This is a genomic window from Pseudomonas sp. E45-MNA-CIBAN-0222 (genome assembly GCF_040310405.1).
In the GTDB taxonomy this organism is placed as follows: Bacteria; Pseudomonadota; Gammaproteobacteria; order Pseudomonadales; family Pseudomonadaceae; genus Stutzerimonas; species Stutzerimonas stutzeri_AC.
The window spans coordinates 1-167,894 of sequence record NZ_JBEOPU010000011.1 but is presented as its reverse complement, the minus strand read 5'-3'; the positions used below and the strand labels follow the sequence as shown (position 1 = coordinate 167,894).

At 62.1% G+C, this 167,894-nt stretch carries 165 protein-coding genes, 4 tRNA genes, 3 pseudogenes and 1 riboswitch; of the genes and pseudogenes, 48 read left to right on the top strand and 124 right to left on the bottom strand.

Translation table 11 applies throughout. From position 1 onward, the window contains the following. Window positions 1-523: 523 nt before the first annotated feature. The 4 genes from AAEZ08_RS17255 to AAEZ08_RS17240 are packed head-to-tail and all read right to left on the bottom strand — an operon-like array spanning window position 524 to window position 6,004. Window positions 524-922 carry a hypothetical protein gene (locus AAEZ08_RS17255; RefSeq protein ID WP_500124764.1) on the bottom strand — a complete coding sequence of 133 codons (399 nt, stop codon included), beginning with the start codon at window positions 920-922 and terminating at the stop codon, window positions 524-526. Window positions 923-924: 2 nt separating this feature from the next. After that, complete coding sequence (locus tag AAEZ08_RS17250; RefSeq protein ID WP_500124763.1) at window positions 925-3,156, bottom strand: hypothetical protein; 2,232 nt, start codon at window positions 3,154-3,156, stop codon at window positions 925-927. After that, window positions 3,153-4,742 (bottom strand): tyrosine-type recombinase/integrase, encoded by a 1,590-nt coding sequence (locus AAEZ08_RS17245; protein ID WP_500124762.1) that lies wholly within the window; start codon window positions 4,740-4,742, stop codon window positions 3,153-3,155. Before AAEZ08_RS17245 ends, AAEZ08_RS17250 begins: the two co-directional genes overlap by 4 nt. Beyond that, complete coding sequence (locus AAEZ08_RS17240; protein ID WP_125877844.1) at window positions 4,739-6,004, bottom strand: site-specific integrase; 1,266 nt, start codon at window positions 6,002-6,004, stop codon at window positions 4,739-4,741. Before AAEZ08_RS17240 ends, AAEZ08_RS17245 begins: the two co-directional genes overlap by 4 nt. Window positions 6,005-6,151: 147 nt before the next feature. On the opposite strand from AAEZ08_RS17240, the gene ettA reads away from it, so the two are divergent. From ettA to gdhA, 6 genes are all read left to right on the top strand, one after another. Then, entirely contained in the window at window positions 6,152-7,846 is a 1,695-nt protein-coding gene (gene ettA, locus AAEZ08_RS17235) for an energy-dependent translational throttle protein EttA (RefSeq protein WP_500124761.1), read from the top strand. A 164-nt stretch (window positions 7,847-8,010) separates the two neighbouring features. Continuing rightward, window positions 8,011-10,002: a biofilm regulation protein phosphatase SiaA gene (siaA, locus tag AAEZ08_RS17230; RefSeq protein ID WP_500124760.1), complete on the top strand. Its 1,992-nt coding sequence runs from the start codon at window positions 8,011-8,013 to the stop codon at window positions 10,000-10,002. 15 nt (window positions 10,003-10,017) lie between these two features. Next, entirely contained in the window at window positions 10,018-10,560 is a 543-nt protein-coding gene (gene siaB, locus AAEZ08_RS17225; protein WP_500124759.1) for a biofilm regulation protein kinase SiaB, read from the top strand. A 17-nt stretch (window positions 10,561-10,577) separates the two neighbouring features. Continuing rightward, window positions 10,578-10,955 (top strand): biofilm regulation phosphoprotein SiaC, encoded by a 378-nt coding sequence (gene siaC / locus AAEZ08_RS17220; RefSeq protein WP_110778059.1) that lies wholly within the window; start codon window positions 10,578-10,580, stop codon window positions 10,953-10,955. Window positions 10,956-10,967: 12 nt separating this feature from the next. Next, complete coding sequence (gene siaD / locus AAEZ08_RS17215; protein WP_500124758.1) at window positions 10,968-11,753, top strand: biofilm regulation diguanylate cyclase SiaD; 786 nt, start codon at window positions 10,968-10,970, stop codon at window positions 11,751-11,753. Window positions 11,754-12,022: 269 nt separating this feature from the next. Continuing rightward, window positions 12,023-13,360: an NADP-specific glutamate dehydrogenase gene (gene gdhA / locus AAEZ08_RS17210; protein WP_063544239.1), complete on the top strand. Its 1,338-nt coding sequence runs from the start codon at window positions 12,023-12,025 to the stop codon at window positions 13,358-13,360. Between the two features lie 275 nt (window positions 13,361-13,635). Here gdhA and AAEZ08_RS17205 read toward each other — a convergent pair whose 3' ends face one another. Next, window positions 13,636-14,412 carry a ferredoxin--NADP reductase gene (locus AAEZ08_RS17205; protein WP_500124757.1) on the bottom strand — a complete coding sequence of 259 codons (777 nt, stop codon included), beginning with the start codon at window positions 14,410-14,412 and terminating at the stop codon, window positions 13,636-13,638. 97 nt (window positions 14,413-14,509) lie between these two features. Between AAEZ08_RS17205 and AAEZ08_RS17200 the strand changes: the two genes are divergently transcribed. The 3 genes from AAEZ08_RS17200 (at window position 14,510) to AAEZ08_RS17190 (ending at window position 16,725) form a co-directional block, all read left to right on the top strand. Further along, window positions 14,510-15,637 (top strand): methyltransferase, encoded by a 1,128-nt coding sequence (locus tag AAEZ08_RS17200; protein ID WP_500124756.1) that lies wholly within the window; start codon window positions 14,510-14,512, stop codon window positions 15,635-15,637. Continuing rightward, window positions 15,634-16,011 (top strand): MerR family transcriptional regulator, encoded by a 378-nt coding sequence (locus AAEZ08_RS17195; protein WP_500124755.1) that lies wholly within the window; start codon window positions 15,634-15,636, stop codon window positions 16,009-16,011. Before AAEZ08_RS17200 ends, AAEZ08_RS17195 begins: the two co-directional genes overlap by 4 nt. A gap of 321 nt (window positions 16,012-16,332) precedes the next feature. Continuing rightward, window positions 16,333-16,725 (top strand): carboxymuconolactone decarboxylase family protein, encoded by a 393-nt coding sequence (locus AAEZ08_RS17190; RefSeq protein ID WP_003281626.1) that lies wholly within the window; start codon window positions 16,333-16,335, stop codon window positions 16,723-16,725. A gap of 336 nt (window positions 16,726-17,061) precedes the next feature. Here the strand turns inward: AAEZ08_RS17190 and AAEZ08_RS17185 are convergent, their stop codons facing one another. From AAEZ08_RS17185 to AAEZ08_RS17160, 6 genes are all read right to left on the bottom strand, one after another. Further along, complete coding sequence (locus AAEZ08_RS17185) at window positions 17,062-19,263, bottom strand: xanthine dehydrogenase family protein molybdopterin-binding subunit (RefSeq protein ID WP_500124754.1); 2,202 nt, start codon at window positions 19,261-19,263, stop codon at window positions 17,062-17,064. Next, window positions 19,260-20,246 carry an FAD binding domain-containing protein gene (locus tag AAEZ08_RS17180; protein ID WP_058063818.1) on the bottom strand — a complete coding sequence of 329 codons (987 nt, stop codon included), beginning with the start codon at window positions 20,244-20,246 and terminating at the stop codon, window positions 19,260-19,262. Before AAEZ08_RS17180 ends, AAEZ08_RS17185 begins: the two co-directional genes overlap by 4 nt. Beyond that, on the bottom strand, window positions 20,243-20,755 hold the full coding sequence (locus AAEZ08_RS17175; RefSeq protein WP_500124753.1) for a (2Fe-2S)-binding protein: 513 nt from the start codon (window positions 20,753-20,755) through the stop codon (window positions 20,243-20,245). Before AAEZ08_RS17175 ends, AAEZ08_RS17180 begins: the two co-directional genes overlap by 4 nt. A 279-nt stretch (window positions 20,756-21,034) precedes the next feature. Beyond that, window positions 21,035-21,625 carry a nucleotidyltransferase family protein gene (locus AAEZ08_RS17170; RefSeq protein WP_102821056.1) on the bottom strand — a complete coding sequence of 197 codons (591 nt, stop codon included), beginning with the start codon at window positions 21,623-21,625 and terminating at the stop codon, window positions 21,035-21,037. Continuing rightward, window positions 21,618-22,595, bottom strand: a complete 978-nt coding sequence (locus tag AAEZ08_RS17165; RefSeq protein WP_500124752.1) for an XdhC family protein — start codon at window positions 22,593-22,595, stop codon at window positions 21,618-21,620. Before AAEZ08_RS17165 ends, AAEZ08_RS17170 begins: the two co-directional genes overlap by 8 nt. 72 nt (window positions 22,596-22,667) lie before the next feature. Beyond that, a complete protein-coding gene (locus tag AAEZ08_RS17160) occupies window positions 22,668-23,231 on the bottom strand; it encodes a DJ-1 family glyoxalase III (RefSeq protein ID WP_500124751.1) in 564 nt (187 codons plus the stop codon). A 131-nt stretch (window positions 23,232-23,362) separates the two neighbouring features. Here AAEZ08_RS17160 and AAEZ08_RS17155 point away from each other — a divergent pair, with 131 nt between their 5' ends. Continuing rightward, window positions 23,363-24,658: an NCS2 family permease gene (locus tag AAEZ08_RS17155; RefSeq protein WP_434757726.1), complete on the top strand. Its 1,296-nt coding sequence runs from the start codon at window positions 23,363-23,365 to the stop codon at window positions 24,656-24,658. 208 nt (window positions 24,659-24,866) lie between these two features. Further along, entirely contained in the window at window positions 24,867-25,955 is a 1,089-nt protein-coding gene (gene trmA, locus AAEZ08_RS17150) for a tRNA (uridine(54)-C5)-methyltransferase TrmA (protein WP_003281642.1), read from the top strand. Window positions 25,956-26,083: 128 nt separating this feature from the next. Here the strand turns inward: trmA and AAEZ08_RS17145 are convergent, their stop codons facing one another. The 4 genes from AAEZ08_RS17145 to AAEZ08_RS17130 all read right to left on the bottom strand — a co-directional run bounded on the left by AAEZ08_RS17145 (window position 26,084) and on the right by AAEZ08_RS17130 (window position 29,512). Continuing rightward, entirely contained in the window at window positions 26,084-26,803 is a 720-nt protein-coding gene (locus AAEZ08_RS17145) for a lipopolysaccharide kinase InaA family protein (protein WP_102821061.1), read from the bottom strand. A gap of 2 nt (window positions 26,804-26,805) precedes the next feature. Further along, window positions 26,806-27,483, bottom strand: coding sequence for a class I SAM-dependent methyltransferase (locus AAEZ08_RS17140; protein ID WP_181067198.1), 678 nt, complete (start codon window positions 27,481-27,483; stop codon window positions 26,806-26,808). Window positions 27,484-27,564: 81 nt separating this feature from the next. Beyond that, window positions 27,565-28,839: a sensor histidine kinase gene (locus tag AAEZ08_RS17135; RefSeq protein WP_500124750.1), complete on the bottom strand. Its 1,275-nt coding sequence runs from the start codon at window positions 28,837-28,839 to the stop codon at window positions 27,565-27,567. Further along, window positions 28,829-29,512 (bottom strand): response regulator transcription factor, encoded by a 684-nt coding sequence (locus AAEZ08_RS17130; RefSeq protein WP_500124749.1) that lies wholly within the window; start codon window positions 29,510-29,512, stop codon window positions 28,829-28,831. Before AAEZ08_RS17130 ends, AAEZ08_RS17135 begins: the two co-directional genes overlap by 11 nt. 214 nt (window positions 29,513-29,726) lie before the next feature. On the opposite strand from AAEZ08_RS17130, the gene AAEZ08_RS17125 reads away from it, so the two are divergent. Further along, window positions 29,727-30,278 carry a cytochrome b gene (locus tag AAEZ08_RS17125; protein ID WP_500124748.1) on the top strand — a complete coding sequence of 184 codons (552 nt, stop codon included), beginning with the start codon at window positions 29,727-29,729 and terminating at the stop codon, window positions 30,276-30,278. A 55-nt stretch (window positions 30,279-30,333) separates the two neighbouring features. On the opposite strand, the gene AAEZ08_RS17120 is transcribed toward AAEZ08_RS17125, so the two are convergent. The 11 genes from AAEZ08_RS17120 to AAEZ08_RS17070 form a co-directional block, all read right to left on the bottom strand. After that, the gene (locus tag AAEZ08_RS17120) at window positions 30,334-31,566 is read right to left on the bottom strand and encodes a molybdopterin molybdotransferase MoeA (RefSeq protein ID WP_058063806.1); all 1,233 of its coding nucleotides are present in this window, start codon (window positions 31,564-31,566) and stop codon (window positions 30,334-30,336) included. Continuing rightward, window positions 31,563-32,108: a molybdenum cofactor biosynthesis protein B gene (gene moaB, locus AAEZ08_RS17115; RefSeq protein WP_003281653.1), complete on the bottom strand. Its 546-nt coding sequence runs from the start codon at window positions 32,106-32,108 to the stop codon at window positions 31,563-31,565. The genes AAEZ08_RS17120 and moaB overlap by 4 nt, the downstream gene beginning before the upstream one ends. Before the next feature lie 244 nt (window positions 32,109-32,352). Beyond that, window positions 32,353-33,342 carry a GTP 3',8-cyclase MoaA gene (moaA, locus tag AAEZ08_RS17110; RefSeq protein ID WP_003281654.1) on the bottom strand — a complete coding sequence of 330 codons (990 nt, stop codon included), beginning with the start codon at window positions 33,340-33,342 and terminating at the stop codon, window positions 32,353-32,355. Between the two features lie 159 nt (window positions 33,343-33,501). Then, entirely contained in the window at window positions 33,502-34,461 is a 960-nt protein-coding gene (locus tag AAEZ08_RS17105) for a peptidylprolyl isomerase (RefSeq protein WP_058063804.1), read from the bottom strand. 81 nt (window positions 34,462-34,542) lie between these two features. Beyond that, entirely contained in the window at window positions 34,543-35,334 is a 792-nt protein-coding gene (gene narI, locus AAEZ08_RS17100; protein WP_058063803.1) for a respiratory nitrate reductase subunit gamma, read from the bottom strand. Continuing rightward, a complete protein-coding gene (gene narJ, locus AAEZ08_RS17095; RefSeq protein ID WP_058063802.1) occupies window positions 35,327-36,082 on the bottom strand; it encodes a nitrate reductase molybdenum cofactor assembly chaperone in 756 nt (251 codons plus the stop codon). Before narJ ends, narI begins: the two co-directional genes overlap by 8 nt. 3 nt (window positions 36,083-36,085) lie before the next feature. Beyond that, window positions 36,086-37,624: a nitrate reductase subunit beta gene (gene narH, locus AAEZ08_RS17090; protein ID WP_015278195.1), complete on the bottom strand. Its 1,539-nt coding sequence runs from the start codon at window positions 37,622-37,624 to the stop codon at window positions 36,086-36,088. Window positions 37,625-37,634: 10 nt separating this feature from the next. Continuing rightward, the gene (locus AAEZ08_RS17085; RefSeq protein WP_500124747.1) at window positions 37,635-41,390 is read right to left on the bottom strand and encodes a nitrate reductase subunit alpha; all 3,756 of its coding nucleotides are present in this window, start codon (window positions 41,388-41,390) and stop codon (window positions 37,635-37,637) included. 105 nt (window positions 41,391-41,495) lie between these two features. Next, on the bottom strand, window positions 41,496-42,983 hold the full coding sequence (locus AAEZ08_RS17080; RefSeq protein ID WP_500124746.1) for an MFS transporter: 1,488 nt from the start codon (window positions 42,981-42,983) through the stop codon (window positions 41,496-41,498). 14 nt (window positions 42,984-42,997) lie between these two features. Beyond that, on the bottom strand, window positions 42,998-43,456 hold the full coding sequence (locus tag AAEZ08_RS17075) for a universal stress protein (protein ID WP_003281670.1): 459 nt from the start codon (window positions 43,454-43,456) through the stop codon (window positions 42,998-43,000). A gap of 14 nt (window positions 43,457-43,470) precedes the next feature. Further along, window positions 43,471-45,072 carry an MFS transporter gene (locus tag AAEZ08_RS17070; protein ID WP_003281671.1) on the bottom strand — a complete coding sequence of 534 codons (1,602 nt, stop codon included), beginning with the start codon at window positions 45,070-45,072 and terminating at the stop codon, window positions 43,471-43,473. Between the two features lie 325 nt (window positions 45,073-45,397). On the opposite strand from AAEZ08_RS17070, the gene AAEZ08_RS17065 reads away from it, so the two are divergent. The 4 genes from AAEZ08_RS17065 to AAEZ08_RS17050 all read left to right on the top strand — a co-directional run bounded on the left by AAEZ08_RS17065 (window position 45,398) and on the right by AAEZ08_RS17050 (window position 49,638). Then, window positions 45,398-47,317: a histidine kinase gene (locus AAEZ08_RS17065; RefSeq protein ID WP_500124745.1), complete on the top strand. Its 1,920-nt coding sequence runs from the start codon at window positions 45,398-45,400 to the stop codon at window positions 47,315-47,317. Then, the gene (narL, locus tag AAEZ08_RS17060; RefSeq protein WP_003281675.1) at window positions 47,295-47,903 is read left to right on the top strand and encodes a two-component system response regulator NarL; all 609 of its coding nucleotides are present in this window, start codon (window positions 47,295-47,297) and stop codon (window positions 47,901-47,903) included. The genes AAEZ08_RS17065 and narL overlap by 23 nt, the downstream gene beginning before the upstream one ends. A gap of 174 nt (window positions 47,904-48,077) precedes the next feature. Beyond that, window positions 48,078-48,863: a type IV pili methyl-accepting chemotaxis transducer N-terminal domain-containing protein gene (locus tag AAEZ08_RS17055; protein ID WP_058063799.1), complete on the top strand. Its 786-nt coding sequence runs from the start codon at window positions 48,078-48,080 to the stop codon at window positions 48,861-48,863. A 79-nt stretch (window positions 48,864-48,942) separates the two neighbouring features. After that, a complete protein-coding gene (locus AAEZ08_RS17050) occupies window positions 48,943-49,638 on the top strand; it encodes a Crp/Fnr family transcriptional regulator (RefSeq protein WP_003281678.1) in 696 nt (231 codons plus the stop codon). A 6-nt stretch (window positions 49,639-49,644) separates the two neighbouring features. Here AAEZ08_RS17050 and AAEZ08_RS17045 read toward each other — a convergent pair whose 3' ends face one another. Beyond that, on the bottom strand, window positions 49,645-50,184 hold the full coding sequence (locus AAEZ08_RS17045; RefSeq protein WP_003281679.1) for a DUF4345 domain-containing protein: 540 nt from the start codon (window positions 50,182-50,184) through the stop codon (window positions 49,645-49,647). A 191-nt stretch (window positions 50,185-50,375) separates the two neighbouring features. On the opposite strand from AAEZ08_RS17045, the gene AAEZ08_RS17040 reads away from it, so the two are divergent. After that, window positions 50,376-50,810, top strand: coding sequence for a DUF411 domain-containing protein (locus AAEZ08_RS17040; protein ID WP_058063798.1), 435 nt, complete (start codon window positions 50,376-50,378; stop codon window positions 50,808-50,810). A 131-nt stretch (window positions 50,811-50,941) separates the two neighbouring features. Beyond that, window positions 50,942-51,799, top strand: a complete 858-nt coding sequence (ypfJ, locus tag AAEZ08_RS17035) for a KPN_02809 family neutral zinc metallopeptidase (protein ID WP_102821077.1) — start codon at window positions 50,942-50,944, stop codon at window positions 51,797-51,799. Window positions 51,800-52,089: 290 nt separating this feature from the next. Here the strand turns inward: ypfJ and AAEZ08_RS17030 are convergent, their stop codons facing one another. The 3 genes from AAEZ08_RS17030 to AAEZ08_RS17020 all read right to left on the bottom strand — a co-directional run bounded on the left by AAEZ08_RS17030 (window position 52,090) and on the right by AAEZ08_RS17020 (window position 54,173). Continuing rightward, complete coding sequence (locus AAEZ08_RS17030; RefSeq protein ID WP_500124744.1) at window positions 52,090-52,680, bottom strand: HAD family hydrolase; 591 nt, start codon at window positions 52,678-52,680, stop codon at window positions 52,090-52,092. Further along, window positions 52,677-53,546, bottom strand: coding sequence for an acyl-CoA thioesterase II (gene tesB, locus AAEZ08_RS17025; RefSeq protein WP_003281685.1), 870 nt, complete (start codon window positions 53,544-53,546; stop codon window positions 52,677-52,679). The genes AAEZ08_RS17030 and tesB overlap by 4 nt, the downstream gene beginning before the upstream one ends. Before the next feature lie 75 nt (window positions 53,547-53,621). Continuing rightward, window positions 53,622-54,173 carry a GNAT family N-acetyltransferase gene (locus AAEZ08_RS17020; RefSeq protein ID WP_058063796.1) on the bottom strand — a complete coding sequence of 184 codons (552 nt, stop codon included), beginning with the start codon at window positions 54,171-54,173 and terminating at the stop codon, window positions 53,622-53,624. A 69-nt stretch (window positions 54,174-54,242) separates the two neighbouring features. Here AAEZ08_RS17020 and AAEZ08_RS17015 point away from each other — a divergent pair, with 69 nt between their 5' ends. After that, entirely contained in the window at window positions 54,243-55,163 is a 921-nt protein-coding gene (locus tag AAEZ08_RS17015) for a histone deacetylase family protein (protein ID WP_500124743.1), read from the top strand. Between the two features lie 53 nt (window positions 55,164-55,216). Further along, complete coding sequence (locus AAEZ08_RS17010; protein WP_014821526.1) at window positions 55,217-56,470, top strand: TIGR03862 family flavoprotein; 1,254 nt, start codon at window positions 55,217-55,219, stop codon at window positions 56,468-56,470. Between the two features lie 45 nt (window positions 56,471-56,515). Here AAEZ08_RS17010 and adhP read toward each other — a convergent pair whose 3' ends face one another. The 3 genes from adhP to rhlE1 form a co-directional block, all read right to left on the bottom strand. After that, window positions 56,516-57,538, bottom strand: coding sequence for an alcohol dehydrogenase AdhP (adhP, locus tag AAEZ08_RS17005; RefSeq protein WP_014821527.1), 1,023 nt, complete (start codon window positions 57,536-57,538; stop codon window positions 56,516-56,518). A 277-nt stretch (window positions 57,539-57,815) separates the two neighbouring features. After that, on the bottom strand, window positions 57,816-58,121 hold the full coding sequence (locus AAEZ08_RS17000) for a DUF2845 domain-containing protein (RefSeq protein WP_003281694.1): 306 nt from the start codon (window positions 58,119-58,121) through the stop codon (window positions 57,816-57,818). A 63-nt stretch (window positions 58,122-58,184) separates the two neighbouring features. Next, window positions 58,185-59,510, bottom strand: coding sequence for an RNA helicase RhlE1 (gene rhlE1, locus AAEZ08_RS16995; RefSeq protein ID WP_500124742.1), 1,326 nt, complete (start codon window positions 59,508-59,510; stop codon window positions 58,185-58,187). A gap of 205 nt (window positions 59,511-59,715) precedes the next feature. On the opposite strand from rhlE1, the pseudogene AAEZ08_RS16990 reads away from it, so the two are divergent. Together AAEZ08_RS16990 and rimA are read left to right on the top strand one after the other, a co-directional pair. Continuing rightward, window positions 59,716-61,404, top strand: a pseudogene (locus AAEZ08_RS16990) (cation:proton antiporter). Window positions 61,405-61,503: 99 nt separating this feature from the next. Then, window positions 61,504-62,317: pseudogene (gene rimA / locus AAEZ08_RS16985) on the top strand (S6 modification regulatory phosphodiesterase RimA). A gap of 3 nt (window positions 62,318-62,320) precedes the next feature. Here the strand turns inward: rimA and AAEZ08_RS16980 are convergent. The 11 genes and pseudogenes from AAEZ08_RS16980 to AAEZ08_RS16930 all read right to left on the bottom strand — a co-directional run bounded on the left by AAEZ08_RS16980 (window position 62,321) and on the right by AAEZ08_RS16930 (window position 77,473). After that, window positions 62,321-63,001 carry a type 1 glutamine amidotransferase domain-containing protein gene (locus AAEZ08_RS16980; protein WP_003281698.1) on the bottom strand — a complete coding sequence of 227 codons (681 nt, stop codon included), beginning with the start codon at window positions 62,999-63,001 and terminating at the stop codon, window positions 62,321-62,323. 122 nt (window positions 63,002-63,123) lie between these two features. Continuing rightward, window positions 63,124-63,888, bottom strand: a complete 765-nt coding sequence (locus AAEZ08_RS16975) for a methyl-accepting chemotaxis protein (RefSeq protein ID WP_500124766.1) — start codon at window positions 63,886-63,888, stop codon at window positions 63,124-63,126. A gap of 93 nt (window positions 63,889-63,981) precedes the next feature. Beyond that, window positions 63,982-65,013, bottom strand: a pseudogene (locus tag AAEZ08_RS16970) (cache domain-containing protein); the annotation flags it as partial. A 185-nt stretch (window positions 65,014-65,198) separates the two neighbouring features. Continuing rightward, the gene (locus tag AAEZ08_RS16965) at window positions 65,199-66,659 is read right to left on the bottom strand and encodes a sodium-dependent transporter (RefSeq protein WP_500124741.1); all 1,461 of its coding nucleotides are present in this window, start codon (window positions 66,657-66,659) and stop codon (window positions 65,199-65,201) included. A gap of 82 nt (window positions 66,660-66,741) precedes the next feature. After that, complete coding sequence (maiA, locus tag AAEZ08_RS16960) at window positions 66,742-67,401, bottom strand: maleylacetoacetate isomerase (RefSeq protein WP_500124740.1); 660 nt, start codon at window positions 67,399-67,401, stop codon at window positions 66,742-66,744. Further along, entirely contained in the window at window positions 67,391-68,374 is a 984-nt protein-coding gene (locus AAEZ08_RS16955) for a fumarylacetoacetate hydrolase family protein (RefSeq protein ID WP_500124739.1), read from the bottom strand. The genes maiA and AAEZ08_RS16955 overlap by 11 nt, the downstream gene beginning before the upstream one ends. Further along, entirely contained in the window at window positions 68,374-69,513 is a 1,140-nt protein-coding gene (locus tag AAEZ08_RS16950) for a homogentisate 1,2-dioxygenase (RefSeq protein WP_500124738.1), read from the bottom strand. The genes AAEZ08_RS16955 and AAEZ08_RS16950 overlap by 1 nt, the downstream gene beginning before the upstream one ends. A 157-nt stretch (window positions 69,514-69,670) precedes the next feature. Continuing rightward, on the bottom strand, window positions 69,671-70,756 hold the full coding sequence (gene hppD / locus AAEZ08_RS16945) for a 4-hydroxyphenylpyruvate dioxygenase (RefSeq protein ID WP_500124737.1): 1,086 nt from the start codon (window positions 70,754-70,756) through the stop codon (window positions 69,671-69,673). A 412-nt stretch (window positions 70,757-71,168) separates the two neighbouring features. Continuing rightward, a complete protein-coding gene (locus AAEZ08_RS16940; RefSeq protein ID WP_500124736.1) occupies window positions 71,169-72,578 on the bottom strand; it encodes a sodium-dependent transporter in 1,410 nt (469 codons plus the stop codon). A 128-nt stretch (window positions 72,579-72,706) separates the two neighbouring features. Continuing rightward, a complete protein-coding gene (locus tag AAEZ08_RS16935; RefSeq protein ID WP_230355994.1) occupies window positions 72,707-73,801 on the bottom strand; it encodes a Glu/Leu/Phe/Val dehydrogenase dimerization domain-containing protein in 1,095 nt (364 codons plus the stop codon). Between the two features lie 201 nt (window positions 73,802-74,002). Further along, entirely contained in the window at window positions 74,003-77,473 is a 3,471-nt protein-coding gene (locus tag AAEZ08_RS16930; protein ID WP_500124735.1) for an indolepyruvate ferredoxin oxidoreductase family protein, read from the bottom strand. Window positions 77,474-77,714: 241 nt separating this feature from the next. Here AAEZ08_RS16930 and AAEZ08_RS16925 point away from each other — a divergent pair, with 241 nt between their 5' ends. Next, window positions 77,715-78,185, top strand: coding sequence for an Lrp/AsnC family transcriptional regulator (locus AAEZ08_RS16925; protein ID WP_003281718.1), 471 nt, complete (start codon window positions 77,715-77,717; stop codon window positions 78,183-78,185). 502 nt (window positions 78,186-78,687) lie between these two features. Here the strand turns inward: AAEZ08_RS16925 and AAEZ08_RS16920 are convergent. Next, the gene (locus tag AAEZ08_RS16920; protein WP_500124765.1) at window positions 78,688-79,104 is read right to left on the bottom strand and encodes a DUF192 domain-containing protein; all 417 of its coding nucleotides are present in this window, start codon (window positions 79,102-79,104) and stop codon (window positions 78,688-78,690) included. 116 nt (window positions 79,105-79,220) lie between these two features. On the opposite strand from AAEZ08_RS16920, the gene AAEZ08_RS16915 reads away from it, so the two are divergent. The 4 genes from AAEZ08_RS16915 to AAEZ08_RS16900 all read left to right on the top strand — a co-directional run bounded on the left by AAEZ08_RS16915 (window position 79,221) and on the right by AAEZ08_RS16900 (window position 84,138). Continuing rightward, window positions 79,221-80,561: a short-chain fatty acid transporter gene (locus AAEZ08_RS16915; RefSeq protein WP_500124734.1), complete on the top strand. Its 1,341-nt coding sequence runs from the start codon at window positions 79,221-79,223 to the stop codon at window positions 80,559-80,561. A 271-nt stretch (window positions 80,562-80,832) separates the two neighbouring features. Then, window positions 80,833-82,224, top strand: a complete 1,392-nt coding sequence (locus AAEZ08_RS16910) for a GntP family permease (RefSeq protein ID WP_500124733.1) — start codon at window positions 80,833-80,835, stop codon at window positions 82,222-82,224. A 110-nt stretch (window positions 82,225-82,334) separates the two neighbouring features. Further along, window positions 82,335-83,105 carry a 3-hydroxybutyrate dehydrogenase gene (locus AAEZ08_RS16905; RefSeq protein WP_500124732.1) on the top strand — a complete coding sequence of 257 codons (771 nt, stop codon included), beginning with the start codon at window positions 82,335-82,337 and terminating at the stop codon, window positions 83,103-83,105. A 136-nt stretch (window positions 83,106-83,241) separates the two neighbouring features. Continuing rightward, a complete protein-coding gene (locus AAEZ08_RS16900) occupies window positions 83,242-84,138 on the top strand; it encodes a ribose-phosphate diphosphokinase (protein WP_500124731.1) in 897 nt (298 codons plus the stop codon). Window positions 84,139-84,385: 247 nt separating this feature from the next. Here AAEZ08_RS16900 and AAEZ08_RS16895 read toward each other — a convergent pair whose 3' ends face one another. From AAEZ08_RS16895 to AAEZ08_RS16885, 3 genes are all read right to left on the bottom strand, one after another. Next, window positions 84,386-85,168 carry a DNA-formamidopyrimidine glycosylase family protein gene (locus AAEZ08_RS16895; protein ID WP_500124730.1) on the bottom strand — a complete coding sequence of 261 codons (783 nt, stop codon included), beginning with the start codon at window positions 85,166-85,168 and terminating at the stop codon, window positions 84,386-84,388. A 66-nt stretch (window positions 85,169-85,234) separates the two neighbouring features. Then, window positions 85,235-86,119: an RluA family pseudouridine synthase gene (locus AAEZ08_RS16890; RefSeq protein WP_500124729.1), complete on the bottom strand. Its 885-nt coding sequence runs from the start codon at window positions 86,117-86,119 to the stop codon at window positions 85,235-85,237. Between the two features lie 162 nt (window positions 86,120-86,281). Beyond that, window positions 86,282-86,545, bottom strand: coding sequence for a PepSY domain-containing protein (locus AAEZ08_RS16885; protein ID WP_003281728.1), 264 nt, complete (start codon window positions 86,543-86,545; stop codon window positions 86,282-86,284). A 216-nt stretch (window positions 86,546-86,761) separates the two neighbouring features. On the opposite strand from AAEZ08_RS16885, the gene AAEZ08_RS16880 reads away from it, so the two are divergent. Next, window positions 86,762-87,538 (top strand): DUF899 domain-containing protein, encoded by a 777-nt coding sequence (locus tag AAEZ08_RS16880; protein WP_500124728.1) that lies wholly within the window; start codon window positions 86,762-86,764, stop codon window positions 87,536-87,538. A 2-nt stretch (window positions 87,539-87,540) separates the two neighbouring features. Here the strand turns inward: AAEZ08_RS16880 and AAEZ08_RS16875 are convergent, their stop codons facing one another. Next, window positions 87,541-87,897 carry a copper-binding protein gene (locus AAEZ08_RS16875; RefSeq protein WP_003281730.1) on the bottom strand — a complete coding sequence of 119 codons (357 nt, stop codon included), beginning with the start codon at window positions 87,895-87,897 and terminating at the stop codon, window positions 87,541-87,543. A gap of 171 nt (window positions 87,898-88,068) precedes the next feature. On the opposite strand from AAEZ08_RS16875, the gene AAEZ08_RS16870 reads away from it, so the two are divergent. From AAEZ08_RS16870 to AAEZ08_RS16855, 4 genes are read left to right on the top strand one after another with little or no spacing between them, the layout of a single operon-like run. Continuing rightward, window positions 88,069-88,377, top strand: coding sequence for a PepSY domain-containing protein (locus AAEZ08_RS16870; RefSeq protein ID WP_003281732.1), 309 nt, complete (start codon window positions 88,069-88,071; stop codon window positions 88,375-88,377). 8 nt (window positions 88,378-88,385) lie between these two features. Then, window positions 88,386-88,691: a PepSY domain-containing protein gene (locus AAEZ08_RS16865; RefSeq protein ID WP_003281734.1), complete on the top strand. Its 306-nt coding sequence runs from the start codon at window positions 88,386-88,388 to the stop codon at window positions 88,689-88,691. Beyond that, window positions 88,691-89,356: a response regulator transcription factor gene (locus tag AAEZ08_RS16860; RefSeq protein WP_500124727.1), complete on the top strand. Its 666-nt coding sequence runs from the start codon at window positions 88,691-88,693 to the stop codon at window positions 89,354-89,356. Before AAEZ08_RS16865 ends, AAEZ08_RS16860 begins: the two co-directional genes overlap by 1 nt. Beyond that, window positions 89,353-90,669, top strand: a complete 1,317-nt coding sequence (locus tag AAEZ08_RS16855) for a sensor histidine kinase (RefSeq protein WP_500124726.1) — start codon at window positions 89,353-89,355, stop codon at window positions 90,667-90,669. The genes AAEZ08_RS16860 and AAEZ08_RS16855 overlap by 4 nt, the downstream gene beginning before the upstream one ends. Before the next feature lie 3 nt (window positions 90,670-90,672). Here AAEZ08_RS16855 and AAEZ08_RS16850 read toward each other — a convergent pair whose 3' ends face one another. Continuing rightward, complete coding sequence (locus AAEZ08_RS16850) at window positions 90,673-90,888, bottom strand: hypothetical protein (RefSeq protein ID WP_003281738.1); 216 nt, start codon at window positions 90,886-90,888, stop codon at window positions 90,673-90,675. A 325-nt stretch (window positions 90,889-91,213) separates the two neighbouring features. On the opposite strand from AAEZ08_RS16850, the gene AAEZ08_RS16845 reads away from it, so the two are divergent. From AAEZ08_RS16845 to AAEZ08_RS16830, 4 genes are all read left to right on the top strand, one after another. Next, window positions 91,214-92,086: a helix-turn-helix transcriptional regulator gene (locus tag AAEZ08_RS16845; RefSeq protein ID WP_500124725.1), complete on the top strand. Its 873-nt coding sequence runs from the start codon at window positions 91,214-91,216 to the stop codon at window positions 92,084-92,086. 1,078 nt (window positions 92,087-93,164) lie between these two features. Continuing rightward, on the top strand, window positions 93,165-94,400 hold the full coding sequence (locus tag AAEZ08_RS16840) for an exonuclease SbcCD subunit D C-terminal domain-containing protein (RefSeq protein WP_500124724.1): 1,236 nt from the start codon (window positions 93,165-93,167) through the stop codon (window positions 94,398-94,400). After that, on the top strand, window positions 94,397-98,056 hold the full coding sequence (locus tag AAEZ08_RS16835; RefSeq protein ID WP_500124723.1) for an AAA family ATPase: 3,660 nt from the start codon (window positions 94,397-94,399) through the stop codon (window positions 98,054-98,056). Before AAEZ08_RS16840 ends, AAEZ08_RS16835 begins: the two co-directional genes overlap by 4 nt. Before the next feature lie 239 nt (window positions 98,057-98,295). Beyond that, a riboswitch (cobalamin riboswitch) is annotated at window positions 98,296-98,512 on the top strand. A gap of 98 nt (window positions 98,513-98,610) precedes the next feature. Further along, window positions 98,611-100,467, top strand: a complete 1,857-nt coding sequence (locus AAEZ08_RS16830; protein ID WP_500124722.1) for a TonB-dependent receptor domain-containing protein — start codon at window positions 98,611-98,613, stop codon at window positions 100,465-100,467. A 22-nt stretch (window positions 100,468-100,489) separates the two neighbouring features. Here the strand turns inward: AAEZ08_RS16830 and AAEZ08_RS16825 are convergent, their stop codons facing one another. The 12 genes from AAEZ08_RS16825 to nrdR form a co-directional block, all read right to left on the bottom strand. Then, entirely contained in the window at window positions 100,490-101,290 is an 801-nt protein-coding gene (locus tag AAEZ08_RS16825; RefSeq protein ID WP_500124721.1) for a cobalamin-binding protein, read from the bottom strand. Beyond that, complete coding sequence (locus AAEZ08_RS16820; RefSeq protein ID WP_058063762.1) at window positions 101,290-101,697, bottom strand: hypothetical protein; 408 nt, start codon at window positions 101,695-101,697, stop codon at window positions 101,290-101,292. Before AAEZ08_RS16820 ends, AAEZ08_RS16825 begins: the two co-directional genes overlap by 1 nt. Then, window positions 101,694-102,311 (bottom strand): GTP cyclohydrolase II, encoded by a 618-nt coding sequence (ribA, locus tag AAEZ08_RS16815; protein ID WP_041014975.1) that lies wholly within the window; start codon window positions 102,309-102,311, stop codon window positions 101,694-101,696. The genes AAEZ08_RS16820 and ribA overlap by 4 nt, the downstream gene beginning before the upstream one ends. A gap of 119 nt (window positions 102,312-102,430) precedes the next feature. Continuing rightward, complete coding sequence (locus tag AAEZ08_RS16810; RefSeq protein WP_045633050.1) at window positions 102,431-103,078, bottom strand: retropepsin-like aspartic protease family protein; 648 nt, start codon at window positions 103,076-103,078, stop codon at window positions 102,431-102,433. An 82-nt stretch (window positions 103,079-103,160) separates the two neighbouring features. Then, window positions 103,161-103,658, bottom strand: coding sequence for a phosphatidylglycerophosphatase A family protein (locus AAEZ08_RS16805; protein ID WP_045633049.1), 498 nt, complete (start codon window positions 103,656-103,658; stop codon window positions 103,161-103,163). 50 nt (window positions 103,659-103,708) lie between these two features. After that, on the bottom strand, window positions 103,709-104,671 hold the full coding sequence (gene thiL / locus AAEZ08_RS16800) for a thiamine-phosphate kinase (RefSeq protein ID WP_500124720.1): 963 nt from the start codon (window positions 104,669-104,671) through the stop codon (window positions 103,709-103,711). Window positions 104,672-104,683: 12 nt separating this feature from the next. Beyond that, complete coding sequence (nusB, locus tag AAEZ08_RS16795; protein WP_178111420.1) at window positions 104,684-105,163, bottom strand: transcription antitermination factor NusB; 480 nt, start codon at window positions 105,161-105,163, stop codon at window positions 104,684-104,686. A gap of 2 nt (window positions 105,164-105,165) precedes the next feature. Next, window positions 105,166-105,642 carry a 6,7-dimethyl-8-ribityllumazine synthase gene (ribH, locus tag AAEZ08_RS16790; protein WP_003281761.1) on the bottom strand — a complete coding sequence of 159 codons (477 nt, stop codon included), beginning with the start codon at window positions 105,640-105,642 and terminating at the stop codon, window positions 105,166-105,168. Window positions 105,643-105,700: 58 nt separating this feature from the next. Beyond that, window positions 105,701-106,780, bottom strand: a complete 1,080-nt coding sequence (gene ribBA / locus AAEZ08_RS16785; protein ID WP_003281762.1) for a bifunctional 3,4-dihydroxy-2-butanone-4-phosphate synthase/GTP cyclohydrolase II — start codon at window positions 106,778-106,780, stop codon at window positions 105,701-105,703. Between the two features lie 11 nt (window positions 106,781-106,791). After that, a complete protein-coding gene (locus AAEZ08_RS16780) occupies window positions 106,792-107,454 on the bottom strand; it encodes a riboflavin synthase (protein WP_181067235.1) in 663 nt (220 codons plus the stop codon). Window positions 107,455-107,974: 520 nt separating this feature from the next. Further along, a complete protein-coding gene (ribD, locus tag AAEZ08_RS16775) occupies window positions 107,975-109,075 on the bottom strand; it encodes a bifunctional diaminohydroxyphosphoribosylaminopyrimidine deaminase/5-amino-6-(5-phosphoribosylamino)uracil reductase RibD (protein ID WP_500124719.1) in 1,101 nt (366 codons plus the stop codon). Next, window positions 109,072-109,539 (bottom strand): transcriptional regulator NrdR, encoded by a 468-nt coding sequence (gene nrdR, locus AAEZ08_RS16770; RefSeq protein WP_003281766.1) that lies wholly within the window; start codon window positions 109,537-109,539, stop codon window positions 109,072-109,074. The genes ribD and nrdR overlap by 4 nt, the downstream gene beginning before the upstream one ends. Before the next feature lie 114 nt (window positions 109,540-109,653). Between nrdR and AAEZ08_RS16765 the strand changes: the two genes are divergently transcribed. The 3 genes from AAEZ08_RS16765 (at window position 109,654) to thpR (ending at window position 111,333) form a co-directional block, all read left to right on the top strand. After that, entirely contained in the window at window positions 109,654-110,079 is a 426-nt protein-coding gene (locus AAEZ08_RS16765) for a YbaY family lipoprotein (protein ID WP_003281767.1), read from the top strand. Next, window positions 110,076-110,732 (top strand): class I SAM-dependent methyltransferase, encoded by a 657-nt coding sequence (locus AAEZ08_RS16760; protein ID WP_500124718.1) that lies wholly within the window; start codon window positions 110,076-110,078, stop codon window positions 110,730-110,732. Before AAEZ08_RS16765 ends, AAEZ08_RS16760 begins: the two co-directional genes overlap by 4 nt. Before the next feature lie 79 nt (window positions 110,733-110,811). Beyond that, window positions 110,812-111,333, top strand: coding sequence for an RNA 2',3'-cyclic phosphodiesterase (gene thpR, locus AAEZ08_RS16755; RefSeq protein ID WP_003281769.1), 522 nt, complete (start codon window positions 110,812-110,814; stop codon window positions 111,331-111,333). Window positions 111,334-111,364: 31 nt separating this feature from the next. Here thpR and yedF read toward each other — a convergent pair whose 3' ends face one another. Both yedF and yedE read right to left on the bottom strand, forming a co-directional pair. Further along, window positions 111,365-111,604 (bottom strand): sulfurtransferase-like selenium metabolism protein YedF, encoded by a 240-nt coding sequence (gene yedF / locus AAEZ08_RS16750; protein ID WP_003281770.1) that lies wholly within the window; start codon window positions 111,602-111,604, stop codon window positions 111,365-111,367. Then, window positions 111,573-112,799: a selenium metabolism membrane protein YedE/FdhT gene (gene yedE, locus AAEZ08_RS16745; protein ID WP_500124717.1), complete on the bottom strand. Its 1,227-nt coding sequence runs from the start codon at window positions 112,797-112,799 to the stop codon at window positions 111,573-111,575. The genes yedF and yedE overlap by 32 nt, the downstream gene beginning before the upstream one ends. A gap of 205 nt (window positions 112,800-113,004) precedes the next feature. Between yedE and trxA the strand changes: the two genes are divergently transcribed. Further along, on the top strand, window positions 113,005-113,874 hold the full coding sequence (gene trxA, locus AAEZ08_RS16740; protein ID WP_500124716.1) for a thioredoxin: 870 nt from the start codon (window positions 113,005-113,007) through the stop codon (window positions 113,872-113,874). A gap of 23 nt (window positions 113,875-113,897) precedes the next feature. On the opposite strand, the gene AAEZ08_RS16735 is transcribed toward trxA, so the two are convergent. After that, window positions 113,898-114,248, bottom strand: a complete 351-nt coding sequence (locus AAEZ08_RS16735) for a hypothetical protein (protein ID WP_003281776.1) — start codon at window positions 114,246-114,248, stop codon at window positions 113,898-113,900. A gap of 94 nt (window positions 114,249-114,342) precedes the next feature. On the opposite strand from AAEZ08_RS16735, the gene AAEZ08_RS16730 reads away from it, so the two are divergent. From AAEZ08_RS16730 to AAEZ08_RS16715, 4 genes are read left to right on the top strand one after another with little or no spacing between them, the layout of a single operon-like run. Then, a complete protein-coding gene (locus tag AAEZ08_RS16730) occupies window positions 114,343-114,987 on the top strand; it encodes a DUF2796 domain-containing protein (RefSeq protein ID WP_500124715.1) in 645 nt (214 codons plus the stop codon). 16 nt (window positions 114,988-115,003) lie between these two features. Further along, entirely contained in the window at window positions 115,004-115,711 is a 708-nt protein-coding gene (locus tag AAEZ08_RS16725) for an ABC transporter ATP-binding protein (protein WP_003281779.1), read from the top strand. A gap of 3 nt (window positions 115,712-115,714) precedes the next feature. Continuing rightward, complete coding sequence (locus tag AAEZ08_RS16720; RefSeq protein ID WP_003281781.1) at window positions 115,715-116,980, top strand: ABC transporter permease; 1,266 nt, start codon at window positions 115,715-115,717, stop codon at window positions 116,978-116,980. 8 nt (window positions 116,981-116,988) lie between these two features. Continuing rightward, a complete protein-coding gene (locus tag AAEZ08_RS16715) occupies window positions 116,989-117,501 on the top strand; it encodes a DUF3299 domain-containing protein (RefSeq protein WP_058063753.1) in 513 nt (170 codons plus the stop codon). A 121-nt stretch (window positions 117,502-117,622) separates the two neighbouring features. On the opposite strand, the gene AAEZ08_RS16710 is transcribed toward AAEZ08_RS16715, so the two are convergent. From AAEZ08_RS16710 to AAEZ08_RS16685, 6 genes are read right to left on the bottom strand one after another with little or no spacing between them, the layout of a single operon-like run. Further along, window positions 117,623-118,714 carry a tetratricopeptide repeat protein gene (locus AAEZ08_RS16710; RefSeq protein WP_500124714.1) on the bottom strand — a complete coding sequence of 364 codons (1,092 nt, stop codon included), beginning with the start codon at window positions 118,712-118,714 and terminating at the stop codon, window positions 117,623-117,625. 1 nt (window position 118,715) lies between these two features. Then, window positions 118,716-119,429 (bottom strand): energy transducer TonB, encoded by a 714-nt coding sequence (locus tag AAEZ08_RS16705; protein ID WP_003281785.1) that lies wholly within the window; start codon window positions 119,427-119,429, stop codon window positions 118,716-118,718. Next, window positions 119,429-119,842: an ExbD/TolR family protein gene (locus AAEZ08_RS16700; RefSeq protein ID WP_036991176.1), complete on the bottom strand. Its 414-nt coding sequence runs from the start codon at window positions 119,840-119,842 to the stop codon at window positions 119,429-119,431. The genes AAEZ08_RS16705 and AAEZ08_RS16700 overlap by 1 nt, the downstream gene beginning before the upstream one ends. A gap of 11 nt (window positions 119,843-119,853) precedes the next feature. Further along, entirely contained in the window at window positions 119,854-120,399 is a 546-nt protein-coding gene (locus tag AAEZ08_RS16695) for a MotA/TolQ/ExbB proton channel family protein (protein ID WP_003281788.1), read from the bottom strand. After that, a complete protein-coding gene (locus AAEZ08_RS16690; RefSeq protein ID WP_102821115.1) occupies window positions 120,392-121,738 on the bottom strand; it encodes a MotA/TolQ/ExbB proton channel family protein in 1,347 nt (448 codons plus the stop codon). Before AAEZ08_RS16690 ends, AAEZ08_RS16695 begins: the two co-directional genes overlap by 8 nt. Further along, entirely contained in the window at window positions 121,735-122,520 is a 786-nt protein-coding gene (locus AAEZ08_RS16685; RefSeq protein ID WP_483031010.1) for a DUF3450 domain-containing protein, read from the bottom strand. The genes AAEZ08_RS16690 and AAEZ08_RS16685 overlap by 4 nt, the downstream gene beginning before the upstream one ends. 184 nt (window positions 122,521-122,704) lie before the next feature. On the opposite strand from AAEZ08_RS16685, the gene AAEZ08_RS16680 reads away from it, so the two are divergent. After that, window positions 122,705-123,385, top strand: a complete 681-nt coding sequence (locus AAEZ08_RS16680; protein WP_500124713.1) for an OmpW/AlkL family protein — start codon at window positions 122,705-122,707, stop codon at window positions 123,383-123,385. 74 nt (window positions 123,386-123,459) lie between these two features. Here the strand turns inward: AAEZ08_RS16680 and AAEZ08_RS16675 are convergent, their stop codons facing one another. The 4 genes from AAEZ08_RS16675 to AAEZ08_RS16660 form a co-directional block, all read right to left on the bottom strand. Further along, complete coding sequence (locus AAEZ08_RS16675; RefSeq protein WP_500124712.1) at window positions 123,460-124,389, bottom strand: NAD-dependent epimerase/dehydratase family protein; 930 nt, start codon at window positions 124,387-124,389, stop codon at window positions 123,460-123,462. After that, complete coding sequence (locus tag AAEZ08_RS16670) at window positions 124,382-125,266, bottom strand: sugar nucleotide-binding protein (RefSeq protein WP_003281796.1); 885 nt, start codon at window positions 125,264-125,266, stop codon at window positions 124,382-124,384. Before AAEZ08_RS16670 ends, AAEZ08_RS16675 begins: the two co-directional genes overlap by 8 nt. A gap of 10 nt (window positions 125,267-125,276) precedes the next feature. After that, a complete protein-coding gene (locus AAEZ08_RS16665; RefSeq protein ID WP_058063748.1) occupies window positions 125,277-125,771 on the bottom strand; it encodes a single-stranded DNA-binding protein in 495 nt (164 codons plus the stop codon). 169 nt (window positions 125,772-125,940) lie between these two features. Continuing rightward, window positions 125,941-127,308, bottom strand: a complete 1,368-nt coding sequence (locus AAEZ08_RS16660; RefSeq protein WP_482695388.1) for an MFS transporter — start codon at window positions 127,306-127,308, stop codon at window positions 125,941-125,943. Between the two features lie 131 nt (window positions 127,309-127,439). On the opposite strand from AAEZ08_RS16660, the gene uvrA reads away from it, so the two are divergent. From uvrA to AAEZ08_RS16645, 3 genes are all read left to right on the top strand, one after another. Next, the gene (uvrA, locus tag AAEZ08_RS16655) at window positions 127,440-130,283 is read left to right on the top strand and encodes an excinuclease ABC subunit UvrA (protein WP_003281800.1); all 2,844 of its coding nucleotides are present in this window, start codon (window positions 127,440-127,442) and stop codon (window positions 130,281-130,283) included. Between the two features lie 98 nt (window positions 130,284-130,381). Next, window positions 130,382-130,750, top strand: a complete 369-nt coding sequence (locus AAEZ08_RS16650) for a M14 family zinc carboxypeptidase (protein WP_500124711.1) — start codon at window positions 130,382-130,384, stop codon at window positions 130,748-130,750. 20 nt (window positions 130,751-130,770) lie between these two features. Then, complete coding sequence (locus tag AAEZ08_RS16645) at window positions 130,771-131,646, top strand: M14 family metallopeptidase (protein WP_500124710.1); 876 nt, start codon at window positions 130,771-130,773, stop codon at window positions 131,644-131,646. Between the two features lie 66 nt (window positions 131,647-131,712). On the opposite strand, the gene AAEZ08_RS16640 is transcribed toward AAEZ08_RS16645, so the two are convergent. From AAEZ08_RS16640 to birA, 49 genes are all read right to left on the bottom strand, one after another. Continuing rightward, window positions 131,713-133,173 carry a catalase gene (locus tag AAEZ08_RS16640; protein WP_500124709.1) on the bottom strand — a complete coding sequence of 487 codons (1,461 nt, stop codon included), beginning with the start codon at window positions 133,171-133,173 and terminating at the stop codon, window positions 131,713-131,715. 198 nt (window positions 133,174-133,371) lie between these two features. Next, the gene (gene rplQ, locus AAEZ08_RS16635) at window positions 133,372-133,758 is read right to left on the bottom strand and encodes a 50S ribosomal protein L17 (RefSeq protein ID WP_003281805.1); all 387 of its coding nucleotides are present in this window, start codon (window positions 133,756-133,758) and stop codon (window positions 133,372-133,374) included. A 45-nt stretch (window positions 133,759-133,803) separates the two neighbouring features. Continuing rightward, window positions 133,804-134,805, bottom strand: a complete 1,002-nt coding sequence (locus AAEZ08_RS16630; RefSeq protein ID WP_003281807.1) for a DNA-directed RNA polymerase subunit alpha — start codon at window positions 134,803-134,805, stop codon at window positions 133,804-133,806. A gap of 22 nt (window positions 134,806-134,827) precedes the next feature. Beyond that, a complete protein-coding gene (gene rpsD, locus AAEZ08_RS16625) occupies window positions 134,828-135,448 on the bottom strand; it encodes a 30S ribosomal protein S4 (RefSeq protein ID WP_003281809.1) in 621 nt (206 codons plus the stop codon). A gap of 17 nt (window positions 135,449-135,465) precedes the next feature. After that, complete coding sequence (rpsK, locus tag AAEZ08_RS16620; RefSeq protein ID WP_003281811.1) at window positions 135,466-135,855, bottom strand: 30S ribosomal protein S11; 390 nt, start codon at window positions 135,853-135,855, stop codon at window positions 135,466-135,468. A gap of 30 nt (window positions 135,856-135,885) precedes the next feature. Further along, on the bottom strand, window positions 135,886-136,242 hold the full coding sequence (rpsM, locus tag AAEZ08_RS16615; RefSeq protein WP_058063743.1) for a 30S ribosomal protein S13: 357 nt from the start codon (window positions 136,240-136,242) through the stop codon (window positions 135,886-135,888). 130 nt (window positions 136,243-136,372) lie between these two features. Then, window positions 136,373-136,489: a 50S ribosomal protein L36 gene (rpmJ, locus tag AAEZ08_RS16610; RefSeq protein ID WP_003281814.1), complete on the bottom strand. Its 117-nt coding sequence runs from the start codon at window positions 136,487-136,489 to the stop codon at window positions 136,373-136,375. Window positions 136,490-136,518: 29 nt separating this feature from the next. Continuing rightward, a complete protein-coding gene (secY, locus tag AAEZ08_RS16605) occupies window positions 136,519-137,847 on the bottom strand; it encodes a preprotein translocase subunit SecY (RefSeq protein ID WP_003281816.1) in 1,329 nt (442 codons plus the stop codon). Beyond that, window positions 137,848-138,282 (bottom strand): 50S ribosomal protein L15, encoded by a 435-nt coding sequence (gene rplO, locus AAEZ08_RS16600; RefSeq protein ID WP_003281817.1) that lies wholly within the window; start codon window positions 138,280-138,282, stop codon window positions 137,848-137,850. Between the two features lie 3 nt (window positions 138,283-138,285). Beyond that, window positions 138,286-138,465, bottom strand: a complete 180-nt coding sequence (gene rpmD, locus AAEZ08_RS16595; protein WP_003281818.1) for a 50S ribosomal protein L30 — start codon at window positions 138,463-138,465, stop codon at window positions 138,286-138,288. Between the two features lie 2 nt (window positions 138,466-138,467). Beyond that, window positions 138,468-138,968: a 30S ribosomal protein S5 gene (gene rpsE, locus AAEZ08_RS16590; protein WP_003281819.1), complete on the bottom strand. Its 501-nt coding sequence runs from the start codon at window positions 138,966-138,968 to the stop codon at window positions 138,468-138,470. Between the two features lie 3 nt (window positions 138,969-138,971). Beyond that, window positions 138,972-139,322 carry a 50S ribosomal protein L18 gene (gene rplR / locus AAEZ08_RS16585; protein ID WP_058063742.1) on the bottom strand — a complete coding sequence of 117 codons (351 nt, stop codon included), beginning with the start codon at window positions 139,320-139,322 and terminating at the stop codon, window positions 138,972-138,974. Between the two features lie 10 nt (window positions 139,323-139,332). Then, the gene (gene rplF / locus AAEZ08_RS16580) at window positions 139,333-139,866 is read right to left on the bottom strand and encodes a 50S ribosomal protein L6 (RefSeq protein ID WP_058063741.1); all 534 of its coding nucleotides are present in this window, start codon (window positions 139,864-139,866) and stop codon (window positions 139,333-139,335) included. Window positions 139,867-139,878: 12 nt separating this feature from the next. Further along, entirely contained in the window at window positions 139,879-140,271 is a 393-nt protein-coding gene (rpsH, locus tag AAEZ08_RS16575) for a 30S ribosomal protein S8 (RefSeq protein WP_003281824.1), read from the bottom strand. A 181-nt stretch (window positions 140,272-140,452) separates the two neighbouring features. Continuing rightward, window positions 140,453-140,758: a 30S ribosomal protein S14 gene (gene rpsN / locus AAEZ08_RS16570; protein WP_003281826.1), complete on the bottom strand. Its 306-nt coding sequence runs from the start codon at window positions 140,756-140,758 to the stop codon at window positions 140,453-140,455. Window positions 140,759-140,771: 13 nt separating this feature from the next. After that, the gene (gene rplE, locus AAEZ08_RS16565) at window positions 140,772-141,311 is read right to left on the bottom strand and encodes a 50S ribosomal protein L5 (protein WP_003281827.1); all 540 of its coding nucleotides are present in this window, start codon (window positions 141,309-141,311) and stop codon (window positions 140,772-140,774) included. 19 nt (window positions 141,312-141,330) lie between these two features. Next, the gene (gene rplX, locus AAEZ08_RS16560) at window positions 141,331-141,645 is read right to left on the bottom strand and encodes a 50S ribosomal protein L24 (RefSeq protein ID WP_003281829.1); all 315 of its coding nucleotides are present in this window, start codon (window positions 141,643-141,645) and stop codon (window positions 141,331-141,333) included. An 11-nt stretch (window positions 141,646-141,656) separates the two neighbouring features. Beyond that, window positions 141,657-142,025: a 50S ribosomal protein L14 gene (gene rplN / locus AAEZ08_RS16555; protein ID WP_003281831.1), complete on the bottom strand. Its 369-nt coding sequence runs from the start codon at window positions 142,023-142,025 to the stop codon at window positions 141,657-141,659. Between the two features lie 23 nt (window positions 142,026-142,048). Next, window positions 142,049-142,315: a 30S ribosomal protein S17 gene (gene rpsQ / locus AAEZ08_RS16550; RefSeq protein ID WP_003281832.1), complete on the bottom strand. Its 267-nt coding sequence runs from the start codon at window positions 142,313-142,315 to the stop codon at window positions 142,049-142,051. Window positions 142,316-142,317: 2 nt separating this feature from the next. Then, window positions 142,318-142,509 (bottom strand): 50S ribosomal protein L29, encoded by a 192-nt coding sequence (rpmC, locus tag AAEZ08_RS16545; RefSeq protein ID WP_003281834.1) that lies wholly within the window; start codon window positions 142,507-142,509, stop codon window positions 142,318-142,320. Continuing rightward, window positions 142,509-142,922, bottom strand: a complete 414-nt coding sequence (gene rplP, locus AAEZ08_RS16540) for a 50S ribosomal protein L16 (protein ID WP_003281836.1) — start codon at window positions 142,920-142,922, stop codon at window positions 142,509-142,511. Before rplP ends, rpmC begins: the two co-directional genes overlap by 1 nt. A gap of 12 nt (window positions 142,923-142,934) precedes the next feature. After that, window positions 142,935-143,621: a 30S ribosomal protein S3 gene (gene rpsC, locus AAEZ08_RS16535; RefSeq protein WP_003289210.1), complete on the bottom strand. Its 687-nt coding sequence runs from the start codon at window positions 143,619-143,621 to the stop codon at window positions 142,935-142,937. A gap of 13 nt (window positions 143,622-143,634) precedes the next feature. Beyond that, a complete protein-coding gene (gene rplV / locus AAEZ08_RS16530; protein WP_003103908.1) occupies window positions 143,635-143,967 on the bottom strand; it encodes a 50S ribosomal protein L22 in 333 nt (110 codons plus the stop codon). A gap of 13 nt (window positions 143,968-143,980) precedes the next feature. Continuing rightward, window positions 143,981-144,256, bottom strand: a complete 276-nt coding sequence (rpsS, locus tag AAEZ08_RS16525) for a 30S ribosomal protein S19 (protein ID WP_003281840.1) — start codon at window positions 144,254-144,256, stop codon at window positions 143,981-143,983. Between the two features lie 16 nt (window positions 144,257-144,272). Next, window positions 144,273-145,094 (bottom strand): 50S ribosomal protein L2, encoded by an 822-nt coding sequence (gene rplB / locus AAEZ08_RS16520; protein WP_003281841.1) that lies wholly within the window; start codon window positions 145,092-145,094, stop codon window positions 144,273-144,275. Window positions 145,095-145,108: 14 nt separating this feature from the next. Then, the gene (gene rplW / locus AAEZ08_RS16515) at window positions 145,109-145,408 is read right to left on the bottom strand and encodes a 50S ribosomal protein L23 (RefSeq protein WP_003281842.1); all 300 of its coding nucleotides are present in this window, start codon (window positions 145,406-145,408) and stop codon (window positions 145,109-145,111) included. Beyond that, entirely contained in the window at window positions 145,405-146,007 is a 603-nt protein-coding gene (gene rplD / locus AAEZ08_RS16510) for a 50S ribosomal protein L4 (protein ID WP_003281844.1), read from the bottom strand. Before rplD ends, rplW begins: the two co-directional genes overlap by 4 nt. 12 nt (window positions 146,008-146,019) lie before the next feature. Next, a complete protein-coding gene (rplC, locus tag AAEZ08_RS16505) occupies window positions 146,020-146,655 on the bottom strand; it encodes a 50S ribosomal protein L3 (RefSeq protein ID WP_003281846.1) in 636 nt (211 codons plus the stop codon). Window positions 146,656-146,737: 82 nt separating this feature from the next. Next, window positions 146,738-147,049, bottom strand: coding sequence for a 30S ribosomal protein S10 (rpsJ, locus tag AAEZ08_RS16500; RefSeq protein WP_003186070.1), 312 nt, complete (start codon window positions 147,047-147,049; stop codon window positions 146,738-146,740). 150 nt (window positions 147,050-147,199) lie between these two features. Beyond that, complete coding sequence (gene tuf / locus AAEZ08_RS16495) at window positions 147,200-148,393, bottom strand: elongation factor Tu (RefSeq protein WP_015278291.1); 1,194 nt, start codon at window positions 148,391-148,393, stop codon at window positions 147,200-147,202. A 30-nt stretch (window positions 148,394-148,423) separates the two neighbouring features. Next, complete coding sequence (fusA, locus tag AAEZ08_RS16490; protein ID WP_003280836.1) at window positions 148,424-150,535, bottom strand: elongation factor G; 2,112 nt, start codon at window positions 150,533-150,535, stop codon at window positions 148,424-148,426. Window positions 150,536-150,564: 29 nt separating this feature from the next. After that, window positions 150,565-151,035, bottom strand: coding sequence for a 30S ribosomal protein S7 (rpsG, locus tag AAEZ08_RS16485; RefSeq protein ID WP_003280834.1), 471 nt, complete (start codon window positions 151,033-151,035; stop codon window positions 150,565-150,567). A gap of 98 nt (window positions 151,036-151,133) precedes the next feature. Beyond that, entirely contained in the window at window positions 151,134-151,505 is a 372-nt protein-coding gene (rpsL, locus tag AAEZ08_RS16480; RefSeq protein WP_003280832.1) for a 30S ribosomal protein S12, read from the bottom strand. A gap of 140 nt (window positions 151,506-151,645) precedes the next feature. Next, window positions 151,646-155,845, bottom strand: a complete 4,200-nt coding sequence (rpoC, locus tag AAEZ08_RS16475; RefSeq protein WP_003280829.1) for a DNA-directed RNA polymerase subunit beta' — start codon at window positions 155,843-155,845, stop codon at window positions 151,646-151,648. Window positions 155,846-155,910: 65 nt separating this feature from the next. Next, entirely contained in the window at window positions 155,911-159,981 is a 4,071-nt protein-coding gene (gene rpoB, locus AAEZ08_RS16470) for a DNA-directed RNA polymerase subunit beta (protein ID WP_003280827.1), read from the bottom strand. Between the two features lie 221 nt (window positions 159,982-160,202). Continuing rightward, window positions 160,203-160,571 (bottom strand): 50S ribosomal protein L7/L12, encoded by a 369-nt coding sequence (gene rplL / locus AAEZ08_RS16465; protein ID WP_003280825.1) that lies wholly within the window; start codon window positions 160,569-160,571, stop codon window positions 160,203-160,205. 75 nt (window positions 160,572-160,646) lie between these two features. After that, window positions 160,647-161,147 carry a 50S ribosomal protein L10 gene (gene rplJ, locus AAEZ08_RS16460; RefSeq protein WP_003280824.1) on the bottom strand — a complete coding sequence of 167 codons (501 nt, stop codon included), beginning with the start codon at window positions 161,145-161,147 and terminating at the stop codon, window positions 160,647-160,649. Window positions 161,148-161,340: 193 nt separating this feature from the next. Beyond that, entirely contained in the window at window positions 161,341-162,036 is a 696-nt protein-coding gene (gene rplA / locus AAEZ08_RS16455; protein ID WP_003280822.1) for a 50S ribosomal protein L1, read from the bottom strand. Continuing rightward, the gene (rplK, locus tag AAEZ08_RS16450; RefSeq protein ID WP_003280820.1) at window positions 162,036-162,467 is read right to left on the bottom strand and encodes a 50S ribosomal protein L11; all 432 of its coding nucleotides are present in this window, start codon (window positions 162,465-162,467) and stop codon (window positions 162,036-162,038) included. The genes rplA and rplK overlap by 1 nt, the downstream gene beginning before the upstream one ends. 110 nt (window positions 162,468-162,577) lie before the next feature. Continuing rightward, a complete protein-coding gene (nusG, locus tag AAEZ08_RS16445; RefSeq protein ID WP_003280816.1) occupies window positions 162,578-163,111 on the bottom strand; it encodes a transcription termination/antitermination protein NusG in 534 nt (177 codons plus the stop codon). Window positions 163,112-163,120: 9 nt separating this feature from the next. Then, the gene (secE, locus tag AAEZ08_RS16440) at window positions 163,121-163,489 is read right to left on the bottom strand and encodes a preprotein translocase subunit SecE (RefSeq protein WP_058063738.1); all 369 of its coding nucleotides are present in this window, start codon (window positions 163,487-163,489) and stop codon (window positions 163,121-163,123) included. Between the two features lie 42 nt (window positions 163,490-163,531). Then, a tRNA-Trp gene (locus AAEZ08_RS16435) sits at window positions 163,532-163,607 on the bottom strand. Window positions 163,608-163,658: 51 nt separating this feature from the next. Continuing rightward, window positions 163,659-164,852 carry an elongation factor Tu gene (gene tuf / locus AAEZ08_RS16430; protein ID WP_015278291.1) on the bottom strand — a complete coding sequence of 398 codons (1,194 nt, stop codon included), beginning with the start codon at window positions 164,850-164,852 and terminating at the stop codon, window positions 163,659-163,661. An 84-nt stretch (window positions 164,853-164,936) separates the two neighbouring features. Then, window positions 164,937-165,012 (bottom strand) — tRNA-Thr (locus AAEZ08_RS16425). A gap of 26 nt (window positions 165,013-165,038) precedes the next feature. After that, window positions 165,039-165,112: transfer RNA gene (locus AAEZ08_RS16420), tRNA-Gly, on the bottom strand. A 25-nt stretch (window positions 165,113-165,137) separates the two neighbouring features. Then, a tRNA-Tyr gene (locus tag AAEZ08_RS16415) sits at window positions 165,138-165,222 on the bottom strand. Between the two features lie 141 nt (window positions 165,223-165,363). Beyond that, on the bottom strand, window positions 165,364-166,035 hold the full coding sequence (locus tag AAEZ08_RS16410) for an SPOR domain-containing protein (protein WP_500124708.1): 672 nt from the start codon (window positions 166,033-166,035) through the stop codon (window positions 165,364-165,366). A 25-nt stretch (window positions 166,036-166,060) separates the two neighbouring features. Beyond that, complete coding sequence (locus AAEZ08_RS16405) at window positions 166,061-166,801, bottom strand: type III pantothenate kinase (RefSeq protein WP_500124707.1); 741 nt, start codon at window positions 166,799-166,801, stop codon at window positions 166,061-166,063. Next, window positions 166,798-167,745 carry a bifunctional biotin--[acetyl-CoA-carboxylase] ligase/biotin operon repressor BirA gene (gene birA, locus AAEZ08_RS16400; RefSeq protein WP_500124706.1) on the bottom strand — a complete coding sequence of 316 codons (948 nt, stop codon included), beginning with the start codon at window positions 167,743-167,745 and terminating at the stop codon, window positions 166,798-166,800. The genes AAEZ08_RS16405 and birA overlap by 4 nt, the downstream gene beginning before the upstream one ends. Window positions 167,746-167,894: the final 149 nt, after the last annotated feature.

Here is a 167,894-nt window from a genome sequence, read left to right as displayed (position 1 = left end):
GTTCGCCCCCACGCTCGCTGACAGAGCAATTTTGCCAACGGCATGGGGAGGTCGCTACTTTTTCAACAGAATCGGCCGGTAGCTGCCTGTCATCAATGCTGCCTCCGGCCAAAAGTGAGCGCTGGGTGACAGTCCCGTATGAGCCTGTTGGCGTGTTAGATCAAACACGAGCAAAGCAAGCTGCCGAAGATGCGGACAAGTGTCGGGAGATGCGGTGCTGTCGGAGGATGCGAATAGGTGCCGGGAATGCGAATGGCTGTCGGAGCTATGCTATTGGCTGTCGATTTGAGTGCGAGTCGGTGTCGATTAGGCATGCGGATTAGTGTCGAAACCGATGCAAATAATCAGTCTCCAATCTGCTGCGTAGGAAAGAGACAGTAACTCTCGCCGCATATGGGGCACGACGCCTCGGACAATCAACTCGTCCCCTTCCAGAACGTAGTGCGGGGCATGGTACGAGTGCTCGGATTTCAGGACGTGGCTGCCATGAGTCTTTTCCAGGTATAAGTTTCTGAACACTGGATCAGTTCTTCTTTTGAAACTGTGAAACCGGCCGCTCCAACATCGATTGCGTTAGCCCGTGCATATCCGCATTGGCTTGCCAGATCAAAAACCGGCTATGCATATCTCGAACAGCAGCTGACAACTTCTGATTTTTCGCTGTCAGTTCCTCAATGCGCTTGTTGGCTGCCTGAATATCGCTAATCCAGCCCGGCTTCAGCTTCTGAGCCTTCAATGCCGCCTTGCAATTCTTCATCGCTAAATCCACGGCAGGTAGATTCATCAGGGACTGGCGAGCACGACTGATACCCAGTTTTTCTTTGCAGGCCTCGACGAGCAAAGGCCAGGTCAGCTTCGGCTCTGACCATTCCTCAATCAGCTTAATGATACGTTTCTCATCCTTTGGCGTTAAATGTCCCATCGTTAACCCTCGATCTCATCCAGCAAGGCCAAGACGTCATCCAGAGATGGTAACCCCTCTTGCGTCTGGTTCCCTTCAATGACTTTGACTTCGATCAGCCCCGACATTGCGGCGGCGTTCTTGGTCAGCGTCCAACCGTTATCGGCGTTCCACACAATGGCACCGTTTTCGAGTTTGGGGTCTTCCAGCGTTAGGATTAACGCCTCGCACTTATAGAGCTTTTCACTCAGTTTTTTGGCTGACTCCGATGCCCCAAAGACATCCCGAGACTGCGCATCCAGAGCTTTATCGAGGCGAAGTTTAAGGTCGTCGCGTTCTTCCTTGAGGTTGCCAAGCTTCACGTCATCCCCTTTGACGCAGCCGAGCAGCCCGCAGTCCAAACAGGCTCCCATTTTCGGGCAAGGCTCGTAAGCAAAATTGTGCACACAGACGCCGAGATGGGTTTGATGGACAACGCGGTCCGGTTCACCCTCGCGCAGTTCCCTTACATCACCAAGAGTCAGAGGCTGATTGGTTTTGACCTTGTCCAGACGCTGAGCACCGGTGCTGTGCTTAGTTTTGGGGTGGAACGCCGCAACCCTCTGGGTGCGGTCCTCGATGGTTTCATGGTTGTAGACCGATCCCCTCGACGTACGCCCGGAGAAGGCGTCAATCAGGAGTTGCGACAGACCGGCCTGGTGCATCCGCGTGTTCAATTCATGCCGAAACGCATGCGTGTTGACCTTGATGCCGGGGTAGCCATGGCGCTCAAACATACTTTTAATACGCGGGTCGTTCGCACCGCCTAATTGCGCTGTCAATCGGTTAGAGTGCGCCGCGATCTCCACACCAAATTCGTGTTTCTCGTTACCTGAGTTTTTTGCCATTGCTCCCGTGCGCACGGTAAACAGCGCATCACGGTATTTAACCCGAGCTTTACCCTCCGTGTATGGCGTGGTGTATGGAAAATCTTTTGGAAGATACTTTTCCCGCAACAGCACATTGAGCTTGCGAAGCGTGATCATGCATCGGTCGTCGAACTCAATACTCTGGAATCTTTGCTTGCCCTTAACATATATGCGCCGCCCTGCGCTGGAGTCCCACCCGTCACGGATATCGGCCAAGAGGGCTCGTGCGGCGGGGCTGAGCGCCTTTTGCTTCTCTACGGATTTCAGGAACTTACTTTTGAATACGCTTCGCGGGTGGGATGTTTCATGAACGGTGAGTTTCACTGCGGCACAGCATTCGGCGTACGTGAGCGGTTCATCAGGTCCCTTAGATGGCACTCCTTCGTGGGGGGGGAAATCATCGGGATTGTCTTCTAGCCAGGCGGCGTAAGCCCGCGGCTCATCGGTGATCGGTTTCAGTAACGTAATGACCCGTTCGACGACCGGCTCCATCTCAGGCTTAACGACGGGCTTCAGCGTCACCTGGTTTATCTTTTCCGAGTGCCAGCGCAGGAACATGCGCCGATTACCCTGGTTATCCTCTTTAAATACCACGCAATCCAATCCAACATCCGCCAATTCACCCACGCGACTGGGGGCACTCAGCAACAGCGCACAGGCGGAGGTCACAACGATATCGAGGGGGAGGGTCAATTCGTTTGAGAACACTTCCCCGAGGGCTCTGATCGCGTCAGGGCTGGGAAGCTTCTGTTCCCGATCTGCTCTTTGTTGCTTGAGCGTGCCATTAGGCTTAATTGTCAGCGGAGAGGTCCACCGGAAATCCGAATTGAGCAGATTTTTGGCCCGCATCAGGCTGATGATGGTCTCAAGTGACTTACTGTACGTGTATGCGTTGTTACCTTTGGTCCAGTAACGGTCCATGTACTCGCACGCTTTATTGCAAACAGCGGCGGACACCCGCGTCACATCCCGTGTGCCGGTCAGTTCGAGTAGGGCGGCTTCCAGCGCCCTCAGAGAACCCATCCAGCCTCCCACCGCCTTTTTTTGCAAATACACCCCTCGATACACCAGTAAGGCTTTGGCAAAATCCGTGAAGGGTGCCTGCATTGCCTTTGGGGCAGATCTAGTTGATCCGACCGCCGAGAAGTTACAGCCTGTGAATCCATGCGGGTGCCAACTGCTATCTTCCCAGAGAATACTCGCGTGCACTCGACTGGGAATGCCTTTGGGCAGGGTCTGTTTTGCCCATTCGATAAACGCCTCAAGTTGAGCCTCCGCAGCCAGCTGGCTCCTGGGCTTAAAATCGACAATGTTATTCGCCGATTCAGAATAAAACGCATCGGTCATTCGTCTTCCCTCCCGGATCGGAGCATGGCCTCACAATCCAGAATCACCTTACGGCAAGCCAGAATGGCCCGATCCCAGAGCACGCCGGTAATTTTATCCGTGGCAATGGTTTGCGCCCGACGACGCTCCAATCGCTCAAGGACCGCATGGTGATTGCCGTTCAGAAGGGGTTGGAATTTTCCGCATGCGTAACAGGTGTACGGCGCATCAAGATGGCAGGCGGCAGTGGCACCGCATACTGCCACATCCTCGATTTGTCGATCCGCTCGATCCCCGTTTTTCGCTGAGGTGCGATCCGTGACGATGATCCCGGTGAACGCATTCACAACCAAGGCCAGATGGTCGCTCATCTTCGCGTCGATCAACGCCAGCAACTCCGGCGACACGGCTCGGTACTTTCGCACTGTCCGAGTATTTTTGTGCATCAATGCGCGGGCCATCGTCCACTCATCCAGCCCCGCATTGGAAAGATCCGTGCCGAGGGTGTGCCTGAACCGGTGCCCCCGCGTCACTTTCAGCGGCTGATGGGTGCGAGGCGAAATCGGAAAGCCCTCCATCTGCTCGATGCACCTAAGCCACTGCTTGATCGCGTCTGATCCGACATGAAATATCGGCTGTGGCGCGTCTTCGAGGCCTTTCTGAAGGGGGCTATCGAGCAAAACAGGGGGATTCACTCGCTCCCAAGGTTCTGCATCATCATCATCCAGCTTCCGACGAAAGAGGGGCACATTCTCAATGGCTGCATTCCAGTCGGCACCGTCTGGATACGTTTGCCAGAGTTGCGCCAGAACCATTGCCTTGTAGGCCTGCACGGTGTTGTAGAGATCCTCATCTAGACTGAATGTTTCGGACTTTGCTCGCCAACCCGTCTCGTCGTCTCTTTGCTTTGCCCAATGAAACCTGACCTTGCAGCCCTGATCGCTCTTCGTGAAATCACCAAAAATCATCATTCGCACCTGAGCGCCACGCTGCCCGTAAATCATCAACATGCGCAGGTAAAGGAACTGCTCGAAATCTAGCTGCCCGTGACAAAACTGCTCATGTATCCATTGGTGCAGCGCGTCTTGCTCCACCTGCGTGAACGGGCCTTTTTCGGGGTCCAGGCTGAGGATCACATCGTTGCTGGAATGCTTTTTCCTGGGCAGTGCCTGGTAGGCATCGATCAGGGGTTGCGAGGGGCGCTGTTCGAGGGATTCGCAGTCGTGCCAAAACGCCATGCAAGCGGCAATGGCACTAAACTCAGAACTGTTCAAGCGCTCCCGCAGAGCGATCAGGTGATCCTCGTTGAGCGGGTCAATCCCGGCCTGAGCAGCCCGCGACAATGCACTTGTCGTGTTAGCAACCGTACCCGCTTCCAGATCGGCCATTCGGTACGCCAGGGCGGCGTGCAACCAGGGCTGCCAATCCGGCGAGACGCAGGCAATAGCCGCTTCCCAGTTGACTGATTGATTAGCCGCTTTGTCCGGTTTCCACATCGGTTCGGCGGGTGTGAACATCTCTCCACATTTCGCCAGGCGAGGCGTGTTCAGCCATGCATCGAGGCTGTCCTTCGTGGGTGCCTGAAGTGCTTCGACGGCGATGTTCACTCTGGCCCTCCTTGTGTCGTGCCGACCTTCTGACGGTTGGCCGTAAACCGCTCAGCCCGTTTCTGTATCGCTTTGTCTGCCTCTTCCTTCCAGAATTTCGCGCCGTAGAGGCCGGGCATGTTCGATTCGGGACTCCAGCCGAACATCCATGTGAGGGTCTTTTGAACTTGCGTGGTGCGATCCTCCGGCGTGAGCGCTGCCAGTTCCTCACGCATGCTCTCCAGCATCGTGTAGACCGCGTCATGCCTCAGAATATGTGGGTGCACATGAGCCAGTTCCGGCGCTATTTCTCGGACCCTGGACAGAACACCATCCACTGCCTTGATGGTCAGAGGTCCGCCCTCATTTCGCTTGTGCGCCACCAGCAAAAACGGATGCCTTCTCGCCCGCGATGAGCCGTTACGGGGCTTTCTGTGGCGATATTTCGATTCGTACTCAGTGATTGCGTCATACAGGTCATCGGTCATCACCAGCATTCGCTCGTGTGTTTTGAATTGCGGGGCCATGGTTCGTGGATCGAGGCTCTCATCCTCTAGGTTGACCACCGCTAGTTGACGACTGTGCCAGTGAATGTCGCTGGTCTTGATCAGCAGCATCTCGGAGCGTCGCAGCCCCATGTCGAGACCCAGCAGCAAAATGATGTAGTTACGCAGCCTGATGGCTTCATCTGAAAAGGGGTTCTCGGCGCTATCCGGATGCATGATTTCCAGCAATCGAGTTCGCTCCTGACTCGTAAGCCCTTTCATTTCGCCCAATCGCGTTTTTTTCCACGCAGGGCAAGCCGCTTTGATCTTGCGATTGATGCGCTTCTTCAGATCGTCAGCCGCCTCAAATCGTGTTGAGTGATCACCCAGCTTGTCATAGAGGAAGGCCAGATAGTCACGTACTGCCTCGATTCGCTGCTGCGCATGGACTTTGCCAACGGATTTGTAGGCAGTCGGATGCAAGCGCATCCCCGCATACTTCATGGCCAAGGTTTCCTTGCTAAACCCCGCATCCGACACAAACCTAGAAAGCTCAATGTCTGTCAGGTATTGGCTGTGAGGGCGCTGTTCGAGGTGAGAAATCAGATCAATGGAGGAAAAAGCCAGAAACTCCTCTAACACAGCCAGATGCTCAAGGTACTTCTTGGTTGTTTCGAGGGCTCTGCCCGAGTGCTCCATGGTGATGTACAGGTTGGGGTAGTACACAGGGATGTAGTCTTGCACCAACAGCTTTCTTCGAGCAGCATTCACCACCTGCTCTATGACCTGGAAACCCATGTTGCTCCCTCATAAAACATAACTTTTTCTAAGTATAGTCAGGGGGCTCCGGATAGTCATCGCATAACCTAACGTTTTCTTTTTCGAATTTGAGTGCCTTTCCTACCCATAAGGCACTGAAAGTAAGGGATTAAAGGCTCACATATCATGTCTAAAACTGACAAATCTGGAAAAACAGGCTCTTACGTCTACACCATGCACCGGCTGAGCAAGGTCGTTCCGCCGAAGCGTGAGATCCTCAAGAACATTTCCCTGTCGTTCTTCCCCGGCGCCAAGATCGGCGTGCTCGGCCTGAACGGCGCCGGTAAGTCCACCCTGCTGCGCATCATGGCCGGCGTCGACACCGAGTTCGACGGCGAAGCCCGCGCCATGCCGGGCATCAATGTCGGCTACCTGCCGCAGGAGCCGCAGCTCGATCCCGAGAAGACCGTGCGCGAGATCGTCGAGGAAGCGGTCAGCGTGATCAAGGACGCCCAGACCCGTCTGGATGCCGTCTATGCCGCCTATGCCGAGCCAGACGCCGACTTCGACGCGCTGGCCGCAGAGCAGGCCAAGCTCGAGGCGATCCTGCAGGCCTCCGATGGCCACAACCTGGAGCGCCAGCTGGAAGTCGCCGCCGACGCACTGCGCCTGCCGCCGTGGGACGCCAAGGTCGGCCACCTGTCCGGTGGCGAGAAGCGCCGCGTCGCGCTGTGCCGCCTGCTGCTGTCGGCCCCCGACATGCTGTTGCTGGACGAACCGACCAACCACCTGGACGCCGACTCGGTGGCCTGGCTGGAGCATTTCCTCCACGATTTCCCCGGCACCGTGGTGGCGATCACCCATGACCGCTACTTCCTCGACAACGTCGCCGGCTGGATTCTCGAACTCGACCGCGGCCAGGGCATACCCTTCGAAGGCAACTACTCGCAATGGCTGGAAGCCAAGGCCGCGCGCCTGGAGCAGGAAGCCAAGCAGGAGTCGGCACACAAGAAGGCCATGAAGGCGGAACTGGAGTGGGTGCGCCAGGGCGCCAAGGCCCGCCAGTCCAAGTCCAAGGCCCGCCTGCAGCGCTTCGAGGAAATGCAGTCGCAGGAATTCCAGAAGCGCAGCGAGACCAACGAGATCTACATCCCGGCCGGCCAGCGCCTGGGCGACAAGGTCATCGAGCTGAAGAACGTGCGCAAGGGCTACGGCGATCGCGTACTGATCGACGACCTGTCCTTCAGCGTACCGAAGGGCGCCATTGTCGGCGTGATCGGCGGCAACGGCGCGGGCAAGTCCACGCTGTTCCGCATGCTGATGGGCAAGGAAACCCCGGATTCGGGCAGCATTGAGATCGGCGAAACCGTGCAGCTGGCCTGCGTTGACCAGAGCCGTGACGACCTGGACGGCGGCAAGACGGTCTGGGAAGCGGTTTCCGACGGCCTCGACCAGATCCGCATCGGCAACTACGAGGTACCGTCGCGCAGCTACGTCGGCCGCTTCAACTTCAAGGGCGCCGACCAGCAGAAGTTCGTCAAGGACCTCTCCGGCGGGGAGCGCGGTCGCCTGCACCTGGCGCTGACCCTCAAGCAGGGCGCCAACGTGCTGCTGCTCGACGAACCGTCCAACGACCTCGACGTCGAGACCCTGCGCTCGCTGGAAGAGGCGCTGCTGGACTTCCCCGGTTCGGCCATCGTGATCTCTCACGACCGCTGGTTCCTTGACCGGGTCGCCACCCACATCCTGTCCTACGAGGACGATGGCAGCGTGGTTTTCTTCGAAGGCAACTACACCGAGTACGAAGCCGATCGCAAGAAACGCCTCGGCGACGCCGCCTCCCAGCCGCACCGCGTCAAGTACAAGAAACTAGCGCAATAACGCTGTGGAAAACCCGAACGGAGCCTTATGGCTCCGTTCTTGCGTCAGAAAGACGACGAACGAGCTAGTAGCAAAATGCCTTATGCCGGATAATTGCCGCCCTCTCTGACCCCGGCCGGCAATCATCTACCGCGCCACGACTTCGCGACAGGAAAGGAATTCGCATGGCAGCCTTGGGACTGCGTGGCAAATCACTGCTGGCCTTGTTGCTCAGCTGCCTGCTGGCCTTCGTGTTTGCCGGCTTCATCGGCCGCGAAGCGCTGCTCGGTGTGCAGCATCGCTTTGGCGAAGCCTATGCACGCAATGTCGTGCAACTCAACCGCGAGCGCCTGTTCGCGCCGGTCTCCCGTGAGCTGGCCCTGGCCCAACGGCTGGCGGCCTCGCAGCTGACCCTCGCCTGGCTGAGCGATGAGCGCGATCCAGCCAAGCGTGAGATCTTTTTCAAGGAAGCCGCCGGCTACCAGCAGGCACTCGGCGATCACGCCTACTTCGCCGCGTCGGCGCATAGCAACAGTTACTACTCCAACGGGCCCGACCAGCCACGCAGCGATGCGCCGCGCTATCAGATGAGTCCGGACAACCCGCGCGACGAGTGGTTCTACCTGACCCTGCAAAGCGATGCCCCTTACGCCATCAACGTCGATCGCTCGGTGGTGACCGGCGAGCTGAAGGTATGGTTCAACGTGCAGGTACGCGATGGCGAGCGCCGCCTAGGCCTGGTCGGCTCGGGTATCAGCCTGAAGGCCTTTCTCGATGACTTCATCGCCTCTGGCAAGGTCGGGGTCGAGTCGATGGTGCTCGATGCCTATGGCTCGATCCTGGTCCACCCGAACCAGAATCTGGTCACTCTGAATGCCGAAACCGCGCGCGGACGCTCCTTGTCGACGAGCATTCTCGGCCAGCTCGACGACCTGAGCGCGGCCTCGGCAGTGCGTCAGGCGATGGCGGAAAGCCGCGAAAACCCCGGCACGGTGACGACGTTGCGCGTCACTCTGGACGGCGCGCCCCGCTTGCTGGCACTGAGCTGGATTCCTGAACTGCAGTGGTTCGTCGCCAGCGCCGTCGACCTGGGCACCGCGCAGGTGGTCGAGATCCGCCCACTGCTGCCGGCCATCGGCCTGTTCCTGGTGTTGTTCCTGCTGCTGATCGGCGGCGGCGCCTGGCTGGTGGAAAAGCGTGTGCTCAAGCCACTGCGCCAGCTACGCCGCAGCGCCCAGGCGCTGGCGGCCGGGCAGTACGACGCGCCGCTTCCGCTGCATCGCCAGGACGAGATCGGCGAACTCAGTGCAGCCTTCGGCACCATGGCGCAGCAGGTCCGCAGCCACACCAGCGAACTGGAGAAGCGCGTACGCGAGCGCACCCGTGACCTCGAGCAGGCCAATCGCGAGATGGCAGCAGCGCACAAGAAGATCGACGACTCCATCGATTACGCCAGCCTGATCCAGCGCTCCATCCTGCCCAACCGCCAGTTGGTGACCGCCATGGGTGACCGCCATGCGGTGCTCTGGCGTCCGCGTGATGTTGTCGGCGGCGATTTCTACGTGTACCGCGCCGACGAGCAAGGCTGCTTGTTTGGCGTCGTCGACTGCGCCGGACACGGCGTTCCCGGCGCACTGATGACCATGCTCGCCCATGCGGCCATCGACCAGGCGCTGGGCAGTAGTGGCCTGCAGGATCCCGCTGCGGCACTTTCACGCACCGATGCCATCGTGCGCAGCATGCTTCGTGACGAAAACGGCTCCCACGCCCTGGCGACGAACATGGATATCGGCCTGGCCTATGTCGATCTTCGCCAGCGCAAGGTGCATTATTCCGGCGCGAAGATTGCCTTGTACTACTGCGACGGCGCAGACGTGCAGGAAATCAAGGCGGCCCGACGCTCCATCGGTGACAAGCGGGTCGGCGAATACCACAACACCTGCATCGACCTGCTGCCGGGACGCACTTTCTACATGACCACCGACGGATTTCTCGACCAGGCTGGCGGCGAACAGGGCTACGGCTTCGGCAACAGCCGCTTCGCCAGCATGATCCGCGAGCACGCGCAGCTGCCACTGGCCGAGCAGGGCGAGGCGTTCAGCCGCGCGCTAGCGCGCTACCAGGGCGATTTCCCGCAGCGCGACGACATCACGATGTTATGTTTCCGTTTCGATTGAGACAGGGAGTTGGCCATGGCCTCCATTGACATGTTCGCGATGCGCGAATCCTACAACCAGCAACAGATCATGCTGTGCTTCAACGGCCCCATCTCACGCAGTCTGATCGAAGAAATCGGCAATGCGCTGCGCAACTACATGAGCGAGGAGCAAGCGCACCCCTCCTCGGCCATGGATGTGTTCGCCGTGTACATCGAGATGACGCAGAACATCCGCCATTACACCCGCGAAAAGAACTGGTCCGATCAGCAGGCCGGCGCAACGGTCGTCGTCGCCCGTGATGATGTAGGCAGGTACGTGGTATCGGCCGGCAACCTGATCGAAACCGCCGATGGCCAGGTACTGCTCGATGCCATCGCGGAACTGGCGAAGAAGGACAAAGCCGAACTGAAGGCTCTGTACAAGGAACAACTGCGCAAGCCGCGCGACGAGCACGTGGCGTCTGGCGCAGGGCTTGGCCTGATCGACATCGCCCGCAAGTCCAGCGAACCGCTCAAGGCCTCGTTGCAGCCAGTCTCCGACGAACTGTCTTTCATCAGCCTGAGCGCCGTCATCTGAATCCCAAGAGCATCCCCATGAACGACTTTTCCATCCCTGGCAGCCAGTCCACCCCTGAAATCCAGTCCGACTGGGAAAAAGGCATCGTCTCGATGCGGGGCGATTCCTACCCTGAGAATTCCTACGAGCTGTTCCATCAGGTCTACGAGTGGATCGAACGCTTTCTCGCCCAGGCTAGCCACCCACTCAGCCTCGAGCTGCGCCTGCTGTACCTCAACACCAGCAGCATCAAGGCGATGATGGACATCTTCGACCTGCTCGAAGCGGCCTTCCAGGACGGTCGCCAGGTGGCGGTCAACTGGTACTACGACATCCGCAACGAGCGTGTGGTCGAGCTGGCCGAAGAGTTCAAGGAAGACTGCACCTTCCCCTTTGCCATCCAGAGCCACGACTGACGGAAGGTCGATATGCGCGGGCCATCGCAGCTAGAACAGGAGATCGCCGGTCTCCTTGCCAATCCAGAGTTCGAAGGCCACCCACTGAAGGAGGCCCTCAGCCAGCTGTGGAGCGCCCATCACGATCTGCTCGGGCGCATCGAGCGCATCGCTCGCGTGTCGGATGGCTACCAGAGCATCGCCCGCGAACGCGAGCTGAGCCTGGCGGCGCGTTTCGACAAGCAGCTGCGCCAGCTGGAAAAGGTCGCGCGCATCTCTGACCGCTACCAAATGATGATGCAGGACCTCAACGCCTCGCTGCGTGAGGCCTCGACCCTGGATTCCCTCACCGGGATCGCCAACCGCCGCCTGCTCACCGAACGCTTGCGCGAGGAAAGCGAGCGCGCCAAGCGCTATACGCGACCGCTGGCCGTGGTGATGCTGGATATCGATCGTTTCAAGGTGATCAACGACGAGTACGGCCATGAAGTCGGTGACCGGGTGCTGATCGAGGTGGTGCGGGTCATGGAGTCGGAAATACGCGAACATGATCTGTGCGGGCGCTGGGGCGGCGAAGAATTCCTCATCCTGATGCCCGAGTGCACTGCCGCGACCGCCCAACCGGTCATGCGCCGCCTGGGCGACAGCATCGCGTCTCTGGGCGTGCGGGTGAACGACGACCTGCTCGGCGTCACCGCCAGCATGGGCATCGCCGAACTGCATGCCGACGAAACCTACTCCAATACCATCAACCGCGCCGACCTGGCCCTGCTGCGCGCCAAGCGCAGCGGTCGCAACCGCTGCGAACTGGCGGAGTAACGCGCCGCCCCCGCACAAAAATGATGCGCTAAATGCGACATTTCGGCGCAAATTGATCCAGCGGTAGGCTCGCCCCTCCAGAAGCATCTTGAAACACCCGTCCCAGAGGCGCTCTGAGCGATACCTTACGCCAGTCAGCTCACCTCTCGACGCACCATCGATAAGCGCAATCGAGCTACAACGCACTTCCGCGGTGCAAATCAGGTTTGTTACAGTCGCCCGCCAAAATTATCAATGACTGCCAACAAGCGGTCGCCGAGGGCCTACTGATGATCGAAACCGTTGATGCCTTTCTCGCCCGACTGAAGCAACGCGACCCCCACCAACCCGAGTTCCACCAGGCGGTGGAAGAAGTGGTTCGCAGCCTCTGGCCCTTCCTCGAAGCCCATCCGCACTACATGCAGGCCGGCATCATCGAGCGCATGGTCGAGCCGGAGCGCGCCATCATCTTCCGCGTGCCGTGGGTCGACGATCAGGGCCGCGTCCAGGTCAACCGCGGTTTCCGCATCCAGATGAACAGCGCCATCGGCCCGTACAAGGGTGGTCTGCGCTTCCATCCCTCGGTCAATCTCGGCGTGCTCAAGTTCCTCGCCTTCGAACAGGTCTTCAAGAACTCCCTCACCTCGCTGCCCATGGGCGGCGGCAAGGGTGGCTCGGACTTCAATCCCAAGGGCAAGAGCGACAACGAGGTCATGCGCTTCTGCCAGTCGTTCATGAGCGAGCTGTACCGTCACATCGGCGCCGACCTCGACGTGCCGGCCGGTGACATCGGCGTCGGCGGTCGCGAGATCGGCTTCCTCTTCGGCCAGTACAAGCGCCTGTCCAACCAGTTCACTTCCGTCCTGACCGGCAAGGGCCTGGCCTATGGCGGCAGTCTGATCCGCCCGGAAGCCACCGGCTACGGCTGCGTGTACTTCGCCGAGGAAATGCTCAAGAGCAGCCACAGCAGCTTCGACGGCAAGCGCGTGGCGATCTCCGGTTCCGGCAACGTCGCACAGTACGCGGCGCAGAAGGTCATGGAACTGGGTGGCCGGGTCGTCTCGCTGTCCGACTCGGGCGGCACCCTGCACTTCCCGGACGGCATGACTGCCGAGCAGTGGACCTACCTGATGGACCTGAAGAACGTTCGTCGCGGTCGACTCGAGGAGATGGGCACGCAGTTCGGCGTGACCTACCTGGCCGATCAGCGTCCGTGGAACCTGCCGTGCGACATCGCCCTGCCCTGCGCCACGCAGAACGAACTGGATGGCGAAGACGCCCGCGCACTGCTGAAGAACGGCTGCATCTGCGTGGCCGAAGGCGCGAACATGCCGTCCACCCTGGAGGCCGTGGACCTGTTCCTCGAGGCCGGCATCCTCTACGCACCGGGCAAGGCATCCAATGCCGGTGGTGTGGCCTGTAGCGGTCTGGAGATGAGCCAGAACGCCATGCGCCTGCACTGGACCGCCGGTGAGGTGGATACCAAGCTGCACGGCATCATGCAGTCGATCCACCACGCCTGCGTCGCCCACGGCGAGGAAAACGGCCGGATCAACTACGTCAAAGGCGCCAACATCGCCGGCTTCGTCAAGGTCGCCGATGCCATGCTGGCCCAGGGCGTCGTCTAAGGCAGCCACCAGCCTCGAGCTGCAAGCGACAAGAAAAAGCCCCCGCCGGGATTGTCCGGCGGGGGCTTTTCATTTGAGAACGCCATTCGGACACCAAACCGGGGCCGTGAAGCAACTTTCCAAGCGGGCGGCATGGACAAGGCCAAGTGCAGAACCGCCGCGCCTCGCGCGTGGATGGCTTCGGCCATCCACGCTACTCATGTTCCAAGCCGCCGAGTGGGAAACGCCGCAGTGCTTGCCTACCGCCGACGACCAGCGCCCGGGCCGCGTACCGGCTACCAATAGTTCTCCACCGCCACCTGGCCGGGCCTGCGCGTCATCGCCAGGTTCAAATCACGCGCTTTCAGCACCGCTCGGGTGTCCTCGATCATCTGCGGGTTGCCGCAGAGCATGATCCGCGAATGCTCGGGCACCAGCTGCAGATCGGCGGCGCGCTCCAGTTCGCCGTTCTCGATCAGCGTGGTGATGCGCCCGTGCAGCGCACCGGGTACCTGTTCGCGCGTCACCACCGGCAGGTACAGCAGCTTCGAGCCCAGACCATCCAGGTAGTCGCGTTGCGGCAGTTCGGCGATCAGCTGCTGATAGGCCAGCTCACGCGCCTCGCGCACGCTGTAGACGAGAATGATGCGCTCGAAGCGCTGCCAGGCCTCGAAGTCCTGCAGGATCGAAAGAAACGGCGCGATCCCGGTGCCTGTTGCCAGCAGCCAGAGGTCGCGGCCGTCGGGAAAGCGATCGAGGGTGAGAAAGCCGAAGGCCTGCTTGTCCACCAGCAGCTCGTCGCCGACTGCCAACCGGCTCAGCTCGCTGGTGAATTCGCCGTCCGGCACCACGATGGAGAAGAAATCGAGAAACTCGTCGTGCGGCGCCGAAACCATCGAATAGGCGCGCCAGACGATGCAGCCGCTGGGTTTGCGCACGCCGAGGCGGGCGAACTGCCCGGCACTGAAGCGAAAGCCGGGATCACGGCTGGTACGCAGGGTGAACAGGTTGGGCGTCAGCGTCTGCACCTCGAGCAGGCGCTGGCGGGTGAACTTCTCTTCGCTGGCGGTCATACTGCGCTCCCTCCGAGCATCTTCGGGCCCACTGCACGCAGCGCCCGTATGGATCTTTGATACTCCTTTCCGACGCAGATAAACACCGCCAGTTCTCATGCCTATTCTCGACACTCCGTACGCCAGCCTCGATCTGATCCGTCAGCCGGAGCAGCCTAACGAGCCGTTGCAGGCCTTCGACGCCGCCGACGAATACCTGCTCGCCACGCTGCATGAACAGGGTTTGCCGGCTGCCGCGCGCGTGCTGATTCTCAATGACAGCTTCGGCGCCCTAGCCTGCTCGCTGGCAGCGCATGTCGAGGTAACCAGCAGCGGCGACTCGCATCTGGCGCACCTGGCGCTGCAGAAGAACCTGGCACGCAACGAGCTGCCGGCCGAACGCGTGCGTTTCGTTCCCGCCAGCGAGGTCGCCGAGGGCCCGTTCGACCGGGTGCTGATCCGAGTACCGAAAACCCTCGCCCTGCTGGAGGAACAGCTGATCCGTCTGCACGGCCAGCTGGCGCCCGGCGCGCAGGTGATCGCGGCGGCGATGATCAAGCACCTGCCGCGTACCGCCGGCGATCTGCTGGAGCAGTACATCGGCCCGGTGCAGGCCTCGCTGGCGGTAAAGAAGGCCCGCCTGCTCAGCGCAACGCCGGTCGATAAACCGGCGCCGCGGTCGCCCTACCCGACCCGCTACCAGCTCGAACAGCCAAAACTGGAGCTGCTCAACCACGCCAACCTGTTCTGTCGCGAAGGGCTGGACATCGGCACCCGCGCCTTTCTGCCACACCTGCCGCAGGCACTCGGTGCGCTGCGCGTCGCCGATCTTGGCTGCGGCAACGGCGTGCTCGGCATCGTCTACGCGCTGGGCAACCCGCAGGCGGAACTGACGCTGGTGGACGAGAGCTACATGGCGGTGCAATCGGCGCGGGAGAACTGGCAAGCAATCCATGGCCAGCGCCCGGTCGAGATTCGCGCCGGCGACGGCCTGGCCGAGCAACCGCCGGCCTCGCTGGATCTGGTGCTGTGCAATCCGCCGTTCCACCAGCAGCAGGTGGTCGGCGATTTCCTCGCCTGGCGCATGTTCACCCAGGCCAAGACGGCACTGGCCAAGGGCGGTGAGCTGTGGATCGTCGGCAATCGCCACCTCGGCTATCACCTCAAGCTCAAGCGCCTGTTCGGCAACGCCGAGCAGGTGGCCGCCACACCGAAGTTCGTCATTCTGCGGTCGATCAAGGCATGAGCGAGGCGCCGGTCCGCCTGAGCATCCGGCAGTTCGCCGCGCGTACCGGCCTGTCCGCCGACACGCTGCGTTATTACGAAAAGATCGGTCTGCTACGGCATGTCGCTCGGGACGCCAGCGGCTTTCGCGTCTACGGCCCGCGCGACCTGGAGTGGATCGGTTTCATCCTGCGCCTGAAAGACACCGGAATGGCGCTGGACGACATCATCCGCTATGCCGAACTGCGCGAATGCGGCGATACCACGCTGGCGGCGCGCCAGGTGCTGCTCGAAGAACATGCGGCCCGGCTGCAGGAACGCATCCAGCGCGACCATGATCATCTCGACGCATTGCGCGCGAAGATCGCCCTGTATCGCCAGCAAACTTCCGCTTGACCTGGAGCTGACTCCAACCCGCAGGCTTTCTCTAGGGTCTGTTCGCGTTTCGTACGCGGCCGCGCCGGAGCCGTTTTTTGCGCGAGGCAAGGCACGAGGAGCGAGGTTTGGTCATTCCAAATAAGCGACGAGTAACGCCGCATCGCGCAAAAAACGGCCCGGCCCTGCGGGTTGCGCGGCAAATGGCGCCATGCGGCGTTGCGGGACTTGGCAAGGGAACCCCATTACCTGCGTCCCGCGCCTTGCCTGGCACCATTTGGTGCAGCAACGCGGCTTGCGACGAAACGGGAACAGACCCTTGCCCATCAAGAGGAACGCTCCATGTCTGCATCGACCCGCTACACAGACGGCCTGGCCAAGCTCGAGGAAATTGACGGCGAAGCCGGGCGCAAGGTCATCGACAGCCTGCAAGCCATTGCGCCGGACTTGGCGCGCTACGTGATCGAATTTCCTTTCGGCGACATCTACCAGCGCCCCGGCCTCGACCTCCCGCAGCGGGAGCTGGCGACCGTGGCGGCGCTTACCGCGCTCGGCCACTGCCAACCGCAGTTGGCGGTGCATGTTCACGGCGCGCTCAATGTCGGCTGCACGCCGGAACAGATCGTCGAGGTGGTCATTCAAATGGCCGTATACGCCGGCTTCCCGGCCGCGCTCAACGGCATGCAGACGGTTAAGGCGGTGTTTGTCGAACGAGACCTTTTGCCGGATGCGTGATCGGCATCAGCGCGCCAGGAAAACTGGAAGAACGTGGCTAAGCCCGCCGTCACGTGCTCTGACGCAGCGACTGTCCTCAGGACGGGGAACGATGCCGAGTTGCCTGGAAGTTGCTAGCGGCCGCCTTGACTTGGGCGTTCTGCACGACTTATCAGACGGCAGCGAACGCTCCCTCAGGATGCGATCAAAGCTGTCACAGAGAGGGGCGAGCCACAGGGGTGCGGCGAGAGAACTCGGTGTTCCTAAGCCATCAGGAAATTCGTTACGCCTGATTTTCCGCCTACCAACACAGCCGCAAAGGTGGGCTGAAGCCCACCCTACGGTCGCCATAAGCCGTTACAGCACCTTGTCCAAGGTAATCGGCAGATCCCGCACCCGCTTGCCCGTCGCGTTGTAGATCGCATTGGCCACCGCCGCCGCCACGCCGACAATGCCGATCTCGCCCACGCCTTTGGACCCCAGGTCGTTGACGATCTCGTCGTGTTCCTCGACGAAGATCACGTCAATCTCCGGAATGTCCGCGTTCACCGGGATGTGGTACTCGGCAAGGTTGTGGTTCATGTAGCGGCCGAGCCGGTGGTCGATCAGCGTCTCCTCGTGCAGCGCCTGGCCGATGCCCCAGACCACGCCGCCGACGATCTGGTTGCCGGCGGTCTTCGGGTTAACGATGCGGCCCGCGGCAATCGCGCTGACCACGCGGCTGACCTTGATGGTGCCGAGGTCCTCGTCGACGCGCACTTCGACGAACACCGCCGAATGGGTTCCCGTCGCCCAGGCATCGCGCTTCTCGTCGGGTTTGACGCTGGCTTCGGCCTCCAACGCGCCGCTGACCTGGACGATGTCGCGCAGCGCCACGGCATGCTCGCCGGATTTCAGCCGCAGTTCGCCATCGACGAACTCCACCGTCTCCAGATTCGCCCCGGTAAAGGGTGAGGCCGGCGACTGCTGCACGGCATCCAGCAGCTTCTGCCGCAGGCCTTCGCAGGCCCGTTGCACCGCACTACCGACCGAGGACACGGTGGCCGAGCCACCTTCCAACGGCGCCTGCGGCAGGCTGGAATCACCGAGGCGGAACTCTACGTCCTGCATAGACAGGCCCATGGCATCGGCGGCGATCTGCGTCATCGCGGTATAGGTGCCGGTGCCGATATCGGCGGTGGCGCTGGTCACCAAAAGCCTGCCGTCGGCATCGAGGCAAGCGCGGGCACTGGCCGGCATCTGCATCGCTTCCCAGACGCCAGTGGCCATGCCCATGCCGACCAGCTGATGACCGACGCGCAGGCTGCGTGGCTGCGCCGGGCGCCGCGACCAGCCAAAGCGCTCGGCGCCCTGCTGGTAGCAGGCACGCAGCTCCTTGCTGGAATAGCGCTTGCCCTCGTTACCGTTGATGTCGGTGTAGTTGCGCAGGCGCAACTCCAGCGGGTCGATACCGACTTCATGGGCCAGCTCGTCCATCGCGCACTCCAGCGCATAGACGCCGATGGTCGCGCCCGGGGCGCGCATATCCAGCGGGGTATAGACGTCCAGCGGCACCAGGCGGTAGCCGAAACGCACGTTGTCGCAGGCGTAGAGCATGCCGGACCATTCCACCTCGTGCTCGGTGAAGTCCTCGAAGCGCGAGGTCTGGCCGATGGCCTTGTGCTCGATCGCCCGCAGCCGCCCTTCGCCATCGGCGGCGAGCTTGAGCTGCTGGACGGTCCGCGGGCGATAGCCGAAGGTGAACATTTGCTGGCGGGTCAGCTCGACGCGCACCGCGGCCTTGAGCTTGAGCGCCGCCATCACCGCCAGCGGCAGCTGGTACTGCGGACGCAGGCCGGAGCCGAAAGCACCACCGACAAAGGGCGCGAGCACGCGGATCTTGCCCTCCATGTCGAAGACCTGTTCCAGGTAGCGTTGGCAGTTCTGCACGCCCTGGGTCTTGTCGTGAATCAGCAGCTCCCCGCCCGGCTGGTACTGGACGGTGGAAGCATGCGGCTCCATGGGGTTGTGGTGTTCCACCGGGGTTTCGTACTCACGGTCGATGCGATTTGCCGCCGCCGAGAACGCCGAGTCGAAATCACCACGCGGCTCGGGCAGCTCGGCAGGCGCATCGTGGGCCTGGTCGCGCACGGCCTGCAGATCGGTCTGGTGCGCCTCGACGTCGTATTCGATGCGCACCAGGCTCGCGGCGTGGCGCGCCAGCGCTTGGGTCTCGGCGACGACCAGCGCCAGTGGCTGGCCACTGTAGAGCACGCGGTCGTTGTACAGCGGTCGGAACGGCGAGCCGTCGGCGGCATCGTCGTCTTCGTAGGGCTCGTCGTAGCTGGCGACAGGCGGGCGGTTCTGGTGGGTCAGCACCAGCCGCACGCCGGGCAACGCTTCGGCTGCGGAGGCATCGATACGCGTGATCCGGCCGCGGGCGATGCTGCTGGAGACCACGGCGCCGTAGAGCAACCCCGGCACCTCGGCCTCAGCGGCGTAACACGCCTTGCCGGTGACCTTGAGCGGACCGTCGACACGGTCCAGCGGCTTGCCCAGTGGAGAGTTGGCGCTGTTCATCGGACGGTTCCTCCGGCGGCTTCGGTCAGTGCACGCACGATGGCGCGCCGAGCCAGGTCGATCTTGAAAGCGTTGTCGGCGAGTGGCTGCGCGCCTTGCAGCAGGCAATCAGCCGCGGCGGCGAAGCAATCTGGTTCGGCACGCTTGCCGCTGAGCAGTTCTTCGGCTTCTTCCAGGCGCCAGGGTTTGTGCGCCACGCCACCGAGCGCGATACGCCCGCGGCGGATGACGTCGCCATCCATCTCCAGCGCCGCCGCAACGGACACCAGAGCGAAGGCATAGGAGGCGCGGTCGCGCACCTTGAGATAGGCGCAGTGGCTGGCAAAACCTTCCACCGGCAGCTCGATGGCGGTGATCAGCTCACCCTCGGTGAGCACGTTGTCCTGCTGCGGCTGGTCGCCGGGCAGGCGGTGGAAGTCCACCAGGTCGACGCGTCGCTGGCCATGCGGCCCTTCGATGTGCACCCGCGCGTCCAGCGCCGCCAGCGCCACGCACATGTCCGACGGATGCACGGCGACGCAGTGTTCGCTGGCACCGAGAATCGCATGGATGCGATTGCGCCCGTCACGCGCGCTGCAACCGGAGCCGGGCTCACGTTTGTTGCAGGGCGTGGCGGTGTCGTAGAAGTAGTAGCAACGGGTGCGCTGCAGCAGGTTGCCGCCAGTACTGGCCATGTTGCGCAGCTGCGGCGATGCCCCGGCGAGAATCGCCTTGCTCAGCAGCGGATAGCGCTGTTCGATCTGCGGGTGCCAGGCCAGGTCGGCGTTGCTCACCAGCGCACCGATGCGCAGGCCGCCTTCGGCGGTCTGCTCGATCTCGCGCAGCGGCAGGCCGTTGATGTCGATGAGCTGGCCCGGCTGCAGCACGTTTTCTTTCATCAGGTCGAGCAGGTTGGTACCGCCGGCGATGTAGCGGCTCTGCGGCCCGTGCAGGGCGATGGCCTGGTCGATGCGTTCGGGGCGCTGATAGCTGAACGGCGTCATTGCGCACCCTCCTGGCCGCGCAGCGCCGGCAGTGCGTCCTCGATGGCGGCAAGGATGTTGGGATAGGCGCCACAGCGGCAGAGGTTGCCGCTCATGTGTTCGCGAATCTCGTCACGACTGCTGGCACGGTTCTCCGCCGCGAGCCCGGCGGCCGAGCAGATCTGCCCCGGCGTGCAATAGCCGCACTGGAAGGCATCGTGTTTGACGAACGCAGCCTGCAACGGATGCAGCGTCGCATCGCTAGCCAGGCCTTCGATGGTGGTCAGGCGCGCGCCGTCGTGCATCACCGCCAGGGTCAGGCAGCTGTTGATGCGCCGGCCGTCGAGCAGCACCGTGCAGGCGCCGCACTGGCCGTGATCGCAGCCTTTCTTGGTGCCGGTCAGGCCGAGCTGGTCGCGCAGCAGGTCGAGCAAGGTGGTCCAGGGTTGCACCTGGAGCTCACGGCGTTCGCCGTTCAGCTCCAGGCTGATGGTGCAGGTTTGGCCTGCAACTGAAGAGTTTTCGCTCATGGCAGCCTCACGGTTTGGGCGTTGGTATGCGCTATCCGTGCGTCTTGGGGTACGACTGGCGTGGCGTGGAAAACGTTCAGCATCTTGGTAGGGCTGTGGAAGTTGGCAGGCCTGCAGCCGGTTCGCCGCGGGGGCGCGCCTCCTACAGGAGCGGTCGTACCGGGTTTTGTTTTTGTGGGAGGGCCGCCCTTGGCGCGAGTTTTTGGTTTAGGGCAGACCTGCGGCCTGTTCGACGCGGGGCGCGCCTCCTACGAGAGCAAGACGCTCTGGTTTGCTGGATTAGTGAGGCCTGTGATCGGCCGGATGGTCGATGTCCTGCAGCACGCCGGGATCGTTCAGGGCGAGCTCCAGTACCGGGTGCGCGGCGAACAGCGCCTGGGCACCGCGATCGCCATCCAGCTGCAGCAGCGCATCGCGATGGGCGCTGCCGATGCCACGCGGATGGCCGGGGCGGCCGTCATAGGTCGGCACAACCAGGTTGTCTTCGCGGATTGCCGCCGCGATCTCGTGCAGGGTCCGCGGCTGCACATAGGGCATATCGGCCAGCGCCACCAGCCAGCCACGTCCTGCCGGCGCCTGGGCCACGGCCTGCGCAAGGCTGTGGCCGAGCCCGCGGGATTCCAGCGCAAGCACCTCGCAGTCGGCAGCGTTGGCGCTCAGCCAGTCGCGCAGAGGCAGATTGTCCGCACGGGTCACCACCAGCAGCCGCTCGGCGACACCGCGAAGGTTCGCCAGCGTGGCCGCCAGCACCGGCGGCGAAGACGCAGCAGCCAGGCTGGCCGCCAGCAGCTTGTCCGCCCCACCGGCCGCGCGATAACGGCTGCCCTGCCCCGCGGCGAGAACGATGGCGCAGACGCCCGCTTCAGGCACAGCGCTGTTGTTCCGGCAACGCCTGGCTGACCAGAGCGCCGTTTTTCAGCGCCACCACCTCGGCCATCAAGGACAGCGCGATTTCCGCCGGTGTACGGCTGCCGATGGGCAAGCCGATGGGTCCGTGCAACCGCTGCACCTGGCGCTCGCCGAGGCCCAGTGACAGCAGTCGCGCCTTTCGCTTCTCGCTATTGACCCGCGAGCCCAACGCGCCGACGTAGAAAGCGTCCGATTGCAGCGCGGTAAGCAGTGCCATGTCGTCCAGCCGCGGGTCGTGGGTCAGCGCGACGATGGCGGTGTGCGCATCCGGCTCGATGGCCAGCACGGCATCATCCGGCATGCCGGGCACGAAGCGCACGGCGGCCGCATCCCAGTCATGGGCATAACCTTCGCGCGGGTCGCAGATCAGTACTTCGAAGCCGAGGCCATGTGCCAGGTCGGCGACATAACGCGACAGCTGCCCGGCACCGATCATCAGCAGGCGCCAAGCCGGGCCAAATGGTGCGCGCAGGGTATGGCCATCGAACTGCAGCGCGGCGTCGCGGCTGGCGGTTTGCAGCGTTACATCACCACTGGCGATATCCACGCAGCGCAGCAGCCGTTCATGCCCGACGCAACGCCGCAGCAGCTCGTCGATCCAGCCGGCACCGCGCAACGGCTCCTGCAGCAGGCGCAGGGTGCCGCCGCAGGGCAAGCCGAACCGCGCGGATTCTTCCTTGCTCACGCCATAGGTGATCAGCTGGCAAGCCTGCGGAGGCTCGTCGGCCATGACCCGGGCGAGCAGATCGTCCTCGACGCAGCCGCCGGACACCGAGCCCTCCACTCGCCCATCGCCGCGTAGCGCCAGCAACGAACCCACCGGGCGCGGCGCGCTGCCCCAAGTCTCCAGCACCGTGTAGAGCACCACGGAATGGCCGTCACGCAACCAGTCGCGGGCGCGCCGCAGTACCGCCAGATCGACACTGTCCATCGTTCTCCTCGGCTTCAGCCACTTGCCGCCGGGACTTCCGGCAATGCAAGGAGTGACCGGTCCGGAACGAGGTTAGTTCGTTGCCGGCACCAGCATGGCGTCGGTTACTTCGCGGCGCTTACCGCGACCGGCCAGACGCTCCACCAGGGTCAGGGCGAATTCCAGGGCAGTCGCCGGGCCCTGGCTGGTGATGCAGTTGCCGTCCACCACCACCGGCTGGTCAAGGAAATGCGTGCCGGTGAGGTTGTCGCTCATGCCCGGGTAGCAGGTCACCTGACGGCCCTTGAGCACGCCGTAGGGATGCAGCGCCACCGCCGGTGCGGCGCAGATCGCGGCGAAATCGAGACCGGCGCGGGCCTGCTGGCGCACGCGCTCGGCCAGTGGCTCCAGCTCGCCGAGGGTTTTCGCCCCGGGCATGCCGCCGGGCAGCACGATCAGGTCGAAGTCCTGCGCAAGCACGTCGAGCAACATGGCGTCGGCGGTGATCCGTGTGCCGCGCGCGCAGGTCAGCATGCGCCGTTCCTCCGCGCTGGCCACCACTACCTCGAACTCGGCACGCCGCAGCACGTCGATCAGGGTGACGGCCTCCAGATCTTCTGAACCGTCGGCGATCGGAATCAGGACTCGTTTGCTCATGGCGTTCACCTGCTCAATGGAAATTCAACCGCGCTGCCGGCCGGTGTAAGATGCGCGGCTTTTGCGACGACACGCGAATCGCCCGCCAGAGGCGACAGCCCTCACACTGACCGGCACATAGAGGATCGACCATGCTGGAAAAGCTATTTCAACTCAAGGCGCACAACACCACGCTGCGCACCGAGGTCCTGGCCGGTATCACCACCTTCCTGACGATGGCCTACATCCTCTTCGTCAACCCGAGCATCCTTGCCGAAACCGGCATGGATCACGGTGCGGTGTTCGTCGCCACCTGCCTGGCCGCGGCCATCGGCTCGGCGATCATGGGGCTGGTCGCCAACTACCCGATCGCGCTGGCGCCGGGCATGGGTCTGAACGCCTTCTTCACCTACACCGTCGTGCTGACCATGGGTTACACCTGGCAGACCGCGCTGGGCGCGGTGTTCCTGTCGGGCGCGATTTTCTTCCTGCTGTCGATCTTCAAGATCCGTGAATGGATCATCCACAGCATTCCGTTGGCGCTGCGCTCGGGTATCGCGGCAGGCATCGGCCTGTTCCTGGCGATCATCGCGCTGAAGAACGCCGGCATCGTCGTCGACAATCCGGCCACGCTGGTCGGCCTCGGCGACCTCAGCGCCGGCGGCCCGCTGCTGGCCTGCCTGGGCTTCTTCCTGATCGCTGCGCTGGCCTACCGCCAGGTCACTGGCGCGGTGATGATCGGCATCCTGGCTGTCACCGGGCTATCGATCCTGCTCGGACTTTCCGAACTCAACGGCGTGGTCTCGATGCCACCGTCGCTGGCACCGACGCTCATGCAGCTGGACATCATGGGCGCGCTGGACATCGGCCTGATCAGCGTGATCTTCGCGTTCCTCTTCGTCGATCTGTTCGATACCTCGGGCACCCTGATCGGCGTGGCGCAGAAGGCCGACCTGCTAGACAAGGACGGCAAGCTGCCACGCTTGGGCCGCGCCCTGCTGGCAGATAGCACCGCGACCATGGCCGGCGCCGCGCTGGGCACCTCCACCACCACCAGCTACATCGAATCCGCCGCCGGTACCGCCGCCGGTGGCCGCACCGGCCTGACCGCCTGCGTGGTCGCGCTGCTGTTCCTGCTCAGCCTGTTCTTCGCCCCGCTGGCCGGCGCCATACCGGCCTACGCCACCGCACCGGCGTTGCTGTTCGTCGCCGTGCTGATGATGAGCAGCCTCGCCGGCATCGACTGGGACGACCTCACCGTCGCCGCGCCCGTCGTGGTTGCCGCGCTGGCCATGCCGCTGACTTTCTCCATCGCCAACGGCATTGCCTTTGGCTTCATCGCCTGGACCGCCATCAAGCTGCTGGCCGGCCGCTGGCGCGAGCTGAGCCCGGCGATGTGGATTCTCTCGGCGCTGTTCGTGGTCAAGCTGGGCTGGTTCGCCGGCTGATGGCAGCGTAGGGTGGATAACGCTTTATCCATCCACCAGATCGCACAGAAGGTGGATGAGAAAAGCGTCAGCTGCGCGCCCCGATCCACCCTACGAATAGCGATCCGCAACATACGTTAATTCGCGGCAAGGCCGCCCCCACGGATCGAATTGCTGTGGGAGCGACCGGCGCCGCGAAGCTCTTCAAATTCTGCAAGAAGCCCCCGCCATGCCGCTGCCCAAGCTCGACCCCGCCCAATACGATGCCCAACTCGCCGAGAAAGCCGCCCGGCTGGTAGAACTGCTGGCGCCGTTCGATGCACCGGCAGCGGAAGTCTTCGACTCGCCCCGCGAGCATTACCGCCTGCGCACCGAGTTTCGCCTGTGGCGCGAGGATGGCCAGCGCCATTACGCAATGTTCGAGCAGGGTGACAAGCACAAGGCGATCCTGATCGACGACTTCCCCATCGCCAGCCGCCGCATCAACGAGCTGATGCCGCAACTGAAGGCCGCCTGGCAGGCGTCGGAAGTGCTCAGCTTCAAGCTGTTCCAGGTCGAATTTCTCACCACCCTGGCCGGCGATGCGCTGATCACCCTCGCCTACCACCGCCCGCTGGACGAGGCCTGGCAGGCCGAAGCCGAGCAGCTTGCCGCCGACCTCGGCGTCAGCCTGGTCGGCCGCTCGAAGGGCAAGCGCATCGTTATCGGTCGTGATTACGTTGAAGAAGCGCTGGTGGTCGCCGGCCGAACCTTCCGCTATCGCCAACCGGAGGGCGCCTTCACCCAGCCCAACGGCGAGGTCTGCCAGAAGATGCTGAACTGGGCGCACGAGGCGCTCGGTGAGCGCGACGACGACCTGCTGGAGCTGTACTGCGGCAACGGCAACTTCACCCTGCCGCTGTCCACCCGCGTGCGCCGCGTGCTGGCCACCGAGATCAGCAAGACCTCGGTCAACGCCGCGCTGGCCAACATCGAAGGCAACGGCATCGACAACATCGAGCTGGTGCGACTCTCCGCCGAGGAGCTGACCCAGGCCCTGAACGAGGTGCGCCCGTTCCGCCGCCTGGCCCATATCGACCTGAAGCGCTACGACTTCGGCAGCATCTTCGTCGACCCGCCGCGCGCCGGCATGGACCCGGACACCTGCGAGCTGACCCGCCGCTTCGAGCGCATCCTCTACATCTCCTGCAACCCGGAGACCCTGGCGCAGAACATCGCCCAGCTGGCCGATACCCATCGCATCGAGCGCTGCGCGCTGTTCGACCAGTTCCCCTACACCCACCACATGGAATCCGGGGTGCTGCTGGTTCGCAAGTAACCGTCGCCTTTTGCATTGACTGGTGAAGCGACGCCGCCAAGCACGGCGTCCTCGCTGGATACGTCAGAACCGCCACAGCCCGCCGCGGGCCTTCACCACACTGTCATCAGTCACCTATAAGGGTCGGCTCAAATTACATCGCAGCGCAGCTCACTGAATGCAGCATGGGCCGCGCACAGGCGCTGCCAATCCTGTTCAGGCATCGCCTGCCGGTGACGCTTGAGCTGGCGCAAGTCATGCCGTGCCGCGGCCTTGCGGCGCAGCCGGCGTCGGCTTTTTTCCAGATCGAGCAGCGCGACCTCGACCCAGGTTGCGTCGCCTTCGCCGTGAACCCTGAGGAAGATGTGTTTGGGGTAGCAGCAGCCATGCTGCCAGCGCGCCTGGTGGATCCTGGCAAGGGTGACGCCTGTCGCCTCAAGCATGCGCGCCTGTACCGCCTGGCCGTAGTACTCGCCCATACCTTCGGCGTACCAGTCCTCCATGCTGACGAAGCCTCTGAGCTCTTGCGTCACCAGCAGCGCCTGCCATTGGCCGGCGTGCTGTCGAGCGCCGCAATAGACCAACTCAGGCACCCGCACGCCAAGATCGCCGATGGCTTGCAGGGCATAACGTTCGCGCATCACCGTGGGGCGGCCGAAGGGATGCAGCAGCGAGCGATACAGATGGCCCGTCTGTCGCTTGCAGTACAGCAGCGGTTGCTGCAAATCGCGCAGCCGTATCCGTTGCACACCGCTTTCGCCGGCGCGGCGCTGGTTGGGCTCCTCGACCCATTCGCCCTGGGTGTTCCACCAGCGCTGGAAGGTGCTGGTACGCGCTTCGCGGGCCGGCAGTACGAGTGGTCGGCTCATGTTCAGCCCCGCTTGCGCAGCACGTAGACCCGCCACATGGCGTAGCCAGGGAGGAAGTCATTGCGGTCGAGGATGTCGAAGCCGGCCTCGGTGAACTCCGCCTCAATTACCGAGCGGGCGACGACGAAGCGGTTCTGGTTGTCCTTGGCCGGCCGGCGCCGCTCCAGGCGCTTGCGTTTCCAGGCCTTGTAGTTGCCATCGACCCACAGCGAAACGATCAGCGTGTCGCGGGTAACGCGATGGAATTCGCGCAGCATCGCCAGGCGGTGCGCCGGATTGGCGATGTGGTGTAGCAGACGCATGCAGAAGATGTTGTCCACCGCGTTGTCGCCCATGTCGATGGCAAAGGCCGAGGTCTGGAACGTTTCCACCCGCTTGAGCACTTCCATCGGCTGCGCCGCGTTGGCGATCGCCAGCATGTCGGCGGAATTGTCAGCGGCGAAGATCATCCGGTTCGGATGTTCGGCCAGCAGCGGCCAGAAGCGCCCAGCGCCACATGGCAGATCAAGCACCAGATCGGGCTCGCCGGCGACGTTCAGCGCGCGGCGGGCCATCTGCTCGTCGCGCCAGTGCGACAGACGTCGGGCCAGACCATCCCGATGCTTATGCAGGTATTCGTAGGCGTGCTGGCGATCGTACTTGCGCGAGAACTCCAGCTCGATAGGGCTTGATGTCGTCATGGCGGGTATTCCAGTGGATAACGGAACGCCAAACTAGCGAGGCGGACATCAAGGCTCTGTCAAATGGATGTGAAAAATCCGTCAAGCGGCGCCGTCGTGCATTCGTACCTGGAAGCAGCTGCCTTGCGGTGGCCTCGGTGTCACGGTGACATCCCAGCTCTGGTGTGCGCAGATGCGCTTGACCAGTGAAAGCCCCAATCCCAGGCCCTCGCCGCGCTCCTCCGCACCACGAACGAACGGCTGGAACATGCGCTCCTGATCCGCCAGAGGAATGCCCACTCCGCTGTCCTCGACGCGGAAACCGCCGTCAACCAGGATCAGCCGCACCGTGCCGCTGTCGGTGTAGTGCAATGCGTTACGCAACAAGTTCGACATCACGGTGCCGAGCAATGTGTGGTTGTAGGCGCCCAGGTCTTCACCCTCTTCCAGCAGTTCGAAGCTCAGCCCCTTTTCCGCCAGCAACGGTGCCCAGCGCTCGACCTGCTCCGCCGCTATGCTCCGCAGGCTGGCATCGCCGGCAAAAGACGCCTGTTCCGGACGCGCCCGCGCCAACATCAAGAATGTTTCCACCAGCTCGTGCATTTCCTGCGCGGCGCGCTGGATTCGCGCAGCGGGTCGCTGGGCGCGTGGCGGCAGCTCGGCCTGCTCGAGCAACTCGCAGGCGCCAAGCACCACCATCAACGGCGTTCGCAGTTCGTGGCTGACATCGGCGGTGAACAACCGCTCGCGCTCTAGCGTCTGACGCAACTGCCCAAGAGTACTGTCGAAGGCGGCGGCCAGGTGGCCGACCTCATCCTCGGGATATTGCGGCGCTAGAGGGGGCGCAAGAGGGTGCAGCTGATCGCGATGACGCACCTGACTGGCCAGCCGACTCACCGGTGCCATCACCCGATTGGCCATCAACCGACCGAGCCCCCAGGCACCGACTACGCTGAGCAGAAAACCGGCGAGCACGACGTTGAACAGCGCATCCTCACGAGCCTCGAACTCGCGCTGGTCGCGCACTAGTACATAGCGGTTATCGCCGACATCGCGCACATAGACGTAATAGGCTTCATCATCCCGCACCAGCTCGGTAAAGCCCTGTGCCAGTGAAGCGAAAGCCTCCGGCATTGCGTATTCAGGCAAATGCGAGGCGAAGAAGTGGGTGCTGACATCTAGCTGGGGCGGTCTTCCCAAGGGGAGGTCTTCGTTGAGCACGACGTCCAGGTCGCCGCTCAGCTCTTCGGTGACCAGCTGTTCCTCGATGAAATGCACTACGCCGACGATGCCCAGCGCGAACGCACCACTCACCACCAGCGTCATCAGCGTGAAGGCGATGACGATGCGTCGCGCAAGCGGCTGCTTAGCGAGCATTGCCTTCCTCCGCCAGCCGGAACCCAACACCGTGCACGGTATGCAGCAGCGGCTTGTCGAAGGGCTTGTCCAATACCTGGCGCAGCTGATGGATATGGCTGCGCAGGCTGTCGCTTTCTGGCAGGTCTTCGCCCCACAATGCCTCTTCCAGCGCTTCACGCCGGACCACCGCAGGGCTCCTCTGCATCAGCAGCGCCAGCAGCTTGTGGCCGATAGGGTTGAGGCGAATGGGCTGACCGGCGCGACTGACCTCCAGCGTGTCCAGGTCGTAGCTCAGATCAGCGACCTGCAGCTGGCGTGTGCGCGAGCCCTGGCAGCGCCGCAGGATCGCCTCAATGCGGGCAACCAACTCCGACAATGCGAACGGCTTGATCAGATAGTCATCTGCACCAGCGCTCAGCCCTTGCAGGCGGTCGGCCAGCGCGTCGCGGGCAGTGAGCATGATGATGGGCGTATCACGCCGAGCATCTTCGCGCAGCCGCTTGCACACCTGATAACCGTCGATACCAGGCAGCATCAGATCCAGCACGATCAGGTCGTGCTCCTGGGTAGCGGCCAAGTGCAGACCGCTCAGCCCATCCTGCGCGCAGTCGACCACATAGCCCTTGAGTTCAAGGTAGTCGAGCACGTTAGCCAGAATGTCACGGTTGTCTTCGATGACCAGAATGCGCATGGAGTACCCGTTGAAGGATGCGGAACGGAGCGACAGACAGTATTGCGCCTGCGTGCGAGGCGGAACATAGCCGAAACGATGTGAAAAAAATGTTGACCCGCGAAACCTCCGCTACCTGTTGTTTCTGTGCGGGGCCGAGGCATCGTCGTCGGTAAGGTTCGCTTAAGTTTCGCCGCCTAGAATCGCCACCTTATCCACACACGGAGTAGGTGAAATGAACGTCAAAACAGGTGCGCGAGGATACGGGCGGCTTTCCATCGGGCTGCACTGGCTGATGCTGCTGTTGATCGCAGCGGTCTACGCGACCATCGAACTCAAGGGCAATTTCGCCAAGGGCAGTGAACCGCGCGAACTGCTCAAACACTGGCATTTCATGCTCGGCCCGACGGTGTTTGCACTGGTCTGGCTGCGCTTGGTTGCACGCTGGCTGCATCCCGCACCCAAAGCGGTCGCCGGGGCCGGCTGGGAACGATTGCTGGCCAAGCTGATGCACCTGGCGCTGTACGGCCTGATGATCGGCCTGCCGCTGCTCGGCTGGCTGACCCTGAGCGCGGCAGGTAAGCCGATTCCGTTCTTCGGCCTCGAGCTGCCGGCGCTGATCGGCGCCAACCAAGAACTGGCCGGCCGGTTCAAGGAGCTGCATGAAACGCTGGCGGTGGCCGGCTACTGGCTGATCGGCCTGCATGCGGCGGCCGCCCTGTTCCACCAGTACGTGCGCCGCGACGGCACCCTGTTGCGGATGCTGCCGCAGCGCCACCAGGGCTGACGCGCAGACGCAGAAACGCCCGGTCGACTGATCATCGACCGGGCGTTTTCATGTGTCAGCCGAGCAGTTCGCTGAACGGCAGATACTCCACCGTTTCACCCTCTTCCAGCGTGCGGTTGCGCTCGACGATGGCCAGGCCTTCGGCCCAGCTGGCCGAGGTCAGCATCGCCGAACCCTGCCGCGGGTGCAGGCACACGCGCATCTCGCCATCGACCTGCTCCAGCCGCGCGCGCAGGTACTGGCGGCGGTTGTTCGGCTTGCGCCAGGCGAAGCCGGCGGTCAGGCGCAGCGGCTTGGGCAGCACCTCGGTGCAACCCTGGGCACTGAGCAGGAACGGCCGCGCCACCACCAGCGAGGTGATCAGCGCCGCAGCCGGATTGCCCGGCAGGCCGATCCACGGCTTGCCATTGACCTCGCCAAAGGCCAGCGGCTTGCCGGGCTGGATCGCCAGGCGCCACATGTGCAGCTCGCCCAGCTCGCGAATGGCCTGCTTGAGGTGATCCTCCTCGCCGACCGAGACGCCGCCGGAGGTGATCAGCATGTCCCATTCGGAAGCGGCCAGCGCCAGTGCGTCACGGCTGGCGGCCAGTTCGTCGACGAGGATTTCGTAGTCGTGAACCTCCATTCCAAGGCTGCGCAGCACGCTGAGCAGGCAGTAGCGGTTGGAGTTGTAGATCTGCCCCGGTGCCAGCGGCTCACCGGGTTCGCGCAGCTCGTTGCCGCTGGAGAGCAGCCCGATACGCAGGCGTCGATAGACCGCCACGCGGGCGACGCCGAAGCTTGCCAGCAGACCGATCTCCTGCGGGCGCAGGCGCTTGCCGGCCTGCAGCACCGGGGCGCCGGCCTGTAACTCCTCGCCCTGACGACGCACATGGGCGCCCTGGGTGACGCCGGGGAAATGCACGCGATCAGCCTCGATCTGGCAATCCTCCTGCGCCACCACGGTGTCGGCGCCCGGCGGCAGTGGTGCGCCGGTGAAGATGCGCACGGCGTGGCCGACAGGCAGTTGCTGATCGGCGGCATCACCGGCAGCGATGCGCCCGGCCAGTGGCAGCCAGCCGCCTGCGGCCGGCAGATCGGCAGCGCGCAGGGCGTAGCCGTCCATTGCACTGTTGTCCCAGGCTGGCACCGGGAAAGGAGCGTCGAGGGATTCCGCGAGCACCCGGCCGAGGGCGTCGGACAAGGCGACGTGCTCCACCGGCGGCAGCGCCGGCACTCGTGCCAGCAGTTCGGCGATGGCCTCGTCGACGGGTTTGAGGCCACTGGTGTCGCAGCCACAGGCGCTCATGAGCGCGGCCCGCAGTATTCGACCGCGCTGGCCTTGAGGTGCGGCACGAAGTTGCAGGGCTTGGTACGGCTGTCCAGCTGCTCGACAAGGATCTTGTTCCAGGCGGTGCGACAGGCATTGGTCGAGCCCGGCAGGCAGCAGACCAGGGTGCCATTGCTCATGCCGGCCAGGGCGCGGGACTGCACGGTGGAGGTGCCGATCTCGCCCAGCGAGACGTAGCGGAACAGCTCGCCGAAGCCGTCGACGTCCTTGTCCAGCAGCGGCTGCACCGCCTGCGGGGTGTTGTCGCGGGCGGTGAAACCGGTGCCGCCGGTGATCAGCACGACCTGCACGTTCTCGCTGGCAATCCAGCTGCAGACGCGGGCGCGGATCTGCCAGACGTCGTCCTTGACAATGGCCCGTTCGGCCAGCGTGTGGCCTGCGCTCTGCAGGCCGTCGATCAGTGCCTGGCCGGAGGTATCGGAGTCGATGTTGCGGGTGTCGCTCACCGTGAGCACCGCAATGCTCAGGGGCTGAAATTCGCTGTTGGACAGATGAGCCATGGCTCGAAACTCCCTTGAAGATGTGTGCGCAGGCTGCACCCGTGTCGTACACGAACCCATTCCCCATTGGAGGTATGTCCGCGCGGCGTGGGTGCCATGAGATCCGCCAACGCTGCAGGCGTTTGCGCGACCTGGCTCTGCGACAAGGCCCAGCTGCAGCAACTGGGCACGTGGGTCAAACCGGCGATGCCGGTCGATGGTAGCGAATTAGGCGGTCGACTCGTAGCCCATGCGGGCGTCTGCCTCAACCGCCGCTGGCATTCATGAAGCGCAATACCTGGACCTCACCGCTGCTGGAGAATTCATGGCGCAGCGGTTTGCGTTGCAGCGCGGCGTGGATGGCATCGATCACCGGTTGGTCGCTGGTCGGATGGCGGCGCAGCAGCGCACGCAGGTCGATGGAATTCTCGTGCCCGAGGCAAAGCAGCAGGCGGCCCTCCACCGTCAGCCGCACGCGGTTGCAGGTGGCGCAGAAGTTGTGGGAATGCGGCGAGATGAAGCCGATGCGCGTCTGTGGATGGTCCGCCAGGCGCACGTAGCGCGCCGGGCCGCCGCTCTGCTCGGCCGAATCGATCAGCGCGTGGCGCTCGGCGATCAGCGCGCGTACTTCGTCGCTGGAGCAGAAGCTCTCACCCCGCGAGCGACCGACGTCGCCCAGCGGCATTTCCTCGATGAAACTCAGGTCCAGCCCGCCGGCGATGGCGAAGTCCACCAGGTCGGCGACCTCTTCGGCGTTGCGGCCCTTCATCACTACAGCATTGAGCTTGATCCGCTCGAAGCCGGCGGCGCGCGCCGCATCGATGCCATCGAGCACCTGCTGCAGCTGGCCGGTGCGGGTGATGGCGTGGAATTTCTCGGCGTCCAGGCTATCCAGGCTGATGTTCAGCCGCTTGACCCCGGCCCGAGCCAGCGGCGCGGCAAGCTTGACCAGCTGCGAGCCGTTCGTGGTCATCACCAGTTCGCGCAGGCCCGGCAATGCGGCGATGCGCTCGCAGAGACCGACGATGCCTTGGCGTACCAGCGGCTCGCCGCCGGTGAGGCGAATCTTCTTCACCCCCAGGCCGACGAAAATGCGCGCGATGCGCTCCAGCTCCTCCAGACCGAGCACCTGCTGGCGCGGCAGGAAGGTCATGTCCTCGGCCATGCAGTAGACGCAGCGGAAGTCGCAGCGGTCGGTCACCGACATGCGCAGGTAGTCGATCTGGCGGTTGTGGGCATCGCGTAATTGAGTCATCGATAACACCTCTGAAACTTCGTAGGGTGGATGACGCTTTTCTCATCCACCATGGCCCCGCCCGGTGGGGTAGTGCGAGCGCCGCCGCTTCCATCCACCTCCAGCCCGCAAAGGTGAATGGGTGAAGCGTCATCCACCTTACGTTGGGCCAAGCCGCCGCTATTGCATCAGTGGCGTTTCCGCGCCCTGCATATGGATGCCTTCGATGTTCGCTGCACCCACCAGATTCTGCAGGTACTGGCTGACACCGATCTGCCAGACGCGCTGGTTGAGCTCGGCGCGAATCGAACCGGCGACCACCTCGTAAGGCAGCTGCTCGCCTTCGATTCGCTGGTCGACGAACACCAGGTGATAGCCGTAGCGGCTTTCCAGCGGCTGCTGGCAGAGGCCGACCGGCAGACGGAACAGCTGCCGCTCGAACTCCGGCACGGTCTGGCCCTTGCTGATCTGCCCAAGCGCCCCGCCCTGCTCCTTGGACGGACAGGCCGAATGCTGCAGCGCCAGTTCAGCGAAGCGTTGCGGCGCGGCCTGCAGCTCGGCAATCAAGCCCTGGGCCTGCTCACGAGCCAGGCTGCGCGCCTCCGCGTCATCCGCCGGACAGGCCAGCAAGATGTGCCGTGCGGCCAGCAACGGCGCGCTGAAGAAGCGCTGCTGGTTGCCAGTGTAGTACTGCCGGCAGGCAGCCTCGTCGGCCAGCGGCAGCGGTACTTCCTGCTCGATCAGCGTGCGGGTGGCCGCCTCCTCCTCGCTTTCGCCGGCTTCGGCGCGCACCACCAGGCCCAGCTCGCCGATGCGCTGCTGCAGCAACTCGCGCAGCACCAGCGCCTGGGTCGCCAGGTAGACGGCCTCTTCGCGGCTTTCGGCCGGGTGATACTGCAGTTCCTGAGCGATGGCCTGGGAGGCAATCGCCACCCCATTGACCCGCACCCGCGGCCATTCCTGTTCGCTGCTGGCGATCAGCAGCGGCTCACCGGATGCCTGCTCGGCAGCCGGCTCGTTGTCTTCCTCGTGCGGCAGCTCCTCGAACAGAGGGGCATCTACCGGCACTTCGATTTCCGGACGCGCGCCGCCACCGCAGCCGCCGCTTCCACCTGTGCTACCACCGCATCCACAACCCATGATGATTACCTCGATAAGACGCTTGAACCTTCGAACCGATCGGCCAGACCGGCTGACGCGCCAGGCGTCAGCCGGCAAGGGTCATACCGGGGTCTTGCTCTTTGCCGTGGCGGGCACAGCGGTCGGCACTGCGGTTTCGCGGGCCGGGGCTTCGTAGGTGCGCGGGCGCTGCGGGCGCGGCATGGCCGGCTTGACGCCCTTCTGGCGGACGATCTGGTAGCGCCGGCCCAAGTACCACACCGGCGCACTGACGATGTGCACCAGACGGGTGAAGGGGAACAGCACGAACAGGGTCACGCCGAGGAACACGTGCAGCTTGTAGATGACGCTGACCGACTCGATAGCGACTGCAGCCTTGACCGGCTGCAAGGTGACCAGGCTCTGCGCCCAGGTGCCCAGCAGCACCATCACCGAACCGTCCAGATGGCCGGTGGAGGCGACGATGGTCAGCAGACCCAGCACCAGCTGCGCCAGCAGCACGAAGAGGATCATCACGTCGCTGGTGTTGGAGGTGGCACGCACACGAGCGTCGGTCAGACGACGATGGATCAGCATCACCAGGCCGATCAGGCAGAGGATGCCGAAGAAGCCGCCGGAAACCATCGCCACGATCTGCTTCTGGCCGCTGGTGATGAACGAGTGGTACATCGCCTCGGGCATCAGCAGGCCGACGAAGTGACCGGCCAGGATGAAGATGATGCCGACGTGGAACAGGTTGCTCGCCAGGCGCATGCGGTTGTTCGACAGCATCTGGCTGGAACCGGCCTTCCAGCTGTACTGCGACAGGTCGAAGCGCGCCCAGCTGCCGATCAGGCAGATGGCCAGCGCGATGTAGGGGTAGACCCCGAACAGCAGGAAATTGAAGTTAGACATTGCGCACCTCCTGGGCGAGCGCGGCGGCCTGCCCGTCATGCTTGAAATCGGTCCAGTGCAGCGGCACCGGGCTTTCCTCGCGAGCCTTGCCCGGCCCGCTCGGCATGGATGGGCAGCGATCCTGCTGCTCGGCCTGGAGGAAGTTGACCTGTTCCTCCTCCCAGATCTTGTCCAGCGCTTCCAGCGAGTCGTCGCGTTCCTCGGCGGCGACCTGCTCCTGCAGGCCGGCCAAGGTTTCCTGCACCGGCTCGCCGGCGATCTGCAGCAGCGCACGGAAGCACGCGGCATGCGGGCTTTCGCGTTCCTGCAGACGCGCCGCCAGCAGGGCCAGCAGGTGCGACACGTCGGCCAGCCCCTCGCGGGCCTCGAGGTCGTCGCGGGTGGCGAGGTATTCGAGGTACAGCGGGATGTAGTCCGGCAGCTCGCGTACACCGATGTCGAAACCGGCATCGGTGTACTGCGCCATCAGGTCGACCATGGCCTGGCCGCGGTCGCGGGACTCGCCATGCACGTGTTCGAACAGCAGCAGCGAGAGTGAACGGCCACGGTCGAACAGGTCGGTGTAGCGCTCCTGCACGTCCATCAGGTCGTCTTCGGTCAGCTCGTCGAGCAGGCGGCGCAGCGCGATGCGCTGCTCCGGGCTGATCTCGCGGGCCGAACCGATGGCCTGGGCCAGTTCGGCATGGCCGTCGCGCAGGTGCTGGTCGGGATAGTCCAGCAGCAGGGAAATCACTTTAAGGATGCGCATGGCTCAGTCCTCCCACAGCTGGACGGTCTTGATGATGTCGCGGCGGTTGGCCTTCTTCGCGCCAAACATGTTGGTGTCCGAGGCGCCCGAGCAGCCGCTGCCGAAGCTGAAGCCGCAACCGGAACGCTCGGCAAAGGCGTCGCTCATGGCCTCTTCGCGGTGCGCGGTCGGGATCACGTAGCGGTCTTCGTAGTTGGCGATGGCCAGGTAGCGGTACATGTCCTCCACCTGGGCCACCGACAGACCGACACTCTCCAGCACCTTGAGGTCCTGCACGCCATCGACCTGCTCGGCGCGCTTGTAGGCGCGCATGGCGAGCATGCGCTTGAGCGCCAGCTTGACCGGCTCCTCGTCACCTGCGGTGAGCAAGTTGGCCAGGTAACGCAGCGGAATACGCAGGCTGTCGACGTCCGGCAGCACGCCGTCCATGCTGACGTGACCGGCGCTGGCGGCGTTCTGGATCGGCGACAGCGGCGGCACGTACCACACCATCGGCAGCGTGCGGTATTCCGGGTGCAGCGGCAGCGCCAGCTTCCAGTCGACCGCCATCTTGTAGACCGGCGACTTCTGCGCGGCTTCGATCACCGACATCGGTACGCCGTCGTTGAGCGCCTGCTCGATGACCTTCGGATCGAACGGATCGAGGAAGATCTCCAGCTGCTTGGCGTACAGGTCCTGCTCGTTGACGGTGCTGGCTACTTCATGGATGCGGTCGGCGTCGTACAGCAGCACGCCGAGGTAGCGGATGCGGCCGACGCAGGTCTCGGCACAGACGGTCGGCATGCCGGCCTCGATGCGCGGGAAGCAGAAGATGCACTTCTCGGATTTGCCGCTCTTCCAGTTGAAGTAGATCTTCTTGTACGGGCAGCCGCTGATGCACATGCGCCAGCCGCGGCACTTCTCCTGGTCGATGAGGACGATGCCGTCCTCCTCGCGCTTGTAGATCGCACCGCTCGGGCAGGAGGCGGCGCAGGTTGGGTTCAGGCAGTGCTCGCACAGGCGCGGCAGGTACATCATGAAGGTGTTTTCGTACTGCCCGTAGATGTCCGCCTGGATCTTGTCGAAGTTCTTGTCCTTGCGACGCTTGGCGAACTCGGTACCGAGAATCTCTTCCCAGTTCGGGCCCCACTCGATCTTCTCCATGCGCTGACCGGAGATCAGCGAGCGCGGACGTGCAACCGGCTGGTGATCGGAGATCGGCGCGGTGTGCAGGTTCTGGTAGTCGAAGTCGAACGGCTCGTAGTAGTCATCAATGGTCGGCAGGTCCGGGTTGGCGAAGATATTCGCCAGCACGCGGAACTTGCCACCGATGCGCGGGTTGATTGTGCCGTCGCCATTGCGCACCCAGCCGCCCTTCCACTTGTCCTGGTTCTCCCACTCTTTCGGGTAGCCGATGCCAGGCTTGGTTTCGACGTTGTTGAACCAGGCGTATTCCATGCCTTCGCGGCTGGTCCAGACGTTCTTGCAGGTGATCGAGCAGGTGTGGCAGCCGATGCACTTGTCCAGGTTCAGGACCATGCCAACTTGTGAACGAATCTTCATGGCCTATTCCTCAGATGTCTTGCGGCAGGGGTTGCGGCAGGTCATTGCCGTTCGGGCCGTCGAGCCAGTCGACCTTGGCCATCTTGCGTACCACGACGAACTCGTCGCGGTTGCAACCCACGGTGCCGTAGTAGTTGAAGCCGTACGCCTGCTGGGCGTAGCCGCCGATCATGTGGGTGGGCTTGAGCACCACGCGGGTCACCGAGTTGTGGTGGCCGCCGCGGGTCTTGGTGGTCTCGCTGCCGGGCACGTTCACGATGCGTTCCTGGGCGTGGTACATCATCACCATGCCTTCCATCACGCGCTGGCTGACCACCGCACGGGCGGTCAAAGCACCGTTGGCGTTGAAGCACTCGATCCAGTCGTTGTCCTCGATGCCGGCCTTCTTGGCATCGACTTCGGACATCCACACGATCGGGCCGCCACGGCTCAGGGTGAGCATGATCAGGTTGTCCGAGTAGGTGCTGTGGATGCCCCACTTCTGGTGCGGGGTGATCCAGTTGAGGACGATCTCGGTATTGCCGTTGCTCTTCTTGCCCTTCACGTAATCGATGGTGCGGGTGTTGATCGGCGGCCGGTAGCTCATCAGCTGCTCACCGAAGGCCTGCATCCAGGGGTGATCCTGGAAGAACTGCTGGCGGCCGGTGATGGTGCGCCACGGGATGAACTCGTGGACGTTGGTGTAGCCGGCGTTGTACGACACATGCTCGTCTTCCAGGCCTGACCAGGTCGGGCTGGAGATGATCTTGCGCGGCTGCGCCTGGATGTCACGGAAGCGAATCGCCTCGTGCTCCTTGGGCAGCGCCAGGTGGCTGTGGTCGCGGCCGGTGAATTCCGACAGCGCGGCCCAGGCCTTCACCGCTACGTGGCCGTTGGTTTCCGGCGCCAGACTGAGGATGACCTCGGCCGCGTCGATGGCCGACTCGATCTGCGGACGCCCTTGGCTGACGCCCTCGTCGCGGACCTTGTAGTTCAGCTCGCCGAGGAAATCGACTTCATCCTGGGTGTTCCAGTTGATGCCCTTGCCGCCGTTGCCGAGCTTGTCGAGCAGCGGGCCGAGGGAGCTGAACTTCTTGTAGGTCGCCGGATAGTCGCGCTCGACCACGGTCATGTTCGGGCAGTTCTTGCCCGGCTGCGGATCGACGCCAGCGGTTTTCCAGTCGGTGCCGCCGAACGGCTGGGCCAGTTCACCGGGGCTGTCGTGCAGCAGCGGCACGGTGACCAGATCCTTCTCCACGCCCAGATGACCTTCGGCCATCTTCGAGAAAGACTTGGCGATGCCCTTGTAGATTTCCCAGTCCGAACGCGCTTCCCAGGCCGGGTCGATGGCTGCCGACAGCGGGTGAATGAAGGGGTGCATGTCCGAGGTGTTCATGTCGTCCTTCTCGTACCAGGTCGCGGTCGGCAGAACGATGTCGGAGTACACGCAGGTCGAGGACATGCGGAAGTCGAGGGTGGTGACCAGGTCGAGCTTGCCGATGGCGCCGTCTTCCTGCCATTCGGCCTCGAGCGGCTTGAAGCCGTCGCGCTTGCCGAGGTCCTCGTTCATTACGCCGTTCTTGGTGCCCAGCAGGTACTTGAGCATGTACTCGTGGCCCTTGCCCGAGCTGCCCAGCAGGTTGGAGCGCCAGATGAACATGTTGCGCGGGAAGTTATCCGGATTGTCCGGCTGCTCGCAGGCAAACTTCAGCGAACCGTCCTTCAGCGACTGAGTGACGTAGTCCACCGGCGACATGCCGGCCGCTTCGGCTTCACGGCAGATCTGCAGCGGGTTGCGGTTGAGCTGCGGCGCGCTCGGCAGCCAGCCGGCGCGTTCGGCGCGGATGTTGTAGTCGAGCATGTGCTCGGGGAACTGCGACTTGTCGGCCAGCGGCGAGAGCACTTCGTGAATGCTCATCTTCTCGTGGCGCCACTGCGAGCTGTGGTTGTAGAAGAAGCTGGTGCCGTTCATCTGGCGCGGCGGACGGCTCCAGTCGAGGCCGAAGGCCAGCGGCAGCCAGCCGCACTGCGGGCGCAGCTTTTCCTGGCCGACGTAGTGAGCCCAGCCGCCGCCGGTCTGACCCACGCAGCCGCACAACATCAGCATGTTGATCAGGCCACGGTAGTTCATGTCCATGTGGTACCAGTGGTTCATCGCCGCACCGACGATGATCATGGAACGGCCATGGGTCTTGTCGGCGTTGTCGGCGAATTCACGGGCGATCTGGATCGCCTTCTCGCGGGATACGCCAGTGATGACTTCCTGCCAGGCCGGAGTGCCGGGCACGCTGGCGTCGTCGTAGCTGGAAGCGACGTTGGCGCCACCCAGACCACGGTCGATACCCAGGTTGGCGGCCATCAGGTCGAACACGGTGGCGACCTTGGTGGTGCTGCCGTCGGCCAGGGTGATGGTACGGACCGGCACGCGGCGCAGCTGGATGCTTTCGCCTTCGGCGTGCTGGAAGTGCTCGTGGAGGATGCCACCGAAGTACGGGAAGGCGACCTCGGCCGTCTCGCCGCCCTCGATCTGGGTCAGGGAGAGGTCGACATCACGACCGTCCTTGCCTTCACGGGCTTCGATGTTCCACTTGCCCTTCTCGCCCCAGCGGTAGCCGATCGAGCCCAGCGGCGAAACCAGCTCGCCGGTGCTGCCGTCGAGCGCGATGGTCTTCCACTCGGGGTTGTTCTCCTGACCAAGGTTGTCGGCCAGATCGGATGCGCGCAGGAAGCGGTCGGCGATGTAGCTGCCGTCCTTCTCGTTCAGGCGCACCAGCACCGGCAGATCGGTGTAGCGCTTGGCGTAGTCGCGGAAGTACTCGCTCGGCTTCTCGAGGTGGAATTCCTTGAAGATGACGTGGGCGAAGGCCTGGGCCAGCGCGGCGTCGGTGCCCTGCTTCGGGTTGAGCCAGAGGTCGGTGAGCTTGGCGACTTCGGCGTAGTCCGGGGTGATGGCGACGGTCTTAGTGCCCTTGTAGCGGACTTCGGTAAAGAAGTGCGCATCCGGGGTACGGGTCTGCGGGACGTTGGAGCCCCAGGCAATGATGTAGTTGGAGTTGTACCAGTCGGCCGATTCCGGCACGTCGGTCTGCTCGCCCCACACTTGTGGAGAGGCCGGAGGCAGGTCGCAGTACCAGTCGTAGAACGACAGGCACACGCCGCCGATCAGCGACAGGTAGCGGCTACCGGCAGCGTAGGAAACCATCGACATGGCCGGGATTGGCGAGAAGCCGATGACGCGGTCCGGGCCGTACTGCTTGACGGTGTAAACGTTGGCTGCAGCGATGATCTCGTTGACTTCTTCCCAGCTGGAACGGATGAAACCACCCATGCCGCGCTTGCTCTTGTAGGACTCGGCCTTGGCCTTGTCCTCGACAATGCTGGCCCAGGCGTCCACCGGGCTCATGTTGCGCCGCGCTTCACGCCACAGTTTCAGCAGCGGCTTGCGCACCTTGGGGTACTTCAGGCGGTTGGCGCTGTAGATGTACCAGCTGTAGCTGGCGCCACGCGGGCAGCCGCGTGGCTCGTGGTTGGGCAGGTCGTTGCGGGTACGCGGGTAGTCGGTCTGCTGGGTTTCCCAGGTGATCAGGCCGTTCTTCACGTAGATCTTCCAGGAGCACGAACCGGTGCAGTTCACCCCGTGGGTGGAACGCACGATCTTGTCGTACTGCCAGCGCGAGCGGTAGACGTTCTCCCAGTCACGGGATTCGATGCGGGTTTCGCCATGACCATCGGCGAATTCGCCTTGCTTCCTGTTGAAGAAGCGCAGTTGATCGAGCAAGTGGCTCATTGGTTTCTCTCCTCACTCCGGTTGCGAACCACTGGCCCGACCGGTCGGCTTATCAATCTCGGCTTGCGCCAGCCGAGGTGGCTGGCGCATTCGTTCGGTGCAACGTCAGGACGCGAGCTTCTGGCGGGCCTCCAACTCGCGATCGACGCTGGATACGTAGTACTCGTCGGAGAACGCCCCCTCGGGCTCCTTCAGCCAGAGCAGGCAGAGCCCGAAGCTGACGAACGCACCGGCGGCAATCACCATGAAGAACTGCGAGGGGGTCACGAAGGTGTAGAGGGTCAGGTAGCAGACGGCGCCGACGTTGCCGTAGGCCCCGGCCATACCGGAGATCTGCCCGGTGACGCGGCGCTTGATCGACGGGATGATCCCGAAGGTCGCGCCTTCGGCGCCCTGGACGAATACCGAGCAGAGCACGGTGATCGCCACGGCCACGATCAGCGGCCACTTGGAGTTCATCAGGCCCATCAGCAGGAAGCCGACGGCGATCCCCAGCATGTACGCCAGCATCACGAAGCGACGGTTACCGAAGCGGTCGGAGACCAGGCCGCCCATGGGCCGCGCCACCAGGTTCACGAAGGCGAAGGAGGCGGCGATGATGCCGGCGGTGGTCGGCGTCAGCCCCCAGGTCTGCTCGAAGAACATCGGCAGCATCGACACCACCGCCAGCTCGGCACCGAAGTTGGCGAAGTAGGTGGAGTTCAGCGCAGCCACGGTGTTGAAGGGGTACTTGTCGTCTTCCGGCACGCCCTTCTTCAGGATCGGCACGTTGACCCGCAGGATCTGCACCACCTGAAACACCACCACCAGCACGATCGCCGCGTAACAGATCAGCGCGCCAGTGGAGCCCAGGTAGCCCATGCCCTCGACGCGCCAGACCAGGACAGCGAGCACACCGACCATGGGAATGGTCCAGATGATCAGCTTGATCATGTCGGCCCAGGTGCTGACTTCCAGCGCACTGGCCTTGTGCGGCTTGCGGTGCACGGTGCCGGCGGGGCCGTCGGTAATGGCGAACCAGTAGTAGACGCCATACAGCGCCATGATGATGGCCGAGCTTGCCGTAGCCCAACGCCAGCCTTCCGGGCCACCGAAGGCATGGATGGCGATGGCCGGCAGACTCATGGCGGCAGCAGCGGAACCGAAGTTGCCCCAGCCGGCGTAGAAGCCCTCGGCAAAACCGATGTCCTTTGGCTTGAACCACATGGCGGTCATATGGATGCCAACCACGAAGCTGGCGCCGATGGAGCCGAGGATCAGCCGCGACACCAGCAGCTGGGTGCGGCTATCACCAAAGGCGAAAAACAGCGCGGGCGCCGCCATCGTGACCAGCAGCACCGAGAACACCCGGCGCGGCCCCCAGTGGTCGAGCGCCATGCCGACCAGAATCCGCGCAGGAATGGTCAGCGCGACGTTGGCGATAGCGAACAGCTTGAGGTCTTCGGGCGTCAGCCAGTTCACGCTTTTCAGCATGCTCGAGGCCAGCGGCGCCATGCCGAACCAGACGAAGAAACAGATGTAGAAGGCAATCCAGGTCAGATGCAGAGCACGGACTTCGGGGCGCTTCCATTCGAACAGCGTAGAAACTCTCATGTTGAGCTCCTCACTCAGGGGCAGGCTTGAATCAGGACCGGGCAAGGCGCCCGGCGGGCCAGGAAAGCGCTCACGCTGCCGAAGGTCATGTAGTCGAGCTCGTCGACCAGCAGATTCAGCGAGCGGGAAATGAAGCCGCCGTCCGGTTCGTTTGAATGCCGCGCAATCACCAGCAGGTCGGGCTTCTTGTGCTCGGCCGCCTTGAGAATCATCTTGCGGGCGTCGCCTTCGGCGAGAATCACGTCGGCGTCCAGGCCGAAGGCGCTGACCTTGTCAGCCGCCTCCTGCAGGAAACCGCGGAACTCGTTGCGCTCGCGCTCGTAAAGCTCGACGGCCGAATCGCTGGTGTCACGGGTCTCTTCCACCACCCCGACCAGCATGATCAGCGGCTTGAGCGGGCCGAACATGTCGAGGGTGGCGTCCAGGGCTTTCCTGGCGTTACGCGAGTTGTCGTAGGCAATCATGATCTTCATAACGCACTCCAGACTCAGGGGTTCTTCACGTAGGCGTTGGGGCGCAGGTAGAACCACCAGTTGAGGATCAGGCACAGCGCGCAGAAGACAGCGAAACCGTACATGGCCACTTCGGGAGTACCGGCCTTGACCTGTTCGCCGATCACGATCGGGGCGACGAAGGAGCCGTAGGCGGCAACGGCCGAGGTCCAGCCGAGTACCGGGCCGGCCTTCTCGCGGTCGTAAATCACGCCGATGGTGCGGAAGGTGGAACCGTTGCCGATGCCGCTGGCAGCGAACAGCACCAGGAACAGCACCAGGAAGAGGAAGAAGAACTCTTCAGGCTGGGTCGAGCCGTAGGCTTGCTGCATGACATAGCCGGCCGCGACCGAGGCGATCACCATCACCACCGAGACGATCTGAGTGACGATGGAGCCTCCGACCTTGTCGGAAATCCAGCCGCCCAGCGGACGAATCAGGGCGCCGATGAACGGGCCGATCCAGGCGTAAGTCAGGGCGCTAGGCGCATTCGGATTGACGACGCGGGTGACGGTGCCGTCCGCGGCCACTTCGTTCATGAAGCCGAAGATCACGGTGATCGACAGCGGCAGCGCCATCGAGAAGCCGATGAAGGAGCCGAAGGTCAGGATGTAAAGGATGCTCATCGACCAGGTGTGCTTGTCGCGGAAGATCGCGAACTGACGCTTGATGTTCGGGCTGATGCTGCCTGGCAGCATGCGCAGCATGCCGAGGGTCAGGCCGATGGTGAGCAGCATTACTCCCCACATGTTCAGCACGCCAAGGCCTACAGGTGCCGGCAGGTAGAGGTACAGGCCAACCGCAGCGGCAGCGAAGGCCACGGCGTAGAGGCCAATAATCTTGCCGAAAGCGTTCAGCGGATAACCCGGTGTCGGCGAAATCACCAGCAGGTTGTTCATGCCCTTCCAGCCAGCGAAGGCCAGCGGAATCAGGAACAACAGCCACACCCAACCGGCGTTCTGAATCCAGGTTTCAGTACCGGCGGGGATCTTGCCAATCAGCGTACCGCTGTCCTTGAGCAGCTCCATCGGCGCACCGGCGAAGACTCCGAACACGCCGGCGGTCATCACCAGCGGAATCAGTATCTGCATGGTGGTAACGCCGAAGTTGCCCAGGCCGGCGTTCAGACCTAGAGCCAGGCCCTGCTGATTCTTCGGAAAGAAGGTGCTGATGTTGCTCATGGAGCAGGCGAAGTTGCCGCCGCCGATGCCGGAGAGGAAAGCCAGCAGCTGGAACACCCACAGCGGCGTGTCCTGACTCTGCAGCGCAATGCCCGCACCGGCAGCCGGAATCATCAGCAGCGCGGTGGTCAGGAAGATGGTGTTGCGTCCGCCGGCGATGCGGATCATGAAAGACGCCGGGATGCGCAGGGTGGCACCGGTAAGGCCGGCGATGGCGGTCAGGGTGAACAGCTCTGCGGGCTCGAAGGGAAACCCCAGGTTGAGCATCTGTACTGTGACGATGCCCCACATCAGCCAGATGGCGAAACCCATAAGCAGACTCGGGATGGAAATCCAGAGGTTGCGATTGGCGATCCGCTTGCCGGTGGTGTCCCAGAACTTCTGGTCCTCCACGTCCCACTTTTCGATATTGCTCATGGTCGATCCTCTTGGCGCCAAGACCCTGCTTGCATAGGCAGCGGGATCAGGAATGGCTCGCACGCTAAGCGGGAGGGATCGATCCGAATTTGACTCAGGTCAATACACGGCTAGTGGCATTTTGCTTGACAACACATTTCTACCTCCTACGAGGTATCTCGCATACACCAAATAAAATCCTTAAATATCAGCTAGTTAAAAGAAATAACACGGTCCCCTTTCACCTCTTCAAACTGACTCAAATGCATTGTGAGTACACCCCCGGCCATGGCCAGCGCTTGCCACAAAGCGCAGAATGAGGCACCGCCCGACCGACGATTCGACCATGCCCCTTTCCGAAAGCGAGCAGCTCTCAACCCGCCATTCGATCGTGTTCAACACGTTGGTGGCCTTCGTGGTGATCATCGGTTTTTCGCTGGTCAGCATGCTAGCCAGCCTGTACCTGGCGGACGCCCTGGAAGGCGATGCCGAGGCCATCAATCAGGCCGGAAGCCTGCGTATGCAGGCCTACCGACTGGCCTTCACCGCCGAACACGGTCCGCACGAACTATTTGAAGAGCGCATAGAAATGCTGGAACGCACCCTGCGTTCGTCTTCCCTGCGCTCGGCGCTACATCGGCATGGCTCGACCGAGTTGCCCGCGCTACATGCCGGCGTGTTGCAGCACTGGGTGGAACGCATGCGGCCACTGCTCGACGCGCAACCCGCGCAGGTCGACGACTACCGTCGAGAGGCACCGGAGTTCGTCAGTGAGCTGGACGCCTTCGTGCGCACCCTGCAGGAGGCATCCGAGGGCAAGCTTGGCGTCATCCGCGCGCTGCAGGCCGGCACGCTATTCGTCATCGTGCTGATCGCCTTCGTGCTGATCTATGGGTTGCACAACAACCTGGCGTCGCCGCTGCGTAGCCTGACCAAGATGGCCCGCGACATTGGCAAGGGGGACTTCAGCGGCCAGGTGCAGATCCCCGGCGACACAGAGCTCAGTCTGCTGGCACGCACGTTGAACCAGATGAGCCAGGAACTGGCTGGTCTTTACGCGGAAATGGAGCAAAAGGTCGATGACAAGACGGCCGCACTGACTCGCAGCAACGCCACCCTGCAACTGCTATTCAACAGTGCACGGATGCTCTACAGCCAGCCGGACGATCCCTCGCAGATGATGGGCTCGCTACTGGCCAAGGTGCAGCAGATCCTTGGCACCGGGCCGATCTCGCTGTGTCTGAATCGCTCGGCGGAGGCCGGCAGCCACACCGCAATGACCTCGCGCGATCTGCAACCGCCGGAGTACTGCAAGCTGCCGCAGTGCGACGTTTGCCCGGCCAACCAGACCGGTCGGCTGCCCAGCGGCGAGGAGCTGATGACCTTCGAGCTGCGCTCCGGCCAGGACGATCTGGGCTCGCTACGCGTCGCCCATCCGGCAGGCGAGCCGCTGGAATCCTGGCAGACGCTGCTACTGACGACCCTGGCCGACCTCTTCGCCGCTTCGCTGAGCCTGGCACAGCTGGGCCAGAAGCAGGCGCGCCTGGCGCTGATGGAGGAGCGTGCGGTGATTGCTCGCGAACTGCATGATTCCCTCGCCCAGGCGCTGTCCGCACAGAAGCTGCAACTGGCGCGCCTCAAGCGCCTGATGCAGAAGGAAAGCAGCCAGGCGCAGCTGGACGACAGCGTGCAGCAGATCGATCAGGGCCTGAACGCGGCCTACCGACAGCTGCGCGAACTGCTGACCACCTTCCGCATCAAGGTCAACGAACCAGGACTCAAACCGGCCCTGCAGGCGACGATAGAGGAATTCAGTGCCAACTCTGGCCTGCAGATCGAGAACGACTACCACCTCGATCATTGCCCGCTGACGCCAAACGAGGAAGTGCACTGCCTGCAGATCATCCGTGAAGCCCTCAGCAACGTGGTCAAGCATGCGGAAGCGAACCACTGCTGGTTGAGCCTGACGCAGGACAGCATCGGCACCATCCACGTAAGGATCGACGATGACGGCATCGGCATCCGGCCTGAAGAACAGCGCGCCGGCCACTACGGCCTGATCATCCTGCAAGAACGCGCCAGCAGCCTGAACGGCAATATCAGCATTGGCCTGCGCCCCGCTGGCGGCACTCAGGTGCACCTGAGATTTCCCCCCGCCTATCGACACATTCCCCTGAAACAGGAGCCTGTCACGCATGAACGAAGGGACAACCACACGAATCCTGCTGGTCGACGACCATCCCATGATGCGTCGGGGTCTGCGTGACCTGCTGGATCTGGAAGACGATCTGGAAATGGTCGGCGAAGCGGGCAACGGCGAAGACGCCATCCGGCTGGCACTGCAGATCGAGCCTGACCTGATCCTGATGGATCTCAACATGCCAGGCATCGATGGCCTGGAAACCACCCGACGCATGCGCGACGCGGACATCGATGCCCGCATCATCATGTTCACCGTTTCCGACGAGCAGAGCCATGTGCTCGAGGCGTTGCGCAACGGCGCCGATGGCTACCTGCTCAAGGACATGGACGCCGAACAGCTGATCGAGCAGATCCGCATCGCCGCCACGGGACGCATGGCACTCAGCCCCGAGCTTACCCAGGTACTCGCCGAGGCCATCCGGGTGCGCCCGAAACCTTCCGGCCAGGTGCAGTTTTCCAACCTGACCAAGCGCGAAAAGGAGGTCCTGCGGCTGATCGCCAAGGGCCAGAGCAACAAGATGATCGCGCGCAAGCTGGGCATCACCGAAGGTACCGTCAAGGTCCACGTGAAGAACCTGCTGCACAAGCTGGGGTTGCGATCGCGAGTCGAGGCGGCGGTCTGGGTACTGGAAAACGAAGCGAAGGGCTGACGGAGAACGACTCGGCTGCGCCAGCGATTCTGTGCGCAATCGCTCAACCCGGAACACTGCTTCGAAGACCTTGACGATCATCAATGCCATCGCTGCGAAGCGCTCTATCGTCTCGACCTTGCCGAGCTGACCGAGCGGTCAGCATCGCGCCCGCCCGGACGTAAGGAGCGCCCCATGTTCAAGATTCTGCTACCCACTTCACTGCTGCTTGCCCTGTTGGCCACCAGTCTTCCCGGCCAGGCCGCGATCAGCGATGCCGAAGCGGTCAACCGTGCCGGCATGCAGCGCATGCTCAGTCAGCGCATCGCCAAGAGCTACCTGATGATCGGCACCGACACTCGGGTCGACCTCGCCGCCAGCCAGCTCGACAGCAGCATTGCCAGTGTCGAGGAAAATGCCCAGCTGCTCGATGAATACGCCCCCAACGACGGCATCCGTAAGGCACTGAGCGAGGCCACGCAAACCTGGAACCAGTATCGCCAGGTAGCGCTCACGCGGCCGGATCGCGAACAGTCCGCCGAACTATTGCGCCTGGCCGAGCGCTTTCTCGGGCAAAGCGAGGCTCTGGTGCAGGAAATCGAGCGTCATAGCGGCAATCAGGCTGCCCGCCTGGTCAACCGCAGCGGGCGCCAGCGCATGCTCAGCCAGCGCATTGCCATGCTTTACCTGGCCATGACCTGGAAGCTACCGGAGCAGCGCCTACGCGGCGACTTCGACGCGGCGGTAGCAGAGTTCGAACGCGGCCTGGATGAACTGAACAAGGCCCCGCAGAACACTGAGCAGATCAACCGCCAGCTCGATCAGATCGGCGCACAATGGCGTTTCGCCCGTGCCGGTTTCAGCCTGGCAGACGACGCGCGCTTCGTGCCGACGGTGATCGTTACTACCAGTGATTCGCTGCTGCGCAAGATCGAACAGCTGACGATGGACTATGAGCGCCTGGCCGGAAGCAGCCGCTGAGGTCCTACCTCTCTGCCCAGAAAGAGGTATGGTTTGGCGGCGCGGTGCAACCTAGCATGCCCCTATCAAAAGGAAGGGGATGGCCATGCTGACAGGCTCTGCAGTGCTCAATACGTTGCGCCGTCATCATCTATTCAGCGGGCTGGCCGAAGCCGCCCTGCAGGACATAGCCGCACATACCACGGTCAAGCGTCTGCCGGCCGGCTGTACGCTGTTCCACCAGGGCGACGCTGCTGAGCACTTTCACGTGCTGATCAACGGCCAGGTCAAGCTGCACCGGGTCACCTGTGATGGTCAGGAGAAGGTCATCGAGGTGGTCCGCCCCGGTGAAGCCTTCGCCGAAGCGATGCTGTTCAACAAGCTTCCCGAACATCCGCTGAGCGCCACCACTCTCAAGGAAAGCCTGGTGCTCAATGTGCAGAACAGCCACTACCTGCGCTTGCTCGAAACCCAGCCACAATTGTGCATGCAGCTGCTCAGCAGCCTTAGCGCACGGCTGAACCAACGGCTGCATCAGATCGACAGCCTGACCTCGTCGAATGTCAGCCAACGGGTGGTGCGCTACCTCTTTCAGGAGCTGCAGGCAGCACGCAGCGGCGTAATCGACCTGGACATGCCCAAGCGGCTGATTGCCTCGCAACTGGGTATTCAGCCGGAAACGCTGTCTCGCATCCTGCACCGCCTGACCGACGCCGGACTGATCGCCGTCCAGCGCCGGCGCATCGAAATTCTCGACCACCTGAGTCTCTCGGCTTACCTCGACGCTGCGGCCTGACCACCGTCAAGCGTTCGGATCGCCGCGACGAAATGGCTGTGGTGCAACCTCCGCTGGCGCGGGTTCGATTGGCGGCGGCACATCGCCGAGCTTGAAGGGTTTCGGTGGCTCGCTGGCCAGCCTTCGGGCGGCAGGCGCAATGCGCTCCGGTTCAGGCTCCGGGCGCTCGCGAACGAAATACCAGGCCGCCCCAGCGAGCGCGGCAGCCAGCACGCGATAGAACAGCGAGGCCAGGTCGAAGCCGACCAGCTCGCCGCCGTCCAGCCAGAGCGATACCAGTCTGCCCAGCACCAGCGCCGACATGGTAATCATCAGCATCATCAGCGCCGGGCGAGCTCGTTCGGGCGCACGCGCAGCCCAGATCAGGAACAACGCCAAGCCAAGTTGCAGGCCACCGTAGTAGACCCGCATGTGACTGACAGACGCGCCCTCCATCAACAGCATGCCGTTCAGATTGGCCATCTCGTAGGGACGCAGCCAGTAGGCCAAGCTCAGGCTGGCCATAACCAGCGCCTGCACAAGCAGAACGAAACGGGCAAAACGCATCGAAAACTCTCCTGATGAACGACTCGCTATACCGGTTGGCATGGGACTGTCATGTGACCGGTTTGTTCGGCGTTGGTTGACGCGACCGACCGTCTAAAAACCGCCGCCATTGAGACGTTCGCATAACGACCGTGCCTTGGGCATGGCTGCAAGCCGGCGTATTCTGGAGCTCTCGCCTGTCGGAGATTGTTATGCGCCGCCTTCTACTTCTTCCATTTCTTCTCGTTGGCCTCGCTCAGGCTGCCGACCCCATCGCCATCGACGTCTATCGCGATCCCAACTGCGGGTGCTGCGAGGAGTGGATTGACCATCTGGAAGACAACGGTTTTGCAGTGACCGATCACGTGGTCAATGACATGACCTCGGTGAAGATGGAGCACGGCGTGCCGCACCGTCTCGGCTCGTGCCATACCGGTGTGATCGACGGAAAATTCGTCGAAGGCCACGTCCCGGCCGCGGACATACTCAAGCTGCGCGCCCGCCCCGATCTGATCGGCGCCGCCGTGCCTGGCATGCCGATCGGCTCGCCAGGCATGGAAATGGGTGAGCGCAAAGACGCCTTCAAGGTCATCGGCATCAATAAGGATGGCAAGGAAAGCGTACTTACCGAATACCCGGGCGACTGATCAATCGCCTCATCACGAACGCATGCGTCCCTCGCTGCAGCTTTTTCGTGTGCAACGGGTCTTAACGGGAGGCGGTCGCCGCTTCGGTGCTGCTACAACTCAATCCTGTTAACCGTTCAAAGGGGCTCCTCATGCGCTGGAATCGTGGCCGACGCAGCGACAACGTAGTGGACGCCAGGGGCCGCAGCGGCATGCGCCTCGGTGGCGGCCTGGGACTGGGCGGCATCGCCATCGTCGTGATCATTGGCCTGCTTTCCGGCCAGGACCCAATGCAGATTCTCGGCCAGCTGGCCAACCAGAGCGGGCCTGCCGTCTCCCAGCAAGGGCAGCGTCCAGCAGGCGACGATCCGCAGGTCGAGTTCGTGCGTGCCGTACTCGGTGATACCGAAGACACTTGGCGCGCCCTGTTCCAACAGAACGGCGGGCAGTACCGCGATCCGACACTGGTGCTGTTTCGCGGCGGCGTGAACTCGGCCTGCGGCTTCGCCAGTTCCGCAGTGGGCCCGTTCTACTGCCCTGGGGATCAGCAGGTCTATCTCGACCTGCAGTTCTTCGACGAGATGGCACAGCGCTTCTCCGCCAGTGGCGATTTTGCACAGGCCTATGTCATTGCCCATGAGGTCGGCCACCACGTACAGACCCTGCTCGGCGTTTCACAGCAGATGCACGCTGCCCGCCAGCGCGGTGCGAAGATGGAGGGCGACAACGGCCTGCTGGTTCGCCAGGAACTGCAGGCCGACTGCTTCGCCGGTGTCTGGGCATACCACGCGCAGCAGCGGCATGACTGGCTGGAAGAAGGTGATCTGGAAGATGCGCTGAACGCAGCCAATGCCATCGGCGACGACAACTTGCAAAAGCGCAGCCAGGGCCACGTGGTCCCAGACGCCTTCACCCATGGCACGTCCGCACAGCGGGTGCGCTGGTTCCGCGACGGTTTCGAGCATGGCGACCCGGCGCGCTGCGACACCTTCAAGGCAGCACGGCTATAAGCAGTAACATCGGTGGGCTAAAGCCCACCCTACCCCCCGAAGCCAGCGCTTTCTGACCAAGGGCGCTCACGACGTATAGGGTTTGGTTGCGCAGCTTCGTATAAGCCGTCTCAGCCCACGGGCCTGCGGGATTTCGTAGGGTGGGCTTCAACCCACCAACCGCACCACCAACGGCATCGGCGGGCTAAAGCCCACCCTACCTGCCTTCTAATGCACGGATTACTGGAGCCCGCAATAGGTGGCAGCACCGTAAGCAGATGCTGCTTTTCCATCCAGCTATCGAGCCGGCGTCAAGCCAAGAGCTCGTGCAGCACCCGACAATCGCGCGCGTACAGGTCGGTCAGCTCCGGCCACTCATTGTGCGGCATGTTGACCAGCACCCCGCGCGCGCCGGCAGCTCTGGCGCACTCCAGGTCGAAGCGGTAATCGCCAACCATCAGCATCGCCGATGGTGCCACGCCCCAACGCTCGGCTAGCTGCAGCAGGCCGCCCGGGTGGGGTTTGGGCGGCGCTTCGCCGCGACCAAGGATGTCCTCGGGAAGAAAACAGTCGCCCATGCCGACCACTTCCAGAGTGACCTTGGCCAGCTCGTGGGCATTGCGGGTCAGGACGCCGAGACGGCAACCGCGATCACGTAGTGCATGCAACAGCTCGCGAGCACCGTCTGCCGGCTGCGCCGCATAGGCCAGCTCACGCTCATGCTCGAGCAGCCAGGCGTGCTTCGCCGCCGCCTGCTCCGCCGGCAACGCCGCCAGGTGATGCAGGATGTCATCCTCTTCGGGGATCTCCAGTGCACGGCGGATGGCGGCAAAGTCATGCACGGCAATGGTCAGGGTGCCGTCCATATCGAATACCCAGTGACGGACGTCGGCGACTCTCACATCCAGTCCTCGCGCACGCGGATCAACCCTTCCTGCGCTACCGATGCGACCAGCTCGCCCTGACGATTGAAGATACTGCCGCGGGCGAAGCCGCGCGCATTGCCTGCCCATGGGCTGTCGATGGAATACAGCAGCCAATCATCCAGTTTCACCTCGCGATGGAACCAGATCGCGTGATCGAGGCTGGCCAGCTGGATGAACTTGCTCCACGAGCTGACGCCGTGCGGCTGCAGCGCCGTGCCAATGAAACTGAAATCCGAGGCGTAGGCCAGCAGATACTTGTGCAGCGCCGGGCTGTCGGGTAGCGAACCATCGGCGCGGAACCAGAGATGACGGACCGGCTCAATGGGCTGCGGATTCGCAGGGTCGATCAGCGTCACTGGGCGAATCTCGATTGGCTTTGGCCTGCGCAACTTCTCCATCACGCGTTCTGGCACCATCGGCGACAGTTTGTGCAGCAACTCCCACTCACTGGGCAGCTCATCCGGCCCGACCACGTCCGGCATCGGCAACTGATGTTCGTAGCCGCTTTCCTGGGCCTGAAACGAGGCGATGCCGGTAAAGATGGTTTGCCCCTTCTGGATCGCACTGACCCGACGCGTGGTGAAGCTACCGCCGTCACGCACGCGATCAACGTCATAGACCACGGGCTGATGCGAGTCACCAGGGCGCAGAAAATAACCATGCAGCGAATGGACATGACGCTCCGGCGTCACCGTCTGGCTCGCGGCGGAGATGACCTGACCCAGCACCTGACCGCCGAACAGCTGCGGAAAACCGAGGTCCTGGCTGGCGCCGCGGAACAGGTTCTCCTCGATACGTTCCAGCGTCAGCAGGTTGACCAGGGCGTCGAGTATCTGGGTCATTTCGGGGTCCTTGGGAGGCGTGCGTAGGGGCGCGTCATGTTACGGATTTCGCCGGCAGCGCTCCAGCGAGCCTGCTCATTGTTGCCAATCGTCCCGCTGCAATCGATAAAGCACCTGAGCGTACAGTGGGTGTTCGGGCGGAACGCCAGGGTGAGTAAAGGACATGGTCTGCTCCGGGCGCATGCCAAGCCCCTCCATCAGCTGCCTGGCCGGTTCGTTAAGGTGGGCCGCAGAGGCGACCACCTCGTCCAGCTGCAAATCGTCAAACGCGCACTTCAACACTGCCTGTGCGGCCTCGTGAACCAGGCCTTGCCCCCACTGATCGCAGGCCACCGCCCAGACCAACTCGGCCGAGGGCGACGACGGCAGCGTGCGCCAGGTCAGGCCACAGTAACCAATGAACACACCATTGTCCTTGCGCTCCAGCGCCCAAGGCCCGAACCCATGTCGCAGCAAGTGCAGGCGACTGCGTACCAACAAAGCCGCGCTCTGGTCACGCGACAACAACGCCGGGCTGTAGCGCATCACCTCCGGATCAGCGCAGAGCTGCGCCAACGGCCCCAGGTCTTCGTCGTGCCAGCTGCGCAATCGTAGGCGAGGGGTTTCGAGTGCGATTCGATCGGCCATCCGAGCTCCTTGAGCGCGTTGACGGCCAGCCTGCATACTGCGGCGCACATCCACCGAACGCGCGGATTCATGTCGCTTCCCCTGGTTTATCACGACGATTACAGCCCGCCACTGCCGCCGGGCCACCGCTTTCCCATGGAGAAGTTTCGTCTGCTGCGCGACCATCTGGTCGCATTGGGTTTGACCACGGACGAGGCGCTATTGCGCCCGGAGTTGTGCAGCCAGGACATTCTGGCCCTCGCTCACGCCCCCGATTACGTCACCCGCTACTGCAGCGGAGAAATGAGCCGCGACGAGCTGCGTCGCCTCGGCCTACCCTGGAGCCCGGAGCTGGCGCAGCGCACCGTACGCGCGGTAGGCGGCTCATTGCTAGCGGCGGAACAGGCGTTGCAGCATGGCCTGGCCTGCCATCTGGCCGGCGGCACCCATCATGCCCATCACGACCACGCGTCCGGATTCTGCATTTTCAACGACCTTGCGGTAATCGCGCTCTATCTGCTGGAAAGCGGACGTGTTGGTCGCGTGCTGATCTTCGATTGCGACGTGCATCAGGGCGACGGCACCGCGCGCATCCTGGAAAACGTGCCGGATGCGGTGACCATTTCGCTGCACTGCGAAAAGAACTTCCCTACGCGCAAGGCCCACAGCGACTGGGATATCCCGCTGCCACCCGGCATGGGCGATAAGGCCTATTTGAAGGTCGTGCACGACACTCTGAACTACCTGCTGCCAATCTATCAGCCGGACCTGGTGCTCTACGACGCCGGCGTGGACGTGCACCGCGATGATGCCCTGGGGCTGCTCTCGCTGACCGACGCAGGACTCGCCGCCCGCGACAGCGCCGTGCTGGATCACTGTCTGGGCCGCAACATCCCCGTGGTCGGCCTGATCGGCGGCGGCTACGACAAGGACCGCGTCCTGCTCGCACGCCGCCATGCCACCCTGCATGTCAGTGCCGCCGCGGCGTGGCAGCGCCACGGGCTCGGCTGAGCACCCGCCAGCGGCTACAATGCCCGCCCCGTGATGTTTGCCAGGCTGCTGCCATGACCCCGCCCGCCCCCTCCTATAGTGTCGCCATCATCGGCGGCGGCCCTGCCGGCCTGATGGCCGCCGAAGTGCTCGGCCAGGCGGGCGTCAGCGTTGATCTGTACGACGCCATGCCGTCGGTGGGCCGCAAATTCCTTCTGGCCGGAGTCGGTGGCATGAACATCACCCACGCCGAGGACTACAGCGCATTCGTTGGTCGCTACGGCGAGCGGGCCGAACAACTGCGACCCCTGCTCGACGCTTTTTCCCCAGGCGCACTGCGCGATTGGATTCACGGGTTGGGTATCGACACCTTTGTCGGCAGTTCCGGCCGGGTATTCCCAACCGACATGAAGGCCGCGCCGTTGCTGCGCGCCTGGCTAAAGCGCCTGCGTGAAAACGGCGTACGCATTCATACCCGCCAGCGCTGGCTGGGCTGGGACGACCACGGCGCGCTGCGTATCGCCGGTCCGGAAGGCGAAATCCGAGTCGACGCGCACGCCACCCTACTCGCCCTCGGCGGCGGCAGTTGGGCGCGCCTGGGCTCGGATGGCGCCTGGGTGCCGCTGCTCGCGGCCCGCGGCGTTGCGATCGCGCCGCTGCAGCCGGCCAACTGCGGCTTCGAGGTGCAAGACTGGAGCGCCCATCTGCGGGACAAGTTCGCCGGCGCTCCGCTAAAGACGGTCAGCCTTGCCCTCCCTGGATCAGCCCCGCGTAAAGGTGAGTTCGTACTGACCGCAACGGGCATCGAGGGCAGCCTTGTCTATGCGCTCTCGGCGCCGATCCGCGAAACGATCAACCGTGACGGCGCCGCCACCGTGCTGCTCGACCTACTGCCGGATCGCACTCAGCCACAGATTGCCAGCGCCCTGGCCAAACCGCGAGGCTCGCAGTCAATGGCCAAGCACTTGCACCGTCAGCTGAAGCTCGATGGCGTCAAGGCTGCGCTGTTACGGGAGCTGACGGATGCGGCAACCTTCCAGGAACCGCAGGCCCTGGCCACGGCGATCAAGGCCCTGCCCATCCGCCTGCTGCGCCCACGCCCGCTGGACGAGGCCATCAGCAGCGCCGGTGGTGTGCCGTTCGAAGCGCTGGACACCAACCTGATGCTACAACAGCTGCCCGGCGTATTCTGCGCCGGCGAGATGCTTGACTGGGAAGCCCCCACCGGCGGCTACCTGTTGACCGCCTGTTTCGCCAGCGCCCGTGCCGCGGCCGAGGGCATGCTGCGCTGGCTGCAAAACAACAGGGTCACAGCCGCAAAGGGTTGAGCGAAAGATAGACCGCGGCCGAACCAGTCGGCCGCGTGAGGAGTGTTACATCTTCATCACGATTCGACCTTCGATGCGCCCGGCCCGCATGTCATCGAGGATCTGATTGATATTGTCGAGGCTGTCGGTGTGGATGGTCGACTTGACCAACCCTTCGCCGGCAAAGTCCAGCGCCTCCTGCAGGTCGGCGCGGGTGCCGACGATAGAGCCGGTGACGCTTATCGCCTTGAGCACCACATCGAAAATCGGCGTAGGGAAATCTCCCGGCGGCAGGCCAACCAGCGCTACGGTTCCGCGCCGACGGGCCATGCCAATGGCCTGACCGAAGGCGCTGTTGGATACGGCAGTCACCAGTACGCCGTGAGCCCCGCCGATGTCGCGCTGCACCACTTCCACGGGGTTTTCCGTGCGTGCGTTGATGGTCAGATTGGCACCCAGACGCTTGGCCAGCTCGAGCTTGGCATCGTCCACGTCCACTGCCACCACGTGCAGCCCCATGGCCTTGGCGTATTGCACCGCGACGTGGCCAAGGCCGCCAATACCGGAAATGACCACCCATTGGCCGGGTCGGGCACCCGTGACTTTAAGGCCCTTGTAGACGGTGACCCCTGCACACAGGATCGGCGCAATCTCGTCGAACTCGACGTTCTTCGGCAGGATGCCGACGTAGTTCGGGTCAGCCAGTACGTACTCTGCATAACCACCGTTCACCGAGTAACCGGTATTCTGCTGGCCTTCACAAAGCGTTTCCCAGCCGGTCAGACAGTGCTCGCAGCAGCCGCAGGCGGTGTACAGCCAGGGTACGCCGACGCGATCGCCCTCTTTCACGCGCGTGACGCCGGCGCCAACGGCGGAGACATGGCCCACACCTTCATGGCCAGGGATGAATGGCAACGCCGGCTTGACCGGCCAGTCGCCCTCAGCGGCGTGGAGGTCGGTGTGGCATACACCGGAGGCGGCGATCTTTACCAGGATCTGTCCTGGGCCGGGCATCGGCACCTTGACTTCCTCGAGGCGCAGCGGCTCGCCAAAGGCGTGGACCACTGCTGCTTTCATGGTTTGGGTCATGGGCTTGCTCCTTCATTCGGGACGTTCGAGTCTGCATTGGGCAGACCGGAGCAAGCCTAGACCCAGATCAATCATCACGCGACGCTCTAGACCGCCCGTCGAGCGGTTATTGGCCGCATATCCGACGGCCGCGGCCCGAGGCAGACCTATTGCTGGCGACCGCCTAACTGGTGACCCGAAGATGTGGATAGTGATCGGCGCCGACGCCCAAGCGGGCCCGGCCTGAGCCACGCCGCAACGGCAGATTCATGTTTAGCCCGCTCAGCGTATCCACGCCCTAGGGCTTACGCTCCATGCGGATTTCAACCAAGCTGCCGTCGATGAAGCGCAGGTAGTAGTTCGCACCATTTCGCGGGCCGTATACCCAACGGTCGATCCTGACGGCGCCCGGTTGCACGACACCGTCGCTGCGCAGCGATGGCCCCTCGGACGTTTCACTATCGGCAGGGCCGCACTTGGTCTCGACCTGCTCGCGGGTGTCGTTCAGGTGAACCAGGCGGGTGCCACACCTCATCGAGGCCTCTGCAGCAGCACCTAACATCGAGCCTGCGAGCAGGATCACCACGGTCGTCTTGCTTCTCATGACTGGTCTCGTCATACGCAGCCTCTTAGGGCCTGGCCCGAAAAGCTAAGTAGCCCATATTCTTCAGCGCTTCTTGCCCGGCTTGCCACCGCCCAGGCTCGGCACCTTGCGGATGGGTTTGGCATTGGGCTTTTCGCTTTCATCGAACCAATTGCCGAGGTGAATCTTGCCCTTGCCGCCGCCGTCCTTGGGCTTTTTCGGTTTCTTCGGCTTCTTGATGATCTGCCCACCCAGCGTGGTGGTCGGCACACGATGGTCAGGCACGAAGCCCAGCTCGTCGTGGCGCTGCAGCACCTGGTTGATCAGCGTTTCGATGGCGGCGAGCTGATCGACCTCATCGGCACTGACCAGCGAAACCGCCTCGCCCGTGGCGCCGGCGCGACCGGTACGGCCGATGCGGTGCACGTAGTCCTCGGCGACGATCGGCAGGTCGAAGTTGACCACCTGCGGCAGCTCGTGGATGTCCAGCCCGCGCGCGGCGACATCGGTCGCCACCAGCACCTGCACTTCGCCAGCCTTGAAGCGCTCCAGCGCACGCAGCCGCGAGGCCTGTGGCTTGTCGCCGTGGATCGCATCGCTGGAAATGCCCGCAGCCTGCAGCTCGTCCACCAGCTGATCGACGCCCTTGCGCGTTTTGACGAACACCAGCACCTGGCCCCAGCGCTTCTCCGCCAGCAGATGCAGGAACAGCTCGCTCTTGCGTTTCTTGTCCACCGGCACCAGCCACTGCTTGACCGTCTTCGCCGCGGCGTTGCGAGGGCTAACCTCGACCGACAGCGGGTCGCGCAGCAACTCGCGGGCCATCTGCCGGATCGCATCGGAGAAGGTCGCTGAGAACAGCAGGGTCTGGCGCTTCTTCGGCAGGGCTGAAAACAGCTGGTCCAGCTCTTCGGCGAAGCCCAGATCGAGCATGCGGTCGGCTTCATCGAGCACCAACGCCTGCAGCTGGGCGAAGCCCACGGCGTTCTGCCGGTAGAGGTCGAGCAGGCGACCGGGCGTGGCCACCAGCACGTCGATGCCCTTGCGTAGCGCCATCATCTGCGGATTGATGCTGACCCCACCGTACACCGCGTAGGTACGCAGCGGCAGGTTCTGGCCGTAGACACGAAAGCTCTCGTGAACCTGCTCGGCCAGCTCGCGGGTTGGCACCAGCACCAGCGCACGCACCGAATTGCTCGCCACCTTGGCGCCTTCCATGGTCAGGCGCTGCAGCAACGGCAGGGCAAAACCGGCGGTCTTGCCGGTGCCGGTCTGCGCCGCGGCCATCAGGTCACGGCCCTTGAGCACGGCGGGAATGGCCTCGGTCTGCACCGGCGTCGGCTTGCGGTAGTCGAGGGTTTCCAGGGTCCGCAGCAGCGGATCGATCAGGCACAGGGAGGCGAAGGTCATGGCAGGCTCGCAGCGCCAATTCGGCGGGGTGAAAAAAGGACGGATTCTAGCAGCAGGCCCGCACTGCTCGCTCGCAGGTATGCGCCCAAAGCACCCACGGCGACAGGCGAGGCTTTGCGGATTTTCCATCATCCGACGGTAGCGGTGAGCGGCGCGCTGCCGCAGGATAGGCGCGGCGCTGAATCTCACCTGTACAGAGTCAACGATGGAAGCGCTGCTCGCCCACGGCCCCTTTGCCGAATTCGCCATGTTGCTGATCATCTCAGCGGTTGTCGGAGCAATTGCCGTAAGCCTGCGCCAGCCGCTGCTGATCTCCTACATCGTGGTCGGCATCCTGCTCGGTCCGGCGTTATTCGGCCCGGTCAACGCCGCAGACCAGATCCACCTGCTGGCCGAGATCGGTGTTGCCGTACTGCTGTTCGTGGTCGGGCTCAAGCTCGACCTCGCGCATATTCGCAATATCGGGCCGGTGGCATTGGCTACGGGGCTCGGGCAGCTCACCTTCACCATCATCTTCGGCTTCGCACTCACGCTGCTGATGGGCAAGAGCACGATGGAAGCGATTTACATCGCTGTGGCGCTGACCTTTTCCAGCACCATCATCATCGTCAAGCTACTCTCGGACAAACACGAACTGGATTCGCTGCACGGGCGCATCGCGGTCGGTTTTCTGATCGTCCAGGACCTTGCCGTGGTACTGGCGATGATGACCATGAGTGCCCTGCGCGGGGCCGGCGATGCCGGTTGGGTCGAGGTCAGCGGTTCACTGCTGCTGCGCCTGGCGGGTGCTGCGGTGCTGATGCATGTATTGATGCGCTATGTGCTGCCAACCCTGGTCAGCCGCATGGCGCGCTCACAGGAACTGCTGCTGATCTTTGCCATCGCCTGGGGCACCGGGCTGGCCGCGCTGGGCGATTACATCGGTTTCAGTAAGGAGGCCGGGGCCTTTGTCGCCGGTTTTTCGCTGGCCTCGACCGCCTATCGCGAAGCGATGAACGCACGCCTGACCGGTATCCGCGATTTCATGCTGCTGTTCTTCTTCATCGACTTGGGCGGCAGGCTGGATTTCTCCACCCTCGGCAACGAGATCCTGCCGGCCGTCGTGCTGGCGTTGTTCGTGCTGATCGGCAATCCGCTGATCGTAATGGCGATCATGGGCTACATGGGTTATCGCAAGCGCACCGGCTTTCTCGCCGGCCTGACCGTGGCGCAGATCAGCGAGTTCTCCATCGTCTTCGTCGCCATGGGCATCACCCTCGGCCATGTCGGGCCGGAAGCGCTGGGGCTAACGACACTGGTCGGGCTGGTGACGATCATGCTCTCGACCTACATGATTCTGTTCTCGCATCCGCTGTATGAACGCCTGGCACCATGGCTCGACGTGTTCGAGCGCAAGCGTCCGTACCGCGAACTGGAAGTGGAGGCGCAAGGCCGACCGGATGGCCACCCGCGCATCATCGTCTTCGGCCTTGGCCGTTACGGTTCGCGCCTGCTGCAGCAGCTGGCCGATGCACGCATACCCGTACTCGGTGTGGACTTCGATCCAGAAGCGGTGCGCACGCTACGCCGTTGCTAGCTGCCGGTGCGCTTTGGCGATGGCGAGGACCCGAGCTTTCTCGAATCGCTACCGTTGCAGCATGCCGAATGGGTGGTCACCAGCTTTCCGCAGTGGGAAGCCAATCGCGCCTTTCTGCATGCCCTCAAACATGCCGGTTTTCAAGGCAAGATCGCCGGCGTGGTGCGGGATGACCAGCATGGCAAGGCACTGGATGCGGCCGGCGTTGCCCGGGTACTCAATCCCTTCACCGATGCGGCCGACTTCGCCGCGCGCAGCCTGATCGAGGAGCTGGACGCCAAGCCTCAGACACCAACACCGCCTGCCGTGGCGGGCTGAAGGCTGCTGCATGCGCAACATTGGTAGACCAGCGGACTTCAGTGATCGGCTGCACAGCCGCTAACTTGCTATTAGCCCGGCTCAAAATTGAGTGCGCCCATGACATCAAGCAACACCAGCGACAAATCCAGCTCCCGACACCTACGCCTGCCACGGCGCGAGCGAGCACGGTGCCTGCCCCAGCTGCGCCAGTGGCGAGCGCCTGGGCTTCGCCTTCAGCTATGCCTTTCAGCCGATCATCGATCTGCACAGCCGACAAATCTTCGCCCATGAGGCGCTGGTGCGCGGCGTCGGCGGCGAGCCTGCACCCACCGTGCTGTCACAAGTCACCGAGCAGAACCGTTTCCGCTTCGACCAGGCCGGCCGGGTCAAGGCAATCAAGACCGCGTCCAGGTTGAGCATGCAAAGCAAGCTGTCGATCAATTTCATGCCCAACGCGATCTACCGCCCCGAGCTGTGCATTCGTTCGACGCTGGAAGCCGCCCGTGCCCACGACTTTCCAATCGAGCAAATCATCTTCGAGACCGTCGAGGGCGAGCGCATCAGCGATGGCAAATGGCTGACCGAAGTGTTCCGCGAATACCAGCGCATCGGCTTTCTCACCGCCATCGATGACTTCGGTGCGGGCTTTGCCGGGCTCAATCTGCTGGCCGATTTCCAGCCGGACATCATCAAGCTGGACATGGGCCTGATCCGTGGCATCGATCAGAGCCGCACGCGCCAGGCCATCGTCCGGGCGACAGTGCGGATGTGTGAGGAGCTGGGTATCCAGGTGATCGGCGAAGGCGTCGAAACCGCCGGCGAATGCAGCGCTCTGTTCGACCTCGGCATTCACCTGATGCAGGGCTATCTGTTCAGCCGGCCGTTGTTCGAGGCCTGCGGCCAGGCGGAACAGCTAGCCTGGCCGCAGTGAGTATCAGCCGCGCAACAGCTTGAGCAGTTCCTCTGCCGCCGCTTCCGATGAGGCCGGGTTCTGCCCGGTCACCAGCAGCCCGTCCACCTGCACATAGGGCGCCCAGTCCGCTCCCTTGCTGTACTGGCCGCCACGCTCGCGTAGGCGGTCTTCGAGCAGGAACGGCACCACGTCGGTCAGCTCCACACCGGCTTCCTCGCCATTGGTGAAGCCGGTGACGCGCTTGCCCTTGACCAGGTATTCGCCATCCTTGCCGCGCACCTCGGTCAACGCCGCTGGTGCATGGCAGACCGCGGCCACCGGCTTGTCGGCCTTGACGAAGGATTCGATCAGCGCAATGGAGGTCGGGTTGTCCACCAGATCCCACAGCGGGCCGTGGCCACCGGGGTAGAACACCGCGTCGAAATCCTCGGCCGAGACCTGATCCAGACGATAGGTGTTGGCCAGCAGCGTCTGCGCCTCGCCATCCCCGTTGAAGCGCTCGGTGGCCTCGGTCTGGGCATCGGGTTCGTCGCTCTTCGGATCGAGCGGCGGTTCGCCACCCTCGGGCGACGCGAGCACCACCTGCGCGCCGGCATCCATGAAGACGTAATACGGCGCGGCGAATTCCTCCAGCCAGAAGCCGGTCTGTTTGCCGGTGTCACCCAGCTGGTCGTGGGACGTGAGCACGATAAGAATTTTCATGGAGCCTCCTTGTTGAAGCGCGACGTGAACAGTTCTGACTGTCGTCACGGGCACATTGCTCCGCTGCCAAATCACATCCATGAAAAAGGGCGCCGCAGCGCCCTCGAATAACACCGTTAAGGTCAGATACGGAAGCTGTCCACCAGCTGCTTGAGCCGTCGCGCCTGCTGATCCAGATCGCCACAGGCACGCAGTGTCGACTGCAGGTTTTCCACGCCCTGCTGGTTCAGCGTGTTGATCTCGGTGATGTCCATATTCAACGACTCGATCACCGCGGTTTGCTCCTCGGTCGCCGCAGCCACCGACTGGTTCATACCATCGATCTCGCCGATGCGTTGCGTCACTTCGCCGAGACGTTCGCCAGCGCGATCGGCGATGGAGACGCTGGATTCGCTTTGCCGCTGACTCTCGGTCATGGTCTGCACCGAAGCGCCGGCACCGATCTGCAGCTGCTCGATCATCTGCTGGACTTCCTGCGCTGAGCTTTGCGTGCGATGCGCCAGGTTGCGCACCTCGTCGGCCACTACGGCAAAGCCGCGTCCCGCTTCGCCGGCCCGTGCAGCTTCGATGGCGGCGTTGAGCGCCAGCAGGTTGGTCTGCTCGGAAATACCCTTGATCACTTCGAGAATCTGCCCGATGTCGACGGTCTTGGCATTGAGTGTCTCGATCTGCACGCAGGACGCGCTGATCTTGGCCGACAGCTCGCGCATGGCGCTGATGTTCTGCTCGACCACCTGACGGCCGTCTTCGGCCTGGTGTCTTGCACCGCTGGCCTGGTGCGAGGCATCCGCAGCATTACGGGCGATCTCCTGCGCCGCCGCGCCAAGCTCGTTGATCGCAGCAGCGACGCTGTTGGTGCGACTGGCCTGCTCATCGGAGTTGACCATCGACGAGTTGGACGCCGCCAGTACGCGGGCTGCCACTTCGTTGACCTGCTGCGTGGTAGAGGACACCTCGCGGATAGACGTATGAATACGCTCGACGAAGCGGTTGAAAGCCGAGGCCAATTCGCCGAACTCGTCTTTCGACTGCACCGCAAGGCGCCGGGTCAGGTCGCCCTCGCCTTCGGCGATGTTGGCCATCGCACGGCCCATGTCGGTAAGCGGACGCATCAGTACACGAATCAGCATGCCCAGCAGCAGCAGGATGAACGCCACGGCGGCAACCGTGGCGACCAGCGCGGTGGTACGGAAACTGGTCAGCGCGGCATAGGCCTTGTCACGATCCAGCGAAATACCCACGTACCACTGCACCGAAGGCAGGCCCTTGACTGGGCTGAAGCCGAGGATGCGCGGATTACCCTCAAGCTGCGCCTCGACATAGCCACTACTGAGCGACGGCGTATTCTGCGGGTAAATATCCTGGAGCGACTTCATGACCATCTGCTGATCGGGATGGACCAGCACCTTGCCGTCGCCGCTGACAAGAAAGGCGTACCCCATGCCATCAAAATCCAGCGCGTTGAGCATATCCACCAGAGTTTTCAGGCCTAGGTCGCCACCAACTACACCCGTCGCGCCCTGGCCGCTTTTGACCGGGGTTGCGACTGTCACAACCAGCTCGTTCAGCGCGGCATCCAGGTAAGGTTCGGTCAGCGTCGTGCCATCTGCAGACAGCGCATCCTTGTACCAGGGGCGAGTTCTCGCATCGTAGTCGTCCGGCATGGCCTCGTAAGGGCGGAGGATATAGCTGCCATCGGCTCCGCCGAGATAGGTGAACATGAACGTAGAGGTCAGTGCGCGTTGTTCGAGCAGACTGCCAACAGACTCTGCCGAGTCATCCCGGCCGATGGTCTGCGCAGCGCTTTCCACCAGCAGGATACGGCCTGACAGCCAGTTCTGAATGTTGTGGGCGGTAACCTCGCCCATTTCCCCCAGGTAGCTTTCGAGGTTGGCGCGAATGGCGCTCCGCTGCAGATAATCGTTATAGAGGGTAAACAGCGCAAAAGTTGCGATCACCACTAACGAGGCGGCCAGCAGAATCTTGTGGCTGAACTTGAGATGACTAGACATTTGAGGCGCATCCGAATGACTGAACGGGGTGCTGGCATCCTGCGCACTGTGCATTCCTTTAATCTCAATCACTTTTTCGGCCGTTCCCAAAGAAACTTGACCTACTAGTCGCAATGCGGATGTTTCCCCATAAAAAACGCCAGCCTGCTGGCTGGCGTTCTTCACGCGAAGGGGCCGCGCCGTGGTCAGCGACCGGCCAGTGCCGGCATCACCCGCGGACGCAACATCTCGCCAAGCACCGCCAGCGCACCGATCGCTCCGGCGATCCAGTACCAGCGCTGCAACGGGTCGAAGCCCAGCCAGCCAAGGGCATGCAGGAAGACCATGAGGATCAGCACTGGACAGACATAGCGCACCATGAACAGCCACAGCGCGTAGCCCAGCGGGGGCAGGTTCAGCTCGTCGCGCATGATTTCGCTGCGCAGCGCGTAGCCAGCCAGCAGCACGGTGAAAATCCCGCCCAGCGGCATCATCCAGCGCGAAGTCAGGTAATCCAGCCAGTCGAAGAAGTTCTTGCCCATTGGCGTCCAGCCGGACAGCACGTTGAACGAGAGCATCGCCAGCAGGCTGATCACCAGCAGTACGGAGCCCGAAACCATCGCCGCTTTCAGGCGCGAGATACCATATTTCTCGTTTAGGTAGGCGACGGTGGCTTCGATCATCGAGATCGCCGAGGTCAGCGCCGCGATCGACACCATGGCAAAGAACAGCACGCCAAAGGCCGTACCGAACGGCATTTGCTGGAAGGCCAGCGGCAGGCTCATGAAGATCAGGCCCGGGCCGGCAGTCGGGTCCATGCCGTTGGCGAAGATGATCGGGAAGATTGCCAGCCCAGCCATCAGTGCGACGCAAGTGTCGGCGAGCGCGACCATGAAGGTGGTGCGGGCGATGGACTGGTCGTCCGGGATATACGAGCCGTAAGTAAGGATCGCGCCAGCCGCCAGACTCAGGGTGAAGAACGCATGGCCAAGGGCGGCCAGTAGCGCTTCACCGGTGATCTTCGAGGTGTCGAAGCTGAACAGGAAGGCGAAGCCCTGATCGAAACCTCCGCTGGTGTAGGCGTAGCCCACCAGGATCAGCAGCATCACGGCGAGGCCCGGCATCATCCAGCGCACCGCATTCTCGATGCCCTTCTGCACGCCCTTGGCGACGATCCATAGCGTCAGTAGCGCCACCAACAGGCTCCAGCCGCCGAGCTGCCAGGGGTTGGCGTTGTGCGCCTCGAACACGCCGCCAAGCGCCTCGACGCTGGGTGCAGCCAGCGAGCCATCGAGCATCTTCACCGTGTAGGCGAATGCCCAGCCGGCGACCACGACATAGAAGCAGAGGATCAAAAAGCCGGCCGTCATGGACATCACGCCGACCCCCTTCCACAGCGGGTTGCCATTGTTCTCGCGAACTACCCGGCCGACGGCGTCGATGGGGCTGCCACGGCCGCGGCGGCCGAGGGCGATCTCGCACATCATCACCGGCACACCGATGGCCAGGATGCACAGCAGGTACATCAATACGAACGCACCACCGCCGAACTCGCCGGTGATGTAGGGAAATTTCCAGATGTTGCCCAGGCCCACGGCCGAGCCGGTTGCCGCGAGGATGAAGCCCCAGCGCGACAGCCAGAGGTTCTTCGGTTTTTCACGAGTCATACGTCACCTGTTTGTTGTTATCTGTGACGGGATCGGAACCGCCGCGCTCAGGCGCAGCAGCGTGCAAGGCGGATTCAGTCGTTCATTGAGCGTCGGGCTGCACCTCCGGCACGGCCTGCTGGAAGGCCGGAAGCGTCTCGCAGCGTGCGACGATCTCGAGAATGCGTGGATACGCCGCGAGGTCACAGGCAAAACGGCGCGCATTGTATACCTGCGGCACCAGACATGCCTCCAGATAACCTGGCCGGTCGTTCAGGGAAAGCTTGTCACCAAAGGTTTCCAGACCCTGTTCCATAGCCTCCAGCCCCTGGCTGACCCAGTGCCGGTACCAGGCGTTCCTCGCCTCGTCGTCGACGCCCAGTTCGGCGCTGAGGTACTGCAGCACGCGCAGGTTGTTCAGCGGATGGATCTCGCAGGCGATGTGCATGGCCAGGGAGCGCACCTGGGCACGCTCGACCGGATCGGCCGGCAGCAATGCCGGCACCGGGAACACCTCTTCGAGGTACTCCAGGATCGCCAGTGACTGGCTGATGCGCGCTCCACCGTTGGCCTCGTCCACCAGCAGCGGCACCAGCTGCTGTGGGTTGAGCGTGCGGTAATCAGCCGCACGCTGCTGGCCGCCATCCTTGACCAGATGCACCGGCACCTGCCGATAAGCCAGCCCCTTGAGGTTCAGCGCGATGCGCACCCGGTAGGCGGCACTGGAGCGCCAGTAGCCGTAGAGTGCCAGCTCAGTGCTCATAGCGCTCAACCTGCTGATCGATGGCGCCGAAGATGCTCTGCCCGGCGGCATCGAACATCTCGATGCGCACCCGGTCGCCGAACTTGAGGAATGGCGTTTTCGCTTCACCGTGCTCGACCACTTCGAGCATGCGCTTCTCGGCCAGGCAGGACGAGCCAGCGCTGCGGTCGTAGTTCGACACCGTGCCCGAGCCGATGATGGTGCCGGCGCCCAGTGGACGGGTGCGCGCGGCATGGGCGACCAGGGTCGGGAAGTTGAAGGTCATGTCGGTGCCGGCATCCGGCTGACCGAACAGCTCGCCGTTGATGTGCGAAACCAAAGGCCGATGCACCTTGCCGTCGCGCCAGGTTTCGCCCAGCTCGTCCGGCGTCACCGCCACCGGCGAGAAGCTCGACGACGGCTTGCTCTGGTAAAAGCCGAAGCCCTTGGCCAACTCACCGGGAATGAGATTGCGCAACGAGACGTCATTGACCAGCATCAGCAGCTGGATGTGCGCGGCCGCCTCGGCCGGCGTCGCGCCCATCGGCACGTCGTCGGTGATCACCGCCAGCTCGCCTTCCAGATCGATGCCCCAGGCCTCGTCGGCTAGGCGGATCGGGCTGTGCGGCGGGATAAAGGCATCGGCGCCGCCCTGGTACATCAGCGGATCGTGCCAGAAGGACTCCGGCATCTCGGCGCCGCGCGCCTTGCGCACCAGCTCGACGTGATTGACGTAGGCGCTGCCATCGGCCCAGTGATAAGCGCGCGGCAGCGGGCTGTGGCAGGCGGTCTCGTCGAAGGCGAATGCGGCCTCCTCCAGCCCGTCGTTGAGGCGCTGGTAGACCGCTTCCAGCTTCGGCTTGCAGTAGTTCCAGTCATCCAGCGCGGCCTGCAGCGTGGCGGCGATCTGCGGCACTTTCACCGCCTGGGCGAGATCACGGGAAACGACGACGAGCACGCCGTCGCGGCCCTGGTTGAGGGTTGCGAGTTTCATCAGGATTCCTTGCCCGGCGCACGCCAGGAGTTGACGTATTCGGGGACATCGACGGCTGCGGCGGCTTCGCCGACTTCCAGCGCGCGGCGGGTGTCGATCATCACCGCCACCTCGTCGGCAAAGGTTGCCGGGTCGGTGCTGGCCTTCTTCAGTGCCTTCGGGTGCGGCCCGTGGGGGAAGCCGCAGGGGTGGAAGGTCACCATGCCCTGCTCGATGTTGTCGCGGCTGAAGAAGTTGCCGCGGTGGTAGAACAGCACTTCGTCGTAGTCGTCGTTGTTGTGGAAGAACGGCACCTTCAGCGCACCCGGATCGGATTCCACCGGCCGCGGCGTGAAGGTGCAGACCACGAAACCGTTGGCGACGAAGGTGGTGTGCGCCGACGGCGGCAGGTGATAGCGATGGCTCATCAGCGGGCGGATGTCGCGCCAGTTGAGCCGTACCACGGTGTTGTCGCCGTGCCAGCCGACCACGTCCAGCGGGTTGTACGGGTAGGTCACGGTGGTGATCTGGTCTCGCCGCTTGATGCGGATTTGCCAGGGGTTCTCGTCCTGCTGCGCGCGAAAGGCGTCGTCCAGCCGCGGATGGTCGAGCACCGCGGCGTCAAAGATGGCATGCGGGCCGACCAGGCCTTTTTCCGGCAGCTGGTAGGCGCCGTCGGTGTTCTCGATCAAGAGCATGAACACCGGCTGCGTCACCTCGATGCGCCAGGCGGTGCTGCGCGGGATCATCAGGTAGTCGCCGTCGCGGAATTCCAGGTGGCCGAAATCGCAGTACAGATGCCCGGCGCCCTCGTGGATGAACAGCAGTTCGTCACCATCACCGTTGCGCACCAGGTGGCGCATGGCGCCGTTGGTCTTCCACAGGCGCAGCTTGACGTCGGCGTTGTGCAGCGCCAACGGCGCCTGCAGCGGGCAGTCGCCTTCGCTGGGGATGTGGTTGAAGTTGAAGGCATGCGGGCGCAGCGGGCCTTCCCAGTCGATCCAGCCGGTCGGCGGATGCTTGTGATGCAGGTGCGAAGCCGGGCCGAAGAAGCCTTCGCGGCCCATTTCGCGCTCGTAGGTGCCCTGCGGAAAATCGCAGTGCGCCTGACGCGAACTTTCACCCTCGCGGATGGGGAAACTGATCCATTTGCGGCTCATGTGCCTCTCCTTCGTGATACCGCGTGATCTGAATGGCGCTGCGGTGGTTGTCGATGCGTAGGGTGGATGTCGCGAAGCACATCCACGCGTTGGTCGGCCCGACACAGACGCGTGGAAGATGCTTCGCAGTCTTCCACCCTACGTCCTGGCTCTGGCCTTACTCGTCCGCCTTGATCACGCCGCGGCGCACCTGGTCTTCCTCGATGGATTCGAACAGCGCCTTGAAGTTGCCTTCGCCGAAGCCCTGGTTGCCCTTGCGCTGGATGATCTCGAAGAAGATCGGGCCGATCACCGTGTTGGTGAAGATCTGCAGGAGGATGCCGTCATCCCCCGGCGCGCCGTCGATCAGCAGGTTCAGCTCGCGCAGCACATCGGTTGGCTCGCCGTGACCGGCAACGCGCGTATCGACCTTCTCGTAATAGGTGCCCGGTGTGGTCATGAAATCCACGCCGTTGGCACGCAGGCGGCGGACGGTCTCGTAAATATCGTCGGTGGAGAGCGCGATGTGCTGGATGCCCTCGCCGTGGTACTCGCGGATGAATTCCTCGATCTGTGATTTGTCGTCGGCCGACTCGTTGATCGGGATGCGGATCTTGCCGCAGGGCGCGGTCATGGCGCGGGAGAACAGGCCGGTCAGCTTGCCCTCAATGTCGAAGTAGCGAATCTCGCGGAAGTTGGCGATGCGCTCGTAGAAACCGGACCAGACATCCATCTGCCCACGCATGACGTTGTGGGTCAGGTGGTCGATGCACATCAGGCCGACGGCGTTGTCATTCGGCGTGCGCCCTTCGATGTACTCGAAGTCGACGTCGTAGATACTCTTGTCACCGTAGCGGTCAACGAGATACAGCAGCGAGCCGCCGATGCCTTCGACGCAGGGGATGTTCAGCTCGCCGAAGTTGGCGTGGCTGCCGACCAGCTTGGCGCCCTGGGATTCGACGTAGGCGGCGGCCTGCGCGGCATTCTTCACCCGGAACGCCATGGCGCAGGCGCTCGGGCCGTGCTTCTCGCCGAACTCGCGCACATGCCCGGTGGGGCTGCCGTTGAGCACGATGTTGATGTCGTGTTGCTGGAACAGCCAGACCTCCTTGGAGCGGTGCTTGGCGGTTTCGGTAAAGCCCATCTGGGTGAACAGCGTACGCAGCTGTTCGATGCCCTCGGCATTCGGCGCGGTGAATTCGACGAACTCGAAGCCGTCGGTGCCGATGGGATTGTGCTGTTCGATCTTGTTCACGGCGCTCATATCGCCTCCTGATTATTGTTGTGAAGACTGCCGTTGCACGGCTTGGCTGGCCCCATCACACCCCAGGCCAGGGCGGCGAACAATGCTGTTTACGGGCACGGAAAGCGGCTGGCGCCAGCCCTGCTGTCAGGTTTTCCTTACAGCGCCTTTTTTGCTGAAAAGCCTGGCTCGGCGGCTTGCCAGGCGTAACGAAAAGCTGACAGAGCGGTGCGACAACCTGCCGCACTTGTGATTCGCCGCATGGAATCGCGCATAAAAAAGGTGGGCTGAAGCCCACCCCATGAAGGCCTGCGTCGGCCTTTCGATAGGATGGACCTGAGCCCACCAAAAGGACTTCGATAGAAGCCCGCAGCATTTTTGTAGGGTGGGCTTCAGCCCACCGACGCGTTCTGCACAGACGCCCGTGATCGCGCTAGATCAGCCCGAGCAGGTTGAGGAATACCAGCACAATGGCCACCGGCGTGCCGTAGCGCAGCAGCATCCACCAGGCCTGGAACAGCCCGGCGTTGCGAATGCCGATCGCCTCGCTGACCACGTGACGCTGCAGCACCCAGCCGGTGAACAGCACCGTGCCCAGCCCGCCCAGCGGCATCAGCCAATTGGTGGTGAGGTAGTCCAGGGTGTCGAAGAAGGTCTTGCCGAACAGCTGGTAGTCCGCCCAGTGGTTGAAGGAGAACACGCTGCCCAGGCTCAGCAGCCAGAGCACCAGACCGCTGCCCAGCACCGCCTTGGTCCGGCTGATGCCGAAGCGCTCGGTGAGCCACGCGATGCTCGGCTCGGAAAGCGAGATGGCCGAGGTCAGCGCCGCGATCACCAGCATCACGAAGAACAGCCCACCGACGACCTGCCCCAGCGGCATCTGGCCGAAGGCGATCGGCAGGGTGACGAAGATCAGTCCCGGCCCGGCCCCTGGCTCCAGGCCGTTGCCGAACACCAGCGGGAAGATCGCCAGGCCGGCCAGCAGCGCCACCGCGGTATCGGCCAGCGCCACCAGAATCGAGGTCTTGGCGATCGAGGTGCCTTCCGGCAGATAGGAGCCGTAGACCATCATCGCGCCGCAACCCAGGCTCAGGGTGAAGAAGGCATGGCCAAGGGCGACCAGCACGCTCTGCGCAGTCAGCGCGGAGAAGTCCGGGACGAAGAGGAATTGCAACGCCTGGGCGAATTCGCCTTCGATGGCGGCATAGACGACCAGCACCAGCATCAGCACGAACAGCCCGGGCATCAGAAAGCGCAGCGATCGCTCCAGCCCGCCACGCACGCCGAAGCCGACGATCAGCATGGTCGCCGCCAGCACCAGCGTGGCACAGACCACCAGGCGCAGCGGGTCCGCCAGCAGCGCGCCGAACAGCTCGCCACTGGCCTCCCCGCTGACCCCGGTGAAGCCGCCGCTGAAGGTCGTCGGCACATAGGCCAGTGCCCAGCCGGCCACCACCAGATAGAAGCTCAGAATGAGAAAGCCGGTAAGCCCGCCGAGCCAGCCGACCACGCGCCAGCGCGAGCTGGCCCCGGCCTCGCGCGCCAGCCGCGCCACGGCGCCATCAGGGTTTGCCCGGCCACGGCGGCCGATCATCACCTCGGTCATCAGCAGCGGAATGCCGATCAAGAGGATGCAGGCGAGATAGACCAGCACGAAGGCGCCGCCGCCGTTCTGCCCGGTCACGTAAGGGAATTTCCAGATGTTGCCCAGGCCCACCGCCGAGCCGGTGGCGGCGAGGAAGAACACCCAGCGCGAGGACCACAGGCCCCGGTTGGCGTTGTCTTGGATGCGTGCGCGCGCGCCGGCGAAGGTGCCGGCCGCGAGGCTGGTTTTATCGGTCATTGCGGATTCCTGCTTGTTGTTTTTGTCAGGGATGGTGCGAACGAACGGAGCGGGCACGGCGCTGGCGATCAGAACCCGCCGCCCCGCTCAGCGAAGGCCGGCGCGCTCGGGCGACCGGCCATGTGCCATCATGAAGCCTGCCGCTGCAGCGTCGCGACCTGCGGCGCGCCGCCGGCCTGCAAGCGCTCCAGCGCCAGGCGGTCGGCGATCACCGAGGTGCATTCGCCACTGGCGGCGGCCCGCTCGAAAATCTCGCGCAGCGTGCCGGCGATGGCGTTCACATGGGCGTCGGTCTGCGCGGCGCTACCGCCGGTGCGCTGGTAGTAGACGTCGATGATGCCGCCGGCGTTGATCGCGTAGTCCGGCGCGTAGAGCTGGTTGCGCCGCTGCAGCTCGATGCCGATCTCGGCGGTGGCCAGCTGGTTGTTGGCCGCCCCGGCGATCACCGGGGCACGCAACACTTCGAGAGTCTGCTCGTTGAGGATGCCGCCCATGGCGCAGGGCGCGAAAACGTCCACGTCCAGGCCGTAGATGTCCTGCGGGCGCACCACGTTGGCTCCCAGCTCGTCCATCGCCTGCTTGACGTTGGCATCGAAGATGTCCGCCACCCACAGTTCGGCGCCGGCCGCCTTCAGGTGCCGCGCCAGACCCAGGCCGACATGGCCGACGCCCTGGATCGCCACCTTCAGCCCGGTCAGCTCGTCGCGACCGAGGCGCTGGCGCACCGCTTCCTTGAGGCCGACGAACACGCCGTAGGCGGTGGACGGCGACGGGTCGCCGCTGGCGACGCTGCCGTCGAGCAACGTGCGCGGCGTGGCGCCGACCACATGGCGGGTGCGCTGGGCAAAGGCCTGCATTTCGGCATCGCCGGTGCCGGAGTCGGCGGCAGTGATGTAGCGCCCGCCAAGGCTGTCGACGAAGTCGCCCATGGCGTGCAACAGCGCCTGGCTCTTGCCAGTGTGCGGATCACCGATGATCACCGCCTTGCCGCCGCCAAGCTTGAGTCCGGCCAGCGAGGATTTCAGCGTCATCCCGCGCGACAGGCGCAGCACATCGCGCAGGGCGTCGTCGTCATTGGCGTAGGGAAACATCCGGCAGCCACCCAACGCCGGACCGAGGCGCGTGTCGTGGATGGCGATGATGGCTTTCAGGCCCGACGCCTGGTCATGGCAGAAGACCACCTGCTCGTGGCGGTCGAAGTCGGGGTTAGCGAAGACGGACATTAGGATTACCTCTTTCATTGTTATTGGATTCGGGCCCTGCTGTCGGGCCCGTCTGAAAACGGTTCTGGCTGAAAAGCATCGCCCCGAGGGCGGGCCTCCCACAAAAGTGGCCGGCACATACCGAAGCCTGTGGGAGGCGCGCCCCCGCGGCGATTGCAGGCCGCAGGCCTGCCCGAGGCCAAACCAGCAGCGGACGCATCATCACGCCGCCGGCTGGAACAGCCGTACGCTCTGCACCTCGTCGCCCCTGGTCAGCTGCTCGCGGAGCAACTTCTCCTGCTGGCGGGCCTTGGCGATAGAGCGCTCCTTCACCGGGCCGTAGCCGCGGATCTGTTCCGGCAGCGCGGCGATGGCCACGGCAGTGCGGTAGTTGGTCGGCTTGAGCTGGGCCAGCAGCTCGTCCACGGTCTTCTCGTACTCCGTGATCAGCTGGCGCTCGACGCGGCGATCGTGGCCATAGCCGAACGGATCGAGCGGCGTGCCGCGCAGGAAGCGGAACTTGGCCAGCACGCCGAACAGGTTCAGCACCCACGGCCCCAGCTCGCGCTTGCGCGGCTCGCCGGTGACGGGGTCACGCTTGGCCAGCCAGGCCGGGGCGAGGTGGAACTGCAGCCGGTAGTCGCCCTCGAACTGCGCCTCGAGCTGCTGGCGGAATTCCGGCTCACTGTAGAGGCGCGCTACCTCGTACTCATCCTTGTAGGCCAGGAGCTTGAAGTAGTAGCGGGCGACGGCCTTGGACAGCGCCAGATCGTCCGCGCTATCGGCCTCGCGCACACGCTCGACCAGCTGGCGATAGCGGCGCGCCAGCCCGGCGTTCTGGTAGCGGGTAAGGAAATCCACGCGCCACTCGACGATCTCTTCCAGGGTCTTGCAGATCGGCTCCGCTATTTCGGCCGGACGTGCCAGCTGTTCGACTGCTTCACGCTCTAGCACAGCACGGCGGCCCCAACGGAAGGCCTGCAGATTCAGCTTGGCGGCAACGCCATTGAGTTCGATGGCCTTCTCGATGGCCTCGGCGCTGATCGGCAGCAGCCCCTGCTGATAGGCGAAGCCGAGCAGGAACAGGTTGGTGGCGATGCTATCGCCGAGCAGCCGCGTGGCCAGGCGGGTGGCATCGACGAAGTGGGTCTTGTCGGCGCCGACCGCGTCGCTGATCGCCTGGCGCATGGCCGCGCCGGGCACCTGGGCGTCCGGGTTGCGAGTGAACTCGGCGGTGGCGGACTCGTGGCTGTTCACCACGGCATTGCTGATCCGCTCGTTGAGGCGGGTCAGCGATTCATCGCCCGCCGCGACGATCAGGTCGCAGCCGAGCAGCAGATCGGCCTCACCGGCGGCGATGCGCACCGCGTAGATGTCGCTCTGCTTCGCGGCGATGCGCACGTGGGTGGTCACCGGACCGAATTTCTGCGCCAGACCGGCCTGGTCGAGCACGGTGCAGCCCTTGCCTTCCAGGTGCGCGGCCATGCCGAGCAGCGCGCCAAGGGTGGTCACGCCGCTGCCGCCAACGCCGGGGATCAGCACATTCCAAGGCCGCTCCAGCGACGGATGCTGCGGCTCGGGCAAGGTCGCCGCCTCGATACCGCCTGCTACGGCTTCGGGCTTGCGCAACCCGCCGCCATGCACGGTGACGAAGCTCGGACAGAAGCCCTCGACGCAGGAAAAATCCTTGTTGCAGGCGTTCTGGTCGATCTCGCGCTTGCGGCCCAGCTCGGTTTCCAGCGGCAGCACAGCCAGGCAGTTGGACTTCTCGCCGCAGTCGCCGCAGCCCTCGCAGACCGCCGGGTTGATGAAGGCGCGCTTGGCCGGGTCTTCCAGCTTGCCGCGCTTGCGCCGACGACGCTTCTCGGTGGCACAGGTCTGGTCATAGATGATCACCGAGACGCCCTTGAATTCGCGCAGCTCGCGCTGCACGGCATCCAGTTCGCGGCGGTGATGGAAGCTGGTGATCGGCGCGAAGGTATCGCGAGTCGGGTACTTGTCCGGCTCGTCGCTGACCAGGGCAATGCGCTTGACGCCCTCGTGGAAGATCTGCCGGCTGAGCTGGTCGACGCGCAGCTCGCCGTCGATGGGCTGGCCACCGGTCATGGCCACGGCATCGTTGTAGAGGATCTTGTAGGTGACGTTTACGCCCGCCGCGACGGCGGCGCGCACCGCCAGGCTGCCGGAGTGGAAATAGGTGCCGTCACCCAGGTTCTGGAACATGTGCGGGGTGTCGGTGAACGGCGCCTGGCCGATCCAGTTGACGCCCTCGCCTCCCATCTGGGTAAAGGTCTCGGTGCGCCGGTCCATCCACTGCACCATGTAGTGACAGCCGATACCGGCCGAGGCGCGGCTGCCCTCGGGCACCTTGGTCGAGGTGTTGTGCGGGCAGCCGGAGCAGTAGTGCGGCGTACGCACGGTGCTGTAGCTGCGCGCGGCCAGGGCCTTCTCCTTGGCGGCCAGGAAGGCCAGACGGGCCTGGATGCTGTCGCTGGTGTAGATCGGCGCGAGGCGCTTGGCGATCACCCGCGCGATCATCGCCGGGGTCAGTTCGGAGAGGTTCGGCAGCAATGAATTGCCCTGCTCGTCGAACTCGCCGACCACCCGCGGACGCTTGCTGACGGGCCAGTTGTAGAGCTGCCCGGTGAGCTGGTCCTCGATGATGCTGCGCTTCTCCTCGACCACCAGAATCTCGTCCAGCCCCTGGGCGAACTCGTGCACCGAGACCGGCTCCAGCGGCCAGCTCATGCCGACCTTGAGCACGCGCAGGCCGACCGAGGCGCACAGCGCTTCGTCCAGGCCCAGGTCATCCAGCGCCTGACGCACGTCGAGATAGGACTTGCCGGTGGTGATGATGCCAAGGCGCGGATTCGGCGAATCGAGCATCACCCGGTTCAGGTTGTTGGCCCGGGCGAAGGCGCGTGCGGCGTAGATCTTGTACAGGTTGAGGCGCTTTTCCTGGACCAGCGGCGGGTCCGGCCAGCGGATGTGCACGCCGTCCTCGGGCAGTTCGAAATCGTCCGGGATACGCGTCTGCACGCGCAGCGGATCGACTTCCACCACGGCGGAGGAGTCGACGTTCTCGGCAATGGTCTTCAGGGCCACCCAGCAGCCGGAGTAGCGCGACAGCTCCCAGCCGATGATGCCGTAGTCGAGAATTTCCTGAACGTTGGCCGGGTTCAGCACCGGAATCGAGGCAGCGATGAAGGCATGCTCGCTCTGGTGCGGCAGCGTCGAGGACTTGCAGCCATGGTCGTCACCCGCCAGCAACAGCACGCCGCCTTTGGGCGACACACCCGCCGCATTCGCATGCTTGAACACGTCGCCGGCACGGTCGACGCCCGGCCCCTTGCCGTACCACATGGCGAACACGCCGTCGTACTTGGCGCCGGGGAACAGGTTGGTCTGCTGGCTGCCCCACACCGCGGTGGCGGCCAACTCTTCGTTGACGCCGGGCTGAAAGTGGATGGCGTGTTGCTTGAGGTAGTCGCGGGCTTCCCAGAGGCTCTTGTCCAGCCCGCCCAGTGGCGAGCCGCGATAGCCGGAGATGAAGCCACCGGTATTCAAACCACGGGCCTGATCACGCTGATGCTGCAGCATCGGCAAGCGGGTCAGCGCCTGGGTGCCGGTGAGGTACAGATGACCGGTAGCAAGCCGGTACTTGTCGTCCAGACGGATCTCGGCCAGAGACATGGGGCGCTCCTAATTTGTTGTTATCGGAGTCAGGGCAGCGTTGTTCGCTACCCGCCTGACGCAGTCATGGAGAAACCGCACGGTTGTTTCTCCATGCCGGCAATCGGCAGGGGATCACCCCACCGTCGCGTGTCGATTAACAGTCTGGCCGTGACGAAGAGAGATTTTCTTTCTACTTTTGCGGTAGAACAGCGCTTCTGTGCATGACCCATTCGCTAACAACAAGAAAACAGGCACGACCATGCAGACTTCGCCACTGAGCAGCATCGATCGCAAGATCCTGCTGTTGCTGCAACACAACGCCGACCTATCCGCAGCGGAAATCGCCGAGAAGGTCGAACTGTCGCAATCGCCCTGCTGGCGACGCATCCATCGCATGCAGGAGGAGGGGCTGATCGAGCGCAAGGTCGCCCTGCTCAACCCAAAGAAACTCGGGCTGAACATGACGGTGTTCGTCAACATCAAGCTCTCGGCCCACGGCCGCAGCAACCTCGACGAGTTCGAGCGGGCGGTGGTGGGTTATCCCGAGGTGCTGGAGTGCCACACCATGGCCGGTGAGTCGGATTACCTGCTCAAGGTGGTGGCGCGCGATATCGACAGTTACGAACGCTTCCTGCGTGACCAGCTCCTGCAGCGCCCCCACGTGCAGGAGGCGCACTCGCATATCGCCATGAGTGAGGTGAAGCGGACCACGGAGTTGCCGCTGGATTGAGCGTTCGGGCTGGCGTGGGCAAGCTTGCAGCCTGCTTTCGCCGCGAGGGCGCGCCTCCTACGGGCGGTGTGCACATTCTGCTTTTGTAGGAGGCCCGACCTCGGGGCGAAGCTTTTGGCTTTTGGGCAGGCTTGCAGTCTGAATTTGCCGCGGGGGCGCGCCTCCTACGGGAGGTGGGCACATTCTGCTTTGTGGAAGACCCGACCTCAGGGCGAAACTTTTTTGGCTTTTGGGCAGGCTTGCAGCCCGCTTTCGCCGCGAGGGCGCGCCTCCTACGGGCAGTGTGCACACTCTGTTTTTGTAGGAGGCCCGACCTCGGGGCGAAGCTTTTGGCTTTTGGGCAGGCTTGAAGTCTGAATTTGCCGCGGGGGGGGCCTCCCACAATAGCCAAGAGCGTAGGGTGGAAAACGGCCAGAGCCTTTTCCACGCGTTCAACGGACCACGCATAGGCTATCGCCGCGATCGATTGGCGGTTTCTATCGCTCGTGTAGGGGAGTCGCCCCTACTCCCCAGGTATCCCTTCCAACCGCGCGTCCCGCCCGATCCCCCGCGTCTCAAAATATCCCTGATCCATCTCCAGCGCATAACGCGCCGGCCGCTTCGAACAACGAATCTGGGTATTGAACGGCTCCAGATCGATCACATCGACCAGCACCCCGTCCTCATCGAAGAACGCCGCCGACAAGGGCAGCGGTGTGTCCTTCATCCACAGGCAGTGGCGGCGCACTTCGTCGAAACGAAACAGCATGCCGCTGTCGGCGGCGAGTTCACTGCGCCCCATCAGCCCGCGCTCGCGCTGGGCGACGGTTTGCGCGTATTCGGCGTGCAGTTCATGTCCGTCCAGGCGCAGCCGCAGCGGCTCATCCGCCTGGACGGTGCCTGCAAGCACCAGCAGCGACAGCAAAAGCACAACAGGCATCAACCAACCTCCTCTAGCGCAGCGCAGCGCAGCGGGAACAGCCGGCCGCCGCCGCACTCATAAGCGAAGCACCGCACCTGCGCGGCGACATAACGACAACAAGGGAGAACCCCATCGTGCTCAACAGAATAACCGCCGCCAGCGTCTACCTGGTGCAACGCTTCCTCCCGTCGCCCTTCGTCTTCGCCATCCTGCTCACGTTGATCGTGCTGATCGCCGCCATGCTCAGCACCGGTCAGGGTTTGCCGGCGATGGCGCAGCACTGGGGCAACGGCTTCTGGAACCTGCTGGCCTTCACCATGCAGATGTCGCTGATCCTGGTCACCGGCCATGCCCTGGCACGGGCGCCGGCAATCAATCGCCTGCTCGACCGCATGGCCCGCATCCCGCAGTCCCCGGGCCAGGCCATCGTGCTGGTCACACTGGTGGCGCTGGCCGGTTCCTGGATCAACTGGGGCTTCGGCCTGGTGATCGGCGCCGTGTTCGCCCGCGCGCTGGCACGCCAGGTGCGCGGCGTCGACTACCCGCTGCTGGTGGCCTCGGCCTATTCCGGCTTCCTGATCTGGCACGGCGGCTTTTCCGGCTCGATTCCGCTGTCGCTGGCCAGCGGTGGCGCCGATCTGGAAAAGATGACTGGTGGCGCACTGACCGAGGCCATCGGCGTCGGCCAGACGCTGTTCGCTTCCTACAACCTGATCATCATCGCCGTGCTGGTGGTGGGCCTGCCGCTGCTGAACTGGGCCATGCAGCCGAAGACGCCGAAGGTGGTCGACCCGGCGCTGCTGGAAGAGCCCCAGCCGAGCGACATCCCGCGGGAAACCGGCACCCAGCGCCTGGACGACAGCCGTATTCTCGGCCTGATCATGGTCGCGCTGGCGGTGCTGTTCTTCTACCGGCACTTCAGCGAGAACGGCCTGGCGCTGAGCCTGAACATCGTGATCTCGATCTTCCTCTTTGCCGGCCTGCTGATGCACGGCACGCCGGAGCGCTACATGCGCGCCATCGAGGAGAGCATCCGCGGCATCGCCGGCATCGTCGTGCAGTTCCCCTTCTACGCCGGGATCATGGGGATGATGGTCGGCGCCAATGCGGCCGGCGTATCGCTCGGCCGGCAGGTCACCGACACTTTCATCGCCTGGTCGTCGGCCGAGAGCTTCCCGGTGCTGGCCTTTCTCAGCGCCGGGCTGGTCAACGTCTTCGTGCCCTCTGGCGGCGGCCAGTGGGCGGTGCAGGGGCCGATCATGCTGCCGGCCGGCGCGGCGCTGGGCGTGGCGCCGGAAGTCACGGCCATGGCGATCGCCTGGGGCGATGCCTGGACCAACATGATCCAGCCGTTCTGGGCCCTGCCGCTGCTGGGCATCGCCGGGCTCGGTGCCCGCGACATCATGGGCTACTGCCTGCTCTGCCTGGTGTTCTCCGGTGTGGTGATCGCCGGCGGGCTCTACTTCCTGACCTGAGGCCGGGGCATTCCGGACGGCGACACTGTCCGGAATGCTGGACCACACTGTCCAGGATGCAAGACACAAGCGCCGTCCAACGATCTGGACACCCAAGATAAAAACCATGCAAATCAGCGAGTTGCGTATCTGGCACGGAACTCGCTAAATCACCGTGCGGCCTGTCCGCAGCCGAAACAAGAAAAACAATGCGCCTGCCGTGCAGCAGCGAGTCCCCGAATGCCCTCGGCAGCGTTCGGTCGTGCCGCACGGGGCCAGGAGATCGTCCCCGATGAGCGTCGTCATCGCCCTTGCTGCATTGGCCCTGCTGATGCTCGCCGCCTACCGCGGCTACAGTGTCATCCTGTTTGCTCCCATCGCCGCCATGGGTGCGGTGCTGCTCACTGACCCATCCGCCGTGGCGCCGGCCTTCACCGGCATCTTCATGGAGAAGATGGTCGGCTTTATCAAGCTGTACTTCCCGGTGTTCCTGCTCGGTGCGGTGTTCGGCAAGCTGATCGAGATGTCGGGTTTTTCGCGCTCCATCGTCGCCGCAGCGATCCGCCTGCTCGGCACCAGCCAGGCGATGCTGGTGATCGTTCTGGTCTGCGCGCTGCTGACCTACGGCGGCGTGTCGCTGTTCGTCGTGGTGTTCGCGGTGTACCCGTTCGCTGCCGAGATGTTCCGCCAGAGCAACATGCCCAAGCGGCTGATCCCGGCGACCATCGCCCTCGGCGCGTTCACCTTCACCATGACGGCCATTCCCGGCACGCCGCAGATCCAGAACATCATTCCCACCACCTTCTTCAACACCACCACCTGGGCCGCACCCTGGCTGGGCCTGATCGGCACGATATTCGTGTTCGGCCTGGGCATGCTCTATCTCAAGTGGCAGCTCGGCAAGGCCATTGCCGCCGGCGAAGGCTACGGCACCAACCTGCGCAACGAGCCGGAAACGCCCGCCGACATCGCCCTGCCCAACCCCTGGCTGGCGCTGTCGCCGCTGATTCTGGTGCTGGTGGCCAACCTCCTGTTCACCCGCTCGATTCCCGAGTTCTACGGCACCAGCCACAGCCTGCAGCTGCCGGGCATGAGCGCACCGCTGGTCACCGAGGTAGGCAAGCTCACGGCGATCTGGGCGGTGGAGGCCGCGCTGCTGCTGGGCATCGCCCTGGTACTGGCGACCAGCTTCGGCACCCTGCGCGGCAAGCTCGCCGAGGGCAGCCGCACGGCGGTCGGTGGTTCGCTGCTGGCGGCGATGAACACCGCGTCGGAGTTCGGCTTCGGCGCGGTGATCGCCTCGCTGCCGGGCTTCATCGTGGTGGCCGATGCGCTGTCGGCAATTCCCAATCCGCTGATCAACGAGGCCATCACCGTCAACCTGCTGGCCGGCATCACCGGCTCGGCCTCCGGCGGCATGAGCATTGCCCTGGCCGCCATGGCCGACAGCTTCGTCGCCGCCGCCAACGCCGCGCAGATACCGCTGGAAGTGCTGCACCGGGTTGCCTCGATGGCCTCCGGCGGGCTCGACACCCTGCCGCACAACGGCGCAGTGATCACGTTGCTGGCCGTCACCGGACTGACCCACCGCGAATCCTACAAGGACATCTTCGCCATCACCCTGATCGCCACGGCCGCGGCCTTCTTCGTGATCGGCGTGTACTACGCTACCGGCATCGTCTGATCGCGGCGCTTCGCCGATATCGGCGAGCACCACGACATCTGCGATTGCCTTCCGACAACAAGAAAAACAAAGGCGCCGCCCCGTGCGGTCGCCACCAAGCGGGAGAAACCATGAACCTCACAGGCAAGACCGCACTGGTCACCGGCTCCACCAGCGGCATCGGGCTGGGCATTGCGCTGAAGCTGGCCGAGGCCGGCGCCGATCTGATCCTCAACGGCTTCGGCGATGCCTCGGCAGCGCTGGCGGAGGTCGGCAGACACGGCCGCAAGGTCGGGCACCACGGCGCGGACGTGTCCGATCCGGCACAGATCGCCGAGCTGTTCGCCTATGCCGAGCGCGACTTCGGCGGCGTCGATATCCTGGTCAACAACGCCGGCATCCAGCATGTCGCGCCGGTGGAGCAGTTTCCGGTGGAGCGCTGGGACGCCATCATCGCCATCAACCTGTCCTCGGCGTTCCACACCACACGCCTGGCCCTGCCCGGCATGCGCGAGCGCAACTGGGGACGGATCATCAACGTCGCCTCGGTGCACGGGCTGGTCGGCTCCGAGCAGAAGGCCGCCTACGTCGCCGCCAAGCACGGCCTGGTCGGGCTGACCAAGGTCGTTGCGCTGGAAACCGCCACCACGCCGATCACCTGCAACGCCATCTGCCCCGGCTGGGTGCTGACCCCACTGGTACAGCAGCAGATCGACGAGCGCGCGCGGGAGAGCGGCGATGAACAGCAAGCCCGCCACGACCTCCTCGCCGAGAAGCAGCCTTCGCTGGACTTCGTCACCCCCACGCAGCTGGGTGCGATGGCGCTGTTCCTCTGCAGTGAGGCCGGCGATCAGGTACGCGGCGCCGCGTGGAACATGGACGGCGGCTGGGCAGCGCGCTGACGACGACTGGCCACCCCCGGCGAACGGCTGCGCATCGCAGGCTGTCTGTATCCCATTCAGGCGGACTGCCGCGCCGAGATCGCCAGAGGTTCAGGTCGGCAGCGCCGGACAGCCAAAAACCGTTTCGGGAGTGCCGATGCAAAGCCAGCTGCTGTATTTCGATGACGAGCGCGCCGCCGCCCTGCGACTGGCCGAAGCCTCTGGGCTGGCCGCCGCGGCAGTCGAGCGCCACCGCTTTCCCGATGACGAACTGCGCCTGCGTCAGCCACTGGGCGAAGGCGAGGCCATCGCCGAGCAGCTGGTGATCTACCGCGGCCTCGACCATCCCAACGAGAAGCTGGTCGAGCTGCTGTTGATCGCCGGCGAGGCGCGCCGACTGGGCGCCAGGCGACTGATCTTGGTCACGCCTTATCTGGCCTACATGCGCCAGGACATTGCCTTCAATCCCGGTGAAGTAGTCAGCCAGCGGGTGCTTGGCCAGCTGCTGGCCAGCCAGTTCGACGGGCTGATCACCGTCGACCCGCACCTGCACCGCGTCGCCACCCTGCAGGAAGCCGTGCCGCTGGAAGATGCCGTGACACTGTGCGCGGCACCGGCGCTGGCACGGCTGATCGCCAAGCGGCATCCCGATGCCCTGCTGATCGGCCCGGATGCCGAGGCGCTGCAGTGGATCGAAGCCGCTGCCGTCGAACATGGTTTCGAACACGGCGTGTGCAATAAGGTGCGCCACGGCGATCGCCAGGTCGACATCGCACTGCCGGCGCTGGCGTTTGCCGGGCGCCATGTAGTGCTGCTCGATGACGTCGCCAGTTCCGGCCGCACCCTTGCCAACGCCGCGGAGAAACTGCTGGCCGCCGGCGCGGCGTCGGTAGATGTCGCCGTGACCCACGCGCTGTTCGGCGATGATGCGCTGGCGGTGATCCGCGCTGCCGGCGTCGGTCAGATCTGGAGCACCGACTGCATCGCCCATGAAAGCAACGCGGTGAGCATGGCCCCGCAACTGGCCGAGGCGCTCAGGCCGCTGTTGCGCTGAGGCGATAGGCAACGAGCGGCACATAGGGTGAATAACGCGGCAGCTGTCCCAGTGTTCTTCCAAGCCAGCCGCGTGGACAAGGCGGTGCCGTTGTCCACCCTACGAGGATCCTGCACCGGCAAACCATCTACGCCCCAACACCACAGCCGCCGTAGGGTGGAAAACGCGCAGCTTTTCCACCGGAACCCGGCGACCACCTCGGCGGTGACGAATCAATCACGTGGATAAGGCGGTGCCGTTGTCCACCCTACCCCTCATCCACCGCGCTCGGCTCGTCGGCCACGATCTGCGCTGAGTCGCCATAGCGCTTCTGGCAGCGCTCACAGAAGAATGCCCGGCGCTGGCTGCGGCCCAGCTCTTTCACCTTGACCAGGGGAATCCGGCAGCGCACGCAGGTGGTCTTGCCGTGGGCCAGCCAGTGCGCCTTGAGCACACCGGCCCGCTTCCACTCGAGAAATTCGAAGCTGTAGGTACGCGCTTCACGCACCAGCTCGCGCAGCTTGGCCGCCGGCAGCTCGCCGATCAGCGACAGTGGATGCACGCGGATGCGGTAGAGCACCTCGTTCTTGATGATGTTGCCGGAGCCGGCGAACAGCGTCTGGTCGAGCAGCGCATCGCAGGCCAATAGCCGCGGACGTGCGCGCAGCCGCTTGAGCGTGGCGCGCGGGCTCCAGGCGTCGCTCATCAGGTCCATGCTCCAGTCGTACGTCGCATCCAGCGGCCCTTCGATCAACTGCACCGAGCAGGCATAGAAGTTCAGCTCGCCGTTGGCAAAGCCCAGACTAAGCCGTGCTACGGCGTCCTTGCGCTCGTTGATGCGGTAGCTGCCGAACAGCAGCAGGTGGATGCGGACGGAGACGTCGTCCAGCTTGATCAGGAAATGCTTGCCCCAGCTATGGAAGCCACGCACCACCTGACCGGCCAGCCGGGACATGTCGATCTTAGCGCTACCCTCGGCACTTTCGATGGTGCCCCCGGCGAATGCCGCGACTTCTTCACGCAGGATGACGATGGAAGGACCTTCGGGCATGGCTGCACCAGTGGCTGGGCTGTCTTGGATTTGAGACTCGCCACCGCCGCGAAGGTGCGCCCGCCGTTACCAGTCCAGTTGCAACGTGCTCTCGAACTCGCGACGTTCACCAGTCAGCGGATCGCGAAATTGCAACCCGCGCGCCAACAGCTTCAGTGGCCGCGCGTAGTCGTCGGCCTCACGCTCGCTGCGCTCGAGCAGCTCGGGATAGAACGGATCGTTGCAGATACCGGCGCCGAGGGTCGCCATGTGCAGGCGCAGCTGGTGCTTTTTGCCGCTGATGGGGGAAAGCCCGTAGCGCCAGAGGTCGCCGCGCCGTTCGAGCACCTCGATCAGCGTTTCGCTGTTCGGCTCATCCTCGCCTTCGCGCATCAGGAAGAAGGGGTCACCCGGCACCATGCACAGGCGTCGGCGCAGGGGAAATTCGAGATGCGGCAGCGCCGGGCAGATCGCCTCGTAGCGCTTGCTGATCTCCCGCTCACGGAACAGCGCCTGGTAGGCGCCACGGCTTTCGCGGTTGGCCGAGAACAGCACCAGACCGGCGGTGAGCCGATCGATGCGATGAATCGGCACCAGATCGGTGTTACCGAGCCGTTTGCTGAGCCGCGCCAGCAGGGTTTCATTGACGTATTCGCCAGCCGGCATCACCGAGAGAAAGTGGGGCTTGTCCGCCACCACCAGATGCTCGTCGACGTGCAGGATGCGTTCTTCGAATGGCACCGGGGTCTCGTTCGGCACTTCACGAAAGTAATGAATGCGCATGCCGACCCGATAGGCTTGCGCGGCATCGATCGGCTGCATCTGCGCATCCAGCACGCGGCCGCGGGCGATGCGATCGAGCCAGGTATCGCGACTGATCGCCGGGAAGTGCGCGCACAGGCAGTCGAGCACCGTATGCCAATCGCCTTGCGGCAGATGCAGGGTGCTGGGACGGGGGCTAGAAGCGGACATGAGTGCAGCTACACGGAACGACGAGGGAGGTGAATGATACCCGCTCTGTCAGTGGCTGCCTCCCGTTGCGGGAGTGTTGTGGCAAGTGACAGCTGAGCACAGCGCCGCTGTAAGGCAGGCGATGCGCTCAGCAAAGACGCCAGGCACGTGGAGTGCGTCGGCTCAGTCTTCTTTGTCCTTGGTAACTTCGCCAGTGCGGCCGTCGATCTTGAACTCGTACTTCTTGCCGTCCTGCTTCATGCCCTCGCCTTCCCAGCCATTGCCGTCGGCTTCGATGCCATGCAGTTCGGTATAGCCGGCGGCCTTGGCCTTCTCTACGGCTTGTTCGAGGGTGATCCAATCAGCGCCGGGCTTGTCGGCGGCAAAGGCAGCACCGGAGCTCAGGATGGCAACGGCGAACGCCGCGGTCAGTGTCTTGTTATACATGTCGTTTTCCTTCTTCAAATGGAACCAGATCCGGCCATACGAATGGCCCCTGCCTGAATTACGAGCCCAACGGCGGCCGCTAAGTTCAACCGCCACGCCGCCAGCCGCCGGGCGTTCACTGGCTCGATGTCGATTTCGCCCGGCGCCAATCGACTCTGTCACAGGGCCACCGCCGCGTGGCGGTGGCTCACCTCAATCCGCGCCCCGGAGGTCTACATGGCAACGCACAAGGTAGTATCCGATCAGGACTGGCTGGCCGCCCACAGCGCCCATCTGCAGGAAGAGAAACAGCTCACCCGCCAGCGCGATGCGCTCAGCGAAAAGCGCCGGCAACTGCCCTGGCGGCACCTTGCGCAGGACTATTGCTTTCACGATGCCAGCGGCGCGGTTCGCCTGAGCGAGCTGTTCGAGGGTCGCAGCCAGCTGGTGATCAAGCACTTCATGTTCGGCCCGGACTGGACCGAGGGTTGCGTCGGCTGTTCGTTTGAGGCCGATCATATCGGCGGCGCGCTGCTGCACCTGTTGCAGCATGACGTCAGCTTCGCCGCCATTTCCCGCGCGCCGTTCGACCGGCTGCAGGCGTTCCGCCAGCGCATGGGCTGGCAGTTCCGCTGGCTGTCGTCGGCCGGCAGCACGTTCAACCGCGATTTCCACGTGTCCTTCGATGCCGAGGACATCGTCGAGGGCAAGGTCTTCTACAACTACGCTTGGCAACCCTTCGTCTGCGAGGAGCTGTCGGGCTTCAGCGTTTTCTACCGCGACCCGCAGGGCGGCATCTTCCACACCTTCTCGGCCTATGGTCGCGGCGCGGAAGAACTGCTCGGCACCTATGTACTGCTGGACATGACGCCCAACGGCCGCAACGAAACGGGCCCGCGGCACAACCTCACCGACTGGGTACGCCTGCACGACCGTTACGACAGCGATGATCGCGTTGCCCCGAGCGGTCGCTCAGAGCCCGCCGGCTGCTGCCACGAGCAGGCGCGACGCTGAGGCTACTGCCGTCGAATGAAGACGATCTGCGGGTCCATCTCGCCGTTGCTGAAGCGGAACTCCACCGCATCGCCCACGGCCAGCCCGCCGAGCTGTGCGGCGTCCGCCTTGAACGGCATCACCATCGCCGGCCACTTCAGCTCAGGCACCGGCCCGTGGGCGATGGTGACGCTGCCCTGCTGCGCATCGATGGCGCGGATCACGCCTTCGGCCCTGTAAGCGGGCTCGGCCTCCAGGCTGTTGCCAGCCGCCACATCGTCGACCGGTGGCGGTGTGGTGGAGGGCTTCAGCAGATCCTCGGCAGAGGCCTGGCCACTCAGCCCTAGGGTCGCAAGCAGTACGAGAAACACGGTTTTCATGGCGTCTCACCCCGAGGATCGGTTGTGCTGACCTGCAGCAAGCGTAGTCCCCATGGCGCGGTTCGCCCTCGCCCGAACGGTGCATTCGCAGGCGGGTGGTGGCGTTCAGTTTCGTTTAAGCAAGCCCTCGTAACCTGTGAATCGTCGAAACCAACCACAGGAATCAAAACCATGAAAACACTGACTACGCTGCTCACCGCCGCCACCCTCGCCCTCGGCGCCAACCTGGCCATGGCCAAGGACATCGGCCCGGACGAGGCACTGAAGCTGCGCGATGCCGGCACCATCCAGTCGTTCGAGAAGCTCAACGAAGCGGCATTGGCCAAGCATCCCGGCGCGACCATCGAGGAGACCGAGCTGGAAGAAGAGTACGGCCGCTACGTCTATCAACTTGAATTGCGCGACGACAAAGGTGTGCAATGGGACGTCGAGCTCGACGCCAAGACCGGCGAAGTGCTGAAGGACCATCAGGACGACTGAGGCCAGCCATGCGTGCCCCACTTTTCGTAACGCTTCCACTTGTGTTGCTGCTCGCCGCCACTCCGGTGGCGAGCCGCGACCTGGATCAGGACGAAGCCCTGCGGCTGCGTCGCGAGGGCCTGATCCTGCCGCTGGAAACATTGATCCAGCGCGCGATGGAGCGTTATCCCGGGGCGCGTCTACTGGAAGCGGAACTGGAGGAGGAAGACGACATCTACGTCTACGAAATCGAGTTGCTCACCACCAAAGGCGTCGCCCGCGAGCTGGAGTTCGATGCCCGCGACGGGCGCCTGCTCAAGGATGAAGAAGACTGATGCGCCTGCTACTGGTCGAAGACAATGTGCCGCTGGCCGATGAACTGGTGGCCAGTCTCAGTCGCAACGGCTATGCGATCGACTGGCTGGCTGACGGCCGCGACGCCGCATACCAGGGCGCGACCGAGCCCTACGATCTGATCATTCTCGACCTCGGCTTGCCTGGCAAACCGGGGCTGGAGGTGCTGCACGACTGGCGCGCCGGTGGCCTCACCACACCGGTGCTGATCCTTACCGCGCGCGGCTCCTGGGCCGAACGCATTGATGGCCTCAAGGCCGGCGCCGACGACTACCTGACCAAACCCTTTCATCCCGAAGAGCTGCTGTTGCGCATCCAGGCGCTGCTGCGCCGTGCCCACGGCCTGGCCAACCAGCCCATGCTGCAAGCCGGTGGCCTGGAGCTGGACGAGTCGCGCCAGTGCTGTCGCAAGGACGGCCAGGACATCGAACTCACCGCCGGTGAATTCCGCCTGCTGCGCTACTTCATGCTGCATCCGGGGCAGCTGCTGTCGAAAACCCAACTGACCGAACACCTGTACGACGGTGAAACCGAACGCGATTCCAACGTCATCGAAGTGCATGTCAACAGGCTGCGCGGCAAGCTCGGTCGCGAGCTGATCGAAACGCGCCGTGGCCAGGGCTATCGCTTCGGCGGCCAGCCGTGAAATCGATTCAGCGCAGCCTCAGCCTGGCGCTGATCGCCACTCTGCTGCTGGTCGCGCTGGTGCTGGTGCAGACCAGCCTGTGGCTCTTCGAGTCAGGCCTCAGGCGCAGTCTGGAAACCGACCTACGCGAGGAAACCGAAGGCCTGCTGATTGCCCTGGTGAAGGGACCGAACGGTGATCAGCTGGACGTACAGCTCCTCAACCCACGCTATCAACGGCCGTTCTCCGGCCACTACTTCAAGATCGAACTGCCCGAGCGCACCTGGCGCTCCCGCTCGCTGTGGGACGCCTCGCCAGAATGGCCGGAACGCGCGGGCCTGGCGGACGAACTGCTCGACGGCCCGCAGGAACAGCGACTGCTGGGTTATCGCGCCGAGTACCGCCGCGATGGACAGCCGATCGTCATCAGCGTCGCGCAGGACTACACACCGGTTCTCGACAGCTTTGCCCGCGTGCGGCTGAGCGGTCTGGGCCTGGTCGGTTTCGCCCTGCTCACCCTGCTGCTTTTGCAGCGCTACGCCATGGGCCTGGCACTGCGCCCGCTGGAGCGCGCCCGGCAGCAGATCGCCCAGTTGCAGCAGGGCCAGCGCCAGCAGCTGGACCAGCAGGCGCCCATCGAGCTGCAACCGCTGGTCGAGCAGATCAACCACCTGCTCAGCCATACCGAGGACACCTTGCAGCGCTCGCGGCACGCGCTGGGCAACCTCGGCCACGCGCTGAAGACGCCACTGGCCGTGCTCGGCAGCCTGGTGCAACGCGAAGAAGTCGCCGCCTACCCCGAACTGCAGGCCAGCCTGCAGGAGCAGCTGGAGCAGATCCAGCAACGGGTCAGCCGCGAACTGGGCCGCGCGCGGCTATCGGTGGACGTGCTGCCCGGTGCGCATTTCGACTGCGATGCGGAACTGCCGGCACTGTTCGACACCCTGGCGATGATCCACCGCAGCGGCCTCGACCTGCGCTGGCAGGCGCCCGCCGGCTGCCGGTTGCCGCGTGACCGCGAGGACATGCTCGAGCTGCTGGGCAATCTGCTGGATAACGCCTGCAAGTGGGCCCGTAACCGTGTGGAGCTGAGCATCGAGCGCAGCGGCGATGCCTTCGTCCTGCTGGTGGACGACGACGGACCGGGGATTCCGGCGGCACAGCGCGAGCAGGTCATCAACCGTGGCGTACGGCTGGACGAAACGGCGGAAGGTCACGGACTGGGGCTGGGGATCGTCAGCGATATCCTGACGGCCTGGCGGGGCGAGTGGAGTCCTGAAGAAAGCCCGCTGGGCGGTTTGCGCGTGCGCATCGCACTGCCGGCGACGCGCTGACCGTTATTGCGGGCGAGCCAGTTCGTTACGCATGTCTTCGAGAATGGTTTCGACCAGCAGGGTGTTCTGCACCTGGTGTCCGGCCATGATGCGCGTGGCGTGGGTGCCATTGATCGGGTAGCCGACATGCACCAGCAGGCGACCGTCCGCTTGCGGCTCGACGCGCGTGCGGTACTGCGAGGTGAAGGTTTCGGCCAGGTAGCGGGACAGAGTCTTCATGGAACATCTCTAGCAATGAGCCTGAGACAAAGACCCTGTTCATCGCTCGGAGATTCATGCCGTCCATCGGGAATCCACTGATCTTCATAGAGCTGTAACGCTCATCACCCCTTCCGATCGCCGCTGCCATAGGCCAGCCAAGCGAGAAACAGCATCACAACGAACGCCATGCAGGACATCACCAACGCATTGATCATCAGGCTCATGTCAGGGTCTCCTCATCCACCGGATCGAGTTGAAACATACCCCGAATATATGTAGCGTTGCGCGACACGTCGATCAGCTCGACATACGCATGTAAATCTTTGGCACAGGTGCAGAGGCGATGAAACGCAAGCAATCGATCAGTCAGATTCGCTGGGACCTGGCGCTGCGCTACCGCCTGATCGAGACCATCGCCTGGTGGGAAGGCCGCCTGACCACGGGCCACCTGATGCAGAGCTTCGGCATCAGCCGCCAGCAGGCATCGAAGGACATCAACACCTACCTGAACGAACATGCGCCCAAAAACCTGACATATGACCGCCACCTGAAGGGCTACAAGCCGACCAAAGGCTTTCAGCCCCTGTTCATCGACGGCAGCGCCAGCGCCTATCTGCATTTGCTCGATCAGAACCGCGTTCGCGCCCCGCATATCGAGGGCCTGGCGCTGGCCTACGCGCATACCGAAGTGCTGCAGGTGCCGGACCGCAGCATCCGCCCGGAAGTGCTGCGGCCGATCCTGCTGGCCTGTCGCGAGGGGCTGCGGCTGGAGAGCGAGTATGTCTCGCTGGCCAATCCCGAGGTGGAAATCCGCGTGATGGCGCCGCACACGCTGGTGTTCACCGGCATGCGCTGGCATGTGCGCGCCTACTGCGAGAAGAACCGCGAATACCGCGACTTCGTGCTCAGCCGCTTCCGTGGCGAGCCGGACCTGATGGACACCAGCGAACACACCCGCGAACAGGACGAGGCATGGAACACGCCGGTGACGGTGCTGATCGAGCCGGACGCACGGCTGAGCCCGGCACAGAAGGCGATCATCGAGGTGGATTACGGCATGCTCGACGGCCACCTGCCGGTGGAGACGCGCGGCGCACTGGTGCAGTACGTGCTGCAGCGGTTCGGCATCGACCCGAATACCGTGCAGGCCAATGCGGCGGCGCAGCAGCTGCAGGTGGGGAATCTGCAGGCGTTGAAGGAGTGGTTGTACTCGTGAGGGCTCTTGGGGGCGCTCTTGGCCGTGAAGGGCGTCGGCACGGAGCTCGGTATGTGAGCGGCGCGATTTCCTTGGCGTTTGGCTCAGGTTTCGCCCTGCTGGGCGACTCACTTTTCTTTGCACGCGCAAAGAAAAGTAAGCAAAAGAAAGCGCGCCCCTACATCCGGCCCTGCGCTACGCGCAGGGTTCGTTCGCTTCATCGCCGCTCCAGGGGTCGGCTTACAAGGGCCATCCATGGCCCTTTAAGCCTTTCGCCGCATCCATGCGGCTCACCCCCTTGCGCAACGATTCCGCTCTCCCTACTGAAGGGGAATCTGGTGCTGCCTGTCAGGCCGCGCATGGAAACGCACAAAGCAAAGTCAACTGCGAAGCAAAGCGTAGTTAGCCTTCGATCCATCAGGCGACCCGGACTGGAATCCGCCTCAGGAGGCCGAACTCAGCCCTTGCACAGCGGGACGCGAGCAATGGACGCCGAGCGAGGAATGACGGGACAGGGACGTACCGTCATGACGTGTCCCGATATAAGGTGGAACACTGATCAACATTTTCCACCGCTGGCTTCAAGCAAGGTGTTGCCGGACCACGGCGGGTTACTTTGCAAACCGGTGGGTAAGCGTCGCGTTACCCAAGCTACAGACAACGCAACCAAGCAGAGCGTGGGTTCGGCCATTTACAGCGCCCCCTGCCCATCCCCAATTGCACGACCTTTCAGGCAACACCAAACGCCCCTTTCAGGAGGCCGAGTGCAGGTGGCGTGGAAAGGGTTGAGCGGCATGGATGCCGCGAGAGCTGCGATGGGCCAGGGATGGCCCTTCGCAGCGGGCCCTTGGAACGTCACCGGAACGAGGGAACCCCGGCGCAGCCGGGGCCGGATGGAGGGGCAAGCGTTTTTGCTTACTTTTTTCGCGACTGAAAAAAGTGAGTCGCCCAGCAGGGCGAAACCAGCGCGTCATACCAGCACGATAAGTGACAGCCACATCCAACCGCGCCCACAAGCCTTTACATCCGACGCAACCACCCACCGCCCATCCCACGCCAGCGGTTCGCCACTGCACCCGCCCACAATGAGCCTGAGCCCATGCGCCTGATCCACACCTCCGACTGGCACCTCGGCCAGACCCTCCACGGCCAGGACCGCGACTTCGAACACGCGCAATTCCTCGCCTGGCTGCTCGACCAGCTGGTCGCCCACCGCGCCGACGCCCTGCTCATAGCCGGCGACGTGTTCGACACGGTCAACCCGCCACTCAAGGCCCAGGAACGCCTCTACGATTTCATCGTCCGCGCCCACGAAAAACTCCCGCAGCTGGACATCGTGATGATCGCCGGCAACCACGACTCCGGCGGGCGTATCGAACTGCCGGCGCCGCTGATGAAGCGCCTCAACGCACACGCCGTCGGTCGCATCAGCTGGGTCGCCGAGGGCCAGCTGGATCACCAGCGGCTGCTGGTGCCGCTACACGACGCCAATGGCAACACCGCCGCCTGGTGTCTCACCCTGCCCTTCCTGCGTCCGGCCGAAGTCACCGGAATGACGCTGGGCGACGACTACATGGCCGGCATCCGTCAGGTCCACGAGCGGCTGATCGCTGCTGCCGAATCCGCACGCCAGCCCGGCCAGGCGCTGGTCGCCATGAGCCACGCGCACATGGCCGGCGGCGCGGTGTCGGAGGAGTCCGAGCGCAATATAGTTATCGGCAACGCCGAAGCGCTGCCGGCCAGCCTGTTTCCCGAATCGGTCGCCTACGTCGCCCTCGGCCACCTGCACAAGCCGCAGCAGGTCGCCGGGCAGGCGCGCATCCACTACAGCGGCTCGCCGCTGCCGCTGTCCTTCGCCGAGGTCAACTACCCGCATCAGGTGCTGCTGGTCGAACTCGACGGCGACCAGCTGACGCAGGTCGAAAGTCTGCCGGTGCCGCGCGCGGTGGAAATGATCCGCATCGGCCGCGCGCCCCTGGCCGAAATCATTACCGCGCTGGAAGCGCTGCCGCCCACCGGGCTGTTCGACGACAACCTGCCCTGGCTGGAGGTACGCGTGCTGCTCGACGAGCCGCTGCCGGACCTGCGCCAGCGCATCGAAACCGCGATAACCGGCAAGGCCTGCCGACTGGTGCGCATCGCCAGTGAATACGCCGGCAAGCGCGGCGAGACGGAATCGGAAGTGCTGCTCGGCCTCGACCAGATCACCCCGCAGGAGCTGTTCGCCCGCGCCTGGGAAGAACAGTACGGCAACCCGGCGGACGAGCAGGCGCTGAACGATTTCGCCACTTTGCTGCAACGAGTCGAGTTCGCCCATGAGGAGATTGAGCGATGAAAATCCTCGCCATCCGCCTGAAGAACCTGGCCTCCTTGGCCGGCGAACAGATCATCGATTTCACCGCCGAACCCCTGGCCAGCGCCGGACTGTTCGCCATCACCGGGCCTACAGGTGCCGGCAAGAGCACCATTCTCGACGCCCTGTGCCTGGCGCTGTTCGGCAGCACGCCACGGCTCGACAGCGTCTCACCGCTGAACAAGGTTCCCGACGTCGAAGCCGAGATCGGCGGTGGCGACGAGCGCAACCTGCTGCGCCGCGGTTGTGGCAGCGGCTACGCAGAGGTGGATTTCGTCGGTGTCGACGGCCACCGCTACCGCGCGCGCTGGGAGGTCAGGCGTGCCAAAGAGAAGATCGACGGCAAACTGCAGGCCAGCAGCCAGAGCCTCACGGATCTCGACAGTGGCACGCTCCTGGCCAGCGGCAAGAAACTCGAATTTCGAGCGCTGCTCGAAGCCCGTCTTGGGCTGAATATGGCTCAATTCACCCGCGCCGTACTGCTGGCGCAAAGCGAATTTTCTGCCTTCCTCAAGGCAAAGGACGACGAACGCGGCAGCTTGCTGGAAAAGCTCACCGATACCGGCCTCTACAGCCGCCTCGGGCAGGCCGCGTTCGAGGCCGCCAAGCAGGCTAAGGAAAGCCTGACTCGCCTTGAACAGCAGGCCGGCGGCCTGCAGCCGCTGGAGCCGGAGCAGCGTGACGTACTGGAGCGCGAACATCAGGCCCAGCTCGAAGAACTGAAGAAGCTGCAACAGCAGCTCAAGGAGCTGGAAGCCCAGCGGCAATGGCTCAGCGAACTGCAGCGCCTGGAAAACGAGCGCGAAGCCGCACGCCAGCAACTACAGGACGCCGAAGACGAGCACGAGAGCCTGGCCGAGGCCCGCCGTATTCTCGACCTGTTCGAACGGCTCGCACCGCAGCGCCACCGCTTTCTGCGCCAGCAGGAACTCGAACCGCTGCTGGGCAAGGCCGCCGACAGCCTCACTCGCCTGCAGCACGAGGCACAAAGCCTGCAGCAACGCCTCGACACCTTGCAGAGCCAATGCGAAGCGGCCGGCAACGACCTGCGTGCGGCCGATCAGGCGCGCCAGACGGCCGAGCCCAGGCTTGCGCAAGCGCGCCGTGAAGAGGAACGCCTCAGCCATCTGAACGCCGACCTCGCCTCGATCCGCGAAGAAAGCGTCCAGGCCGATGCCGCGGCGAGCGCCGGCGAGGCAACGCTCAAGCAGCTCGGTGAGCAGCAACAGCGCTCCGCCGAACAGCTAGCAACGCTGACGCAGCAACTCGAGACGAGCGCAGCGTTGCAACCGCTCTGTGCAGCCTGGGGTGGTTACCGTCCGCGCCTGCAACAGGCCGTCCAGCTGGCAGCACGGCTGCAGCAAGGTCAGGGCGAACTCCCGGCACTGGAAGCGCAGGCCAAGGCTGCCGAAACCCGGCAAAGCCAGGCGCGCGAGGCGCTGGAAAATCTGCAGCGCGAGCGCGACAGCGAACTAGGGCTGGCCGAACAGCTGGCCGGTCTGCATCGACAGCTCGACGAGTGGCGCCAGGCCGAGCGCGAAACCGAGGCCCTGCGCGAACTCTGGGCGCAGCAGCTCACGCTCACCGCCAGCCAGCGCGAACTGAACGACGCCCACATCCGCCAGCAGGCCGAGCTGGACAGCCTGGTACCGCAGGGCAAACAGCTTCGCAGTGACCGTGATGCTGCCGAGCAGGCGCTCAAGGTCACCCTCGCCCTGCTCGAACGCCAACGCCTGGCACGCAGCGAGAATGTCGAAGCGCTGCGTGCGGCGCTCGTCCCCGGCGAGCCCTGCCCGGTCTGCGGCAGCGATGAACATCCCTGGCAGCAGACCGATGCGCTGGTTGCCAGCCTTGATCGGCACGACGACAGCGAGGCCGCGCGCGCGCAGCAGGCGTTACAGGAACAGGACCAGCGCCTGCAGGAACTGCGCGATCGCCATGTCACGCTCAGCACGCAGCTGCGCCAGACGCAGCAACGCCAGAGCGAAGTCGAGGCGCAGCTGCAGGCCCTGGCACCGCGCTTGCTCGCCCTGCCCGCACGCGCGCGATTGCTTGAACAGCCGGAAGCCGAACGTTCGCAATGGCTGGAAGCGCAGCTGACCAGTCTCAAAGGCCAGATCGCCAGCGCCAGCCAGCGTCAGCAGCAGTTGCTCGCCCTGCAACAGCGCAGCGAAACCCTGCAGCAGGCCTGGCAGGCCGCGCGCGAGGCCTGCGTCGAGGCGACCCAGCAACTCGCCCGCCAACGCGATGCGCTCGCCCGCGACAGCCAGCAGCTCGACGAGGAGCTGGCGGCCTTTGCCGAACTACTGCCCGCCGAGCATCTGCAGCGTTGGCGCGAAAATCCGGCGCAGACCTTTATGCAGCTGGACGCCAGCATCGCCACGCGGCTGCAGCAACTGCAGGCGCAGACCGAGCTGGCCGATGAGCTGCGCCAGCGCGAGCAGCGCCGCAGCGACGAGCAATTGCAGCAGCGTCATCGCCAGGAGAAACAGGCAGGCTGCAGCGCGCGACTGAGCGAGCGCGAGAAACTGCTGCTGGCCTGCCAGCAGGCGCTACGTACCAGCCTTGGCGAACAGACCAGCGCCAGCGCCAGCGCCTGGCAACAGCAGCTGGACGCGACCATCCAGGCTGCGCGGCAAACCCAGGCCGAGATCGATCGGCACCTCAACGAGAGCAAGCTTGGTCTGACGCGGCTGCACGGCGAGCAGCAGAACTGTCGACAGCGCCAAGCCGAACTGGAACAGGAACGCGACGCGCTGAATGCGGAACTGGGCGCCTGGCGCGCCGCCCATCCGGCGCTGGACGACACCACCCTCGCCCAGCTGCTGCATATGGACGACCAGCTGATCGCCGAGGCGCGCCAGCGCTTGCAAGAGAACAGCGAAACCCTGACCCGCTGTCGCGAGCGTCTCGACGGCTGCCTCAACCGCCTGAACCTGCACAAACAGCAGCAGAGCGACGCCCCGGATACCGAGCAGCTGCAACAGCGCCATGCCGAGCAACTGCAGCAGTGCGAGCAGGCCGACCAGCGCTGCGCGGAAACCCGCGCCCAGCTGATCGACGACGACAAGCGCCGCCGCCAGAGCCAGGCGTTGCTCGCGCAGATCGACGCCGCGCGGGCCGAGCATCAGCGCTGGGGACGCATCGCCGCGCTGATCGGCTCCAGCGACGGCGGCGCCTTCCGCAAGATCGCCCAGGCCTACAACCTCGACCTGCTGGTGCAGCACGCCAACGTGCAGCTGCGCCAACTGGCGCGGCGTTATCGGCTCAAGCGCGGAGGAAGTCCGCTGGGCCTGCTGGTCATGGATACCGAGATGGGCGACGAGCTGCGCTCGGTGCATTCGCTGTCCGGCGGCGAGACCTTCCTCGTTTCGCTGGCCCTGGCCCTGGGCCTGGCCTCAATGGCGTCGAGCAAGCTGAAGATCGAGTCGCTGTTTATCGACGAAGGTTTCGGCAGCCTCGATCCCGAGTCGCTGCAGATCGCCATGGACGCGCTGGATTCGCTGCAGGCCCAGGGCCGCAAGGTGGCGGTGATCTCCCATGTGGCGGAAATGCACGAGCGCATTCCAGTGCAGATCCAGGTGCGCCGGCAGGGCAATGGGCAGAGTGATCTGCAGATTGTCGGCGGGCTTTCATAGGAGCTGTCGCCGTTTCGGGCAGGTCTACAGCCTGCTTCGCCGCGAGGGCGCGCCTCCTACTGGTTCGATGTGCACTGGCCTGCTTTTGTGGGAGGCCCGCCCTCGGGGCGAAGCTTTTGACTTTGGGCAGGCGCGCAGCCTGCATTCGCCTCGGGCACGTGCGCCAACTGGCTTGACGTGCACTGGCCCGCTTTTGCATCACCCGCTTGTGTTTCCCCAGCACCGGCCGTAAGGTTCGCGCGTTTTCTTATCCGCCCAGGTGTGCACGACCGCAAGGTCCGCATTAAACGGGAAGCCGGTGCGCTCGATGAGCAAGGCCGGCGCTGCCCCCGCAACGGTAATCGACCGCGATCCTCAGGGATCGCCGTCCGCTCCACAGCCACTGTGTTCCGACATGGGAAGGTGAGCGTGATGCGTGTCGAAAGCCCGGAGACCGGCCTGACGGATTCGACTGGTGTTGCGGAGGGCAGCACCGTCAAGCGCTGCTGCCCGTCATCCCCCGCGCTTGTTCCTGCCCTCCTCAAAAGTCTGCGATCTTTTGAGGAATTCCAAGAATGAAACTGTCCCGACTTGCCCTGGCCGTAGCGCTGCTGCCCGGCGTGCAGGTGTTTGCTGTTGAGCAGGAGCTGCCAAGCATGCTCATTACCTCCGCCCGCCAGGCTGAACCCCGCGCCCAGGCGACGGCAGCCAATACCGTATTCACTCGCGCCGATATCGAACGGCTACAAGCCCGCAGCGTGCCCGAGCTGCTGCGGCGTGTGCCAGGCGTACAGGTGAGCAGCCCTGGCGGTGTGGCGTCGCTATCGCTGCGCGGCACCGGTACTGCACAAACGCTGGTGCTGGTCGATGGCCAACGCATTGCTTCAGCCACCAGCGGCTTCGCCCGTCTCGACTACTTGGCCATTGACAACATCGAGCGTGTCGAAGTGATCCGTGGCCCGCGCTCCTCGCTTTACGGCGCGGATGCCATTGGTGGCGTCATCCAGATCTTTACCCGTGGCGGCAAACCCGGAATAAACCCGGAAGTCCGCTTGGCCGCCGGCAGCGACCAGACCTTCCAGCGCAGCCTGAGCCTCGCAGCCGGAACGGAGCAGACTCGCGTCCACCTCGGCGCCAGCCTCGATGAGCGCGACGGCTTCGATATCACCCGCGACAACCGCGGCGCCGATCGGGACAACGATGGCCAGCGCAACAAGGCCCTGCACCTGAAGCTGGATCACCAGTTCGATGCAAACTGGAAAGCGGGCTTGAGCCTCAACGACCAGCGCGGCAAGAACGAGTATGACGATGCCAATGATTTCGAACCCGGAACGCCGCAGGACGAGTTTCGGGTCAGCAGTTACAGCGGCTACCTGGACGGTCAGTTGACCGACATGTGGAATAGCCGTCTGGAACTGGGTCGCAGCTTCGATCGTAATCACGCCGTCGGCGCCGGCAGCGCTTGGAACAACACCCTGTTGGAAACCACGCGTCATTCGGCGGCCTGGATAAATCGGCTGCAATTGAGCGAGCGCCACCAACTGAGCGTCGGCGGCGACTGGTATGAAGACCAACTCGATTCCGCGACGATTTTTCAGGAAGACAGCCGCGACAATTCGGCTTTCTTTGCCCAGCACAGCTTTCAAGGCGAGCGCTTCGGCACCGAGCTGGGGCTACGCCACGATGACAACCAGCAGTTCGGCAGCCACAACAGCTGGAATGCCGCGGTCAGCCTGCCAGTGGGTGAGTCGCAGCGCTGGATTCTGAGCTATGGCGAAGGCTTCCGCGCTCCGACATTCTCCGATCTTTACGGACCGCCGTTATGGGGACCGAATCCGGACCTCAAGCCGGAGACCTCGAAGACCTATGAGTTGCAATGGCGCGCCGAATTCGACGAGACCCAGCTGGAAGCCGCGCTTTATCGCACCGATGTCGAAGACATGATCGCCTGGGGCGAAAACCGGATGGGGAACGTCAGCCAAGCACGGATCAATGGTTTCGAAGCCAGTGCGGCACGCGAGCTGCTAGGCTGGCAGGCGAATATTGGTGTGAGCATCATCGATCCTCGCGATCGGGACAGCGGCCATACTCTGGCGCGACGTGCAAAGCGCACGCTCAGCGTCGATCTTGATCGCACTTTCGGCACGCTATCAGCCGGGGCCGGCTGGCATATTTCCAGCTCCCGCTACGACAACGCCAGCAATACACGCGAATTGTCCGGCTACGGCACTTTCGATGTCCGAGCAGCCTGGCAGAGCCACTCAGCGCTGCGTTGGGAAGCCAAGGTCAACAACCTGTTCGACCGCGACTACGCGCTGGCGACCTACAACCGCCCAGACGGAATTAATTGGTGGGATCCGTCGCAGAATTACGGTTATCGCGAGGCGGGCCGCACCGCGCTATTCGCCGTCACCTGGACTCCCTCGCTCTAATCACGTTTACCAGCGCGCCCGCTCAGGGCGCTGCCGCCATCACTTCGCAGAGCTTCCCGATCGCCCCCAGCATCTGGAAGCTCGGCCGCTCCAGCCCCTTGTCCGGCACTTCAAGCAGTCGACCGCTGCGCACGGCACTGAGCTGCGGCCAGGCCTGCCACTCATCCAGCTGCGCACCGCTACCGGCCAGGATGACTTCGGGATCGCGGGCAAGCACGGCTTCGATGCTGACCTGAGGTGCCGCCAGGGTCAGGTCGGCGAAAACGTTCTGCCCCCCACACACCTCGATAGCTTCGCTGATGATCTGCCGTCCGCCGAGGGTATACAGTGGGCGATTCCATATCTGGTAGAACACCCGCAGTGGCTCCGCGCGCACGTAACGGCTGCGCAACTCGGCAAGGCCTGCGCGAAATTGCTCCGCCAGCCGCTCGCCTTGTTCGACGCGGCCTACGGCATTGCCAACCACAACGAATTGTTCGGCCAGTCCTTCGAGGCGGGTTTGTTCGACAACTAGAATGGGAATACCGAACTGTTGCAGCTGCTCGCGCTGGCTACGCGGCACGCTATCCGGCCAGAGCAGCACGAGATCAGGGCGCAGGCTGAGCAGGGTTTCCATCTCCACCTGGCCGTAGCGCCCAACCGAAGGCACTGACTGCAACTCGGCAGGGCGCTCGCCACCATCCAGGACGCCAACCAGCCGGTCGGCAGCATCGAGTTCGAGCATGATCTCGCTGAGCGATGGCGCCAGACTCACCACCCGCTCGGCAGCCAACGCAGGCAATGACGCCAGGGAAATCAGCGCAGCGAGGAGTAGACGTCGCATCAATGCAATTGCCGCGGAATGCGGTAGAGCACCAGCAACACCAGGCTGCCGAATACCAGCAGCAGGCGGGCAACCGGCTCCATGCCGAACAGCGCACCCGCAGCACCGAACCAGGCCGGTAATGAGGCGATCAGTAGGCCGTGACGGCGAACGCGACGCAGATCGTTCCAGGCGGTGTCCTCCACTGGACCGTTCAGCGCCTGTTCGGTGGCGATCAGTGCATGTTTGAACCGGGTGAAGGCCCGCAGGCTGAAGAACAGCGAGACGAGGCCTGCAGCGAAGAGTGGCAGACCCCAGTCGGCAAACACCACCGATGTGCGCCCAAGCACCAGCACCGGCAGCACCATCAGCAGCGTATGCAGCCAGCCGTCACGTGCGAGCTGGCGAAGGGCGGCGGCGCGCGTCACGACTGCTCGGCTTCGCCTTGGTGAATCTCGCCGAGCATGTGGCCGAGCTTGCCGGCCTTAGTGGCGAGGTAGTTGCGGTTGTACGGGTTATGCGCGATCTGCAATGGCTTGCGTTCGGCGACGCGAATGCCGAAGCCCTGCAGCGCCTTGACCTTGCGTGGGTTGTTGGTCATCAGCTTGATCTCGGCGATGCCCAGGTGCTCGAGCATCGGCAGGCAGATGCCGTAGTCGCGCATGTCCGGGGCGAACCCCAGACGCTCGTTGGCTTCGACGGTGTCGGCGCCGGCATCCTGCAGTTCGTAAGCGCGAATCTTGTTCAGCAGGCCGATACCACGGCCTTCCTGGCGCAGATAGAGCAGCACGCCGCGGCCCTCGTCGGCAATCGCGCGCAGTGCCGCTTCGAGCTGGAAGCCGCAGTCACAGCGCAGGCTGAATAACGCATCGCCGGTCAGGCACTCGGAGTGCAGACGACCCAGTACCGGCTTGCCATCGGCCACATCGCCGAGCGTCAGCGCGACATGTTCCTTGCCAGTGTCCTGGTCGAGAAAACCATGCATGGTGAACACGCCGAACGGCGTCGGCAGTTGGGAAGCGGCGACGAACACGACAGACACGGGCGGAGATCCCAGAGGCAGAAAAGCGGACATTGTAACACCAACAAAAGGCGAGTCAGGCCGGAGAGTTTGCCGACGAAAGCGCCAATCGTGCCACCCAGAGAGCGGATGCGCAGGTGCTAGGAGGTCTTCGACTCCAGCACGAGCATACCCTGCTCCTCGCGCCAGCTGACGCGACCGAGGAAGCTCATGCCAAGCAGGGCCTCAGTGGGCGAGCCACCTTCGACGACAACCGCCTCCACCCCAATAACCTCGATTGCCCCAACTTTGACGCTGTTGAGGTGCACCCGCCAGGCCTTCGCCGTGCCGCTGGCGGTGTTCACCACCATCGGCCGTCCGTTGACCCGATAGTCGATACCCAAGCGGCGGGCCTGATGCTCGTTGATCGCCACCGAGGTAGCGCCGGTATCGACGAGAAACTGGATCGGCTGGCCATTGATAGTGCCGGCGATCCAGTAATGGCCGCCGGTGCCCTTGGCTACGCTCAGTTGGGTCTTGCTTGGTGTGGCGTAGGCGCCGCTGTATTCGCGACTCAGGTTGTAGTGACGTTCGACGCCATCGACCCGCAGCACCGCGCCGCTGGCATCGGCACTGACTACCTGAACGCCGCCTGGGCCAGTCTGCCCGACCTTGACCAGCTTGCGCTGGCCGTCGACATTGACCACCGCCGCTCCCGGAAACAGCCCGACCACCTGCACCATGGATGCGGCCTGCGCCAGAGCGGGCGACAGCAAAAGGCTGGCGAACAGAATGTGGATGCTACGCATGGCAATTTCCCTCGAAACCAGGCCCGGGCCGGACGCCGATCATCCTTCAATGGCCAGCCGCCTGCAGCGACCGGACGCACAATCAAACCAATAGCGCCACCAGCCCCTGCATAACGACCCAGGCCGCGACGCCTGCAAGGATGTCATCGAGCATGATCCCGAAACCGCCGTGGATATGCCGATCGACCCAGCTGATCGGCCAAGGCTTGGCGATGTCCATTACGCGGAAGATGACAAAACCGAGCAGCATCCAATACCAGCCTTCCGGCACCAGCCAGAAGGTGATCCAGATACCGACGAACTCATCCCAGACGATGCCTTCATGGTCATGCACACCGAGTTCGCGCGCCACCTTACCGCACAGCCAGACGCCGAACAGCATGGTCAGGCCGAGCATCAGCAGATAACCCCAGCCTGGCAGCAGTTGCCACAGCGGCACGAACGGCAGTGCTACCAGCGAACCCCAGGTTCCCGGTGCCTTGGGCATCAGCCCGGAGCCGAAGCCGAACGCCAGGTTGTGCCAGGGGTTGGACCAGACCAGGTTTTGCGGCTTGGCCGCGACCGGCGAGGAGTCAGTCAAAACAGCGTTCCTTATCGGATCGGAGGCAAGCGGCTGCTCCGCAGCGGCGCTTACGCATTGAAATGGTTGTAGCCACGTTCGGACACGGGCAGTTCGTTGCCCGCCGCATCGATCAGCTGCACACCCTCACCTGCCAACACCCAGCCGATGACATGCACAGGCCAACCGGAATCGAGCAACGCAGATAGCTCAGCGGGCGGCAGGGTGAACGCCAGCAGGTAGTCGTCGCCACCGGCCAGCGCACAGCGCAACGCTTCCGCCTCACCAGCAAAACGCCGCAAAGGTTCGGATAGCGGCAGGCGATCACACTCGATCTGCAGCGCAACGCCCGAAGCCTTGGCGATATGCCCGCAATCGGCCAGCAGACCGTCGGAGATATCCAGCGCCGCCGTGGCCTTGCCTCGTAGCACCTCGCCCAGGGCCAGCTGCGGCTGCGGCGACCAGTAACGCGCCAGCAGGTGTTCGGCGACATCCGCATCGGCTTCGACCTGCCGCAACACCAGCGGCAACGCGCCGGCTGCCTCGCCCAGCACGCCGCCGACGCAGAGCAGATCGCCGACCTGCGCGCCGGACCGAACCAGTGCCTGCCCGGACGGCACGCGGCCGAACACGGTGACGGTCAGGCTCAGCGTGCCACGGGTGGTATCGCCGCCAATCAGACGCAGGCTGCAGTCGAGCGCCATGGCATCCAGTCCGCGGGCGAACTCGGCGAGCCAGAGCGGATCGCCGCTCGGCAGGCTCAGGGCAAGGGTGAAGCCGATGGGCGTGGCGCCCATGGCGGCAAGGTCACTGGCGGCCACGGCCAACGCGCGCTGGCCGAGCAGGAAGGGATCGCAGGAGTCAGGGAAATGCACCCCGGCGACCAGGGTATCGGTGGAAACCGCCAGCTGTTCGCCGGTAGGAAGCTGCAGCAGGGCACAATCGTCGCCAATGCCGAGAACGACTTCGCCGCCGGCCCTGGCACAAGCGGCGGCGGCGAAGTAGTGACGAATCAGCTCGAACTCACCCAGCAAGGCGAGCCGCCCTCAGCGCTTGTGGTTGCGCACTTCGGCGCTGCGCAGCGTGGGGGCCAGTTTGTCCAGCACGCCGTTGACGAACTTGTGTCCGTCGGTGGCGCCATAGACCTTGGCCAGCTCGATGCCTTCGTTGATGACCACGCGGTAAGGCACGTCGATGCGCTGCATCAGCTCATAGGTGGACAGCCGCAGAATTGCCAGCTCAACCGGATCGAGCTCGTCCAGCGGACGGTCGAGATTCGGTGCGATGGCACCGTCGACTTCGCTCTTGCTGCGTGCGACACCGGTCAGCAACTCATGAAAGTAGCTGCCGTCAACGCCGGAGAAATCGTTGTCGACGCGAAACTGCGCCTCGATTTCGTTGAGGCTCTGACCGGCCATGTGCCACTGATATAGCGCCTGCATCGCCAGACTGCGGGCAACCCGACGCGTGGCGATCTTGCCCTTGGCCTTAGGTTGCGGAGCGTCCTGGCTGTCGTCGTGATTCAGGCTCACTTCGCCTCCAGCTGCGACAGCAGGCTCACCATTTCCAGTGCGGAAAGTGCGGCTTCGGCGCCCTTGTTGCCGGCCTTGGTGCCGGAGCGCTCGATGGCCTGTTCGATGGAATCGACGGTCAGCACGCCAAAGGCGACCGGCACACCGAACTCCATGGAGACCTGAGCAAGGCCCTTGGTGCACTCACCGGCAACGTATTCGAAGTGCGGCGTACCGCCACGAATGACCGCGCCGAGGGCGACGATGGCGTCGTATTCACCCTGCTGGGCGACCTTCTGCGCGACCAGCGGAATCTCGAAGGCACCCGGTGCGCGGATGACGGTGATGTCGTTCTCGCTGACGCCGTGGCGAACCAGCGCGTCGACCGCGCCGCTGACCAGGCTCTCGACGACGAAGCTGTTGAAGCGGCCTACGACCAGGGCGTACTTGCCCTGCGGGGCGATGAAGGTTCCTTCGATGGTCTTCAGGGGCATGGGTGCTTTCTCATCTCTTTAAAGAACGAAGGCGCCGCGGACTGCGCGGCGCCTCTGATTATTCGGCCGGGAGGTATTCTACAACTTCCAGATCAAAGCCGGATATCGCGTTGAACTTCATTGGCGCGCTCATCAGGCGCATCTTGCGAACGCCCAGGTCACGCAGGATCTGCGAACCGGCGCCGACGGTGCTGTAGGTAGCGGGGGTCGGCGGCTGCTGACGGGTCAGCTGCGCCAGCAGCTGCGGGCCGGTCAGCGGGTTGCCGAGCAGCAGCACGACGCCCTTGCCGGCCTTGGCAACCTCGCTCATCGCCGCGCGCAGGCTCCAGCGGCCCGGCACGGTGACCAGCAACAGATCACGCAGCGGCTCCATGTTGTGCACGCGGACCAGCGTCGGCTCCTCCGGGGAGATTTCGCCGCGGGTCAGCGCCATGTGCACGGTGTCCTCGACGCCGTCGCGGTAGGTGACCAGGTTGAACTGGCCCAGCTCGGTTTCCAGCGGCTGTTCGGAAACCCGCTCGACGGTACGCTCGTGGATCATGCGGTAGTGGATCAGGTCGGCGATGGTGCCGATCTTCAACCCGTGCTGCTCGGCGAAGGCTTCCAGCTCAGGACGGCGCGCCATGGTGCCGTCGTCATTCATGATCTCGCAGATCACCCCGCTCGGCTCAAAACCACCCATGCGCGCCAGGTCGCAGGCCGCTTCGGTATGGCCGGCACGCGCCAGCACGCCGCCGGGCTGGGCCATCAACGGGAAGATATGACCGGGGCTGACGATGTCCTCGGCCACGGCATTGCGCGCCACAGCAGCCTGCACGGTACGCGCACGGTCGGCAGCGGAGATGCCGGTGGTCACCCCTTCGGCGGCCTCGATGGAGACGGTGAACTTGGTGCCGAAGCCCGAGCCGTTGCGCGGCGCCATCAGCGGCAGCTTGAGCAGTTCGCAGCGCTCGCGGGTCATCGGCATGCAGATCAGGCCGCGGGCGAAGCGCGCCATGAAGTTGATGTGCTCGGCGGTGACGCATTCGGAAGCGACGATGATGTCGCCCTCGTTCTCGCGATCCTCGTCATCCATGAGGATGACCATCTTGCCGGCGCGGATGTCTTCGATCAGTTCTTCAGCGGTATTGAGCGCCATGGGGCGTCTCCTCAATTCTTCAGGTAGCCGTGCTCGGCGAGAAAACCTTCGGTGAGCCCCGAGGCCTTGGGTTCGGCGGCCTTGTCGCCCATCATCAGGCGCTCCAGGTAACGCGCCAGCAGGTCGACTTCCAGGTTCACCTGCCGCCCGGGGCGGTAGTCGGCCATGATGGTTTCGCCGAGGGTGTGCGGCACGATGGTCAGCTCGAATTCGGCGCCATTGACCGCGTTGACCGTGAGGCTGGTGCCGTCGACGGTGATTGAGCCCTTCAGCGCGATGTACTTGGCCAGCTCGCGCGGGGCACGGATGCGAAACTGCACCGCACGTGCATTATCTTCCCGGGAGACGACCTCACCGACACCGTCGACATGACCGCTGACCAGATGGCCGCCGAGGCGGCTGGTAGGGGTCAGGGCCTTTTCCAGGTTGACCCGGCTGCCGACCTTGAGATCGATAAAGGCGGTGCGCGCGAGGGTTTCGCGACTGACATCGGCCCAGAAGCCGTTGCCCGGCAGCTCGACCGCAGTCAGGCAGACGCCGTTGACCGCGATGCTGTCGCCCAGTTTGACGTCGCCCAGATCCAGCTTGCCGGTTTCGACCAGCACGCGTACGTCGCCGCCCTTGGGCGTGAGCGCACGGATGGTGCCGATGGCTTCGATTATTCCGGTGAACATGTGGCCTCCCGTGGAAGGCGGGTAAAACGTTGCATACGACGAACTCCTGTTTTTGAAAAACAGGGCGCTACGGATCGATAGGGATGCATGACGGGCGCACGGACGGCGTCCATCGGGATATCCCGCTCTCTCATCCGGACTATACCGTCGGCCCCGGAATCACACCGGGTCTGCTGACCTTGCCTAGGCAAGCGCTCGCGGGCTAGACGCGATTGAAAGCTACTGCGCGCAGAGCATGCTGCGTTGTGGTCCTCCTCGAAGTACTCATTTACCAGGGTAAACTCCGCCTTCTCGTCGAATCACGCCTTGCCTGCTCAGCGCTCGCTACGCTTTCATCCTTGTAACTGCGCCATTACCGCCGGTGGGGAATCGCACCCCGCCCTGAGAACGTTGGGCCGCTTGCGGCCCGGCAGCGTTTTTAACACAAATAGCGGCGCGGGGCAGCCCGATATCGCCAGATAGCAGCTATGAGGGTGCAAGACGAAGGCTATCGGCAGACGCTGCCGGCATGCGTTGCCGATCAGTTGGCCGGGCGCGCCACGATCTTCCAGTCATCACCCACCGCACGGATGTCGACAATCTTCAGCTCGCGCGCCTCGGTCATGCATTCCAGAGGCAGCTCCAGCAGCGGGCGCGCCGTGGAGCCGAGAAACTTGGCTGCCATGAACACCTGGTATTCGTCGATCAGGCCGAGACTGGCGAACGCACCGACCAGCCGCGGGCCGGCCTCGACCAGCACCTCGTTGGCACCACGGGCAGCCAGCTCGCGCAGCAGCGCGGTCAGGTCGACCCGCTCCTGTCCCAGCACCAGCGCCTCATGGCCGGCGCGACGATAGGTCTCCTCGCAACCAGCGACCGCCGTGACGACCAGCGCTGGACCAGCCTGAAAGAACGGCGCATCCAGCGGCACTCGCAGCCGACCATCGACCAGCACCCGCAGCGGCTGGCGCTGCAGCGCCAGCGCGGTGGTTTCCGCGTCCAGCCCCAGTTCATCGCCACGCACGGTCAGCCGCGCGGCGTCCATCAGCACCGTATCGGCGCCGGTCAGCACGACGCTGGAGCGAGCGCGCAGGCGCTGCACCTCGGCGCGTGCCGCCGGCCCGGTGATCCACTGACTCTCGCCGCTGGCCATCGCGGTGCGCCCGTCCAGGCTCATCGCCAGCTTGGCGCGAACGAACGGCAGGCCGCTTTCCATGCGCTTGATAAAGCCCGCATTGAGTTCCCGCGCCTCGCCTTCCAGCACGCCGCTGGCGACTTCGATACCGGCGCTGCGCAGCAGCTCCAGACCGTTCCCGGCGACCTGCGGATTGGGATCCTGCATGGCCGCCACCACGCGGCCGACACCGGCCTTGACCAGCGCTTCGGCACAGGGCGGCGTGCGCCCGTAATGGCTGCAGGGTTCGAGGGTGACGTAGGCGGTGGCACCGCGGGCGCGCTCACCCGCCTGGCGCAGCGCATGGATTTCGGCATGCGGCTCGCCGGCACGAACGTGCCAGCCTTCACCGACCAACTCACCATCAGCGACGATGACGCAGCCGACCCGCGGGTTTGGGTGGGTCGAATACAGTCCCTTGCGCGCCAACTGCAGCGCCCGGGCCATCCAGGCGTTATCGGTTGTCATTCGGGCTTGGCCGGCTCGCGGGACAGCCGCTCGATTTCCTCGCGGAATTCGTTGAGGTCCTGGAAGCGGCGGTAGACGGAGGCGAAGCGGATATAGGCGACCTCGTCGAGCTTCTGCAGCTCGGCCATCACCAGCTCGCCCAGCACCCGCGACTTGATTTCGCGTTCGCCAGTGGCACGCAGCTGATGCTTGATATGGGCAATCGCTGCTTCGAGACGCTCGACGCTGACCGGACGCTTCTCCAGCGCACGCTGCATGCCGGCGCGCAGCTTCTGCTCGTCGAACGGCTGGCGGCTGCCGTCGGACTTGATCAAGCGTGGCATCACCAGCTCGGCGGTTTCGAAGGTGGTGAAACGCTCGCCACAAGCCAGACACTCGCGGCGACGGCGCACCTGGTCGCCTTCGGCAACCAGGCGGGAATCGATGACCTTGGTATCGTTGGCGGCACAGAAGGGACAATGCATTTGGCTGAAATCGGTCGTACGTCGGGACGGCCATGGTAGCGCATCCGACCGGCAAGACAAGGCGACGACTTTGCTGCTATACAAGCCCGCACCCCGTCGTTCAGGAGCCTTTCCGTGCCGCCACGTCTACTCGTTTTGCCCGCTTTGCTGGCCCTTCTTGCGGGCTGCAGCAGTCAGCCCAGCGAACCGCCATCGGCACCTGTCGAGATGAGCAGCGCACCCCACTCCAAGCTGCTCAACGAACTGAGTGGCAGCCTCATCGGTGCGCCGGCAGGCAGCGACGTTGAGCTGGCGCTGCTGGAGGTGGATCGCCGTGACCAGCCGGACCGCCTGCTGAGCAACGTGCAGCTCAAGGGCCGCGACAGCGAACTGCCCTTCATCCTGCAATTCAATCCCGATGCTTTCCCCACTGGCCAGCGCGTGGAACTGCGCGGCCGGGTCACCCGAGCCGGCCAATTGATCATGAAACTGCCATCGCGGACCATCTCAAGCCCAGCCAGCCAGGCCCTCGGCCCGTTGCAGCTGGTTCCGGCGCCGTGACGGCACCGGCACCCTTACAGGCGGCACTGAACGATCTGCTGGGCGATGCGCGTCTGACAGCCGAGCGGCTGCCGGGGACCGATCTGCGACTCTGGCTGATTGATGCGGCCAACATGAACCGTGCCTTCAGCCCAGAGGAAACCCGGCGGATTCTCGAGGACCCGCCGTATTGGTGCTTCTGCTGGGCCAGCGGACTGGTGCTGGCCCATTGGTTGGCCGAAAGACCCGAATGGGTGCGCGGCAAGCGCGTACTGGATTTCGGCGCGGGCTCGGGCGTCGCCGCCATCGCTGCCGCCAAGGCTGGCGCAGTCGAAGTGGTGGCCTGCGATCTCGATCCGCTGGCGCTCGCCGCCTGCCAGGCCAACGCCGCGCTGAACGAGGTCGAGCTATGCTATTCGCAGGACTTCTTCGGCGAAGCGGATCGCTACGACCTGATCATCGTTGCCGACGTGCTCTACGATCGCGCCAACCTGCCGCTGCTGGATCACTTCCTCAGTCGCGGACGCGAAGCACTGGTGGCCGACTCACGGGTGCGCGATTTTGCTCATCCGCTCTATCGGCGTCTGGACGTGCTGGATGCCTGCACCTGGCCGGATCTGGCAGAGCCTGCGGAATTCAGGCGCGTTAGCCTCTATCACGCCGCAAGGAAATAAAAGTTGAAGAGTCTGAGGTAGCGTGGAAAACCGCGAAACGTTTTCCGCCGAGATGTGCCGCCGCGACCGGAGACCAGACATGATCGACGACACCCTGCGTCTGTTCTTTGCCCTGCCCTGTCCACCCGCGCAGGCAGAGGCCATCTGCACCTGGCGTGACAGCCAGGCTCTCGACGGCCGGGCCGTGGCACGCGTCAACCTGCACCTGACTCTGGCCTTTATCGGCGAGCAACCGAAGAATCACCTCGATGCCCTGTTGCAAATGGCCGCGACGGTGCGGGCCGACTCATTCAACCTCTCGCTCGACCGCCTGACCACCATCGGTAAAGGCTTCATCTGCCTGCAGCCTTCCTCCACACCTTCCGAACTGCTGCAGCTGGTCGAAGCACTGACCGAACGGCTGGCGGCGCTTGGCGTGGTGCTCGACTGCCGGCCATTCCTGCCACACCTGACGTTGAGCCGCCAGGCCCGGAGCCGAGCGCAGAAACCGGCACCGGATTTCAGCTGGCACGTCGACCGCTTCGTGCTCTACCGCTCCCGCAATACGGAGGATGGTGTGCGCTACGACGAACTGGGAAGCTGGTCTCTGGCTGCGCCGTAGCGACCGCTCAGGGCCGCCATGGCACTGTCGTTCAACGTGGCACTTCGATTAGAAAACGAAACAGTGCGCCATGTTGCTCCACCGCCAGGCAGTTATAGCCCTTGGATTTGGTGTCCTCCGGAATGCCATGCACCGACTGCGAGCAATCGGTCACCACCTCGAGCAACTGACCCGGCTGCATCGTTTCCAGGGTTTCCAGCGTAGCGATGGCGTTGTACGGGCAATGCTCGCCACGTAGATCAAGCGAGAGATTCGGTTTGGCCTGGCTCACGGGCAGGACTCCTTTTCGATTGGAAACGACGGGCATTGAGGTGCACCAGCAACATGGCGATGGCCAGGCCGGCAAAGGTCAATAGCAAACCACTGGCCGGGCCGAAGCTCTCCAGCAGATTGATCTTCGGATAGGGCAGCGCCAGCGATGTGCCGAGTTGGTCCCAGTAGACGGCGACCAATGTGCCGCCGATGACATTACCGACGCCGACCACCCAGAAGTGCACCTGCCCTTCCATGGCGCGATACATCCAGCCGGTTTCGCAGCCGCCAGCGACGACGATACCGACGCCGAACAGCACACCACCGATGATTGCGTTTGGGCCCATCCAGAAAATCTTCGGGCTTGCCCCCAGCGCGATGGCGCCGAAAGTACCGACGCAGGCCACCGCCATGCCCAGCAGGATGCCGTAGGCGGCGCGGGTGCGGCCGGTGGTCCAGAGATCGCGGGCAGCGCTGGTGAAGCAGATCTGTGCGCGCTCGATCAGCCCGCCGAACAACAAGCCGAATAGCACGGCCATGCCGAGCACCAGCGAAGCATCGAAGCGCCAGGCGGCGAACGCGATCGCGAGCACCGCAACCGCCGTGCCGATTCGGGCCTGTAATGTGGCCCGCCGCCGTGTGCCTTCCATGTCGCCAAACAGGGAACTGGCCTGGCTACCGACCTTCAGCGGCGTGCGCAGCCAGGGTAGCAGGCAGATCTTCACGCCAATCCAGGCGCCACCCACGGTGGCCAGCATGAAGGCCCAGGCATGCAGCGAGAACATCGGAATGCCGGTGAAGAAGGCCGCCAGGTTGCAGCCCATCGCCAGGCGCGCGCCGAAGCCGGCGATCACCCCGCCGATCAGCCCCTGCAGCAAACGTCGTTTACTCGTCGGCCAGCGCAGGCTGACGTTGTTCGCCCACAGCGCCGCGCAAAGTGCGCCAAGCAACATACCGATGATCATCACGCCATCTACACGATCGAGCGGCGTGCCGGACAAGCCGATCAGCTTGAAGTAGCTCCACTCCTCGGGCGCGTAACCAAACCAGGAAATGACGTGTCCACCCCAGCGGGTGAACTCTCCGGTGACGGCCCAGAAGGTGCCGGTGATGGCAAAGTAGTAAGCGGAGGCGACGCCTAGCGCAACAAGCGCGGGCAATGGCGACCAGAAGCGCACGAGATAGCGCTCCCGGAAGTCGGAGAGGAAACTCATGTACAACTCCTTTGACGCGCGACTGCAAACGCCGCACCGGTCTAGGAAAAAGGTGTTGCCTCAACGCCGCAGGCAAGTGCCCTGCCGCGCCGGGCGGCGAAACCATAGTCCAATACCCCGCCGCATGCGAGCCCTTGCTTCCGAAGTCAAGCGCCCCCACATACCATGCACGCCTTTCCTGTCATTTGTGCCCACGAGAATCCCGATGAGCCAGACGCCCTATATCTTCGATGTCACTACCGCCAGCTTCGAACAGCTGGTGCTCGAAAACTCGTTTCACAAGCCGGTACTGGTCGACTTCTGGGCCGAATGGTGCGCGCCGTGTAAGGCGCTGATGCCAATGCTGGCGAAGATCGCCGAGGAGTATCAGGGCGAGCTGCTGCTGGCCAAGGTCAATTGCGACGTCGAACCGGATGTCGTGGCCCGCTTCGGCGTCCGCAGCCTGCCAACCGTAGTACTGTTCAAGGACGGCCAGCCGGTGGATGGCTTTGCCGGTGCACAACCGGAATCAGCCATTCGCGCCATGCTCGAGCCGCATGTCCAAGCCCCGGAGGCGCCGCAGGGCAACCTGCTGGAAAGCGCCCAGGCGCTCTTCGCAGAGGGCCGTTTTGCAGACGCTGAAGCGCAGCTGCAGCAGCTGCTTGGCGAAGACAATGAAAACGGCGCAGGCCTGATTCTGTATGCCCGTTGCCTGGCCGAGCGCGGCGAACTGGGCGAGGCGGAAACGGTGCTCAATGCAGTGAAAGGCGACGAGCACAAGCAGGCACTGGCCGGCGCGCGCGCCCAGCTCACGTTTTTGCGTCAGGCCAATGATCTGCCCGAAGTGGCCACGCTGAAGAGTCGCCTGGCGCAGAACGGCGAGGACGATGAAGCGGCCTATCAGTTGGCCATTCAGCAGCTGGCTCGCCAGCAATACGAGGCCGCGCTCGACGGTCTGCTCAAGCTGTTCGCGCGTAACCGGGGCTATGCCGACGGGCAACCGCACAAGACGCTGCTGCAGGTCTTCGATCTGCTTGGCAACGACCACCCACTGGTGACGCTGTACCGTCGCAAGCTCTATCAGGCGATCTACTGACCGTCAGAGCGGCAAGCCACCCCTCAGGACGGCTCGCCGATCCAGTGATAGCAAGCCGCATCGGCACCATGCTCGACTTTGACCTCGTCGCAGTGACGCAAGCGCACCAGCAACCGTTTGGCCAGCTGCGCACTGCCGGTAAGCGCCTCCAGCTCAGCGAGCAGCTCAGGCCCGTCCAGCTTGCCGGCGCAGCGCAGGCGCTCACGGGCGCTGTGCCACAGGGCATCGGCTGGCGGCGAGGCAGCCATCGTCCGGCTGCTCGCAGCCACCTCAACATGCCCGATACTTCGCGTCAGGTTCGACCAGTCCTGCGCGTCCAACTCGATCTCGAGATCGACTGGCCAATCCCCTATGCTTCCGCGGATTCGAATCATGCTGCCCTCTCCTGAGATATGCACTCATGCTCACATGACGGCAACAGACTGGCCAGCCACACGGCAAAGTTGTTATAACGTAACGACCCTTTCGATGGAGCTGACCATGCGCTACCTACTGCTTGCCGTGCCCGTACTTTTGCTGCCCTTAAGTTACAGCTACGCACATGAAGACCATCATCACCATGAGCATGAAGAAGCCGCCAGCCTGGCGGCCCACGAGCACGGCGCGGCGCAGCTGAACGTCGCATTGGACGGCAAGCGGCTGGAATTGGAGCTGACCAGCCCGGCGATGAATCTGCTCGGTTTCGAACACGCCCCTGCCAGTGCGGCGGATGAGGCGAAGATTGCCAATGCCCGCGCGCAACTGGAACAGCCGCAAGGTTTGTTCGGCCTACCCTCCGCAGCGGAATGCACGGTGAGCGAACAGCACTTCGAAGGCGAGCTGCTCGGTTCAGCCCACGCGGGCTACAAGCGCGGCGACGACCACGACCATGAGCACAAGAATGAGCATAAGCACGAGCACGAGCACGAGCACGAGCACGAAGACGGCGGGCACAGCGATATCGCGGCGCGCTATCAGCTCGACTGCAGCAACCCAGATGCACTGCACGCGCTGAACCTGAAAGGCCTGTTCGAAAGCTTTCCCGGCACGGAGAAGATTCAGGTACAACTGATCGGCCCCAACGGCCAACAGGGCGTGGAACTGACCCCCGCGCGCGCGCAGCTGCCATTCTGAAACACTCTGGACCTTGATGACTGCTCCTCTACTTGCAATAGACAGTCTCGGCTTTGCCTGGCCCCGCCAGGCCGAGCTGCTGGACATTCCCACGTTTCGCCTCGAGCACGGCGAAAGCCTGTTCCTCAAAGGCCCATCGGGCAGCGGCAAGACCACGCTGCTAGGGCTGATCGGTGGCGTACAGAAGGCCGGGCGCGGCAGCATCCGCCTGCTTGACCGCGACCTTGGCAGCCTCTCGGCAGGGGCGCGGGACCGCTTTCGTGTCGATCACACCGGCTACATCTTCCAGCAGTTCAACCTGCTGCCCTTCCTTTCGGTACGCGAGAACGTCGGCCTGCCCTGCCATTTTTCGCGGTTGCGCGCCGAACGTGCGCGCAAGCGTCATGGCAGTACGGATGCCGCGGCGGCGAGCCTGCTGGAGCATCTGGGCCTAGCACAGGAGCTGTTCGAGCGCCGCGCCGACGCGCTCTCGATCGGCCAGCAGCAGCGCGTTGCGGCCGCCCGCGCACTGATCGGCCAACCGGAACTGGTCATCGCCGACGAACCGACCTCAGCGCTGGATGCAGACAGTCGCGAGGCCTTCCTCCAGCTACTGTTTTCCGAATGCCGCGCCGCCGGAGCAAGCCTGTTGTTCGTCAGCCATGACCAGAGCCTGGCGCCGATGTTCGATCGCAGCCTGTCGCTGGCCGATCTCAACCGTGCCGCCAGCAATCCGGAGCTTTAGTCGATGTATCTCCTGCGCCTGGCCCTGGCGAGCCTGAACAATCGTCGCTTCACAGCTTTGCTGACCGTATTCGCCATTGCTCTGTCGGTATGCCTATTGCTCGCCGTCGAACGGGTGCGCAATGAAACCCGTGCGAGCTTCGCCAGCACCATCAGCGGCACTGACCTGGTGGTCGGCGCACGTTCCGGCTCGGTCAATCTGTTGCTCTATTCGGTGTTCCGCATCGGCAACGCAACCAACAATATTCGCTGGGACAGCTACCAGCGCTTCGCCGAGCACCCGCGGGTCGACTGGGCCATCCCCATTTCGCTGGGCGATTCCCATCGCGGTTATCGCGTGATGGGCACCAGCACCACTTATTTCGAGCACTACCGTTACGGCCGCAAACAGCCACTGCAACTGGCCCAAGGCCGTGCCTTCGAAAGCGATCCGTTCGAGGTCGTGCTTGGCGCGGAAGTGGCCAATGCGCTGGGCTACCAGCTGGATGACAGCATCGTCCTAGCCCATGGCGTAGCTCGTGTCAGCCTGGTTCAGCACGATGACAAGCCCTTCCGTGTGGTCGGCGTGCTGCAGCGCACCGGCACGCCGGTTGACCGCACCCTGCACATCAGCCTTGAAGGCATGGAAGCGCTGCACGTCGATTGGCAGAACGGTATGCCGGCCCGCGGCGCAGCACGCATCGACGCCGAGCAGGCGCGCCAGCTCGACCTTCAGCCGCAGCAGATCACCGCATTCCTGCTAGGTCTCAACAGCAAGATCGCTACCTTCACCCTGCAGAGGGAGATCAACCAGTACCGCGGCGAGCCACTGCTGGCGATTCTGCCCGGCGTTGCTCTACAGGAACTGTGGAGCCTGATGGGTACGGCCGAGAAGGCGCTGTTCGTGGTTTCACTGTTCGTCGTGCTGACCGGCCTGATCGGCATGCTGACGGCGATCCTCACCAGCCTCAACGAGCGCCGCCGTGAGATGGCCATTCTGCGCTCCGTCGGGGCCCGGCCCTGGCACATCGCAGCGCTGCTGATCATCGAGGCATTCGGACTGGCTTTGGCAGGAACACTGCTGGGCCTGGCATTGCTTTATCTCGGCATCGCTGTTGCCCAGTCGCCGCTGCAGAGCCTTTACGGGCTGTATCTGCCGCTTGCCTGGCCAAGCACCTATGAGTGGAGCCTGCTCGGCGCTATCCTGCTGGCGGCACTGCTGATGGGCAGCGTGCCGGCCTGGCGGGCCTATCGCCAATCGCTGGCCGATGGCCTGTCGATTCGACTGTGAGGAAGCCGATGTCGCGCCTGTTGATTGCTCTGCTACTGGTCTGCACGCTTCCCGTGTATGCCGACGATGTCCGCGAGCTGCAGTGGGCGGAGCTGATCCCTGAAGGCGCGCCGCCACCGCCGCCGCCGCTGGCCATTCATGACCTGTCGCAGCTGGCCGATGCGCTGGCTGCCGAGGCCGGACCGGCTGCCGCGCAGCAGTCGCCGGCCGCGCCTGTAGTCGAGGCACTCGATGGTCAGATGGTGAAGTTGCCGGGCTATATCGTGCCGCTGGACATGACTGACGAGGGCCGCGTCATCGAGTTCCTGCTGGTGCCCTACTTCGGTGCCTGCATTCACGTGCCGCCGCCACCGTCCAACCAGATCGTGCATGCCACCAGCGAACTGGGCGTGCGCATGGACGCACTTTACGAGCCGTTCTGGATCGAGGGACCGTTGAGCGTCGAACACGCCAGCAGCGAGCTGGCTGAAGCGGGTTACCGCATGCAGGCACAGAAGATCTATCCCTACGAGTTGCAGTGACGACTCAGGGCTGAGCCCCCGGTGATCGGTGGGAGCGGCCGCGGATGTGATACTGCCTGCCGAGCGGCCATCCACAACATCCCCAACACTGAACAACTGAGAGTTTCCGGATAGCCAAATATCAGTGGGCGCTGGCGATCTGCTTCTCGCGCTCGAAACTGAGCTCGCCTTCCGCCCATTCGCGCCACTCACGCACCCTTCTGCGCTCCGCACCGGCGCGCTCAGCCTGTTTCAGCGCCTCGAGCCCGGCTTGCCAACGGGCCTGCTCCAGCTCCAGCTGCGCCACGCTCATCCAGAACTTCGCACTGCCGGTTTGAGTCGCCAGTTGACGATAGATCTTCGCGGCTTCGGTGCGCTCGCGGGCCTGCCACCAGAGCATGCCCATGCGTTCCTGACGGCTGGCGTTGTTCGGCAGCAAGTGTGACGCAAGCATGCCTTCGAGCAGCTTGGCGCCCTGCCAGGGTTGCCCGGCTGCGCTGGCCAGGGCGACCAGGTTGTCCAGCTCCGTTTCGTTGAAGCGCAGGCCTTTGGCATGCGCCGCACGCAGCGTTGCCAGCGCCCGATCTTGCGCACCAGCCATCTGCTGCAAACCGGCCAGCTGACGCCAGGCCTTGGCCTGGTCGGGATGGCGCAGCAACAACTTCTTCTGCCAGCCCTCTGCCGCTTGATAGCGCTTCAGCTCGGCGTTGCCGGCAACCAGAAACTGCAGCCAGGTGTCGCCAGCACGCGGATTGGCTTGCACGTAGCGTTCGGCCAGCGGCAGCGCCTTTGCATGCTGGCCAAGGCCCTGATAAGCCTGCACCAGCATCTGCAGCACTTCCTCGCTGCCCTGATTGGCCGAGCCCAACAGGCTGACTACCTTGGCGTAGCGACCCTCGACAAGATTCAGCCGGGCCAGGTTGAGGCGCTCGCCTGCCAGCAACTCCTCATCCAGCTTTCCACTGGCGACCGCTTTATCGAGCCATTCCAACGCATGGCGATTATTGCCTTCGGCCCAGGCCAGATAGCCGCGGCTACGCCAGAGTAAGGCCTCCTCACCACTCCCGGCTTTCGCGCTGACACCATCCAGCGCCTTGCGCGCAGCGGCGTAGTCACCTTTGCTCTGCGCGGTCTGCGCTCGCTCGAGCGCCATGAATACCGCCGGATCGATCGCCTGCGCGGCCTGAGCCGAGACGGTGAGAAAAAGCGATAACACGAGCAGCAAACGAAGCATCTCAGCGTTCTCCTTGCAGACGGAAGTGCAGGGTTTTCACAGCTTCACGGGATACCGCTGCACCACCCTCGGTGCGTGGCGCAAAACGCCAGCGGGCCGCGGCACGCCGGGCCTCGCGGTCGAAGACGTTACGGGGTGAGGCTTCCAGTACACGGATGTTTTCTACCCGGCCCTGCGGATTGATGGTGAAAGCCAGCTTGATGTGCCCTTCGATGCCCTGCTGCCGCGCACGATAGGGGTACTCGGGACGCACATCATTGAGCGGCATCACTTCCTGCTCCGGACCACCTGGGTTGCCCGCCGCTTCGACTGCAGCACTTGCCGGAGCCGGGGCTGCGGCCGGCGCACTCTGCGCCGCCGTGAGGCCAGACAAGCTAGGCGCTGGCGCAGTCGCTACCGATATGCCGGCATCGATGTTGGGCAGGTCGAGATCGAGCTTCGGCAGGTTGGCGTCCGGCGTCGCCATATTCGGCGTCGGCGGCGTTGGCGGTTGCGGCGTCTTCGGTTGTGGTGGTTGCGGTGCCTGTTGACGGGACCGCGTGGCGCTGTCCTCGTTGCGCCCATCCATGCGCACGAAGTTGGCAATCGCCAATGGGTCTTCCTGGATTTTGCTGCGCGGCGGATTGACCATGCTCAGCATCAGCGCGAACAGCAGCAGCGCCACCACGCAGGCGGCGACGAAGGCAAGACTGAAACGAACCAGCCGCGGCTGCATCAGCGCGACCCCGTACTGGCAGCCAGTGCAACGTCCTGCACCCCGGCCTGACGCGCCTGATCCATTACCTGCACCACCAGGCCGGTGCGAGCATCCTGGTCAGCCTGAACGACCACCGCACCTTCCGGCTGATCCACGCGCAGACGCTCGACATGGGCGCGCACGCTGCGCACGTCCACTGCCTGCTTGTCGATCCAAACCTGCCCATCGGCAGTGACTGCAATCAGGATGTTGCCTTTGTCCTGAGCGCTGGCGGTGTCCGCCTGCGGACGATGGACCTCGACACCGGACTCCTTGATGAAGGAGCTGGTGACGATGAAGAAGATCAGCATGATAAAGACAACATCGAGCATCGGCGTAAGGTCGATGCCGGTATCTTCTTCCTGCTGGTAATGATGACGACGCATACGCATCCCGCTAATCCTCAGTCGTGACGCAGCTGGTCAGCCAGCCGGTCGAGAGACTGGCGCGCGATCCGCTCGAGGCGCGCCAGACTGAACAATCCTGTGATGGCCAGCACCATGCCAGCCATGGTCGGCAGAGTCGCCTGCCAGACACCTGCGGCCATGCCGCGTGGGTTGCCGGAGCCACTGAGCGCCAGCACGTCGAATACTGCGATCATGCCGCTGACCGTGCCGAGCAGTCCGAGTAGCGGATACATCGCCACCAGGGTCTTGCTTAGCCGTAGCGGCCCGGACAACTGCTGCTGCGCCTGCGCCAGCCAGGCCGAACGCACCGCACGCTGCCAGCTACCAGGCTCATCGGCCATCTGCGCCCAAGCCTGCCGACGCGATTCGACCCAGTGCGGGAAGACCCGCCGCATGAACCACAGGCGCTCGAAAACCAGCGTCCAATACAGCACGCACAGGCCGGCCAGCGCCCACATCACCACGCCGCCCGCAGCCATGAAGTCGAGCAGCGCATGACCGCTGTCGACCAGACCCAGCCAGTGGGCGCGCAAATCAGTCACGGCGTGGCGCCCCCGACAGATGCAGCGCGATCAACCCTGCGCTTTGCTGCTCAAGCAGTTGAATCAGTCCCTTGCTGCGGCTGGCCAGCAGGCTGTGCAGGAACAGCAATGGGATCGCCACTACCAGGCCCAGCACGGTCGTTACCAGCGCCTGAGAGATACCGTCAGCCATCAGCCGCGAATCACCGCCACCGCTCTGGGTGATCGCCTGGAAAGTAATGATCATGCCGGTAACGGTACCCAGCAGCCCGAGCAGCGGCGCGACGGCAGCGAGCAATTTGAGCAGCGGCTGGCCGCGCTCCAACGGCGGTGTCTCCTGAAGAATCGCCTCATCCAGCTTAAGCTCCAGCGTCTCCAGATCCGACAGTTGAGGCTTAGGCCCCAGCACGCCGATGATGCGCCCGAGCGGATTGTCGTCGCGCGGCTGGTTGAGCTCACGCATCTGGCTGCCGACCTTGCGACCGACGCCACCGAGGTAGACCATGCGCCAGATCGCCAACAGCAGGCCGATGGCACCGAGAACCAAAATCACACCACCGACCAGCCCGCCCTGCTTCACGCGTTCCCATAGCGTCGGCTGACGCTGCAGCTGAGCGAGCAAAGTACCTCGACTCGGATCCACCGGCAGGGTAGCCAACGCTTCATTGCTTTCCAGATAGTCTCCGATCAGACCTTTACCGGACGGCTGACGCACCGGCACCAGCAACTCGCCGGCATCAGCGTCATAGCGCAGGAAGGCATCACGGGTGAAAGCGGAAAAGCTACCTACTCGCAGGACTGGCTGTTCACTACGCGCCCCATCGGTGCCCACTACCGGCAGCTGCACACGCTCTACGCGACCGCTGGCGGCCAGGTCTTCGAGCAGTGTCATCCAGAAAGCGTCGAGATCCTCGGCCGAGGGCAGCGCGCGACTTTCAGCCAGGCTGCGCAGCTGCTTCAAACGCTCTGGGTACTGGGCATTGAGCAGGCTGTCCTGCCATTGCCCAGCGATGTCTCCTGCACTCTGGCGCACCACACCGAACAGCTCACCCAGGTGGCCGACCCGCTGCGCCAAGAGTTTTTCCTGCTCAGCCAGCTCGGCTTCCTGACGGTCGAATTCGGCCTTCAGCCGCTCGGCCTCGGCCTTTTGCTCGGCCAATGCGGCACGGGCGCGGGAAAGCAGTTGCTGCTGCTCGCCGCGATCCCGAACAAAGGCTTGCTCCCGGGCCTGCATGGCACTGACCTCGGCTGCGCGATCGCTGCGAATGCGCTCGAGCAGCTGGTCGGGGCTGAGCGGCTCTGCCGAATGAGCCGCGAGTGGCAGCAGCGCGACGAAGAAGAGGGAAAACAGACGGCTCATTGCGCGGCCTCCTCGGCCAGGGTCTTCACGGGCAGTTGCAGGTAGGCCGGAGCCTGTTGCTGGCGAGCGATGGCAATCGCTTGCGTCAACGGGCGCCGAGCGCTGCCGTCGAGCACTTCCCAAGCGCGCGCCTGCGGGTTCCACCAGCCACTCTCATGAGCATCAAGGGTCTGGTAATAGAGCATCACTCGGCCCAGGCGCAGGAACTCGACGCTGCGAGAATCGGCGTCGCCCGGCAGCTCGCCGCGCCAGGCTTCGAGCGTGCGGCCGTAATCACTTTCGATCTGGTAGGCCTCCAGGATGCGTCGGTACTTCTCCGCCAGACTGACATCGGCACGCGGGAGCAGGTCCTGCAAACCGGCCAGGCGATCGGCGCGCTCATCGGGTAGGAAAGGCAGGTCAGCAACGATGAACTCGCTCAGCACCTCCACCATACGGCTCATCTGTGGCGTTACTGCTTCCTGAGTACGCTCAATGCTGTCCAGCTGGCGCTGAAAGCCCACCAGTTCCTTGCTCTGCGCTGCAGTGAGCTCATGCAACTGTTTGTTATAGGCCTTCAACGCCTCGGTCTGCTGCAGGGCGCTACGGTACTCGTTGAGCATTTCGCGGGTGGCATCGTCGAGCTGATCAATCCGCGCCTGAGAAGCCTTTGCTTCGGCGGAAAGGCGCTCGCTTTCTCCCAGCGCCGCATCCAGCGGCGCAGCGGACAGCGATCCGGCGTAGAGCTGCACACAGCACGGCAGCACGGCAACCGCCAGCAGGCGGGGGATGAAGGAAGGCATTAAAGGATCCTTGGAGACGGGCGTTAACTCAAAAGAGAAACATTATCATCTGTGAGTTGACGCAAAGCAACCCTGCCGCTATGTCGCAGGTGAGCAGGCATTTTTCATTGAGCTGGATCAAAAACCCGCCGCGCTCAGCCCCTACCATGGCCCCCAATCGCATTACACCAAACGGAGCATCATCATGCGCAAGACCCTGTTCACCGCTTCCGCGCTGGCCCTGGCGCTGGCCGCCCCCTTCGCCCAGGCTTTCGAAGCCGGGGACATCATCGTTCGCGCTGGTGCGATCACCGTTGATCCGCGTGAAGATAGCGGCAACCTAAAGTTCGATGGAGTAAGTGCAGGCGGTACCAGCGCCACTCTGAACAGCGACACTCAGCTGGGCCTGAACTTCGCTTATATGGTGACTGACAAGGTTGGTATCGAACTGCTCGCTGCAACTCCGTTCAGCCATGAAGTCGGCGTAAAAGGCCTAGGCGGTCTAGACGGCAAACTCGGAGACATCAAACACCTGCCGCCGACCCTAAGCGTCATTTACTACCCGCTGGACAGCAAGGCCGCCTTCCAGCCCTACTTGGGTGTAGGCATCAACTACACCACATTTTTCCAAGAAGACTTGAGCAGCGAGCGGAAGGCTCAGGGCTTCAGCAGCCTGGATCTGGACGACTCGTGGGGCTTCGCATTCCAAGTGGGCGCAGATTACATGCTGACCGACCGACTGATGATCAACGCGCAAGTCCGCTATATCGACATCGATACCGAGGCCACTGTCAAAGGCCCCGGCGCACTCGGCATTGCTAAAACCAAAGTCGACGTAGACGTAGACCCGATGGTCTACATGGTCGGCCTCGGCTACAAGTTCTGACGAAACGGCTGCCGCCTAATCGCAGACAAACAAAAGGCGCCTAAGGCGCCTTTTGTGTTTTTAGAGTTCGCCTCTTACAAACCCAACAACTTCGCCAACCCATCACGCATGCTGGTCGGCGGCTCTGGCAAGCGGTAGCGCTGCAACAGGCGTGCATTGTTCGCTCGCGAATGACGAATATCCCCCGGCCGTGCCGCCTGGTAGCTCACCTCAGGTAGCCCACCCAGTACATCACCAATAGCGTCGAGCAGCTGATTCAGCGAAGTGGCCTGATTCAGCCCTACATTTACTGCGCCCTCCGGCGCCTCAGGCGACTCCAGCGCCTGCACCAACACTTCGACCAGATCGGCAACGTAGAGAAAATCGCGCGTCTGCTCGCCATCGCCGAACACCGCAATCGGCAAACCCTTCTGCGCCCGCTCGGTGAAAATGCTGATCACGCCGGAATATGGCGAAGATGGATCCTGCCGCGGCCCGAAGATGTTGAAGAAGCGGAACACCACTGGCTCCAGTCCGTGCTGACGGCGATAGAAGTCCAGGTAATGCTCGCTGGCCAACTTGTCTGCGGCATAGGGCGTCAGCGGCGCCTTGGGCGTATCTTCATCGATGGCCTGGCCTTCACCGTTGTTACCGTAGACGGCTGCACTGGAAGCGAACAGCACCCGCTTCACACCAGCCTCACGCATCGCTTCGCACAGATTCAGCGTACCGATAAGGTTGCTCTGATGAGTACCGAACGGGTCATCTACCGAAGCCTGGACTGATGCAACCGCAGCCAGATGCACCACCGCTTGGCAACCCTGCACCGCACGACGAACGCAAGCAGCGTCAGCCACATCACCGACCACCAGCTCGACACGCTCGTTCTGCGGCAGGTTTTCACGCTTGCCACTAGACAGATTGTCCAGCACACGAACGGCGCAACCGCGCGCGAGCAGGGCATCGACCAGATTGGAGCCGATGAAACCGGCGCCACCAGTGACCAGGATCGGGGCATCAGCCATGACGGTAATAGCGCTCCAGCAGGCTCGGCAACCCTGTGCGCCAGGCGCGGGGTTTGATGCCGAAAGTGGTGAATATCTTCTTGCAGGCGAGCACGCCATGCTGCGGCTCCGCCGCCGCGTCCAGGCAATCGGCGTGAGCAACAGCGGTCAGGTTGGCCGCGGCCACATTGCGGTATTTGCTTGCCTCACCGAGTAGTGCCTGAGCAACCAGCAGAGGAGTGGACGCCTCATGGCCGCCGTAGTGATAGGTGCCCCACAGAGGTGCCAGGCAATCAAGCTGCTTGAGCACCGCCAGAATGACCCGCGCAGCATCATCAACCGGTGTGGGATTGCCGCGCCGGTCGTCCGCCAGGAGAATCGGCTCGCTTTGCTCCAAACGCTGCAGCACACGACCCAAGACTCCGTCGCGACTGTCATCGAGTAGCCAGCCAAAGCGCAGCAGTACGTGACGGGGACATAGCGAGCGCACGCTCTGCTCGATGCGCCAGAGCGCCCGGCCCCGAGCATCCAGCGGTGCCACCTCATCCTTTTCGCTATAGGCCGTGGTCCGAGCGCCGTCGAATACACGGTAGCTCGACGGCTGCAACAGCACGAAATCGTGATGCTGGCAAAGCTCGGCCAGGCGATCCACCGCATGCTCCTGAGCCGTGAGCGCCGCCTCGTTGGCCTGACCGCTCTGGAACCAGTCGTAGTAGTAGGCAAGGTTGATCACGACATCCGGACGGTTGTCGTCGAGTAGCTGGGTAAGGCTGGCTGCGTCCCAGCCCTGTGCGGGCGGGCGCGGCGCGAGGAAACCGATGTCTTCCTCGGCGCCGAGGCGGATGAGCGCCTGGCCCAGGGCATTGCCGCCGCCCAACAGCATCAGGCGCATTCGCATTCAGAAAACTCTAGAAGGGGATGTCGTCGTCGAAGCTGTCGTAGTCCGGTGCAGGCTGCTGACGCGCCGCGGGCTGCTGCGGCTGGGCCTGCTGACGCGGCGCCTGCTGCGGCTCACGCTGCGGACGAGCTTGTTGACGTGGGGCATCGTCGGAACTGCCGCCACGGCCACCAAGCAGCTGCATGGTGCCATTCATGTCGACGACGATTTCGGTGGTGTAGCGCTTGACGCCGTCCTTCTCCCACTCACGGGTCTGCAGGCGGCCTTCGATATAGCACTGCGAACCCTTGCGCAGGTATTCGCCAGCAATCTCGGCAACCTTGCCGAACAACACCACACGGTGCCACTCGGTGCGCTCCTGGAGCTGGCCGGTCTGCTTGTCCTTCCAGCTGTCGGTGGTTGCCAGCGTGATGTTGGTCACCGCATTGCCATTGGGCATGTAGCGGGTTTCCGGGTCGCCGCCGACATTGCCGATCAAGATGACTTTATTCACCCCTCTGGCCATGGGTAACTCCTCATTTGGAACATTGAATATAAATGGGCTCACCGATGGCGATCCTGCCACCAGACCACCCGATGACCGCGAATCTTACCTCAGCCACCCTTTACGGCCAACCGACGCTCCTTCAAGTTGCGCCTGGGCATGCACTAACCAAGCTGCACGCGGAGTGCGTTCATGCCACCAGGCGATCCAGTGCGTCCCGATCCAGCTGTTGTGTATCGACTTTGATATAAGCCGCAGCCTCCTCGAAAACGATTAGCACGTCACTGACACCAGCTACCTGCAGCAGATCATTCTCAAGACCGGCGTTGCCCAACGCGCCAGTGGAGAGCGGTAGACGCAAGCTGGTCACGTAAGGCGGCTCGCGCATGCTGAAGGCGATCACGAACCAAAGCGCACACAGCGCAGCGCAACCGATGAACACCAGCGCCAGCCCGCCTTGTTGATAAAGCACACCACCCAGGATGCCGCCCATCCCGGCGCCAAGGAACTGACTGGTGGAGTAGACCCCCATCGCCGTGCCCTTGCCGCCCGCCGGCGCCACCTTGCTGATCAGTGAAGGCAACGAAGCTTCCAGCAGGTTGAAGGCCACGAAGAAGCCGACCATGCCTACCACCAACATCCACAAGCCGTTGCCAAACCACCAGAAAAAAAGCTCACAAAGCAGCAGCGCCGCGACCGCGCCCAGCAGCACTCGACGCATCTGACGCTTCTTTTCACCGTAGATGATGAATGGAATCATGCCGAAAAAGCCGATCATCAGCGCTGTGAGATACACCCACCAGTGCTCTTCCTTGGGCAACGCTCCCTGCTCCACCAGCGCCAGCGGCAAGGCGACGAAACTGGCCATCAGGATCGCATGCAGCGCCAGAATGCTGAAATCCAGGCGCAGCAGGTCGGGGTGGCGCAACGTCAGTCCGAGCGCTTGCTTGGCAACTCCGGATTCACGATGGCGTACATGGGCCTGGGCCTTCGGCAACAGCGCGACGATGACACCACCGAACATGGCCATCCCGGCGGTCACCCAGAACAGGCCGGACAGGCCGAACGCCCGAGTCAGCAACGGCCCGACGATCATCGCCACAGCGAAGGAAAAACCGATACTCACACCGATCAGGGCCATCGCCTTGGTCCGATGCTGTTCGCGGGTCAGGTCTGAAAGCAGCGCCATCACCGCCGCTGAAATTGCCCCAGCGCCTTGCAGAATGCGCCCAGCAATAACCCCCCAAATACTGTCGGACATCGCCGCCAGTGCGGCTCCGGCAGCGAAGATCAGCAAACCGAAATAGATGATCGGCAAGCGACCAATACGATCAGAAAGAATACCGAAGGGAATTTGCAGCAGCGCCTGGGTCAAACCATAGGCGCCTATCGCAAGACCGATAAGGGTTGGCGTCGCGCCTTCCAAATCCATGCCGTAGGTGGCCAGTACGGGCAAAACCATGAACATGCCGAGCATGCGAAAAGCGAATACCAGAGCCAGCCCGGAAGCTGCACGTGTTTCGCTGGCGCTCATGCGCTCGCTATAGGGGTCCTGCATGGAGGGTCTCGCTTGTATGAACCGGCGGCGATTCTAGCAGCCCAACCCTGTTCGGCACAGGCGCTCGGTTTTGCCGCGACTACCACCCCGGCCGTATACTTTCGGGTTTCCGCCCGCCACGCGAGGCTGTTTTGGACAAGATTCTTATTCGTGGGGCTCGCACCCACAACCTGAAGAACATCGACCTCACCCTGCCGCGCGACAAGCTTATCGTCATCACCGGCCTTTCTGGCTCCGGCAAATCTTCGCTTGCATTCGACACTCTTTACGCTGAGGGCCAGCGTCGCTATGTCGAATCGCTCTCAGCGTATGCCCGTCAGTTCCTCTCGATGATGGAAAAGCCCGATGTCGATACCATCGAAGGGCTTTCCCCAGCGATCTCCATCGAGCAGAAATCGACCTCGCACAACCCGCGTTCCACCGTCGGCACCATCACCGAGATCTACGACTACCTGCGCCTGCTCTATGCACGTGTCGGCACGCCGCGCTGTCCGGATCATGACGCACCGCTGGAAGCGCAGACGGTCAGCCAGATGGTCGATCAGGTACTGGCACTGCCGGAAGGTCGCAAGCTAATGCTGCTAGCGCCGGTCATCCGCGAGCGCAAGGGCGAGCACCTTGCCGTGTTCGACGAGCTGCGTGCCCAAGGATTCGTGCGCGCCCGTGTCAATGGACGGCTGTACGAACTGGACGAGCTGCCCAAGCTCGACAAACAGAAGAAGCACTCGATCGACGTGGTGGTGGACCGCTTCAAGGTCCGCGGCGACCTGCAGCAACGCCTGGCCGAATCCTTCGAAACGGCGCTCAAACTGGCCGACGGCATTGCCCTGGTCGCGTCCATGGAAGAGGACGACGACAGCGAGGAGATGATCTTCTCCGCGCGTTTCGCCTGCCCGATCTGCGGCCACTCGATCAGCGAGCTGGAGCCCAAGCTCTTCTCCTTCAACAACCCGGCCGGCGCCTGCCCGACCTGTGATGGCCTGGGCGTGAAGCAGTTCTTCGACGCCAAGCGCCTGGTCAATGGCGAACTGACCCTGGCCGAAGGCGCCATACGCGGCTGGGACCGGCGCAACGTCTACTACTTCCAGATGCTTGGCTCGCTGGCCTCGCACTATGGCTTCAGTCTGGACGAGCCGTTCGATTCGCTACCGGCAGACCAGCAGAAGTTCATCCTGCGCGGCAGCGGACGCGACAGCGTGGAATTCCGTTACCTCAACGACCGCGGCGACATCGTCAAACGCTCGCACCCATTCGAAGGCATCATCCCCAACCTGGAGCGCCGCTATCGCGAAACCGAGTCCAATTCGGTACGCGAAGAGCTCGCCAAGTACCTCAGCACCCAGCCTTGCCCGGACTGTCGCGGTACGCGTCTGCGCCGGGAAGCCCGTCACGTATGGGTCGGCGACAAGACCTTGCCGGCGGTTACAGCGCTGCCTATCGGCGATGCCACCGACTACTTCGCTGGGCTTTCGCTCAGTGGTCGACGCGGTGAGATCGCCGGCAAGATTCTCAAGGAAATCAGCGAGCGCCTGCAGTTTCTGGTTAACGTTGGCCTCGATTACCTGACGCTCGACCGCAGCGCCGATACTCTCTCCGGCGGCGAAGCCCAGCGCATCCGCCTGGCCAGCCAGATCGGTGCCGGCCTGGTCGGAGTGATGTACATCCTCGATGAACCGTCGATTGGCCTGCACCAGCGTGACAACGAGCGACTGCTGGGCACCCTTCGCCACTTGCGCGACATCGGCAATACGGTGATCGTCGTCGAGCACGACGAGGACGCGATCCGTCTCGCCGACTACGTAGTGGACATCGGCCCCGGGGCCGGGGTGCATGGCGGCCGCATCGTCGCCGAGGGCACACCGGACGAGGTGATGGCACACCCGGATTCGCTGACCGGCAAGTACCTCTCCGGCCGGGTGAAGATCAACTATCCGCCGAAGCGCACCCGCCGCGACGCGAAAAAACTGCTCAAGCTCAAGGGCGCCCGCGGCAACAACTTGCGCAACGTCGACCTGGAAATCCCGGTAGGTCTGCTCACCTGTATCACCGGCGTGTCCGGCTCGGGTAAGTCGACCCTGATCAACAACACGCTTTTCCCGATCACCGCCACGGCCCTCAATGGGGCAACCACGCTGGAAGTAGCCCCGCACGACAGCTTCGATGGCCTGCAGCACCTCGACAAGGTGGTGGACATTGATCAAAGCCCGATCGGCCGCACCCCGCGCTCCAACCCCGCGACCTACACCGGCCTGTTCACGCCGATTCGCGAGCTGTTTGCTGGCGTGCCAGAAGCACGCTCGCGCGGCTATGGTCCGGGCCGCTTCTCCTTCAACGTCAAGGGCGGGCGCTGCGAAGCGTGCCAGGGCGATGGCGTGATCAAGGTGGAGATGCACTTTCTGCCGGATATCTACGTGCCGTGCGACGTGTGCAAGGGCAAGCGCTACAACCGCGAAACGCTTGAGGTGAAATACAAGGGCAAGAGCATCACCGAGGTGCTCGATATGACCATCGAGGAAGCCCGTGAATTCTTCGATCCGGTCCCGGCCGTTGCCCGTAAGCTGCAGACGCTGATGGATGTAGGCCTGTCATACATCAAGCTCGGACAGAGTGCGACGACGCTGTCCGGCGGCGAGGCGCAACGCGTCAAGCTATCGCGCGAGCTGTCCAAGCGCGATACCGGCAAGACGCTGTACATCCTTGACGAGCCCACCACCGGCCTGCATTTCGCCGATATCCAGCAATTGCTCGACGTGCTGCATCGCCTGCGCGATCACGGCAATACGGTAGTGGTCATCGAGCACAATCTGGATGTGATCAAGACGGCCGACTGGTTGGTAGATCTTGGCCCGGAAGGCGGCTCCAAGGGTGGTCAGATCATCGCCTGCGGCACTCCGGAAGAGGTAGCGGACATGACGCAGTCGCACACCGGCCACTTCCTCAAGCCGTTGCTGGAGCGCGACCGTTCTGCGAGCTGATTGCCGCTCTAGCAACAAGTGCAAGCGCAGCGGGGTCCACTGCAAGTCCCGCCAGACGGTTAGGCGGGACACTACCAGCCCGATTAGGAGAAATCCCGATGCGTATTGCGCTCGCCGCGTGCCTGCTCGGCGCCAGCCTGTTGCCCGGCCTCAGCACCGCCGCTCAACCCAACGGCCCTTGGCTAACCGACAAACAGAACGTCTCGCTCGAGGCGTTCCTGAGCAATCAACAGCTTTACGACCAACTCAGTGGACTGTCGCGGCGCTTCCCTGATTCGTTGAGCCTGGAACAGGCTGGAACCAGTAATGAAGGCCGCCCAATCTGGCTAGCCAGATTGGGCAATGCCGACAAGCCTGCCGTGATGATCATCACTCAACAGCACGGAAATGAGCCCCACGGCACCGAGGCCGCAGTGAACCTGATACACGCCTCGCATCCGGTGGTGCCTTGTCCCGCCAGGTACTGAACAACATTCAGGTGTTAATCATGCCGAGGGTCAACCCGGACGGCGCCGAGCGTTTCGATCGCGGCAATATGGACTTTAGCGCTCCGCAAACCAGCACTGACTACCTTCGGGCCGATGGCAGCCTGGATCCTGCCAAGCTTGATCAGCGCTTGGGCGCCAACGTGACTGCCTGCACCGATGCCGGCGGCCAGCGCCGATTCAGCTACGACATCAACCGTTACCACCGGACGGACTGGAGCCAGAGCACGCAGATACGCTGCAATCCGGGCCTTGCTGGCGAGCGACACTACAACCCAGGACAGAACCCGGTACCCGAAGCGGTCGCTGTGCGTGGCATCTATGACCGCTATCGCCCCATCTGGCTGGTAGATGTGCACAACCAGAATCCAGCCGTAGTACTCGAGGATGTAGACCCCGAGGTAAACAGACCCGGCCGACAAGTGACCGGCTCCATCACTTGGCCGACCCACCCAGATGTCGCTCCCGAAGCAGTAGCACTGTCGAAGCAACTGGCCATCGCGATGAAACAACGTTCCCTGCAGCTTGGCTTCATGGAAATCACCAACTATTACCACGAGCACCCCAACGGCGATGTCCGCCGCGTCGGCGGCGATCCTGGCATTGCACGGAACGCGTACGGCCTACTGGGTAGCGAACGGCTAGCCGCCGGTGACGAGGGCCCACTAGGTGGCAGCATCCTGATGGAAATCGGTGGCCTGAATAGCCGCGGCCAGAAGTCCGTCGGCATGCTACGCAACAACGTTCGTGAAATGCTCGAAGCGGTACTTGTTGCCACCGCCAACGGCAGCCTGATGGCTATCGACCCGGCAGAAGCCGATCGTCTCCTGCCGCCCGGACAGGAAAGTGATAAACCGCTGAGCAATCCACACGAGTAGCGCCCTCGAAACGAAAACGCCCACAGCACACGCTGCGGGCGTTTCTGTTTACCAGTATCGATTCGCTTACGCCGGCACCTCCGACAACGGAATGTTCAGCGCCGCGGCTATTCCTGCACCGTAAGCCGGGTCAGCCCTTAAACAATGGCTTATGTGGCGAATCATGATGTGACGCTCCACACCTTGCATCGAGCGCGCGGTATTTTCGAACAGCCGCTGCTGCTCATCGGCCTTCATCAGGCGGAACAGATTGCCAGGCTGGGTAAAGTAGTCTGCATCATCGGCGCGAAAATCATGCCGATCCGCTGCCCCTTCAAGCATCAACGGCGGCTCGCTGAAGTCAGGCTGCTCCTGCCACTCGCCGTAGGTATTCGGCTCGTAATGCAGACGCCCACCCTGATTGCCATCCACGCGCATGGCACCATCGCGATGGTAGCTGTGGACCGGGCAACGGGGGGCATTTACCGGAATCTGATGGTGATTCACCCCAAGCCGGTAGCGTTGCGCATCGCCGTATGAAAACAAGCGTCCCTGCAGCATCCGGTCCGGAGAGAAACTGATGCCCGGAACGACATTCGCCGGGGTGAATGCGGCCTGCTCGACATCCTGGAAGTAGTTATCGGGATTGCAGTTGAGCTCGTAGTAGCCAACCTCGATCAGCGGATAGTCGGCATGCGGCCAGACCTTGGTCAGGTCGAACGGATGGTAAGGCACCTTGGCCGCGTCTACCTCCGGCATTACCTGCACATACATCGTCCAGCGCGGGTATTCACCACGTTCGATGGCCTCGAACAGATCGCGCTGCGAACTTTCACGATCCCCCGCGACGATAGCGGCTGCTTCAGCGTCGGTAAGATTCTTGATGCCCTGCTGAGTACGGAAGTGAAACTTCACCCAGTACCGTTCGTTATTCGGGCTGATGAAGCTATAGGTATGAGAACCGAAGCCATGCATGTGGCGATAGGAGGCAGGAATCCCCCGATCTCCCATCACATAGGTGATCTGATGAAGCGCCTCAGGCAACCCCGTCCAGAAATCCCAATTATTGTTAGCGCTCCGCATGTTGGTCCGAGGATCTCGTTTGACCGCGTGATTAAGGTCGGGAAACTTCAACGGATCGCGGAAGAAAAATACCGGAGTATTGTTGCCCACCATGTCCCAGTTGCCTTGCTCGGTATAAAACTTCAGAGCATATCCGCGAATATCACGCTCTGCGTCGGCCGCGCCCCGCTCCCCCGCCACCGTAGAGAACCGCGCAAACAAGGGCGTGCGCTTACCGATCTCGGAAAACAGTTTGGCTTTCGTGTAGCGAGTGATGTCGTGGGTGACGACGAACTCACCAAATGCCCCCGACCCCTTTGCATGCATGCGACGCTCCGGGATGACTTCGCGGTCAAAATGCGCGAGCTTTTCCAAAAACCATACGTCCTGCAGCAACATTGGGCCGCGGCTGCCAGCAGTCATGGAGTTTTGGTTTTCAGAAACCGGGGCGCCGGCAACGGTTGTAAGTTTCGGCTTATCAGTCATGGTTGCAACTCCTTGGTATTCACTGGATTCCAGTGTCTCGACGAGCACTCTCTGGTTGAGTGCCATCATAGGAAGCCAGCACAACGCCGACCAATGATGAAGGTCAACGCTGCCAATAGAGCAAATCTTTCAGGCATAGAACTCTCAGGCATAAAAAAGCCGAGTCATAAGACTCGGCTTCTTTTACCGCTGCCGATATTACTCGGCGGCTTCAACCTCACCAGCGACCGGACGGTCAACCAGTTCGACGTAAGCCATAGGAGCGTTGTCTCCAGCGCGGAAACCGCACTTGAGAATGCGCAGGTAGCCGCCCTGACGGGTGGCGTAACGCGGACCCAGATCGTTGAACAGCTTGCCAACGATAGCTTTCGAACGGGTACGGTCGAAAGCCAGACGGCGGTTGGCGACGCTATCTTCCTTGGCCAGGGTGATCAGAGGCTCAGCGACGCGACGCAGCTCTTTCGCCTTGGGCAGGGTGGTCTTGATCAGTTCGTGCTCGAACAGCGACACCGCCATGTTCTGAAACATGGCCTTGCGGTGGGCGCTTGTGCGGCTCAGATGACGGCCACTTTTACGATGACGCATGATTGAAATTCCTTACCAAACGTTCAGTTCGGTTACTGGGGGCGATCAGGCAGTGGCCTTATCGTCCTTCTTGAGACTTGCCGGCGGCCAGTTATCCAGACGCATACCGAGGGACAAACCACGCGAAGCCAGAACGTCCTTGATTTCTGTCAGGGACTTCTTGCCCAGATTCGGCGTTTTCAACAGCTCTACTTCGGTGCGCTGAATAAGATCACCGATGTAGTAGATGTTTTCCGCCTTCAGGCAGTTGGCCGAACGTACGGTCAGCTCCAGATCATCAACCGGACGCAACAAGATCGGATCGATCTCATCTTCCTGCTCAACAACTACCGGCTCGCTGTCGCCCTTGAGGTCGACGAACGCAGCAAGCTGCTGTTGCAGGATGGTCGCTGCACGACGGATCGCCTCTTCGGGATCCAAAGTGCCGTTGGTTTCCAGGTCAATGACCAGCTTGTCCAGGTTGGTACGCTGCTCGACACGAGCATTCTCGACCACATAAGCCACGCGACGAACCGGGCTGAAGGTAGCGTCGAGCTGCAGACGGCCGATGCTACGGCTCTCATCTTCATCACTCTGACGCGAGTCAGCAGGCTCGTAACCACGGCCGCGAGCGACCTTGAGCTTCATGTTGATCGAGCCGTTTGCCGCCAGGTTGGCGATCAGGTGATCGCCATTGACGATTTCGACATCGTGATCCAGCTGGATATCGGCAGCGGTAACAGCGCCCGCGCCCTTCTTCACCAGGCTCAAGGTCACTTCATCACGGCCGTGCAGCTTGATGGCGATACCTTTGAGGTTGAGCAGGATTTCGATTACATCTTCCTGCACGCCCTCGATGGCGCTGTACTCGTGGAGCACACCGTCGATCTCAGCCTCGACCACAGCGCAGCCGGGCATGGAGGACAACAGAATACGACGCAGCGCGTTGCCCAGGGTGTGGCCAAAACCACGCTCGAGGGGCTCGAGAGTGATCTTGGCACGGGTCGGACTGACCACCTGCACATCAATATGGCGGGGGGTCAGGAACTCATTTACCGAACTCTGCATGGATACACCTATTTTCTAGCCCTTACTTGGAGTAGAGCTCGACAATCAGGTTTTCGTTGATGTCGGCGGACAGATCGCTGCGAGCCGGAACATTCTTGAAAACACCAGATTTCTTGTCGGTATCTACTTCGACCCATTCAACGCGGCCGCGCTGAGCGCACAGCTCGAGGGCCTGGGCGATACGCAGCTGGTTACGGCACTTCTCGCGAACCGCAACCACGTCACCAGCTTTGACCTGATAAGACGGGACGTTCACGGTTTGACCGTTGACGCTGATCGACTTGTGCGAGACCAACTGACGCGATTCAGCACGAGTGGAGCCGAAGCCCATACGATACACAACGTTGTCCAGACGGCACTCGAGCAGCTGCAGCAGGTTCTCACCGGTAGCGCCTTTACGGCTGGCCGCTTCCTTATAGTAACCGCTGAACTGACGCTCAAGAACACCGTAGATACGACGAACTTTCTGCTTTTCACGCAGCTGGGTGCCGTAGTCGGAAAGACGGCCACGACGCTGACCGTGTACACCCGGCGGGGTTTCAATGTTGCACTTAGATTCGAGCGCGCGCGCACCACTCTTCAGGAAGAGATCGGTGCCTTCACGACGAGACAGTTTGCACTTGGGACCAATATAACGAGCCATTCTTCACTGTCTCCTGATTACACGCGGCGCTTCTTCGGCGGACGGCACCCGTTATGCGGGATTGGCGTCACGTCGGTGATGCTGGCGATTTTATAACCACATGCGTTCAAAGCACGCACGGCGGATTCCCGACCCGGACCCGGGCCCTTGACGTTTACGTCGAGGTTCTTCAGGCCGTACTCCAGTGCAGCCTGGCCAGCGCGCTCTGCAGCGATCTGGGCAGCGAACGGAGTGCTCTTACGCGAGCCGCGGAAACCAGAACCACCCGAAGTAGCCCAGGACAACGCATTGCCCTGACGATCAGTGATGGTCACGATGGTATTGTTGAAAGACGCGTGGATGTGGGCGATGCCATCAACCACTGTCTTTTTGACTTTTTTACGAGGACGAGCAGCAGGTTTTGCCATGACTAAATTCCTGTCGATTCGCTAACGCGATTACTTGCGGATCGGCTTGCGCGGGCCCTTACGGGTACGGGCGTTGGTCTTGGTACGCTGACCGCGAACCGGCAGACCACGACGATGACGCAGGCCGCGATAGCAACCCAAGTCCATCAAGCGCTTGATTTTCATGTTGATTTCGCGACGCAGGTCGCCTTCAACGATGAACTTGCCGACTTCGCCACGCAGCAGTTCGACCTGCTCGTCGGAAAGATCCTTGATCTTCGCTGCCGGATTCACACCGGTAGCGGCACAGATTTCCTGTGCACGGGTGCGACCAACACCGTAGATGTAGGTCAGCGAGATAACAGTGTGCTTGTTATCCGGAATGTTGACGCCTGCAATACGGGCCATTCAGTGAAACTCCAATTGACAGCTACCTACGCCCCGGAAGCCAAGAAAAGGGCGCGAGATATTAACGCTGTAATAACAAATATTCAACCCGGCAGCGCACTAGCTGCCGGGTTATACGCTTTTTACACAATCAGCCTTGGCGCTGCTTGTGACGCGGTTCTGCGCTGCAGATCACACGCACGACACCGTCGCGACGGATGATCTTGCAGTTACGGCACAGCTTTTTAACCGATGCACGAACTTTCATCACCAACTCCTAAAACCTTACGAACCATCTCAGCGGAGCATTCCGCTGCCATAGCCCTTCAGGTTGGCTTTCTTCATCAGGGAATCGTACTGGTGTGACATCAGGTGCGATTGCACTTGGGACATGAAGTCCATGACAACCACGACCACGATCAGCAACGAGGTCCCACCAAGGTAGAACGGCACATTGGCTGCTACCACAAGGAACTGGGGCAGCAAGCATACAGCCGTCATGTAAAGGGCGCCGAACATGGTCAAGCGAGTCAGCACGCCATCGATATAGCGAGCGGATTGCTCACCAGGACGAATCCCAGGAATAAACGCGCCGGACTTCTTCAGGTTCTCCGCCACATCCTTCGGATTGAACATCAATGCCGTATAGAAGAAGCAGAAGAAAATGATTCCAGCACTGAACAACAAGATATTCAACGGCTGGCCCGGCGCGATTGCCTGAGAGATATCAGCCAACCAACTCATGCTTTCGGACTGGCCGAACCACTGCCCCAGCGAAGCCGGAAACAGAAGGATGCTGCTGGCGAAGATGGCAGGAATAACCCCGGCCATGTTCACCTTCAACGGCAGGTGGCTGGTCTGCGCGGCGAAGACCTTGCGGCCCTGCTGACGCTTAGCATAGTGCACCGCGATGCGACGCTGGCCACGCTCGATAAAGACCACGAAACCGATGATTGCAACAGCAAGCAGACCGACAGCGAGCAGCGCAATGATATTGATGTCACCCTGCCGAGCAGACTCGAAGGACTGACCGAGCGCACCCGGCAAGCCTGCGACGATGCCAGCGAAGATCAGCATCGAGATACCATTGCCGACCCCACGCTCAGTGATCTGCTCACCTAGCCACATCATGAACATCGCGCCGGACACGAAAGTAGTGATGGCGACAAAGTAGAAGCCAAAATCGTTGCTGAACGCGACACCTTGCCCCGCCAACCCGACCGACATGCCTACCGCCTGAACGATTGCCAGCACCAACGTACCGTAACGCGTGTACTGACTGATCTTGCGCCGACCAGCCTCACCTTCTTTCTTCAACTGCTCTAGCTGCGGACTAACAGCGGTCATGAGCTGCATGATGATCGACGCCGAAATGTACGGCATGATCCCCAGCGCAAAAATACTCATGCGCTCCAGCGCACCGCCGGAAAACATGTTGAACAAGCTAAGGATGGTGCCCTCGTTCTGACGGAATAGCTCGGCCAGCCGGTCGGGATTGATCCCAGGCACCGGGATGTGTGCGCCAATTCGGTAGACGATGATCGCCATGAACAGAAAGCGCAGACGAGCCCAGAGTTCGGACAAGCCACCATTACTCAGCGCGGAGAGAGCACCTTGCTTAGCCATTTATTCCTCGAACTTGCCGCCAGCTGCTTCGATAGCCGCACGCGCACCCTTGGTGGCTGCGATACCCTTGAGAGTAACCGCGCGACCAACCTCGCCGGACAGCATGACTTTTACGCGCTGCACGTTTTGATTGATAACGTTGGCATCTTTCAGGCTTTGCACGGTGACGACATCGCCTTCAACCTTGGCCAATTCGGAGGTGCGCACTTCTGCGCGATCCATGGCTTTCAGCGAAACGAAGCCGAACTTCGGCAAACGGCGGTGCAGCGGCTGCTGGCCACCCTCGAAGCCGGGAGCAATTTTGCCACCGGAGCGAGAAGTCTGACCTTTGTGACCACGGCCACCGGTCTTACCCAGACCGCTACCGATACCACGGCCCGGACGCAGCTTTTCGCGACGGGCACCCGGCGCAGAACGCAAATCGTTCAGTTGCATGGCTTAGCCCTCCACACGGAGCATGTAGTAAGCCTTGTTGATCATGCCGCGATTCTCAGGAGTATCCTGAACCTCGACAGTGTGACCAATGCGGCGCAGGCCTAGACCCTTGACGCACAGCTTGTGATTAGGAATACGACCGCTGACGCTCTTGATCAGCGTTACCTTGACGGTATTAGCCATGATCAGGAAATCTCCTCGACGCTCTTGCCACGCTTGGCAGCGATCGACTCAGGCGACTGCATAGCCTTCAAACCCTTGAAGGTGGCGTGAACCACGTTGACCGGGTTGGTAGAGCCGTAGCACTTAGCCAGGACGTTCTGCACGCCAGCCACTTCCAGGATGGCGCGCATGGCACCACCGGCGATCACACCGGTACCCTCAGAAGCAGGTTGCATGTAGATTTTGGAAGCGCCATGAGCAGCCTTGGTAGCGTACTGCAACGTGGTGCCGTTCAGATCAACCTGGATCATGTTACGGCGAGCGGCTTCCATAGCCTTCTGAATAGCAGCCGGGACTTCACGGGACTTGCCGCGGCCGAAGCCAACGCGACCCTTGCCATCACCGACTACCGTCAGCGCGGTGAAGGTGAAGATACGACCACCCTTTACGGTTTTTGCGACGCGGTTAACTTGAACCAGTTTCTCGATGTAGCCTTCGTCGCGCTTTTGCTCGTTATTTGCCATAACTTAGAACTCCAGCCCGCCTTCACGAGCAGCATCAGCCAGTGCCTTCACACGACCGTGGTACTTGAAGCCAGAACGGTCGAACGCCACCTGAGTGACACCTGCGGCTTTCGCACGCTCAGCGACCAGCTGACCGACTTTCTTGGCAGCGTCGACGTTGCCAGTAGCAGCATCACGCAGTTCTTTGTCCAGAGTCGAGGCGCTGGCCAGGACCTTGCCGCCGTCGGCCGAAAGGACCTGGGCGTAGATGTGCTGGGAAGAGCGGTACACGCAAAGGCGTACGGTTTCCAGCTCGCGCATCTTCAGGCGTGCCTTGCGAGCGCGACGCAGACGAGTTTCTTTCTTTAGGCTCATTTGCTATGCCCTACTTCTTCTTAGCTTCTTTGCGACGGACCACTTCATCCGAGTACCGCACACCTTTGCCCTTGTAAGGCTCAGGACGACGGAAATCGCGGATTTCAGCAGCCACCTGACCGACCAGTTGCTTGTCGACACCCTTAATCAGGATATCGGTCTGGCTGGGGGTCTCAGCGGTAACGCCTTGCGGCAGTTCATAATCCACCGGATGCGAGAAACCGAGAGCCAGGGACAGCACTTGACCTTTGGCTTGCGCCTTGTAACCAACACCAACCAGCTGGAGCTTACGCTCGAAGCCTTGGCTGACACCGATCACCATATTGTTGACCAGAGCGCGGGTAGTACCGGCCATGGCGCGTGTTTGCTGATCGCCATTGCGAGCGGCAAAACGCAACTCACCAGCCTCATGGACTACTTCCACGGACGAGTGCACATTCAGCTCCAGAGTGCCCTTGGCACCCTTTACCGAAAGCTGCTGGCCGGACATGTTGAATTCAACACCAGCGGGCAGCTTGACGGGGTTCTTAGCAACGCGAGACATGCTTATCCCCCCTTAGAACACTGTGCAAAGCACTTCGCCGCCAACGCCCGCAGCACGAGCAGCCCGATCAGTCATCACACCCTTGTTGGTGGACACGATCGAAACACCCAGGCCACCGCGAACTTTCGGCAACTGGTCAACGGATTTGTACTGGCGAAGGCCAGGACGGCTTACGCGCTTGAGTTCCTCAATGACCGGACGGCCCTCGAAGTACTTCAGCTCGATGGACAGCTGCGGTTTGGCGTCGCTGCTGACGTTGTATCCTGCGATATAGCCTTCACCTTGAAGAACGTTGGCAACAGCCACCTTCAACGTGGAAGACGGCATGCTTACGACGGACTTTTCGGCCATCTGGGCATTACGGATACGAGTTAGCATGTCCGCTAACGGGTCCTGCATACTCATGGGCGCTTGGCTCCTAATACAAAAAAATAAGCCCGCGAGGGCTCGTGTCGCCTACGAATGAGCGAGCGCCTAAAGGCGAGGCTCGGGCGAGCCGGACATTCTAGAGACACTCCCAAAACGAATCAAGCCCCATAAGGGGCTTGATCAAAAACAAACAGGACCGGAGGCCCTGTCTATTCTATTACCAGCTGGCTTTGACCAGACCTGGCACGTCACCGCGCATTGCAGCCTGGCGCAGCATGTTGCGCGAGAGGCCGAACTTGCGATAAACGCCGTGTGGACGCCCGGTCAGACGGCAGCGGTTACGCAGGCGCGCAGCGCTTGCGTCACGAGGCTGCTTCTGCAGAGCCACCTGAGCTTCCCAACGCGCCTCCGGAGTGGACTCCGGGCTAGCGATGATGGCCTTCAGTGCCGCACGCTTCTGGGCGAACTTGGCAACCGTCTGCTGACGCTTCAGCTCACGGTTCTTCATGCTTTGCTTAGCCATGTGCCTACTCCAATCAGTTACGGAACGGGAAGTTGAAAGCACGCAGCAGAGCGCGACCTTCCTCATCCGTCCGAGCAGTGGTAGTCAGAGTGATGTCCAGACCACGCAGGGCATCGATCTTGTCGTAATCGATCTCCGGGAAGATGATCTGCTCTTTCACACCCATGCTGTAGTTACCGCGCCCATCGAAGGACTTGGCATTCAGGCCACGGAAGTCACGCACCCGTGGCAGGGAGATGGAAAGCAGGCGATCCAGGAATTCGTACATACGATCACTGCGCAGGGTCACCTTGACGCCAATCGGCCAGCCTTCGCGAACCTTGAAGCCCGCGATGGACTTGCGAGCGTGCGTCACGACGACCTTCTGGCCGGTAATCTTCTCAAGATCGGCAACTGCGTTGTCGATGATCTTCTTATCACCGATCGCTTCGCCGATACCCATGTTAAGGGTGATCTTGGTAATGCGCGGAACTTCCATCACATTGCCGAGCTGAAGCTCTTCCTTCAGCTTGGGCGCGATTTCCTTCCGATAAACTTCTTTTAGTCGTGCCATGGTTATCTACCTAGCAGTCTCAAGCGTCAACCGGCTTCTGGGTCGACTTGAAGACACGAATTTTCTTGCCTTCTTCAACCTTGAAGCCAACGCGGTCTGCCTTGTTGGTCTCGCCGTTGAAAATGGCGACGTTAGAGACGTGCAAAGGCGCCTCTTTCTCGACGATACCGCCCTGAACGCCCGACATCGGGTTCGGCTTGGTATGGCGCTTGACCAGGTTGATCCCGCCAACGACCAAACGGTCGTCAACGAGCACCTTGAGCACCTTACCGCGCTTGCCCTTGTCTTTGCCGGCGATGACGATGATCTCGTCGTTGCGACGAATCTTTTGCATGCGGCTACTCCTTACAGCACTTCAGGGGCGAGCGAGACGATTTTCATGAACTTCTCGGTACGAAGTTCACGCGTCACCGGCCCAAAAATACGGGTGCCGATAGGCTCTTGCTTGTTGTTCAACAGAACAGCAGCGTTGCCATCGAAGCGAATGATGGAACCATCGGGACGACGTACACCGTGACGGGTGCGGACCACTACAGCGGTCATTACCTGGCCTTTCTTGACCTTGCCACGAGGAATCGCTTCCTTGACGGTTACCTTGATAATGTCGCCGATGCCGGCGTAACGACGGTGAGAACCGCCGAGCACCTTGATACACATGACGCGACGAGCGCCACTGTTATCAGCCACATCGAGCATGGATTGAGTCTGAATCATATAATTTCTCCGACCCCTAGCCCTTAGACTTCGACGGCACGTTCAACGACGTCAACCAGCATCCAGGTCTTGGTCTTAGCCAGCGGACGAGTCTCGCGGATGGTGACCTTATCGCCGATACGGCACTGGTTGGTTTCGTCGTGGGCGTGCAGTTTGGTCGAACGCTTCACGTATTTACCGTAGATCGGGTGCTTTACGCGACGCTCGATCAGAACGGTGATGGTTTTGTCCATCTTGTCGCTGACGACGCGGCCAGTCAGCGTGCGGACGGTTTTCTGAGCTTCAGCCATGATCACTTACCTGCCTGCTGGTTGAGCACAGTCTTGACACGAGCGATGTCGCGCTTGACTTGCGAGAGCAGGTGAGACTGCCCCAACTGGCCAGTCGCTTTCTGCATACGCAGATTGAACTGGTCCCGCAGCAGCTCGAGCAATTGCTCGTTCAGCTGCTCAACGGATTTTTCACGAAGTTCATTCGCTTTCATCACATCACCGTCCGCTTAACAAAGGAGGTGGCGAGCGGCAGCTTTGCAGCGGCCAGGGCGAAAGCCTCACGCGCCAGCTCTTCGGAAACACCCTCGATCTCGTAGAGCACTTTGCCCGGCTGAATCTGGGCTACCCAGTACTCGACGCTACCCTTACCTTTACCCATACGAACTTCTAGGGGCTTCTTGGTGACGGGCTTGTCGGGGAACACGCGGATCCAGATCTTACCGCCACGCTTCACGTGACGGGTGAGCGCACGACGTGCAGCCTCGATCTGGCGCGCAGTCAGACGACCACGGGAAACAGACTTCAGCGCGAATTCGCCGAAGCTGACCTTGCTACCGCGCTGAGCCAGACCGCGGTTGTGGCCGGTCATCTGCTTGCGGAATTTTGTACGCTTGGGTTGCAACATTTGGCGTACCCCTTACTTAGCAGCTTTTTTACGAGGAGCAGGCGCTTGAGGCTTGAGCTCTTCATGGCGACCACCAATCACTTCGCCTTTGAAGATCCACACCTTCACGCCGATCACACCGTAAGTGGTGTGCGCTTCGTAAGTGTTGTAATCGATATCGGCACGCAGTGTGTGCAGAGGCACACGACCTTCGCGATACCACTCGGTACGGGCGATTTCAGCCCCACCCAGACGACCACTGACCTGGATTTTGATGCCTTTGGCACCAATACGCATGGCGTTCTGCACGGCGCGCTTCATGGCGCGACGGAACATTACGCGACGCTCCAGCTGCTGAGCTACGCTCTGTGCAACCAGCATGGCGTCGAGCTCCGGCTTGCGGATCTCTTCAATGTTGATGTGCACCGGCACACCCATTTGCTTGGTCAGGTCCTGACGCAGCTTCTCAACATCCTCACCCTTCTTCCCGATAACGATGCCGGGACGAGCGGTATGGATGGTGATGCGTGCGGTTTGAGCCGGGCGATGGATATCGATACGGCTTACGGACGCGCTTTTTAATTTGTCTTGGAGGTACTCACGCACGTTCAGATCTGCAAGCAGATAATCTGCATACGTACGGCCGTCTGCGTACCAGACGGAGGTGTGCTCCTTGACGATTCCCAGGCGAATGCCAGTGGGATGTACTTTCTGACCCATCTGATCGACTCCGTTACTTGTCCGCAACCTTGACAGTGATATGGCAAGACCGCTTGACGATGCGATCAGCGCGGCCTTTGGCACGCGGCATGATGCGCTTAAGCGAACGCCCTTCGTTGACGAAGACTGTGGAGACCTTGAGATCATCCACATCGGCGCCTTCGTTGTGCTCGGCGTTGGCAACGGCCGACTCCAGCACTTTTTTCATGATCTCGGCGGCTTTCTTGCTACTGAAAGCCAGGAGGTTGAGCGCTTCGCCCACCTTCTTCCCGCGGATCTGGTCGGCGACCAGGCGGGCTTTCTGGGCGGAGATGCGAGCGCCCGACAACTTAGCGGCTACTTCCATCTTTCCTTACCCCTTAGCGCTTGCCTTTCTTGTCCGCTACGTGCCCGCGATAGGTGCGGGTACCAGCGAACTCGCCGAGTTTATGGCCGACCATGTCTTCGTTCACAAGAACCGGAACATGTTGACGACCGTTATGTACAGCGATGGTCAGACCGACCATTTGTGGCAGGATCATGGAGCGACGCGACCAGGTTTTAACCGGCTTGCGATCGTTCTTTTCCACCGCCACTTCGACCTTCTTCAATAGGTGAAGATCGATAAAAGGACCTTTTTTCAGAGAACGCGGCACTGTCGTATCCCTCTAGTTACTTGCGACGACGGACGATCATGTTATCGGTGCGCTTGTTAGTGCGGGTCTTCGCGCCCTTAGTCGGGAAGCCCCATGGCGACACCGGATGACGACCACCGGAGGTACGACCTTCACCACCACCGTGTGGGTGATCGACCGGGTTCATCGCGACACCACGAACGGTAGGACGAATGCCCTTCCAGCGCTTGGCACCAGCCTTACCCAACGAACGCAGGCTATGCTCGGAGTTCGAGACTTCACCCAGGGTCGCGCGGCACTCGGCCAACACTTTGCGCATCTCGCCGGAGCGCAGACGCAGCGTCACGTAGGAACCCTCGCGAGCAACCAGCTGAGCCGAAGCACCAGCGGAGCGAGCGATCTGGGCACCCTTGCCCGGCTTGAGCTCAACACCGTGGACGGTAGAACCCAGCGGAATGTTGCGCAGCGGCAGACTGTTACCAGCCTTGATCGGAGCATTAATGCCCGAGACCAGCTGATCGCCAGCGCTTACACCTTTCGGCGCGATGATGTAGCGACGCTCACCGTCGGCATACTTCAGCAACGCGATGTGCGCAGTACGGTTCGGATCGTATTCGATACGCTCAACGATGGCAGGAATGCCATCCTTGTTGCGACGAAAATCGACCAGACGATAGTGCTGCTTATGACCACCACCGATATGGCGAGTGGTGATACGACCGTTGTTGTTACGGCCGCCAGTCTTCGACTTCTTCTCGAGCAGCGGTGCGTAAGGAGCGCCTTTGTGCAGCTCCTGATTGACCACCTTGACCACAAAACGGCGGCCCGCGGAAGTCGGTTTGCATTTAACAATTGCCATGATGCACCCCTTCCTTACTCAGCACTGCCGGAGAAATCGAGATCCTGGCCTGGCTGAAGAGCGATGTACGCCTTCTTCCAGTCGTTGCGCTTGCCCAGACCGCGAGCGGTGCGCTTGGTCTTACCCTGAACATTCAGAGTGTTGACAGCGGCGACCTTCACGTCGAACAGGCTTTCGACAGCCTTCTTGATTTCCAGCTTGGTTGCGTCAGTCGCAACCTTGAAAACGAATTGCTTCTTGCTGTCAGCCAGCACGGTAGCCTTCTCAGAGACGTGCGGACCAAGCAGGACTTTGAATACGCGTTCCTGGTTCATCCCAGCAGCTCCTCGAATTTCTTCACAGCCGACACGGTGATCAACACCTTGTCATAGGCGATCAGGCTAACCGGATCGGAACCCTGGACGTCACGTACATCGACATGCGGCAGGTTGCGCGCAGCGAGGTACAGGTTCTGATCGACAGCATCGGAAACGATCAGCACGTCGCTCAGACCCATACCATTGAGCTTGCTAGCAAGCACCTTGGTCTTTGGGGCATCGACGGCGAAATCTTCTACGACAACCAGGCGCTCGGAGCGAACCAGCTCAGCAAGAATGGAGCGCATTGCAGCGCGATACATCTTCTTGTTGAGTTTCTGCTCATGGTTCTGCGGACGAGCAGCAAAGGTAACACCACCGCCACGCCAGATCGGACCACGAGTGGTACCAGCACGAGCACGGCCGGTACCTTTCTGACGCCACGGACGCTTGCCACCACCGGAGACATCGGAACGGGTCTTCTGCTGCTTGCTACCCTGACGACCGCCAGCCATGTAGGCTACGACTGCCTGGTGCACCAGCGTCTCGTTGTAATCGCCACCAAAGGTACGATCGGAGACTTCGATGGCCTGTGCGCCATTTACATTCAATTGCATGTGAACTCCCCCTTAACCGCGAGCCTTGGCGGCCGGACGCACGAGCACGTCACTACCAGTGGCGCCGGGCACTGCGCCCTTCACCAACAGCAGATTCCGCTCAGCATCGACACGCACGATTTCCAGAGACTGCACGGTTACGCGCTCGGCGCCCATGTGCCCGGACATCTTCTTGCCCTTGAATACACGACCTGGAGTCTGGCACTGACCGATAGAGCCCGGGACGCGGTGGGATACGGAGTTACCGTGGGTATTGTCCTGACCACGAAAGTTCCAGCGCTTGATGGTACCGGCAAAGCCTTTACCCTTGGACTGACCGGTGACATCCACCATTTGTCCTGCCTGGAAAATCTCAGCATTGATCTGGTCACCAACCTGGAACTCCTCGCCATCAAGGCGGAATTCCCAGACGCCGCGACCAGCAGCTACATTCGCCTTCGCGAAGTGACCAGCCTGAGCCTTGGTAACACGGGACGCGCGACGCTCACCGACAGTAACCTGCACTGCACGATAGCCATCGCTCTCTTCATTCTTGAATTGGGTGACGCGATTCGGCTCGATCTCAATGACCGTAACCGGAATAGAGACACCATCCTCGGTGAAAACGCGGGTCATGCCGCATTTACGACCGACTACACCAATAGTCATGTTGTAACCTCTTGAGTGTACGGGGCTTTCACCCGCTATGGCCGCCCATTTCAGAGCGTTACACGACTAAAACTCTCAGGTTTTAGCCGAGGCTGATCTGCACTTCCACACCAGCCGCAAGATCGAGCTTCATCAGCGCATCGACGGTCTTGTCGGTCGGCTGAACAATGTCCAGCACACGCTTATGGGTTCGAATTTCATACTGATCGCGCGCGTCTTTGTTGACGTGCGGAGAAACCAGCACAGTGAACCGCTCTTTGCGGGTTGGCAGCGGAATCGGACCACGCACCTGAGCACCAGTACGTTTCGCGGTTTCCACGATTTCCTGGGTTGATTGATCGATCAGGCGATGGTCAAAAGCCTTCAACCGAATACGGATTTGTTGGTTTTGCATTTTGACCTCAGACTCCAAGTAGCCACCCTACCAGGCGCAATACCCCCGGTAAAAGGAGGCGCAATTGTACGGATGCGCTCAGAGGGTGTCAATAAATGATCAACAATAGAAAAAGGCCCCCGAGGGGGCCTTTTTCATCATCGTCAAATATTATTCGACGATCTTGGCAACCACGCCAGCACCAACGGTACGGCCACCTTCGCGAATTGCGAAGCGCAGACCATCTTCCATTGCGATCGGCTTGATCAGGGTAACAACCATTTTCACGTTGTCGCCCGGCATTACCATCTCAACGCCTTCCGGCAGTTCGCACGAACCGGTTACGTCGGTGGTACGGAAGTAGAACTGAGGACGGTAGCCCTTGAAGAACGGGGTGTGACGACCACCTTCTTCTTTGGACAGAACGTACACTTCAGCTTCGAACTTAGTGTGCGGCTTGATGGTGCCCGGCTTGGCCAGTACCTGACCACGCTCCACGTCGTCACGCTTGGTGCCGCGCAGCAGGACGCCACAGTTCTCACCAGCACGACCTTCGTCGAGCAGCTTGCGGAACATCTCGACACCGGTACAGGTGGTCTTGGTGGTATCACGCAGACCAACGATCTCGATTTCTTCCTGGATCTTGACGATACCGCGCTCTACACGACCGGTCACAACAGTACCGCGGCCAGAGATGGAGAACACGTCTTCGATCGGCATCAGGAACGGCTTGTCGATGGCACGAACCGGCTCAGGGATGTAAGTATCCAGGGTCTCGACGAGCTTCTTGACGGCAGTGGTGCCCATCTCGTTGTCGTCTTGACCGTTCAGAGCCATCAGCGCGGAGCCGATGATGATCGGGGTGTCGTCGCCCGGGAAGTCATAGGTGGACAGCAGATCACGAACTTCCATCTCGACCAGCTCGAGCAGCTCAGCGTCGTCAACCATGTCGGCCTTGTTCAGGAACACGACGATGTACGGAACACCTACCTGACGGGACAGCAGGATGTGCTCGCGAGTCTGCGGCATGGGGCCGTCAGCAGCCGAGCAAACCAGGATCGCGCCGTCCATCTGAGCAGCACCGGTGATCATGTTCTTCACATAGTCAGCGTGACCCGGGCAATCAACGTGCGCGTAGTGACGAATATTGGAGTCGTACTCTACGTGAGCGGTGTTGATGGTAATACCACGAGCCTTCTCTTCCGGGGCGCTATCGATCTTGTCGAAGTCGACACGAGCGGAACCGAAAACCTCGGAGCACACGCGAGTCAGAGCTGCCGTCAGAGTGGTCTTGCCATGGTCGACGTGACCAATGGTGCCGACGTTGACGTGCGGTTTGTTACGTTCGAACTTTTCCTTAGCCACGACAGTAAACCTCTTACTTAAAGGGCTGAATCAACCTTGTTTTTTAACCAGTGCTTCGACGATATTCGACGGAGCCTCGGAGTATTTGGAGAATTCCATGGAGTAGCTTGCGCGACCCTGGGACATGGACCGAACGTCGGTCGCATATCCGAACATCTCACCCAGCGGAACCTCGGCACGGATCACCTTACCAGTGACCGTATCTTCCATACCCTGGATCAGACCACGACGACGATTCAGGTCACCCATCACGTCACCCATGTAGTCCTCAGGGGTTACCACTTCTACTTTCATGATCGGCTCAAGCACAACACCACCGCCCTTCTGGGCCAGCTGCTTGGTCGCCATGGAAGCCGCCACCTTGAACGCCATCTCGTTGGAGTCGACGTCATGGTAGGAACCGTCAAATACGGTTGCTTTCAAGCCAATGAGCGGATAGCCGGCAACAACGCCGTTCTTCATCTGCTCTTCGATACCCTTCTGGATAGCTGGGATGTATTCCTTCGGAACCACACCACCCACTACCTCATTGACGAATACCAGACCTTCCTGACCTTCGTCCGCGGGCGCGAAGCGAATCCAGCAATGACCAAACTGGCCACGACCACCGGACTGACGAACGAACTTACCTTCGATTTCGCAGTTCTTGGTGATCTTCTCGCGGTACGAAACCTGAGGCTTGCCAATATTGGCCTCGACATTGAACTCGCGACGCATGCGATCGACGAGGATGTCCAGGTGCAACTCACCCATACCCGAGATGATGGTCTGACCGGTTTCCTCGTCGGTTTTGACGCGGAACGACGGATCTTCCTGAGCAAGCTTGCCCAATGCGATACCCATCTTCTCCTGGTCAGCCTTGGTTTTTGGCTCAACTGCAACCGAAATAACCGGCTCCGGGAAATCCATGCGCTCGAGAATGATCGGCTTATCTGCATCACAAAGGGTCTCACCAGTGGTGACATCCTTCATACCAATCAGAGCAGCGATGTCGCCCGCGCGCACTTCCTTGATCTCTTCACGCTGGTTAGCGTGCATTTGCACCATACGGCCAACGCGCTCTTTCTTGCCTTTGACCGAGTTGATGACAGAGTCACCGGAATTCAGGACACCCGAATACACGCGAACGAAGGTCAGCGTACCAACGAACGGGTCGGTGGCAATCTTGAAGGCCAGAGCCGAGAACGGCTCATTGTCGTCAGCGTGACGCTCATCCTTGATCTCGTTCTCTTCCGTGCTATCGGGATGAACACCCTGGATAGCAGGAATCTCAGTCGGAGCAGGCAGGAATTCGATAACCGCATCGAGAACCAGAGGCACGCCCTTGTTCTTGAAGGACGAACCGCAGACCGCAGGAACGATTTCACCAGCCAGAGTGCGCGCGCGCAGACCTGCCTTGATTTCCTCGACAGTCAGCTCGCCACCCTCGAGGTACTTGTTCATCAGCTCTTCGTTGGCTTCAGCAGCCGACTCGACCATGTTCGAGCGCCACTCATCCGCCAGATCCTGAAGCTCGGCCGGGATTTCTTCCTCACGGTAAGAAGTACCCTTGTCGTCATCGTTCCAGTAGATGGCCTTCATCTTGATCAGATCAATCTGACCTTCGAAGTTCTCTTCTGCACCAATAGCGAGCTGAATCGGCACCGGGGTGTGACCAAGGCGATTCTTGATCTGCCCAACAACGCGCAGGAAGTCAGCGCCGGCGCGATCCATCTTGTTGACGTAGACGATACGTGGAACGCCGTACTTGTTGGCTTGACGCCATACGGTTTCCGACTGCGGCTCAACACCCGAAGTACCACAGAAAACGACTACGGCGCCATCGAGAACGCGGAGCGAGCGCTCCACCTCAATGGTGAAGTCGACGTGACCAGGGGTATCGATGACGTTGACGCGATAGTTGTCATACTGACCGCGCGAACCCTGCCAAAAGGTCGTTACAGCAGCAGAGGTAATGGTAATACCACGCTCCTGCTCCTGCACCATCCAGTCAGTAGTCGCCGCACCGTCATGCACTTCACCCATTTTATGGCTGAGGCCGGTGTAAAACAGAATCCGCTCCGTGGTGGTGGTCTTGCCCGCGTCGACGTGGGCACAGATACCAATGTTACGGTAGCGATTAATAGGGGTAGTACGGGCCACAATTAGGTCCTCGTAAAAGTTGCGCTTGATTAGAAGCGGTAGTGCGAGAAGGCCTTGTTGGCTTCAGCCATACGGTGCACATCTTCGCGCTTCTTGACTGCAGCGCCTTTACCTTCAAAAGCATCCATCAGCTCGCCAGCGAGGCGCAGCGCCATGGATTTCTCGCCGCGCTTGCGCGCTGCGTCGACCAGCCAACGCATGGCCAGAGCATTGCGACGGGAAGGGCGAACTTCGACCGGAACCTGGTAGGTAGCACCACCTACACGGCGGGATTTAACTTCGACCAGCGGAGCGATGGCATCGAGTGCTTTTTCGAAGATTTCCAGGGGATCGCTATTCTTGCGCTCCTTCACCTTGTCCAATGCACCATAAACAATACGCTCGGCAACGGCTTTCTTGCCGCTCTCCATCACGTGGTTCATGAACTTGGCCAGGATCAGACTTCCGTACTTCGGATCGTCAAGGATCTCGCGCTTGGCTGCTACACGACGTCTTGGCATTGATAAGCCCTCAAACGGTCTTCAGGTTAGCTCGGAACAGTAACGCGCAGGTTACGCCCGACCTTACTCTTATCGACTCAAATAAATAGAAAAACTGCTTACTTCGGACGCTTGGCGCCGTACTTGGAACGACCCTGCTTACGATCTTTAACGCCGGAGGTATCCAGCGAACCGCGCACGGTGTGGTAACGCACACCCGGAAGGTCCTTTACACGACCGCCACGGATCAGCACTACGCTGTGTTCTTGCAGGTTGTGGCCTTCACCGCCGATATAGGAAGCGACTTCATAGCCATTGGTTAGACGAACGCGGCAAACCTTACGAAGTGCAGAGTTCGGTTTCTTCGGCGTGGTGGTGTACACACGAGTGCACACGCCACGACGTTGCGGGCAGTTTTGCAGCGCAGGGACGTCGCTTTTCTCGACGACCCGCTTACGCGGCTGACGTACCAGCTGGTTGATAGTTGCCATCTACTAGCTCCACTGTTGTCTTTCGACACAAACGAAAAATGGCAGGGCACGAAGCCCCGCCAAATTAGGGGTACGAGAGTCTAAAGAGCTTCTCGCCCACCGTCAAGGCAGGCCCCGGCTTGTAACCGAGGCCAAGCACTTTAGTTACCGCTGGAGTTCAACGCCTCGGTCAGAGCTGCTTCGACCTCATCAGCGCTCACCCGAACGGGCTTGTCGGCTTCACGCTTGCGCTTACGCTCGCTGTGATACTGCAGGCCCGTACCAGCTGGAATCAGGCGACCCACGACTACGTTTTCCTTGAGACCGCGCAGATAATCGCGCTTGCCAGTAACGGCAGCCTCGGTCAGAACGCGCGTTGTTTCCTGGAACGACGCCGCAGAAATGAACGACTCGGTCGACAACGATGCCTTGGTGATACCCAGAAGAACGCGGACGTACTTGGAGACGAACTTGTCGTCGTCGCTCAAACGCTCGTTTTCCTCCAATACCTGGGTCAGCTCCATCTGGTCACCCTTGATGAAGCTGGAATCGCCCGACTCACTGATCTCAACCTTGCGCAGCATTTGCCGCAGGATGGTCTCGATGTGCTTGTCGTTGATCTTCACGCCTTGCAGGCGGTACACGTCCTGAATTTCATTGACGATGTACTTAGCCAGCGCACTGACACCCAAGAGACGAAGGATGTCATGAGGGTTGCTCGGGCCATCAGAGATGACCTCGCCCTTGTTCACCTGCTCGCCTTCGAAGACGTTGAGGTGGCGCCACTTCGGAATCAGCTCCTCATACGGATCGCTACCGTCGGTAGGCGTAATCACCAGACGACGCTTGCCCTTGGTTTCCTTACCGAAGGAAATCGTACCGCTGATTTCCGCCAGAATGGACGGCTCTTTCGGACGGCGCGCCTCGAACAAGTCGGCAACGCGCGGCAGACCACCGGTAATATCGCGGGTCTTCGAGGTTTCCTGCGGGATACGTGCAATAACGTCACCCACGTTGATCTCGGCACCGTCAGCCACACCCACCAACGCGTTAGCGGGCAGGAAGTACTGGGCCGGTACGTCGGTACCTGGCAGCAGCAGTTCCTTGCCATTGGAGTCGACCATCTTGATCGCAGGACGGATATCCTTGCCCGACGCCGGACGATCTTTCGGATCCATCACCTCGATGTTAGTCAGACCAGTGAGCTCGTCGGTCTGACGCTTGATGGTGATGTTCTCTTCCATGCCTACGAACGTTACAACACCCTTCATTTCGGTGACGATCGGGTGAGTGTGCGGATCCCACTTGGCAACCACCGCGCCAGCGTCGACCTTGTCGCCTTCTTTCACCGAAATCACCGCACCGTACGGCAGCTTGTAGCGCTCGCGCTCACGACCGAAGTCGTCGGCAACCGCCAGCTCACCGGAGCGAGATACCGCGACCAGCGCCCCATCTGCACGCTCTACGTGCTTCAGGTTATGCAGGCGAATGGTGCCACCGTTCTTAACCATGACGTTGTCAACGGCCGAAGTTCGGCTCGCAGCACCACCGATGTGGAACGTACGCATGGTCAGCTGTGTACCCGGCTCACCGATGGACTGAGCGGCGATAACGCCCACTGCCTCACCGATGTTGACCTGATGTCCCCGGGCCAGATCACGGCCGTAGCACTTCGCGCAGATACCGTAGCGGGTTTCGCACGAAATCGGCGAACGCACAACCACTTCGTCGATGCTGTTGAGCTCGATGAAGTCAACCCACTGCTCGTCAACCAGGGTGCCGGCCGGCACCAGCACATCGTCAGTGCCCGGCTTGAGCACGTCACGCGCAATCACGCGACCGAGAACGCGCTCACCCAGCGGCTCGACAACGTCACCGCCTTCGATGTGCGGGGTCATGAACAGGCCCTGCTCAGTACCGCAATCCACTTCGGTAACGACCAGATCCTGCGCGACATCGACCAGACGACGGGTCAGGTAACCGGAGTTCGCAGTTTTCAGCGCGGTATCCGCCAGACCTTTACGCGCGCCGTGAGTAGAGATGAAGTACTGGAGTACGTTCAGACCTTCACGGAAGTTAGCGGTAATCGGCGTCTCGATGATGGAGCCGTCCGGCTTGGCCATCAGGCCACGCATACCGGCCAGCTGACGAATCTGGGCAGCGGAACCCCGCGCACCGGAGTCAGCCATCATGTACATCGAGTTGAACGAGTCCTGCTCGGCTTCGTTACCATCACGATCGATGACCTTCTCCTTGGAGAGGTTAGCCATCATCGCCTTGGACACTTCGTCGTTGGCCTTGGACCAGAGGTCGATCACCTTGTTGTACTTCTCACCCTGGGTCACCAGGCCGGATGCGTACTGGCTTTCGATCTCCTTCACTTCTTCAGTAGCCGCATCAATGATGCGCGCCTTCTCATCCGGAATGACAAAGTCGTTCACGCCGATCGAGACGCCGGAAATGGTGGAGTAAGCGAAGCCGGTGTACATCAGCTGGTCGGCGAAGATGACGGTGTCCTTCAGGCCAACGGTGCGATAGCACAAGTTGATCAGTTTGGAGATCGCCTTTTTCTTCATCGGCTGGTTGACCACATCGAACGCCAGACCGGCAGGAACGATCTGGAACAGTAGCGCACGACCGACGGTGGTATCGACGATACGGGTGTTCTTGGTGATGGTGCCGTCGCGATCTTTGATCACTTCGTTAATGCGCACTTTTACGCGAGCATGCAGCGAGGCTTCACCGCCGCGGAAAACCCGGTCAACTTCCTGCAGGTCAGCGAATACGCGACCTTCGCCTTTCGCGTTGATGGCTTCACGGGTCATGTAATACAGACCCAAAACCACGTCCTGCGACGGAACGATGATCGGCTCACCGTTTGCTGGCGAGAGGATGTTGTTCGTCGACATCATCAGCGCGCGCGCTTCCAGCTGGGCTTCCAGCGTCAGCGGCACGTGTACAGCCATCTGGTCACCATCGAAGTCGGCGTTGTATGCCGCGCAGACTAGCGGGTGCAGCTGGATAGCCTTGCCTTCGATCAGAACCGGCTCGAACGCCTGGATACCAAGACGGTGTAGGGTCGGCGCACGGTTGAGCAGTACGGGGTGCTCGCGAATCACCTCAGCGAGAACGTCCCAGACCTCGGGCAGCTCGCGCTCGACCATCTTCTTGGCCGCCTTGATGGTGGTGGCCATGCCGCGCATTTCGAGCTTGCCAAAAATGAATGGCTTGAACAGCTCGAGAGCCATCTTTTTCGGCAGACCGCACTGGTGCAGACGCAGGGTCGGGCCCACGGTGATCACGGAACGACCGGAATAGTCCACGCGCTTGCCGAGCAGGTTCTGACGGAAGCGACCCTGCTTACCCTTGATCATGTCAGCCAGGGACTTCAGCGGACGCTTGTTGGAACCGGTGATGGCACGACCACGGCGGCCGTTATCCAGCAGCGCGTCAACGGCCTCTTGCAGCATGCGCTTTTCGTTGCGCACGATGATATCCGGCGCCGACAGGTCGAGCAGACGCTTCAGACGGTTGTTACGGTTGATCACGCGGCGATACAGATCGTTGAGATCCGAGGTCGCGAAGCGACCGCCATCCAGCGGAACCAGCGGACGCAAATCCGGCGGCAGTACCGGCAGCACGGTGAGGATCATCCACTCCGGCAGGTTGCCCGAGCCATGGAAGGCCTCCATCAGCTTCAGACGCTTGGAGAGCTTCTTGATCTTGGTTTCGGAGTTGGTCTGCGGGATTTCTTCGCGCAGGCGACCGATTTCGTGCTCCAGGTCGATCTGGATCAACAGCTCGCGCACGGCTTCAGCGCCCATGCGGGCGTCGAAGTCGTCACCGAACTCTTCGAGTGCCTCGAAGTACTGCTCGTCATTCAGCAGTTGACCCTTTTCCAAGGTAGTCATGCCCGGGTCGATGACCACGTAGCTCTCGAAATAGAGCACGCGCTCGATATCGCGCAGGGTCATGTCCAGCAGCAGGCCGATACGGGACGGCAGCGACTTCAGGAACCAGATGTGGGCAACCGGCGAAGCCAGCTCGATGTGTGCCATGCGCTCGCGGCGCACCTTGGCCAGCGCAACTTCCACGCCGCACTTTTCGCAGATCACACCACGATGCTTGAGGCGCTTGTACTTGCCGCACAGGCACTCGTAATCCTTGACTGGGCCAAAGATCTTGGCGCAGAACAGGCCGTCACGCTCCGGCTTGAACGTGCGGTAATTGATGGTTTCCGGTTTTTTAACTTCACCGAAGGACCAGGAACGGATCATCTCGGGGGATGCCAGGGCAATCTTGATGGCATCGAACTCTTCGATTTGACCCTGGTTTTTCAGCAGATTCAGCAAGTCTTTCAAGGCCTTTCCTCCTCACGGACCTGCGGCACCCGGCCAGTGCCGGGCACCGCGTAGGCGGTGCGTGGTTATTCGGTTTCCAGATCGATATCGATACCGAGCGAGCGGATCTCTTTGATCAACACGTTGAAGGATTCCGGCATGCCGGCTTCCATACGGTGATCGCCGTCCACGATGTTCTTGTACATCTTGGTCCGCCCGTTCACGTCGTCCGACTTGACCGTGAGCATTTCCTGCAGGGTGTACGCGGCGCCATAGGCTTCCAGTGCCCAGACCTCCATCTCCCCGAAGCGCTGACCGCCGAACTGAGCCTTACCACCCAGCGGCTGCTGGGTAACCAGGCTGTAGGAACCGGTGGAACGCGCGTGCATCTTGTCGTCGACCAGGTGGTTCAGCTTGAGCATGTACATGTAGCCGACCGTGGTGGTGCGCTCGAACTTGTTACCGGTACGACCGTCGAACAGCTGCATCTGACCGCTTTCCGGCAGATCGGCCAGCTTCAGCATGGCCTTGATCTCGCGTTCCTTGGCTCCGTCGAATACCGGAGTCGCCATCGGCACGCCTTTACGCAGGTTGTTCGCCAGGTCCAGCACTTCCTGATCGCTCAGGTCATCCAGATTTTCCTGACGACCACCGATCTCGTTGTAGATCTCGTGCAGGAACTTGCGCAGTTCGGCAACCTTGCGCTGCTCTTCGAGCATCAGGTTGATTTTCTCGCCCAGGCCCTTGGCCGCGAGGCCCAGGTGGGTTTCGAGGATCTGACCGACGTTCATACGCGACGGTACGCCCAGCGGGTTGAGCACGATGTCGACCGGCGTCCCGTTGGCATCATGCGGCATGTCTTCTACCGGCATGATTACCGAGACGACACCCTTGTTACCGTGACGACCAGCCATCTTGTCACCCGGCTGGATGCGACGCTTGATTGCCAGGTAGACCTTGACGATCTTCAGTACGCCCGGTGCGAGGTCATCACCCTGCTGCAGCTTGCGCTTCTTGTCTTCGAACTTGTCGTCGAGCAGCTGGCGGCGGTCGGAGAGGTAGGCTTGGGCCTTTTCCAACTGCTCGTTTAGCGGGTCTTCCGCCATGCGCAGCTTGAACCACTGACCGTGCTCGAGACCGTCAAGGATCTCGTCAGTGATTACCGCGCCCTTCTTCAGGCCAGCACCGCCCTCGGCGGTCGCGCCGACCAGAGCCGAGCGCAAGCGCTCGAAGGTAGCACCTTCGACGATGCGGAACTCCTCGTTGAGGTCCTTGCGGATCTCGTCGAGCTGCATCTTCTCGATGGCCAGCGCACGAGAGTCGCGCTCTACGCCGTCACGAATGAATACCTGAACATCGATAACGGTACCTTTGGTGCCCGTTGGCACGCGCAGGGAGGTGTCCTTCACATCGGACGCCTTCTCACCGAAGATCGCGCGCAGCAGCTTCTCTTCTGGGGTCAGCTGGGTCTCGCCTTTCGGAGTGACCTTGCCGACCAGAATATCGCCAGGGCCGACTTCGGCGCCGACGTAGACAATGCCCGCCTCGTCCAGCTTGTTCAGCGCAGCTTCACCCACATTCGGGATGTCCGCGGTGATTTCCTCTGGGCCGAGCTTGGTGTCACGGGACACGCAGGTCAGTTCCTGGATATGGATAGTCGTGAAGCGATCTTCCTGAACCACACGCTCCGACAGAAGGATGGAGTCTTCGAAGTTGTAGCCGTTCCACGGCATGAACGCGACGCGCATGTTCTGCCCGAGCGCCAGCTCGCCCATATCGGTGGAAGGACCGTCGGCCATGATATCGCCACGCTCCACCACGTCACCCTTGCGAACCAGCGGACGCTGGTTGATGCAGGTGTTCTGGTTGGACCGGGTGTACTTGGTCAGGTTGTAGATGTCGACACCCGCCTCACCGGTCTCGACCTCAGCATCATGCACTCGTACGACCACACGGCTAGCGTCGACCGAATCGATCACACCACCACGACGAGCAACTACGCAGACGCCGGAGTCGCGCGCTACGTTGCGCTCCATCCCAGTTCCGACCAGAGGCTTGTCCGAGCGCAGTGTCGGCACTGCCTGACGCTGCATGTTCGAACCCATCAGGGCGCGGTTGGCGTCATCGTGCTCGAGGAAAGGAATCAGCGAGGCAGCGACGGATACGACCTGCTTCGGCGAAACGTCCATCAACGTAACGTCTTCAGGGGCCTTGACGGTGAATTCGTTGAGGTGACGCACAGCAACCAATTCGTCGACCAGCTTGAGGCCTTCCAGCTTGGCGCTGGCCTGAGCGATTACGTGATCGGCCTCTTCGATCGCCGAGAGGAACACGATCTCGTCGGTAACTTCACCCTCCTTGACCACGCGGTACGGGCTTTCCAGGAAGCCGTACTGGTTGGTGCGGGCATAAGCGGCCAGCGAGTTGATCAGACCGATGTTCGGGCCTTCTGGCGTTTCGATCGGGCACACACGACCGTAATGGGTCGGGTGTACGTCACGCACTTCGAAGCCGGCGCGTTCACGGGTCAGACCACCCGGGCCGAGTGCGGAAACGCGACGCTTGTGCGTGATCTCGGAGAGCGGGTTGTTCTGGTCCATGAACTGCGAGAGCTGACTGGAACCGAAGAACTCCTTCACCGCCGCTGCAACCGGCTTGGCGTTGATGAGATCCTGCGGCATCAGGCCTTCACTTTCAGCCATCGACAGACGTTCCTTGACCGCACGCTCTACGCGCACTAGGCCTACACGGAACTGATTCTCAGCCATCTCACCGACACAACGGACACGGCGGTTGCCCAGGTGATCGATGTCATCGACGATACCCTTGCCGTTACGAATGTCGACTAGCGTCTTGAGCACCGCAACGATGTCTTCACGGCTCAGTACGCCAGATCCTTCGATCTCGGTACGCCCGATACGACGATTGAACTTCATCCGGCCAACAGCGGAAAGATCGTAGCGCTCCGAGGCGAAGAACAGATTGTTGAACAGCGTCTCGGCAGCATCCTTGGTTGGCGGCTCGCCAGGACGCATCATGCGATAGATCTCGACCAGCGCTTCCAGTTGATTGGTGGTGCTATCGATCTTCAGCGTGTCACTGATGAACGGACCGCAGTCGATATCGTTGGTGTACAACGTCTCGAAGCGAACAACCTGCGCTTTGACGATCTTCGCAAGCGCATCGACGGTCAGCTCAGTGTTGCACTCGGCAATGATCTCGCCGGTCGCCGGATGCACGATGGCCTTGGCCACGGTACGACCCAGCACGTAGTCCATCGGCATCTCGAGCTCTTTGATGCCAGACTTATCGAGCTGATTGATGTGACGCGCAGTGATACGACGCCCCTGCTCGACGATGACCTTGCCGCTCTCATCCTTGATGTCGAAAGTCGCGATCTCGCCACGCAGCCGTTGCGGCACCAACTCCAACGCAAGACTTTCGCCCTTCACGTGGAAGATATTGGTGTCGTAGAAGGCGTCCAGAATTTCTTCGGTGCTGTAATTCAGCGCGCGCAAAAGGACCGAAGCCGGCAGCTTGCGGCGACGGTCAATACGGACGAAGACGGCGTCCTTCGGATCGAACTCGAAGTCCAGCCAGGAGCCGCGGTAAGGAATGATGCGAGCGGAATACAGCAACTTGCCCGAGCTGTGGGTCTTGCCACGGTCGTGATCGAAGAACACGCCCGGCGAGCGGTGCAACTGGGAGACAATAACGCGCTCGGTACCGTTGATGATAAAGGTACCGTTCTCGGTCATCAGGGGGATTTCCCCCATGTAGACTTCCTGTTCCTTGATGTCCTTGATGGCCTTGTTCGACGATTCTTTGTCGAAAATGATCAGGCGCACCTTGACTCGCAGCGGAACGGCGAAAGTCACGCCACGCAGGACACATTCCTTGACATCGAACGCCGGCTCGCCCAGGCGATAGCCGACGTATTCCAGCGCTGCATTGCCGGAATAGCTAATGATCGGGAAAACGGATTTGAAGGCTGCATGCAAGCCAATGTCGCGGAACTGATCTTTGGTCGCTCCCGCCTGCAGGAATTCGCGGTACGAATCCAGCTGGATGGCCAAAAGATACGGCACGTCCATAACGTGCGGTAACTTGCTAAAGTCCTTGCGGATTCGTTTTTTCTCAGTGTATGAGTAAGCCATCAGCGTTCCCCAGCTTGGTCACCTGCTTGTTTGGCTTCTCCCGACGGGAGCAGCCAGAAAATCTTGCGAATCCCATGATTCGCACCGCTCTTACAGAGCGGTATTCCCATCATCGATGCCCGGCGAACGCCAAGCAGCTATAACGGAAAAAGGCCGGTGGCAAGAGCCACCAGCCATCAGCCTTTTGCGAGTCGCTCGGGCTGTAGACGCAAGGTCGTCGCTTACTTAAGCTCGACTTTGGCGCCTGCTTCTTCCAGAGCCTTCTTGGCTGCTTCGGCTTCTTCTTTCGAGACGCCTTCCTTGACTACGCCCGGGGCGCCGTCAACAACAGCCTTGGCTTCTTTCAGGCCCAGACCAGTCAGTTCGCGAACAGCCTTGATCACGTTGACCTTCTTGTCGCCGGTTTCGGTCAGGACGATGGTGAACTCGGTTTGCTCTTCAGCAGCAGCGGCAGCCGGACCAGCAGCAGCGACTGTGGCAGCAGCAGCGGTCACACCGAACTTCTCTTCCATTGCCTTGATCAGTTCAACAACCTGCATCACGGACATTTCGGAAACGGCGTTGATGATATCTTCGTTGGTCAGAGCCATGACTCTAGTTCCTGTATTAAGGTGACGGCCTGCGGCCATCTAATTCAAAAAGTGATTTCGAGAGAAACTGCACGCTTAAGCGGCAGCAGCTTCCTTCTGGTCGCGAACCGCCGCCAGTGTACGAGCCAACTTGCTGGTAGCGCCTTGAATGACGCTCATCAGCTGAGAAATGGCTTCGTCGTAGGTCGGCAGAGTTGCCAGCACGTCGATCTGATTGGCTGCGAGGAACTGCCCCTCGAACGCAGCGGCCTTGATCTCGAACTTGTCCTGACCCTTGGAGAACTCCTTGAAGATGCGAGCAGCAGCGCCCGGATGTTCGTTGGAGAAAGCAATAAGGGTCGGGCCTTTGAACACGTCGTTGAGCACTTCAAACTGAGTGCCATCAACAGCGCGGCGCAGCAGAGTGTTACGTACGACACGTACGTAAACGCCTGCTTCGCGGGCCTCTTTACGGAGTCCGGTCATGGCCCCCACGGTCACGCCACGGGCATCAGCCACGACAGCGGACAGGGCGGCTTTGGCAGCCTCGTTGACTTCAGCGACGATGGCCTTCTTGTCTTCGAGTTTGATTGCCACGGGTTACACTCCTGGATGTTACCGTTTCATCCGGTCGAAACCGGACTGGATTTGGTGTCTGATTCGGTACGAATCGGGAGCACCTCTGCGTAGGCTTTTGGTTTAAGGCTTTCGCCGCCTACGGTCTTGGATAGCCCCCGCCAGGCAGGGACCCCAATCTTGCAAACCGCCCCGCAAGCGAAGCGGTACTGTCTTACGCTTCCAGGGAAGCCTGATCGATGACCAGTCCCGGACCCATGGTGGTGCTCAGGGTCACGCGCTTGACATAAATACCTTTCGAGGTCGAGGGCTTAAGACGCTTAAGGTCGGAAAGCAGCGCCTCAACGTTTTGCTTCAGCTGACCAGCCTCGAAACCAACCTTACCCACGGAAGTGTGGATGATGCCGTTCTTGTCGGTACGGAAACGCACCTGACCGGCTTTGGCATTCTTGACTGCGGTAGCGACGTCCGGAGTCACGGTACCTACCTTCGGGTTCGGCATCAGACCGCGCGGCCCAAGGATCTGACCCAACTGACCAACAACGCGCATGGCGTCTGGCGACGCGATGACCACGTCATAGTTGAGGTCGCCACCTTTCATTTCGGCAGCCAGGTCATCCATACCAACGCGATCGGCGCCGGCTGCCAGCGCAGCTTCAGCGCCCGGGCCTTGAGTAAACACGGCCACACGAACAGTTTTGCCAGTGCCATTAGGCAGAACCGTTGCGCCGCGAACGACCTGATCGGATTTACGCGGGTCGACACCTAGATTGATGGCGATATCGAACGATTCAGCGAACTTAACTGCGGACACCTCTGCCAGCAATTTAGCGGCATCCTCGAACGCATACTGCTTACCGGCTTCGACTTTCTCGGCGATAGCTTTCTGGCGCTTGGTCAACTTAGCCATTACACACCCTCCACGTTCAGGCCCATGCTGCGAGCCGAACCAGCGATGGTTCGAACGGCAGCTTCCATTTCGGCAGCAGTCAGATCAGCCTGCTTGGTTTTGGCGATCTCTTCCAACTGCGCACGAGTAACGGTGCCGACCTTCTGAGTATTGGGGCGAGCGGAACCACTGGTGATGCCAGCAGCCTTTTTCAAAAGCACTGCCGCAGGAGTACTTTTGGTCTCAAAAGTGAAGCTGCGATCACTGTATACGGTGATGATCACCGGAGTCGGCAGACCGGGCTCTTGACCCTGAGTCCTGGCGTTGAACGCCTTGCAGAACTCCATAATATTGACGCCGTGCTGACCCAGAGCAGGGCCTACGGGCGGCGACGGGTTAGCCTGACCGGCCTTTACCTGAAGCTTGATGTAAGCTTGAATCTTCTTAGCCATATTCACTCCGTTACGGGTTATAACGCCTTGCGGCTCCCCATTGCTTATTTATCCCGGTGACGACAAAACCCCGCAGCCTGAAGCTGCGGGGTGTGGGATGCTTCGCTCAGTTAAACCTTCTCGACCTGACTGAACTCCAGCTCTACTGGCGTAGAGCGACCAAAGATCAGGACAGCGACCTGAATCCTGCTCTTTTCATAGTTTACTTCCTCGACCACACCGTTGAAGTCCGCAAACGGGCCATCGGCCACGCGCACCACCTCACCAGGCTCGAAGAGAGTCTTAGGCTTCGGCTTATCAGTACCATCAGCAACGCGACGAAGGATTGCCTCAGCCTCTTTATCCGTGATGGGTGCCGGCTTGTCCGCCGTACCACCAATAAAGCCCATCACGCGAGGAGTATCCTTGACGAGGTGCCAAGTACCCTCATTCATTTCCATATGAACAAGAACGTAGCCGGGGAAGAACTTGCGCTCACTCTTGCGCTTCTGCCCGTTACGCATCTCAACGACCTCTTCGGTCGGAACAAGAATCTCGCCGAACTGTTCTTCCATCCCAGCAAGCTTGACTCGCTCAACCAGAGAGCGCATGACGTGCTTCTCGTAACCCGAGTAAGCATGCACAACATACCAACGCTTAGCCACGAGACACCCTTAACCAACAACCATGGAAACCAACCAGCCGAGCAGGGAATCGAGCCCCCACAACAGCAGCGCCATAACCAGAACAACAACAACAACAATCAAGGTGGTCTGGGTAGTTTCTTGACGGGTCGGCCAAACAACCTTACGAATTTCGCCGCGCGCTTCTTTCAGCAGCACAGCAAAGGCACGCCCCCTGGACGTCTGCAGCGCAACAAATGCCGCCACTACGCCCACAGCAAGGACCGCAAGGACTCGGTAAAGAATCGGCTCAGCGGAGTAGTATTGATTGCCAACAACAGCAACAACCACCAAAGCAGCCACAACGAACCACTTCACCAGATCGAAGCGCGCATCATTGGCTTCAGCTTTGATATTCATCTGCTAGAACCTTGTAAAGACTGCCAAATTCGATATTGAAAATGGCAGGCCAGGAGGGAATCGAACCCCCAACCTGCGGTTTTGGAGACCGCCGCTCTGCCAATTGAGCTACTGGCCTAGAAAGAGTCAGGCCGACTATTATGCCGACCTGCTTCAAACAGATCAATCGTTATTCGACGATCTTGGCAACCACGCCAGCACCAACGGTACGGCCACCTTCGCGAATCGCGAAGCGCAGACCATCTTCCATTGCGATCGGCTTGATCAGGGTAACAACCATTTTCACGTTGTCGCCCGGCATTACCATCTCAACGCCTTCCGGCAGCTCGCACGAACCGGTTACGTCGGTGGTACGGAAGTAGAACTGAGGACGGTAGCCCTTGAAGAACGGGGTGTGACGACCACCTTCCTCTTTGGACAGAACGTACACTTCAGCTTCGAACTTAGTGTGCGGCTTGATGGTGCCCGGCTTGGCCAGTACCTGACCACGCTCCACGTCGTCACGCTTGGTGCCGCGCAGCAGGACGCCACAGTTCTCACCAGCACGACCTTCGTCGAGCAGCTTGCGGAACATCTCGACACCGGTACAGGTGGTCTTGGTGGTATCACGCAGACCAACGATCTCGATTTCTTCCTGGATCTTGACGATACCGCGCTCTACACGACCGGTCACAACAGTACCGCGACCAGAGATGGAGAATACGTCTTCGATCGGCATCAGGAACGGCTTGTCGATGGCACGAACCGGCTCAGGGATGTAAGTATCCAGAGTCTCGACGAGCTTCTTGACGGCAGTGGTGCCCATCTCGTTGTCGTCTTGACCGTTCAGAGCCATCAGCGCGGAGCCGATGATGATCGGGGTGTCATCGCCCGGGAAGTCATAGGTGGACAGCAGATCACGAACTTCCATCTCAACCAGCTCGAGCAGCTCAGCGTCGTCGACCATGTCGGCCTTGTTCAGGAACACGACGATGTACGGAACACCTACCTGACGGGACAGCAGGATGTGCTCGCGAGTCTGCGGCATGGGGCCGTCAGCAGCCGAGCAAACCAGGATCGCGCCGTCCATCTGAGCAGCACCGGTGATCATGTTCTTCACATAGTCAGCGTGACCCGGGCAATCAACGTGCGCGTAGTGACGAATATTGGAGTCGTACTCTACGTGAGCGGTGTTGATGGTAATACCACGAGCCTTCTCTTCCGGGGCGCTATCGATCTTGTCGAAGTCGACACGAGCGGAACCGAAAACCTCGGAGCACACGCGAGTCAGAGCTGCCGTCAGAGTGGTCTTGCCATGGTCGACGTGACCAATGGTGCCGACGTTGACGTGCGGTTTGTTACGTTCGAACTTTTCTTTAGCCATCGAGACCGTCTCCCATCGTTGAATTGAGCTAGTCACGCCACCATTAAAACAAAGGCAGATATTTACATATCTGCCTTTGTGGTTTGGAGCTCATGAGCGGATTTGAACCGCTGACCTCACCCTTACCAAGGGTGTGCTCTACCAACTGAGCTACATGAGCAAATCTAATATCGCAGCCATCAAACTTGGAGCGGGTAGCGGGAATCGAACCCGCATCATCAGCTTGGAAGGCTGAGGTTCTACCACTAAACTATACCCGCGGACGCCGAAGCCTACGCTTAAATCTGGTGGAGGGGGAAGGATTCGAACCTTCGAAGTCTATGACGTCAGATTTACAGTCTGATCCCTTTGGCCGCTCGGGAACCCCTCCAAAGTGAGGCGGCATTTTCATCACTTGCCACCCTACTGTCAAGCATTTTCTCATATAAATCTTGAGGTTAGCTTTACTGACAGCTGCTTCGCATCGGATTCTCTCAACCCTGCCGGCGAAGCGGGCGCCATTCTATGCAAACTATTCCGAAGATGCAACGCTTGTGCAGGCCATCTGCCGGTGCTGAAGCGTAGGAAAGTCCTCTTTTAGCCCTTGCAGCGTCGTGTCGTCTACCTGATGCCGGCTAGCCGTGGCAATTCTGACCCAGTATTTACGGTGCATTCTCGGTAACTCGCGAACCAGCGCCGCGTAATCCACTTCACGCAGGCGCGCCACCACACCTTCCGCAGAGTCTTTACGAGAGAAAATTCCCAGGGAGATACCATTGGCCAAATCGCCAACGGTAATGATGTAGCTGTCCACATTTCGGCTCTGCAATTCTCGCAGCTGCCTGAGGGACGCTTGCCTCGAAGCTAAGGGCGGCAGATACACCCAGTAATCTACGCTACCGATAATGTCTACATGCTGCATCTCGGACTGCACGTCTAAGCTGAGAAGGCGCTGCTCTAGAGAGGCCGCGACCGGCTCATCATCAAAGCCGCCCAGAAAGAGACACGAGTTATCGTTGGGTGCCAGGCTTGATGCCGCCCGCCGCTCGGGAGGAGAGGACTCACTCAGCAACGCTATATTCTGTTGAGGCCGATTATAAGCATCAAGCGGTGTAACCTCCTTGACTCGCACTGGGGCCTGATACTGATGCTGTACCCAAAAGAAGATATTCAACAGCACTAACAGTAGAAAGAACCAACGCATGCAAGCTTCGACCTTTTATATAACGCTAGGGGCAAGCGATCGCCAGACCACGGAAAACCAGATCCGGCACCCGCGTTACTCGGCCGCAGTTTTCAATTAGGTCCGCGTCACCTCCAGTGACGTAAACGGCAAAGTCGTCGCCCAGATAATCGCGCGCCTGCAATATCTGGACGCTGACGAAGCTACGTAACATCATCAAGCAACCCCGTTCAACGGCTTCCGCCGTCGAGCGCCCTGGCGCAGTTTCATAATCCGATGCAGCTACCTGCTCAATGTTGTAACTGATACGTCGCGTATGAGTATGCAATTGCTGCCGAAGCAAGGATATGCCAGGACAAATATAACCTCCGAGATGGACCCCGCTGGCATCCACCAGATCGGCCGTGACAGCAGTACCCAGGTCGAGCACAAGCAGCGCACCACGGGAAAGCTGAAAAGCACCGACTATAGCCAGCCAACGATCCATCCCCAACCGCTCATAATCCCGGTAGCCATTGATCACTCCGGCGAGCTCTTTTGCCGGCGCGGCGCGCATGACCTCCACAGCTAACTTTTCAGAGAGTCGCGAGCAAAGCTTCATCGTCTCGTCATCACCACGGACGCTTGCCACTCTCGCACGCGAGACCCGCAGTACCGTAAGGCCTGCCAGCTCACCAAGCAACTCGTCGACAGAAACGGAAGCTCCCTGCGCAACGATCAGCGCCGAACCGAGACCTAATACCCGCCATTTGATCAAGCTGTTACCGCAATCCAGCTCAAGAATCATGGATCCAGCCTCAAGCTTAGCTCCCCACCACTAAACGAATGCTCACAGCCGTCCAGCGTCATTCTGAGCCCACCCTGAAGATCTACCCCGATCACCACGCCAGAGTATTCAGACGACCCAGTACTCAGCGTGCAATTGCGTCCCTGCCAGATATGGCTAGCCTCCCACTCGGCCCTCAACGCAGAAAACCCCTCGTCGAAATGCCGCTCCAGATACTGCTTTAGTGTTTCCGTCAGTGCCAGAAGCAACTCGTTGCGATCAACCATTCCAACCTGCTCTTTGATGGAGGTCCAAAGCTGGTCTATACCTTCAGCGCTAACCATATTGACGTTGACCCCAACACCAATGACCACATGACATAAATCCGCCGGATCACCGGTAAGCTCCAACAAAATCCCGGCGATTTTGCGACCGTCAACATAGACATCATTCGGCCATTTCAGCCCGGCTTCTACGCCTAGTCGACGCAGTGTTTGCATCACCGCCAACCCCACCACGAGACTCATGCCGGCCAGCTGCTTAGTGCCACCACCAACCTTGAGAGCAAAACTGCAATACAAGTTTTGCCCGAAGGGGCTAATCCAAGTACGCCCCCGCCGCCCTCGTCCCGAGGTCTGAGCCTCAGCGACCACGATAAATGGCTCACCGCCCTTATCAGGCAAGAGGCGTAGCGCCTCAGCATTCGTGGAGTCAATCGTGTCGTAAAGATTTAACGACCAGCCGTATTGCTTCAACCGCGGCTCAAGCTTTGCGTGTTCAAACAGAGATAGAGGCTCGGCGAGACGGTAACCGCGCCCCGGAACCCTATAAAGCGGCAGGCCCGTTTCGCTCTGAATTCGCTGCAGGTGCTTCCAGACAGCGCTTCGACTGACACCAAGCGCCAGACCCAACTCTCGCCCGGAATGAAAACGCCCATCTTGGAGTAACCTCAACAGCCTGTTCATGCCACCCCCAACAAAAAGAGGCCCGAATAATAGCGATACCGGTGGCAAGTGCCTACAGCAGCTTTCAAGTGTGCAAAAGCAAACCCCCGACCGGATTTCTCCGATCGGGGGTTTGGGATAAGAGCTTGACGATGACCTACTCTCACATG

Bases quoted from the DNA above. Each gene is read 5' to 3' on its own strand.
- AAEZ08_RS17255 (WP_500124764.1), bottom strand. From the start codon at position 922: ATGGGACATTTAACGCCAAAGGATGAGAAACGTATCATTAAGCTGATT.
- AAEZ08_RS17250 (WP_500124763.1), bottom strand. From the start codon at position 3,156: ATGACCGATGCGTTTTATTCTGAATCGGCGAATAACATTGTCGATTTT.
- AAEZ08_RS17240 (WP_125877844.1), bottom strand. From the start codon at position 6,004: ATGGGTTTCCAGGTCATAGAGCAGGTGGTGAATGCTGCTCGAAGAAAG.
- ettA (WP_500124761.1), top strand. From the start codon at position 6,152: ATGTCTAAAACTGACAAATCTGGAAAAACAGGCTCTTACGTCTACACC.
- siaA (WP_500124760.1), top strand. From the start codon at position 8,011: ATGGCAGCCTTGGGACTGCGTGGCAAATCACTGCTGGCCTTGTTGCTC.
- siaB (WP_500124759.1), top strand. From the start codon at position 10,018: ATGGCCTCCATTGACATGTTCGCGATGCGCGAATCCTACAACCAGCAA.
- siaC (WP_110778059.1), top strand. From the start codon at position 10,578: ATGAACGACTTTTCCATCCCTGGCAGCCAGTCCACCCCTGAAATCCAG.
- siaD (WP_500124758.1), top strand. From the start codon at position 10,968: ATGCGCGGGCCATCGCAGCTAGAACAGGAGATCGCCGGTCTCCTTGCC.
- gdhA (WP_063544239.1), top strand. From the start codon at position 12,023: ATGATCGAAACCGTTGATGCCTTTCTCGCCCGACTGAAGCAACGCGAC.
- AAEZ08_RS17205 (WP_500124757.1), bottom strand. From the start codon at position 14,412: ATGACCGCCAGCGAAGAGAAGTTCACCCGCCAGCGCCTGCTCGAGGTG.
- AAEZ08_RS17200 (WP_500124756.1), top strand. From the start codon at position 14,510: ATGCCTATTCTCGACACTCCGTACGCCAGCCTCGATCTGATCCGTCAG.
- AAEZ08_RS17195 (WP_500124755.1), top strand. From the start codon at position 15,634: ATGAGCGAGGCGCCGGTCCGCCTGAGCATCCGGCAGTTCGCCGCGCGT.
- AAEZ08_RS17190 (WP_003281626.1), top strand. From the start codon at position 16,333: ATGTCTGCATCGACCCGCTACACAGACGGCCTGGCCAAGCTCGAGGAA.
- AAEZ08_RS17185 (WP_500124754.1), bottom strand. From the start codon at position 19,263: ATGAACAGCGCCAACTCTCCACTGGGCAAGCCGCTGGACCGTGTCGAC.
- AAEZ08_RS17180 (WP_058063818.1), bottom strand. From the start codon at position 20,246: ATGACGCCGTTCAGCTATCAGCGCCCCGAACGCATCGACCAGGCCATC.
- AAEZ08_RS17175 (WP_500124753.1), bottom strand. From the start codon at position 20,755: ATGAGCGAAAACTCTTCAGTTGCAGGCCAAACCTGCACCATCAGCCTG.
- AAEZ08_RS17165 (WP_500124752.1), bottom strand. From the start codon at position 22,595: ATGGACAGTGTCGATCTGGCGGTACTGCGGCGCGCCCGCGACTGGTTG.
- AAEZ08_RS17160 (WP_500124751.1), bottom strand. From the start codon at position 23,231: ATGAGCAAACGAGTCCTGATTCCGATCGCCGACGGTTCAGAAGATCTG.
- AAEZ08_RS17155 (WP_434757726.1), top strand. From the start codon at position 23,363: ATGCTGGAAAAGCTATTTCAACTCAAGGCGCACAACACCACGCTGCGC.
- trmA (WP_003281642.1), top strand. From the start codon at position 24,867: ATGCCGCTGCCCAAGCTCGACCCCGCCCAATACGATGCCCAACTCGCC.
- AAEZ08_RS17145 (WP_102821061.1), bottom strand. From the start codon at position 26,803: ATGAGCCGACCACTCGTACTGCCGGCCCGCGAAGCGCGTACCAGCACC.
- AAEZ08_RS17140 (WP_181067198.1), bottom strand. From the start codon at position 27,483: ATGACGACATCAAGCCCTATCGAGCTGGAGTTCTCGCGCAAGTACGAT.
- AAEZ08_RS17135 (WP_500124750.1), bottom strand. From the start codon at position 28,839: ATGCTCGCTAAGCAGCCGCTTGCGCGACGCATCGTCATCGCCTTCACG.
- AAEZ08_RS17130 (WP_500124749.1), bottom strand. From the start codon at position 29,512: ATGCGCATTCTGGTCATCGAAGACAACCGTGACATTCTGGCTAACGTG.
- AAEZ08_RS17125 (WP_500124748.1), top strand. From the start codon at position 29,727: ATGAACGTCAAAACAGGTGCGCGAGGATACGGGCGGCTTTCCATCGGG.
- AAEZ08_RS17120 (WP_058063806.1), bottom strand. From the start codon at position 31,566: ATGAGCGCCTGTGGCTGCGACACCAGTGGCCTCAAACCCGTCGACGAG.
- moaB (WP_003281653.1), bottom strand. From the start codon at position 32,108: ATGGCTCATCTGTCCAACAGCGAATTTCAGCCCCTGAGCATTGCGGTG.
- moaA (WP_003281654.1), bottom strand. From the start codon at position 33,342: ATGACTCAATTACGCGATGCCCACAACCGCCAGATCGACTACCTGCGC.
- AAEZ08_RS17105 (WP_058063804.1), bottom strand. From the start codon at position 34,461: ATGGGTTGTGGATGCGGTGGTAGCACAGGTGGAAGCGGCGGCTGCGGT.
- narI (WP_058063803.1), bottom strand. From the start codon at position 35,334: ATGTCTAACTTCAATTTCCTGCTGTTCGGGGTCTACCCCTACATCGCG.
- narJ (WP_058063802.1), bottom strand. From the start codon at position 36,082: ATGCGCATCCTTAAAGTGATTTCCCTGCTGCTGGACTATCCCGACCAG.
- narH (WP_015278195.1), bottom strand. From the start codon at position 37,624: ATGAAGATTCGTTCACAAGTTGGCATGGTCCTGAACCTGGACAAGTGC.
- AAEZ08_RS17085 (WP_500124747.1), bottom strand. From the start codon at position 41,390: ATGAGCCACTTGCTCGATCAACTGCGCTTCTTCAACAGGAAGCAAGGC.
- AAEZ08_RS17080 (WP_500124746.1), bottom strand. From the start codon at position 42,983: ATGAGAGTTTCTACGCTGTTCGAATGGAAGCGCCCCGAAGTCCGTGCT.
- AAEZ08_RS17075 (WP_003281670.1), bottom strand. From the start codon at position 43,456: ATGAAGATCATGATTGCCTACGACAACTCGCGTAACGCCAGGAAAGCC.
- AAEZ08_RS17070 (WP_003281671.1), bottom strand. From the start codon at position 45,072: ATGAGCAATATCGAAAAGTGGGACGTGGAGGACCAGAAGTTCTGGGAC.
- AAEZ08_RS17065 (WP_500124745.1), top strand. From the start codon at position 45,398: ATGCCCCTTTCCGAAAGCGAGCAGCTCTCAACCCGCCATTCGATCGTG.
- narL (WP_003281675.1), top strand. From the start codon at position 47,295: ATGATGCGTCGGGGTCTGCGTGACCTGCTGGATCTGGAAGACGATCTG.
- AAEZ08_RS17055 (WP_058063799.1), top strand. From the start codon at position 48,078: ATGTTCAAGATTCTGCTACCCACTTCACTGCTGCTTGCCCTGTTGGCC.
- AAEZ08_RS17050 (WP_003281678.1), top strand. From the start codon at position 48,943: ATGGCCATGCTGACAGGCTCTGCAGTGCTCAATACGTTGCGCCGTCAT.
- AAEZ08_RS17045 (WP_003281679.1), bottom strand. From the start codon at position 50,184: ATGCGTTTTGCCCGTTTCGTTCTGCTTGTGCAGGCGCTGGTTATGGCC.
- AAEZ08_RS17040 (WP_058063798.1), top strand. From the start codon at position 50,376: ATGCGCCGCCTTCTACTTCTTCCATTTCTTCTCGTTGGCCTCGCTCAG.
- ypfJ (WP_102821077.1), top strand. From the start codon at position 50,942: ATGCGCTGGAATCGTGGCCGACGCAGCGACAACGTAGTGGACGCCAGG.
- tesB (WP_003281685.1), bottom strand. From the start codon at position 53,546: ATGACCCAGATACTCGACGCCCTGGTCAACCTGCTGACGCTGGAACGT.
- AAEZ08_RS17020 (WP_058063796.1), bottom strand. From the start codon at position 54,173: ATGGCCGATCGAATCGCACTCGAAACCCCTCGCCTACGATTGCGCAGC.
- AAEZ08_RS17015 (WP_500124743.1), top strand. From the start codon at position 54,243: ATGTCGCTTCCCCTGGTTTATCACGACGATTACAGCCCGCCACTGCCG.
- AAEZ08_RS17010 (WP_014821526.1), top strand. From the start codon at position 55,217: ATGACCCCGCCCGCCCCCTCCTATAGTGTCGCCATCATCGGCGGCGGC.
- adhP (WP_014821527.1), bottom strand. From the start codon at position 57,538: ATGACCCAAACCATGAAAGCAGCAGTGGTCCACGCCTTTGGCGAGCCG.
- AAEZ08_RS17000 (WP_003281694.1), bottom strand. From the start codon at position 58,121: ATGAGAAGCAAGACGACCGTGGTGATCCTGCTCGCAGGCTCGATGTTA.
- rhlE1 (WP_500124742.1), bottom strand. From the start codon at position 59,510: ATGACCTTCGCCTCCCTGTGCCTGATCGATCCGCTGCTGCGGACCCTG.
- AAEZ08_RS16980 (WP_003281698.1), bottom strand. From the start codon at position 63,001: ATGAAAATTCTTATCGTGCTCACGTCCCACGACCAGCTGGGTGACACC.
- AAEZ08_RS16975 (WP_500124766.1), bottom strand. From the start codon at position 63,888: ATGGTCAACTCCGATGAGCAGGCCAGTCGCACCAACAGCGTCGCTGCT.
- AAEZ08_RS16965 (WP_500124741.1), bottom strand. From the start codon at position 66,659: ATGACTCGTGAAAAACCGAAGAACCTCTGGCTGTCGCGCTGGGGCTTC.
- maiA (WP_500124740.1), bottom strand. From the start codon at position 67,401: ATGAGCACTGAGCTGGCACTCTACGGCTACTGGCGCTCCAGTGCCGCC.
- AAEZ08_RS16955 (WP_500124739.1), bottom strand. From the start codon at position 68,374: ATGAAACTCGCAACCCTCAACCAGGGCCGCGACGGCGTGCTCGTCGTC.
- AAEZ08_RS16950 (WP_500124738.1), bottom strand. From the start codon at position 69,513: ATGAGCCGCAAATGGATCAGTTTCCCCATCCGCGAGGGTGAAAGTTCG.
- hppD (WP_500124737.1), bottom strand. From the start codon at position 70,756: ATGAGCGCCGTGAACAAGATCGAACAGCACAATCCCATCGGCACCGAC.
- AAEZ08_RS16940 (WP_500124736.1), bottom strand. From the start codon at position 72,578: ATGACCGATAAAACCAGCCTCGCGGCCGGCACCTTCGCCGGCGCGCGC.
- AAEZ08_RS16935 (WP_230355994.1), bottom strand. From the start codon at position 73,801: ATGTCCGTCTTCGCTAACCCCGACTTCGACCGCCACGAGCAGGTGGTC.
- AAEZ08_RS16930 (WP_500124735.1), bottom strand. From the start codon at position 77,473: ATGTCTCTGGCCGAGATCCGTCTGGACGACAAGTACCGGCTTGCTACC.
- AAEZ08_RS16925 (WP_003281718.1), top strand. From the start codon at position 77,715: ATGCAGACTTCGCCACTGAGCAGCATCGATCGCAAGATCCTGCTGTTG.
- AAEZ08_RS16920 (WP_500124765.1), bottom strand. From the start codon at position 79,104: ATGCCTGTTGTGCTTTTGCTGTCGCTGCTGGTGCTTGCAGGCACCGTC.
- AAEZ08_RS16910 (WP_500124733.1), top strand. From the start codon at position 80,833: ATGAGCGTCGTCATCGCCCTTGCTGCATTGGCCCTGCTGATGCTCGCC.
- AAEZ08_RS16905 (WP_500124732.1), top strand. From the start codon at position 82,335: ATGAACCTCACAGGCAAGACCGCACTGGTCACCGGCTCCACCAGCGGC.
- AAEZ08_RS16900 (WP_500124731.1), top strand. From the start codon at position 83,242: ATGCAAAGCCAGCTGCTGTATTTCGATGACGAGCGCGCCGCCGCCCTG.
- AAEZ08_RS16895 (WP_500124730.1), bottom strand. From the start codon at position 85,168: ATGCCCGAAGGTCCTTCCATCGTCATCCTGCGTGAAGAAGTCGCGGCA.
- AAEZ08_RS16890 (WP_500124729.1), bottom strand. From the start codon at position 86,119: ATGTCCGCTTCTAGCCCCCGTCCCAGCACCCTGCATCTGCCGCAAGGC.
- AAEZ08_RS16885 (WP_003281728.1), bottom strand. From the start codon at position 86,545: ATGTATAACAAGACACTGACCGCGGCGTTCGCCGTTGCCATCCTGAGC.
- AAEZ08_RS16880 (WP_500124728.1), top strand. From the start codon at position 86,762: ATGGCAACGCACAAGGTAGTATCCGATCAGGACTGGCTGGCCGCCCAC.
- AAEZ08_RS16875 (WP_003281730.1), bottom strand. From the start codon at position 87,897: ATGAAAACCGTGTTTCTCGTACTGCTTGCGACCCTAGGGCTGAGTGGC.
- AAEZ08_RS16870 (WP_003281732.1), top strand. From the start codon at position 88,069: ATGAAAACACTGACTACGCTGCTCACCGCCGCCACCCTCGCCCTCGGC.
- AAEZ08_RS16865 (WP_003281734.1), top strand. From the start codon at position 88,386: ATGCGTGCCCCACTTTTCGTAACGCTTCCACTTGTGTTGCTGCTCGCC.
- AAEZ08_RS16860 (WP_500124727.1), top strand. From the start codon at position 88,691: ATGCGCCTGCTACTGGTCGAAGACAATGTGCCGCTGGCCGATGAACTG.
- AAEZ08_RS16850 (WP_003281738.1), bottom strand. From the start codon at position 90,888: ATGAAGACTCTGTCCCGCTACCTGGCCGAAACCTTCACCTCGCAGTAC.
- AAEZ08_RS16845 (WP_500124725.1), top strand. From the start codon at position 91,214: ATGAAACGCAAGCAATCGATCAGTCAGATTCGCTGGGACCTGGCGCTG.
- AAEZ08_RS16840 (WP_500124724.1), top strand. From the start codon at position 93,165: ATGCGCCTGATCCACACCTCCGACTGGCACCTCGGCCAGACCCTCCAC.
- AAEZ08_RS16835 (WP_500124723.1), top strand. From the start codon at position 94,397: ATGAAAATCCTCGCCATCCGCCTGAAGAACCTGGCCTCCTTGGCCGGC.
- AAEZ08_RS16830 (WP_500124722.1), top strand. From the start codon at position 98,611: ATGAAACTGTCCCGACTTGCCCTGGCCGTAGCGCTGCTGCCCGGCGTG.
- AAEZ08_RS16825 (WP_500124721.1), bottom strand. From the start codon at position 101,290: ATGCGACGTCTACTCCTCGCTGCGCTGATTTCCCTGGCGTCATTGCCT.
- AAEZ08_RS16810 (WP_045633050.1), bottom strand. From the start codon at position 103,078: ATGCGTAGCATCCACATTCTGTTCGCCAGCCTTTTGCTGTCGCCCGCT.
- ribH (WP_003281761.1), bottom strand. From the start codon at position 105,642: ATGCCCCTGAAGACCATCGAAGGAACCTTCATCGCCCCGCAGGGCAAG.
- ribBA (WP_003281762.1), bottom strand. From the start codon at position 106,780: ATGGCGCTCAATACCGCTGAAGAACTGATCGAAGACATCCGCGCCGGC.
- AAEZ08_RS16780 (WP_181067235.1), bottom strand. From the start codon at position 107,454: ATGTTCACCGGAATAATCGAAGCCATCGGCACCATCCGTGCGCTCACG.
- ribD (WP_500124719.1), bottom strand. From the start codon at position 109,075: ATGACAACCGATAACGCCTGGATGGCCCGGGCGCTGCAGTTGGCGCGC.
- nrdR (WP_003281766.1), bottom strand. From the start codon at position 109,539: ATGCATTGTCCCTTCTGTGCCGCCAACGATACCAAGGTCATCGATTCC.
- thpR (WP_003281769.1), top strand. From the start codon at position 110,812: ATGATCGACGACACCCTGCGTCTGTTCTTTGCCCTGCCCTGTCCACCC.
- yedE (WP_500124717.1), bottom strand. From the start codon at position 112,799: ATGAGTTTCCTCTCCGACTTCCGGGAGCGCTATCTCGTGCGCTTCTGG.
- trxA (WP_500124716.1), top strand. From the start codon at position 113,005: ATGAGCCAGACGCCCTATATCTTCGATGTCACTACCGCCAGCTTCGAA.
- AAEZ08_RS16735 (WP_003281776.1), bottom strand. From the start codon at position 114,248: ATGATTCGAATCCGCGGAAGCATAGGGGATTGGCCAGTCGATCTCGAG.
- AAEZ08_RS16730 (WP_500124715.1), top strand. From the start codon at position 114,343: ATGGAGCTGACCATGCGCTACCTACTGCTTGCCGTGCCCGTACTTTTG.
- AAEZ08_RS16725 (WP_003281779.1), top strand. From the start codon at position 115,004: ATGACTGCTCCTCTACTTGCAATAGACAGTCTCGGCTTTGCCTGGCCC.
- AAEZ08_RS16720 (WP_003281781.1), top strand. From the start codon at position 115,715: ATGTATCTCCTGCGCCTGGCCCTGGCGAGCCTGAACAATCGTCGCTTC.
- AAEZ08_RS16715 (WP_058063753.1), top strand. From the start codon at position 116,989: ATGTCGCGCCTGTTGATTGCTCTGCTACTGGTCTGCACGCTTCCCGTG.
- AAEZ08_RS16710 (WP_500124714.1), bottom strand. From the start codon at position 118,714: ATGCTTCGTTTGCTGCTCGTGTTATCGCTTTTTCTCACCGTCTCGGCT.
- AAEZ08_RS16705 (WP_003281785.1), bottom strand. From the start codon at position 119,429: ATGCAGCCGCGGCTGGTTCGTTTCAGTCTTGCCTTCGTCGCCGCCTGC.
- AAEZ08_RS16700 (WP_036991176.1), bottom strand. From the start codon at position 119,842: ATGCGTATGCGTCGTCATCATTACCAGCAGGAAGAAGATACCGGCATC.
- AAEZ08_RS16690 (WP_102821115.1), bottom strand. From the start codon at position 121,738: ATGAGCCGTCTGTTTTCCCTCTTCTTCGTCGCGCTGCTGCCACTCGCG.
- AAEZ08_RS16685 (WP_483031010.1), bottom strand. From the start codon at position 122,520: ATGCCTTCCTTCATCCCCCGCCTGCTGGCGGTTGCCGTGCTGCCGTGC.
- AAEZ08_RS16680 (WP_500124713.1), top strand. From the start codon at position 122,705: ATGCGCAAGACCCTGTTCACCGCTTCCGCGCTGGCCCTGGCGCTGGCC.
- AAEZ08_RS16675 (WP_500124712.1), bottom strand. From the start codon at position 124,389: ATGGCTGATGCCCCGATCCTGGTCACTGGTGGCGCCGGTTTCATCGGC.
- AAEZ08_RS16670 (WP_003281796.1), bottom strand. From the start codon at position 125,266: ATGCGAATGCGCCTGATGCTGTTGGGCGGCGGCAATGCCCTGGGCCAG.
- AAEZ08_RS16665 (WP_058063748.1), bottom strand. From the start codon at position 125,771: ATGGCCAGAGGGGTGAATAAAGTCATCTTGATCGGCAATGTCGGCGGC.
- AAEZ08_RS16660 (WP_482695388.1), bottom strand. From the start codon at position 127,308: ATGCAGGACCCCTATAGCGAGCGCATGAGCGCCAGCGAAACACGTGCA.
- AAEZ08_RS16650 (WP_500124711.1), top strand. From the start codon at position 130,382: ATGCGTATTGCGCTCGCCGCGTGCCTGCTCGGCGCCAGCCTGTTGCCC.
- AAEZ08_RS16645 (WP_500124710.1), top strand. From the start codon at position 130,771: ATGCCGAGGGTCAACCCGGACGGCGCCGAGCGTTTCGATCGCGGCAAT.
- AAEZ08_RS16640 (WP_500124709.1), bottom strand. From the start codon at position 133,173: ATGACTGATAAGCCGAAACTTACAACCGTTGCCGGCGCCCCGGTTTCT.
- rplQ (WP_003281805.1), bottom strand. From the start codon at position 133,758: ATGCGTCATCGTAAAAGTGGCCGTCATCTGAGCCGCACAAGCGCCCAC.
- AAEZ08_RS16630 (WP_003281807.1), bottom strand. From the start codon at position 134,805: ATGCAGAGTTCGGTAAATGAGTTCCTGACCCCCCGCCATATTGATGTG.
- rpsD (WP_003281809.1), bottom strand. From the start codon at position 135,448: ATGGCTCGTTATATTGGTCCCAAGTGCAAACTGTCTCGTCGTGAAGGC.
- rpsK (WP_003281811.1), bottom strand. From the start codon at position 135,855: ATGGCAAAACCTGCTGCTCGTCCTCGTAAAAAAGTCAAAAAGACAGTG.
- rpsM (WP_058063743.1), bottom strand. From the start codon at position 136,242: ATGGCCCGTATTGCAGGCGTCAACATTCCGGATAACAAGCACACTGTT.
- rpmJ (WP_003281814.1), bottom strand. From the start codon at position 136,489: ATGAAAGTTCGTGCATCGGTTAAAAAGCTGTGCCGTAACTGCAAGATC.
- secY (WP_003281816.1), bottom strand. From the start codon at position 137,847: ATGGCTAAGCAAGGTGCTCTCTCCGCGCTGAGTAATGGTGGCTTGTCC.
- rplO (WP_003281817.1), bottom strand. From the start codon at position 138,282: ATGCAACTGAACGATTTGCGTTCTGCGCCGGGTGCCCGTCGCGAAAAG.
- rpmD (WP_003281818.1), bottom strand. From the start codon at position 138,465: ATGGCTAATACCGTCAAGGTAACGCTGATCAAGAGCGTCAGCGGTCGT.
- rpsE (WP_003281819.1), bottom strand. From the start codon at position 138,968: ATGGCAAATAACGAGCAAAAGCGCGACGAAGGCTACATCGAGAAACTG.
- rplR (WP_058063742.1), bottom strand. From the start codon at position 139,322: ATGAGCCTAAAGAAAGAAACTCGTCTGCGTCGCGCTCGCAAGGCACGC.
- rplF (WP_058063741.1), bottom strand. From the start codon at position 139,866: ATGTCTCGCGTTGCTAAGAACCCCGTCAAGCTGCCCGCTGGTGTTGAA.
- rpsH (WP_003281824.1), bottom strand. From the start codon at position 140,271: ATGAGTATGCAGGACCCGTTAGCGGACATGCTAACTCGTATCCGTAAT.
- rpsN (WP_003281826.1), bottom strand. From the start codon at position 140,758: ATGGCTAAGCAAAGCATGAAGAACCGTGAGCTGAAGCGTCAGCAGACG.
- rplE (WP_003281827.1), bottom strand. From the start codon at position 141,311: ATGGCACGACTAAAAGAAGTTTATCGGAAGGAAATCGCGCCCAAGCTG.
- rplX (WP_003281829.1), bottom strand. From the start codon at position 141,645: ATGCAAAAGATTCGTCGCAACGACGAGATCATCGTCATCGCCGGCAAA.
- rplN (WP_003281831.1), bottom strand. From the start codon at position 142,025: ATGATTCAGACTCAATCCATGCTCGATGTGGCTGATAACAGTGGCGCT.
- rpsQ (WP_003281832.1), bottom strand. From the start codon at position 142,315: ATGGCTGAAGCTCAGAAAACCGTCCGCACGCTGACTGGCCGCGTCGTC.
- rpmC (WP_003281834.1), bottom strand. From the start codon at position 142,509: ATGAAAGCGAATGAACTTCGTGAAAAATCCGTTGAGCAGCTGAACGAG.
- rplP (WP_003281836.1), bottom strand. From the start codon at position 142,922: ATGTTGCAACCCAAGCGTACAAAATTCCGCAAGCAGATGACCGGCCAC.
- rpsC (WP_003289210.1), bottom strand. From the start codon at position 143,621: ATGGGTCAGAAAGTACATCCCACTGGCATTCGCCTGGGAATCGTCAAG.
- rplV (WP_003103908.1), bottom strand. From the start codon at position 143,967: ATGGAAGTAGCCGCTAAGTTGTCGGGCGCTCGCATCTCCGCCCAGAAA.
- rplB (WP_003281841.1), bottom strand. From the start codon at position 145,094: ATGGCAATTGTTAAATGCAAACCGACTTCCGCGGGCCGCCGTTTTGTG.
- rplW (WP_003281842.1), bottom strand. From the start codon at position 145,408: ATGAACCAGGAACGCGTATTCAAAGTCCTGCTTGGTCCGCACGTCTCT.
- rplD (WP_003281844.1), bottom strand. From the start codon at position 146,007: ATGCAATTGAATGTAAATGGCGCACAGGCCATCGAAGTCTCCGATCGT.
- rplC (WP_003281846.1), bottom strand. From the start codon at position 146,655: ATGACTATTGGTGTAGTCGGTCGTAAATGCGGCATGACCCGCGTTTTC.
- rpsJ (WP_003186070.1), bottom strand. From the start codon at position 147,049: ATGCAAAACCAACAAATCCGTATTCGGTTGAAGGCTTTTGACCATCGC.
- rpsG (WP_003280834.1), bottom strand. From the start codon at position 151,035: ATGCCAAGACGTCGTGTAGCAGCCAAGCGCGAGATCCTTGACGATCCG.
- rpsL (WP_003280832.1), bottom strand. From the start codon at position 151,505: ATGGCAACTATCAACCAGCTGGTACGTCAGCCGCGTAAGCGGGTCGTC.
- rpoB (WP_003280827.1), bottom strand. From the start codon at position 159,981: ATGGCTTACTCATACACTGAGAAAAAACGAATCCGCAAGGACTTTAGC.
- rplL (WP_003280825.1), bottom strand. From the start codon at position 160,571: ATGGCTCTGACCAACGAAGATATCATCAACGCCGTTTCCGAAATGTCC.
- rplA (WP_003280822.1), bottom strand. From the start codon at position 162,036: ATGGCTAAGTTGACCAAGCGCCAGAAAGCTATCGCCGAGAAAGTCGAA.
- rplK (WP_003280820.1), bottom strand. From the start codon at position 162,467: ATGGCTAAGAAGATTCAAGCTTACATCAAGCTTCAGGTAAAGGCCGGT.
- secE (WP_058063738.1), bottom strand. From the start codon at position 163,489: ATGAATATCAAAGCTGAAGCCAATGATGCGCGCTTCGATCTGGTGAAG.
- tuf (WP_015278291.1), bottom strand. From the start codon at position 164,852: ATGGCTAAAGAAAAGTTCGAACGTAACAAACCGCACGTCAACGTCGGC.
- AAEZ08_RS16410 (WP_500124708.1), bottom strand. From the start codon at position 166,035: ATGCGTTGGTTCTTTCTACTGTTAGTGCTGTTGAATATCTTCTTTTGG.
- AAEZ08_RS16405 (WP_500124707.1), bottom strand. From the start codon at position 166,801: ATGATTCTTGAGCTGGATTGCGGTAACAGCTTGATCAAATGGCGGGTA.
- birA (WP_500124706.1), bottom strand. From the start codon at position 167,745: ATGAACAGGCTGTTGAGGTTACTCCAAGATGGGCGTTTTCATTCCGGG.